General features: G+C 64.4%; 223 protein-coding genes, 2 tRNA genes and 1 pseudogene (2 of these 226 cut by a window edge). 113 read left to right on the top strand and 113 right to left on the bottom strand.

Translation table 11 applies throughout. The features are described 5' to 3' along the window. A protein-coding gene (locus tag FJ951_RS07325; RefSeq protein ID WP_140514141.1) for a hypothetical protein crosses the window boundary here: on the bottom strand, positions 1-132 show its beginning. 192 nt of this gene lie to the left of the window's left edge; the window shows 132 of its 324 coding nt (coding positions 1-132); its start codon is at positions 130-132; its stop codon lies off the left edge, out of view. A gap of 177 nt (positions 133-309) precedes the next feature. Between FJ951_RS07325 and mbfA the strand changes: the two genes are divergently transcribed. Then, positions 310-1,293 (top strand): iron exporter MbfA, encoded by a 984-nt coding sequence (gene mbfA, locus FJ951_RS07320; protein WP_140491779.1) that lies wholly within the window; start codon positions 310-312, stop codon positions 1,291-1,293. A gap of 42 nt (positions 1,294-1,335) precedes the next feature. On the opposite strand, the gene FJ951_RS07315 is transcribed toward mbfA, so the two are convergent. Both FJ951_RS07315 and FJ951_RS07310 read right to left on the bottom strand, forming a co-directional pair. Beyond that, the gene (locus FJ951_RS07315; protein WP_140514140.1) at positions 1,336-1,680 is read right to left on the bottom strand and encodes an antibiotic biosynthesis monooxygenase; all 345 of its coding nucleotides are present in this window, start codon (positions 1,678-1,680) and stop codon (positions 1,336-1,338) included. Then, on the bottom strand, positions 1,677-2,009 hold the full coding sequence (locus tag FJ951_RS07310; RefSeq protein WP_140491782.1) for an NIPSNAP family protein: 333 nt from the start codon (positions 2,007-2,009) through the stop codon (positions 1,677-1,679). Before FJ951_RS07310 ends, FJ951_RS07315 begins: the two co-directional genes overlap by 4 nt. A gap of 161 nt (positions 2,010-2,170) precedes the next feature. Here FJ951_RS07310 and FJ951_RS07305 point away from each other — a divergent pair, with 161 nt between their 5' ends. After that, a complete protein-coding gene (locus FJ951_RS07305) occupies positions 2,171-2,845 on the top strand; it encodes a winged helix-turn-helix domain-containing protein (RefSeq protein ID WP_140514139.1) in 675 nt (224 codons plus the stop codon). Positions 2,846-2,923: 78 nt separating this feature from the next. Here the strand turns inward: FJ951_RS07305 and ligD are convergent, their stop codons facing one another. From ligD to FJ951_RS07290, 3 genes are all read right to left on the bottom strand, one after another. Beyond that, on the bottom strand, positions 2,924-5,437 hold the full coding sequence (gene ligD / locus FJ951_RS07300; protein WP_140514138.1) for a DNA ligase D: 2,514 nt from the start codon (positions 5,435-5,437) through the stop codon (positions 2,924-2,926). 12 nt (positions 5,438-5,449) lie between these two features. Next, positions 5,450-6,328, bottom strand: coding sequence for a Ku protein (locus tag FJ951_RS07295; RefSeq protein WP_140514137.1), 879 nt, complete (start codon positions 6,326-6,328; stop codon positions 5,450-5,452). A 111-nt stretch (positions 6,329-6,439) separates the two neighbouring features. Beyond that, a complete protein-coding gene (locus FJ951_RS07290; RefSeq protein ID WP_140491790.1) occupies positions 6,440-6,946 on the bottom strand; it encodes a ferritin-like domain-containing protein in 507 nt (168 codons plus the stop codon). A gap of 400 nt (positions 6,947-7,346) precedes the next feature. Here FJ951_RS07290 and FJ951_RS07285 point away from each other — a divergent pair, with 400 nt between their 5' ends. Continuing rightward, positions 7,347-7,487, top strand: a complete 141-nt coding sequence (locus FJ951_RS07285) for a hypothetical protein (RefSeq protein ID WP_013892047.1) — start codon at positions 7,347-7,349, stop codon at positions 7,485-7,487. Between the two features lie 328 nt (positions 7,488-7,815). Here the strand turns inward: FJ951_RS07285 and FJ951_RS07280 are convergent, their stop codons facing one another. The 3 genes from FJ951_RS07280 to FJ951_RS07270 are packed head-to-tail and all read right to left on the bottom strand — an operon-like array spanning position 7,816 to position 11,318. Then, positions 7,816-8,199: a DUF1850 domain-containing protein gene (locus tag FJ951_RS07280; RefSeq protein ID WP_140514136.1), complete on the bottom strand. Its 384-nt coding sequence runs from the start codon at positions 8,197-8,199 to the stop codon at positions 7,816-7,818. Then, entirely contained in the window at positions 8,196-10,301 is a 2,106-nt protein-coding gene (locus FJ951_RS07275) for a TRAP transporter permease (protein WP_140514135.1), read from the bottom strand. The genes FJ951_RS07280 and FJ951_RS07275 overlap by 4 nt, the downstream gene beginning before the upstream one ends. Before the next feature lie 57 nt (positions 10,302-10,358). Continuing rightward, positions 10,359-11,318 carry a TAXI family TRAP transporter solute-binding subunit gene (locus FJ951_RS07270; protein ID WP_140514134.1) on the bottom strand — a complete coding sequence of 320 codons (960 nt, stop codon included), beginning with the start codon at positions 11,316-11,318 and terminating at the stop codon, positions 10,359-10,361. A 261-nt stretch (positions 11,319-11,579) separates the two neighbouring features. Between FJ951_RS07270 and FJ951_RS07265 the strand changes: the two genes are divergently transcribed. Both FJ951_RS07265 and FJ951_RS07260 read left to right on the top strand, forming a co-directional pair. Then, positions 11,580-11,948, top strand: a complete 369-nt coding sequence (locus FJ951_RS07265; protein ID WP_140491798.1) for a YciI family protein — start codon at positions 11,580-11,582, stop codon at positions 11,946-11,948. A gap of 7 nt (positions 11,949-11,955) precedes the next feature. Continuing rightward, positions 11,956-13,200 carry an RNA polymerase sigma factor gene (locus FJ951_RS07260; protein ID WP_140514435.1) on the top strand — a complete coding sequence of 415 codons (1,245 nt, stop codon included), beginning with the start codon at positions 11,956-11,958 and terminating at the stop codon, positions 13,198-13,200. A 34-nt stretch (positions 13,201-13,234) separates the two neighbouring features. Here the strand turns inward: FJ951_RS07260 and FJ951_RS07255 are convergent, their stop codons facing one another. The 6 genes from FJ951_RS07255 to hrcA form a co-directional block, all read right to left on the bottom strand. Then, positions 13,235-13,861, bottom strand: coding sequence for a glutathione S-transferase family protein (locus FJ951_RS07255; protein WP_140514133.1), 627 nt, complete (start codon positions 13,859-13,861; stop codon positions 13,235-13,237). Positions 13,862-14,053: 192 nt separating this feature from the next. Further along, the gene (gene cysK, locus FJ951_RS07250; RefSeq protein ID WP_140514132.1) at positions 14,054-15,034 is read right to left on the bottom strand and encodes a cysteine synthase A; all 981 of its coding nucleotides are present in this window, start codon (positions 15,032-15,034) and stop codon (positions 14,054-14,056) included. Positions 15,035-15,226: 192 nt separating this feature from the next. Continuing rightward, the gene (locus tag FJ951_RS07245) at positions 15,227-15,844 is read right to left on the bottom strand and encodes a LysE family translocator (RefSeq protein WP_140514131.1); all 618 of its coding nucleotides are present in this window, start codon (positions 15,842-15,844) and stop codon (positions 15,227-15,229) included. Between the two features lie 128 nt (positions 15,845-15,972). Next, positions 15,973-17,343 carry a sorbosone dehydrogenase family protein gene (locus FJ951_RS07240; protein WP_140514130.1) on the bottom strand — a complete coding sequence of 457 codons (1,371 nt, stop codon included), beginning with the start codon at positions 17,341-17,343 and terminating at the stop codon, positions 15,973-15,975. Positions 17,344-17,467: 124 nt separating this feature from the next. Beyond that, positions 17,468-17,668 carry a hypothetical protein gene (locus FJ951_RS07235; protein WP_140514129.1) on the bottom strand — a complete coding sequence of 67 codons (201 nt, stop codon included), beginning with the start codon at positions 17,666-17,668 and terminating at the stop codon, positions 17,468-17,470. A gap of 37 nt (positions 17,669-17,705) precedes the next feature. Beyond that, positions 17,706-18,803 carry a heat-inducible transcriptional repressor HrcA gene (hrcA, locus tag FJ951_RS07230; RefSeq protein WP_140514128.1) on the bottom strand — a complete coding sequence of 366 codons (1,098 nt, stop codon included), beginning with the start codon at positions 18,801-18,803 and terminating at the stop codon, positions 17,706-17,708. Between the two features lie 230 nt (positions 18,804-19,033). On the opposite strand from hrcA, the gene rph reads away from it, so the two are divergent. The 5 genes from rph to FJ951_RS07200 all read left to right on the top strand — a co-directional run bounded on the left by rph (position 19,034) and on the right by FJ951_RS07200 (position 22,713). Beyond that, positions 19,034-19,750, top strand: coding sequence for a ribonuclease PH (gene rph, locus FJ951_RS07225; protein ID WP_140514127.1), 717 nt, complete (start codon positions 19,034-19,036; stop codon positions 19,748-19,750). Positions 19,751-19,933: 183 nt separating this feature from the next. Next, positions 19,934-20,344: a VOC family protein gene (locus tag FJ951_RS07215; RefSeq protein ID WP_140514125.1), complete on the top strand. Its 411-nt coding sequence runs from the start codon at positions 19,934-19,936 to the stop codon at positions 20,342-20,344. Beyond that, entirely contained in the window at positions 20,344-21,006 is a 663-nt protein-coding gene (gene rdgB / locus FJ951_RS07210; RefSeq protein ID WP_140514124.1) for an RdgB/HAM1 family non-canonical purine NTP pyrophosphatase, read from the top strand. Before FJ951_RS07215 ends, rdgB begins: the two co-directional genes overlap by 1 nt. Next, a complete protein-coding gene (gene hemW, locus FJ951_RS07205) occupies positions 21,003-22,181 on the top strand; it encodes a radical SAM family heme chaperone HemW (RefSeq protein ID WP_140491825.1) in 1,179 nt (392 codons plus the stop codon). Before rdgB ends, hemW begins: the two co-directional genes overlap by 4 nt. 97 nt (positions 22,182-22,278) lie before the next feature. Continuing rightward, positions 22,279-22,713: an EamA family transporter gene (locus FJ951_RS07200; protein ID WP_140514123.1), complete on the top strand. Its 435-nt coding sequence runs from the start codon at positions 22,279-22,281 to the stop codon at positions 22,711-22,713. 73 nt (positions 22,714-22,786) lie between these two features. Here FJ951_RS07200 and FJ951_RS07195 read toward each other — a convergent pair whose 3' ends face one another. Further along, positions 22,787-22,966 (bottom strand): hypothetical protein, encoded by a 180-nt coding sequence (locus FJ951_RS07195; RefSeq protein ID WP_140514122.1) that lies wholly within the window; start codon positions 22,964-22,966, stop codon positions 22,787-22,789. Positions 22,967-23,166: 200 nt separating this feature from the next. Between FJ951_RS07195 and rsmI the strand changes: the two genes are divergently transcribed. Together rsmI and FJ951_RS07185 are read left to right on the top strand one after the other, a co-directional pair. Next, the gene (rsmI, locus tag FJ951_RS07190; RefSeq protein WP_140514121.1) at positions 23,167-24,078 is read left to right on the top strand and encodes a 16S rRNA (cytidine(1402)-2'-O)-methyltransferase; all 912 of its coding nucleotides are present in this window, start codon (positions 23,167-23,169) and stop codon (positions 24,076-24,078) included. Further along, a complete protein-coding gene (locus tag FJ951_RS07185; RefSeq protein ID WP_181168549.1) occupies positions 24,071-24,448 on the top strand; it encodes a YraN family protein in 378 nt (125 codons plus the stop codon). Before rsmI ends, FJ951_RS07185 begins: the two co-directional genes overlap by 8 nt. Positions 24,449-24,466: 18 nt before the next feature. Here the strand turns inward: FJ951_RS07185 and FJ951_RS07180 are convergent, their stop codons facing one another. The 8 genes from FJ951_RS07180 to FJ951_RS07140 all read right to left on the bottom strand — a co-directional run bounded on the left by FJ951_RS07180 (position 24,467) and on the right by FJ951_RS07140 (position 33,638). Then, positions 24,467-25,423, bottom strand: coding sequence for an alpha/beta hydrolase (locus FJ951_RS07180; RefSeq protein ID WP_140514119.1), 957 nt, complete (start codon positions 25,421-25,423; stop codon positions 24,467-24,469). 34 nt (positions 25,424-25,457) lie between these two features. Then, entirely contained in the window at positions 25,458-26,138 is a 681-nt protein-coding gene (locus FJ951_RS07175) for an isochorismatase family protein (RefSeq protein ID WP_140491835.1), read from the bottom strand. Positions 26,139-26,253: 115 nt separating this feature from the next. Next, entirely contained in the window at positions 26,254-27,558 is a 1,305-nt protein-coding gene (locus FJ951_RS07170) for a Xaa-Pro peptidase family protein (protein WP_140514118.1), read from the bottom strand. A gap of 310 nt (positions 27,559-27,868) precedes the next feature. Continuing rightward, positions 27,869-28,834, bottom strand: a complete 966-nt coding sequence (locus FJ951_RS07160) for a GlxA family transcriptional regulator (protein ID WP_140514117.1) — start codon at positions 28,832-28,834, stop codon at positions 27,869-27,871. Positions 28,835-28,947: 113 nt separating this feature from the next. Beyond that, entirely contained in the window at positions 28,948-30,117 is a 1,170-nt protein-coding gene (locus tag FJ951_RS07155; RefSeq protein WP_140514116.1) for a PLP-dependent aspartate aminotransferase family protein, read from the bottom strand. Beyond that, positions 30,114-31,571, bottom strand: coding sequence for a pyridoxal-phosphate dependent enzyme (locus FJ951_RS07150; protein ID WP_140514115.1), 1,458 nt, complete (start codon positions 31,569-31,571; stop codon positions 30,114-30,116). Before FJ951_RS07150 ends, FJ951_RS07155 begins: the two co-directional genes overlap by 4 nt. Before the next feature lie 209 nt (positions 31,572-31,780). Next, on the bottom strand, positions 31,781-33,121 hold the full coding sequence (locus tag FJ951_RS07145; protein WP_140514114.1) for an FAD/NAD(P)-binding protein: 1,341 nt from the start codon (positions 33,119-33,121) through the stop codon (positions 31,781-31,783). Positions 33,122-33,146: 25 nt separating this feature from the next. Beyond that, positions 33,147-33,638, bottom strand: coding sequence for an Rrf2 family transcriptional regulator (locus tag FJ951_RS07140; protein ID WP_140491847.1), 492 nt, complete (start codon positions 33,636-33,638; stop codon positions 33,147-33,149). A 127-nt stretch (positions 33,639-33,765) separates the two neighbouring features. Between FJ951_RS07140 and FJ951_RS07135 the strand changes: the two genes are divergently transcribed. From FJ951_RS07135 to FJ951_RS07115, 5 genes are all read left to right on the top strand, one after another. Beyond that, positions 33,766-33,987 carry a hypothetical protein gene (locus FJ951_RS07135; protein WP_140514113.1) on the top strand — a complete coding sequence of 74 codons (222 nt, stop codon included), beginning with the start codon at positions 33,766-33,768 and terminating at the stop codon, positions 33,985-33,987. A 260-nt stretch (positions 33,988-34,247) separates the two neighbouring features. Continuing rightward, positions 34,248-35,264 carry a taurine ABC transporter substrate-binding protein gene (gene tauA, locus FJ951_RS07130; protein WP_140514112.1) on the top strand — a complete coding sequence of 339 codons (1,017 nt, stop codon included), beginning with the start codon at positions 34,248-34,250 and terminating at the stop codon, positions 35,262-35,264. A gap of 155 nt (positions 35,265-35,419) precedes the next feature. Further along, entirely contained in the window at positions 35,420-36,193 is a 774-nt protein-coding gene (locus FJ951_RS07125) for a taurine ABC transporter ATP-binding protein (RefSeq protein WP_140514111.1), read from the top strand. Continuing rightward, entirely contained in the window at positions 36,190-37,053 is an 864-nt protein-coding gene (tauC, locus tag FJ951_RS07120; protein WP_140514110.1) for a taurine ABC transporter permease TauC, read from the top strand. The genes FJ951_RS07125 and tauC overlap by 4 nt, the downstream gene beginning before the upstream one ends. Before the next feature lie 19 nt (positions 37,054-37,072). After that, positions 37,073-37,279 carry a hypothetical protein gene (locus tag FJ951_RS07115; protein WP_140491853.1) on the top strand — a complete coding sequence of 69 codons (207 nt, stop codon included), beginning with the start codon at positions 37,073-37,075 and terminating at the stop codon, positions 37,277-37,279. A 7-nt stretch (positions 37,280-37,286) separates the two neighbouring features. Here the strand turns inward: FJ951_RS07115 and FJ951_RS28385 are convergent, their stop codons facing one another. After that, positions 37,287-37,472: a hypothetical protein gene (locus tag FJ951_RS28385; RefSeq protein WP_181172206.1), complete on the bottom strand. Its 186-nt coding sequence runs from the start codon at positions 37,470-37,472 to the stop codon at positions 37,287-37,289. A gap of 310 nt (positions 37,473-37,782) precedes the next feature. On the opposite strand from FJ951_RS28385, the gene FJ951_RS07105 reads away from it, so the two are divergent. The 4 genes from FJ951_RS07105 to FJ951_RS07085 all read left to right on the top strand — a co-directional run bounded on the left by FJ951_RS07105 (position 37,783) and on the right by FJ951_RS07085 (position 41,028). Beyond that, positions 37,783-38,151, top strand: coding sequence for a septal ring lytic transglycosylase RlpA family protein (locus FJ951_RS07105; RefSeq protein ID WP_140491856.1), 369 nt, complete (start codon positions 37,783-37,785; stop codon positions 38,149-38,151). 232 nt (positions 38,152-38,383) lie between these two features. Next, positions 38,384-39,661, top strand: a complete 1,278-nt coding sequence (locus tag FJ951_RS07100; protein ID WP_140514109.1) for a polyhydroxyalkanoate depolymerase — start codon at positions 38,384-38,386, stop codon at positions 39,659-39,661. Positions 39,662-39,834: 173 nt separating this feature from the next. After that, complete coding sequence (locus tag FJ951_RS07095) at positions 39,835-40,455, top strand: transglutaminase-like cysteine peptidase (RefSeq protein WP_140491861.1); 621 nt, start codon at positions 39,835-39,837, stop codon at positions 40,453-40,455. Between the two features lie 333 nt (positions 40,456-40,788). Next, positions 40,789-41,028, top strand: coding sequence for a hypothetical protein (locus FJ951_RS07085; RefSeq protein ID WP_140514108.1), 240 nt, complete (start codon positions 40,789-40,791; stop codon positions 41,026-41,028). 88 nt (positions 41,029-41,116) lie between these two features. On the opposite strand, the gene FJ951_RS07080 is transcribed toward FJ951_RS07085, so the two are convergent. From FJ951_RS07080 to FJ951_RS07065, 4 genes are read right to left on the bottom strand one after another with little or no spacing between them, the layout of a single operon-like run. Beyond that, positions 41,117-41,485 (bottom strand): helix-turn-helix transcriptional regulator, encoded by a 369-nt coding sequence (locus tag FJ951_RS07080; protein ID WP_140514107.1) that lies wholly within the window; start codon positions 41,483-41,485, stop codon positions 41,117-41,119. Positions 41,486-41,495: 10 nt separating this feature from the next. Continuing rightward, positions 41,496-42,026, bottom strand: a complete 531-nt coding sequence (locus tag FJ951_RS07075; protein WP_140491867.1) for a Smr/MutS family protein — start codon at positions 42,024-42,026, stop codon at positions 41,496-41,498. Beyond that, positions 42,023-43,126 carry a murein transglycosylase A gene (locus FJ951_RS07070; RefSeq protein WP_140514106.1) on the bottom strand — a complete coding sequence of 368 codons (1,104 nt, stop codon included), beginning with the start codon at positions 43,124-43,126 and terminating at the stop codon, positions 42,023-42,025. The genes FJ951_RS07075 and FJ951_RS07070 overlap by 4 nt, the downstream gene beginning before the upstream one ends. A 24-nt stretch (positions 43,127-43,150) precedes the next feature. Continuing rightward, positions 43,151-43,855, bottom strand: a complete 705-nt coding sequence (locus FJ951_RS07065; RefSeq protein WP_140514105.1) for a Tim44/TimA family putative adaptor protein — start codon at positions 43,853-43,855, stop codon at positions 43,151-43,153. A gap of 213 nt (positions 43,856-44,068) precedes the next feature. Between FJ951_RS07065 and FJ951_RS07060 the strand changes: the two genes are divergently transcribed. Next, positions 44,069-44,569 carry an FxsA family protein gene (locus FJ951_RS07060; RefSeq protein ID WP_140491873.1) on the top strand — a complete coding sequence of 167 codons (501 nt, stop codon included), beginning with the start codon at positions 44,069-44,071 and terminating at the stop codon, positions 44,567-44,569. A gap of 167 nt (positions 44,570-44,736) precedes the next feature. Further along, positions 44,737-45,234 (top strand): protein-export chaperone SecB, encoded by a 498-nt coding sequence (gene secB, locus FJ951_RS07055; protein WP_140491875.1) that lies wholly within the window; start codon positions 44,737-44,739, stop codon positions 45,232-45,234. A 107-nt stretch (positions 45,235-45,341) separates the two neighbouring features. Here the strand turns inward: secB and dnaQ are convergent, their stop codons facing one another. The 5 genes from dnaQ to FJ951_RS07030 form a co-directional block, all read right to left on the bottom strand. Further along, a complete protein-coding gene (gene dnaQ, locus FJ951_RS07050) occupies positions 45,342-46,046 on the bottom strand; it encodes a DNA polymerase III subunit epsilon (RefSeq protein WP_140514104.1) in 705 nt (234 codons plus the stop codon). Positions 46,047-46,154: 108 nt separating this feature from the next. Next, the gene (coaE, locus tag FJ951_RS07045) at positions 46,155-46,736 is read right to left on the bottom strand and encodes a dephospho-CoA kinase (protein WP_140514103.1); all 582 of its coding nucleotides are present in this window, start codon (positions 46,734-46,736) and stop codon (positions 46,155-46,157) included. After that, positions 46,733-47,575 (bottom strand): shikimate dehydrogenase, encoded by an 843-nt coding sequence (locus tag FJ951_RS07040; protein ID WP_140514102.1) that lies wholly within the window; start codon positions 47,573-47,575, stop codon positions 46,733-46,735. The genes coaE and FJ951_RS07040 overlap by 4 nt, the downstream gene beginning before the upstream one ends. Continuing rightward, positions 47,568-48,167, bottom strand: a complete 600-nt coding sequence (locus tag FJ951_RS07035) for a Maf-like protein (protein ID WP_140514101.1) — start codon at positions 48,165-48,167, stop codon at positions 47,568-47,570. Before FJ951_RS07035 ends, FJ951_RS07040 begins: the two co-directional genes overlap by 8 nt. 57 nt (positions 48,168-48,224) lie before the next feature. Further along, positions 48,225-49,046, bottom strand: a complete 822-nt coding sequence (locus FJ951_RS07030) for a pyruvate, water dikinase regulatory protein (RefSeq protein WP_140491905.1) — start codon at positions 49,044-49,046, stop codon at positions 48,225-48,227. A 404-nt stretch (positions 49,047-49,450) separates the two neighbouring features. Between FJ951_RS07030 and hemE the strand changes: the two genes are divergently transcribed. The 3 genes from hemE to rho all read left to right on the top strand — a co-directional run bounded on the left by hemE (position 49,451) and on the right by rho (position 52,458). Next, positions 49,451-50,482 (top strand): uroporphyrinogen decarboxylase, encoded by a 1,032-nt coding sequence (gene hemE, locus FJ951_RS07025; protein ID WP_140514100.1) that lies wholly within the window; start codon positions 49,451-49,453, stop codon positions 50,480-50,482. Beyond that, positions 50,482-51,018, top strand: coding sequence for a protoporphyrinogen oxidase HemJ (gene hemJ / locus FJ951_RS07020; protein WP_140491911.1), 537 nt, complete (start codon positions 50,482-50,484; stop codon positions 51,016-51,018). The genes hemE and hemJ overlap by 1 nt, the downstream gene beginning before the upstream one ends. Before the next feature lie 174 nt (positions 51,019-51,192). Next, positions 51,193-52,458, top strand: a complete 1,266-nt coding sequence (gene rho, locus FJ951_RS07015; protein ID WP_140491913.1) for a transcription termination factor Rho — start codon at positions 51,193-51,195, stop codon at positions 52,456-52,458. 183 nt (positions 52,459-52,641) lie between these two features. Here rho and FJ951_RS07010 read toward each other — a convergent pair whose 3' ends face one another. Next, a complete protein-coding gene (locus tag FJ951_RS07010; RefSeq protein WP_140514099.1) occupies positions 52,642-54,663 on the bottom strand; it encodes a thioredoxin domain-containing protein in 2,022 nt (673 codons plus the stop codon). Positions 54,664-54,727: 64 nt separating this feature from the next. Here FJ951_RS07010 and mnmE point away from each other — a divergent pair, with 64 nt between their 5' ends. From mnmE to FJ951_RS06975, 7 genes are all read left to right on the top strand, one after another. Then, the gene (gene mnmE, locus FJ951_RS07005; RefSeq protein WP_140514098.1) at positions 54,728-56,059 is read left to right on the top strand and encodes a tRNA uridine-5-carboxymethylaminomethyl(34) synthesis GTPase MnmE; all 1,332 of its coding nucleotides are present in this window, start codon (positions 54,728-54,730) and stop codon (positions 56,057-56,059) included. A gap of 535 nt (positions 56,060-56,594) precedes the next feature. Then, positions 56,595-58,469 (top strand): tRNA uridine-5-carboxymethylaminomethyl(34) synthesis enzyme MnmG, encoded by a 1,875-nt coding sequence (mnmG, locus tag FJ951_RS07000; RefSeq protein WP_140514097.1) that lies wholly within the window; start codon positions 56,595-56,597, stop codon positions 58,467-58,469. Next, entirely contained in the window at positions 58,466-59,098 is a 633-nt protein-coding gene (gene rsmG / locus FJ951_RS06995) for a 16S rRNA (guanine(527)-N(7))-methyltransferase RsmG (protein ID WP_140514096.1), read from the top strand. Before mnmG ends, rsmG begins: the two co-directional genes overlap by 4 nt. Positions 59,099-59,155: 57 nt before the next feature. Then, complete coding sequence (locus tag FJ951_RS06990; protein ID WP_140491929.1) at positions 59,156-59,956, top strand: ParA family protein; 801 nt, start codon at positions 59,156-59,158, stop codon at positions 59,954-59,956. A gap of 57 nt (positions 59,957-60,013) precedes the next feature. Next, complete coding sequence (locus FJ951_RS06985; protein WP_140514095.1) at positions 60,014-60,901, top strand: ParB/RepB/Spo0J family partition protein; 888 nt, start codon at positions 60,014-60,016, stop codon at positions 60,899-60,901. A gap of 314 nt (positions 60,902-61,215) precedes the next feature. Then, a complete protein-coding gene (locus FJ951_RS06980; protein WP_140491936.1) occupies positions 61,216-61,842 on the top strand; it encodes a DUF1326 domain-containing protein in 627 nt (208 codons plus the stop codon). A 34-nt stretch (positions 61,843-61,876) separates the two neighbouring features. Further along, positions 61,877-62,665 (top strand): DUF2182 domain-containing protein, encoded by a 789-nt coding sequence (locus FJ951_RS06975; protein ID WP_140514094.1) that lies wholly within the window; start codon positions 61,877-61,879, stop codon positions 62,663-62,665. Positions 62,666-62,715: 50 nt separating this feature from the next. Here FJ951_RS06975 and holA read toward each other — a convergent pair whose 3' ends face one another. Continuing rightward, on the bottom strand, positions 62,716-63,759 hold the full coding sequence (gene holA, locus FJ951_RS06970) for a DNA polymerase III subunit delta (RefSeq protein WP_140514093.1): 1,044 nt from the start codon (positions 63,757-63,759) through the stop codon (positions 62,716-62,718). A gap of 438 nt (positions 63,760-64,197) precedes the next feature. On the opposite strand from holA, the gene FJ951_RS06965 reads away from it, so the two are divergent. The 4 genes from FJ951_RS06965 to lpdA all read left to right on the top strand — a co-directional run bounded on the left by FJ951_RS06965 (position 64,198) and on the right by lpdA (position 69,475). Beyond that, positions 64,198-65,430 (top strand): 3-methyl-2-oxobutanoate dehydrogenase (2-methylpropanoyl-transferring) subunit alpha, encoded by a 1,233-nt coding sequence (locus FJ951_RS06965; RefSeq protein WP_140514092.1) that lies wholly within the window; start codon positions 64,198-64,200, stop codon positions 65,428-65,430. A 3-nt stretch (positions 65,431-65,433) separates the two neighbouring features. Next, entirely contained in the window at positions 65,434-66,447 is a 1,014-nt protein-coding gene (locus FJ951_RS06960; RefSeq protein ID WP_140514091.1) for an alpha-ketoacid dehydrogenase subunit beta, read from the top strand. A gap of 16 nt (positions 66,448-66,463) precedes the next feature. Further along, positions 66,464-67,843 carry a dihydrolipoamide acetyltransferase family protein gene (locus FJ951_RS06955; protein WP_140514090.1) on the top strand — a complete coding sequence of 460 codons (1,380 nt, stop codon included), beginning with the start codon at positions 66,464-66,466 and terminating at the stop codon, positions 67,841-67,843. Between the two features lie 234 nt (positions 67,844-68,077). Further along, complete coding sequence (gene lpdA / locus FJ951_RS06945) at positions 68,078-69,475, top strand: dihydrolipoyl dehydrogenase (protein ID WP_140514089.1); 1,398 nt, start codon at positions 68,078-68,080, stop codon at positions 69,473-69,475. A 113-nt stretch (positions 69,476-69,588) separates the two neighbouring features. Here lpdA and FJ951_RS06940 read toward each other — a convergent pair whose 3' ends face one another. After that, positions 69,589-70,512, bottom strand: coding sequence for a hypothetical protein (locus FJ951_RS06940; protein ID WP_140514088.1), 924 nt, complete (start codon positions 70,510-70,512; stop codon positions 69,589-69,591). Between the two features lie 69 nt (positions 70,513-70,581). Next, complete coding sequence (gene leuD, locus FJ951_RS06935; protein WP_140491959.1) at positions 70,582-71,187, bottom strand: 3-isopropylmalate dehydratase small subunit; 606 nt, start codon at positions 71,185-71,187, stop codon at positions 70,582-70,584. 154 nt (positions 71,188-71,341) lie between these two features. Here leuD and FJ951_RS06930 point away from each other — a divergent pair, with 154 nt between their 5' ends. The 4 genes from FJ951_RS06930 (at position 71,342) to FJ951_RS06915 (ending at position 73,156) form a co-directional block, all read left to right on the top strand. After that, complete coding sequence (locus FJ951_RS06930; protein WP_140491962.1) at positions 71,342-71,761, top strand: GNAT family N-acetyltransferase; 420 nt, start codon at positions 71,342-71,344, stop codon at positions 71,759-71,761. 91 nt (positions 71,762-71,852) lie between these two features. Continuing rightward, positions 71,853-72,164 carry a metalloregulator ArsR/SmtB family transcription factor gene (locus tag FJ951_RS06925; RefSeq protein WP_140514430.1) on the top strand — a complete coding sequence of 104 codons (312 nt, stop codon included), beginning with the start codon at positions 71,853-71,855 and terminating at the stop codon, positions 72,162-72,164. Then, positions 72,164-72,610: an SRPBCC family protein gene (locus tag FJ951_RS06920; RefSeq protein ID WP_140514087.1), complete on the top strand. Its 447-nt coding sequence runs from the start codon at positions 72,164-72,166 to the stop codon at positions 72,608-72,610. The genes FJ951_RS06925 and FJ951_RS06920 overlap by 1 nt, the downstream gene beginning before the upstream one ends. Before the next feature lie 42 nt (positions 72,611-72,652). Next, positions 72,653-73,156, top strand: a complete 504-nt coding sequence (locus FJ951_RS06915; RefSeq protein WP_140514086.1) for an SRPBCC domain-containing protein — start codon at positions 72,653-72,655, stop codon at positions 73,154-73,156. Positions 73,157-73,216: 60 nt separating this feature from the next. Here the strand turns inward: FJ951_RS06915 and FJ951_RS06910 are convergent, their stop codons facing one another. Then, positions 73,217-74,383, bottom strand: a complete 1,167-nt coding sequence (locus FJ951_RS06910; protein WP_140514085.1) for an FAD-binding oxidoreductase — start codon at positions 74,381-74,383, stop codon at positions 73,217-73,219. Positions 74,384-74,595: 212 nt separating this feature from the next. On the opposite strand from FJ951_RS06910, the gene FJ951_RS06900 reads away from it, so the two are divergent. Continuing rightward, positions 74,596-75,492: a CoA ester lyase gene (locus tag FJ951_RS06900; protein WP_140524505.1), complete on the top strand. Its 897-nt coding sequence runs from the start codon at positions 74,596-74,598 to the stop codon at positions 75,490-75,492. 55 nt (positions 75,493-75,547) lie between these two features. Beyond that, positions 75,548-75,754, top strand: a complete 207-nt coding sequence (locus FJ951_RS06895) for a DUF1737 domain-containing protein (RefSeq protein ID WP_140493464.1) — start codon at positions 75,548-75,550, stop codon at positions 75,752-75,754. Here FJ951_RS06895 and FJ951_RS06890 read toward each other — a convergent pair. Beyond that, positions 75,741-76,418, bottom strand: a complete 678-nt coding sequence (locus tag FJ951_RS06890) for a hypothetical protein (protein WP_210239739.1) — start codon at positions 76,416-76,418, stop codon at positions 75,741-75,743. The two genes, FJ951_RS06895 and FJ951_RS06890, sit on opposite strands and share 14 nt — an antisense overlap. Positions 76,419-76,588: 170 nt before the next feature. Here FJ951_RS06890 and FJ951_RS06885 point away from each other — a divergent pair, with 170 nt between their 5' ends. Then, positions 76,589-77,218 (top strand): TetR/AcrR family transcriptional regulator, encoded by a 630-nt coding sequence (locus FJ951_RS06885; RefSeq protein WP_140514082.1) that lies wholly within the window; start codon positions 76,589-76,591, stop codon positions 77,216-77,218. A 19-nt stretch (positions 77,219-77,237) separates the two neighbouring features. Here the strand turns inward: FJ951_RS06885 and FJ951_RS06880 are convergent, their stop codons facing one another. Beyond that, positions 77,238-77,660: a metallopeptidase family protein gene (locus FJ951_RS06880; RefSeq protein ID WP_140491980.1), complete on the bottom strand. Its 423-nt coding sequence runs from the start codon at positions 77,658-77,660 to the stop codon at positions 77,238-77,240. 250 nt (positions 77,661-77,910) lie between these two features. On the opposite strand from FJ951_RS06880, the gene FJ951_RS28700 reads away from it, so the two are divergent. The 3 genes from FJ951_RS28700 to FJ951_RS06865 are packed head-to-tail and all read left to right on the top strand — an operon-like array spanning position 77,911 to position 83,658. Beyond that, positions 77,911-78,966, top strand: coding sequence for a hypothetical protein (locus tag FJ951_RS28700; RefSeq protein ID WP_140514081.1), 1,056 nt, complete (start codon positions 77,911-77,913; stop codon positions 78,964-78,966). Next, entirely contained in the window at positions 78,908-80,383 is a 1,476-nt protein-coding gene (locus FJ951_RS06870) for a DUF6504 family protein (RefSeq protein ID WP_140491985.1), read from the top strand. Before FJ951_RS28700 ends, FJ951_RS06870 begins: the two co-directional genes overlap by 59 nt. Then, positions 80,380-83,658, top strand: a complete 3,279-nt coding sequence (locus tag FJ951_RS06865) for an error-prone DNA polymerase (protein ID WP_140514080.1) — start codon at positions 80,380-80,382, stop codon at positions 83,656-83,658. The genes FJ951_RS06870 and FJ951_RS06865 overlap by 4 nt, the downstream gene beginning before the upstream one ends. 375 nt (positions 83,659-84,033) lie before the next feature. Here the strand turns inward: FJ951_RS06865 and FJ951_RS06855 are convergent, their stop codons facing one another. The 4 genes from FJ951_RS06855 to FJ951_RS06840 form a co-directional block, all read right to left on the bottom strand. After that, complete coding sequence (locus tag FJ951_RS06855) at positions 84,034-84,282, bottom strand: Trm112 family protein (RefSeq protein ID WP_140514079.1); 249 nt, start codon at positions 84,280-84,282, stop codon at positions 84,034-84,036. Between the two features lie 19 nt (positions 84,283-84,301). After that, positions 84,302-84,973, bottom strand: a complete 672-nt coding sequence (locus tag FJ951_RS06850; RefSeq protein ID WP_140514078.1) for an LON peptidase substrate-binding domain-containing protein — start codon at positions 84,971-84,973, stop codon at positions 84,302-84,304. 163 nt (positions 84,974-85,136) lie between these two features. Then, positions 85,137-86,129: a thioredoxin gene (gene trxA / locus FJ951_RS06845; protein ID WP_140514077.1), complete on the bottom strand. Its 993-nt coding sequence runs from the start codon at positions 86,127-86,129 to the stop codon at positions 85,137-85,139. Positions 86,130-86,207: 78 nt separating this feature from the next. Then, positions 86,208-86,705 (bottom strand): prolyl-tRNA synthetase associated domain-containing protein, encoded by a 498-nt coding sequence (locus FJ951_RS06840; RefSeq protein WP_140514076.1) that lies wholly within the window; start codon positions 86,703-86,705, stop codon positions 86,208-86,210. Positions 86,706-86,922: 217 nt separating this feature from the next. Between FJ951_RS06840 and FJ951_RS06835 the strand changes: the two genes are divergently transcribed. After that, positions 86,923-86,997 (top strand) — tRNA-Gly (locus tag FJ951_RS06835). Positions 86,998-87,243: 246 nt separating this feature from the next. Here FJ951_RS06835 and pcaF read toward each other — a convergent pair. From pcaF to FJ951_RS06820, 3 genes are read right to left on the bottom strand one after another with little or no spacing between them, the layout of a single operon-like run. After that, on the bottom strand, positions 87,244-88,452 hold the full coding sequence (gene pcaF, locus FJ951_RS06830) for a 3-oxoadipyl-CoA thiolase (RefSeq protein WP_140514075.1): 1,209 nt from the start codon (positions 88,450-88,452) through the stop codon (positions 87,244-87,246). Continuing rightward, positions 88,453-89,124, bottom strand: coding sequence for a 3-oxoacid CoA-transferase subunit B (locus tag FJ951_RS06825; protein ID WP_140514074.1), 672 nt, complete (start codon positions 89,122-89,124; stop codon positions 88,453-88,455). Continuing rightward, a complete protein-coding gene (locus tag FJ951_RS06820; protein ID WP_140514073.1) occupies positions 89,121-89,843 on the bottom strand; it encodes a 3-oxoacid CoA-transferase subunit A in 723 nt (240 codons plus the stop codon). Before FJ951_RS06820 ends, FJ951_RS06825 begins: the two co-directional genes overlap by 4 nt. Before the next feature lie 123 nt (positions 89,844-89,966). Between FJ951_RS06820 and FJ951_RS06815 the strand changes: the two genes are divergently transcribed. Further along, positions 89,967-90,728 carry an IclR family transcriptional regulator C-terminal domain-containing protein gene (locus FJ951_RS06815; protein WP_140514072.1) on the top strand — a complete coding sequence of 254 codons (762 nt, stop codon included), beginning with the start codon at positions 89,967-89,969 and terminating at the stop codon, positions 90,726-90,728. A gap of 381 nt (positions 90,729-91,109) precedes the next feature. On the opposite strand, the gene FJ951_RS06810 is transcribed toward FJ951_RS06815, so the two are convergent. Further along, a complete protein-coding gene (locus FJ951_RS06810) occupies positions 91,110-91,952 on the bottom strand; it encodes an IclR family transcriptional regulator (protein ID WP_140514071.1) in 843 nt (280 codons plus the stop codon). On the opposite strand from FJ951_RS06810, the gene FJ951_RS06805 reads away from it, so the two are divergent. The 8 genes from FJ951_RS06805 to FJ951_RS06770 all read left to right on the top strand — a co-directional run bounded on the left by FJ951_RS06805 (position 91,921) and on the right by FJ951_RS06770 (position 100,222). Beyond that, positions 91,921-93,792: an aldehyde dehydrogenase family protein gene (locus FJ951_RS06805; RefSeq protein ID WP_210239738.1), complete on the top strand. Its 1,872-nt coding sequence runs from the start codon at positions 91,921-91,923 to the stop codon at positions 93,790-93,792. The genes FJ951_RS06810 and FJ951_RS06805 overlap by 32 nt on opposite strands. A gap of 86 nt (positions 93,793-93,878) precedes the next feature. Continuing rightward, a complete protein-coding gene (locus FJ951_RS06800) occupies positions 93,879-95,177 on the top strand; it encodes an aspartate aminotransferase family protein (protein ID WP_224618152.1) in 1,299 nt (432 codons plus the stop codon). A gap of 62 nt (positions 95,178-95,239) precedes the next feature. After that, positions 95,240-96,409: an FAD-binding oxidoreductase gene (locus FJ951_RS06795; RefSeq protein WP_140514070.1), complete on the top strand. Its 1,170-nt coding sequence runs from the start codon at positions 95,240-95,242 to the stop codon at positions 96,407-96,409. Positions 96,410-96,448: 39 nt separating this feature from the next. Continuing rightward, positions 96,449-97,210, top strand: a complete 762-nt coding sequence (locus tag FJ951_RS06790; protein ID WP_263483292.1) for an amino acid ABC transporter ATP-binding protein — start codon at positions 96,449-96,451, stop codon at positions 97,208-97,210. Continuing rightward, positions 97,207-97,851 carry an amino acid ABC transporter permease gene (locus FJ951_RS06785; RefSeq protein WP_140514069.1) on the top strand — a complete coding sequence of 215 codons (645 nt, stop codon included), beginning with the start codon at positions 97,207-97,209 and terminating at the stop codon, positions 97,849-97,851. The genes FJ951_RS06790 and FJ951_RS06785 overlap by 4 nt, the downstream gene beginning before the upstream one ends. Continuing rightward, the gene (locus tag FJ951_RS06780) at positions 97,848-98,507 is read left to right on the top strand and encodes an amino acid ABC transporter permease (protein ID WP_140492032.1); all 660 of its coding nucleotides are present in this window, start codon (positions 97,848-97,850) and stop codon (positions 98,505-98,507) included. Before FJ951_RS06785 ends, FJ951_RS06780 begins: the two co-directional genes overlap by 4 nt. A 20-nt stretch (positions 98,508-98,527) precedes the next feature. Then, positions 98,528-99,361, top strand: a complete 834-nt coding sequence (locus tag FJ951_RS06775; RefSeq protein ID WP_140514068.1) for a transporter substrate-binding domain-containing protein — start codon at positions 98,528-98,530, stop codon at positions 99,359-99,361. Between the two features lie 297 nt (positions 99,362-99,658). Further along, a complete protein-coding gene (locus tag FJ951_RS06770; RefSeq protein ID WP_140514067.1) occupies positions 99,659-100,222 on the top strand; it encodes a type 1 glutamine amidotransferase domain-containing protein in 564 nt (187 codons plus the stop codon). Between the two features lie 51 nt (positions 100,223-100,273). Here the strand turns inward: FJ951_RS06770 and FJ951_RS06765 are convergent, their stop codons facing one another. Further along, positions 100,274-101,071, bottom strand: a complete 798-nt coding sequence (locus FJ951_RS06765) for a SapC family protein (protein WP_140514066.1) — start codon at positions 101,069-101,071, stop codon at positions 100,274-100,276. 498 nt (positions 101,072-101,569) lie between these two features. Here FJ951_RS06765 and FJ951_RS06760 point away from each other — a divergent pair, with 498 nt between their 5' ends. Continuing rightward, positions 101,570-101,845 carry a hypothetical protein gene (locus FJ951_RS06760; RefSeq protein ID WP_140492044.1) on the top strand — a complete coding sequence of 92 codons (276 nt, stop codon included), beginning with the start codon at positions 101,570-101,572 and terminating at the stop codon, positions 101,843-101,845. A gap of 146 nt (positions 101,846-101,991) precedes the next feature. Here the strand turns inward: FJ951_RS06760 and FJ951_RS06755 are convergent, their stop codons facing one another. From FJ951_RS06755 to FJ951_RS06730, 6 genes are all read right to left on the bottom strand, one after another. After that, positions 101,992-102,534 (bottom strand): GNAT family N-acetyltransferase, encoded by a 543-nt coding sequence (locus FJ951_RS06755; protein ID WP_181168545.1) that lies wholly within the window; start codon positions 102,532-102,534, stop codon positions 101,992-101,994. An 11-nt stretch (positions 102,535-102,545) separates the two neighbouring features. Beyond that, entirely contained in the window at positions 102,546-103,868 is a 1,323-nt protein-coding gene (locus FJ951_RS06750) for a hypothetical protein (RefSeq protein ID WP_140514064.1), read from the bottom strand. A 30-nt stretch (positions 103,869-103,898) separates the two neighbouring features. Next, positions 103,899-104,426, bottom strand: a complete 528-nt coding sequence (locus FJ951_RS06745) for a tail fiber protein (protein WP_140514063.1) — start codon at positions 104,424-104,426, stop codon at positions 103,899-103,901. 12 nt (positions 104,427-104,438) lie between these two features. Then, positions 104,439-104,942 carry a tail fiber protein gene (locus tag FJ951_RS06740; protein WP_140514062.1) on the bottom strand — a complete coding sequence of 168 codons (504 nt, stop codon included), beginning with the start codon at positions 104,940-104,942 and terminating at the stop codon, positions 104,439-104,441. Positions 104,943-104,954: 12 nt separating this feature from the next. Further along, positions 104,955-105,458 (bottom strand): tail fiber protein, encoded by a 504-nt coding sequence (locus FJ951_RS06735; protein ID WP_140514061.1) that lies wholly within the window; start codon positions 105,456-105,458, stop codon positions 104,955-104,957. Positions 105,459-105,697: 239 nt separating this feature from the next. Further along, positions 105,698-118,159: an S-layer family protein gene (locus FJ951_RS06730; protein ID WP_140514060.1), complete on the bottom strand. Its 12,462-nt coding sequence runs from the start codon at positions 118,157-118,159 to the stop codon at positions 105,698-105,700. Between the two features lie 284 nt (positions 118,160-118,443). On the opposite strand from FJ951_RS06730, the gene FJ951_RS06725 reads away from it, so the two are divergent. Beyond that, positions 118,444-119,007: an invasion associated locus B family protein gene (locus FJ951_RS06725; RefSeq protein ID WP_224618147.1), complete on the top strand. Its 564-nt coding sequence runs from the start codon at positions 118,444-118,446 to the stop codon at positions 119,005-119,007. Positions 119,008-119,156: 149 nt separating this feature from the next. Beyond that, a complete protein-coding gene (locus FJ951_RS06720) occupies positions 119,157-120,401 on the top strand; it encodes a Xaa-Pro peptidase family protein (RefSeq protein WP_140514058.1) in 1,245 nt (414 codons plus the stop codon). Between the two features lie 241 nt (positions 120,402-120,642). On the opposite strand, the gene FJ951_RS06710 is transcribed toward FJ951_RS06720, so the two are convergent. From FJ951_RS06710 to FJ951_RS06690, 5 genes are all read right to left on the bottom strand, one after another. After that, on the bottom strand, positions 120,643-122,079 hold the full coding sequence (locus FJ951_RS06710; RefSeq protein ID WP_140514057.1) for an amidase: 1,437 nt from the start codon (positions 122,077-122,079) through the stop codon (positions 120,643-120,645). A 178-nt stretch (positions 122,080-122,257) separates the two neighbouring features. Continuing rightward, a complete protein-coding gene (locus tag FJ951_RS06705; protein WP_140514056.1) occupies positions 122,258-123,349 on the bottom strand; it encodes a Gfo/Idh/MocA family oxidoreductase in 1,092 nt (363 codons plus the stop codon). Positions 123,350-123,521: 172 nt separating this feature from the next. Then, positions 123,522-124,694, bottom strand: coding sequence for an ABC transporter substrate-binding protein (locus FJ951_RS06700; RefSeq protein WP_140514055.1), 1,173 nt, complete (start codon positions 124,692-124,694; stop codon positions 123,522-123,524). Positions 124,695-124,772: 78 nt separating this feature from the next. Next, positions 124,773-125,627: an ABC transporter permease gene (locus FJ951_RS06695; RefSeq protein ID WP_140492076.1), complete on the bottom strand. Its 855-nt coding sequence runs from the start codon at positions 125,625-125,627 to the stop codon at positions 124,773-124,775. Further along, entirely contained in the window at positions 125,624-126,457 is an 834-nt protein-coding gene (locus FJ951_RS06690; RefSeq protein WP_140514054.1) for an ABC transporter ATP-binding protein, read from the bottom strand. Before FJ951_RS06690 ends, FJ951_RS06695 begins: the two co-directional genes overlap by 4 nt. Positions 126,458-126,783: 326 nt before the next feature. Between FJ951_RS06690 and FJ951_RS06685 the strand changes: the two genes are divergently transcribed. Then, complete coding sequence (locus tag FJ951_RS06685) at positions 126,784-127,728, top strand: MurR/RpiR family transcriptional regulator (protein ID WP_140514053.1); 945 nt, start codon at positions 126,784-126,786, stop codon at positions 127,726-127,728. Between the two features lie 196 nt (positions 127,729-127,924). Further along, positions 127,925-129,715, top strand: a complete 1,791-nt coding sequence (locus tag FJ951_RS06680) for an NAD(P)/FAD-dependent oxidoreductase (protein WP_140514052.1) — start codon at positions 127,925-127,927, stop codon at positions 129,713-129,715. Positions 129,716-129,946: 231 nt separating this feature from the next. Here FJ951_RS06680 and FJ951_RS06670 read toward each other — a convergent pair whose 3' ends face one another. Both FJ951_RS06670 and FJ951_RS06665 read right to left on the bottom strand, forming a co-directional pair. Then, complete coding sequence (locus FJ951_RS06670; RefSeq protein WP_140514051.1) at positions 129,947-131,182, bottom strand: amidohydrolase/deacetylase family metallohydrolase; 1,236 nt, start codon at positions 131,180-131,182, stop codon at positions 129,947-129,949. A gap of 40 nt (positions 131,183-131,222) precedes the next feature. Beyond that, positions 131,223-131,588 carry a RidA family protein gene (locus tag FJ951_RS06665; RefSeq protein WP_140514050.1) on the bottom strand — a complete coding sequence of 122 codons (366 nt, stop codon included), beginning with the start codon at positions 131,586-131,588 and terminating at the stop codon, positions 131,223-131,225. Between the two features lie 212 nt (positions 131,589-131,800). On the opposite strand from FJ951_RS06665, the gene FJ951_RS06660 reads away from it, so the two are divergent. After that, complete coding sequence (locus FJ951_RS06660) at positions 131,801-132,286, top strand: hypothetical protein (protein ID WP_140492097.1); 486 nt, start codon at positions 131,801-131,803, stop codon at positions 132,284-132,286. Positions 132,287-132,333: 47 nt separating this feature from the next. On the opposite strand, the gene FJ951_RS06655 is transcribed toward FJ951_RS06660, so the two are convergent. After that, positions 132,334-132,969, bottom strand: a complete 636-nt coding sequence (locus tag FJ951_RS06655; protein WP_140514049.1) for an isoprenylcysteine carboxylmethyltransferase family protein — start codon at positions 132,967-132,969, stop codon at positions 132,334-132,336. A gap of 261 nt (positions 132,970-133,230) precedes the next feature. Between FJ951_RS06655 and FJ951_RS06650 the strand changes: the two genes are divergently transcribed. The 5 genes from FJ951_RS06650 (at position 133,231) to FJ951_RS06630 (ending at position 136,926) form a co-directional block, all read left to right on the top strand. Further along, complete coding sequence (locus FJ951_RS06650; protein ID WP_140514048.1) at positions 133,231-133,488, top strand: hypothetical protein; 258 nt, start codon at positions 133,231-133,233, stop codon at positions 133,486-133,488. A gap of 118 nt (positions 133,489-133,606) precedes the next feature. Then, positions 133,607-134,317: a hypothetical protein gene (locus tag FJ951_RS06645; protein ID WP_246671688.1), complete on the top strand. Its 711-nt coding sequence runs from the start codon at positions 133,607-133,609 to the stop codon at positions 134,315-134,317. A 103-nt stretch (positions 134,318-134,420) separates the two neighbouring features. Next, complete coding sequence (locus FJ951_RS06640) at positions 134,421-135,104, top strand: winged helix-turn-helix domain-containing protein (RefSeq protein WP_140492109.1); 684 nt, start codon at positions 134,421-134,423, stop codon at positions 135,102-135,104. Continuing rightward, on the top strand, positions 135,101-136,471 hold the full coding sequence (locus tag FJ951_RS06635) for a HAMP domain-containing sensor histidine kinase (RefSeq protein WP_140492112.1): 1,371 nt from the start codon (positions 135,101-135,103) through the stop codon (positions 136,469-136,471). The genes FJ951_RS06640 and FJ951_RS06635 overlap by 4 nt, the downstream gene beginning before the upstream one ends. A gap of 200 nt (positions 136,472-136,671) precedes the next feature. Then, the gene (locus FJ951_RS06630) at positions 136,672-136,926 is read left to right on the top strand and encodes a DUF1344 domain-containing protein (RefSeq protein WP_140492115.1); all 255 of its coding nucleotides are present in this window, start codon (positions 136,672-136,674) and stop codon (positions 136,924-136,926) included. Between the two features lie 45 nt (positions 136,927-136,971). Here FJ951_RS06630 and FJ951_RS06625 read toward each other — a convergent pair whose 3' ends face one another. After that, positions 136,972-137,400: an Lrp/AsnC family transcriptional regulator gene (locus FJ951_RS06625; RefSeq protein ID WP_140492118.1), complete on the bottom strand. Its 429-nt coding sequence runs from the start codon at positions 137,398-137,400 to the stop codon at positions 136,972-136,974. Between the two features lie 126 nt (positions 137,401-137,526). Between FJ951_RS06625 and FJ951_RS06620 the strand changes: the two genes are divergently transcribed. From FJ951_RS06620 to FJ951_RS06600, 5 genes are all read left to right on the top strand, one after another. Beyond that, positions 137,527-138,630 (top strand): saccharopine dehydrogenase family protein, encoded by a 1,104-nt coding sequence (locus FJ951_RS06620; protein ID WP_140514046.1) that lies wholly within the window; start codon positions 137,527-137,529, stop codon positions 138,628-138,630. A gap of 111 nt (positions 138,631-138,741) precedes the next feature. Beyond that, positions 138,742-139,125: a RidA family protein gene (locus tag FJ951_RS06615; RefSeq protein WP_140514045.1), complete on the top strand. Its 384-nt coding sequence runs from the start codon at positions 138,742-138,744 to the stop codon at positions 139,123-139,125. Between the two features lie 14 nt (positions 139,126-139,139). Further along, on the top strand, positions 139,140-139,490 hold the full coding sequence (locus FJ951_RS06610; protein WP_140514044.1) for a VOC family protein: 351 nt from the start codon (positions 139,140-139,142) through the stop codon (positions 139,488-139,490). 247 nt (positions 139,491-139,737) lie between these two features. Then, positions 139,738-140,841, top strand: a complete 1,104-nt coding sequence (leuB, locus tag FJ951_RS06605) for a 3-isopropylmalate dehydrogenase (protein ID WP_140514043.1) — start codon at positions 139,738-139,740, stop codon at positions 140,839-140,841. 4 nt (positions 140,842-140,845) lie between these two features. Then, positions 140,846-141,328: a GNAT family N-acetyltransferase gene (locus FJ951_RS06600; RefSeq protein WP_140514042.1), complete on the top strand. Its 483-nt coding sequence runs from the start codon at positions 140,846-140,848 to the stop codon at positions 141,326-141,328. Here FJ951_RS06600 and FJ951_RS06595 read toward each other — a convergent pair. The 3 genes from FJ951_RS06595 to FJ951_RS06585 all read right to left on the bottom strand — a co-directional run bounded on the left by FJ951_RS06595 (position 141,318) and on the right by FJ951_RS06585 (position 144,754). After that, complete coding sequence (locus tag FJ951_RS06595; RefSeq protein ID WP_140514041.1) at positions 141,318-141,989, bottom strand: DUF805 domain-containing protein; 672 nt, start codon at positions 141,987-141,989, stop codon at positions 141,318-141,320. The two genes, FJ951_RS06600 and FJ951_RS06595, sit on opposite strands and share 11 nt — an antisense overlap. Before the next feature lie 72 nt (positions 141,990-142,061). Continuing rightward, entirely contained in the window at positions 142,062-142,775 is a 714-nt protein-coding gene (locus tag FJ951_RS06590) for a DUF805 domain-containing protein (protein WP_140492138.1), read from the bottom strand. Positions 142,776-142,891: 116 nt separating this feature from the next. Continuing rightward, positions 142,892-144,754 carry a DEAD/DEAH box helicase gene (locus tag FJ951_RS06585; protein WP_140514040.1) on the bottom strand — a complete coding sequence of 621 codons (1,863 nt, stop codon included), beginning with the start codon at positions 144,752-144,754 and terminating at the stop codon, positions 142,892-142,894. A gap of 463 nt (positions 144,755-145,217) precedes the next feature. Here FJ951_RS06585 and FJ951_RS06575 point away from each other — a divergent pair, with 463 nt between their 5' ends. Next, on the top strand, positions 145,218-146,252 hold the full coding sequence (locus FJ951_RS06575; RefSeq protein WP_140514038.1) for an aspartate-semialdehyde dehydrogenase: 1,035 nt from the start codon (positions 145,218-145,220) through the stop codon (positions 146,250-146,252). A 176-nt stretch (positions 146,253-146,428) separates the two neighbouring features. Here FJ951_RS06575 and FJ951_RS06570 read toward each other — a convergent pair whose 3' ends face one another. Further along, entirely contained in the window at positions 146,429-146,836 is a 408-nt protein-coding gene (locus tag FJ951_RS06570) for an ACT domain-containing protein (RefSeq protein WP_140514037.1), read from the bottom strand. Positions 146,837-147,113: 277 nt separating this feature from the next. On the opposite strand from FJ951_RS06570, the gene FJ951_RS06565 reads away from it, so the two are divergent. Next, positions 147,114-147,377: a glycine zipper domain-containing protein gene (locus FJ951_RS06565; protein WP_140492153.1), complete on the top strand. Its 264-nt coding sequence runs from the start codon at positions 147,114-147,116 to the stop codon at positions 147,375-147,377. 83 nt (positions 147,378-147,460) lie between these two features. Here the strand turns inward: FJ951_RS06565 and rpsP are convergent, their stop codons facing one another. From rpsP to FJ951_RS06535, 6 genes are all read right to left on the bottom strand, one after another. After that, positions 147,461-147,862: a 30S ribosomal protein S16 gene (gene rpsP, locus FJ951_RS06560; RefSeq protein WP_140492156.1), complete on the bottom strand. Its 402-nt coding sequence runs from the start codon at positions 147,860-147,862 to the stop codon at positions 147,461-147,463. 57 nt (positions 147,863-147,919) lie between these two features. Next, on the bottom strand, positions 147,920-148,246 hold the full coding sequence (locus FJ951_RS06555) for a chorismate mutase (RefSeq protein WP_140492160.1): 327 nt from the start codon (positions 148,244-148,246) through the stop codon (positions 147,920-147,922). A gap of 7 nt (positions 148,247-148,253) precedes the next feature. After that, positions 148,254-149,837, bottom strand: coding sequence for a signal recognition particle protein (gene ffh / locus FJ951_RS06550; RefSeq protein WP_140514036.1), 1,584 nt, complete (start codon positions 149,835-149,837; stop codon positions 148,254-148,256). A 289-nt stretch (positions 149,838-150,126) separates the two neighbouring features. After that, a complete protein-coding gene (locus tag FJ951_RS06545; RefSeq protein ID WP_140514035.1) occupies positions 150,127-151,092 on the bottom strand; it encodes a type II CAAX endopeptidase family protein in 966 nt (321 codons plus the stop codon). Between the two features lie 171 nt (positions 151,093-151,263). After that, entirely contained in the window at positions 151,264-151,860 is a 597-nt protein-coding gene (locus FJ951_RS06540) for a DUF1236 domain-containing protein (protein WP_140492169.1), read from the bottom strand. A 62-nt stretch (positions 151,861-151,922) separates the two neighbouring features. After that, a complete protein-coding gene (locus tag FJ951_RS06535) occupies positions 151,923-153,020 on the bottom strand; it encodes a putative zinc-binding metallopeptidase (RefSeq protein ID WP_140514034.1) in 1,098 nt (365 codons plus the stop codon). 255 nt (positions 153,021-153,275) lie between these two features. Between FJ951_RS06535 and FJ951_RS06530 the strand changes: the two genes are divergently transcribed. Further along, complete coding sequence (locus tag FJ951_RS06530) at positions 153,276-154,076, top strand: lytic transglycosylase domain-containing protein (protein WP_140514033.1); 801 nt, start codon at positions 153,276-153,278, stop codon at positions 154,074-154,076. A gap of 184 nt (positions 154,077-154,260) precedes the next feature. Here the strand turns inward: FJ951_RS06530 and FJ951_RS06525 are convergent, their stop codons facing one another. Continuing rightward, the gene (locus FJ951_RS06525; protein WP_140492178.1) at positions 154,261-155,484 is read right to left on the bottom strand and encodes an argininosuccinate synthase; all 1,224 of its coding nucleotides are present in this window, start codon (positions 155,482-155,484) and stop codon (positions 154,261-154,263) included. Positions 155,485-155,676: 192 nt separating this feature from the next. On the opposite strand from FJ951_RS06525, the gene FJ951_RS06520 reads away from it, so the two are divergent. Then, on the top strand, positions 155,677-156,318 hold the full coding sequence (locus tag FJ951_RS06520) for a LysE family translocator (protein ID WP_140492181.1): 642 nt from the start codon (positions 155,677-155,679) through the stop codon (positions 156,316-156,318). 79 nt (positions 156,319-156,397) lie between these two features. Here FJ951_RS06520 and FJ951_RS06515 read toward each other — a convergent pair whose 3' ends face one another. From FJ951_RS06515 to rlmN, 3 genes are read right to left on the bottom strand one after another with little or no spacing between them, the layout of a single operon-like run. Then, positions 156,398-156,850, bottom strand: a complete 453-nt coding sequence (locus FJ951_RS06515) for a hypothetical protein (protein ID WP_140514032.1) — start codon at positions 156,848-156,850, stop codon at positions 156,398-156,400. Next, positions 156,847-157,296, bottom strand: coding sequence for a hypothetical protein (locus FJ951_RS06510; RefSeq protein ID WP_140514031.1), 450 nt, complete (start codon positions 157,294-157,296; stop codon positions 156,847-156,849). The genes FJ951_RS06515 and FJ951_RS06510 overlap by 4 nt, the downstream gene beginning before the upstream one ends. Next, positions 157,293-158,528: a 23S rRNA (adenine(2503)-C(2))-methyltransferase RlmN gene (gene rlmN, locus FJ951_RS06505; RefSeq protein WP_140492190.1), complete on the bottom strand. Its 1,236-nt coding sequence runs from the start codon at positions 158,526-158,528 to the stop codon at positions 157,293-157,295. Before rlmN ends, FJ951_RS06510 begins: the two co-directional genes overlap by 4 nt. Before the next feature lie 265 nt (positions 158,529-158,793). Here rlmN and FJ951_RS06500 point away from each other — a divergent pair, with 265 nt between their 5' ends. Then, entirely contained in the window at positions 158,794-159,093 is a 300-nt protein-coding gene (locus FJ951_RS06500; RefSeq protein WP_140514030.1) for a hypothetical protein, read from the top strand. Between the two features lie 307 nt (positions 159,094-159,400). Next, complete coding sequence (locus tag FJ951_RS06495) at positions 159,401-160,759, top strand: chloride channel protein (RefSeq protein WP_140514029.1); 1,359 nt, start codon at positions 159,401-159,403, stop codon at positions 160,757-160,759. A 55-nt stretch (positions 160,760-160,814) separates the two neighbouring features. Here FJ951_RS06495 and FJ951_RS06490 read toward each other — a convergent pair whose 3' ends face one another. The 3 genes from FJ951_RS06490 to FJ951_RS06480 form a co-directional block, all read right to left on the bottom strand. Then, the gene (locus tag FJ951_RS06490; protein WP_140492199.1) at positions 160,815-161,318 is read right to left on the bottom strand and encodes an invasion associated locus B family protein; all 504 of its coding nucleotides are present in this window, start codon (positions 161,316-161,318) and stop codon (positions 160,815-160,817) included. A 275-nt stretch (positions 161,319-161,593) separates the two neighbouring features. Beyond that, the gene (locus FJ951_RS06485) at positions 161,594-161,956 is read right to left on the bottom strand and encodes a YkvA family protein (protein WP_140514028.1); all 363 of its coding nucleotides are present in this window, start codon (positions 161,954-161,956) and stop codon (positions 161,594-161,596) included. A gap of 427 nt (positions 161,957-162,383) precedes the next feature. Continuing rightward, on the bottom strand, positions 162,384-162,677 hold the full coding sequence (locus FJ951_RS06480) for a 4a-hydroxytetrahydrobiopterin dehydratase (RefSeq protein WP_140514027.1): 294 nt from the start codon (positions 162,675-162,677) through the stop codon (positions 162,384-162,386). Positions 162,678-162,728: 51 nt separating this feature from the next. Here FJ951_RS06480 and FJ951_RS06475 point away from each other — a divergent pair, with 51 nt between their 5' ends. Further along, complete coding sequence (locus FJ951_RS06475) at positions 162,729-163,247, top strand: low molecular weight protein-tyrosine-phosphatase (RefSeq protein ID WP_140514026.1); 519 nt, start codon at positions 162,729-162,731, stop codon at positions 163,245-163,247. On the opposite strand, the gene thpR is transcribed toward FJ951_RS06475, so the two are convergent. Together thpR and FJ951_RS06465 are read right to left on the bottom strand one after the other, a co-directional pair. Further along, positions 163,151-163,747: an RNA 2',3'-cyclic phosphodiesterase gene (thpR, locus tag FJ951_RS06470; RefSeq protein ID WP_140514025.1), complete on the bottom strand. Its 597-nt coding sequence runs from the start codon at positions 163,745-163,747 to the stop codon at positions 163,151-163,153. The two genes, FJ951_RS06475 and thpR, sit on opposite strands and share 97 nt — an antisense overlap. Before the next feature lie 111 nt (positions 163,748-163,858). Then, entirely contained in the window at positions 163,859-164,503 is a 645-nt protein-coding gene (locus FJ951_RS06465) for an arylesterase (protein WP_140514024.1), read from the bottom strand. A gap of 83 nt (positions 164,504-164,586) precedes the next feature. Here FJ951_RS06465 and FJ951_RS06460 point away from each other — a divergent pair, with 83 nt between their 5' ends. The 4 genes from FJ951_RS06460 to FJ951_RS06445 all read left to right on the top strand — a co-directional run bounded on the left by FJ951_RS06460 (position 164,587) and on the right by FJ951_RS06445 (position 169,538). Further along, on the top strand, positions 164,587-165,282 hold the full coding sequence (locus FJ951_RS06460; protein WP_140514023.1) for an ABC transporter ATP-binding protein: 696 nt from the start codon (positions 164,587-164,589) through the stop codon (positions 165,280-165,282). Continuing rightward, positions 165,282-167,831, top strand: a complete 2,550-nt coding sequence (locus FJ951_RS06455; protein ID WP_140514022.1) for an ABC transporter permease — start codon at positions 165,282-165,284, stop codon at positions 167,829-167,831. Before FJ951_RS06460 ends, FJ951_RS06455 begins: the two co-directional genes overlap by 1 nt. Positions 167,832-168,071: 240 nt before the next feature. Next, positions 168,072-168,845: a Bax inhibitor-1/YccA family protein gene (locus tag FJ951_RS06450; RefSeq protein WP_140492223.1), complete on the top strand. Its 774-nt coding sequence runs from the start codon at positions 168,072-168,074 to the stop codon at positions 168,843-168,845. 123 nt (positions 168,846-168,968) lie between these two features. Beyond that, on the top strand, positions 168,969-169,538 hold the full coding sequence (locus FJ951_RS06445; RefSeq protein ID WP_140514021.1) for a GNAT family N-acetyltransferase: 570 nt from the start codon (positions 168,969-168,971) through the stop codon (positions 169,536-169,538). A gap of 51 nt (positions 169,539-169,589) precedes the next feature. On the opposite strand, the gene FJ951_RS06440 is transcribed toward FJ951_RS06445, so the two are convergent. Then, on the bottom strand, positions 169,590-169,976 hold the full coding sequence (locus FJ951_RS06440) for a DUF2794 domain-containing protein (RefSeq protein ID WP_140514020.1): 387 nt from the start codon (positions 169,974-169,976) through the stop codon (positions 169,590-169,592). A 537-nt stretch (positions 169,977-170,513) separates the two neighbouring features. Here FJ951_RS06440 and FJ951_RS06435 point away from each other — a divergent pair. From FJ951_RS06435 to FJ951_RS06410, 6 genes are all read left to right on the top strand, one after another. After that, positions 170,514-171,176 carry an XRE family transcriptional regulator gene (locus FJ951_RS06435; protein WP_140514019.1) on the top strand — a complete coding sequence of 221 codons (663 nt, stop codon included), beginning with the start codon at positions 170,514-170,516 and terminating at the stop codon, positions 171,174-171,176. A gap of 35 nt (positions 171,177-171,211) precedes the next feature. Continuing rightward, positions 171,212-172,282 (top strand): extracellular solute-binding protein, encoded by a 1,071-nt coding sequence (locus FJ951_RS06430; protein ID WP_181165196.1) that lies wholly within the window; start codon positions 171,212-171,214, stop codon positions 172,280-172,282. 23 nt (positions 172,283-172,305) lie between these two features. Further along, the gene (locus FJ951_RS06425) at positions 172,306-173,169 is read left to right on the top strand and encodes an ABC transporter permease (RefSeq protein ID WP_140514018.1); all 864 of its coding nucleotides are present in this window, start codon (positions 172,306-172,308) and stop codon (positions 173,167-173,169) included. Further along, positions 173,169-173,966: an ABC transporter permease gene (locus FJ951_RS06420; protein WP_140514017.1), complete on the top strand. Its 798-nt coding sequence runs from the start codon at positions 173,169-173,171 to the stop codon at positions 173,964-173,966. The genes FJ951_RS06425 and FJ951_RS06420 overlap by 1 nt, the downstream gene beginning before the upstream one ends. Beyond that, complete coding sequence (locus FJ951_RS06415; protein WP_140514016.1) at positions 173,963-175,072, top strand: ABC transporter ATP-binding protein; 1,110 nt, start codon at positions 173,963-173,965, stop codon at positions 175,070-175,072. Before FJ951_RS06420 ends, FJ951_RS06415 begins: the two co-directional genes overlap by 4 nt. Positions 175,073-175,197: 125 nt before the next feature. Continuing rightward, positions 175,198-176,583 (top strand): FAD-binding oxidoreductase, encoded by a 1,386-nt coding sequence (locus FJ951_RS06410; RefSeq protein WP_140514015.1) that lies wholly within the window; start codon positions 175,198-175,200, stop codon positions 176,581-176,583. A gap of 91 nt (positions 176,584-176,674) precedes the next feature. Here FJ951_RS06410 and FJ951_RS06405 read toward each other — a convergent pair whose 3' ends face one another. Continuing rightward, on the bottom strand, positions 176,675-177,490 hold the full coding sequence (locus FJ951_RS06405; protein WP_140492249.1) for a thioredoxin family protein: 816 nt from the start codon (positions 177,488-177,490) through the stop codon (positions 176,675-176,677). Positions 177,491-177,670: 180 nt separating this feature from the next. Between FJ951_RS06405 and FJ951_RS06400 the strand changes: the two genes are divergently transcribed. Continuing rightward, complete coding sequence (locus FJ951_RS06400; RefSeq protein ID WP_140492252.1) at positions 177,671-178,351, top strand: ceramidase domain-containing protein; 681 nt, start codon at positions 177,671-177,673, stop codon at positions 178,349-178,351. Positions 178,352-178,389: 38 nt separating this feature from the next. Here the strand turns inward: FJ951_RS06400 and acnA are convergent, their stop codons facing one another. Beyond that, positions 178,390-181,080, bottom strand: coding sequence for an aconitate hydratase AcnA (gene acnA, locus FJ951_RS06395; RefSeq protein ID WP_140514014.1), 2,691 nt, complete (start codon positions 181,078-181,080; stop codon positions 178,390-178,392). A gap of 284 nt (positions 181,081-181,364) precedes the next feature. On the opposite strand from acnA, the gene ccmA reads away from it, so the two are divergent. The 5 genes from ccmA (at position 181,365) to FJ951_RS06375 (ending at position 183,719) form a co-directional block, all read left to right on the top strand. Further along, positions 181,365-181,973 carry a heme ABC exporter ATP-binding protein CcmA gene (gene ccmA, locus FJ951_RS06390; RefSeq protein WP_140514013.1) on the top strand — a complete coding sequence of 203 codons (609 nt, stop codon included), beginning with the start codon at positions 181,365-181,367 and terminating at the stop codon, positions 181,971-181,973. Between the two features lie 196 nt (positions 181,974-182,169). After that, the gene (gene ccmB, locus FJ951_RS06385) at positions 182,170-182,835 is read left to right on the top strand and encodes a heme exporter protein CcmB (RefSeq protein ID WP_140514012.1); all 666 of its coding nucleotides are present in this window, start codon (positions 182,170-182,172) and stop codon (positions 182,833-182,835) included. Beyond that, positions 182,822-182,971, top strand: a complete 150-nt coding sequence (locus tag FJ951_RS28380) for a hypothetical protein (protein ID WP_181172205.1) — start codon at positions 182,822-182,824, stop codon at positions 182,969-182,971. The genes ccmB and FJ951_RS28380 overlap by 14 nt, the downstream gene beginning before the upstream one ends. Next, positions 182,968-183,141 carry a heme exporter protein CcmD gene (gene ccmD, locus FJ951_RS06380; RefSeq protein WP_140514011.1) on the top strand — a complete coding sequence of 58 codons (174 nt, stop codon included), beginning with the start codon at positions 182,968-182,970 and terminating at the stop codon, positions 183,139-183,141. Before FJ951_RS28380 ends, ccmD begins: the two co-directional genes overlap by 4 nt. After that, entirely contained in the window at positions 183,138-183,719 is a 582-nt protein-coding gene (locus FJ951_RS06375; protein ID WP_140514010.1) for a DsbE family thiol:disulfide interchange protein, read from the top strand. The genes ccmD and FJ951_RS06375 overlap by 4 nt, the downstream gene beginning before the upstream one ends. Positions 183,720-183,733: 14 nt before the next feature. Here FJ951_RS06375 and ppa read toward each other — a convergent pair whose 3' ends face one another. The 5 genes from ppa to FJ951_RS06350 all read right to left on the bottom strand — a co-directional run bounded on the left by ppa (position 183,734) and on the right by FJ951_RS06350 (position 187,224). After that, a complete protein-coding gene (gene ppa / locus FJ951_RS06370; RefSeq protein ID WP_140514009.1) occupies positions 183,734-184,267 on the bottom strand; it encodes an inorganic diphosphatase in 534 nt (177 codons plus the stop codon). 190 nt (positions 184,268-184,457) lie between these two features. Then, positions 184,458-184,964 (bottom strand): GNAT family N-acetyltransferase, encoded by a 507-nt coding sequence (locus FJ951_RS06365; RefSeq protein ID WP_140514008.1) that lies wholly within the window; start codon positions 184,962-184,964, stop codon positions 184,458-184,460. Positions 184,965-185,080: 116 nt separating this feature from the next. Then, entirely contained in the window at positions 185,081-185,719 is a 639-nt protein-coding gene (locus FJ951_RS06360; protein ID WP_140514007.1) for a TPM domain-containing protein, read from the bottom strand. Between the two features lie 8 nt (positions 185,720-185,727). Then, positions 185,728-186,537 carry a YgcG family protein gene (locus tag FJ951_RS06355; RefSeq protein WP_181172209.1) on the bottom strand — a complete coding sequence of 270 codons (810 nt, stop codon included), beginning with the start codon at positions 186,535-186,537 and terminating at the stop codon, positions 185,728-185,730. 51 nt (positions 186,538-186,588) lie between these two features. Next, positions 186,589-187,224, bottom strand: coding sequence for a LemA family protein (locus FJ951_RS06350; protein WP_140514006.1), 636 nt, complete (start codon positions 187,222-187,224; stop codon positions 186,589-186,591). Positions 187,225-187,387: 163 nt separating this feature from the next. Here FJ951_RS06350 and FJ951_RS06345 point away from each other — a divergent pair, with 163 nt between their 5' ends. From FJ951_RS06345 to FJ951_RS06320, 6 genes are all read left to right on the top strand, one after another. Beyond that, positions 187,388-187,639, top strand: a complete 252-nt coding sequence (locus FJ951_RS06345; protein ID WP_140514005.1) for a hypothetical protein — start codon at positions 187,388-187,390, stop codon at positions 187,637-187,639. A 7-nt stretch (positions 187,640-187,646) separates the two neighbouring features. Then, positions 187,647-188,531 carry a pyridoxal kinase PdxY gene (pdxY, locus tag FJ951_RS06340; protein WP_140514004.1) on the top strand — a complete coding sequence of 295 codons (885 nt, stop codon included), beginning with the start codon at positions 187,647-187,649 and terminating at the stop codon, positions 188,529-188,531. Then, positions 188,528-189,298: a DUF429 domain-containing protein gene (locus FJ951_RS06335; RefSeq protein WP_140514003.1), complete on the top strand. Its 771-nt coding sequence runs from the start codon at positions 188,528-188,530 to the stop codon at positions 189,296-189,298. The genes pdxY and FJ951_RS06335 overlap by 4 nt, the downstream gene beginning before the upstream one ends. 138 nt (positions 189,299-189,436) lie before the next feature. After that, positions 189,437-190,081 (top strand): carbonic anhydrase, encoded by a 645-nt coding sequence (locus FJ951_RS06330; protein WP_140492485.1) that lies wholly within the window; start codon positions 189,437-189,439, stop codon positions 190,079-190,081. A gap of 20 nt (positions 190,082-190,101) precedes the next feature. Beyond that, positions 190,102-190,512 carry a nuclear transport factor 2 family protein gene (locus FJ951_RS06325; RefSeq protein ID WP_181168552.1) on the top strand — a complete coding sequence of 137 codons (411 nt, stop codon included), beginning with the start codon at positions 190,102-190,104 and terminating at the stop codon, positions 190,510-190,512. A gap of 85 nt (positions 190,513-190,597) precedes the next feature. Beyond that, entirely contained in the window at positions 190,598-192,652 is a 2,055-nt protein-coding gene (locus FJ951_RS06320) for a M3 family metallopeptidase (protein WP_140514002.1), read from the top strand. Between the two features lie 113 nt (positions 192,653-192,765). Here FJ951_RS06320 and FJ951_RS06315 read toward each other — a convergent pair whose 3' ends face one another. From FJ951_RS06315 to FJ951_RS06300, 4 genes are all read right to left on the bottom strand, one after another. Next, positions 192,766-194,292: a M81 family metallopeptidase gene (locus tag FJ951_RS06315; RefSeq protein WP_140514001.1), complete on the bottom strand. Its 1,527-nt coding sequence runs from the start codon at positions 194,290-194,292 to the stop codon at positions 192,766-192,768. A gap of 78 nt (positions 194,293-194,370) precedes the next feature. Further along, a complete protein-coding gene (locus tag FJ951_RS06310; RefSeq protein WP_140514000.1) occupies positions 194,371-195,195 on the bottom strand; it encodes a carbohydrate ABC transporter permease in 825 nt (274 codons plus the stop codon). After that, entirely contained in the window at positions 195,192-196,061 is an 870-nt protein-coding gene (locus tag FJ951_RS06305; protein WP_140492500.1) for a sugar ABC transporter permease, read from the bottom strand. Before FJ951_RS06305 ends, FJ951_RS06310 begins: the two co-directional genes overlap by 4 nt. Before the next feature lie 461 nt (positions 196,062-196,522). Beyond that, complete coding sequence (locus FJ951_RS06300; protein WP_140492503.1) at positions 196,523-197,755, bottom strand: sugar ABC transporter substrate-binding protein; 1,233 nt, start codon at positions 197,753-197,755, stop codon at positions 196,523-196,525. 282 nt (positions 197,756-198,037) lie between these two features. Here FJ951_RS06300 and FJ951_RS06295 point away from each other — a divergent pair, with 282 nt between their 5' ends. From FJ951_RS06295 to FJ951_RS06285, 3 genes are read left to right on the top strand one after another with little or no spacing between them, the layout of a single operon-like run. Next, entirely contained in the window at positions 198,038-198,808 is a 771-nt protein-coding gene (locus FJ951_RS06295; RefSeq protein WP_140513999.1) for an SDR family oxidoreductase, read from the top strand. 2 nt (positions 198,809-198,810) lie between these two features. Beyond that, the gene (gene ugpC, locus FJ951_RS06290; RefSeq protein ID WP_140513998.1) at positions 198,811-199,878 is read left to right on the top strand and encodes a sn-glycerol-3-phosphate ABC transporter ATP-binding protein UgpC; all 1,068 of its coding nucleotides are present in this window, start codon (positions 198,811-198,813) and stop codon (positions 199,876-199,878) included. Between the two features lie 24 nt (positions 199,879-199,902). Further along, positions 199,903-200,784: a MurR/RpiR family transcriptional regulator gene (locus tag FJ951_RS06285; RefSeq protein WP_140513997.1), complete on the top strand. Its 882-nt coding sequence runs from the start codon at positions 199,903-199,905 to the stop codon at positions 200,782-200,784. 3 nt (positions 200,785-200,787) lie between these two features. Here the strand turns inward: FJ951_RS06285 and FJ951_RS06280 are convergent, their stop codons facing one another. Then, the gene (locus FJ951_RS06280) at positions 200,788-201,105 is read right to left on the bottom strand and encodes a DUF167 domain-containing protein (protein ID WP_140513996.1); all 318 of its coding nucleotides are present in this window, start codon (positions 201,103-201,105) and stop codon (positions 200,788-200,790) included. 13 nt (positions 201,106-201,118) lie between these two features. Continuing rightward, positions 201,119-201,409 (bottom strand): YggT family protein, encoded by a 291-nt coding sequence (locus tag FJ951_RS06275; RefSeq protein WP_140492518.1) that lies wholly within the window; start codon positions 201,407-201,409, stop codon positions 201,119-201,121. A 136-nt stretch (positions 201,410-201,545) separates the two neighbouring features. Between FJ951_RS06275 and FJ951_RS06270 the strand changes: the two genes are divergently transcribed. Next, positions 201,546-201,621, top strand: a tRNA-Ala gene (locus tag FJ951_RS06270). Between the two features lie 421 nt (positions 201,622-202,042). Here the strand turns inward: FJ951_RS06270 and FJ951_RS06265 are convergent. Further along, a complete protein-coding gene (locus FJ951_RS06265) occupies positions 202,043-202,519 on the bottom strand; it encodes a hypothetical protein (protein ID WP_140513995.1) in 477 nt (158 codons plus the stop codon). Positions 202,520-202,665: 146 nt separating this feature from the next. Here FJ951_RS06265 and FJ951_RS06260 point away from each other — a divergent pair, with 146 nt between their 5' ends. Then, positions 202,666-203,112, top strand: a complete 447-nt coding sequence (locus FJ951_RS06260; RefSeq protein ID WP_181172204.1) for a hypothetical protein — start codon at positions 202,666-202,668, stop codon at positions 203,110-203,112. A 542-nt stretch (positions 203,113-203,654) separates the two neighbouring features. Here the strand turns inward: FJ951_RS06260 and FJ951_RS29075 are convergent. The 6 genes and pseudogenes from FJ951_RS29075 to FJ951_RS06230 all read right to left on the bottom strand — a co-directional run. Next, a pseudogene (locus FJ951_RS29075) lies at positions 203,655-203,834 on the bottom strand (Bro-N domain-containing protein); the annotation flags it as partial. A 485-nt stretch (positions 203,835-204,319) separates the two neighbouring features. Next, on the bottom strand, positions 204,320-205,102 hold the full coding sequence (locus FJ951_RS06250; protein ID WP_140513992.1) for a hypothetical protein: 783 nt from the start codon (positions 205,100-205,102) through the stop codon (positions 204,320-204,322). Between the two features lie 96 nt (positions 205,103-205,198). After that, the gene (locus FJ951_RS06245; RefSeq protein ID WP_140513991.1) at positions 205,199-205,990 is read right to left on the bottom strand and encodes a ParB/RepB/Spo0J family partition protein; all 792 of its coding nucleotides are present in this window, start codon (positions 205,988-205,990) and stop codon (positions 205,199-205,201) included. A gap of 280 nt (positions 205,991-206,270) precedes the next feature. Continuing rightward, complete coding sequence (locus FJ951_RS06240) at positions 206,271-206,939, bottom strand: recombinase family protein (RefSeq protein WP_140513990.1); 669 nt, start codon at positions 206,937-206,939, stop codon at positions 206,271-206,273. Between the two features lie 323 nt (positions 206,940-207,262). Further along, complete coding sequence (locus FJ951_RS06235) at positions 207,263-207,796, bottom strand: AbiV family abortive infection protein (protein ID WP_140513989.1); 534 nt, start codon at positions 207,794-207,796, stop codon at positions 207,263-207,265. Positions 207,797-207,812: 16 nt separating this feature from the next. Next, positions 207,813-209,183 (bottom strand): tyrosine-type recombinase/integrase, encoded by a 1,371-nt coding sequence (locus FJ951_RS06230; protein ID WP_140513988.1) that lies wholly within the window; start codon positions 209,181-209,183, stop codon positions 207,813-207,815. A 440-nt stretch (positions 209,184-209,623) separates the two neighbouring features. Between FJ951_RS06230 and FJ951_RS06225 the strand changes: the two genes are divergently transcribed. From FJ951_RS06225 to FJ951_RS06205, 4 genes are all read left to right on the top strand, one after another. Further along, positions 209,624-210,370 (top strand): helix-turn-helix transcriptional regulator, encoded by a 747-nt coding sequence (locus tag FJ951_RS06225; RefSeq protein ID WP_140492521.1) that lies wholly within the window; start codon positions 209,624-209,626, stop codon positions 210,368-210,370. Between the two features lie 438 nt (positions 210,371-210,808). Beyond that, positions 210,809-211,873: a SagB/ThcOx family dehydrogenase gene (locus tag FJ951_RS06215; protein ID WP_246671687.1), complete on the top strand. Its 1,065-nt coding sequence runs from the start codon at positions 210,809-210,811 to the stop codon at positions 211,871-211,873. 61 nt (positions 211,874-211,934) lie between these two features. Further along, positions 211,935-212,186 carry a hypothetical protein gene (locus FJ951_RS06210; protein ID WP_140513987.1) on the top strand — a complete coding sequence of 84 codons (252 nt, stop codon included), beginning with the start codon at positions 211,935-211,937 and terminating at the stop codon, positions 212,184-212,186. A 252-nt stretch (positions 212,187-212,438) separates the two neighbouring features. After that, the gene (locus FJ951_RS06205; protein WP_140513986.1) at positions 212,439-212,762 is read left to right on the top strand and encodes a hypothetical protein; all 324 of its coding nucleotides are present in this window, start codon (positions 212,439-212,441) and stop codon (positions 212,760-212,762) included. A 74-nt stretch (positions 212,763-212,836) separates the two neighbouring features. Here FJ951_RS06205 and FJ951_RS06200 read toward each other — a convergent pair whose 3' ends face one another. The 4 genes from FJ951_RS06200 to FJ951_RS06185 are packed head-to-tail and all read right to left on the bottom strand — an operon-like array spanning position 212,837 to position 216,025. Next, a complete protein-coding gene (locus FJ951_RS06200) occupies positions 212,837-213,781 on the bottom strand; it encodes an energy transducer TonB (protein WP_140513985.1) in 945 nt (314 codons plus the stop codon). Then, positions 213,778-214,245, bottom strand: a complete 468-nt coding sequence (gene exbD, locus FJ951_RS06195) for a TonB system transport protein ExbD (protein ID WP_140492534.1) — start codon at positions 214,243-214,245, stop codon at positions 213,778-213,780. The genes FJ951_RS06200 and exbD overlap by 4 nt, the downstream gene beginning before the upstream one ends. A 12-nt stretch (positions 214,246-214,257) precedes the next feature. After that, on the bottom strand, positions 214,258-215,178 hold the full coding sequence (gene exbB / locus FJ951_RS06190; RefSeq protein WP_140513984.1) for a tonB-system energizer ExbB: 921 nt from the start codon (positions 215,176-215,178) through the stop codon (positions 214,258-214,260). Positions 215,179-215,233: 55 nt separating this feature from the next. Then, positions 215,234-216,025, bottom strand: coding sequence for an ATP-binding cassette domain-containing protein (locus tag FJ951_RS06185; protein ID WP_224704352.1), 792 nt, complete (start codon positions 216,023-216,025; stop codon positions 215,234-215,236). A 218-nt stretch (positions 216,026-216,243) separates the two neighbouring features. On the opposite strand from FJ951_RS06185, the gene FJ951_RS06180 reads away from it, so the two are divergent. Further along, positions 216,244-216,918 carry an isochorismatase family cysteine hydrolase gene (locus FJ951_RS06180; RefSeq protein ID WP_140513982.1) on the top strand — a complete coding sequence of 225 codons (675 nt, stop codon included), beginning with the start codon at positions 216,244-216,246 and terminating at the stop codon, positions 216,916-216,918. Between the two features lie 99 nt (positions 216,919-217,017). On the opposite strand, the gene FJ951_RS06175 is transcribed toward FJ951_RS06180, so the two are convergent. Further along, positions 217,018-217,965 carry an LLM class flavin-dependent oxidoreductase gene (locus FJ951_RS06175; RefSeq protein ID WP_140513981.1) on the bottom strand — a complete coding sequence of 316 codons (948 nt, stop codon included), beginning with the start codon at positions 217,963-217,965 and terminating at the stop codon, positions 217,018-217,020. Positions 217,966-218,102: 137 nt separating this feature from the next. Further along, on the bottom strand, positions 218,103-218,258 hold the full coding sequence (locus FJ951_RS06170) for a hypothetical protein (protein WP_140492547.1): 156 nt from the start codon (positions 218,256-218,258) through the stop codon (positions 218,103-218,105). A 292-nt stretch (positions 218,259-218,550) separates the two neighbouring features. Here FJ951_RS06170 and FJ951_RS06165 point away from each other — a divergent pair, with 292 nt between their 5' ends. Next, positions 218,551-219,318 carry an SDR family oxidoreductase gene (locus FJ951_RS06165; RefSeq protein ID WP_140492551.1) on the top strand — a complete coding sequence of 256 codons (768 nt, stop codon included), beginning with the start codon at positions 218,551-218,553 and terminating at the stop codon, positions 219,316-219,318. 76 nt (positions 219,319-219,394) lie between these two features. Here the strand turns inward: FJ951_RS06165 and FJ951_RS06160 are convergent, their stop codons facing one another. Further along, positions 219,395-220,339 carry an ABC transporter permease gene (locus FJ951_RS06160; RefSeq protein WP_140513980.1) on the bottom strand — a complete coding sequence of 315 codons (945 nt, stop codon included), beginning with the start codon at positions 220,337-220,339 and terminating at the stop codon, positions 219,395-219,397. Then, positions 220,336-220,735: the 3' portion of an ABC transporter permease gene (locus FJ951_RS06155; RefSeq protein WP_140513979.1), read on the bottom strand. It continues 656 nt past the right edge of the window; the window shows 400 of its 1,056 coding nt (coding positions 657-1,056); its start codon lies beyond the right edge, outside the window; its stop codon occupies positions 220,336-220,338. The genes FJ951_RS06160 and FJ951_RS06155 overlap by 4 nt, the downstream gene beginning before the upstream one ends.

The following is a 220,735-nucleotide window of genomic DNA, read 5'->3' as shown; positions in this document are numbered from 1 at the left end:
GTTGGCGGGATCGAACTTCTCGATCTGCTGCTCGACCAGACCTTTCAGGCGCTGCAGATCGGCCTCGATGCTGGCTATGAGGTCGAGGACGGGTTTCGGGTCGAAGTGATGGGCGTCCGGCTTTGCAGTCATCGGCGGCTTCCTCGGTTGTTGGCTTGAGTTTGGTCATATAAGTGAACATTTGCCGATAATGAAGAGGCGGCGCCGAATGGCGGCTTCAACAAATCTTGACCACTGCCCAGGCGCACGATTGACCGATGCGGCAGCAAACTTTAGTTTAGAACAATTCTAAACTAGGGTGATTTCCTCATGCTTTCCCGTGTTTTCGGCTTCGGCCGCCGCTCCTTCGATTCGCTCTCCGAACAGGAGATCCTGGCGCTTGCCATCTCGTCGGAAGAAGACGACGGGCGCATCTATCGCGCCTATGCGGATGGGCTGGCGGAGGATTTTCCGCAATCGGCCAAGATGTTCGAGGACATGGCCGAGGAGGAGGACGGTCATCGCGACGCGCTGATCGAGCTTTTCCGCAGGCGTTTCGGGGAGCGCATTCCGCTGATCCGGCGCGAGCATGTGAAGGGCTATTACGAGCGCAAGCCCGACTGGCTGGTCAAGCCGCTCGGCATCGAGCAGGTACGCCGCCAGGCCGAGGCGATGGAGCGGCAGGCCTATCTGTTCTATGTCGAGGCGGCCAGGCGCACCACCGATGCCTCGACCAGAAAGCTGCTCGACGAACTGGCGGCGGCGGAACAGAGCCATGAGAGCATGGCGCAGCGGCTGGAGCAGCAGCACGTGCCGGGCACCGTGAAGGTCGAGGAGGCGACGGCCGAGCAGCGCCAGTTCATCCTCACCTATGTGCAGCCGGGACTGGCCGGACTGATGGACGGCTCGGTATCGACGCTGGCGCCGATCTTCGCCGCCGCCTTTGCCACGCATGACACGTGGCAGACGCTTCTCGTCGGCCTCGCCGCCTCGATCGGCGCCGGCATCTCGATGGGCTTCACCGAGGTCGCCTCCGACGACGGCAAGCTGTCGGGTCGGGGTTCGCCGGTCAAGCGCGGCCTGACCGTGGGCATCATGACGACGCTCGGCGGCCTCGGCCATGCGCTGCCCTACCTGATCCCGCATTTCTGGACGGCGACAGCGGTTGCCGCCGTGGTGGTGTTCTTCGAACTCTGGGCCATCGCCTTCGTCCAGAACCGCTACATGCAGACACCCTTCCTGCGCGCCGCCTTCCAGGTGGTGCTCGGCGGCGCGCTGGTGTTCGCGGCGGGCGTGCTGATCGGGAACGCATAGGGTTCATCCTTCTCCCCTTGTGGAGAAGGATGAACCTGCCGATTAGCCGTTCACGGCCCGGCTATCCACCGGCGCCTGTTGCCTTTCACTCAAGCCATAATCGCGCACGACGTGCGCGATGCGCAGGCGGTAGTCGGCAAAGATGCCGCCGCGCCCGGCCTGCTGCGCCTGCCGGTGTTCTTGCGTGTTGCGCCAGGTCTTCACCGCATCCTCGTCGCGCCAGAACGATAGTGACAGGATGCGGTCCGGATTGGCGAGGCTCTGGAAGCGCTCGACCGAGATGAAGCCATCGATGCCTTCAAGCAGCGGCCGCAACTGGGCGGCGATGCCCAGATAGGCGTCGCGCCTGCCCGCGGCCGGCTCGACCTCGAAGATGACGGCGATCACGGCAGCACCAGCTTCGCGTGCGGGCCGGACGCCAGTTTCAGGAACATGCGGTCCTCCTTGAGGATGAATTTTTCACGGCGGGCGAATTCGTAGTTTGCCTTGCCGGCCGGGTCGGCGGCAAGCCGGGCCCTATAGGCTTCATAGGCGGCCAGGCTTTCTATGTTGTAGGCCGCATAGGCGGTCGTGGCCGAGCCTTCATGCGGCGCGTAGTAGCCGATCAGGTCGGCGCCGCAGCGCGGAATGGCCTGGCCCCAGTTGCGGGCATATTCCTCGAACGCGGCCTTGCCGAACGGATCGATCTCGTAGCGGATGAAGCAGGTGATGGTCATTCCGGTCTCCCTGAGTTGACGCACAGATAATTCGATCTCTGTCGAAACGTCGCCTACGCCGGTGTGCTAAGCAGTTTCCTGTCAGGAGCATCGTCAGCGCTCCTTGAGCTCAGCGAAGGATAGTGATTATCTGGCGAGAATGCTTCGATAGGGATGAAACTATGCGCGAAGGACCCGACATTGCCCGCATCGCCAGCCTGATCGGCGACCCGGCCCGCGCCAACATGCTCAACGCATTGATGGGCGGCACGGCGCTGACGGCAAGCGAACTGGCGCTCGAGGCCGGCGTATCGATGCCGACCGCCTCCTCGCATCTGTCGAAACTGATGGAAGGCGGGCTGCTGACCGTGGCAAGCCAGGGCCGGCATCGCTATTACGGGCTCGCCGGGCCGCAGGTGGCTGAAATGATCGAAGCCATCGCCGGCGTCGCCGAAACCATCGGCCCCAGGCGCGTGCGGCCGGGCCCTCGCGACGGGGCGATGCGCGTGGCGCGCGTCTGCTACGATCATCTTGCCGGCGAGCAGGCGGTGGCGATGCTCGACCGCCTCATCGACCGGAGGCTGCTGCTGCGAGACCGCGGCGAAATCCGCTTGGCGCCTTCGGCCGCCTCGCATTTCGCGGCGATGGGCATCGATGTGGAGGCAAAGGCCCGGCGGCCGGTGTGCCGCGCCTGCCTCGACTGGAGCGTACGGCGCTCGCATCTCGCCGGCACGCTGGGCGCCGCCATCCTCGACAAGATCCTCACCGAGAAATGGGCGCGCCGGGAGAAGGACAGCCGCGCCGTGATTTTTTCGCCGCCCGGCAAACAGGCGTTCGAGAAGGTGTTTTTGGCTTGAGCTATCGGCGCTGTTGCCAGCATCGATTCGCCGGCGGGACAGGCGCGAAGGATCGCCGCGCTGCAAATGCGGGCAGGATTACCCCCGCTTCAACACCTTCCCCTTCTTGAAGAAATCCTTCCACGGATCGGCTTCCGCGAGTTGCTTCAGCGTCGTCTTGTCGCCGATGGGGAATGCGTTCGGCGGCAGGCCGGCTTCGATCTCGGCCCAGGTCACCGGCATCGACACCGTGGCACCCTTCTTGGCCCGCGACGAGTAGGGCGCCACCGTGGTCGCGCCGCTGCCATTGCGCAGATAGTCGACGAATATCTTGCCGGTGCGCGCCTTCTTGGACAGCGTCGCGGTGTAGCGGTCGGGCGCGCCCTGTTCCAGCGCGCGCGCGAAATCATGGGCGAAGCCTTTCACCTCCTCCCAGTTGGCCGACGGCTTCAGCGGCACGACGATATGAAAGCCCTTGCCACCCGACGTCTTGACGAAATTGGGCAGCGACAGCTCGTCAAGCTTGCCCCTTATGTCGAGTGCCGCCGCCCGCACCGCCTTCACGTCGACGCCTTCATCGGGGTCGAGATCGAAGACGATCTGGTCAGGTCGTTCGAGCTCGTCGATGGTGCAACCCCAGATGTGGATCTCGACCACGCCGAGCTGGACAAGTGCCGCGACGCCGTCGAAGTCACGGATAAACAGGATTTCCTCGCCATCCGTGGGATCCCTCGTTTTCTCGATCTTGTCATGCATGCCTGGCGAGGCATGCTTCTGGAAGAAGCGCTGGCCGCCGACACCGTCGGGGGCCCTGACCAGGCTGAGCGGGCGGTTGACCACGAATTGTTTCATGCGCGGCCACACCAGCGCGTAATGATCGAGCAGCCCCTGCTTGGATATCTTTTCGTCGGGCCACAGCAGCTTTTCTGGGTGGGACAGCTTCACCGTGGTGGTTGCCGCCCTTGCCGGCGTTGCGCCGCTTGACGCCGGCTTGGCCCGGGCCGTGCTTTTGCCTGTCGGTGCCTTCGGCTTTTCCTGCACGACTTCCTCCGCCGGCTTGTCTTCGCGCAGCCCCTGGAACGAGGCGTGGCGTACTATACGGTCGGAGGTCCAACTGCGGAACTCCACTTCGCCGACAAGCTCCGGCTTCACCCAGACCAGGCCCTTGCCTCTCGGCACGGCCTTGTCGAAGGGCGACGACTTCGTTTGCAGCGCATCGAGCTTCTTCTTCAGGGCGTTGGCGCCGCCGGTCGAGAAGCCGGTGCCGACGCGGCCGGCATAGTGCAGCTTGCCGGCCTCGAAATAGCCGAGCAGCAGCGAACGCAGCCCGCGCCCGGTCTTGTCGGACGGCAGGTAGCCGGCGATGACGAACTCCTGTCGCAGCGTGCATTTCGACTTCACCCAGGACGGCCCGCGCCCGCTGCGGTAGACCGCGTCGGCGCGCTTGGAGACGACGCCTTCCAGTCCCATGCGGCAGGCATGCTCAAGCATCACCTTGCCGGGCTCGGCGAAATGGTCGCTGAAGCGGACCGCCGAATCCTCCGGCTGGCTGGCCAGCAATTCCTGCAAGGCCTGCTTGCGCTCGACCAGCGGCTCGCGGCGCAGGTCCCGCCCATTCAGCCGCATCAGGTCGAAGACGTAGTAGATGAAGCGATCCGTGCGCTTCGCCGACAGGTCGGCCTGCAAAAGCGCGAAGGAAGAGACGCCGCTGTCGGCCAGCACGACGATCTCGCCGTCGATGATGGCGTCGCTGCATTTCAATCCGGCGAGCTCGGCGACGATCGCGTCGCCGAATTTCTTCGTCCAGTCGAGGCCGGTGCGGGTGAGCAGCCGCACGTCCGTGCCGGCGATCTGCGTCTGCATGCGATAGCCGTCGAACTTCACCTCATGCAGCCAGTCCTCGCCCGGCGGCGCTTCCCGCTCGAGCGTGGCCAGTTGCGGCTCGATGAAGTCGAGGCGCTTTGCGTGTCCGGCCTTGGCTTGGGCGGCGGCCGGTTTGTTGGAGTGCCAGACCTTCGCCTTCTCCCCTTTCGCGGCCTTGCCCGCCCCGACCTCCTCGATCGTCAGGCCCGACTTCACCGATTTCGGCGCTTCCTCCAGAATATCCTCGCCTGGCCGGGCCGCGCCATCGTCCGACTTGATCAGCAGCCAGTTGTCGCGCTTCTCTCCGGGGCGCGGTCTCAGCCGCACCAGGTGCCAGCTGCCGTGCAGCTTGTGGCCGTTGAGTTCGAAGTTGATATGGCCCTTCTTCATCGCCTTGGCCGGATCGCCCTCGGGCACCCATGTGCCCTCGTCCCAGACGATGACCGAGCCGGCGCCATATTCGCCCTTGGGAATGGTGCCCTCGAACGGCGCATAGTCGATCGGATGGTCCTCGACATGCACGGCCAGCCGTTTTTCGTGCGGATCGAGGCTGGGCCCGCGCGTCACCGCCCAGCTCCACAGCACACCGGCATGTTCGAGGCGCAGGTCGTAATGCAGCCTGGTCGCGGCGTGCTTGTGGATGACGAAGATGCCGCCGGGCGCGCTCTTCTTGCCGCGGGCGACCTTGCCGGGGGGTTCGGCGGTTTTCCTGAAATCGCGCTTGGCGTGATATTGTTCGAGGCTAGCCATCCCTTGATGTCCTCACGCCGATTTGCGCTTGGGCGCGGCTTCTTTCGGCTTGCCGCGTTTGACCGCCGGCTTGGCTTTCGCGGAGGCCTTGCCGCGGCGTTCGCCCGATCCGCCGTCCGACGAAAGGCTCTTCTTCAGAGCGTCGAAAAGATTGACGACGTTGGACGGCTTGGGCGCCGCCTTGGCCTTCGGCGCCTTGCGGCCCGCCTTCTTGGCGCGGATCAGTTCGAGCAGCGCATCCTCGTACTTGTCCTCGAATTTCGAGGGATCGAACTTCGCTTTCTTCTTGTCGATGATGAGCTCGGCCAGATCGGTCATCTCCTGATCCGTCTTCACCGATTCGATGTCGCCGAAGACGGTGTCCGGCTGGCGCACCGTGTTGTCGTAGCGCAACGTCGTCAGCACCATGCCCTTGCCGAGCGGTTCGATGACCACGGGACGTTCGCGCCGATAGAGCACGATGCGCGCCAGACCCGCCATCTTCTTGCCGGCCATCGCGTCGCGGATGACGGCGAAAGCGTCCTGCGAGACCTTGTCGGCCGGCGCGACGTAATAGGGCGTATCGAGATAGATCTGCTCGATGGAGGATTTGTCGACAAAGCCGTCGAGGCTCATCGTGTGCGAGGACTCGATCTGGATGGCCTCGATCTCGTCCTCTTCGATGTGGATGAACTTGCCATCGTCGTCCTCGTAGCCCTTTATCTCGTCGCCATCCTCAAGCGGCTTGCCGGTTTCGGCGTCGACATAGATCCGCTTCACCGTGTTGCCGGTCTCGCGGTTGAGGATGCGAAAAGAGACCTTCTCGGCATGGGTGACGACATTGGTCAGTTCGATGGCGCAGGTGACCAGCGAAAGCTTCAGATAGCCTCTCCAGGCGGGACGCGGCGCCATGATGATTTCCTGTAGAGAAAGACCTGGCTGGAACGGACGACGACCCCAACGGTTCCAATCCGGTCGAGCCAAGGCCGGCACGATTGCCACCGGCCCCGGCTCTTTCAGCCCCTATTCGGCGGCCTGCAGGTTGATCTTGCTTTCCGCTATTTCGGTCAGCTTGCGATCCGTCGCCTGCTCTTCCTTGAGGTTCTTGGCCAGCACGTTGGCGCAGTCGCTGCGGCCAAGCTGCTTGGCCCAGGCGATCAAGGTGCCATAGCGGGTCATCTCATAGTGCTCGACCGCTTGCGCCGAGGCGATCAGCGCCGCATCCAGCACCTCCTTGTCGTCGACGTCGCCGCTGACGTCGTCGGCTTCCTCGAGGATGCCGTCTATGGCCGGGCAGTTGACCTCCTTGGCCTTGACGCCGTGCAGTTCGAACACCTGCTCTACGCGCTCGACATGGCCCCTGGTCTGCTCGAGATGTTTCTCGAAGCCGGCCTTCAGCTGCGGATCCGTCGCCTTGTCGATCATCTTCGGCAATGCCTTCTCGATCTGCTTTTCGGCATAATAGATGTCGCGCAGCGTGTGCACGAAGAGGTCGTCCAGGGTTTTGATGTCCTTCGAAAAGAAGCCCATGATTGCGGCCCTTCCTTTGCTCTTGCGGTTGCGGGTTAGCGTGGGGCCGCAGGTCGGCGGCCCCATGGGCCGGCCATGCCGGCTCGAAGAATCAACGTCTCGTCCCAGGCCGGGTTCCGGACTTGCGGCGGCGAGCAAGGAAAATTCTCCCGCCAGGGCGAAAGCTGAAACGCAACCGCACCCAGGCGACATCCAAACGAAACATATGTGATGCAAAAGTCACACACGCCGAAATGGCGACAAACGGCGTGGAAAGACCCCGAATCAGCCGCATTCCGGCCATGAAGCGACGGGTTTTCGACCAGAAATTAACATCGCGTTCACCGACTATTCACGCCTCGACGCTATGATTTCCGCAATTCGGAAGGGACACCCGAAAGTCGGGACAGGGACAGGTAAAATGAACTTCCTCACGCACCTCATCGGCTATGCCGCAGCCATCCGCGAATTCGTCGCGCCGACCTATCGGCCCGAGCGCTACTACATGCGCGGGCCGGGCCCGGCCTGCGCTCGTCGCGGCACCTCGCTGGGCGCGCACTGACCATGACTTTCGAGAGCCGACACAACAGCCGCATCTGCAGGCCTGACGCCGAGTCGCGCGCCACCACCTATCGCGCCGAGCGCCCGACCTTCGCCGATCGGCGGCGTGCGACATCGCCGCGGCTTTGAGACCGCCTTCGCCGGCTTAATGTCTCAAGACACAGGCCGCCGAGGCCTGCGTGAGCGACCTTCTCCAGTCCAGTCGGCCCCAGTCCAGTCGGCCCCAGTCCAGTCGGGCCCAGTCCAAGCCGTCCTTCTGAATACCCTTCGATGCAAGCCATCCGCTGACCGTCTTCGACGGCGCTGGCTCCAGCCGGGATGATCGTGCGCTACCGCGGCAGGCTCGTGCCGTCCGGAGCACACGGCTCCAGCACGATCGTGCCGCCGGCCACCTTGCCGAGTTCTCGGCAACCCTGATCTGTGCACAGTGTCCAACCATCACCGGTCGCGCCGGAGGCGGCGAGCATAAGGCTTCGCTGCGGCCCGGCCTTCGGCGCATAGGCCCACCAGCCGTCTCGCAGCACCGCGCCCTCCGGTGGTTCCATGCCGGCGCCCGAGCCCTTTATGCGCGCCTCGGTGACTTGCAGGCCGGAAGGCATCACCTTCCAGTGCTCCTCCCAGCGCGTGCGCTCCACCGAGTGCGTCCAGGACAGGGTGAAGGCGGCGGCCGCGAGCGTCACCGTCTTGCCGGCGGCAAGGATACACAGGCTCATGCTTGGGCCGCCGCCCGCCGCGCGCGCCAGAAGTGCCAGCCGATCCAGGCAAACGACAATGCCCAGCCTGTCTCGTCGGTGAGCGGGATCGCCGCGACCAGCAGAACGCCGGCACAGAAGGCGATGAGCCGTTCCCACCACGCCATGCGCCTGGCAAGGAAGCCGACGGCGGCGGCGCCCCACAGCACGATGCCCATGCACGCCTTGACGACGATGTAGGCGACCTCGACGGGGTAGCCGAACTGGGCGGCGACCGGGCCTGGATCCTGCAGCATGAGCGCCGGCGTGTAGACGGCCATGAACGGCACGACGAAACCGGCAATGGCAAGCTTGGTCGCCTGGATGCCGATCTTGAGGCCGCTTTCCCTGGCCATCGGGGCGGCCGCGAAGGCGGCCAGCGCCACCGGCGGCGTGAGATCGGCCATGATGCCGAAGTAGAAGACGAACATGTGACTGACCACCAGCGGCACGCCGAGCGACAGAAGCGCCGGGCCGGCCAGCGAGGAAGTGATGATGTAGTTGGGAATGGTCGGGATGCCCATGCCGAGCACCAGGCAGGTGAGCATGGTCAGCACCAGCGACAGGAACAGATTGTCCTGGCCGATGGAGATGATCCAGCCGATGAAAGTGGAGGCGATGCCGGTGAGCGTCAGCGTGCCGATGACGATGCCGACGATGGCGCAGGCGATGCCGACCGGCAGCGCGTTCTTGGCCCCTTCGGCGAGTGAATCCACGCAGATCCGCAGCGTTTCGCGCCCCCCCTTGAAGGCCAAGCAGGCGACGACGAGAGCGGCGATGACGAGGCCGAGTATGTTGACGCCGAAGCGCATGAACGACGCGGCGGCGAGCCCGAGCGCCAGCCAGAAGACGACGCGGAAGGCGAGCGGCCCGATCAGGGCCGCCAGCGGCGTGCCGAGGATGAGCACGATGGTCAACGCCAGGCCCATCGTGCCGGCGAAGATCGGTGTGTAGCCGGCAAACAGGAGATAGATGAGGGCCGCCAGCGGCAGCACCAGCGGCCAGTGCTGGCGCACGGCATCCCAGGGATTGGGCAGTTCGGCCTTGGCCATGCCGTGCAGGCCGGCCTTGCCGGCTTCCAGATGCACCTGCCAGAAACAGGCGCCGAAATAGAGCAGCGCCGGGATGATCGCCGCCTTGACCACTTCGGCATAGGGGATGTTCAGCGTCTCGGCCATGATGAAGGCGACCGCGCCCATCACCGGCGGCATGATCTGGCCGCCCATCGAGGAGGTCGCCTCGACGGCGCCGGCGAAAGCCGAGCGGAAGCCGAAGCGCTTCATCAGCGGGATGGTGAACTGGCCGCTGGCCACGACATTGGCGACGCCGGAGCCGGAGATGGTGCCCATCAGCGCCGAGGACAAAACGCAGACCTGCGCCGGGCCGCCGCGCCACGAGCCGACCAGGCCGAGCGCGAAATCGTTGAACAGCGCGATCATGCCGGCGCGTTCGAGGAAGGCGGCGAAGACGACGAAGATGAAGATATAGGCGGCCGAGACATAGACCGGCGTGCCGTATATGCCTTCGGTGCCGTAGGCGAAAGTGTCGACGAGCTGGGCGAAATCGTAACCGCGATGGATGAAGGGCGGCGGCAGATGGTTGCCGACGAAACAATAGGCGAGAAAGATGAAAGCGATGATCGCCAGCGGCAGTCCCATCAGCCGCCGGGCCGCCTCGAAGACCAGCACCACCAGCACCGCGCCGACGACAAGATCCGGCGTGGTGAGGAAACCGGAGCGGCGGATGAGGTCGGTGTAGAACACCCAATTGTAGAGACCGGTGCCGAAGCCGAGCACGCCGAACGCCCAGAACACGGCCTTGGCCGGCAGGCTTCGGGCGCGCAGGTTGGCGATCAGGCCAAAGCCGAGCAGCAGCAGGAAACCGACATGCATGGCCCGCACCACCTGGCTCGGGATGCTGCCATAGGCGGCGACGTAGATCTGGAACACGGAAAAGGCAACGGCGATGAGGAAGGCAGCCTTGCCGGCGATGCCGTCGCCAAAGCCCGGCGGCAAGCCTTCGACCTGCTCTTCGGCGACGGGGAGATGGAAGGTGGAGGATTTGCCGTCGGCTGCTTCGCTCATCCGACGCACTCCAAAATGAGCGAATGACAGTGTGAAGACATCTCAGATAGTCCTCGCCTACTTCAGCAACCCTTTCTCCTTGTAGTACCGCTCAGCGCCCGGATGCAGCGGCACCGGCATGCCGTCGAGCGCCTTGGCAGGGTCGATCGCCTTGGCGGCGGCGTGGGCGGCGGCTAGTTGGTCGAGATGCTCGAACATCAGCTTGGTCATCTGATAGGCCGTCTCGTCGGAAACATCGGCGCGGGTGACGAGGAAATTGCCGACGGCCGCGGTCGCGACGTCCTCGGCCTGGCCCTCATAGGTGCCCTTGGGGATAACCACCGACAGATAGGGGGCGCCGATCTTGGCGACATCCTCGGCCGGCACCGCGACGACGTTGATCGGCACCGAGGTGGCGAGATCGCGGATCGAGGCGACCCCGAGGCCGGCCGACTGCAGCGTGGCATCGAGCTGGCGGTTCTTGATCAGCTCGACCGATTCGGCGAAGGGCAGGTATTCGACCCGGCCGAGATCCTCGTATTTCAGGCCGGCGGCGGCAAAGATGGCACGCGCGTTGAGCTCGGTGCCGGAGGCCGGCGCGCCGACCGACAGGCTCTTGCCCTTGAGGTCGGCCAGCGTCTTGATGCCGGATTCCTGGCTGGCGACGATCTGGATATAGTTGGGGTAGATGGCGGCGATGCCGCGCAATTTGTCGAGCTTGCCGGGGAAGCCGGCCTCGGCATTGCCTTCGGCGGCCATCTTGACGGAATCGCCGAGCGCGAAGGCGATCTCGCCCTTGCCCTGCTGCAGCAGGTTGAGGTTCTCGACCGAAGCCTTGGTGGCCTGCACCTGGGTGCGGGCGCCTGCGATGCCCTTGCTGTAGATTTCCGACAGCGCCACGCCGAGCGGGTAGTAGACGCCCGACGTGCCGCCGGTCAGCACGTTGATGAATTCCTGTGCCCTGGCCGAGGCAATGCCGAGCCCAAGCGATAGCGCCATTGCGCCGGCTGCAACGAACTTCGTTCTGAAATGGAACATCCGGTTTCCTCCCTGAAATATTGGCTGCCGCACCACCTCCTCGATGCGAACCGGCCAAGTTTAGACGGCGGGCCGCAAATGCCAACCCGCAATTGCATTCATTAGACGAACGGTTGAATGGATGCGGAAACAGCTCCCGGCTTGCGCGGGACGCGACCGTGGCCGAAAGATTTTTTCCGGCACCTGTCGAAATCGGACCTTGCCGCGCGACATATGTCCGGCTCGCAAGGACGCGGCCTACGAAACCACGGGAGAAGACCCATGCGATACATGCTTTTGATCAACAACGACGAAGCCGCACTGGCGAACACGCCGATCGAAAAGGCCCAACAGATGAGCGCGGCCTATGGCGCCTATACCGAAGCGTTGAAGAAATCCGGCGCGTGGCTGGCCGGAGAAAGGCTGCGCCCGACTCAGGCAACCACCTCGGTGCGGATCACCGACGGCAAGACCAACGTGATCGACGGCCCCTATGCGGACACCAAGGAGCAGCTTGCCGGCTTCTACATGATCGAAGCGGCCGACATCGATACCGCCATCGAATGGGCCGCGCGCTGCCCGGCGGCCAGCACAGGCACGGTCGAGTTGCGGCCGATTTGGGAAATGGCCGAATACATGCCCAAGAAATGACGATGTGATGGACAGCAGCGCGCAGATTGCCCGGGCAGCCGCCGAGGCCGCCGCCCGGCAAAGCTACGGCAAGCTGGTCGCCTGGCTCGCGGCGCGCACGCGCGATGTGGCCGCCGCCGAGGACGCGCTGGCCGACGCCTTTGCCGCGGCGCTCGAACGCTGGCCGCGAACCGGCGTGCCCGAAAAGCCGGAGGCCTGGCTGCTTGCCGTGGCAAGGCGGCGGCGTGTCGACGCGGTGCGGCGGCGGCTCACCAGCGAAACCGGCCGCGACCATCTCAAGCTGATTGCCGAGGAGGCGGAGGCGTGCATGACCGACCAGGACCTGCCCGACGAACGGCTGCGGCTGATGTTCGCCTGCGCGCATCCGGCGATCGAACCTGGCGTGCGCGCGCCGCTGATCCTGCAGGCCGTGCTTGGTTTCGACGCCGCGACGATCGCCTCCGCCTTCCTGGTCCCGCCGGCGACAATGGGCCAGCGCCTGGTGCGGGCCAAGGCCCGCATCCGTGAAGCCGGCATTCCGTTCCGCGTACCGAAGCGAGCCGAACTCGGCGAGCGCCTGGATACCGTGCTGGAGGCCATATACGCGACCTTCGCCGAGGGCTGGTCCGACCCGGCGGGCACAGAGACGCGGCGCCGGAACCTGGCCACAGAAGGGATCTGGCTCGGCAGGCTGGTGGCCTCGCTGCTGCCGGACGAACCGGAGGCGCTGGGCCTGCTTGCGCTGATGCTGTTCGCCGAGGCGCGCCGTACCGCGCGCCGCGATGGGTCCGGAGATTATGTGCCGCTCGCCGAGCAGGATCATGCGCTGTGGGATCATGCCCTGATCGACGAGGCGGAAGTCCTGCTCGGCCGCGCCGCCTCCATGGGCGCGATCGGCCGGTACCAGCTCGAGGCGGCCGTGCAGTCCGTCCACGCGGCGCGGCGGCTGAGCGGCGAGACCGACTGGGTGGCGATCCGCGAATTCTACGACGCGTTGCTTTCGATCGCACGATCGCCCGTGGTGGCGATCAACCGCGCGGTGGCGATCGCCGAAGCCGAGGGCGCCGTGGCGGGGCTGGCGGCGTTGTACGTGCTTGGCGACGACAAGCGGCTCAATGATTACCAGCCCTATTGGGCCGCGCGCGCCGGCCTTCTGGCCAGGCTCGGCCAGGTGCCGCAGGCGGTCGAAGCCTATGACCGTGCGATCGGCCTCGAAAGCGATCCGGCGGTACGCCGCTTCCTGCAGGGAAAACGCGCGACGCTCAGGCATTGAAATGCCTGAGCGCGGTGCTTTGCCGATGAATTGTTCAGCCCGGCCACATTTCGTGCGATGCGTTGAGCGTCTTCATCAGCGGGTGCTCGCGAAGCCTGGCCCACAGGCGTTCGATGTCGGGCCAGGCAGTGCGTGCCTTGCCGCTGTCGGGATGCCAGGCCACCAGCATGGCCAAATAGATATCGGCCACCGACATCGCCTCGCCTGCCAGCCAGTCGCGGCCGCGCAAGGCGGCATCGACGACGGCAAAGCCGCGGTCCATCTCGGCCACGGCCGCCTGCTTGACGGCCTTGGCGCCGTCGGCGTCGGCCGTGTAGCGCGGCGCGTAGTAGAAACGCAGCACCGCCGGATAGAGGGCGGACGACATGAACGCCATCCAGCGCAGGAAGTCGGCGCGGGCCGGTTCATCGGCCGCCGGCGCCAGCCCGGCCCGCGGATGGCGTTCGGCGAGCAGGATGCAGATGGCCGCCGATTCGGTCAGCGAGCGGCCGTCCGGCAAGGTCAGCACCGGCACCTGGTTCAGCGGGCTGATGTGGAGGAAAGCGGGATCGGGCCGATCGGATTTCGGTACGTCGATCTGCTCGAACGGCGCCTTGGCCAGCGCCAGGGCCGCCTCGACAACGAAGCCGCCGCTGCCGGGACGGGTGTAGAGCTTGTACATGAGGTCCTCCGCCGGCCCTGCGGGGGCCGGGGGCGATATGAACCGGAAGCAGGGCGCTGCTCAAGCCCGTGGCATCCGCCACGGCGGGTTTTTTCAGCGGGCCAGGCTAAGCACCTTTGTGTTAGGCGCTCGGCAGGGGGCGTGTCGAAACTTGACAGGCGACGCGTCGTATCGCTTCGCCCAACGAAGACCCTAAGCGCCCAGCCCTTCGAACAGGATCGTCGACAAATAGCGCTCGGCGAAGGACGGGATGATCACCACCAGGTTCTTGCCCTTGTTCTCCGGCCGCGAGCCGACGACGATCGCCGCCTGCAAAGCGGCGCCCGAGGAGATGCCGACCGGCACGCCTTCCAGCCGGGCGACGAGGCGGGCATTGGCGACCGAATCCTCGTTCGAGACCGTGACGATTTCGTCATAGATGGTGGTGTCGAGGATTTTTGGCGCGAAGCCGGCGCCGATGCCCTGGATCTTGTGCGGGCCAGGCTGGCCGCCCGACAGCACCGGCGAGGTTTCCGGTTCGACCGCGACGACATGCAGCGAAGGCTTGCGCTTCTTCAGCACCTGGCCGACGCCGGTGATGGTGCCGCCGGTGCCGATGCCGGAGACGATGATGTCGACCTCGCCATGGGTGTCGTTCCAGATCTCCTCGGCAGTCGTCGTGCGATGGATCTCGGGATTGGCCGGGTTCTCGAACTGCTGCGGGATGATGGCGTTGGGGATGGTGGCCGCCAGTTCGTCGGCCTTGGCGATGGCGCCCTTCATGCCTTTCGGCCCTTCGGTCAGCACCAGTTCGGCGCCGAGCAGCGCCAGCATCTTGCGGCGCTCGACCGACATGGTCTCGGGCATGGTGAGGATCAGCTTGTAGCCCTTGGCGGCGGCAGCGAAGGCAAGCGCTATGCCGGTATTGCCCGAAGTCGGCTCGATCAGCGTCGTCTTGCCGGGAGCGATCTTGCCCGATGCCTCGAGCGCCTCGATCATCGCCACGCCGATACGGTCCTTGACCGAGGCGATCGGGTTGAAGAATTCGAGCTTGGCAAGGAGATGGGCAACGATGCCCTTCTCCTTGGCGAATTTGTCGAGCCGCACCAGTGGCGTGTCGCCGATCGTATCGGTGATGGAATTGTAGATGCGGCCACGGCCGGGAACACGAGCGGAGGCGGCGAACTTGTTCATTGGTTTGGCTCCCAGAATGTCAGGCGGATGGAACTGATCTCAGACGGATGGCCGCCAAGATAGGCCTTCCACGGACGCAAGATAGACCGTCGCCCGAAAATATCCGAGTGGGGCCCGTGTCTAAAACGCCTCGGCCTCGGAAAAGCGTTCCCGCAAAAGCCAGTCCGGCGGAATGCCTTGGCAAAAATGGCCCTATTGGCGGGCGGCGATCGCCGCCGCCGCGCCGACCATGAAACCGGCCGCGGTGCGGTTCAGCGCCTTCAGGGCGCGCGGCGAGCGCAGGAACCAGCGCGCCTTGGCCGCCAGCGCCAGATAAGGCACCAGCACCACGAACAGGACGAGGACGGTGAGTGCGGCGAGGATGCCGTAGTCGGCCAGCGTGATGGTCTTGAGGTCGACGATGGTCGGCGTGATGGCGAGATAGAAGATCATCGTCTTCGGATTGCCGAGCGTCACCGTCAGGCCGGCGAGGAAGCTCGACGCTAGCCCGCCCTTGCCTTTCCTGGCCTCGACCGTCTCGGGCGTGATGCCGGCGGTCCAGAAGCGCCAGCCGAGGAAGGCGAGATAGGCGACGCCGGCCCATTTGACGGCGAGGAACACCAGGCCGAAGGTCTGCGCGACAAAGGCAAGCCCAAGCACCACGGCGGTGAGATAAAGGAGGTCGCCGAGCATCAGGCCGAAGGACATGGCCAGCGACGAGCGGAAGCCGGAACCGAGCGCGCGCGCCACAAGCGCGGTGATGCCGGGGCCGGGAATGGCCGCGGCCAAGCCGAGGGCGGCGCTGTAGGCGAGAAAGCCGGTGAGGGTCATGGATTGAGCCTTGCGTCCGCGAAACTGCTGGGACGGCGCCTTGTCGCACAGAGTTTCGCGGGCGGGAATTGCCTGGAGCCGGATTTGGTTGCACCAGGCATGCCCCGTGCTCGAGGCCTCCCAGCGGATCAGGACCGGCCGTCGCCGTAGGTCACGCGCCAGATGGTGCCGTTGCCGTCCTCGGTGACGATCAGCGCGCCGTCGCTCGCCACCGCCACGCCGACCGGCCGGCCCCAGACCTCGCCGCCGGAGGTGACGAAGCCGGTCATGAAATCCTCATATTCGCCGGTCGGCTTGCCGTCCTTGAACTTGAGCCGCACCACCTTGTAGCCGGTCCTGTTGCCGCGATTCCACGAACCGTGCAGGGCGACGAAGGCGTCGCCCCTGTATTCGGCCGGAAAACCGGATCCTGCGCGGACATTCCTGCCGTCGTAGAAGGCGATGTTGAGCGGCGCCGAATGCGCCTGCATCAGAATGTCGGGGACGGTGACCTTGCCGGCAAGGTCGGGACGCGCGCCCTTGTGGCGCGGATCCTCATTGTCGCCGATATAGTACCAGGGCCAGCCGTAGAAGGCGCCTTCCTTCACTTCGGTCGCATATTCGAACGGCACGTTGTCGCCGAGCGCGTCGCGCTCGTTGACCACGCACCACAGCGCGCCCGCCGCCGGCTGGACGGCCATGCCCGAACAATTGCGCAGGCCGGTGGCAACGATGCGGCCATTCCTACCGTCCGGGTCGAAAGCCCTGATGTCGGCGCGGCCTTCCTCCGCGCCCCAGGTGGCGCCGAGCGGCTTCGACCTGGCCCAGGCGTCGAGCCCGCCCCGCGGTTTCCTTGCCATGTCCTGGGCGGCGTTCGAGCCGGAGCCGACCGAGAGATACAGCGTCTTCCCGTCCGGCGAGAAGGCGATGTCGCGGGTCCAGTGATGAGTGGCCGGCATATCGCGGACGATGGTTTCCGGCTCGCCGGAGGCCTTCAGGTCGCCATCGCGGTAGGGAAAGCGCACGATGCTGTCGCTGTTGGCGACATAGACCCATTGCGGGTTGTCCCCTGGCGGGTAGAAGGCGATGCCGTAGGGCTGGTTGAGATTGCGGGCGAAGATGCCGTCCCTGACAGGTTTCGCGCTGCCCTCGCCGAGACGGTAGACGCGGATCTGGTTGGCCTCGCTGTCGGCGACGAACAGGTCGCCGTTGGGGGCGATGCGCACGACGCGCGGATTATCGATGCCCGAAGCGATCAGTTCCGCCGAAAAGCCCGCCGACAGCCGCGGCTCGGCGCCTTGCGGCCTTTGCACCGGACCGGCGCTGTTCGAGGCGGATCTGGTGACATAGGGCCTGGGCTGGTCCTGCGGGCTGATCAGCCGGCGCACGCCCGGCTCGTCGGCCCGCCAGTCACCGAATGCGGCCGCGCCCTTCAGAACCGGCTCTGCCTGCTGGGCCAATGCCGTCGCGGCGAAAAGCAAGGCTGCGGGGATCGCCACGGCGCCGGCAAGTCTGATCATCCCAGTCTCCAGCTTCTCGCTTCGCGATGCATGTCGTTGTCCCAAGACCGAGGTCACATGCACCAAGGGAACGGGCGGGCTCGGCAGTCGTTCCGGACGACACGGGGAGTTGAAGGAATTCGGGTCAGGTATCCGCGTCGAGATCGAGATCGGCGTCGAGGTTCTTTTCCAGTTCGACGAGGTCGGCCGGAAGCGGCATGCCCATGGCGCGGATTTCGCGCAGCTTCTCGCGCAATTGCTCCTGCACTTCGCGCACATCCTCAGGCTGGTTGACCATCTCCTCCAGCAGGAGGCTGATCTGGGCCTTGAACGATTCCAGCGCCATCTTTTCTCTCCTCGGCCGGCTGGATCGATCCCAGCTCTCAGCGCAGCATGCGCGATATCAGCTGCGCCGTATAGTCGACCATCGGGACAATGCGGGCATAGTTGAGCCGGGTCGGGCCGATGACTCCGAGCGCGCCGACGACGCGGGCGTCCTTGTCGCGGTAAGGCGCCACGACCAGCGACGAGCCGGAGAGCGAGAAAAGCTTGTTTTCCGAGCCGATGAAGATGCGCACGCCCGGTCCCGCCTCGGCGAGGTCGAGCAGCTGGATCAGCCCGTCCTGCGTCTCCATGTCCTCGAACAGGTGGCGCAGGAGTTCGATGTCGGCCTGGGCGGTGACGTTTTCGAGCAGATTGGCGCGGCCGCGCACGATCAGGCGCGCCGGCAGGCCGCTTTCCGCGCCGGCCCACACCGCCAGCCCTTTCTCCACCAGGTCCTGCGACAGCGTGTCGAGCGCTGCCCTTGTCTCTTCCTTGATACGCTCGACCTCCGCCCGCGCCTCGGCCAGCGTACGGCCGCGAATATGGGCGTTGAGGAAATTCGAGGCCTCGTGCAATTGCGAGACGGTGATGCCGGCCGGCAGATCGATGACCCGGTTCTCGACGTCGCCGTTCTGCGACACCATCACGGTCAGCGCCTTGGTCGGTTCGAGCTGGATGAACTCGATGTGCTTGAGCGCCACCTCGTTCTTGGCGGCCAGCACCAGGCCGGCGCCGCGCGACATGCCCGACAGCATCTGGCTGGCCTCGGTCAGCATGTGTTCCAGCGTGGCGCCCGAGCCGGAGGCGCGCACCTGCGCCTCGATGCTGCGCCGCTCCTCGTCGGAGAGGTCGCCCAATTCCATGAAGGCGTCCACGAAGAAGCGCAGGCCGGCCTGCGTCGGCAGGCGGCCGGCCGAGATGTGCGGCGCGTAGATCAGGCCGAGATGTTCGAGGTCGCTCATCACGTTGCGGATGGTGGCGGGCGACAGCGAGGACGGCAGGATGCGCGACAGGCTGCGCGATCCCACGGGCTCGCCGTCCCTCAGATAGGAATCGACGATACGCCGGAAGATGTCGCGCGAACGCATGTCGAGCGCCTGAAGTGCCGGCGCGTGAAGAGCGAGCGACTGCGAAGCGGGATCGACTGCCTTGGTCATTTCGGCCATAACCTCCGGTTCAAGGATATAGACTTCGCGGCGCTGCGCGCAACCCGGTGTCGCGTTGCGCGATCAGCCGGTGTCGCACTTGCGATCACCCGGTGTCGCCGTTCGCGATCGCCCCGGTGTCGCCGCGTTTGCGGCCGCCGGTCCATTTTCCTTTACGCCGTGCCCCGCATGCGTCTAAAAGCCGGCCAAGATTCAAAAAAGATGACAAGAAAGCAGGCCGAATGCGCCCCTCCAAACGCCAGTTCGACGAAATGCGCGCCATCTCCTTCGAGCGCGGCGTCTCCAAACATGCCGAAGGCTCGTGCCTGGTGAAGTTCGGCGACACGCATGTCTTGTGCACGGCAAGCCTGGAGGAAAAAGTGCCGGGCTGGATGCGCAATTCCGGGAAAGGCTGGGTGACGGCCGAATACGGCATGCTGCCGCGCTCGACAGGCGAGCGCATGCGCCGCGAGGCCTCCGCCGGCAAGCAGGGCGGGCGCACGCTGGAGATCCAGAGGCTGATCGGCCGCTCGCTGCGCGCCGTGGTCGACCTGCAGGCGCTGGGCGAGCAGCAGATCACCGTCGACTGCGACGTCATCCAGGCCGATGGCGGCACCCGCACCGCCTCGATCACCGGCGGCTGGGTGGCGCTCTACGATTGCCTGCGCTGGATGGAGGCCCGGCAGATGGTGAGCGTCGCCAAGGTGCTGAAGGACCATGTCGCGGCGATTTCCTGCGGCATCCATGACGGCCAGCCGGTCATCGACCTCGACTATATCGAGGATTCCTCCGCCGGCACCGACGCCAATTTCGTGATGACCGGCAAGGGCGGCATCGTCGAGATCCAGGGCACGGCCGAGGGCGAGCCCTTTTCGGAAGGGCAGTTCGCCGAGCTGATGGGCCTGGCCAAGAAAGGCATCCAGAGGCTGGTGAGTTTGCAGCAGATGGCGGTGGCGTAGTTTATTCATGCGGAGCTTGGGCACCCCCCTCTGCCCTGCCGGGCATCTCCCCCGCAAAGGGGGAGATCGGCTGTTGTCTAGAACTTCGCCAATAATCAGCATAGAACATCATGAGCCGGCGCTCACGCCGCCCATCTCCCCCCTTGCGGGGGAGATGGCCGGCAGGCCAGAGGGGGGTGCCTCGTGATCCCCTCTGCCATTCTTGAATCCGCTCTTTATGTCAAAGACCTCGCCGCTGCCGAAGCCTTCTACACCGACATCCTCGGCCTCACTCCTCTCGGCAAGATCGAGGGCCGCCATCTCTTCTTCCGTTGCGGAGCCGGCGTGCTGCTGATCTTCAACGCCGAGGCGACCAAGGTCCCGCCCGCGCCCGACGCGAGGCTGAAAGTGCCGCCGCACGGCACATCAGGCGAAGGCCATCTCTGCTTTGCGGCGACCGCCGATGAAATCAGCCGCTGGAAATCCCATCTGAAGGCGAAGAACATCGCCATCGAAAGCGAATTCGAATGGCCGCAAGGCGGCCGCTCGCTTTATATCCGCGATCCTTCCGGCAATTCGATCGAATTCGCCGAGCCGAGAATCTGGGGACTTTGATGCATTCTCTCGATGGAAAAAAGATCGTCGTCGCCAGCCACAATGAAGGCAAGCTGCGCGAATTCGCCGATCTGATGGCGCCATTCGGATTCGAGGCGAAATCGGCGAAGGACTATGGCTTGCCCGAACCCGAAGAGACCGGCACCACCTTCCAGGAGAATGCCTATATCAAGGCCTTCGCCGCGGCCAAGGCGACGGGCCTGCCGGCGCTGTCGGACGATTCGGGCCTGTGCGTCGACGCGCTTGACGGCGCGCCCGGCGTCTACACCGCCAACTGGGCCGAAACGCCTGATGGCAGCAGGGATTTCGGCATCGCCATGCAGCGCACCGAAGTGGCGCTGCAGGAAGTCGGCGCCGCCTCGGCCGAGCAGCGCAAGGGTCGCTTCGTCGCCGTCATCTGCCTCGCCTTTCCCGATGGCGAGGCCGAATATTACCGCGGCGAGGCCGAAGGCACGCTGGTCTGGCCGCCGCGCGGCGAGCTCGGATTCGGCTACGACCCGGTGTTCCTGCCCGACGGCTTCAAAAAGACCTTCGGCGAGATGAGTGCCGAGGAAAAACACGGCTGGAAACCCGGCCAGGCCACGGCGCTGTCGCACCGCGCCCGCGCCTTCCAGAAATTCGCCCAAGCCCGATTGGGTCTGGCCAGGTCAGGTTCGGCATGATCAGGCCCGGCGCCACCATGCCGCTCGACCGCAGCCCCGGTTTCGGCGTCTATGTGCATTGGCCGTTCTGCGCGGCCAAATGCCCCTATTGCGACTTCAACAGCCATGTCCGCCACCAGCCGGTCGACCAGGAGCGCTTTGCCGCCGCCTTCGAGGCGGAACTGGCGACGATGCGCCAGCGCACCGGCCCACGCGAGGTGACCAGCATCTTTCTCGGCGGCGGCACGCCGTCGTTGATGAAGCCGGAAACGGTGGCCAGGGTCCTGGACGCCGTGGCGAAGAACTGGACGGTGCCCGACGGCATCGAGGTGACGCTGGAGGCCAATCCCTCCTCGGTCGAAGCCGAACGCTTTCGCGGCTATCGCGCGGCGGGCGTCAACCGGGTCTCGCTCGGCGTGCAGGCGCTGAACGACAAGGATCTGCGCTTCCTTGGCCGGCTGCACAATGTGGACGAGGCGCTGCACGCGATCGGGCTCGCGCGGGAGATATTCCCAAGGCTCTCCTTCGACCTGATCTACGCACGGCCAGGCCAGACGCCGGAGGCCTGGGCATCGGAGCTCGAACAGGCGATCGGCCACGCCGCCGACCATCTGTCGCTCTATCAGCTGACCATCGAGGAAGGCACGCCGTTCCACGCGCTGCACGCGGCGAAGAAATTCATCATCCCCGACAACGACCACGCCGCCGACCTTTATGCGCTGACGCAAGAGGTGACATCAGCCCATGGTTTGCCGGCGTATGAGATCTCAAACCACGCCCGGCCGGGTGCCGAAAGCCGGCACAATCTGACCTACTGGCGCTATGGCGAATATGTCGGCGTCGGCCCCGGCGCGCATGGCCGCTTCGTCGAGAACGGCCACCGCGTCGTGACCATCGCAGAGAGGATGCCGGAAACCTGGGCCAATCTGGTCGAGGCCAAGGGCCATGGCGTCACCGGCGGCGAGACCCTGACGCGCTCCGAAGAGGCTGACGAGTTCCTGCTGATGGGACTGAGGCTGGCGGAAGGCATCGACCTGTCGCGTTACGAAGCGTTTTCCGGGCGCGGCCTGTCGAGCGCGCGGCTGTCGGTGCTGCAGGGCGAAGGGCTGGTGGCGCCGATCGGCAACGCCCGCCTGCGCGCCACGCCCGCCGGCATGATCGTGCTCGACGCCGTGGTGGCCGATCTGGCGCGGTAGGCGGGGATGCTGCTCCCAATCTCGAAGCCAAGATTACGCTTCTGAGGCAGCTGTTTCGCGGTATCTGAGTTGAGACCCGACCGGTGAGGCTATCCGAATGAACCTGACGCTTTCCTGGCAATTCTGGGCGCTGTTGTCGGCGACTTTCGCGGCACTGACGGCGATCTTTGCCAAGGTCGGCATCGAGACCATCAATTCCGATTTCGCCACCCTCATCCGGACAGCCATCATCCTGGTGGTGCTTGCGGCGATCCTCGCCGCCAGCGGCCAATTCCAATCGTGGGCCTCGATCTCCGGGAAGACCTGGCTTTTCCTTAGCCTGTCGGGACTGGCGACCGGAGCCTCGTGGCTCTGCTATTTCCGCGCGCTGAAAATCGGCAATGCGGCGCAGGTGGCGCCCATCGACAAGCTAAGCGTCGTGCTTGTGGCGGTGTTTGGCGCGGTCTTTCTCGGCGAGCGGCTCACCGGTGCGAACTGGCTTGGCGTCGCCCTTATCGCGGCGGGCGCGGTGCTGGTCGCTTATCGAGGGTAGTGCTGCGCCGTGGCGGGCGTTCTTGGTTTCGAGACGGGTGATGAAAATATCGAAGCGATTGGGCATCGTCCGGTCAGTGCTCCGTCGTGCTGTCGGGTTCGTTGTCGGGTAGCTTGATCTCTGGTGGCGGGCGGCGCGCGAGCCCCTGCTTGCCGTCCGTGGTGGCGGGCGGCTTCCCGTCTCCTTGCGCGGCAAAGCGCTTGCGGCCTGCATAGTAGGGCTCGAAAGCGTCCTGTATGATCAGTCTGTCCATCCTGTCCTCCCGGGGGAATCAGGGGCTAAATCTGCGAAAGACGGTTTCGTTCCCTACTGTGGCGAAGGAATGGCGCTCGCCTTGCATTACAGCGGCTTTTGCAACCCGGCGCGGGCCGTGCCAAACAGGGCGGATGATTTCGGAACGTCCTTCGCGGCTCCATCTGGACGCGGGCGCGCCGCTGACGGAGAAGGGCACCGGTGACTGGCGAGACGGGAAAGCGCAGCTATGTGATCGGGCAGACCGAGATCGCGGCCCGGCCGCTCGAACCCGCGCTCTATCTGGTGGCGACGCCGATCGGCAATCTCGCCGACATCACGCTGCGCGCGCTTGAGACGCTGGCCGCCGCCGACATGGTCGCCTGCGAGGACACGCGCGTGTCGCGCGTGCTGCTCGACCGCTACGGCATCCGCCGCCGCACCACGGCCTATCACGAGCACAATGCCGGCGAGGCCGGGCCGAAATTGATAGCGGCGCTCCAGTCGGGGCAGAGCGTGGCGCTGATCTCGGATGCCGGCACGCCGCTGGTTTCCGATCCCGGCTACCGGCTGGTCGGCGAGGCGCTCGACCAGGGTATTCGCGTCGTGCCCATCCCCGGTCCGTCCGCGCCGCTTGCCGCGCTCACCGCATCCGGCCTGCCTTCGGATGCCTTCCTGTTCGCCGGCTTCCTGCCGGTCAAGGCGGGGCAGCGGCTGGCGCGGCTGGACGCGCTTAAAGCGGTGCCGGCGACGCTGATCTTCTTCGAATCGCCGCGCCGGCTGGCCGAGTCTCTCGGCGCGATGGTCGAGGCGCTTGGCGGCGAGCGCAAGGCAGCGATCGGCAGGGAATTGACCAAGACCTTCGAGGAGATGCGCACCGGCACGCTGCGGGCGCTGGCCGACCACTATGCGGCGGCCGATACGCCGAAGGGCGAGATCGTGGTGTGCGTCGGTCCGGCCGAAGCCAGGGCGGACGAGCCGGCCGATATCGACCGGATGCTGTTGTCGCTCGCCGCCGAAATGCCGGCTTCGAAGGCGGCGGCGGAAGCGGCGAAGATGACCGGCGGCCAGAAGCAGGCGCTCTACCGGCGGCTGCTGGAACTCAGGGATGCCTCTGGAGAGGGCCGTGGCTAGGCTCCCGAGCGTCAGCCGTCAAAAGGCCTACCGGCGCGGCCATCGCGGCGAGTGGCTGGCGGCGGCGGCGCTGGTGCTGAAGGGCTACCGGATCCTGGCGCGCCGCCATCGCACCCGTTTCGGCGAGATCGACCTGATCGCAAGGCGCGGCGACCTGGTGCTGTTCGTCGAGGTCAAGGCCCGCCGCACGCTGATGGAGGCAATGGAGGCGATCGCCCATGAATCGGAGCGCCGCATCGAAGGCGCCGCCGACATCTGGCTGTCGCGCCAGCCGGATTACGGCAGGCTGTCGATACGGTTCGACATGATCGCCGTGCTGCCATGGCGCTGGCCGGTGCATGTCCCGAACGCGTTTTACGGGCGCAATTGAGGGCTGCGTCGCTCGGGTTCAGTGTTCGACGGGCCATTCGCCCGCGCCAAGTGCCGCGATCGCCGCGATTATGCGCCGGAACGCCTCGGCGGCAGCCGGCACGGTGGTGCGGGCGCGCAGGAAACTGTGCACGAGGCGCTTCTCCTCGTGCCAGCTCGCTTTGCCGCCGGCGGCCAGGATGCGGTCGCGATAGGCCTCGCCGTCCGACGACAGCGGGTCGCATTCGGCGGTAACGACAATGGTGGGCGGCAGGCCGGAGAAGTCGGCGGCGCGCAGCGGCGAGAAGGTCGGATCGTCCGGCGCCTGTCTCTTGGCCGAGCGGACGTGGCGGTAGAAAGCGACGTCGCCGGTCGACAGAAGCGGCGCCTCGGCATGCTCGATGTAGGAGCGGGCAGTCTCGTCGCCGCCGAGGCCGGGATAGATCAGCACCTGGCCGGTCGGCCTCTTCGCGCGAGCGCGCGTCGCGTGACTGACCGCCGCCGCCAGATTGCCGCCGGCGCTCTCGCCGGACAGCAGCAGTGGCCCGTTCGCTCTAGCCGCCGCCCATTCGAAGGCGGCCAGAGCGTCGTCGAAGGCGGCGGGGTGGAGATGTTCGGGCGCCAGCCGATAGTCGACCGAGAGCACGGCAAAGCCGGTGCCGGCGCAGATCTCGGCGCAGATGTCGTCATGGCTGTCGAGCCCGCCCAGGATGAAGCCGCCGCCATGGTAATAAAGCACCGTGGCCCGCGCGGCCGTGCCTGCCATCCCGTAGTGCCGCACCGCGATGTTCCGGCCGGGGGCGGCGATGAGGTCGTCGCTCGCCGTCACCCCCGGCGGATAGGGCTGGCGAAGCGCCCGGCACATCCTGTCATAGATCGCACGCTGCTTGGCGATCGGCAGGTCGATCGTCTCGGGCGGATACCAGGCGTTGATGCCGTCTATATAGGCCCACAGCGCAGGGTCGAGCCGCGTCGCGTATTTGCCGCGACCGGTCATTTCAGTGCTGCCCACGGTTTCGGAAGGCATTGCCTCAAAGCTCGCTGTAAAGCCTGGCCGCGTTTTCAAAGCTGAAGCGCAGCGGCACCGAGCCCTCGACCTGCCAGACGGCGACGCTCTCGCCAGCCAGCAGCAGGCAGGCGCCGTCGGTGTCGGTGACGGCGCCGCCATAGAGCCGGTTGGCGAGGTTTAGGATTGCGGTCTGGTGCATGGCGGCACTGCCGCTGCCGCAGGCGTCCTTGACCAGCAGCACGCGAAAGCCGCGCGCCACGGCGTCCTTCACGGTGGCATCGATGCAGGCCTCGGTCCACACGCCAGATATGACCAGCCATTCGACGCCGGAAGCCTTGAGCCGATCGGCGGCCGGTCCCGCGCGGAAGGCGCTGGCCTCGGCCTTGATCAGCAGCGCCTCGCCATCAGCAGGCGCCACCTCACGGCAGATCTCGGTCAGCGGATCGCTCTTGTCGGAGAAGGCCGACTTGCCGTCGGTTCCAACAGGGTGAAAGGGCCGCTCCTGCTTGTCGAGATCGACAATGTAGGCCCAGTGATAGAGCGGCACATTGTTCTGCCGCGCCGCCGCCTGCAGCCGCTGGACGTTGGCGAGAATCTTGTCAAAACCCTCGACCAGGTAGCGCGGGTCCTGCCGGTGCTCTTCCTGCAGGTCGATGAAGACAGCGGCCACGGTGCCGCGCTTGACGGAGATAGGGCTTTTCATGCGGATGCGCCTGGCCCCCAAGATACTTCCAAACGCTGGAGGGACAGAGGGGGGCGCCAAGGAATGAGGCGCTCGTTCTTCAGCTGCGGTACGTCAACTAAACCGGCCGCTGGCATCAAACCTGCTTCTCCAGAAACTCATCCTCATAGGGAAAGCGCGACAGGAGCTCGGTGCCGGTCTCGGTGATCAGGATTTCGTCCTCCAGCTTGACGCCCTCGCGGCCGCCCTTCTCGCCAATATAGCTTTCCACGCTCACCACCATGCCTGGCACGATATGGCCGTCGCGGCCATAGGTTTCATAGTCCATGGCGTGCGCGATGAAGGGTGTCTCGCCATGCATGCCGACGCCGTGCATGACCGAGGTGTAGCGCTGGTCGACGAAGCGGTCGGGGATCTTCCAAGCCTTTTCGGCGATCTCGCGGAAAGCCATGCCGGGCTTCACGATCGAGATATTGTGCTGAACCTGGTCGTGCGCCATGCGGTAGAGCGATTTCTGATAGGGGGTCGGCTTGCCGGGCCCGCAGCGGAAGGTGCGCGAGAAATCCGAATAATAGCCATAGCAGCCGATCGTGTCGGTATCGAGCGCCAGCAACTCGCCCGGCCGGATTTTTCGCCCGCTGGCCTCGTTGAACCAGGGATTGGTGCGCTGGCCGGACGTCAACAGCCGCGTCTCGATGAACTCGCCGCCCTGGCGGATGACCTCGCCATACATGATGGCGAACAGCTCGTTCTCGGAAACGCCGGGCTTGATCGCCTCGCGCACCGCATAGACGGCGGCTTCCGCGCCGGCCATCGACACCTGCAGGCATTTCACTTCCTCCGGGGTCTTGACCGCGCGCACCGCCAGGATCTCGCCCTGGCAGTCGCGGACGTCGCAGCCGCGCTTCTCCAGCGCCAGCGCCTGCAGATGGCTGCAACGGTCGAGCCCGAGTTTCATCGAGCCGCCGCCATGCTGCTTCAGGAGTTCGGCGATCTCGTCGGCGAACGGGCCGGCGGTTTCGTCGTCGCGGCCCGACACCGACGACCAGACGAGCTTGGACGGACGCGCCTCGTCGATCGTGTCGAGCACCATCGAGACATGGTAGCTCTGCGGGTATTCGAACAGCACGATCGGCCCTTCGGTCGGAATGAAGAAATAACGGGTCGAGTTGCGCAGAAAATAGCCGAACATGTTGCGCGAGCCGGTGGCGTAGCGCTGGTTATAGGGATCGAACAGCACCACGCCGCCATAGCCGGCGTCACGCATCCAGCCGCGCAGCTTGGCCAGCCGGCCTTTACGAAGGGCGTCGGCATCGATGAAAGACGGCTCGGTGTCGGACAGCCACATGCCGCCGGCAGGATCGGCCGCCGCGGGGTGGCGCATGCGGTCCTGGAAGTCAACGTCTTCAGTGCTGTCAGGGTCGAATACGACGATGCTCATGGGGGCTGACCTTGGGTGGTTTGCAAGATCAGACCATGGCGCAGGCGGTAACGAGGGATTGTGCGGAAAACCGCGCTTGTTGTGCGAGATGCCGCTGGGTACCAAGAGATGCAGGTGCCAAGCGCCCCCCTCTGCCCTGCCGGGCATCTCCCCCTCAAGTGGGGAGATTGGCAGCTTTGACCTCGTCGCTTCTTCGGTGAAAATTGGCGAAAGCTGTTGTGACGTTCGATCTCCCCCCTTGAGGGGGAGATGTCCGGCAGGACAGAGGGGGGCGCTGTCCCGCCAACGTCTCTCAACGCCAGCAGGACCTCTAATGCCGTCGCGCCAGCTTCGGAGGATGGCCGTGCTCCTCGCGAAAGGCGCGCGCGAAGCTCGACATCGAGGCAAAGCCGCAGGCGAGCGCCACGTCGCGCACGGCGAGCGTCGAGTGCGCCAGGAGATCGGCGGCGCGTTTCAGCCTGAGCCGCCGATAGTAGCCGTTGGGCGAGATGGCGAGTTCGGAGCGGAAGGAGCGTTCGAGCTTATCGGAGGAGACGCCGAGCCTGGCCGTCAGCTCCGCCATGCCGAGCCGCTCCTCCACAGCGTCCTCCATGATGGCGATGGCCGACAGCACCAGCTCGTTCCGCACGCCGGTACGGAGGCGCAGCGGCATCAGCTTGCGGTCGACGCTGGAGCGCAGCTGGCTGTGCACGAACCATTCGGCGACGCCGGCCGCAAGCTCGGCGCCGTAGTCGCGGGTAATGATCTCCAGCATCATGTCGAGGCTGCCGACGCCGCCGGCCGAGGTGAAACGCTTGCGGTCGATGACATAGAGGTCGCGCCTCAGCTCGACATTGGGAAAGGCCTCGGTGAAGGCCGCCTGGCTGGTCCAGTGCAAGGTGCAGGCATGGCCGTCGAGCAGGCCGGCGCGGGCGAGGAAGAAGGCGGCGTCCGCCACCGCGCCGATATGGGCGCCACTGCGCAAGCTGCGGCGGATCCAGCTTGCCGCATCCTCGGCAACGAGATGATCGGCATCGCCGCCTGAGCAGACGACGATGCGGTCGACCTTCGGCGCATCCCCGGCATAGAAGCGCGGCTGGATGACGACGCCGTTCGAGGCCTCGACCGCGCCCTGGGTAGCGCCGACGATGATCCAGCGATAGCATTCCCGCTTCGCCAGCACATTGGTCGCGCGCAGCGGCTCGATGACCGAGCTGAACGCCATCATCGGAAAGCCGGGGAAGACCAGCACCGCGAAAGTGAGGGGCGTATCGGGAGATGTGTCGCGCGTGGGCATGGGGCGCTACAATTCGGGCAGATGGGGTTTGGGGTCAACGGGGTTGTGGCTGGCTTTCTGCGAAGTTGGCGCTGGCTTTGTAGACTGGCTCGTCTCAGCGGGGGCGCCGCCGCTCAGCCCCCCAGCGCCTGCTCCAGGTCCGCGATCAGATCGTCGCCATCCTCGATGCCCGCCGACAGCCGCACCAGCGAATCCGATATGCCGATCTCTTCGCGCTTCTCCGCCGGGATCGATCCATGCGTCATAAGCGCCGGGTGTTCGATCAAACTCTCCACGCCGCCGAGGCTTTCGGCCAGCGTGAACAATTGCGTGTGTTCGAGGAAGCGTTTCGTGCCGGCGAGGTCGCGGTCGAGCACGGCTGATATCATGCCGCCGAACGCATGCATCTGCTGGACGGCGACGGCATGCTGCGGATGGCTGGCCAGACCGGGATAGATGACCCGGCGCACATCCTTGCGGGCTTCCAGCCACTGCGCGATCTTGAGGCCGTTCGACGAGTGCCGCTCCATCCTCAGCGCCAATGTCTTGAGGCCGCGCAGGGCGAGAAAACTGTCGAACGGGCCCGAAATGGCGCCGATGGCGTTCTGCAGGAATTTCAGGCGATCGGCCAAATCCTTGTTATCGCCGACAACAGCCACGCCGCCGACCATGTCGGAATGGCCGTTGAGGTACTTCGTCGTCGAATGCACCACGATGTCGATGCCGAGCTCCAGTGGCCGCTGCAAATAGGGGCTGCAGAATGTGTTGTCGGCGACCGAGAGGATGCCCTTGCGCCTGGCAAGGGCCGCGACGCCTTCGAGGTCGACGATGCGCAGCAGCGGGTTGGTCGGCGTCTCGACCCAGAGCATTTTCGTCTCCGGGCGGATCGCCGCCTCTACCGCCGCAAGGTCGGTGAAGTCGACGAAGCTGACCTTGAGATCGGCGGAGCGCTTGCGCACCCGCTCCATCAGGCGGAAGGAGCCGCCGTAGATGTCGTCGGTGGCGACGATGTGGGCGCCGGAATCGAGCAGTTCCAGCACGGTGGCGATCGCCGCCAGCCCGGAGGCGAAGGCGAAGGCAGCCGAGCCGCTTTCGAGATCGGCCACCGCGCGCTCGAAGGCAAAGCGCGTCGGATTCTGGCTGCGGGCATATTCAAAGCCCTTGTGCACGCCGGGCGACTGCTGGCCATAGGTCGAGGTGGCGTAGATCGGCACCATCACCGCTCCGGTCAGGGGATCGTGGCTCTGGCCGCCATGGATGGTGCGGGTGGAGAAGGCCAGGCGGTTCTTTCCGGATGCGGTCATCGTGCACGGCGCCTCAAATGGTTGATCAGGTCGATGCGGGTTATCAGGCCGACGAACTCGTCGCCGTCGAAGATGATGGCGACCTCGTTGCGGTCGAATACCGGCAGCAGCGCGTCCAGCGTCTGGCTGGCCTGCAAAGTATGCAGATTGGAGGTCATCGCCGTGCGTACCGGCGCGTTGAAGCGCTCCCAGCGGCCCTCATAGGGGCCGTCGACCTTGGCCAGAATGTCGCTTTCGTCGACGATGCCGACCAGCTTGCCGTCGTCGAGCACCGGCAGCTGCGAGACATCGGAGCGGCGCATGCGGCCATAGGCGTTGAGCAGGCTTTCGGCCGGACCGACATAGACGGTGTCGCCGGTGCGGTGCGTGCGCATCACCAGGTCGCGCAGGTCGCCATGCTGCTCGTGCTCGGCCAGCCCCTGCTCGGCCAGCCAGAAATCGTCGAAGACTTTCGACAGATATTTGTTGCCGCTGTCGCAGACGAAGGTGACGACGCGCTTGGGCGACGTCTGCTCGCGGCAATAGCGCAAGGCGGCCGACAGCAGCGTGCCCGAAGACGAGCCGGCCAGGATGCCTTCCCGGGACAGGAGATCGCGCACCGCCAGCATGCTCTGCTTGTCCGATATGGAATAGGCTTTCTTGACCAGCGACAGCTCGGCATTGGGCGGCACGAAGTCCTCGCCGATGCCTTCCACAGTCCAGCTGCCGGCCTCCACCATCTTGCCGGTCTTGATCAGCGGCGCCAGCACCGAGCCGACCGGATCGGCCAGCACCATTTCCGTCTTCGGCGATGCCTTGGCGAAGAACCGGCCAAGGCCGGTCAGCGTGCCGCCTGAGCCGACGCCGACCACCACCGCGTCGACATCGCCGTCGAGCTGCGAAAAGATTTCCGGACCGGTGGTGGTTTCGTGCGCCTCAGGGTTGGCCGGATTGGCGAACTGGTTGGCGTAGAAGGCGCCGGGCAGCTCGGCCGCGATCTTTTCGGCCATATCCTGGTAATATTCGGGGTGGCCCTTGCCGACGTCGGAGCGCGTCATGCGCACTTCCGCGCCCAGCGCGCGCAAATGCTGGATCTTCTCGCGCGACATCTTGTCGGGCACGACCAGGATGATACGGTAGCCCTTGGGGATGCCGACCTGGGCCAGGCCCAGGCCGGTATTGCCGGCCGTCGCCTCGACGATCGTGCCGCCTGGCTTCAGCCTGCCCTCCTTCTCGGCCGCCGCGATCATCGACAGTGCGATACGGTCCTTGATCGAGCCGCCAGGATTCTGGCTTTCGAGCTTGATGAACAGCCGGCACTTGCCGGTGTCGAATTGGGTCAGTTCGACCACGGGGGTCTGGCCGATCAGGTCGAGCACCGATCCGTAAGGCGGCCGCAGGCGCGACAGTGCGTTTTCCGAAGCGGCGTTTTCCAAAGGGGCGCTATCCGAGGGCGCGATCTTGTGCCTGCTCATATCGATGCTCCATGATCAAGCGGCCGCTTCGGGCAGGGCGGCAGCGTATCCTCTTTTCCAGCCCTTTGCAGTGGGAAAGAAGATAGATCGTGCCAATCGACCGGCTAGATGGAGAATGAAATTCCGGGGCGGGCTCCGTCGTGCAAATCGCCCGCAGGCTTGTGGGGCACGCCCCCTCTGGCCTGCCGTAGAACGCCGACGCTAACACGCTACCCCAGCAGCTGCTTGCTCAGCCTCGCACACTGGACGCGAATATCCGGAATGGCGTCGATCTCGAAGAAGGTGCCTCTGGTCAGCGGGCCGACGGCGAGGATTTTCCTGGACACCGTGCCGTCGCCGGCGATGATCTCGCAATTGGCCGTCACGTCGAGGCCGATGCGCAGCGGATCCGGCCGCGCCAGCCCGCGGTCGACCAGCGAGCGCACCACGCTGTTCAACGAGGCCGAGATGTCCCTGACGATACCGGAGCAATCATAGATGCGGGCGACCTCGAACCTCTCCAGCCGCTTGGTGTGGCGCGACTGGACCTGGACCGTGAACTCGCCGCCCGCCGCGATGTCGACGACACGGCCAGCGACGAGGCGGATGCGGCCGGACTGCACGGCTTGCGTGACGCGGGCATGGACCTCGGGCGCCATGCGGTGGCGGTGGATGTCCCACCACGCCTTGGTGTGCTCGACGAAACGACGCTTGGCGGAGGCCGGCCAGTTCTGCCAGATCTTCTGGTTGAACGGGCGAAGGCCGTCGACGACGTCGCGCCAGTCGATGCCGGCCTTCTGGTTTTCCCGGATCAGGTCGCGGAACCAGCCGACGAAATAGGAAAGCTGGGTGCCGAGCGGGATATCGGCGACGTCGAGCTTGATCGGATTGCCCTTGCGGTGCGGCGAGGGCAGCAGGCCGCGCCGCGACACCGCGACGATCTCCGCGCGGTGGCCGCGCTGTTCGAGCGCCAGGAATGCGTCGACCATGCTGAGGCCCGTTCCCAGCACCATGACGCTCCGGTCGGGATCGAGCGCGGTGTCGGCCTCCGATCCCATGCGGACCGCATGGCCTTGCCCCATGGCCGGCACCTCGTCATGGCCGGTGGCGAGCACCGCCAGATGGGCGACGACGCTGGTGCCGTTGGCGAGCGCCACTTCCACCCCCGAGGCCGTGGGCGAGATCGACAGGCTTTCCTCATGGATCAGCCGGAGGCGTCCGGTCTCCCTCTCGCGCGCCTCGAGATCGTCCAGCAATTCGCCGAGATAGCGGGCATAGATGCTGCGCGGCGCGTAGACCGGCGCCTGCTCGGGCGTTGCCAGGCCGCGTTCCAGCAGCCAGCGCCAGAAATTGCCGGGATCGTCGGCATAGGCGCTCATACCGGCGGCGCTGACGTTCAGCACATGCGCGGAGAGCAATGTAGAATAGGCGATGCCCTGGCCGAAATGCGGGCGCTTCTCGATCAGCGTGACGCGAAGGTCGGGATTGGGCTGTCTCAGCAGATGCGCGGCGAGCACGACCCCGCTGGCGCCGCCGCCGACGATGATGATCGAGTTGCGGCGGCCGCTCATGCCAGCCCCGTGCGACGCGCCGGCGTCAGGCCTTCACCGCAACCGGCAGATCGTCGCTCGCGACCGAGAGGTCGTCGAGGCCCCTTGCGACCCCAAGGTCGTCGAGGCCGATGTCGCGCATCTCGGCGAGGCTGCGCTGGTCGAGCACCTCGGCGATCGCTTGCCGGACTTCCAGCATCAGATGTCGGACCTGGCATGTCGCCTCGTTACAGTCTTCGCAGCGCTGGTATTGGGTACGGCTGGCGCAAGGGATCGGCGCCAGCGGGCCGTCGAGCACACGCACGACATGGCCGACCCTGATTTCCTCCGGCGGCCGCGCCAAGCGATAGCCGCCATCCTTGCCTTTGCGGCTCTGCACGAAACCGGCATTGCGCAATTCGCCCAGGATGGCGTCGAGAAACTTCTTCGGGATGTTGTTGCCGGTCGCGATGTCGTTGACGAAGGCAAGCTGCCCGGCCGGCATCCGCGCCAGATGGACGAGCGCCTTGAGGCCGTACTTGCCTTTCTTGGTGAGCATGATCCGAACGTTTCTCTGTCATGCGATGGCTCGAGGCCATCCGTTGCGAAACGCCTGACGTGCCTCCCGCCGCGCTCAAGCATCCATGACATAAATTCTACCGACATGATATACAAGCCAATCGCGATTGATCTTGCTTGATTTTCAAGCCATTGCGGCGATTTTGGACCTGACTGTGATGCCGGGGACACAAACCGTGGCGCGACGGCCCGAGACCGGTGCCACCGGCGATCGCCGCGATACGGATGGGTATGACCTCTCATCGTCGCCTCCAAGTCTCTATGTCGATAAGTTTACTATACTTAAACGCGAACAGGCGGAACATGTTTTTAAATTCCAATCCATCTGAAGCATGGATTTGCCTTTCAAGCGGCTGCAACGTGAATTCTCGTTCGCGATCGGAGGCCGGTAGCGGTGGCCGAGCTTCCCGAACGCGATGATCTCGCCAGTCTTGAGCGCTATAGGCGCCAAATCCGCCTGGGGACCTCTGTATCGGCAGCTTTTTCCAACAAATCCAACCCTGCTAGAAGAATTTAACTCTACAAGAACAATAGAATTAGCGGACTATCATGAAGCAATCCGGTTTTCCCCTGTTTCATGGAGCCCTTGATGTCCACCACCATTTCGCGACGCATCCTTCTCCTGTCTACGGCCGCACTTGCCGGCGCCGCCTTCCTCGGCCCGGCTTTTGCCCACGACCTCAAAATCACCATCGGCTACCAGACGGTGGTCGAACCCTCCAAGGTGCCGCAGGCCGATGGTGCCTATGAAAAGGCTACCAAGGCCGCCATCGACTGGCGCAAATTCGATTCCGGCGCCGATGTCATCGCCGCGGTCGCATCCGGCTCGGTCGACATCGGCTATGTCGGTTCGAGCCCGCTGGCGGCGGCGGCGAGCCGCGAATTGCCGGTCCAAACCATCTTCGTCGTCGGCCTGATCGGGCGATCCGAGGCCTTGGTCGCACGCAACGGCGCCGGCATAGAGAAGGTCGCCGACCTCGCCGGCAAGAAGGTGGCCGTGCCCTTCGTCTCGACGACGCATTACAGCCTGCTTGCCGCGCTGAAACATGAGAATGTCGACCCGAAATCGGTCGAGATCCTCAATCTCAGGCCGCCGGAAATCGCCGCTGCCTTTTCGCGCGGCGATATCGATGCGGCCTATGTCTGGGATCCGGCGCTCGGCCAGGTCAAGACATCAGGCAAGGTGGTGCTGGATTCCTCCCAGGTCGCCGCCTGGGGCGCGCCGACCTTCGACGCCTGGATCGTGCGCACCGACTTTGCCGAAAAGAACCCGGAAGCGGTGCGCGACTTCGTCAAGGTGACGGGTGCGGCCTATGCCGAGTACCTGGTCAAGCCCGATGCCTGGTCGGCAGCGTCGCCGCAGGCGGCCGAGATCGCCAAGCTGACCGGCGCCAAGGTCGAGGAAGTGCCTGAACTGCTCAAGGGCTATGTCTTCCCGACACTCGAAGAACAAGCCTCCGACAAGTTCCTCGGCGGCGGCACGGTCAAGGCGATCGCGGCCGCGTCCGCCTTCCTCAAGGAGCAGGGCAAGGTAGACGCCGTGCTGCCGGACTATTCGAAATATGTGACATCGAAATACGTCACCGAGGCGCTGGCCTCGAACTGACCCGAGCGTTGGAGCGCCCCATGTCACGACGGGCAGGTGGCGCCCCTATGAGACGCGCGCACGTCTTTCCTGACGCCGCGTGTCGCCTGTCCGGGAGCCGCTGACGAGGCGCGGCTTCGGGCAGGCGGACTTCAACGAACTCCCTGCGAGGGCTCATGTCGCATCTCGTGCTCGACAGAATCTCGATCCACTATGACGGCCAGCCCGCACCCGCCGTCGAGCGGGTATCGATCGACGTCGCCAGCGATGACTTCGTCGTCCTTGTCGGCCGTTCCGGCTGCGGCAAGACCTCGCTGCTCAATGTCGGCGCCGGCTTTGTTGCGCCGGCACGCGGCACGGCCGCGATCGACGGCCGGCCGATCGCAGCACCCGGTTCGGACCGTGCGGTGGTGTTCCAGAACGACGCGCTGTTTCCTTGGCTGACGGCGCGCGAGAACGTCGCCTTCGCGCTCAGGCTGCGCGGTGTCGGGCCATCCGAGCGGGCGCGCCGCGCCGACGAATTGCTCGGCCTGGTCAAGCTCACCGATGCCGGCGACAAGCGCATCTGGGAACTGTCCGGCGGCATGCGCCAGCGCGTCGGCCTTGCCCGGGCGCTGGCTGCCGGGCCGCAATTCCTGCTGCTCGACGAGCCGCTCGGCGCGCTCGATGCGCTGACGCGCGAGCGTATGCAGACGACGCTGCTCGACCTGTGGACGGCAAGCAAGGTCGGCGTGCTGATGGTCACGCACGGCATCGACGAGGCGCTGGTGCTCGCCACCCGCATCGTGGTGCTGGCGCCCGGGCCGGGCCGGGTGGTGCGGACCTTGGAGCCGGGCTTCTCCAGGCGCTACGCAGCGGGCGAGGCCATCCGCGCCATCAAGGCCGATCCTGGCTTCGCCGCGGCGCGCGGCGAACTGACCGACGCCATCTTCGAGGGAGAGGCGGCATGACCATTTTCTCCTCCTACACCGAACGCTCCGGCTCCAGGACCGAAGAGGCCGACGGCCTGTCGGTGCCATGGTCGCGCCCGGTCCCGAAGCGCAAGGGCGTTTCGGCGCGCATGGTCAGCGCGGCCACCATTCTTCTGGTGCTGGCGCTTTGGACGGTGTCGGCCCGCCTGCAACTGGTGTCGCCGGTATTCCTGCCCTCGCCTGTCGCGGTGTGGAACAAATTCATCATCGTCGCCCGCGATGGCTTTGTCGACGCAACGCTCGTCCAGCATATCGCCGCCAGCCTGGGGCGGGTGTTCGCCGCGCTCATCGCGGCGCTCCTCGTCGGCGTGCCGGTTGGCCTCGCCATCGGCATCAGCACCGTCGGCCGCGGCATTTTCGATCCGCTGCTGGAATTCCTGCGGCCGATCCCGCCGCTCGCCTATCTGCCGCTGGTCATCATCTGGTTCGGCATCGGCGAGCCGTCCAAGGTCCTGGTGATAGCCATCGCCATGCTGGCGCCGGTGGCATTGTCGACCGCGTCCGGCGTCCGCGGCGTCTCGCAGGAGCGCATCAACGCCGCGCGTTCGCTTGGCGCGACGAGGCGCCAGGTGGTCCGCCACGTGATCCTGCCCAGCGCGCTGCCGTCGATCCTGACCGGACTGCGCATCGCGCTCGGCGCCGGGTGGTCCACGCTGGTCGCCGCCGAACTGGTGGCGGCGACGCGCGGGCTTGGCTTCATGATCCAGTCGGCGGCGCAGTTCCTGGTCACCGACGTGGTGGTCATGGGCATTTTGGTGATCGCGGCCATCGCCTTCGTGCTCGAATTCGCCATCCGCAGGATCGAGCGCGCGCTCGTGCCGTGGGCGGGACGCGAATGATCGGGAAACGGAGATGACGATGACCCATTCCACCGCCATGCTGTTCGCCCATTTCGGCACCTGGCTGCTGGGCCTGACATCCGATGGCAAGGCGATAGAGGAGGACAAGGCGACAAGGGAGGACGGTCCGCGCTCGCCGGCGCCCGTCCGACTCCCGGCCGGGCGTGACCGCCTGCCGCCGCGAGACGAAAGCTTCTACTGGGCCTGGCAGTACTGGTCGCAGTGAGAGCGGCTCAACCGCGCGAACCGTTCGCCCACACGAGCCCGGCGAGACCGACCAGCATGACGATGATGCCGATGGTGAGCCATTGCGACTGGCCGGTCATGAAGCTGCCGCCGATCGCGCCGATGCCTTGCAGCGACCACAGCGCGCCGACGGCCAGCACAATCAACGCCAGCAGATTTTTGATCAGTCTCATTGCCGGATTCTCCCTTCCGAAGTTGATCGGTCGCGTCGTCGCCGTCGCGATGAAAGAGGCAAAGGAATCGGTTCGGCAGCAGCATCTTCTACTTGGATGTTGCCGCTCGATCTTGTCAAACAAGACATGGATATCCGCTGGAACATCATCGTGAGTTGATCGCTGACCGTCGGGAAATCACTGACAGACTGTTACCGGGCGACTCCAAACGTGTGCCGGCGCCATGGAACCGCCAGATGATTGCCGCATTTCGTGCCTTATTGTCTCCGTAACGGCTGGGGCCTGTCAAAAACGGAGCCTTCCCCCAAATATGAATAACAACAACCGGACCGCGCTTGCCGCGGTGACGATCGCTGCTGGCCTGATGGTCGGCGCCTCCGCCACTCCAGCCGCCTCCGCCGCCGGTCAATGCGGCCGCGCTTCCTGGTACGCCCTGCACTCCAGGACCGCGTCGGGCGAACGGATGAACCCTTCGGCCTTGACCGCCGCACACCGCACGCTGCCTTTCGGCACCAAGCTGCGGGTCACCAACCAGAACAATGGCCGCAGCGTCGTGGTGCGCATCAACGATCGCGGACCGTTCATCCGGGGACGCGTGCTCGACCTGTCGAAGGGTGCCGCCGGCCAGCTCGGCTTCATCGGTTCGGGCCACACCGCGGTCTGCATGGCGCGCGTCTGACCACCACTGCCCGGCCCGAGGGCCGGGCCGCCTGGCGGGCCTTCGCACCTGCACAATGAGCCGGCTTGTACCGTCCAAGGCTGATTTCCAACGCTTTGGACCAAGAATGCGTATAGATCACGCCACGTGACGTATTGCATCGCAGCAATTAGTTGTTAACTTCCCCGCGAGACAGTTAGGGCCAGGCACTGCTCGCCGCCCCTTCGGTCGCAGGCCGCAGCGGGGTAAACGGATGTTCTACCAGCTCTATGAAATGAACCACGCCGCCCTGCAGCCGGCCCGTCTCTATGCCGATGCGGTGCGGCTGTTCTATTCCAACCCGCTCAATCCGTTCTCGCACACGTCCTGGGGCCGCTCGATCGCGGCGGGCGCCGAGTTGTTCGAGCGCACCACGCGCCGCTACGGCAAGCCGCAATTCGGCCTCGACAAGACGGTGGTCGACTGGAAGAGCGTGGCAGTGACCGAGAAGACCGTCTGGTCGCGGCCGTTCTGCAACCTGGTGCATTTCGAGCGCGCCGTTCCCGCCGGGCGGCGGCGAGATCCGAAGCTTCTGATCGTGGCGCCGATGTCGGGCCACTATGCGACGCTGCTGCGCGGCACGGTCGAAGCCATGCTGCCCCATGCCGACGTGCACATCACCGACTGGATCGACGCCCGCATGGTGCCGACGGCCGACGGCCAATTCGATCTCGACGACTATATCGACTATGTCGTCGACATGCTGCATGTGCTGGGCCCCGACACGCATGTGATGGCGGTTTGCCAGCCTTCCGTGCCGGTGCTGGCGGCCGTGGCGCTGATGGAAACGCGCGGCGACCCCTTCGTTCCTGCGACGATGACCCTGATGGGCGGGCCGATCGACACGCGCCGCAACCCGACCGCGGTCAACCTTCTGGCCGAGGAGAAGGGCATAGACTGGTTCCGCGACAATGTCGTGATGCGCGCGCCCTGGCCGGTGCCGGGCTTCGGCCGCGAGGTCTATCCAGGCTTCCTGCAGCTTTCGGGCTTCATGAGCATGAACCTCGACCGCCACATCATCGCCCACAAGGACTTCTTCATGCACCTTGTGAAGCATGATGGCGACAGCGCCGAGAAGCACCGCGACTTCTACGACGAATATCTGGCGGTGATGGACCTGACGGCTGAGTTCTACCTGCAGACGGTCGACACGGTGTTTGTCCGGCATGCTTTGCCCAAGGGCGAGATGACGCATCGCGGCACGCCCATCGATCCCTCGGCCATCCGCAATGTCGCGCTGTTCACGGTGGAGGGCGAGAACGACGACATTTCCGGCCTTGGCCAGACGCGGGCGGCGCACGATCTGTGCGTCAACATTCCCGCCGACAGGAAGGCGCATTACATGCAGCCCGCGGTCGGGCACTACGGCGTCTTCAACGGTTCGCGCTTCCGCGCCGAGATCGTGCCGCGCATCGTCGACTTCATCACCAGCTATGGCCGCCAGAACCGGGTCGCCGTGAAACCGAAGCTGGTCCGCACCGCCAAAAGATAGGCAGCCTGCATTGCCGGCCCGATAGCGCCGGACAGGCCGGGCAGGCCTGTCGCACGGGTGCCGCTGCCATGCGTCTCGCGGGTAACCATGTCGCAAATCACCCAATCGTGGTAATTGACACGGACTGTAGATCGCCCTTAACCTTTCATTAATAACAAGGGCGAGCGGGGACAATGAATTCCTCACCAATGGCGCGAGCGCTTCGTGCGTGCGCAGTAGCCGGACTGGCGACAATGATGGGAGGCTGGGTGGCGCCGGCCTTGGCGGCCGGAGCGATGACGACCGGCGGCGTCGCGTCGCAACCGATCGGCCATTATGATTTCTGCAGGCTCAATGCCCGCGAATGCGCGATCCGTCCCGGCAATCTGGCGCCGGCCGCGATGACGGACAGATTGTGGCGCAAGCTGGCCAAGGTCACCGCCAGGGTGAATGCCGCCGTCAAGCCGATGAGCGACATGGACATCTATGGCAAGGACGAGGTCTGGGCCTATCCCGCCAAGGGCGTCGGCGACTGCGAGGACTATGTGCTGGAAAAGCGGCGCCTGCTGTCCCGGATGGGCATATCGCTTGCCGATCTTCTCATCACCGTGGTGCGCAAACCCGACGGCGAAGGGCACTCGGTGCTGACGGTGCGCACCGACAGGGGCGACTATGTGCTCGACAATCTGACCGACAAGGTCAAGGCCTGGGACGACACTGGCTACCATTTCCTCAAGCGCCAGGCGATCGACAACACCGGCCGCTGGGTCTCGATCCGCGGCGGCCAGCAGGTGCTGGTGGGGTCCGTGGAGTAGGGACTGCGGCGGGCGGCGCGCCCACCGCCGGATGTCGGCCCCGCCCCTCATTGCCCTGCCGGGCATTTCTCCCCGTATAGTGACGGGGAGAAAGACGCTGTCATCGACGATTTCCCCAATTGCCGACGTCGCAAGAAATACGCCAAGGGCGCGGCTGTCTCCCTTCTCCTCGTCCTATACGGGGAGAAGGTGCCGGCAGGCGGATCAGGGGCGGCGCCGACGTTGCAGTCACGCGCCGCGCGCACTCCCCAAAAAATTCCCACCCTCCATGAACCATTTCGGCCCGGCCGGCGACACACAGCCGTGAACCGAAACCAACCATGGAGACTTCAAATGACTGCTTTCCTGCGTAACACCCTTCTCGCCGCCGTCGCGGTGTCGGGCATGGCCGGATCCGCTCTGGCCGATCAGACCATTCCAAGCTGCGCCAACACCAATCTCGACGACCTGTGGAGCGGCCGCTGTTGCGGCGCCGCCGGCGCATCGGACTGCCTTGGCGGCGGCAATGGTGGCCGCGGCCATGGTGATCACGGCCGCGGTGGCAATGGCGGCAGCACGGCCGGCAAGAACTGATCTCATCACGGCGGCCCGCCGGCTGCTGCTGGCGGGCACCGTTTTACGATCGGGAGCTCAGCCGACGCCAGAGCCGGGCAAACCCGGCCTACCGCCGCCGCCCCAGCGCCGCGCGGATGGAGGCGGTTATACGGCGCAGTTCCTCCTCGTCGAGCTTTTCGATGTTCTCGGCCAGGAGGTTGGCAAGCTCGGTCGCGGCCGGGCTCAGGCCCGACGTATCGAGCCTGACGCGCGGATGCGAGCCTTCGGCCAGTCGCGCCAGTTCCTCCGCGTCGTCCCAGATGATGTTGAAATAACCAATGATCTTCTGGATCAGCGTCCAGGTCGGCGCGCCCCGCCTTCCGTGCTCGAGCGCCGACAGATAGGCGGCGCTGACGCCGATGGCGGCGGCCATGTCCTTCTGGGTGACGCCGCGCTCGGCCCTCAGCGCCCGCAGCCTCTCGCCGAACGGGGTCACGACCCCATCCTCACGACCGGACCCGCCGCAGCCTGACATAGAGCGCGCCCGAGCCGCCGTGGTTGCGCGCGGCGTGGTCGTGACTGGAGACCAGCGGCCGGAACGCCGGCGTCGACAGCCAGGCCGGCACCGCGCGGCGCAGCACGCCGTCGCCGCCCGACGAAGAGCCCTTGCCAGTGATGACCAGGACATAGCGGATGCCGCCGGCATGCGCGCGGTGCAGGAAGGAGAACAGCAGCGAATAGGCTTCGTCCTGCGTCATGCCGTGCAGGTCGACCCGGCCTTCGATGGGCAGCCGGCCTTTCGACAATTTGTCCAGCGTCGGCTCGTCGAGTGCATGGGAGACATGCTGGGCCTTCGGCTTAGGCGCGCCGGCCGGACCGGCAACGGGCCGGGCTTGTTGCGTCGGCGCCGGCTTCGCCTCGATGCCGAAATCCGGGACAGGCACGGCGGCCTTGCCCTTCAGCGGCTTGGCCGTGCGCGCCACCAAGTTCCACAGCACCCGGTCGTCCTCGCTCAACCTGTCGCTGCGGCGGGTCATGGCTTCGAACCCGAGACGAGCGGGCGCGGCACCAGCGCGTAGAAATCGGCCGGATTGCGCACCACGCCGGCGATCTCGCCGGCGGCGTCGCCCGAGCCGGCGAAGAGATCTCCACGCGCCGGCCCGGTGATGGCGGAGCCCGTGTCTTGCGCGATCATCAGGCGCCGGAACGGTTTTGCCTCGAAAGCCGTCAGCGATGGCGCATCGACGTAAAAGGGCGTGCCGAATGTGTGCAGCAGCCGGTCGACGGCAATCGAGCGGCCCGGCGTCAGCGGCACCTTGGCGGCAGCGATCGGCCCGAGCGTTGCGTCCTCGACCGCGGCCTCGCGGAAGAAGATATAGGAACGGTTCCGCCACAGGATCTCGTCGACGCGGCCCGGATGCGCCCTGAACCAGGCGCGGATCGACTGCATCGTCACGTTTTCCAGCGGGATCTCGCCCAGTTCGCTCAACACCTTGCCGGGTCCGGTGAAGCGCTGGCCGGACTTGGCCGCATAGGTGACGCGGCACAGCCTGCCGTCGGTCATGAGAAGCCGCGCCGCGCCCTGCACATGGATGAAGAATGCATCGACCCTGTCGGCCAGCCAGGCGATCTCCAGGCCCTTGCCGGCGAGCGCGCCGCGCTCGATCGCGCCGCGGTCGAAATATTCGGCCGGCCCGTCCGGCGTCCGGCGCGCGAAAGCGAGATAGGGGTCCATTCCGTCGGGCCGGTTGGCGTCGTCGACATCGACGAGATCGGCGGGACGCGACAGAAGCGGCACGGCAAAGCGCTCCGTGCGCACCGGCGAGGCCTCGACCTCCGGTTCGTAGAAGCCGGTGACGAGGCCGGCGCCGGTCTCTGGACGCACCTGCATGGGGACGAAATGACGCTCGAAGAAGGCGCGGGCCTCCGACCGGCTGGCAGGAGGGGCCGCGCGCGCCTCGGCATAGGCACCGGCAAAGGCGTCAAAGTCGACGCCGAGCGCGCCGCTGCGATAGGGCTTGGCCAGGACATGGAAGGCGGAGCGGCGAAAGGCCTCGAAGGCCGCCAGATGGTCGTCGTCATCCCAGCCGGGCAGAGCGCCGAAGGATCTTTCGCTGAATGCCTGATGGAAGGACACGACAGGCCCGCCGCGGTCAGGGATTCAATCTTCTTCTTCGGTGGCGACGAGCTTCCAGTTCGGGTCGCGCGAGCGCGTGTCGCGGGCGAAGGTCCAGACGTCCTTGACCTCGGCGACGGTTTCGGGGTCGCCGTCGATGACCGCACCGGCCTTGTCGCGCGTCGCCGAAATCAGCTCGCTGATGATGCGCAGCGTGACATGCGCCTCGCCGCCCTTCATCTCGGCCGAGACGATGTCGGCCTTGTCGATGCCGACGAAGGAAGACTGGATCTTTTCCGACCGCGCCTCGCGCTCGCCGATCGCGGCGACGAAACCGTCATAGACATCGCGCGACAGAAGGTTCTTCAGCGTTTTGCGATCGCCATCGGCATAGGCCATGACGATCATCTCGTAAGCCATCTTGGCGCCGTCGACGAAACCCTTCGGGTCGAAGGACGGATCGTTGTCCTTGATCGTGCGCAGGCCCTTGTTGAGGTCGGTGCCGGGCTTGGCAAAGGCGTCGATGGCCGCATAGACCTCGCCGGCCGGCTCGCCGGGCTGGCGCTTGCGCGGCAGCGACACGACATTCTCGGATTTCTGCGCATCCTTGTCGCCGGTGCGGGCGGCGGTATAGGGATCGAAAGGCGGCCGTTCGCTGCCGGTACGACGGCCCAGCACATTGCGCAGCTGGAAAAAGATCACAACTGCCGCAATCAGAAAGAAAATCGTGCCGAAGTCGAAGAAACCCATATCTTCCGCCAATCAATCCTGCCCTCGGCCGGACCGCCCGGCCAACAGGGCAGCGGTCGCATAGCGTTCAACATGCAAACCATATAGAACGCAAGGCGCAATCATTCAAATCAAAGGCAGCCATACCTATCTAACAGCCTCGGCGCCAGCGGCCGGCGGCCGCTGGCAGGCAAAACAGACCAACGCCAGAACGATCGGAAGGATCGGCAAGACTTGCGCATTTCGTTATTTCCCGTTTTTCTTCTGGCGCTTCCGCTGCTGGAGATCGCCGGCTTCGTCATAGTCGGGCGCCAGATCGGCGCGCTGGCGACGGTCGGCCTGGTGCTCGCCTCGAGCATCGCCGGGGCGCTGCTGCTCAGGCATCAGGGTTTTGGCGTCATGAGCCGCATCAGCACCGAGATGGGCGCCGGCCGCGATCCGAGCCGCCAGCTCGCGCACGGCGCCATGATCGTGCTCGCCGCGATCCTGCTGATCATCCCGGGCTTCATATCGGACATTTTCGGCATTCTCTTGTTCCTGCCGCCGGTGCGCGATCTTGCCTGGCGCAGGCTCAAGGGCCGCATCGTGGTGGCGACGAATTTCTCGGCCGGCGGCTTCCGCGGCCGGCCGCGCGACAGGGTCATCGACCTCGACGACGGCGATTATTCGCGCGAAGACGATTTCAAGCGCGGGCCGGACCACAATTCGCCATGGCGCCGCCTGAAGGACGACTGAGGCTATATTGATGTTCAGGTGATGCCGGCCTGACCTGAATCTCGACGCAGTCTGGATCCCCTCCGGTCGCAAGGCGGCAAACCTTGTCTTGTCATGCCGGCCATGGTAGCGAACGCCCGATTTCAATTCGGTCAGCAATGCTGCCCAGGCAAAAGGACACAAGGCTCATGGCCAGCAAAGATGACGCGCCGGTCGGCGCCAACGGAAACGGCAACACGGCGCAGCCCTCGCTCAACGTCCTTGCCCAGTATGTGAAGGACCTTTCCTTCGAGAGCCCCGGCGCGCCGAACTCGCTGCGCGGCCGCGATAAGGCGCCTGGTATCGCCATCAACGTCAACGTCAACGCCAATCCGCTCTCCGACAAGCAGTTCGACGTCAACCTGACGCTGAACGCCAAGGCGTCCTTCGACCAGGAAGTGCTGTTCAATGTCGAGCTGGTCTATGGCGGCGTTTTCGCCATCAGTGGCTTCCCGCAGGAACACATGTTGCCGATCCTGTTCATCGAATGCCCGCGGCTGCTATTCCCGTTCGCCCGGCAGATCATCGCCGAGGCAACGCGCAATGGCGGCTTCCCGCCGCTGATGCTCGACCCGATCGATTTCGCGCAGATGTTCCAGCAGAAGCTGGCCGAGGACCAGGCGGCGTCGAAGGTCCAGGTGAGCTGATTCCGGCTCGTACGGATATTGCAGAAAGACCCGGCCTCGCGCCGGGTTTTTCGTTTTCGAGGCCGGTTTGGCCGCGAAGCCCCCCGACTTCGAGGAGAACGGCGCGCTTAGGCGCCCATCACCTTCAGCCACAGCGCCTTCTCACCCAGCGTGGCGACCATGCCGGCATGCGCCGCGCGCTCGGCTTCGCTCAGGCGCGGGGGGAGGGCGATCGGCCGCGCACCGACCGAGATGTCGATGTCTGCCACTTCGCCCGCGCCGTTCATCTGCACTGAAACTGTGTCCAGGATCAGAGCCGTCTGCTTGCCGCCGATCAGCTCGATATAGACTTCGGCCAGCAGCTCCGAATCCAGCAAGGCGCCGTGCTTGGTGCGCCGCGCATTGTCGATGCCATAGCGCCGGCAGAGCGCGTCGAGCGAATTGGGACCCATCGGATGCCTGCGCCGCGCCAGCGCCAGCGTGTCGACGACGCGCCCGATGTCGACGGCCGGATGGCCGAGCCGGCCGAACTCGACATTGAGGAATCCGATGTCGAAGGTGGCGTTGTGGGCGACCAGCTTGGCGCCGTCGGTGAAGGCGATCCACTCCTCGACGATCTCGGCGAAGGACGGCTTGCCCTGCAGGTCCGCCATGCTGATGCCGTGCACGGCCTGCGCCTCGGCGTGGATCGAGCGGCCCTGCGGGTTGATGTAGTGGTGGAAGGTCTTGCCGGTCGGAAAGCGGTTGACCAGCTCGACGCCGCCAAGCTCGATGATGCGGTCGTCGCGCATGTCGAGGCCGGTGGTTTCCGTATCGAAAATGATCTCACGCATCGAATCAGTCGCTCCTGGCAAGCAGAATCGTGAGAGCGGAACAAAATGGCAATGGGCAATGACTTTTTTCCTTCTCCCCCTGTGGGAGAAGGAAAAAGAGGCGCCGATCTAACCTCTCAAATCCGCGATGATAGCTTCGACCTCAGCCCGCGCGGCATCCAGGCCCTGGCTGGTATCGATGACGAAGTCGGCCTGGCGGCGCTTTTGCGCATCCGGCACCTGGCTGGCCAGGATGGAGGCGAGTTTCTCTTCGCTCATGCCGGGCCGCGCCAGCACGCGCTGGCGCTGGACTTCGGCCGGCGCGGTGACGACGACGACCTTGTCGACGCGGTCGCGGCCGCCGGTTTCGAACAGGAGCGGAATGTCGAGGACGGCAAGCGGCGCGCCGGCGGCGCGGTTGCGCGCCAGGAACGCGTCGGCGTCGGCGCGCACCAGCGGATGGATGATCGCTTCCAGCCTTTTCAGCGCGGCCGCATCGCCAAGCACCCGAGCGCCGAGCTTTGCCCGGTCGACGCCTCCGGCGCCGGTGGTTCCTGGAAACGCGGCCTCGACCAGGGGGGCTGCCTTGCCGGCATAGAGGCGATGCACCGTCTCGTCGGAATCGTGGACCGGGACGCCGGCCTCGGCAAACATTTTCGCGGTGGTCGACTTGCCCATGCCGATCGAACCGGTGAGGCCGAGCACCATCATGGTTTTGGCGCCAGATCGGCTTCGACGAGCGCGCGCAATTCGGGTGTGACACGGGGCCGGACGCCGAACCAGCGTTCGAAACCCGGCGCCGCCTGGTTGAGCAGCATGCCGAGACCGTCCACCGTCTTCAGCTTGCGCGCGCTTGCCGCGGCAAGCAGCGGCGTCTCGAGCGGCACATAGACGATGTCGGTGACGATGGCGTGGTCCGGCAAAAGGGCCGGGTCGGCGGCGAGACCCTCATTGCCTTGCATGCCGAGCGCCGTGGTGTTGATGAGCAGGCCGGCATCGGCAAGCAGTTCACCGGTCACCGCCATGCCGTGCGCGGAGACACCGGCGCCGAACCGGTCGCGCAACTCCGCCGCCCGGGCAAGCGTGCGATTGACGATGCGGATATCGTGGATGCCCCGCTGCTTCAGCGCGTGGATGACGGCGCGCGAGGCGCCGCCGGCGCCGAGCACCACCGCCGGGCCATTGGATGCCCAGCCCGGCGCGTGATCGTCGAGATTGGCGGCGAAGCCATGGCTGTCGGTGTTGCCGCCCCACAATTGGCCGTCCTCCAGCCACAGCGTGTTGACCGCGCCGATCTGCTGGGCCGCCTCGTCAAGGTGCTCGACCAGGGCGAAGGCGGCCTCCTTGTGCGGGATGGTGACATTGCCCCCGAAATAGCCGTTCGCCTGCAATGTGCTCAGGAATTCGGCGAAATCCTGCGGCGCGACATCGATCGCCTGGTAGCTGCCGTCGATGCCGTATCTGGCCAGCCAGTGGCCGTGGATCTTCGGCGAGCGCGAATGCTTGATCGGGTGACCGGTGACGAAGGCCTTTTTGGTCGCCTCAGCCATCGATCGCTCCCAGCGTGCGCAGTTCGGCCAGCAGCGGCAGCAGCGGCAGGCCGACAACGGTAAAGTGGTCGCCCTCGATCTTCTCGAAGAGCTGGATGCCTTCGCCTTCGACCTGGTAGGCGCCGACGCTCGACAGCGCCCTTGAGCCGACGCGCGCCAGATGGCGGCCGATGAAGGCCGGGTCAAGCTTGCGCATGGTGAGGCTGGCGATGCCGACATGGCGCCACAGCACCTCGCCGTCGCGGACCAGGACCGCGGCGCTGTTGAGCTGATGGGTCCTTCCCGACAGCGCCAGCAGATGGCGGCGCGCACCTTCCATGTCGGCCGGCTTGTGGAACACCTCGTCGCCCAGCGACAGCGTCTGGTCGCAACCGAGCACCAACGCGCCGGGCCTGCGCTCGCTTACTTCGGTGGCCTTGGCCTCGGCCAGCACCAGCGCGACATCCTCGGGCGAGGCGCCGCTGCCTTGCAGGGGTGCCTCGAGCGCGCGCTCGTCGACCTCAGGCGCAACCGCCTCGACGTCGATGCCGGCATCGAGCAGCATCGCCTTGCGGAACGGACTGCCGGAGGCGAGGATGATTTTTTCGGTCATGCTGGTTCACCCAGGATTGGCGTTCCGTCGCGCACCCCTCACTTATCTCACCTGCACCTACCGCGTCTTCCCCCGCAGGGCAACGATTGCCGCCGCCGTTTCCTCGATCGAGCGACGGCTGACGTCGATCATCGGCCAGCCATGGCGGGTGCAGATCTGGCGGGCATAGGCGAGCTCCTCGTTGATGGCGGCGCGGTCGACATAGTCGCCTGGCACATAGGCGCTGCTGTTGCCGAGGATGCGGTTCTGGCGGACATGCGAGATGCGTTCGGCGGTGGCGACAAGGCCGACGATCAGCGGCGTCCTGGCGTTGACCAGGCTTTCGGGCACCGGCACGCCGAGCACGATCGGAATGTTGGCGGTCTTGATGCCCCTGTTGGCGAGATAGATGCTGGTCGGCGTCTTGGACGTGCGCGAAATGCCGACCAGCACGATGTCGGCATCGTCCATATTGGCCGGCAACTGGCCGTCATCATGTTCCATGGTGAAGTTGAGTGCGTCGATGCGGCGGAAATATTCGGCATCGAGGACGTGCTGGGCGCCGACGCGGCGGCCGGCCGGCGTGCCCAGATAGGACTGGAAGACGGTGAGCACCGGCTCCAACACGGAGACGCAGGGCAGGCCCATGGCGGCGCAGCGCTCGTCGATGCCGCGCGCCAGCTTCTGGTCGACGACGGTGTAGAGGATGATGCCCGGCTCCTCCTCGATGTCCTCGAACACTTTGGCCACCTGTTTTTCGGTCCGGATGAGCGGGTAGATGTGCTCGATGGCGCGCGCATCCTTGTATTGCGCCGAAGCCGCGCGGCCGGCCGCGAGCAGCGTTTCGCCGGTGGCGTCGGAGATCAGGTGCAGGTGGAAGAAGCTCTGGGGTTTGTTCACAGGGTTTTACCTAGGACTGTGGGCGGATGTGGATAAAGCAGGGTTCGGAAAACCCGCCGGCCGGAGCGACTGTATCAGATGCCGGTTTGTCCACAATTCGATGCGCTGTAGGCTTCGTCGGGCGGCTGGGGACAAGTCCGTGGACGAAGATTTCTGCCTTTTGTCCGTCCACAGGACGTACCTGCAGGATCGCTGCTCTAGCGTGTTGAGTCCAATGGAAGATTCCGGATCGTCCCCAGAACCATGCAAGCGGCGATTGGAAATGCGCGACAATATGCTTGCTGGTGTTTTGACGGCCAAAGCGGGACAGGTGACAACCACCACAACCAACAGACTCTTAGAATCAGAAGATTCTTTAAAATAAGATATTTGATTAAAGGGAAGCCGGGAGAGGCGAGCGCTCTATGCCTGCAAGACGGATCATGCTGGACGTGCTGAAGGGTGGGACGGTGTTTCCGCCGCCGCTCTGGATGATGCGCCAGGCCGGGCGCTATCTACCGGAATACCGCGAGACGCGCCGACGCGCAGGTTCATTCCTCGACCTCTGCTATGATCCCGACCTTGCCTTCGAGGTGACCATGCAGCCGATCGAGCGCTTCGGCTTCGACGCCTCGATCCTGTTCTCCGACATCCTTGTCGTTCCGCATGCGCTTGGCCGCGACGTACGCTTCGAAGAGGGGCGAGGGCCGCTGCTGACGCCGATCACGGCGGCTGAAATCGCGGCCCTGGACAGCACGGTGTTTCACGTGAATCTCGAACCGGTCTACGAGACGGTTCGCCGGTTGCGGGCGAAACTGCCCGATGAAACCGCCCTGATCGGCTTCTGCGGCGCGCCGTGGACGGTGGCGACCTACATGATCGCCGGGCACGGCACGCCGGACCAGGCGCCGGCGCGGCTGTTCGCCTATCGGGAGCCGGCGGCGTTTCGTCGGCTGCTCAAGGTGCTGACCGATCATTCGGCCGCCTATCTCATCAGGCAGATCGAGGCCGGCGCCGATGTGGTGCAGATATTCGATTCCTGGTCCGGCGTGCTCGACGATGCTTGTTTCGAGCTGTTCTGCGTCGAGCCGGTGGCCGAGATCGTGAGGCAGGTTCGAGCGGTCCATCCCGATGTGCCGATCATCGGTTTTCCCAAGGGCGCCGGCGCGCGCTACCGGAGCTATCGCGAGAAGACCGGCGTCACGGGGCTGGGGATCGACTGGACGGTGCCGCTGGAGACAGCGAAGGCGTTGCAGCGGGAAGGGGCCGTCCAGGGCAATCTCGATCCGCTGCGGCTGGTCGCCGGCGGCAAGGCGCTGGCCGACGGCGTCAGCGCGATCCTGGAGAGCCTGGGAAGCGGACCGTTGATCTTCAATCTTGGCCACGGCATTACCCCGGAAACGCCGATTGCGCATGTCGAGGCGATGGTGAAACTGGTGAGGAGCGCGACACGCTGATGGCCGGGATGAGCAACACCAACAGCACGGGCCAGGCGATGATGCGGATGGTGATCGGCATCGCGGCCCTGGTCGTGCTCACCGCGCTGCTGTTTCTGGCGGCCCCAGACGGCTTCTATCTCTGGGCCAAGGCGATCCACGTTCTTGCCGTCATTTCGTGGATGGCGGGCATGCTCTATCTGCCGCGGCTGCTGGTCTATCACGCCGACGCCGAGAAGGGTTCGGTGCAGTCGGAGACTTTCAAGGTGATGGAGCGCCGGCTTCTGCGCGGCATCATCAACCCGGCGATGATCGTCACCTGGGTGTTCGGCCTGTGGCTGGCCTGGAAAGGTTTTGGTTTCCAGGGTGGCTGGTTGCACGGCAAGATCGCGCTGGTGCTGGTTCTGTCAGGCATCCACGGCTATCTGGCCGGCGCTGTGCGAAAATTCGCCGAGGACCGCAATGAAAAGCCCGCGAGGCACTGGCGGATCGTCAACGAGATCCCCACATTGCTGATGATCGCTATTGTGATCCTGGTCGTCGTCAAGCCGTTCTGAACCTTCGGACCTCTCTCACGACCTGCTAAAAGGCGGCTTGCTCTTTCAGCCGGCCGACGATAAAAGACGGGTCTTCCTTCCCGTCATGCGCCGCCCTTCATTGCTTTTGGCCGCGCCCGGCATTTATCGCATCCCGCCGATTTCCTCCCAAAAGCCTACCCAGAGTCTATCCTAATGCAAGAAATGAAACTCACCGAGTTCAAGAACAAGAAACCGCCAGAGCTGATCGCCTATGCCGAATCGCTCGAGGTGGAGAACGCCAGCGTCATGCGCAAGCAGGAGCTGATGTTCGCAATCCTCAAGAAGCTGGCCGCCCAGGACATCGAAATCATCGGCGACGGCGTGGTCGAAGTGCTCCAGGACGGTTTCGGTTTCCTGCGCTCGGCCAACGCCAATTATCTGCCGGGTCCCGACGACATCTATATTTCGCCCTCGCAGATCCGACGCTTTTCACTCAAGACCGGCGATACGGTCGAGGGGCCGATCCGCAGTCCGAAAGAGGGCGAGCGCTATTTCGCGCTGCTCAAGGTCAACACGATCAATTTCGACGATCCCGAAAAGATCCGCCACAAGATCCACTTCGACAATCTGACGCCGCTCTATCCGACCAAGCGGCTGAAGATGGAGATCGACAACCCGACCTCCAAAGATATCTCGCCGCGCGTGATCGACCTGGTGGCGCCGATCGGTAAGGGCCAACGCGCGTTGATCAACGCGCAGCCGCGTACCGGCAAGACGGTTCTCATGCAGAACATCGCCCACTCGATCACCGCCAACCATCCGGAATGCTACCTGATCGTGCTTCTGATCGACGAGCGGCCGGAGGAAGTGACAGACATGCAGCGCTCGGTGAAGGGCGAGGTGATCTCCTCGACCTTCGACGAGCCGGCGGTGCGCCACGTGCAGGTCGCCGAGATGGTCATCGAGAAAGCCAAGCGGCTGGTCGAGCATGGCCGCGACGTCGTCATCCTGCTCGATTCGATCACCCGCCTCGGGCGCGCCTACAACACCGTGGTGCCGTCCTCGGGCAAGGTGCTGACCGGCGGCGTCGACGCCAATGCGCTGCAGCGGCCGAAGCGCTTCTTCGGTGCTGCCCGCAACATCGAGGAAGGCGGTTCGCTGACCATCATTGCCACCGCGCTGATCGACACCGGCAGCCGCATGGATGAAGTCATCTTCGAAGAGTTCAAGGGCACCGGCAACTGCGAAATCCAGCTCGACCGCAAGGTCGCCGACAAGCGCATCTACCCGGCCATGGACATTCTGAAGTCGGGTACCCGCAAGGAAGACCTGCTCGTGCCGCGCGCTGACCTGCAGAAGATCTTCGTGCTGCGCCGCATCCTGGCGCCGATGGGAACCACCGACGCGATCGAGTTCCTCATCGACAAACTGAAGCAGACCAAGACCAATGCGGACTTCTTCGATTCAATGAATACGTAGTTCGCAGAGCGAGCTCCACTTCTTCGTCATCCTCGGGCTTGACCCGAGGATCCATGCCATGGCCTCTCCCAAAGAGCGCGGCGGACTGGATCTCCACCTGTTGCAGCGCTCGAAAGTCACGGCATGGATCCTAGGGTCTCCGCGACGGAGCTTCGCTCCTGCTTCGCCCTAGGATGACGAACTCTATGGTCTTCGTCGCAACAACCCTTCCAATTCATCCGGATCGCTCACCGCCGGCAAGCACACCTGCCCCGTGCACAGCCACGCGCCCGGCCTGTCGGCGGGAGGCAGGATCCCGCTTGGCAACAGCGGTCGATTCGCCTGCGTACCGACTGACACGACGATATCCACCCGACGCGGATCGGGATTGCGATTCGCTACCGGAACGAGCGTTGGATTTGTCAAATCGTCCACAAGCACCAGCTTTAGCGGCTCTATGGCGAGCGCCGAGGCGTTGACGATGCCGGCCTGGCCATAGGCCTGGTGCGCCGCGCGGCCGGCGGCATGTTCGGCGACTTTCGTCGCTTTCTCCTGCAGGTCGAGATCGCCGGTCAGCGCGGCGAGCCGGACCAGCGCCTCGATGACCTGACCGGTGGCCGACGCAATAGCCGCGTCGACATCGCCCCTGATGCGGATCGGCACGTCGGTGCTGTCGGATGCCGTGAGATAATAGCCGGTGCCGTCGGCATCGGCGTGCCAGCGGTCGAGCTGCTCGACGGATTGCCGGGCCCGATCGGCGTAGCTCCAGTCGCCGGTGGCTTCGAACAGGGCGATCGCCGCATTGGTCATCGACGCATAGTCGCTCGACAGGGCCGGGAACAGTTTCTTGGCGCCGAGCATGGAGTGCGGCAGCCGTCCGCCCTCGGCGGCGGAGGCGATCTGGTCGAATGCGGTTTTGGCGGCGTCGATCCAGTCTTGCCGCGCCAGCGAGCGGCCGGCCTCGGCGAGTGCCGAGATCATCTGGCCGTTCCAGTCGGCGAGGACCTTGCCGTCGCGGCCTGGTCTGACGCGCCGTTCCCGGACTGCAAGCAGCCTTGCCTTGAGAGCGGCCAGAAGTGGCTGCTCGGCAATGCCTTGCACCTGCTGGGCCGGCGTCTGGTGGACAACGGGCTTGCCTTCCCAACCGGGTGGGCTGGAGAGTGTGAAGTGATTGAAAAACAATGGTGAATCGTCGCCGAGCGCGGCCTCGATCTCTTCCCGGCTCCAGGTGTAGAAAAGACCCTCCTCGCCCTCGCTGTCGGCATCGAGACTGGCGGCGAAGGCGCCGCCATCGACGCGCATCTCACGCAGCAGCCAGCCGACGGTTTCCTCGATTCGGACCCGGAACAAATCCTTTCCGCCCGCGGCATGGGCCCAGTTGCAAAAACGGATGAGCTGCGCGTTGTCGTAGAGCATCTTTTCGAAATGCGGCACCAGCCATTGCGCGTCCGTGGAATAGCGGCTGAGACCGCCGCCGACGTGATCGTAGATGCCGCCGGCCAGCATCCGTTCGAGGCTCAACAGGACATCGTCACGGTGACTGGCATTGCCGTCGCGCAACCAGGACAGCCACAGTGTCTGCATGAATGGCGCATTGGGGAATTTCGGCGCGCCGCGCAGGCCGCCGAGATCCTTGTCGATCATGCCGTCTATGCCTCTGGCGAGCGCGGCAAGCGTGTCGCGGTCGAGCGCGGTGCGGGCATGCGCGCCGGCGAGCCGGGTTTCGACATGCGAAGTCAGCCCGTCGGCGCTCTGGTTCAGGCTTGCTCTTTTCTCGCGCCAGGCCTTGTCGATCGCCTCCATCACCTGGATGAAGCCCGGGCGGCCATAGCGCGGCTCGCGCGGGAAATAGGTGCCGCCCCAGAAAGGCTTGCCGTCCGGGGTCAGGAACATGGTCAGCGGCCAGCCGCCCTGCTCGCCCATCGAGGACAGCGCCGCCATGTAGATCTGGTCGATGTCGGGACGCTCCTCGCGGTCGACCTTGATATTGACGAACAGACGGTTCATGACGGCGGCGACGTCGTCATTCTCGAAGCTTTCATGGGCCATGACGTGGCACCAGTGGCAGGCGGCATAGCCGATCGACAGCAGGATCGGCCGATCCAGCGCCCTCGCCTCGTCAAGCGACGCCGGCGACCAGGCCCGCCAATGCACCGGATTGCCGCTGTGCTGCTGCAAATAGGGGCTGGCTTCGTCGGCAAGCAGATTTTGCGCAGGCAGTGTCACGATGAGCGGTCCGGCGAAACAGGGGTTGGATAGTGAAGCTAGGGCGGTCCAACAAGGCGGGCAAATGATTTCGGCCGACACCATCGTCGCGCTTTCCAGCGGCCGCCTGCCCTCCGGCGTCGCCGTCATCCGCATTTCGGGGCCAAAGACTCGATTCGTTGTCGAAACGATCGCCAGCGGTATGGTTAAGGGTCGCGTGGCCAGCCTGCGCAAGCTGCGGGCGCCCGATGGCGGCGTGCTCGACAGTGGCTTGGTGATCTTTTTCCCCGGCCCCGGCAGCTTCACCGGCGAGGACGTGGCGGAATTCCAGGTGCATGGCGGCCGCGCCGTGGTGGCGAGGCTGTTGGAGACAATCGCCGGCTTCGAAGGTGTCAGGCACGCCGAAGCGGGCGAGTTCACGCGCCGGGCCTTCCTCAATGGCAAGGTCGATCTGGTAAGGACGGAAGCGCTGGCCGATCTGGTCAACGCCGAGACCGAGGCGCAGCGGCGCTTCGCGGTGCAGAATGCCGAGGGCGCGCAAGCCGAGCTTTATCTGAGCTGGCGGCGGCGGCTGATCCATGCGCGCGCCATGATCGAGGCCGAGATCGACTTTGCCGACGAAGACGACATTCCCGGTTCCGTTTCGGATACGGTCTGGTCTGATGTTTCGGCGATGATCGGGGAGATCGAGCGCCACATTGCCGGGTTCCGTGCCGGCGAAATCATCCGCGACGGGTTCGAGGTCGTTATCCTCGGCGCGCCGAACGCCGGCAAGTCGAGCCTGTTCAACGCTTTGGCGCGGCGCGATGCAGCTATTGTAACGGATGAACCGGGCACGACGCGGGACCTGCTCGAGATCGTGCTTGACCTCGAAGGCCTGCGGGTCAGGCTGACCGATACCGCAGGCCTGCGCGATGCCGCCGGCAAGGTGGAAGCGATCGGTATCGAGAAGGCGCGCGCCAAGGCGCATGGCGCCGACCTCTTGCTCATCCTCGAGGATATGGCCGACCCGCATCCTGTTGCTCTACCACGCGAGGGAATCGCGACATTGCGCGTGGGCACCAAGCTCGATCTGGTGCAGGAAAGAGCCCCCGCCGGGCTTACAGGTGGTTATGATCGCGTCATTTCGACCAAGAACGGGACGGGCGTGACGGAACTGCTGGCCGAAATCGCCAGGCTCGCGGCCGCGCAGGTCGGCGAAGCGGGCGACATCCTGCCCTCACGGCTTCGCCATGTCGAGTTGCTAGGCGAAGCCAATCGCTTCCTGCTGCGCGCGACCGAGAGCCCGGACGCCGGCCAGGAACTGCGCGCCGAGGATCTGCGGCTGGCCGCCGACCGGCTCGGCCGGATCGTCGGCGCGGTCGATGTCGAGGACATGCTGGATGTGATTTTCTCGCAGTTCTGCATCGGGAAATGATTCACGTGGAACATTGTCGGGGCGCCGACGCCGTCGAGCCTCCCTTCTCCCCGTCACTGGGAGAAGGTGCCGGCAGGCGGATGAGGGGCAGCGCTGACCTCGGCTTTTATCACGACGGGCCCGGCCGATGACTTACGTGAAACAGAGGGGCTCTCCAACCCGACGTTGTTTCACGTGAAACGGCTGCGCCGGAATCAATCGCCAGCGTCGGCGCTACCCCGCACTTGCCTGCCGGCATTCTCTTATCCGGCATTCTCTTATAAAGACGGGGAGAGGGCGCTGTTATTTCCGGTTTCGGCAATTATCAGCCTTGTAAATGAAGGTGCCGGCTTTGCGGTCAGCGCTGTCTCCCTGTGGCAGGGAGGAGTGCCGACACGGCGCCGGGGGCGGCGCCGGCGGTCGATACACGTGACTCACGTGAAACACTACAATAAGGCTCGCCGTCCTGTTTCACGTGAAACTCCCGCGAAGTTTCTTGACACCGTCCCGCTGCGGGGACATCTCTCCACCAAACTTCGGATCCAGGACGTTTGAAATGACCGATCACTATGATGTGGTTGTGGTGGGTGGCGGCCATGCGGGCAGCGAGGCGGCCAGCGCGGCTGCGCGTGCGGGCGCCAGGACAGCGCTGGTGACGCTGCGTTTCGACACGATCGGCGTGATGTCCTGCAATCCGGCCATTGGCGGGCTCGGCAAGGGCCATCTGGTGCGCGAGATCGATGCCATGGACGGGCTGATGGGCCGGGTGGCGGACGCGGCCGGCATCCAGTTTCGCCTGCTCAACCGGCGCAAGGGGCCGGCCGTGCGCGGCCCGCGCACCCAGGCCGACCGGAAACTTTACCGGCTCGCCATGCAGGAAGCGATCCGGCAGCAGAACGGTCTCGATGTGATCGAGGGCGAGGTGCTCGACTTCGACATCGACGATTCGGGATGCCTGCGCGCCGTTCTCCTGGCCGATGGCCGGCGCCTTGCCAGCGGCGCGGTGGTCCTGACCACCGGAACCTTCCTACGCGGGCTGATCCATATCGGCGCGAAGAAGATTGTCGCCGGCCGCATGAACGAACAAGCGAGCCTAGGGCTGTCGGCGACGATGAGCCGCGCAGGCTTCAAGCTCGGCCGGCTGAAGACCGGCACGCCGCCGCGCCTCGACGGGCGCACCATCGACTGGGCGTCGCTGGAAAGCCAGGCGGCGGATGACGAACCGGTGCCGTTCTCGCTGCTGACCGACCGCATCGAGACGCCGCAGATCGAATGCGGCATCACGCGCACGACCGCGGCCACGCATGAACTGATCCGCGCCAATCTCGGGCGCTCGGCCATGTATTCGGGTTCGATCGAAGGCGTCGGGCCGCGCTACTGTCCGTCGATCGAAGACAAGATCGTCAAGTTCGGCGACCGCGAAGGCCACCAGATTTTTCTCGAGCCGGAAGGCCTGGACGACGACACGGTCTATCCCAACGGCATCTCGACCTCGCTGCCGGAGGAGGTTCAGCTCGAAATCTTGAAGACCATCCCGGGGCTGGACCGAGCGGTGATGCTGCAGCCCGGTTATGCCATCGAATATGACCATGTCGACCCGCGCGAGCTCCATCCGACGCTGGAGACAAAGCGCGTCGGCGGCCTGTTCCTCGCCGGGCAGATCAACGGCACGACCGGCTATGAGGAGGCCGCCGCGCAAGGCCTGCTCGCGGGCCTCAATGCCGCAAGGCGGGCGTCGGGCAGCGAGCAGGTCGTGCTCAGCCGCACCGAAGCCTATATCGGCGTCATGGTCGACGATCTGACCAGCCGCGGCATCAGCGAGCCTTACCGCATGTTCACCTCGCGCGCCGAATTCCGGCTTTCGCTGCGCGCCGACAATGCCGACGAGCGGCTAACGCCGCTGGCTGCAAGGCTGGGTATAGCGTCAGCCCGGCGGATGCAGCGGTTCGGCGAGGTGGAGCAGCGCCTCGCCGAAGCGCGCCGGCTGGCGCTCGGCGTAAAGCTGACACCCAACGAGGCGGCGCGCCACGGGCTGGAGGTCAATCGCGACGGCGTGCGCAGATCCGCCTATGAACTGCTCGCCTATCCCGGCGTCGACGTGGTTTGGCTGGCCCGAATCGATAGGAATTTCGGGACGATTGACGCCAGGACGGCGGAGCGCCTCGAAACGGAAGCGAAATATTCGGTTTATCTCGATCGCCAGAAGAGCGACGTCGCCCAAATCCGGCACGAGGAAAGCCGGCTCATCCCCGAGTCGCTCGACTTCGCCGAGGTGCCGGGACTATCGAACGAGCTGAAGCAGAAGATGCATGCGCGGCGACCGCGTTCGGTTGCCGACGCGCAGCGCATGGAAGGCATGACGCCGGCGGCGCTGGCCATCATCGTCGCTCATATCAGGCATTCCGAGAGCGCGCAAAGGGACGTCGCGTGAGCGCTGGCTCCTGGGAGAGCCTGCGCAACGCCGCCGGTCCGGTTTCACGTGAAACATTCGATCGCCTCGTGGTGTTCGAAGGGATGTTCCAGAAATGGAACCGCAGCATCAATCTCGTCGCGCAGTCGACGGCCGGCGATGTCTGGCAACGCCACATACTGGACAGCGCGCAGCTCTGGCGAATCGAGGACAAAGCGCGGCGATGGGTCGATATCGGCTCGGGCGGCGGATTTCCGGGACTGGTCCTGGCGTTCCTGCTTGCCGAGCGTGACGGCGCCAGCATCGACCTGGTCGAAAGCAATCGCAAGAAAGCGGGATTCCTGCAAGCCGTCGTCGGCCAGTTCGGCCTGCCGGCGCGTGTCGTGGCGCGCCGCATCGATGACAGCCATGCGCTTGTCGCGGCACCGGAAATCGTCACGGCGCGGGCGCTGGCGCCGCTTTGGACCTTGCTTGAGCTGGCGGGACCGTGGCTGACATCAGGCGCGCGTGGGCTGTTCCACAAAGGCCGGGATTACCGCGCCGAAGTGCAAGAAAGCGTTAACCGCTGGAGCTTCGATCTGGTAGAACATCCAAGCATGACCGACCCTGGCGGCGTCATCCTTGAACTGTCCAATGTGCGACCTGTCTGAACAAAGACCTGTCCGAATCCGTGTTGGCGACCCAAAATGAATTCCTGGCATAGACCCATGATGAAGAACGGCCCTCGAATCATCACCGTAGCCAACCAGAAGGGCGGTGTCGGCAAGACCACCACTGCCATCAACCTGGCCACCGCGCTGGCGGCGATCGGCGAGAAGGTGCTGATCGTCGACCTCGATCCGCAAGGCAATGCCAGTACCGGCCTCGGCATCGACCGCAAGGACCGCACGGTGTCGTCCTATGACGTGCTGACCGGCGAGCTGGAGCTGGAGGAGGCGGCGATCCCGACGGCGGTGCCCGGCCTGTCGATCGTGCCGTCGACCCTCGACCTGCTCGGCATCGAGATGGAGATCGCCTCGGCGCCGGACCGGGTGCTGCGGCTGCGCAACGCCCTGCGCGCCGCATCGGCGCGTTCGGCCGGGTTTGGCTATGTGCTGATCGACTGTCCGCCGTCGCTCAATCTCTTGACCTTGAATTCGATGGCGGCGGCCGATTCCGTTCTGGTGCCGCTGCAATGCGAGTTCTTCGCGCTGGAAGGTCTCAGCCAGCTGCTCGAAACCGTCGAGCAGGTGCGCCGCTCGATCAACCCGGATCTCACCATCCAGGGCATCGTGCTGACCATGTATGACGGCCGCAACAACCTCGCCAACCAGGTGGTGCAGGACGTGCGCGAGCATATGGGCGACAAGGTCTACGAGACCATCATCCCGCGCAATGTGCGGGTCTCTGAAGCGCCGTCCTACGGCAAACCGGCGATCCTCTACGACCTCAAATGCTCCGGCAGCCAGGCTTATCTGCAGCTTGCGTCGGAAGTGATCCGCCGCGAGCGTAAATTGCGCGCCGCTTAACAAGCGGCCGCGCATGGAGCAAAAGCCGATTCGATACCGAAACAATCTGGAACCGAAATGAGCGAAGACCTTTCGAGAAAGAGACTGGGCCGCGGGCTGGCAGCGCTGATCGGCGAGATCGACCGTCCGAGCGCGCCGGAGAAGCCTGGGATGAGTGCCGACGGCAAGGTGCCGATCGAGTTCCTGACGCCCAATCCGAAAAACCCGCGCCGGCATTTCGGCGACGCCGAGTTGACCGACCTGGCGCAATCGATCCGCGAGCATGGCGTGGTGCAGCCGGTGGTGGCGCGGCCTTCGCCGTCGCAGGCCGGGCGCTACGAGATCATCGCCGGCGAGCGGCGCTGGCGTGCCGCGCAACGCGCCGGATTGACCGAGATCCCGGTCATCGTGCGCGAGGTCAACGACCGCACGGCGCTGGAACTGGCAATCATCGAGAACGTCCAGCGCGCCGACCTCAACCCGGTCGAGGAAGCGCTCGGCTATCAGCAGCTCATCGACGATCACGGCTACACCCAGGCCGATCTCGGCCAGGTCATCGGCAAAAGCCGCAGCCATGTCGCCAACACGCTGCGGCTGCTGAAGCTGCCCGACGTGATCCGCGACATGCTGGTCGACGGGGCCTTGTCGGCGGGCCATGCCCGCACGCTGGTGACGGCGGAGGACCCGGCGGGGCTTGCCAAGCGCATCGTCGAGGAAGGGCTCTCGGTGCGCCAGGCCGAAGCGCTGGCGCAGATGCCGGCCGGTTCGACCCCGGCGAAGCCGAAGCAGGCGAAAAGCGCGCCGGAAAAAGACGCCGACACGCTGGCGCTGGAAAAGCTGATGACCGGCACGCTCGGCATGATCGTGACCATCGACCACACGAACAAAGGCGGCGAGATTCGCGTGGCGTACCGGACGCTGGAGCAGCTTGACGAGCTGTGTCGGAGATTGAAACAAGAGCGGTAGTTAGCCGGCGAACTTCAACAAAGCGGAAGCTACAACGCAGGGAAAACGAGGGCTGGCTGTCCGCCAGCCCTTTCGTTTGAAGCGCTGGCGATTGGCGAAAAAGCAGCGCCATCGGTATCTGTCGCCAGCCGCGCTCGCGGCTTGACAGTGCCCGGCAACGGCGTAACCTCTATTAGACAAGACTTAAATTCATTGCCCTAGCGTGCCGGTCAGTCGCGGCGAGGGCTATCTGCCATTCCTGCAACAGGCGTGAAATGGCACCGCCTCGCCAAAGCAATATGCCGACGCGCGCCTGACGCAAATGGGAGGTGCAAATGGCAGTCCGTTGGCAATTGTCCGGAAGTTACTTCGAAAACTGTAGCTGCGATGTCGTGTGTCCTTGCCTGCTGTCCACCAACGCGCAGCTGACATCAAGGCCGACGAAAGGTTTTTGCGACGTCGGTCTGGTCTTTCATATCGATACGGGCAGTTACGGCGACGTTCGGTTGGATGGGCTCAGCGTCGCCATGGTTGCCCACACGCCGGGTCCGATGGCAGACGGCAACTGGACGGCCGCCGCCTATATCGACGAACGGGCCGATGACAGGCAGACAGAGGCGCTAGGCGCCATCTTCACTGGCGTCGCGGGCGGCCCCATGGCGGTGCTGGCACCCTTGATCGGCACGAATCTCGGCGCCAAGAAGGTGCCGATAAGCTACCGGATAGACGGCAAGAAGCGGTCGGCGGAGATTGCCGGCGTCATGCGAATGGCGGTCGAGCCGCTGCCGACGATGCGCGAGGACGGGCAGATGTGGGCGGCCACTGGCCATCCCGTCAATCCCGACTGGCTCGCCTTGGCGATGGGGGCGGAAGGCAGTACATTCAGCGACCATGGCATGAGCTGGGACAATTCCCGCCGGAACGGACATTACGCCCCGATCAACTGGTCCGGCCAGCAGTAGCCGTTGGCCGCAGAGTACGGGACGTACTTCGTCCATGGTGCAGACGTTGCAGCGATACATCATTCTCGCGCTGCTGATCGCTATCGCGGCGGCGGCATGGACCTTGCTCATCCGGCAGCAGACGGGCATGGACGCGGACATGCGCATGGAAATGTACTCGCTCACCATGGGCATGAAGGCGCCGCTGTTTCTTGCCGTCTGGATGATCATGATGATTGCCATGATGTTTCCGACGGCCGCCCCCATGATCCTGACATTTCACCGGGTCCAGGCCGGCAAACGGGGCCGGGGCGAGACCTTTGTCTCGAGCTGGGTGTTCGTGGCCGGGTACATGCTGGTCTGGGGCGTGATGGGCGTTATCGCCTTTGCCGGCGCGGCGGGTGCGGAGGTGCTCGCCGGGCATGTGGGATTGTCAACGGCGACGGCCGCGCGTTTCGGCGGCGCGCTGCTGATGCTTGGGGGCGCCTATCAACTTTCCCCGCTGAAGGATCTGTGTCTGGCCAAATGCCGCACGCCGATCGGCTTCATCCTGACCTCATGGCGCGATGGTTACTGGGGCGCGGTTCGCATGGGCCTGGAGCATGGACTTTTCTGCCTCGGCTGCTGCTGGCTTTTGTTTCTCGCCCTCTTTCCTCTCGGGATCATGAACGTTGCCGCAATGGCCGTGGTCACCTTGCTGATATTCGCGGAAAAGACCCTGCCGTCTGGAAATGGGATCGCGAAGCTGTCGGGGATCGCTCTGCTGCTCTATGGCGCGGCGGTGCTGGTCTTTCCACAGGCGCTGCCGACTTTTGAGCCGGTAGGCGCCATGACAATGAATTGATCAAAGGAGGGAATTGACCAACGGAGGCAGGCGCCCGGTGCCGAAAGGGCCTAACGCTGTGCCAGCCTCGCGCTTTCCACCGCGATCCCGAGCAGCGCCTGCCTTGCCAGCGCCACCGACAGGTCCGGCCTTCGCCGCGTCTGCAGCACGGCGGTCTGCAGCCGGGTCAGCGTGCGGCCGAGCGCCTCGACGCTCCAGCGTTCCAGCGCCTTCTCCACCAGCTTGCGGCGCGAGAAGAAAACCGGCGGGCGCGCCGCCGCCACCACCGACGCGGCATTGCGGCCGCCGGCCTCCATCTGGCCGCGCATGGACTGCATCGCCTGAAACTGCCGCATCGCCGAGGACAGCACCAGGAAGGGTTGGCCGCCTGCCTGGCAATGGCGGGTGAAGGCGGTGTCGAACTCGCCGACCTTGCCTTCGAGAAGCGCGTCGACGGCATCGTCGAAGGACGCGCCGGAAACGTCGCCGGACATCGCCCTGACGTCGTCGAGGCCGATTTCCTTCTGGCCATGGACATAAAGCAGCAGCTTGTCGATCTCGCCGCGCGAGGCCAGCCGGTCGCCGCCGAGATTGCGGCGCAGCGCCTGTCTTGCCTCAAGCGTCATCGTCGCGCCGGTCTTGCGCAGCTCATCGTCGATAACGGCATCGATGTCCCTGGCCTCGTCGGCATAGCAGGGCAGCGCCATGGCGTTGTCGGCCGCCTCGACGACGGCGCGCAGCCCGACGCCCTTCTTGAGATCGCCGGCCTCGATGAGGATGATCGCGTCCCGTACGGGCTCCGCCGTCAGCGCCTTGACGTCGTCGGCCAGCGCCTTCTGGCCGCCGGCATTGCGCACCCACAGCAGGCGGCGGTCGGAAAACATCGGCACGGTGCGCGCCTCGTCGAGCAGCCGGCCCTCGTCGCGCTCGACTTCGGAGCCGTCGAGCCTGACCACCGAGAAGGGGTCGTCGAGCGGCAGGCCGGTCGCGGCGGCAAAAGCCTTGGCGCGCTCCGAGACGAGGCCCCGATCGGGGCCATAAAGCAGGACGATCGCCATGCGCGGGTCCGGCTTCGCGAGCCAGGAATCCACCTCGTATGCTTTCTTCTGTGCCATCGAGGGTGGTTAGCATGATGTTGGGGCGGAGTGAACGCTTTCCAGTTCACCTCGGAAGAACTGCTTCGAGGGAAGATCGACCCCCACTCCGTCGAGCTGCGCTCGACACCTCTCCCCCGATCGACGGGGGAGAGGAAGGGCGCCACGTTTGGCGGACCCGCGATTCTCCTCTCCTTCCGCAGGCGTGAAAGTGGGCGCGGCAGCCAAGCTTGCCAAACAATCACCTATCTGGCGACAAACCTCACGCGACCTTGCACCTAATTGCGCGGCGCCGCCCAACATCGACAAGAAATTTCGCCGACATATCTTCATCTTGGTGCGCGGCAGGCTGTATCGGCCGGCTTGGCCGGCCCGATGCCCGGAGGCTTGCCCGGTGAATTCGCACTGGCGGCGCGGATATGCAAATATCGGTGCCGGGCGACATGGAGGACGAAGGTCATGGCCGATGCTGGGATGTTGCGCTTCCATGTTCCGGAGCCCGAGGTGCGGCCGGGCGGCACGCCTGATTTCTCCAACGTGACCATCGCCGCCGCCGGCTCGGTGCCGCGCCCCGAAATCGACGTCGATCCACGCGCCATCCGCGACATGGCCTTCTCGATCATCCGGGTGCTGAACCGCGCCGGCGAGGCGGTGGGGCCGTGGGCGGGGCTGCTCTCCGACGAGGAACTGCTCGAAGGCCTGCGCCACATGATGACGCTGAGGACCTTCGATGCGCGCATGCAGATGGCGCAGCGGCAGGGCAAGACCTCCTTCTACATGCAGCATCTGGGCGAAGAGGCGGTGAGCTGCGCCTTCCGCAAGGCGCTCGCCCCCGGCGACATGAATTTCCCGACCTATCGGCAGGCCGGGCTGCTCATCGCCGACGGCTACCCGATGGTCACGATGATGAACCAGATCTATTCCAACGAGGCCGACCCGCTGAAGGGCCGGCAATTGCCCATCATGTATTCGTCCAAGGAGCACGGCTTCTTCTCGATCTCGGGCAATCTGGCGACGCAGTATATCCAGGCGGTCGGCTGGGCGATGGCCTCGGCGATCTCGAACGACTCAAGGATCGCCGCGGCCTGGATCGGCGACGGCTCGACGGCGGAATCCGACTTCCATTCGGCGCTGGTGTTCGCCTCGACCTACAAGGCGCCCGTGGTGCTCAATGTCGTCAACAACCAGTGGGCAATCTCGACGTTTCAAGGCATAGCGCGCGGCGGCGCGGGCACTTTCGCCGCGCGCGGGCTGGGTTTCGGCATCCCGGCGCTGCGCGTCGACGGCAACGACTATCTCGCCGTCCACGCCGTGGCGAAATGGGCGGCCGAGCGCGCGCGCAGCAACCTGGGGCCGACGCTGGTCGAATATGTCACCTACCGCGCCGGCGCGCATTCGAGCTCGGACGATCCCTCGGCCTACCGGCCGAAGACCGAATCCGATGCCTGGCCGCTCGGCGACCCGGTGGTTCGGCTGAAGAACCATCTCATCCGGCTCGGCGTCTGGTCGGAGGAGCGGCACAAGCAGGCCGAAGCGGAAATCCTCGACACGGTGATCGCGGCGCAGAAGGAAGCCGAAAGCCACGGCACGCTGCACGCCGGCGGCAAGCCGTCGACGCGCGACATGTTCGAGGGCCTCTATGCCGAGATGCCGCCGCATCTGCGGCGCCAGCGCCAGCAGGCGGGGGTCTGAGCCATGCCGAGGCGGACCATGATCGAGGCCATTCGCGACGCGATGGACGTGTCGATGGAGCGCGACGAGAAAGTGGTGGTGTTCGGCGAGGATGTCGGCTTTTTCGGCGGCGTGTTCCGCTGCACGCAAGGCCTGCAGGCGAAATACGGCAAGAGCCGCTGCTTCGACGCACCGATCAACGAATCCGGCATTGTCGGCTCGGCCATCGGCATGGCCGCCTATGGGCTGAAGCCGTGCGTGGAGATCCAGTTTGCCGACTACATGTACCCGGCTTACGACCAGCTGACCCAGGAAGCCGCGAGGCTGCGCTATCGCTCGAACGGCGACTTCACCTGCCCGATCGTGGTGCGCATGCCGACCGGCGGCGGCATATTCGGCGGCCAGACGCACAGCCAGAGCCCGGAAGCGTTGTTCACCCATGTGTCGGGGCTGAAGACTGTCGTGCCCTCGAACCCGCATGACGCCAAGGGACTGCTGATCGCGGCGATCGAAGATCCCGACCCGGTCATCTTCCTCGAGCCGAAGCGGCTCTACAACGGTCCGTTCGACGGCCATCACGACCGTCCGGTGACGCCGTGGTCGAAGCACGAGCTGGGCGAGGTCGCCGACGGCCACTACATCGTGCCGCTCGGCAAGGCCGCGATCCGCCGGGCCGGCTCCGCCGTCACGGTGCTGGCGTACGGCACAATGGTCTATGTCGCGCAGGCGGCGGCCGAGGAGACCGGCATCGATGCCGAGATCGTCGATCTCAGGACGCTGTTGCCGCTCGACCTCGACACCATCGTGGCGTCGGTGAAGAAGACCGGACGCTGCGTCGTGGTGCACGAGGCGACGCTGACCTCCGGCTTCGGAGCGGAGCTGGTCGCGCTTGTGCAGGAAAACTGCTTCTACCATCTGGAGGCACCGGTGGCCCGCGTCGCCGGCTGGGACACGCCCTATCCGCATGCGCAGGAATGGGACTATTTCCCCGGTCCGGCCCGCGTCGGCCGGGCGCTTACGGAAACATTGGAAGCCTAGAACGGGGAGGCCCGACATGGGCGAACACATCATCAAGCTGCCCGATGTCGGCGAGGGCGTCGCCGAGGCGGAACTCGTCGAATGGCATGTCAAGGTCGGCGACATCGTGCGCGAGGACATGATGCTTGCCGCCGTGATGACCGACAAGGCCACGGTCGAGATCCCTTCCCCCGTCGACGGCGAGATCCTGTGGCTGGGCGCCGATATCGGCGACACGGTGGCGATCGGCTCGCCCATCGTGCGGCTGAAGGTGGCCGGCGAGGGCAATGTCGTTGGCGGTGCGATGCCGGCGGAAGTGACGGCTGAAAGTATCTCCGATGATACGGGGGCTCGCCCGGTCTCGGACCTGGAGCCGTCATCGCCCAATCTGTCGCCGTCATCCTCGGGCTTGTCCCGAGGATCCGCCGTCCCACAGGGATATGACGCGACCAGTTCCGGAAGGTCGGTAGATCCTCGGGACAAGCCCGAGGATGACGGCGCCAGGTCCAAGGTCAACAGCGCGCCGCGTGCGCAAGGTGAAAGGCCGCTGGCCTCGCCGGCCGTGCGGCTGCGTGCGAAGGAAGCGGGCATCGACCTCAGGCAGGTCCAGGGAAGCGGCCCGGCCGGCCGCATCGGCCATGAGGACATCGAGGCGTTCCTGGCGCGCGGGCCGCACATGGCAAAGGCATCCGGCCTCGCCCGCAACGATGCCGTCGAGGACATCAAGGTGGTGGGCCTGCGGCGCAAGATCGCCGAGAAGATGACGCTGGCGACGTCGCGCATCCCGCACATCACCTATGTCGAGGAGATCGACGTCACCGCGCTCGAGGATCTGCGCGCCGCGCTCAACAAGGAGAAGCGGGCGGCCAAGGGGACGGAAAGGCCCAAGCTGACGCTGCTGCCGTTCCTGATGCGAGCGATGGTCAAGGCGATTGCGGACCAGCCCAACCTCAATGCGCTGTTCGACGACGAGGCCGGCATCATCCACCAGCATGGCGGCGTCCATATCGGCATCGCCGCGCAGACGCCGTCGGGACTGGTGGTGCCCGTCGTCAAGCACGCCGAAGCGCTGGACATCTGGGAATGCGGCGCGGAGGTCGCCAGGTTGGCCGAGGCGGCCAAGTCGGGAACCGCGACGCGCGACGAGCTCTCCGGTTCGACCATAACCATCACCTCGCTCGGCGCCATGGGCGGCGTGGCGACGACGCCGGTCATCAACCACCCGGAAGTGGCGATCCTCGGCGTCAACAAGATGATGGTGCGGCCGGTATGGGACGGTACCCAGTTCATCCCGCGCAAGATGATGAACCTGTCGTCGAGCTTCGACCATCGCGTCATCGACGGCTGGGACGCGGCGGTGTTCATCCAGCGCATCAAGACGCTCCTGGAAACGCCGGCGCTGATTTTCGTGGATTGAGGGTGGATCATTCGAGATGATGGCGGGAGAGCGCCCCCCTCTGCCTTGCCAGGCATCTCCCGCACAAGGGGGGAGATCAGATGTCACGCCGGCTTTCGCCAATCACCAGCGCTGCGGGATTGAGCGAGGCGCCGAAGCCTCCAATCTCCCCCCTCGTGGGGGAGATGTCCGGCAGGACAGAGGGGGGCGCGAAGAATCTCGACGGAGCGTTTCCTCGGATCGAAGGGTCACGTCATGAAAGAAATCTCCTGCAAGCTGCTGGTCATCGGCGCGGGGCCGGGCGGCTATGTCTGCGCTATTCGTGCCGGGCAGCTCGGCGTCGATACCGTCATCGTCGAGGCCGGCAAGCCGGGCGGCACCTGTCTCAATGTTGGCTGCATTCCTTCCAAGGCACTGATCCATGCAGCGGAGGAGTTCGAGAAGGTCGCGCAGATGGCGGGCGGCAACAGCCCGCTCGGCATTTCGGTGGCCGCGCCGGCGCTGGATCTGGGCAAGGCGGTCGCTTGGAAGGACGGCATCGTTAGTCGGCTTAACAGCGGTGTCGCCGGCCTTCTCAAGAAGGCCGGGGTGAAGACCGTGCACGGCTGGGCGACGTTTCGAGACGGCAAGACCGTCGCGGTCGAGACCGAGACGGGAAGCCAGGTGATCCGCGCCGAAGCGGTGGTGATCGCCACCGGCTCGGCCCCGGTCGAGTTGCCGTTCCTGCCGTTCGGCGGGCCGGTGATCTCGTCGACGGAAGCGCTGGCGCTGAAGGAGGTGCCGCAGCGGCTGGCGGTGGTCGGCGGCGGCTATATCGGCCTGGAGCTCGGCACGGCCTTCGCCAAGATGGGCGCGGCGGTGACCGTGGTCGAGGCCTTGCCGCGCGTGCTGGCGCAGTATGACGCCGAACTGACGCGGCCGGTGGTCAAGCGGCTGGCGGCACTCGGCATCGAAATGATGCCAGGCGCCAAGGCCAAGGGCCTGTCGACGAAAGGCGATGCGCTGCTGGTCGAGACCTCGGACGGCAAGGATGCGAGGATCGCCGCCGACAAGATCCTGGTCACGGTCGGCCGCAAGCCGGTGACGGAAGGGTGGGGGCTCGACCAGATCGACCTCGACATGGCGGGGCGATTCATCCGCATCGACGAGCAGTGCCGTACCTCCATGCGCGGCATCTTCGCCATTGGCGACGTGACCGGCGAGCCGATGCTGGCGCACCGGGCGATGGCGCAAGGCGAGATGGTCGCCGAAATCATCGCCGGCCATAAGCGCAGCTGGGACAAGCGGGCTATCCCCGCCGTCTGCTTCACCGACCCGGAGCTGGTCACCGTCGGCCTGTCGCCGGAAGAGGCCAAGGCGCTCGGCGGCGAAATCAAGGTCGGGATGTTTCCCTTCGCCGCCAATGGCCGCGCGATGACCAGGCTTGGCGAGGATGGCTTTGTCCGCGTCGTCGCCCGCGCGGACAATCATCTGGTGCTGGGCATCCAGGCGGTCGGCCAAAGCGTGTCGGAACTGTCGGCGGCCTTCGGCCTGGCGCTCGAAATGGGCACGCGGCTGGAGGACATCGCCGGCACCATCCACGCCCATCCGACACAGGGCGAAGGCTTCCAGGAAGCGGCGCTGAAGGCGCTGGGACACGCGCTGCATATCTAATTCGGGACGGCGGAAAGCACCCCCCTCTGCCCTGCCGGACATCTCCCGCTCAAGCGGGGAGATTGGCAGCTCAGGCGCCCCGCACATCCCGCCAACGGGGGCGCAATTCGGAGTTAATTCGCCGCGCTCATCGCCTTGTCGAGCGCTGCCTTCACGTCGGCCGGCCAGGTCTTCACCGGGGGCTTGGCGTCCGGCTCGCCATTGTCGCCGCGGCGGGCGAAATAGAGCTTGTGCTGGCCCGGATCGACCGCCATGAAGCCGTCATTGCCGCCGCAATCGTGCGGCACGCAGCCGCTGGCGTAGAAGGCGCCGGACGCGGTCTTTTCAGTGCCGCCGCCGACCAGCAGGCTGGTCGCCATGTCGGGCATGTCCTTGCCGAGCAGCGCCTCGGCCGCCTTGTAGACGGCCTCATTGTGGAAGGCGTCGATGATGTTGTCGTATTTCGACGGATCGATGTCCTTCCAGTCGGTGCCGGGTTCGGGCATGTAGGTCAGATTGCCGGAGATCGTCAGCCCCGATGTCGGCGACCACTGCAATGCCGGTTTCGAATCGCCGGGCAGGAGATAGGGCACGAAATAGATGGCGCTGTCGGAGACGGCCGTAGGCGGCGCGCCGCACTCGTCCTGCTCGACGGTGGTGCTCTGGATCTCCGCGCCTTCCGGTTTCCAGACGATCACCGTCGCCGGCCCGCACTGGTTGCCGCCGTCGCCGACGTCGAACAGCGCCACCTTGACGCCGCCGACCTCGACGATCTTGTCGAAGAAGACGTCGTAATTGCCGGCCAGCTGCTTGCCGTCATAGGCAAGCACCTTCTCGCCATACTGTTCCTGCTGGGTGATGGTGAACTGGCCGCCCTCGAACGGGACCGGCGCCTGTTTGTCGTCGTCGGAAACGTCGGCGGCTCCCTGATCCGTGGCCGGCGTCTCGCTTGCCGCCGGTGGCTGCGCCTCTGGCGTCTCGGCCTGCGCATGCGCGCCGGCCATCGTCGCCACGGTCATGGCCAGGGCGCAGGCGCTGGCAAGAAGCGGGCGTATCATGACAGTTCCTCCTTCAGCTGCCGCAAGCCCGGCCAGCGACGGCCGGGCCGATGTCGTCAGCCGCGCCGTTCAGGCCCAGGGGCGCAGCTCGGCGTTCTTCTTCTCGAACGAAGCGATGGCGCCGGCCTTCTCCATCGTCAGGCCGATATCGTCGAGGCCGTTCAGCAGGCAATGACGCTTGAAGTCATCGAGGTCGAACTTGACCACGCCGCCGTCGGGCCCGCGGATCTCCTTGGCCTCGAGGTCGATCGACAAAGTGGCGTTGGAGCCGCGCGAAGCGTCGTCCATCAGCTTGTCGAGATCCTCGGGGCTGACGGTGATGGGCAGCACGCCGTTCTTGAAGCAGTTGTTATAGAAGATGTCGGCGAAGGAGGTCGAGATGACGCAGCGTATGCCGAAATCGAGCAGCGCCCACGGCGCGTGCTCGCGCGAGGAGCCGCAGCCGAAATTGTCGCCGGCGACGAGGATCTGCGCCTTGCGGTAGGCCGGCTTGTTGAGCACGAAATCCGGATTCTCCGAACCGTCGTCCTTGTAGCGCATCTCGGCGAACAGGCCGCTGCCGAGCCCGGTGCGCTTGATCGTCTTGAGGTAGTCCTTGGGGATGATCATGTCGGTGTCGACGTTGACGATCGGCATGGGCGCGGCGACGCCGGTGAGCTTGGTGAATTTTTCCATGGTCTTTGCCCGTCTTCCTGGCATTGCGGGGGATTGCTGGCGCCCGGTTTACACAAAGCCGGCGACAAATAAAAGGCAGGTGTTCGCGCGCGTCGGCACGGGGTGCCGCACAAACGGCTTCGAATTCGCGGCCCGATGGTGCAGTCTGGCTGTGATGGCTGAAAAAATTCTCTATGCACGCGAACCCGCGCTCGACGTCGCCGAATTCCGCCGCGTGCTGGTGGACTCCGGCCTTGGCGAGATCCGTCCCGTCGATGATGCCGACAGGCTGCGGGCGATGCTGTCGGGCGCCAATCTGGTGCTGACCGCGCGGCTGGATACCGAAGGCAAGCCCCTGGTCGGCGTCATCAGGGCCGTGACGGACTTCTCCTGGGTCTGCTACATCTCCGATCTCGCCGTTTCCGGATCGGCGCAGGGGCTCGGCATCGGCAAGGGACTGATGGACGAGGCGCGGCGGCAGCTCGGCCCGTCCGTCGCCATCAGCCTGGTTTCCGTGCCCGACGCCGCCGGCTTCTACGAACGCATCGGCATGATGCGCATGGCCGACGCCTTCTGGTTCTCCCGCACGCGCTGACATTTTTTCTCCTGTGGCCGGATCCAGCAGCCGTTGGCATGACATGTCGCCTTGACATGCAACCAAATGGTTGCATATTAGAGCCATGAGCATGGACGCCGTCTTTCGCGCTTTGGCCGACCCGACCCGCCGGCAATTGCTGGACAGCCTTCATGACAGGAACGGGCAGACGCTGAACGGGCTGTGCGCTGAGATGGATATGACGCGCCAGGCGGTGACCAAGCACCTGGCGATCCTCGAGGAGGCGAACCTTGTCACCACAATCCGCAAGGGGCGCGAGAAGGAGCACTACCTCAACCCGGTTCCGATCAACGAGATCGCCGAGCGCTGGATCGGCAAATTCGAGCGGGGGCGGCTCTCCGCCCTCGGCGATCTGAAGAGACGCCTCGAAAGGGAAGACTGATGAGCAACGCCTTCGTTTATGTGACCTACATCCGCACCACGCCCGACAAGCTTTGGCAGGCGCTGACCGAACCGGAATTCCACGAGCAATATTTTCTCGGCGCCCGCATGCAGAGCGACTGGAGAAAGGGCTCCGCGTGGAAGATGGTCTATGCCGACGGCCGGGTGACCGACAGCGGCGAGATCCTCGAGATCGATCCGCCAAGGCGCCTGGTGATCAAATGGCGCAATGAGTTCATGCCGGACGTGAAGGCCGACGGCTACACCACCTGCACCTTCATCATCGAGCAGGAGGGCGACATGATGAAGCTGGCCGTCACCCATGCGGCCGACGGCCCGCACAAGCTGCTGGAGCATGTCGGCAATGGCTGGCCGCTCGTCCTGTCGAGCCTGAAAAGCCTGCTCGAAACCGGGCAGGGCCTGTCTCGGCCGGCGTCGAAAGGCTGAAAATCATCGTTTTCGAGCCGAAACAATCATCCGGAGGCATCGATGTTGCATGTGCCAGTGCCAACTTCAGCCGTGCAGAGCATGACCAATGGCGAGACCGTTATGGCCCAGGCCGAGATCGACGCGCCGGCAGAGCGCGTCTTCCGCGCGCTGATCTCCGACGAGGTCGAACAATGGTGGGGGTCCGCCGACACCTACCGGATGGTGAAATGGTCGGCAGACCCTCGCGCCGGCGGCCGATGGGCCGTCACGGTCCGTGGAGCCGACGGCAGGGAGCTGCCGGCCAACGGGGAATTCCTCGATATCGAGGTGCCGCGCCGGATCGTGCAGACAAGGGCCTATGCCTGGGACCATCCGACGCTTGGCCGCCGGCAAACGACGGTCGCCTGGCTGCTGGAACCAACCGCCGCGGGCACGCGCCTCACCATCTGCCATGGCGGCTTTGCCGGGCTGGCCGAAGCGGCGGCCGAACATGCCGAGGGCTGGGGACGCGTGCTGGGCTGGCTACAGGCGTATTTGGGTGCGGGAAGCCGAGTGGCGGCTTAGCCGACTGGTGGCGGTGCAGACCCTTTTGATGTCAGCGTCAAAGAGGGACCTTGACTCGGCTCAAATCACATTCAACTCGCGGAACGCCCGCCCTTCGGCAACGCGTTCGTAGCCAAAGGGGGAGCAATCGATCGTGCGGTAGCCACCATGGACGATCAGCTCGGCCAGCGCCTTGCCCACGGCGGGCGCCTGCTGCAGGCCGTGGCCGGAAAAGCCGTTGGCGAAGAGGAAATTGCCGACTTCGGGATGCGGGCCGATCACCGCGTTCTGGTCGAGCGTGTTGTAGTCGTAATGACCGGCCCAGGCGCGCGTCGGCTTGATCGCCTCGAAGGCCGGGATGCGGGTCGCCAGCACCGGCCAGATCACCTCTTCGAACAGCGGCCAGTCGACGTCGAAATCGGCGGGATCGGCCGGGCCGTCGCCCTCCTCCGGCTCGGCGCCGCCGGTGAGATAGACCGAGCCTTCCGGCCTGACATAGATGCCGGACGGGTCGACCAGCAGCGGCATGTCGGCATATTTCTCGCGCGCCTCGAAGACGAAGACGTTGCGCTTGCGCGGCTCGACCGGCAGCGCCAGCCCGGCGAGTGCGGCGACCTTGCCCGCGTTCGGCCCTGCGGCATTGACAAGGATGCCGGCCTCGAGCCGTTCGCCATTGTCGAGGCTGACGCCGGTAACGCGGTCACCCTGCCGCTCGATGCCGGTGACCGAAGCATTGATGAAGTCGATCTTCTTCTCCCGCAACGCCTTGCGGAACAGCATCAGCATGGCATGCGCGTCGAACCAGCCCTCGCCGCTGCGGCCATAGGCGCCGGCGGTGATGCCCTCGGCCGACAGCCAAGGGAAACGGCGCACGAGTTGTTCGGCGTCCTCCAGCAAAATGTCGGCGCCTTCGGCAACCTGCGCCTCGTGGTTGGCCCTGAGGATCGGCAGCCCGGCCTCGCCGGCGAGAATGAGATAGCCGCCCTCGCGAAAACCGATGTCGGCGTCGGCGCCGAATTCTTCCTTCAGCCGGCGGAACAGTTTCAGCGTGAATTGCGACAGGCGGATATTTTCCGGAATGGAGAATTGCTGACGGATCGAGGCCATGGATAGCGTTGTCGCCGCGTGGGAAAATTGCGGGTCGCGCTCGACCAGCGCGATCCTGCCGGAAAAGCCCTCCTCGCGCAGATAATAGGCAATCGAGGAGCCGACGATGGCTCCGCCGATGAGGACGATGTCGTAGCGCACTTTTTTCTCCGATCCGCTGCCGGCGTCCTTACGCGACCGGCAAAACAATCTCGAAGCGCGTGCCGCGCTCGGAGTCAACCGGCCGGATCGTGCCATCATGCGCTTTCAGGAGGGCCAGCACGATGCCGAGCCCATGCGGTCCCCCCGGTAGAGCACCGCGCGATGCCGCCTGTTCCCTTGCCTCGACCCGCGGCAGGCGGCATAGATTTGGCATGACGACCGATCCCTACCGCCCGCGCCGCTCGGTGCTCTATGTCCCGGCCTCGAACGACAAGGCGCTGGCCAAGATGGCGCAGCTTGCCTGCGATACCGTCATCATCGACCTGGAGGATGCCGTCGCCCCGGCCGAGAAGGTCGCGGCGCGCGAAAAACTGGCCGGCATCTTCAGCAATCGTCCTGATACCAACCATAGTGGCCGGCGCTGCGAGATGGTGGTGCGCATCAATGCGCTCTCGAGCGAATGGGGCGGCGCCGACCTGCTGGCGGCGGCCAAGGCGGAGCCGGACGGCATCCTGCTGGCCAAGGTCGACACGCCCCGCGACGTGCTCGAGGCGGGTGACGTGCTCGACGACAATTCCGCCCCCGACAGCGTGAAACTATGGGCGATGATCGAGACGCCGAAGGCCGTGCTCAATGTCGGCGCCATCGCCGAACTTGGCCGCGATCCTGCCTCGCGGCTTGATTGTTTCGTTGCCGGAACGAATGACCTGACCAAGGACACCGGCATTATGGCGACGTCGGACCGGCGTTATCTCCTGCCGTGGCTGATGCAGATGGTGCTGGCGGCGCGTGCCGGCGATCTCGATATCGTCGACGGCGTCTTCAACGATTTTCGCGCGCTCGATGCTTTCAGCCGCGAATGCACGGAAGCGGCCGCCATGGGCTTCGACGGCAAGACGCTCATCCATCCCGCCCAGATCGAGGCGGCGAACCGTGCCTTTGCGCCATCGGCGGAGGCGGTGGCCAAGGCCCGCGCGGTGAAGGAGGCCTTTGCGCTTCCGGAAAATGCCGGCAAGAACGTGATTGCGCTGGAGGGAAGGATGGTCGAACGGCTGCACCTTGCGCAGGCCGAAAAACTGCTGGCGAAGGCGGCGGCCGTCGGCGCATGATGTGCCGTGTTGGATTGCCGATCGCGGGCGATGGACTGACGACAGGAATTGAATGATGAAACTCTACCGCTTTCTCACCGCTCCGGACGACGCCAGCTTCTGTCACAAGGTGACGGCGGCGCTGAACAAGGGCTGGCACCTGTTCGGCTCCCCCACCTACGCCTACGACAAGAAGACCAAGACCATGCGCTGCGGCCAGGCCGTGGTGAAGGATGTCGAGGGCCAGGAATACGGGCCGGACACCAAGCTCAGCGACTGGTAGCCCCTCGCATCCACAGCCACGCCGCCAGCCAGGCGATCGATGCCGCAAGCATCGCCAAGCCCAGGTCAAGAGCCAGCTCCGGAACGAACGCACGAAGCGCGATCGGCACCGCGCCAATGAGATAAAGAGCGAGAGGAATGCGCGGCACGCCTCTTGCAACGGCGAGAGAGATTACAAACGCGAGCGTTCCAACCAGAAAAAGAACCGAACTGGCGACCAGAGCCAGACCGAGCGGTCCGGCTCGCAGCTCGACGATGGTTGTGAGCGGAAGCTTCGAAAATACCAGATTGATCACTGCTTCCACGCCTACCAAACTTGCCAACGCAACGAAGTTGATGACAAACGCGATAGTGCCGAACAGCCCCGCGCGCCGGCCAAACGCAAGAAACAGGCCTACGACGAGGCCAAGTGCCAATATCTCGGCGACTGGTGCGAGAAGTTGCGTCAGATCGGTGGTCGCGATGAGCGAGCTGCGTTTAGCCGCGTTGACCAGAAGAATAAGCGCGCTTCCCATCCCGGCGACGGCGGCAAGCCGATAAAGCGTGAGGCTGGGCACAGTCGCGCTCGACCGAACAATCGCGAAATTCTCCTGCTGAAGTTCTTCGGCTGGACTCTGATGCGAAATGACCGATTGCGGGCGGGGTGGGGCTGTTCTGGCGAGCATGTTCGTCTCCTCAGCTGGGAGTTCGGGAGCCGCGAAGACCGTAGGCCTGTTCCGACCCCATCAGTAATCACTGCTTACATCCTCTGGCCGGAATTGTAAACGGCGATTACATAAATCGCGGAATCATGCTACAGAGGCGGGGAGCTGCTCCACGGAACGAAGGGAAAGAGATGGCAAAAGCCAAGGCGCCTCATCGCACTGGTTACCACCATGGCAATTTGCGGGAGGTCCTGATCGATGCCGCGGTTCAACTGGTCGAGGAAGGCGGCCCCGACAATGTGAGCGTGCGCGAAGCCGCAAAACGTGCCGGCGTTTCCCCTGGCGCGCCATTCCGTCACTTCAGCAATAAGACCGCGTTGATGACGGCTGTCGCGGAGCAGGCAATGAGCCGATTCCGCTCGGAGATCACGAATGCGGTCGAGAAGGTTGCGACGGACGATCCGATCGAACGCTTTGCCGCTGTTGGAATCGCCTATTTGCGCTGGGCAATTCGAAACCCCACCCACTTCCAGATCATCTCGACACGCAATCTTATTGATTGGGATGCTTCGGAGTCGCTGCGTCACGATAATGAAGCGGTGCGTTCGCTGATGGAAGCGTCAATGGCAGAAGCACAGCGGCGAAACATGCTCCGGTCGGACGACATGGCAGAGACCCAGATAGCCGCGAGGGCGCTCGTCTACGGGCTCGCACGCATGTACATTGATGGACATTTTGCGCAATGGGCAGTGGCAGGACATACCGGGGAGCAGACTGTGCAGAACGTATTAAAACATTTCGTCACACTCATTGTGAAATGACGGCCTGACGTAGAACCGGTCACTCGGCTGCCTCTTCGATCTTCTCCATATCGTCGTCCGAGAGGCCGAAATGGTGGCCGATCTCGTGGATCAGCACATGGGTGACGATGTCGCCCAAAGTCTCCTCGTTCTCGGCCCAGTAGTCGAGGATGGCGCGGCGATAGAGCGTGATGCGGTTTGGGCCTTCGCCGGTCTGCGGGTTCCAGCGCTCGGCGATGCCGCGTCCCTCGAACAGGCCGAGCAGGTCGAAGGGCGTTTCCAGCGACAGGTCGTCCATGATCTCGTCGGTCGGGAATTCGGCGATCTGGATGACGATCTCGCCGGTCAGCTTGCGAAAATCCTCGGGCAGATGGGCGTATGCCTCCAGCGCCAGGAACTCGATCTCGTCCATCGACGGCGAAAGCTGGTCGTGCCAAATGCGGGTCTTGTAGATGCGGGCCATGCTTTGTCCTTTGATCCCGGCATATAGGCTTTTGGGCCACAATCGGCAAATGACGCGGCGGCCAACCCCAGGATTGCTTACGGCACCGGGAGCCGTTTCGCATGACTTGAGGGGCGGTCGGCTGTCCGACCCATGTTGGCCCTCTTATCGGAGAGGAATAAATTCCCCCATGAGTCTGCTTGACTCTTCGGGTCGCCTCTGGAATCTATAAGAACATAACAGGAACAATTGTGAGTGGACACTGACCGTCATGGCGATGAGCGCCGTGGCGCGGGAGACTGTTTTTGCCCTGCGCCGCCAGATCGCGAAGATCGAGGGAACGCTGCCCGAGCGCCTGCAGGCGCCGGCCGGCGCGGTTTCCGACGCCGGCATGGCCGCCGCGGACCGCACCGTGGTCCGGCGCGGCATCGCCGTAGCCAGGCCGGATGCTTTCCTGCGCACCGGCATCGGCCGGCTCGATGCCGCCCTCGGTGGCGATTGGGGCGGCGATTTGGGCGGCGGCCTGCCGAAAGCGGCCTTGAGCGAAATCCATGGCGTCGAGACCCGCGATGCCGGAGCGGTCGCCGGCTTCGCCCTGTCGCTCGCCAGCCTGATCCTCAAGCCCAGCCTGATCCTCAAGCAAGGGCCGCGATTGCCGGTGCTGTGGATCGGCACCCAGGAGGTTTTTCGCGAGGCGGGCTTTCCCTATGCCCGGGGCCTTCACGCCGCCTTCGGCATCGAGCCGGAGCAATTGCTGTTTTCCGAGGCGCCAAGGCTCGCCGATGCGCTGTGGGTCGCCGAGGAGGCGGCCCGCATGACGGCGCTCGCCGCCGTCATCCTTGAAGTCCGCGGCAATCCGCAGCGGCTGGACCTGACCGCGACGCGCCGGCTGCACGCCCGCGCGCAGAGCGCCGGCCGGCCGGTCTTCCTGCTGCGGCAGGCGGCCGAACCCGAACCGACGGCGGCGCCCGTCCGCCTCATCGTCTCGCCGGCGCCGGCAGGGCCGCGCGACACGGTCGCCGGGCCGCTTGCCGGCTCGATCGGCCGCCCCGCCTTCACCATCAGCATCGGCAAGAGCCGCACGGCCCTGCCAGGACAATTCATATTGGAGTGGAACCCCGATGAACGCATATTCGATGAAAGACGGATTGGGGAAGAACGAGCAAAGAATCCTGTCCCTGTGGTTTCCCTATCTCGCGGCCGAACGGATCCTGCGGCAGCGCCTGGGGCGGTCCTGGCGTTCCCGGCCATCGGATCACCGGCCGCTGGTGATCAGCCATCGCGACAGCAACGCGCAGCGCATCTTAGCCCTCGACGAGCGGGCTGAGGCGCTGCATCTGAAGCCCGGCATGGGCATCGCCGATGCGCGCGCCATGCATCCGTCGATCGACATAATGGAGGCCGATGCCGAAGCCGACCGGCGCCTGCTCGAAGGCCTTGCGGACTGGTGCGACCGCTATACCCCGCTGGTGGCGCTCGACGGGACCGACGGCCTGTTCCTCGACGTCACCGGCTGCACCCATCTTTTCGGCGGCGAACGCGCCATGCTGGACGAGATCCTGTCGCGCTTCTTCCATCAGGGCTTCGACGTCCGTGCCGGCCTTGCCGCGACACCCGGCGCCGCCTGGGCGGCGGCGCGGTTCTGCGGCGACCGCATCGTTGCCGGCGGCGAGGAGGAAGCGCTCCTGGCGCCCTTGCCGCTGGCGGCGCTACGCATCGCGCCGGAAACCCGCGCCAGCCTGGAAAGTGTTGGCCTGCGCACGGCGGGCGCGGTGATGGCCGCGCCGCGCGCGCCGCTCGCCCGCCGCTTCGGTGCCTCCCTGCTCTTGCGCCTCGACCAGGCGCTCGGCCGTCTCGACGAGGCGGTGTCGCCGCGCCTGCCCGTCGCGCCGCTTTCGGTCGAACGCCATTTGGCCGAGCCCGTCACGCTGACAGAGGACATAGAACGGCTGGTGGGCATGCTGGCGACGACCCTGAAGATCGACCTCGAGCGGCGCGGCGAAGGCGCGAGAAGCCTGGCGCTGCTCTTGTTCCGCGTCGACGGCGCCGTCAGCCGCATCGCGCTCGGCACGTCGCGACCGATGCGCGAACCCCGGCTGATCCAGAAATTGTTCCATGAGCGGCTGGCCGCCCTCGAGCAGCATATCGATGCCGGCTATGGCTTCGACCTGGTGCGGCTTTCGGTGCTGGCGGCGGCGGCCTTCGACATGCCGCAGGCCGACCTGACAGGCAAAACGACCGACGACGGCGCCGATATCGCGCTGTTCGCCGACCGCATCCGCGCCCGGCTCGGCGAGGGCGCGGTTCTCAAGCCGGTCGTCGTGGAAAGCCATCTGCCCGAGCGTGCCGTCGCCACCATCCCCTTCACGGAAACCCCGCGCCGCATCACGCCGCCGAAGAAACCGGACAGGATGCAGGCGCCGATGACCATCTTCCCGCCGGAGCGGCCGATCCGGCTTTTCCGCTCGCCCGAGCCGATTGAGGTGCCGGCCACCGAAATGCCCGAGGGACCGCCGCTGAATTTCCGCTGGCGGCGTGCGCTCTACAGGGTCGCCCGCGCCGAAGGCCCTGAACGCATCGCGCCGGAATGGTGGCGTGAATTTTCGAGCGACGAAGCGGCGTCGACACGCGACTATTTCCGCATCGAGGATGCCGACGGCCGCCGCTACTGGCTCTACCGGCAAGGTCTCTATGGCGGCTCTGAAATCCCGCCGCGCTGGTTCCTGCACGGGGTCTTCGCATGAACGCGCTGACCGCCATTCCCTATGCGGAATTCGGCATCCAGTCGAATTTCTCGTTCCTGCGCGGCGCCTCCAAGCCGGAGGAGCTGGTGGTCGCGGCCAAGCTCATGGGGTTCTCCGCGATCGGGCTCGCCGACCGCAACACGGTGGCGGGCGTGGTGCGCGCCTGGCAGCAGGCCAAGGTCGAGACGCTTGCCTACCACCCCGGCAGCCGGCTGGTTTTTTGCGACGACACGCCTGATATTCTCGCCTATCCGCAGAACCGCAAGGGCTGGGGGCATCTGTGCCGCATGCTCACGCAAGCCAATCTGCGCGAGGAGAACGAAAAGGGCGCAACCCTTCTGCGGCGCGACGACCTTCTCGAATGGGGGGATCTGATGTCGCTGTCGGTCCTGCCCGACCTGGCGGCGGAGGCCGAGGGCACACTAGCCCTGCTTGGCGAGCTCAAGGACCGTTTCGGTAAAAACCTGCGGCTTGGCGTTTCGCCCGATTATGCGGGAAACGACCGCTTCAGGATCGAGCAGGCGGCGGCGATGGCGGAGCTGGCCGGCCTGCCCTTGATGGCGACCAACGACGTCCTCTACCACACGGCCGAGCGGCGCCCGCTGCAGGACGTGCTGACCGCGATTCGCCTCAACATTCCCGTTTCGGATGTCGGGCTGGAACTCACGGCGAATGCCGAGCGCCATCTGAAGCCGCCGCTGGAGATGGCGCGCCTGTTCCGCAGGCACCCGGAGGCACTGGCCGAAACGCTGCGCTTCGCGCAGGAGCTGACCTTCTCGCTCAGCGACCTTCAGTACAATTACCCCGACGAGCCGACGCAATCAGGGCTCGGCCCGCAGGCGGAGCTGGAAAGGTTGGCGCGGGAGGGGGCGGCCAGGCGCTATCCCTCGGGCGTGCCGCAATCGGTGACGAGGCGCATCGAGGAAGAGCTCGCCCTTATTGAGCGCCTGAACTATGCCCGTTATTTCCTGACCGTCCACGACATCGTCAAATTCGCCCGCAGCCAGGATATTCTCTGCCAGGGGCGCGGTTCGGCCGCCAATTCGGTCGTCTGCTTCTGCCTCGGCATCACCGAGGTCGGGCCGGAGCGAATCGACACGCTGTTCGAACGCTTCATTTCCGAGGAGAGGAACGAACCGCCCGACATCGACGTCGATTTCGAGCATGAGAAGCGCGAGACGGTCATCCAATATATCTACGAGAAATACAGTTCCAAGCGCACCGCGCTGGCCGCCGCCGTCATCAGCTATCGCGGCCGCTCGGCGCTGCGCGAAGTGTCGAAGGCGATGGGCCTGTCCGAGGATGTCAGGGCATCGCTCTCCGGCTCGATCTGGGGCTGGTCGACCTCGGAGCTCGGCGAGAAGGAAGCCCGGGCCGGCGGCCTCGATCGCGCCGACCCCATATCGCGGCACGTGATGGAGCGTGCCAACGAGATCATGGGCTTTCCCCGTCACCTCTCCCAGCATGTCGGCGGCTTCGTCATCACCAGGGACCGGCTCGACGAGATCGTGCCCATCGTCAAGACGGCGATGGAGGAACGCAAGATGGTCGAATGGGACAAGGACGATCTCGACGCGGTCAAGATCCTCAAGGTCGACGTGCTGGCGCTCGGCATGCTGACTTGTCTCAAACGCGCCTTCACTCTGCTGACGGACCATTATCCGCAGGCGCGAGACCCTTACGGGCAGCCCTATGTCCTTGCCACCCTGCCGGAAGAGGCGAAGCCGGTCTATAAGATGATCGGTCGCGCCGACACGATCGGCGTTTTCCAGATCGAATCGCGCGCGCAGATGTCGATGCTGCCGCGTCTCAAGCCAAAAGAATTCTATGACCTTGTCATCGAGGTGGCGATCGTGCGGCCCGGCCCGATCCAGGGCGACATGGTCCACCCCTATCTGCGCCGCCGGCAAGGCAAGGAGCAGCCCGAGTATCAGAAACCGGAGCTGGAGGCGATCCTCCACAAGACGCTGGGCGTTCCTCTGTTCCAGGAACAGGCGATGAACATCGCCATCGTGGCCGGTGGCTTCAAGCCTGGCGAGGCCGACGAGTTGCGCCGCGCCATGGCCACCTTCAAGCGCACCGGCACGATCGGCAATTACCGCCGGCGCATGATCGACGGCATGGTCGGCAAGGGCTACACCCGGGATTTCGCCGAACGCTGTTTCAAGCAGATCGAGGGTTTTGGCGAATACGGCTTTCCCGAAAGCCATGCCGCCTCCTTCGCGCTGCTGGTCTATGCCTCCTGCTGGTTCAAGACCTTCTATCCCGACGTGTTCTGCGCCGCGATCCTGAATTCACAGCCGATGGGATTTTACCAGCCGGCCCAGCTTGTTCGTGATGCGCGCGACCATGGCGTCGACATCCGCGAGGTCGACGTCAATTTCTCGGTCTGGGACTGCACGCTGGAACAGGCGGCTTTCGACCCGGCCCGCATCCTGCCGCGCCATGCCGAAATGCGCGGCGTCATCGCGACGCAGCACGCAGTGCGGCTCGGCTTCAGGCAGATCAAGGGATTTTCCAAGGAGCGCATGGACGCCTTCGTCGAGCGGCGCGGTTCAGGCTACGCATCCGTGCGGGATGTCTGGCTGCGCTCCGGCCTCGATGTCGCCGAGATCGAGAGACTGGCGCAGGCCGATGCCTTCCGCTCGCTCGGCCTCGACCGCCGCGCCGCGCTTTGGGCGGTGCGCGCCCTCGACGGCAAGAGTGCCGCCGAAAAGCTGCCGCTTTTCGACCAGCCGGCGCTGCGGCTACGCGAGCTGGAGCCGGAGACGAAGCTGCCGAAAATGCCGCTCGGCGAGCATGTCATCCACGATTACCGCTCGCTCGGCCTGTCCTTGAAGGCGCACCCGGTGGCCTTCCTGCGCGAACGGCTCGACCGGGCCGGCGTGACGCCCAATGCCAGGCTGTGCTCGGTGCGGGACGGACGGCGCGTCTCAGTCGCCGGGCTCGTTCTGGTGCGGCAGCGCCCCGGCAAGGGCAATGCGGTCTTCCTGACGCTGGAGGATGACGAAGCCGTCGCCAACGTCATTTTCTGGCAGCGGACCTTCGACCGCTTCCGGCCCATCGTCATGGGCGCGCGCTTCGTCAAGGTCACCGGCAAATTGCAGTCGGAATCGGATGTCGTCCACATCGTCGCCGAGAAGATCGAGGATTTGACGCCCTGGCTGACGGTGTTGCTGGAAGAGGCAGCGCCAGCCGTGCCGGCCGGGCAGGACATCGCAAGGCTGTCGGACAAGGCGGAAAAGGTCATGCCCAGGGGGCGCAATTTTCAGTAGGCACATTCCAGTGCCTTCATCATCCACGGGCGGAGCAAGGAGCGAAGCGACGCGGCGCGAGGATTCATGCCGCGACGTCTCCGCACCGCAGCGGTGCGAAACTTGACGCTGGCGGGCGAGCCCCCCTCTGGCCTGCCGGACCCGGCCCTTCGCTGTCGCTTCGGGCGCTCCTCGTTCGCAAAGCCAAGCAATTGGCTTTGCGTCCACTTCATGGACCACTCCTCGCCCCCACAAGGGGGAGATTGGCAGTTTCAACGCTCCGCCTGCAACAATGGAGATTGGCGAAGGCGGAGATGACATTCGATCTCCCCCCTTGAGGGGGAGATGCCCGGCAGGGCAGAGGGGGGCGCCGTAGAATGCCGACCTTGATAATTTTCACGTCGAGCCGGCCGGCCCGCCCAGCCGTGGCGGCAGCACGTCTTCCGCCGAGATGCTCCGTGCCTCCGAAGGCAGCATGATCGGGATGCCGTCGCGCACGGGATAGGCGAGCTTGGCGACCCGCGAGATCAGTTCGCCGCGCTCGGGATCCCAGGCCAGCGGCCCCTTGGTCAGCGGGCAAGCCAGCAGCTCCAGCATCCTGGGGTCGACATTCGCTCTCTTTCCGTCACGCCCATCCGCCGCCATCGTGTCCTCTCTCAACATCCTACTGCAGGCTCGAGCCAAAATCCTCGTTCTCGCGCGCCAGCGCCATTTCGGTGATGGCGATCAGCGTTTCGGCGCGGGTCTTGAGATCGGCCGCTTCGAGCAGCGCCTGCTTCTCGGCCGGTCCATAGGGCGCCATCATCGACAGCGCGTTGACCAGCATGGCGTTTTCGGCCCGGCTGACGCTTTCCCAGTCGGCCTCCAGGTCGTTGGCCTGAAGATAGGAGCGGAACGCCCGCAGCAGCGCCGGCCGGTCGACCTCGGCGGCCGCCTGGTCGTCGTCGAGATCGGCGAGAAAGGGGGCGATCTTGCCTTGGCGGAACGGCGTCTTGACCGTCAGCTCATGGGTGACACGGAACCGGCACACACCCTGCAGCGAAATCAGGTAGCGGCCGTCGCCGGTCTCGGAAAGCGCTATGATGCGGCCGGCGCAGCCGACATTGCAGAGTTCCGGCTCGCCATCGTCGCGCAAGGCGCCGTCGAGGCTGGGCTGGATGACGCCGATCAGCCGGGAGCCGGCGATCGCCTCGTCGACCATCTGCAGGTAGCGCGGCTCGAAGATGTTGAGCGGCATGCGGCCGCCCGGCAGCAGAAGCGCGCCCTCGAGCGGAAAGACCGGGATGGTCGACGGCAGATCCCTGGCGAGCCGGTAGTGAGCGTTTCCCGCTTGCACCTCGTTCCTCCGATCGCTTCGCCTGGGAAGCGCCTCCATGCCGCGATCCGCCTGTCGCTGCCCGGGGTTGTTGGCTTCCCGAGGGAAAGGCGGGCCGGATTCGTCCTATCTGGCGCGGCCGGCGCCGGGTGCAAGCCCCGCGCGACCATTCGGCCGCGCCGGCTCAGGAAAACAGCAGCGACGACAATTTGCGCCGCGCGGCAAGCGTCGCCTCGTCCGTCATGCCCCAGGCCTCGAAGAAGCGCAGCAATTGCGCCTTGGCGCCGTCCTCGTTCCAGCCGCGGTCAGCCTTGATGATGGCCAGGAGATTGTCGGCGGCCGCATCGCGCTCGCCCCTGGCGTTCTGGACCATGGCCAGATCGAAGCGGGCCTGATGGTCGCCGGGATTCTCAGCCAGCCGGCGCTCGAACTCCGCCGGGTTGCCGAGTTCGGACGCTTGCGCGGCCAAGGTCATCCTGGCGCGCAGCGCGGCCAGCGGCGGCGCATCGGCCTTGGCCTGCGGCGCCCGCGCCAGCATCGCCTCGGCGCCTTCGGTATCACCGGCCTCGAACAGCAATTCGCCTAGCCCCGCTATCGCCTCGATCGTCTCCGGCGCCTGCTCGAGCACGGCGTCATAGATGTCGGCCGCCGTCTGCACGTCGCCGGCAGCGCGCGCCTCGGCCGCCGCCGCCAGCGCCTCGGTCACATCAGCCGCACCATTGCCCTTGCCGCCGACCTTGTCGATGAACTGGGTGATCTGGCTCTCGGGGATGGCGCCCATGAAGCCATCGACCGGCTGGCCGTCCTTGAAGGCGATGACCGCGGGAATGGACTGGATGCCGAGCTGGCCGGCGATCGAGGGATGGTCGTCGATGTTCATCTTGACCAGCTTGACCTTGCCGCCGGCGGCGCGGACCGCCTTTTCCAGTTGCGGCGTCAGCTGCTTGCACGGCCCGCACCACGGCGCCCAGAAATCCACCAGCACCGGCTGGCGGCGCGATTCCTGGATGACATCGGCGGCAAAGGCCGCGGTGGTCGTATCCTTGATGACGTCGCCGGCGGGGGCGGCGCCGGCCGCAGGTTTCTGCGGTTCCGCGCCGCCGCCATACTGCACCGTCGTGGCATACTGGCCGCCGCTATTGCCAAAGGAGCCGCCAAACGGATTGTTGTCACTCATGTCGTCGCCCTTTCGGTGGCGCCAGCGGATCGGCGCACTGTCCTTGGTTGGAAACCGGTTTCGCCATCCATGTGGCGATCATGCCGAGACTTTCAAGATAGCAGCATCGTGCCCGGTTGCCTCGACGAATCTGACGAGGTCGCCCGATGCGATCGACGTCGTCGCCTCATTGGTCAGCGGATGCGCGTTGATCACCGCATGCCGCATCAGCGCCTCGTCGAGCACGACCTTGACCCTGTGCTGCGTGTCGTTGATCAGGCCAAACACCGTGACTGCGCCCGGCGTGACGCCCAGAAGCTCCATCAGCATCTCCGGCTTGCCGAAGGAAACGCGGCCGGCGGCGCCGATCACATGATGGATCTGCTTCAGGTCGACGACAGCGTCCTCGCCGACCGTGACCAGGAAGAAGGCGTCCTTCTTGTCCTTCAGGAACAGGTTCTTGGTGTGGCCGCCGGCGATTTCGCCGCGCAGCGCCTGCGAATCGGCGACCGTATAGAGCGGCGGATGGCGTTTCGTCGAAACGGCGATGCCGAGTTCGGCAAGAAAGGCAAAGAGCTCGGCTTCGGTCCTGGGCATGGGGTTCTCGTCTTCGGCTGGTTTCCAGCCATGCCGTTTACGGCCAATGACATGGTCGAGACAAGACCACCGCGCGACGCGGCGCCGAATCCTTCCGGCTGCCGCCGGCGGCCTTGCCGGCCTCGTCCGGCGCATTGAAAAAAGCCTGCGATTTCCCTGTTGCAATCGCCGCGCTCTTCAGCCATATAGGCCCGGCTTGCGGCCCAAAGCCGCGCGAGCGGGTGTAGCTCAGGGGTAGAGCACAACCTTGCCAAGGTTGGGGTCGAGCGTTCGAATCGCTTCACCCGCTCCAAGTTTCCCCCCAGGGGAATCAAGCAATTAAGAGAAAAGCGCCGCCTAGTGCGGCGCTTCTTTTTTGCCCGTAGGTCATAGATATCTCCCACGACTTGGCGAGCCAGAGCACGATCTTTGTCGGCTCGCCACAGCGCTGGTCTGTTAGCGAATCGACAAGCTGGCGAACGTCAACCGATCCATACCCGTAGTTACTTCGCTGCGGATCGATGCAATCCGCCTGACTCGGACTGTCGCACCATCTCCGCTACGCACGGGCCAGAGCGATCGCGATACCCTGTCCGACACCGATGCACATCGTGGCCAGGGCCAGTCGTGCTTTTCGGGACCGCAACTCAAGCGCGGCAGTGCCGGTGATGCGAATGCCCGACATCCCAAGCGGGTGCCCGAGCGCGATCGCTCCGCCGTTCGGGTTCACATGCTCCGCGTCCTCGGGGATACCGAGTTCGCGGAGCACGGCGATGCTTTGGGAGGCAAATGCTTCATTCAGCTCGATGATGTCGAAGTCCGAAGGCGCGAGGCCGAGGCGCGCGCCAAGCTTGCGTGTCGCCGGAGCCGGGCCGATCCCCATGATCCGTGGGGCAACCCCGGCCGTCGCGACGCCCGCAATCCGGGCGATCGGTGTGAGCCCGAATGCCTTCACGGAAGCTTCGGACGCGATGATCAGCGCTGCCGCTCCGTCGTTCACGCCAGAAGCGTTGCCCGCGGTGACGGTGCCGCCTTCCTTTTTGAACGGCGCTGGAAGCTTGGCGAGCGACTCGGTTGTCGTTCCGGCGCGTGGATGTTCGTCGCGATCGACCACGATCGCATCGCCTTTGCGCTGGGGTACGGTCACCGGAGTGATCTCCAGCGCCAGCCGGCCATTTTCCTGAGCGGCGGCGGTCCTGGCCTGGCTGCGTGCGGCGAAGCTATCCTGATCGGCGCGGCTGACCTTGAAGGCTTCCGCAATGTTTTCGCCCGTCTCCGGCATCGAATCGACGCCGTACTGCTTCTTCATCAATGGATTGACGAAGCGCCAACCGATCGTGGTGTCGTAAATCTCGGCGTTGCGCGAGAACGCCTCGCCCGCCTTCGGAAGCACGAACGGCGCGCGGCTCATGGATTCGACGCCACCGGCGATGATCAGGTCGGCTTCGCCGGCCTTGATGGCCCGTGCAGCGATGCCCACGGCGTCCATTCCAGAACCGCACAGGCGGTTGACCGTGCTGCCCGGGACTTCGATCGGCAGTCCCGCCAACAGCGATGACATGCGCGCGACATTGCGGTTGTCCTCGCCTGCCTGGTTGGCGCAGCCAAAGATGACCTCATCCACCGCGGACCAGTCCAGGCCTGGATTGCGTTGCTGCAGCGCTCGCAGCGGCACTGCGCCGAGATCGTCGGTCCGGACCGAGGACAGCGAACCGCCAAACCTGCCGATCGGGGTGCGGATGTAGTCGCAGATGAAGGCCTCGGTCATTCAGAGCTCCGGTGCAGTCAAGGATTTGATTTCGCCATCGACCTTAAGCTCTGCGCCGGTCAGCGCCTGCAATTCATCGAAGCTCATCGCAAACAGCTTCTCGCGCAGCACGAAACGACAATCGATGATGTCTATGACCGCAAGGCTCGTGTAGACCCTCGTCACGCAATGCACGCCGGTCAGGGGAAGGCTGCAGGCCTTCACCAGTTTCGGACGACCGTCCTTGGTGATGTGATCGGTGATGACGGCCACGCGTTTTGCTCCGTGCACCAGATCCATAGCACCACCGACCGCTGGTATGCCCTTGGGTCCTGTGCTCCAGTTCGCGAGGTCACCGGTCTCGGCCACCTCGTAGGCGCCGAGAATGGCAACGTCGAGGTGTTCGCCGCGCACCATCGCGAAGCTGTCGGCATGGTGGAAGAACGAAGCGCCCGGATTGAGCGTGACCGCCTTCTTCCCCGCATTGATCAGATCCCAGTCCTCGTCGCCTGCCGCCGGGGCTTCGCCAAAATTGAGGATGCCGTTTTCGGTGTGGAAGATCGCCCGGCGCCCAGGCGGCTGAAAGCTCGCCACCATCTCGGGAAAGCCTATGCCGAGGTTCACATAAGCGCCGTCCTCAATGTCCTGCGCGGCGCGCCATGCAATCTGCGCGTTGGTCAGCTTGACTGTCATGCGTATGCGACCCCTTGGCGGATAAGCGCCTCTTCCTGCATCGGGTTCGAGACCTCAATCACCTGGTCCACGAAGATCCCGGGCGTCACGACCAGCTCGGGATCAATCGCACCGGGCTGGACGATCCGGCGCGCCTGAACGACGGTCGTGCGTGCGGCCATCGCCATCAGCGGCGAGAAGTTGCGTGCCGCCTTCCTGTAGGTGAGGTTACCATGAGGGTCGGCAAGTTCCGCCTTGATGAGGGCCACATCCGCCTTCAGCCAACGTTCCTGCACGTAGTGGCGCCCGTCGAACTCGGCCACAGGCTTGCCGGCCGCGAGATCGGTCCCGTAGCTCGTCGGCGTGTAGAAAGCCGGAATACCCGCGCCACCGGCGCGGATTCGTTCGGCCAAGGTCCCCTGTGGAACCAGTTCGAGCGCGATTTTCCCGGCAAGGTACCGCTCGGTGAATGCCCGCGGATCGGACGAGCGCGGGAACGAGCAGATCATCTTGGCAACCATGCCATTGTCGATCATGGCGGCGATGCCGATGCGACCGTTCCCTGCATTGTTGTTGACGATCGTAAGGTTTTTCGGGGCGCCGGTAGCGCGAAAACGGTCAATCAGTGCGTGGATCAGCTCTATCGGAGCACCTGCGCCGCCGAAGCCGCCGATCATGACGGTCATGCCGTCTTCGACGATTGCCACTGCTTCCGCGAGGCTCGCGATTGTCTTGTCCACGTAACCAGCCTTTCCCGGCACCAAGATCGATTTCGCCGCCACACGTATCGGCAGATGAGATCTTTCGGCAAGCCGGCTTGTGCGATATCATTCGTTTGTTGACATATCGCACAAGGTGAATGGATGCCCATTTCCGAACGGGACACGATGGGTGGCTTGGCCAAGGGATTGTCTGTCATAGAGACGTTCACGGTGGAACGGCCACGGCAGTCGATCACGGACGTCGCGACTGCATCCGGTCTCGACAGGGCGACAGCCAGACGCTGTCTCCTTACGCTTTCCCATCTCGGCTACGCAGACTACGACGGAAAGTTCTTCACGCTCACGCCGCGCGTGTTGAGGCTCGGGACAGCCTGTCTGGCAACCATGCCGCTGCCGCATCTGGTGCAGCCTTTGCTGGATGGCCTTTCGGAGCGGCTCGGCGAAAGCTCGTCCGTCTCGATTCTGGACGGCACCGACGTCGTCTATGTCGCGCGCGCGGCGCAGCGAAAGGTGATGTCGATCGCGCTGATGCCCGGCTCGCGGCTTCCGGCATACTGCACTTCCATGGGGCGCGTGCTCCTGGCAGCCATGCCTCCGGAACGCGCTGCACATCTTCTATCTTCCCATGCCCTGCCGGCGCGGACTGCTCATACCTTGACCGACCCCGACACCATCCTTGCGGAGTTAGGGCGGGTGCGGACGCAAGGGTTCGCGTTGATCGATCAGGAGGTCGAGCTCGGATTGCGCTCGATCGCCGTGCCGTTGATGACCGTGCGCGGGACGGTGATCGCAGCCGTGAACGTCGGCGTTGCCGCGACACATGTGGGTGTCAGCAATCTCGTTGCGCTCTACCTGGAGCCGTTGCGTGCACTTCAAGCTGAGCTGCGGGCAGTGCTGCGTTAGGGCGCTGCCATGGAGGGAATTAGCGTCCAAGTCGCTCGAAGTAGGAGAGCATGTTCCACCCATGATCTTGTCGACGCCCGCTTCATCGTAGCCGCGGCGGGCGAGCTCATGGAAGATCGAGGTGGCGGATCACGCCGAACACATCCTCGTCCGGAACATCCGCGAGAAGGCGGTCTCCAGCGCCTGCAGCCTTGGGCGTGAGGCGATATTCGACCCGGGCAGCAAACCCTGAACGCAATGGGCGAGGCCTTCAACCCCGAGGATTTCCATCGAGTGGTTTTCGGAGGGTGGAGCCGGACATTCGCGGCCGTCGAGACGGAGATCGCGAAACTACATTCTCGGTTCAAAGCGCGACGTTTCTTCGCGCAAGTGACTGGCCTCTCACGCACCGCCCTGTCGCTGATCCGCTGCGGCATTTTTCGCGGCCATAGCCGATCCGTTGTAGGCCTGCATCTGCGCCAGCTTCGCCATGCGCCGGGCGGCCTCTGCGAGCGCCGCGCAATGCTGTTTGAAGTTTTGCTCTATGATCTGACCATAGGGTCCCGTAAGTCCCACCGCGTATATAACCTCACCGCTCGTCGGCCTTATCGGAAATGCGATCGAGCCCAGGCCCGGAACATGCTCGGCCAGGTCCATGGCGTAACCCTGCTCCCGAACCTCGGCCAATTCCCTGGTCAACTCCGCGATCTTCGTTTTCGTCCGATCGGTATAGCTGCGCAGCTCCGTCGCCAGGATCCTCTTCACGGTCTCCTGCGGATGAAACGCAAGGATCGCCTTGGCCGAAGCGGTCGCATTTACAGGCATGGCCATGCCCGGCATGACATAGGTCCGGACCGGAGTGTCGGGCGCGACGCAGGTGACCGAGCGCACTTCGGTACCGTCGAACTTCGACAGGAACGCCGACTGGCCGGTGCGGTCGGCCAAATCCTGAAGCGGTCGCTGCGCGAGCGTCGTCAGCCAGCCGCTATCCGGAGACATCTGTAGCAGCTGCAGCAGGCGATCGCCGAGACGGTATGTCCGATTGCGAACGCTCTCGGCGGTGATCATCCCGCTTTCGATCAAGGCATGCAGCAGCCTGTTGATCGTGGTTTTGGGCAATCCAAGCGTCGTTTCGAGTTCGATCGCCGTCAGGCCATGCTCGAACGGCGCGACCGTCTCCATGATCGAGATGTAGCGCTCGAGGGGGCTGTCCTTGGCGCTCGGCTTCTTCGACTTCGTATTCAAGGGCACCTACGCCGATCTGACAATTGCAACTGCAAGAAGGTTATCGTTCAAAACAGACATGAGGGGCAAGGTCAGTCCCTTGTTATTCCGCCGCGCCTTGAGCCCGGGGCTCCGTAGAATAGCCGAACGGCCGCACGCCCTCGATCGGTCGGGCTCCGTTAGTAACCCGAATCCGGAAATGTCCTCGCAAATTCCGAAATTCGGTATTATCCCCATTTTATGGTCCCCTCGATTGACTCGCAAGCCAAATCCTGATTATCGGACTAAATACCGATTTTCGGAGGAACTTGAAATGGCTGAACTCCCGCGTGTGACCTACTCGAACATCGGAGTGGATTTTTCCCCGGTTCACGCTCACCTCGACGCAATGATCCCGGATTTCGAGAAGAACACACTGGGTCGCGAGTGGTCGACGCCGTTTGCGACTGGCGCTCGGAAAGAGATCCTGAGCCCGATCGACAAGAAGATCTCTCTCGGCAAGTTCCCGGCTTCAACCCCGTCAGACGTCAAGTCGGCGATCCAGGCTGCCCGAGCCGGCGCGAAGGCCTGGAACCGTTCGACGCTGGACGATCGCCTTGCATTCGGCGCCCGCTGGCGAGAGGCGCTGGCGGAGCGGAAGTATGACCTTGGTTTGGCGGCGCTATACGAGATCGGAAAGTCCCGCCTCGAGGCAGTCGGCGAAGCCGAGGAATGCCTCGACATGGTCGAGTACTACGCATCGGAGATGAACGCGAACAACGGGTTCGTCCGGCCGATGAAGATGTTGGTCGAAAACGAGACCGCTACGAGCGTCATGAAGCCCTATGGCGTCTTCGCGGTCATCGCTCCTTTCAACTTTCCGCTCGCCTTGTCGATCGGCATGGTCTCGGGTGCGCTGTTGACAGGCAATGCGGTGGTCTACAAGCCGTCGCCGGGTTGCGCGCTGACCGGATTGCTGATTGCCGAAACGCTTCGCAAGGCGGGATTGCCCGAAGGTGTTTTCAACATCGTGCTTGGCGATGGAGAGGTGGGGCGCCTTCTTGCCACCGACAACGGCATCGACGGCGTTGCATTCACGGGCTCCCATAAGACCGGCATGAGCATCTTCCGTCATATGGCAACGCTGCCCCACATGAAGCCCGTCATCGCCGAAATGGGTGGCAAGAACCCTGCCTACGTGACCAGCAAGGCCGATCTCGACCGTGCGGCGCAGGGAGTGGCGCGCTCCGCTTTTGGCCTGCAAGGCCAGAAGTGCTCCGCATGCTCGGTCGTGTATGTCGACGAGAAGGTCAAGGCGGAATTCATCGAGAAGCTGGTAGCATTCGCCGCAAAGCTGGTGGTCGGAGATCCTCGCAAGGCCGAGACCTTTATGGGCCCTGTCTATGGCGACGCCACAGTCGCCCTTTTCCAGGCCGCACTGTCGGAAGTCGAGGGCAAAGGCAAGGTGCATTTTGGGGGCGCCGCCCTGGGCCAGGGCTTTGCGGACAACTACGTCCTGCCGACGGTCGTCGAACTTGATGGTCCGGGCCGGCTGACCCGCGACGAACTCTTCATGCCTTTCGTGGTCGTCCGCGGTTTCGACAGTCTCGATGCCGCGATCGAAGAGGGCAACGACATCGCCTACGGACTATCCGCCGGCATCTTTACCAACGACCAGGAAGAGTTGCGTCACTTCCTCGACACCGCCGAAGCAGGGGTTCTCTACGCCAACCGTGCGAGCGGCGCGACGACGGGTGCATGGCCAGGCGCGCAGCCATTCTGCGGCTGGAAGGGCACCGGGGTCAGCGGCAAGGGCGGTCTCGGCTCGTGGTTCCTGCCACAGTACCTGCGCGAGCAGAGCCACACGATCATGACCAGGTGATCGAAAGAGGTCGCGCTCTTCGCCGCGGCCATCCAAGGCTGTCTCCTTCATCGGTTTACAAGATTATGCGCCACTATCCAGATTCAATGTCGAAATCCCGCGAGATGTTCGAACGGGCCCGCAAGGTCATGCCGGGAGGGAACACCCGGACAACGGTCTTCATCGACCCGTTTCCGATCTATGCCCAGCGCGGCGAGGGCTGCCGCGTCTGGGACGTCGATGGAAACGTCTACTACGACTGCATCAACAATTTCACGGCCATGATCCATGGCTACGGCCATCCCGCCGTCACGGCGGCGGTGGTGGACCAGATGCCCCGGGGATCGGCTTTCGGAGCGCCCACCGAGAGCGAACTTGATCTTGCTGAACTGTTGGTGGAGCGCCTCCCGTCGGTCGAGCAGGTTCGCTTCGCCAACTCCGGCACGGAAGGCGTCATGATGGCGATCAAGGCGGCTCGGGCGTTCACTGAGCGGCCGAAGATCGTCAAGATCGAAGGTGCCTACCATGGCTCCTACGACTTCGCGGAAGTCAGCCTGGACAGCTCGCCCGCCAACTGGGGCGACATGCCTGCCTCGACGGCATACGCGAAAGGCACGCCGAAGGGAGTTCTCGACGACGTCATCGCGGTGCCGTTCAACGATACGGAGGCGCTGCGTGCCGTCTTCGACGCGCATGGAGACTCGATAGCGGGTGTTCTGATCGACCCGATGCCGAACCGCGCCGGACTTATTCCCGCGCGGAAGGATTATCTCGACGCGATGGTCGAGATCGCTCATGCCGCCGGCTCGCTGGTGATCTTCGACGAGGTGATCTCGCTCCGCCTTGGCTATTCGGGGGCGCAGGGCCTGTGGAGCATCACGCCCGATCTGACGGCTCTCGGCAAGATCATCGGCGGAGGGTTCCCGGTCGGCGCCGTCGGCGGCCGCGCCGACGTGATGGCGGTGTTCGATCCAACGCGAGGCAAGCCTGCATTGCCGCATGGCGGCACCTTCACCGCGAACCCGGTGACGATGCGAGCCGGTCTGGCGGCGATGCGCGCGTTGACCCCGGCCAGCTTCGCGCATCTGGACGCTATCGGCAGCCTGCTTCGCGACGGCATCACGGCCTCGCTTGCTCGCCACGGCCTCAACGGGCAGTGCGTCGGTCTCGGCTCGCTCTTCAAAGTCCATTTCACGGCGTTGCCGATCACGGACTATCGGTCGGTCTATCCGGGTGCGTCCGAACGCACGAAGCTCGACCTGTTCCACAAGGGTCTGCTCGACCGCGGCGTGCTTTCGGCGAGTTACGGACTCTTCGCGCTTTCCACCTCGATGACCGAGGAAGACGCACGCGAAATCCTTTCCGCAATCGACGGCGCCCTCGCAGCAATCGCGGCGAAGCAATGACGTAGCGCGTCCGGCGCCGGATCCATCCGGCACGGGACGACGCAGCAACAGATGGAAGTCACATGACAGCTTCTCCTCACGTCGTCGTCATCGGTGCAGGCACCCTCGGCATGTGCTCTGCGCACGCGCTCGCGGAACAGGGCGCTCGCGTCACCGTCATCGACGCACAATCCATTGCGTCAGGATCCAGCGGCCGCTCGGTCGGCGTCGTTGGCACACAGCTGACGGATTCGTTCGAGATCCAGCTGCGCATGCAATCCGTGCAGCGCATCCGTCGATGGCAGGAGCGCCTCGGTCTCGGCTTCAACCCTATCGGCTATCTGCGTCTGGCGCGCACCTCCGAGCAGATGGAACTGTTCGCCCGCTCGGTGGAGATCCAGCGCGATGCCGGCTTCAGGTCCAGGGTCTACCAGGCGAACGAGCTCCAGCAGCTCGTGCCGCACTTGAGTTCAGATGGGCTCGAAGGCGGCATCTTCGGGCCGGACGACGGCTTCCTCGATCCCCACGAAATGTGCACGTTGCTGGCGCAAGAGGTGAAGAAGCTCGGCTCCGAGGTTTTCCAGTTCCGCAAGCTGCTTGGTGTCGCGCGGACATCCGGTGGCTATCGGTTGGACACCAGCAAGGGTCCGATCGGCTGCGACTTCGTCGTGAACGCGGCAGGCGCCTGGGCGCCACGCGTTGCCGAGATGCTTGGACAGACGCTTCACATCCACCCCGAGCGCCACGAGGCGCTGACAATCCACCTGGACGCGCCGCTCCCCTACACAATGCCGATGGTCATGGATCTGGTGAACGGGCAGGGCACCGGACTCAACTTTCGGCACGAGAAAGCGAGCGAGCTCATCGCCGAGATACACAAGGTAAGTTCGCCCTCGCCCGAGGATCCGGACAATTACAACGAGCAGTGCGAGGAAGGGTCCAAGGTCATGCTGGCCGAGATGCTGATCGAGCGCGTGCCTGATCTGCCGGGCGCCCGGCTCGGCCGGGGCTGGGCAGGCCTCTACCCTGTCACCGCCGACCACCGTCCCCATGTCGGACCAGTCGATCAGTCCGAGCCCGGTCTGATCACCGCGGCCGGTGCGGGCGGCTACGGGATCCAGCTCGCGCCGGTGATAGGCCTGATCGTCGCGGACTGGGTGCTCAAGGGCTCTCCCGCATCGATCCCAGGCACCGAGAGTCTCGCTCCAACTCCGGAAAGAAACGTCCCCGCCGTACATACTGCGGCGGCTTGACCAGTAGGACACCGGCGTTAGCGCAAGGACAAAGAAGCCATGCCCGAGGCAGAAAACATCGTCCGCATCAAGAACATCAACGTGATCTATGGCGGCCATCACGCCGTGAAAAACGTCTCGCTCGACATTACGCGCGGCGAGGTCGTGGCGATCGTCGGACCCAGCGGCGCGGGGAAGAGCACGCTGCTGCGTGCGATCAACATGCTCGAACAGCCGTCATCCGGTACCCTCGAAGTGGGCGCCATCCGGTTTTCGGTCGACCGCAATCTGTCCGCCGGAGAGCTGTTGAGGCTCCGACGTTCCACCGGGATGGTTTTCCAGTCCTTCAACCTGTTTCCGCACATGACCGTGCAGCGCAACATTTCGCTGCCGCAGATGCGGGTTCTGGGGCGCACCAGGGAGCAGGCGGACGCGCGCACCGCCCAATTGCTCGAACGCGTACACCTTACGGACAAGGCGCACTCCTACCCGGCGCGCCTGTCGGGTGGCCAGCAGCAGCGTATCGCGATCGCACGCGCCCTGGCTCTTGACCCCAAGGTGATGCTCTTCGACGAACCCACGAGCGCCCTGGATCCCGAACTCGGGCTTGAGGTGTTGGCCGTGATGCGCGAGCTCGCCCAGGAAGGCATGACAATGATCATCGTCACGCACGAGATCGCCTTTGCCGCAGACGTCGCCGACCGCGTGATCGTCATGGCCAATGGAGAGATCATCGAGCAGGGTCCGCCTGATGCCGTGATCCGCAACCCGTCGTCGCCGCGCACGCGGCAGTTCTTCCGTGCCGTGGTCGATCGCAGATGATCGACCTGCTGGTTTCACTGCTCAGAGGCGTTCCGGCCACGCTGCTGGTGACCTTCGGCGCTTTCGCAGTCGGGGCCATCGCAGCCGTGCCGCTGGTGCTGATGCGACGTTCCCGGTGGCTCCTTCTAAGCATGCCGGCGCGCATATACATCGACGTTGTCCGGGGAATCCCGCCGATCGTCTGGCTGTTCATTATCTTCTTCGGATTGGGCAGCGGAGTGATCGTTCTCAGTTCCTATCAGGCTGCCATCCTGGGTATGGGGCTGGTATCAACGGCCTATCTCGCTGAAATCTACAGGGGTGGCTTCCTGGCCCTCTCGAAGGGCCAGCGGGAGGCGTCCACGGCGCTCGGTATGACGCGCCTGGATACGCTGCGCTACATCCTGGCGCCGCAGGTCCTGCGCGTCTCGGTTCCGCCCATGGCGACCTTTCTTGTCAGCCTGCTCAAAGACACGACCGTGGCCTCCACGATCGGTGTCCGCGACGTGATGATGTACGCATCGCAGCAGGCCCAAGGCGGAGGCGGCAGCTTCATGCCGTTCATTTTCGCTGCGCTTCTCTACATCGCGCTGTCGATACCCATTGTCGTGTTGGCACGCGCCGTGGACGAGCGGCTGCGCTCAAGAGGGCAAGCGAAATGAGCGAGATGCTGGCCAACTGGCTGGACTGGTCCCCCCAGCTTTTCCAAGGAGTTCTTGTCAGTCTCCAGTTGGCGGGCCTGGCGCTGCTGTTCGGATTGCCTATCGGTCTCGTTCTTGCGCTTGCCTCCTCCTCTGGAAACAGGCTCGTCCGCTATTTCGCGGTGGTACTGGTCGAGATCGGGCGCGGCGCGCCTGCACTCGTCGTCCTGCAGATGGTCTACTATGGATTGCCTGCTTCGGGGATGACCGTAAGTGCCTTCACCTCTGGCGTGATTGCGTTGGCGCTAACGACAGGCGCCTACACCAGCGAGATCCTTCGGGCCGGTCTGAACGCGGTTCCGCATTGTGAGATCGAGGCGGGCTTGGCGCTCGGCATGACCCGCCGGGACATCCTGCGCTTCGTGGTGGTCCCCCAGGGAATCCTGTTCGCAATACCCGCGCTGATGGGCTTTGCCATTCTCATCTTCCAGGCGACGGCCCTTACATACACGATCGCCATCCCCGAACTTCTGGCGCGCGCCTATCGCGTGGGTGCGGCCACCTACCTCTACCTCGATGTCCTGATCCTGGCGGGCCTGTTCTACCTCGCCATCACCGTCCCGTTCGGGTGGCTGGTCTCGTACACCGAACGTAGGCTGGGCAGCCATCTCGGCTGACCTGCAATCAAAAACCATCAATGTCAGAGGAGAGCAAAGTGAAAAATTGGAGTAAGATCATCTCGGCCGCAGCCATTGCCACGGCCTTGGGTGCCAGCGTCGCGTCCGCACAGGATTGCAAGCCGCAGCATGCTTTCGAAACCGTGTCGGCGGGCAAACTCACCGTCGCGCTCACCAACACCGCTCCGTATTCGCTCGAAAAAGACGGCGGCATCGCGGGTATCGACGGCGATCTCGTGAAGCGTTTTGCCAAGGAGAACTGCCTGGAGATCGCTTATGAGATATTCACATATCCAGGCGCGGTTTCCGCAGTTCAGTCGCGGCGCGCGGACATCGCGCTTGGCGGCTTCTATCGTACCGCCGCCCGCGCGAAGGTCGTCGCTCTGTCCACGCCGGTCTATCTCGACCAACTGTCCGTCACCTCGACCAACGGCATTGATACCGTCGACGGTCTGCTGGGCAAGAAGGTCGGCACCGTGGAAGGATATCTGTGGGTCCAGGACATGGAGAAGCTCTACGAAGGCTCCAAGACCTATCCGTCGTCGCTGAACCTCGCTCAGGACCTTCATGCCGGTCGTATTGAGGCGGCGCTCGACGGCTTCGGCTCCGCTGTCATTCAGAACGAAGGGCAGAACTACAAGGTGCATGTCCTGAAGCCGGATCCGCGCATCGATGCGACCATGAACCCGTCGCAGACCGCCTTCCTGCTGGACAAGAGCAATGAGGGCTTCGTTAAGGCGGTTGACGCTTCGCTCGATGTCTACCGGAAGAACGGGGCTATCGCCGAAGCGCTCAAGGCTTACGGGCTGGATCCGTCGGCCGCAGATGTCGGTGAAGCCCGCGTCATCGAGTAAGCCGCTGGTATGAAGGGCCGCCCTGCCTGCCCCGCTTCTAGGAAGAAAACCGGGTGCGGGGGGCGGCCTGTACGTTTGCCGCGCGGCTGCGATCCGCGAGCAGAATTCCGTAGTGCACCCCGAGTCTGAGACACGAAAAGGGTAACAGTCCTTCACTAAGGAGAGCTGATGAGGAAAGGAGACCCGTGGTGCAGTACAGCGCACCACAGATCCCTCCGGTCACATAAGGTTACAGCGAGGAACGGTACCGGTTCAGGCTCGTTAGCCCTGCATCCAATCCAATCATGGAGAAAAACGATGCAGGATATTTCCGGCAAGCGCGTCGCCATCCTTGCGACGAATGGTTTTGAACAGTCCGAGCTTGAGGTACCGCTGAACAAGCTGCGCCAGGCCGGCGCCGAGGTCGAAATCGTGTCGCTCGAAAGCGGCAAGATCAAGGGCTGGGACCACAAGGATTGGGGCCGCGAAGTTCCGGTCGACAAGACCTTGGACGAGGCCCGCGCCGATGCCTACGATGCGATCGTTCTGCCCGGCGGCGTCATCAATCCCGACCTCTTGCGGGTCGAGCGCAAGGCGCTGGATTTCATCAGTTCGTTCTGGTCGGCCAACAAGGTCGTCGGCGCGATCTGCCATGCGCCCTGGCTTCTGGTCGAGACCGGGATCATCAAAGCCCGCCGCGTCACATCCTACAAGTCGATCAAGACCGACGTGATCAATGCCGGCGGCCTGTGGCAAGACAGCGAGGTCGTCACCGACCAGGGGCTGGTCACCAGTCGCAATCCCGGCGATCTCGAGGCCTTCTGCGACAAGCTCACGGAGGAGATCAGGGAAGGGCGGCACGACAGGCGGGCCGCGGCTTAGCACCGAACCTTGTTCCCCAGCCGCGCCGCGAAGGATCTCGGCGTGGGTTGTTCAGGCGCTCTTCGCCCCCTCCGCCTTGCGCAGCGACGCCTGATGCACCAGCGACGTCCAGCTGTTGGTCGAAGCAAGGTGGCAGTAGAGCAGGCTGAGCGCGCCTGACTTTCTCAGGTCGAGGAAGGCCTCGTCGCTCAATCTGTTGAAGGCAGCCTCGTCTATCACCTGGAAATCGGTGAGGTTCAGCACCTCGCCTCCTTCCAGCGTCACCTTGCTCTGGCGCGGCGCGAACAGGGCATGCGCGTCGATCTTGTCGACCATCTCGCGGGTCGCCCTGAAGTCGATCTGGAACTGGTTGCAGAAGGCGAGCGCCTGCTTCGTCGCCTCGGTCGCCTCGTTGCCGCTGAAGAACGGCAGCACCTTGTCGTCGCGGAACGGCGCCAGCAGCTGGTCGATGACGCGCTCGCTCGCCCGGTCGACGCACAGCGTCAGCCGGCCGGGCTGCTTGGGATCGTCGGCGAGAATGAAGGGATAGCGGCGGACATAGGCGGGGATGTAGTGCGGCCCGGCCCAGTTGCCGTCGGCGTCGACGAACAGGTTCTCGTCCTGGCGCAGGCCGGTGATGATGACGGGCGCCTTGGCGGCGCCGATGAAAACGATTGGGTAGGAGCGCATCGCCGCCGGCATTTCCGAGGCCACCACAGGGATGGCATGCGCCGAGCGGGCGAAGGAGAAATCGCTGCGCGCCGTCAGGCCGAGCGAGCCGTGCCGCGCCGGATTGAGCGCCTCGGGCCTGGAATAGAACAGCGGCAAGGTCTCGCCCGCCGTTTCCGTCTTCGCACCGCTGTCAGCCATGTGTCCGTTTTCCTCCTCGCGCCGGCCAACCAGGCCGGCCCGTCCAGCATTGAATTCCCAAAGCGGGGTCTGTTCTTGTCGCGCCGGCCTTGCTTCGAAGCAATCCTGCGCAGGGACAAAGTACTACAGCGTCGCCGGCGCGCATAAAAGGACACGCGCTGCTGTATTTTGGCGTTTGCGCCCTAATCGCCTTGCGGGACGCCCGCAACCATGCCGGCCCTGGAGCGGTTCACCATTTCGCGGAAACGGCGAGCCGCGCTATCTCTTTGTTTTTGCGCAATTCCCCAGGGAAAGCGCTGCGCGCTTTCCCGGGAAGACCGTACACACTTTTCCTGGAATGGCTCTATGGACAGCTTGCCGCGAAGCGGCGACAGTGGCCTCGCATGGCAAAATCCGGGAGCCGTAGCGGTCTTGCGTCCGGAAATTGCGAGGATATGAGGAACCGGAGCGGGTCTGCCCTTGGCCGCCCGCTCAGCAAGCGCTTTGAGGCGGGGTGGCATGGCGTCGGCATCGGATTTCGAACAGGCGGTCGGACAGGCATTCACCGTCGAGGCCGGCGGCAGGCAGATCGCGCTCGAATTGAGCGCGGTCAACCGCATCGCCTCCAGCCCGCGCCCGGGCGGCGGTTTCTCGCTGCTGTTCAAGGGTCCGCGCGAAACCGCGCTGCCGCAGGCGACTTACCGCTTCGCCGGCAGTGGCGCGACCCACGATATCTTCATCGTGCCCGTGGCCGCCGACGCTACGGGGCGGCTGTATGAGGCGGTGTTCAATTAGAGTTTGGAAGCAGGCGTGAGCGCAGCAGCGGTGCGATTTGTGAGACGCTGGCGCGAAGGATCGATACCGAACAAGCACCGCCGAATTGTGCGACGACCGGAACAGGATTCTCGGCCCGGGAATGACGAAGCGGATGGCGTCCCCGTTCACCCACTGTCTGCGCCACCCCGCGGCGGCGCGCATGCCATGAGATCGTAGACACCCTTGTCCTCGACCGCTGCGAAGCCGAGCTCGAGATAGAGCCGCCTGGCCGGATTGTTCTTCTCGACATGGATCGAGGCCGATTTGCCCGATGACCATGCCTCGTCGATGAGGTCGCGCAGCAGTGCGGCGCCGTGGCCCTTGCGGCGATGGGCCGGCAGCAAGGCGATGTCGATGATGCGGTGCTGGCTCGGCCAGCGCTCGATGTAGAGGCGGCCTATGGGCTGTCCGGCCCGCTCCACCACCAGCCAGTCGGCCTCGGGATAATGCTTGCGGTAATGCGCGTGCTGCGCCTGGAACTGCATGTCGAGGAAGGCGGCCTTCTGCGCCTCGCTCCAGTCCGTCACGGCGAGCTCTTCCATGCGCGTCGAAGAGTAGAGCCGCGCCAGGAACGGCATGTCGGCCTCCGCGGCGGCGCGGAAAGCGAGGCCGGCCTGCCGCGACCGCGGCCAGGTCGGGAGCCGCTGCGCCTGTTTCGCTTCTGTCATGCTGCCTGACGTCACACCGGCGGCGTCAGGTCGCGCACCACGGCAATCTGCTTGAGGTTGCTGGTGGCCAGCGCCGTCCAGGTCCACTCCCATTCCGAACTGTCCATGGCCATCTGATTGATGGTCCACAGACCATTCGTGCCGTCGTTCTGGATCATCATCGAGAACAAGGCAAGACGGCCATCGGCATTGTAGTCGAGCGACAGGCGGGTGTTGGCGCCGGAGGCGTTGAAATCGCGCCATCCCGACCAGTTCTGGGTGGCGGCGTCGTATTGGGCGTTGAAGGAGTGAGCATGCTGCTGGTCGGAGGCGACCAGCATGATGTCGCCGTCGCCCTGGATGCCGGCGCAGAGCGTATATTTGGGAACCCTGCTGTAGCCGGGCGTCGCCCAGGCCGTCCAGGTGTCGGAGCCGGCCGGCAATTGCTTGGTGTGCAGGACCTGGCCCTGCTGCGTCATGGCAAACAGATTGGTGCCGCCCAGCGGACCGATGATAGGTGCCATTTCCGTGAAGGGGTAGCCGGCGTCGATCTGCACCCATGGCGTCCAGTCGGCGACCGTCAGCGCCTGGGCCTTGGCCTGCTGGCAGCGATAGAGATGGAGGGCGGAGTTGATGCCGAACAGCGCTATGCGGCCGTCTGCCTGGCGCAGCGCGGTGATCGCCACAAGCTGGCCGGTCAGCTGAATCCAGGCGCTCCACGGCTGGGCAGGCGGCCTGAGCTCGTCGACGGTGACGACGATCGGTGTCGTCGTGCCGGGCGGCGTGATGGTCTTCTGCACCTGCACGATCACATCCGGGTTCTGGTAGATCCACCAGACGCGGCCCAGATTGTCGGTGAGGAAGATCTCGATGCGGCCATCGGCATCGCGCGCCATGGAAAGCTTCTGGTAGCTGAAGGCGCCGGGCGGCGCGCCGATGCCGACCGGCGCGGTCCACTTGTCGATCGGGCCGATCTGGTTGGCGTCCTCGGTGATGAAGGACAGGCTGGTGGTGCCCGAAGGCTGCGCGACCACGGCGACGCGACCATCCTTGGTGAGACCCGCGGTCATGATCACCCAGGCGCCGGGCGCGATGACAGACCAGGCCGACGGCCATGGTCCGTTCGGCGATGTCTGTGCCTTCTGGATCAATTGTCCCTTGGCCGAATCGATGCCGACGACCATCAGCCGCGACAATTCGAAAAACGTCGCGCCGGCGGGCATGTGCTGGTAGGCCGGCGCAGTACCGGGTCGCCGCGAGCGAGCGCTCTCGCGGGCCTTGGAGGCGGTCCTTGGCACTGCTGCCGGCGTCTTGGCCGTGGGGGCCTTCGATTTTGGTTCTGCTGTCTTGGCCATGATATTGGTCCTGCCCTGTTGGCGGGGAATTTAGCCTCTCGGCGGGAAGACGCCTTGCAGCGCGATGCAGAAGTAGCAGGTGAGATAAGGCATCAAATTGTTGTGCGGCTGGTCACCGCCGGCGGGGGCGAGTGCCTGATCCGCAAGGCCTGTTAGCGCAGGTATTGGCGTGCCCGGAACATATGGAGTGCCGGCGGATGCACGCGCAAAGTAGTTGCCGACCGGGTTCGTTCTATTCGCAACCGCGCCTTGCGCGACAAGAGGGTGATTGTGGGCCGGCATCTCTGACTCTAGCAGTTGCACGGTCTCCGAGCCGCCAGTCTCGCCGAGATAGTGCAACGAAAGACCCGGGCCTTGGCCGGGATGCATCGGCGCTCCACCTTGTAAATCCGGCAAGGCAAAGTTGGACTGGCCGTTGCCGCCATAGGTGGTGCCGAGTAGCGAGAACAGCGCTGTGTTCTGAGACAGCGGCAGCAACTGCCCGTCACACCACGCCCAACCGTTGGGTGCGAAATTGAACGGAAAGATGCGGATTTCGGCGACGAAAGGATCGGCCATGACAGTCTCTCTTCAAGTTGGCGACGGAAATATGCCGAACAGCGAGATGATGAAATTGACGCAGAGATAAGGCTGGTAATTTGAGTGCGGCTGGGCCAGGCCGATGAGGCTAGTCGACGAAGCCCCCATCGCGACGGAAGGAGCGGCATTCGAATAGAGACTGATTGCCGAAGATTCCGCAGCTAGGTGACCGCCCGGATTAGGATCGTTGCCGAGCGTATTTGACGCGAGCATCGGATGCGAATGCGCGGGGATCTGCTGGATCGACAATGCTACCTCTTCGATGCCCCCGTTGCCGGCAAGAAAAAAACCGTTGCCTTGATTGAGCGGCAGGCGACCGCGTAGATCTGGCAGTGCAAAGGTCGATTGGCCGTCACCGCCATAGGTGGTGCCGATTAGCTGGAACAGAGTTTCGTTCTCGGAGATCGGCAGCAGCTGACCCTGGCAGAACATCCAGCCAGCCGGCTGGAAATTGCCGGCAAACATCCTGACTTCACCAACATAAGGTTGTGCCATGATTGCTTGTCCTCAGTTCTGCGACGGGAAAATGCCTTGCAGGGCGATACAGAAATTCAACGCAAGGTAGGGCTGCATGTTGGTATGCGCCTGGCTTCCGCCAATATTGCCTACGGTCCCCAGGCCCATTGCCGCGAGATTCGTCGGTGCAGCATAAGGGTTGGCGGGTGCTGCCTTGCCGAGGTACGAGCCAGACGGAATCGGCTGCGTGCCATCGACTGCAGAGCCGCTTGCGACATGTGTGTGCTCGGGTAGTTCCTGAATGCTCAATATATGGTTCTGTTCACCGCCTCGTTCGCCTAGAACGTGACCGGCTCCGACATGGATCGGAATACGTCCGCGATAATCAGGCAGCGCAAAATTTACTCTGCCGTCACCGCCAAACGTCGTTCCCAGCAGAGAGAAAAGTGCTTGGTTTTGGTTGATCGGCAGAAGCTGACCGCTGCATGACGCCCAGCCCTTCGGCGCGAAATCGAACGAGAACAGCCTGATTTCCGAAAGAAATGGTTCCGCCATGCTTCTTCCCGCTTGCCTGATTTTCAGAGAGTATCGCAACACGACGCGTCGTGCGGATATCCGGCAAAGCTGATTGCGCTGCACTTACCGCAGAATAATCACGCCTGGCCTTATCTTCATTGCGGTATCCTCGATGCACATCACGCCTTTGCCCGACGCTTACTTCAACAATACTTCACATTCGAAAAACATCAAGCAGAATACCGGCATGAGATAAAGTTTAGCGCTGCCACAATCCGTTACGGCGGCGTGTTGATCGGACCGATAATTAGGTTCACCGTCGGATCTGCATACATGAGACCGGTATTGTGACTCTGCAATTCGGCCGTTGCGTCGACACTACCCGGCGAGTTGTCCACCAACTGAGCTACTGAAGCAGTTCCGACGTTCACAAAGACAAGCTGAGCTCCATTTCCGTCGAACGTCGGATAGTCATAGGATCCTGTCGCAGGAACAGTATTGCCCCGGACGTCCGCGCGCACTCGAGCCGGGCTGCCCTGATCGTCCGCGCGGATGAAGATGGCTGCCAGGGGGAACGTCGAGGCTGGAGCATCAGTCTGCACGATGTTGTTCGTGACCGTCACATCGTTGAGCGACGTGAGGCCAAGCCCGGTGGTTGTGGCGCCTCGATAGTCCAGGGAAATACCTGCTGAACCACTGGTCTGGCCGACTTGGCGGATCGTGTTGTTGTTGACGAGCAGGGTCGAGTCGGTCTGGCCCTGGATAAGGACGCTGATGCCCGGGCCTTGCGTCGAACCAGACCCCGCGGAAGCGGCGTTGCCGATAGTGTTACCTTGGATCGTTCCGACAATCGAGCCGCCAGTCGATATCGCCGACGAGAACACATTGATCGCCTGAAGCTGGCTGCCGGTCATATTGTTGTTGAGTATCTTGAACGTCGCACTGGCGCTGCTGCCGACGGCAAACGAGGTCTGGATACCATTGTTGGCGAACGTATTTCCCGAAACGACGAAGCTCGAAATGCCAGAACTGTCGTTGGCGTTCACGTCCAGTGCCCGATAACCGGAGGTGGGGCTATCCCTATTGTTGGCGAAAGTCGACCCGCTGATGTTGACCGAACTGACCACGGCTGAGCCCGCCAGTTCGAATTCGAAGGAGTTCGCGGCGTTTGCGCCGGTGAGATTGCTGAATGTGCTTCCCGTCACCGTCAGCGAATTCAGCGTACCCGACGACTGATAGACGTAGACGTTGCTGTGGGCATTGCCGGTGACCACGCTGTTGGTGATGCTGTTGGTGCCGAAAATGCCTGCAAGATCGTCCGACGGACCCGGCGCGCCCACTTTCTCGCCCACCTGGATGCCTTCGTCGGTCGTGCTGTTGCCATTGTTGGTGACATTGGCCCGATTGAGCGCGAAGTTCGTGACATTGGTCAGATATAGCCCGTCGTCGCCGCTGTTTTGGACATTCATGTAGCCAAGGCTTACGTTGGCCGTCGATATCAACCTGATACCGGTTCCTGTCGAGCTCTGGATTGTTCCACCCGAGCCATTGTTCGCACCGCCGCCGTCGCCCGTCACCGTCAACCCGCCGCTGGCACCGGTGTTGTTGAGCACGATGCCGTTGGCGGCGCCGTTAGCCGAAATGCTCCGGAATGTGAGACCGCTCGCGCCGATCGTCGTGTTGGCGACGTTGAGCGCGGTGCCGGTACCGGATGTGATCGTGTTTGGATTGGCGCCGGTTGTCACTGTCACCGTGCCGCCGCCCGTGGCGCCGAAGCCGGTGCCGCTGGTGCTGGTGATCGCCAGTCCGCCATTGGTGAAGTTGATCGTCGCGCCGGTGTTGTCGGTCAGGTTGACGCCGGCCGCGCTGCCCGACGTGATCGACTTGGAGGCACCGGAGAAGGCGATGGTGCCGGCGGCGTTGTCGTCCAGCAGGATGCCTGTCTGACCCGCCACGTTATGCGAGATGTTGCCCGAAAGCGTGATAGCCTGCGCGCCCACGGCGCGATCCTGGATATCGATCCCCTCGCCCGAAGCGCTGGTGATGGTACCGGCATAGGTGAGACCCGCGGTGCCGCCGCTGTTGACGGTGCCGAGGCCATCGCCGATGCGGATTACCGCGCCGTTGACGCCCGCCACGGCGCCGCCGACCAGAGAGCCGCCGCCGAGGCTGACCGTGCCAGTGCCGGTGACCGTATTCATGACAACGGCGCTGGTGCCGCCGACGCCTTTTGTAGTCGTGGCGAAATTCAGGCCGGCGGCGGCTACGATGACGGTGTCGAGATTGACCGCTACACCGCTCGTCGTGGTGATGGAGTTCCCAGCGCCCGTCACCGTCACCGTGCCGCCGCCCGAGGCGCCGATGCCGATGCCGCTCGTGGTGGTGATCGCCAGGCCGCCATTGGTGAAGTTGATGGTCGCGCCGGCGTTGCTGGTCAGGAGCACGGCGGCGTTGGCGCCGGTCGAGAGCGTTTTCGACGCGCCGCCGAAATTGATCGTGCCGCCGGAGTTGCTGAGCGCGACGATGCCCAGTCCGCCATCGTTTCGGGTGATGGAGCTGGCGTTGTCGAAATTGACCGAGCCACCAGCCATGCCGCGAATGTTGGCGACGTTGCCGCCAGGGTTGGTGATGTCGACATTGTTGAGATTGATCGTGGCGCTCACGTCGTCGTTGGTAAACGTACCCTGATCGCCGTCGACGGCGAACGCATGGTTCGTCAGCGCGCCGGCAACCGTGTCGATAGCGACGTTGTTGAACGTATAAGTGCCGGTCGCGTTGTTCGCCACATCGCCAAGGATGGTGATGCCGGTCGTCCCGGTCAGGCTGGCATTGTTGACGGTGACGTTACCCGCCGCGCCGTCTACCACGATGCCGGTGCCGCTGGTGTCGTTGAGCCCATTCGCCAGGGCGGTGGTGAAGTTCACCGCGCCGCCGGTGGTGTCGGCGACGACGATTAGGCGCTGGCCGCCGGTACCTTGTGTGATCGTGCCGGCATAGGTAACGGTCGCGTTACCGCCATCGACGCTGAACGCGGTTCCGTTCGGGCTGGTGATCGAGGTGCCGACGCCGAAGCCGAACGTGCCGTCGGAATCGTTGAGGATGTCGACGCTGGCATTGCCGCCATTCAGTGTCGTCGTGCCGTTGAAATTGTAGATGCCGTCGGCATTGTCGAATTGCAGGCCGGTGCCGTTGGTTGCCGACAGCGTGCCCGTCTGGAAGGTGATCGTTCCCGCGGTGTGGCCGGCGATGGCGACCAGCGCGGCATTGCCGGCCTGGGTGATGTTGCCGCTATAGGTGATGTTCGCCGCGCTTGCGTCGACGTTGAAGGCCGTGCTGTTCGGGTTGGTGATCGAGGTGCCGGTGCCGAAGTTGAACGTGCCGCCCGAATTGTTGACGATATCGATGCCGGCGTCGCCGCCATTCAACGTCGTCGTGCCGTTGAAATTGTAGGTGCCGTCGGCATTGTCGAACTGCAGGCCGGTGCCGTTGGTTGCCGACAGCGTGCCCGAGAAGGTCAGCGTGCCCGTATGGCCTGCTGAAACCGACACCAGGGCGGCGTTGCCCGCCTGGGTGATGTTGCCGCCATAGGTGGTGCTTACGGTGCCGCCGCCGACGCTGAATGCCGTGCCACCGCCGCCGCTCAGCGTGCCGGTGCCGAGGCCGGCGGTGCCGGTGACATGGGTCAGGACGACACCGCCGCCGCCGGACGACGTCGAGTCGAGCGCGACGTCGAGGGCGGCATTGGTGAGATCGATCGCCTTGTAGCTGGTGGAATTCACCGTTTCGCTGCCGGCGGTGGCGATGATGTTGATCGTCCCGCCGGGGCCGGTAATGCCGGCGCCGGTGGTGGTGTCGATTGTCAGCCCGCCGTTGAAGCTGGTCGTGCCGCCGCCCTGGAACAGGCCGGCCCCGCTGGTCGTATCGATGTCGGCGAGCCCGCCGACGTTGAGCGTGCCGCTCTCCCAGCCGATGCCGCCGCCCGTCGAAGCCGTGTTGTTCACCGTCACCGTGTTGAAATTGAAGGTGCCGGTGGGATTGCTGGCGTTCGAACTGATGCCGGCACCCGTCGTGCCGGTGACGGTGGTCGCGCCCGTGACCGTGAACGTGCCGGCGACGCCGTCGAAGATGATGCCGCTGGCGCCGCCGCTGGCGTTGACGCTGTTTACGATCATGCTGACGGTCAGCGGATCGAGATTGAACGCCACGCCGTTGATGGTGTCGACGGTGCCGCCGCTGCTGTTCAGCGCAAAGGTTGTGGCCGGGGGGCCCTTGGTGTCGACGAGGACGCCAGTGCCGCCATCATTGAACGTGGTGAACGTGCCGAGATCGAGCGTGCCGCTGGTGCTGGTGAAGGCAAGGCCGTTGCCCTGGACGCGCGCGCCTGATGTGCCGACGTCGAGCGTGCCGGCGCTGACCGTGCCGCCGGCGCCAGTGGAGTCGAACGTGACATTGTCGAAGGCAATGCCGCCGCCGGTGCCGCCGAGCACCGTGTTGCCGGCGAAGGAGCGGGTGGCGATCGAATTGTCCGTCGCGCTGATGTTCTGGCCGGCGAAGGACGCGGCCAGCGCAGATCCCGTCGATCGCAGCGTATTGCCGTCGATCGAAAGCAGCAGCGTGTTGGCCGCCGCACCGGTCGTGGAGAAGTCGAGCGCCCTGCCGCCGGCTGATATGTCATTGTTGCGGAGGAAGAAACTCGACGCGGCCGACGCATCGACGGCAACACCGGCGCCGGTGCCGGTGTTGCGGATGATGAGATTCTCGATGCCGCCGGTGATCGGGCTGGTACCACTGGTCGCCAGGGTGATCACCGACCCGGCAGTGTTGCTCTGCAGGATCGGCCGCAGCGTGTCGATGCCGGCCGGTGCGGCGATGATCGGCGAATTCTGCACCGTGGTGAAGTGGAATGCCGCCGACGCGCCGCTGCTGGTGTCGACACCGAGCTGCGAGACATCGATGGCCGTATCGTTTTGCCCGAAGGCGAGCAACACCTGCCCGTCATCGAGCTGGAACGACGTGCCGCTCAGGTCGATCGTTTCCTGGCTACCGGTGCCGTTCTTGTCGATCAGCACGATGACATTGGCCGTGGACGCCTGGGCGTTGGCATAGGTGCCTGGATTGACGAAGCTGCCGTCGCCGCCGCCGGTGGCGTCGGTGGTGACGTAGTAGACCTTGTAAGCGGACAGATTCGACGTGTCGCCGGTGAAGGTGACGTCGTTGAAATTGTAGTCGCCATTGGTCGGCAGGGTGTCGATGGCATGGATGGCCTGGCCGCCGGTGGTCGCGATCGTCGATTCGGCCAGGCCAGCGCCGTCGCCGAACACCAGCCTGGCGTTGGTGGCGCTGGAGAACTGGACGCCATAGCCGACATTTTCGATTTTCGAGGTCTGGCCCGCCGGATTGTTGTTGGCAGTGTCGCCGAGCTGGATCGTGCCGGTGCCGGTCGTGCCGGCCATGTCGATGCCGATAATGCCGGCGAAGCTGCCGCCGTCGACGTCGAAATCGCCGGCCTTGATGTTGCTCGTGCCGAGCGCAGCGCCGTTGAGGTCGAAGCCGACCGCATTGGCTGCATTGAGCCCGATGTTCAGGCTGTCGAAGCCCAAGGTCGAGCCGAGCGTGCCGGATATGTCGACACCGCGCGAGGTGATGTTCTGCAGGTCGACCGCGCCGAGATCGATGGCGCCGCCGACTATATTGTTGAGCGAAACGCCGGTCGCCGCGCCATTGACCGAAACGGAATCGAAAATAACGCCGCCCGCGCCGACCGATGCGCCGTCGAGATCGAGCGCGGTTCCAGTCGTTGTCGTGATGGTGTTGCCGGTGCCGGAGATGCTGATCGTGCCGCCGGAGCCCGCGCCAAAACCCGCTCCTGCCGTCGTCGTTATGTCAAGGCCGCCATTGCCGAAGCCGATCGTGGCGTTCGGGTTGCCGATCAGGCTGACGCCGTCCGTCGCGCCCGAGCTGATCTGCTTGGTCGCGCCCGAGAAGGTCACGGTCGCCGCCGTGCCGTTGTCGATGCCGGCAACGACGATATTGCCGCCGGCGCCCGCAAGGCCATCGGTCAGGTTGCCCGACAGCGTCACAGAACCGCCGGTCAGTTCCTGGACCGAGACCGCCGCGCCGGTGCCGTTGCTGACGATGGCGCCCGCGTAGGATATGTTCGCGTTGCCGCCGCTCGCATTGGTGCCCGAGCCGACATTGAAGGCCGTGCCCAAACCGGTGTTGGTCAGCGTGCCGGTGCCGAAATTGAACGTGCCGCTGAGGTTCTGCAGGTCGATGCCGCTGCCGGAACCGAACGACGCGCTGGTCGAGGCGAAATCGATATTGCCGGCGATGCCGTCGAGGGCCACCGCCTGCGCGTTGGTGGCATTGACCGTACCCGTCAGGACATTGACCGTGCCGACGCCGCTGGCGCTGAACGCCGTCGCGCCGTTCGTGGAAATGTCCACATCCGTGAAGTTGATGGTGCCGGCGTTGTTGGTGAGCGAGACGCCGTTGCCGCCAACAGTCACCTTGTCGGTGAAATTGATCAGACCGCCGCCGTGATTGGCGATCGAGATGCCGCCGCCGGTCAGCGTGCCGGCCGGCCCGCTGTTGGGCAAGATGCCGCGCGTCACGGTGATGTTGCCGGCGCCGCCGTCGACGTCGAGCAGCGTGCCGGCGACGTTGACGTTGTTGTTGGTGATCGACAAATTGCTGTCGAGGCCGGCGACCTTGAACGCCGTCTGGCCGGCGCCGACATTGCCGACCGTGACGCCTTCGATGACGATGCCGCCGGCATTGTTGAAGCTGCCCGCGCTCTGGTCGATGGTGAAGACCGAGCCGCTGCCGCCGGTGAAGTCGAAGGCGGTGTTGCGCACTTGGTTGCTGCCGAGCAGATGCAGGGTATCGCTGCCCGTGCTCTTGACTACGCCCTCGTCGCCGGTGACGTCGCCGCCGGTGGCGCCGAGATTGCCCTGCACGTTCACCGGCTGGATGGTGCCGGTCGTGGTGATGGCGTTGCCGTTGCCGAAGCCGGTGATCGATTGGCCGGAATCGAGCGTGAACGGCGTGCCGCTGAGGTCGACCGTGCCGACGAAGGCGAAGGTCTGGGTGCCGGTCTTCAGATCGGCATCGGCAACCGAGATGGTATTGACTGACGTACTGAGCCCAAATGAGCCGGCGGCGATGACGCCGCCATTTTGCGACACCATGAACACCCCGCCGACGGCGCTGGCCAGATTCGCGCTGCCGGTGAAGAGCACGTCATCGAAATCATAATTGCCGAGCGCGGCGAGACCGACGGTGTTGACGGTGAAATTGCCCGCCGCCGCGGTGATCGTCGAATTGCGGCCGTTGGCGTCGGCGAATTCGCCGTCGCCGAAGGTGAAGCTGGCGTTGGCGCTGGTCGCCGCCGTCTGGCCGGACGACAGATCGACGCCGATGCCGGCGCCTGAGATCGACGATCCGGTCAGGAAGGTGATGGTGCGGTTGCCCGTGGTCGAGGTCAGGTCGATGCCGCGCGAGCTCGCGGCGTCGTTTCCGGTGATCGTCGTCAGCCCGAAATCGGCGGTCGTGGCCGAGCCGGAGAAGTCGATGGCGGTCTGGCTGGCGCCCGCGCCGAGGCCGCTGACGGTGGTCGTGCCGAAGCTGACGTCGTTGTTGGTGCCGGAGAAATCGATGCCGGTAGTGCTGGTCGCGCCCAGCGTCACATTGGTCGTGCCGAAGGTGGCGCTGCCGGCCGCATTCGAGATGGACAGCGCGGCGCCGGTCGTGCCGGTGATCGACAGCGTGCCGCTGACCTCGAATGTCGAGTCGGCGCCAAGGCTGGTGATCGACGCGCCGCCGCCGCCGGTCGCCGTGAGCGGACCCGTGAAGCGGATCGCGGTGTCGGTGGGAGCGGTTATCTCCCCGATATCGAAGAGGCCGCCGGTGCCGGTCGAAGTGATGGCGCCGCCGAATGTGATCAGGCCGCCGGTGGTGCCGTCGATCCTGACGGCTTTTGCCGCGCTACTCTGGCTAATCGTGCCGTCATAGGTGACGTCGGCCGACGAACTGCCGATAACGATCGCGCTGGCGCCGGTATTGGCGATGGAGCTGGCCGCCCCGAAGGTCAGGCTTCCGCTCGAGCCGTTGAGGATCACGATGCCGAGGCCGCTGCCGCCTGATATGTCGAGATCGGCGAAATTGGCGGTGCCGCCGAAATTATTGACCAGCAGCGCGATATTGCTGCCGCCGGCGATCGTCGTGGTGCCGGTGAAGTCGACCGTCGCGGATGTGTTGGCCAGCACGACGCCGGTCGGCACCGACCCCTGGATGGTCAGATCGTTGACAGTGATCGCGCCCGACGCGCTGCCGAGGTAAAGCCCGATGGTCCCGCCCACGATCGTCACGCCAGTGCTGGTGAGGCCGTTGATCGACGCCGTGCCGTCGATCGCCAGGAACGAGCTGTTGACGCTGAGGTTGGAGACGGTGTTGCCGCTGGCGAGGTCGATGGTGTTGCCGCCGCCGTTGTTCAGCGTCGCGCCACCGAAGCCGAACGGATCGGCCTGTGTCGCGCCGGTGACGACCGCCGTGCCGGTGACATTGGCCGGCGGGCCGCCCAGGCTGATGGTGGCGCCGTTGGCGAAGGAGACCAGCGACTGGCCGCTGGCCAGCGTGAAGCCGTTGGCATCGGTGTCGGTGGTCTGCACGGCCGCGGTCTTGACCAGCACGAAGGTCGTGTTGGCATTGGTGGTCAGATCGTCGGCCGCGGCGGCATCGATCAGGTTGGCGACGCTTGAGCCGTCGCCCGTTCCGGTGCTGCTCGAACCGACGAAGACGACGTTGGCTGCATCGAACAGCTGCGGTCCAACCAGATGCGTGCCGTTGAAGGCATAGGTGCCGCTGCCGGGCAGCAGGCCGCGCATGTCGAGCGAGGCGATGACGCCGGTGATCGATGCGCCGCCGGCCGCACCGAACGAGAACGCCGTGCTGGCGGTGGTTCCGGCCAGGCCGTTGGTGCCCATCTGGACGCCGGTGTCGACACCGGTGATGACGCCGCTGCCGATGGTCACCGAGCCGCCATTGGTGCCGGACAGGTCGACGCCGATCGAGGAGCCGCCGGAACTGCCGCTGATGTCGAGCGTGGCGGCGGTGAAGGTCGACGTGCTGCCCGAGAGGTCGAGCGCGGTGGAGCAATTGCACAGGCCGGTGATGTCGATGTCGTCGAAGCTGATGACGCCGTTGCTGCCGACGACGTCGATGCCGCTTCCGAGCGGCTGGTCGATGGTGACGGCGCCGCCGAACGAAACGGCGCCGGTGTTGTTTTCCAGCCAGACGCCCTCGCCGGGGCCGGTCATGCTCACCGGGCCACTGAAGGTGAGCGTGCCGGTGTTGTCGGTGGCGAGGATGCCCTCGCTGCCGATATGGGTCAGAATGACCGGCCCGCCGAAGGTGACCGCGCCGCCGGAATTCTGGACGTCGATGCCGATGCCGCCGGGGGCGGTGATGTCCGAAATATCGACGGCTCCGAACATGAAATCGGCGGTGCTGTCGAAGATCCCGAGGCCGCCGACGAAGGTGTTGCTGATCGTCGTTGCGCCGGAAACGGCGAAATTTCCCGATACGCCTGCCAACGTCGCGCCGAACAGGCCACCGTCCTGCGTCAGGCTGGCCAGCTTGACGTCGAGATTAGCGCCAAGCAAGGCGACGCCGGCCGCGCCATTGCCGGAGATCGTGCCGTCGGTGGTGCTGAACGTGCCGGTGGTGGAGAGGACGTTGACGCCGAAGCCGGAATTGTCGGAGGCGTTCAGCGTCTGGAATGCATATGTTCCGTCGCCGCCGACGAACAGGCCATTGCCGGCATTGTTCGACAGTGTCGTCGTGCCGGTGAAGGCATAACTGCCGTCGCCGTCGATATGCAGGCCCTCGCTGGCGTTGCTCGTCGAGGTCACATTGTTGGCCGCGACATTGCTGGCGCCTTCGAACAGCAGCCCGTCCAGGCCGGCGCCGCTGACATTCATGCCGCTTATCGTCACGCCGGTGACATTGTTGCCGTGGATGCCGTTGCCGCCGCCCGGATTGGCGTTCGAGACGTTGAAGTCGAGCAGCGCGCTGTTGTTGGCCAGCGTGACAGTGTCCGCGCCGGCCGAACTGGTGAGCGTCGCCGCGCCCGCGCCGTCCGAGATGGCGCTGGTGTGCGCGATGTTGTCGCCCGTTACGTTAACCGGGATGCCGCCGAGCGAGAATGTGCGGCCGTTGCCGAAGGAAGCCAGCGTCTGTCCGGCGCTCAGCGAGAACCCGTCGGTGTCGTCGATGGCGCCGCGGTTGACCAGCACGAAGATCGCGGTGCCGTCGATGTTGGCATCGGCGGTGGCAATCGAGGCAAGGTCGAGCAGCGAGGATCCGGTGCCCGAGCCGGTCGCCGCCGCGCCGACGAAGATGACATTCTGCTGGTCGAACAGTTGCGGGCCGCTGAAGGTGGTCGAACCGAAGGCGTAGTGGCCGAGCGTCTGGTTAAGGCCGCGCGCGTCGAGCGAGGCGGTGCTGCCGGCAATGGAACCGCCGCCGAAGGAGAATTCGGCATTGGCCGAGTTCAGCAGCGAGCCGGAAATGCCGAAGCGCACGCCGGTGTCGACGCCTGCTATCGCACCGCCATCGGTGATGACGATCGTTGCCCCGCCCGAGGTCGGCGAGGTGAGGTCGATGCCGATCGAGCCGGCCGCACCCGTGCCGGCGATGTTGAGCGACTGTGCGGTGAAGTTCGTATGGCTGCCGGAGAAGTCGAGGCCAGTGCCGACGCCGAGGCCCGAGATGACGATGTCGCCTGCCACCACCGCCGCGTTGACGCCGGTAAACGAGATGCCGTCGCCGGCGGGAGCGCTGATGTCGATATCGCCGAAGCGGATCGCCGCCGGTGAGTTGGAAATGGCGATCGCCGGTCCGGTGGTGTCCGAAATGGTCGTGGCGCCGATGACGGCGAAACTGCCCGCCACGTGATCGAGCACGACGCCCGACGGACCGCCGGTCTGGTCGATCGAATCCAGCACCACATGCGCCGTGATCGGATCGATGAAGACGCCGACGCCGCCATTGCCCGACACGGTGCCGCCGGTTGTGGCGAAGCTGCCTGATGTCGAGGTGCCCTGAACGGTTATGCCACGGTCGGCATTGTCCTTCGCGCTAAGCGTCGCGAATGTATAGGTGCCATGGCCGGTGGCATCCAGCCCGTCGTCGCCATTGCCCTGGAGCAGCGTCGTGCCGGCGAAATTGTAGGTGCCGTCGCCTTCGATGTGCAGGCCGTCGAGGCCGTTGCCGGTCGCGGTGAAATTGGAACCGGTGATGCCGGTCGAGGTGCCGGTGAAGGCGGCGCCATTGCCGCCGGCGCCTGTCACCGTGACATTGGTCAGCGTGGCGCCGGTGATGTTGTTGGCGAAGATGCCGTCAGCGCCGCCGGTGATGGTGATGCCGTTCAGCGTGTCGCCATTGCCGAGCGCGATCACGTTGCTAGCGACGTTGGTGCCCTGGATGGTGCCGTCGCTGCCGCCCAGATTGAAGGTGCCGGTGCCGCCGCCGAACAGCTTCGCGGTGACGCTTTGGCCGCCGCCGATGACGGTCTGGCCGTCTGCGAGCGTCGTGCCAGTGGTGGTGATGTTGCCGTTGCCGCCCAGCGCCACCACGAAACCGCTGGCGCCTGCCTTGGCCACAGCGTCGTCCAGCGTCGTCGGATCGGCCAGCGTGCCGGCGCCGGCCAGGCCGCCATCGGCGTAGTAGAACTTTCCGAAGGCGGCATTGGTGGCGGCGTTTATGGCGACGCGCGTCGTCGAGCCGCCGGGCAGTTCCTGGCTCTGGATCCTGACGCCGATGTCGCCGCGCACCCGCTCGTTGACGCGCTTGCGCAGGCCTTCGCTGATCGGATAGACCGGCTCCGGCCCGCTGTCCGCGCCGCCTTGGCCGGGATTGAACGGGATGCTCAGCCGCACGCTGCCGGCGAACTGGGTGTCGTCGCGATTGTCGTTGCGCACCTCGCCGGTGAAGGTCAGCGCCGTTCCGGTGCCGAAGACATCGCCGATCTCATATTCGATGCCGGCCTTGACCCCGGTTACGCCGCTGTCGTCGCCATGCGGATCCTCGAAGTGGTAACCGCCTATGTCGAGCCGCAGCGAATGCTTGTCGGGAAGGTTGAGCGGCACCCGCGCGCCGATCTCGCCCTCGATGCCCCAGGCCGCGTAGTCGCGATGGTCGAGCACCGAAATCTGCTCGATCAACTGGTTCGAGACCATCGACAGGGTCGAGGAGACCGAATGGTCCGTCGTGTCGCCCTTGATCGGCACGAAGACGTTCACATGCGCGTCGAAATGCGGGGTGATGGCCTCGGCGCCGAGCGTGGCTGACGTGAACTGGTTGGAGTTGTAGTTCTCGACGTTGAGATAGGCGTAGCCGCCGAGCATCAGGTCGGGATTGACGATGCGGCGAATGCCCAGGCCGACATCCTGGCCGAACGCGTCCTTGAAATCGTGCTTAGCCCTGACATCCAGGAACAGCACCGATTCGGCGGTCTGCTTGATCGGGATGAAGCCTTCGAGCGCGGCGTTGCCGCCATTGTTGTCGGCGCCAATGATGGCGCGTATCTGCGGCTGCCAGAGGGCGTCGTCGCCATAGGCGGCCACGCCTGACAACGCCAGCGCCAGCGTCGAAAGCGCCGTCGTCTTCCAGAGATGCCTTGCAAAACGCGAGCGACCATAGGCCACGCGCGCGCGGAAATCCTCCCCGCGCGCCGCCATCTCCCCAACCTGCCGAGACGTCTCGGTAGTTCCCATCCCTGGCCGCCCTTTGGGGACTGCTCGCCCCCGCACCAATTCTTGCGCGAATTCCATTGTATAGCGAGTCCCCAACGTCGTGACTGCTGTTGTTGCGCCGTAAAGTTCTCACTTGTGGCAATGCCGCAACAGTAATTTTGCCGGCTTTCCTCGCCTGTGCGCGGCTTCCGGAACAGTCAGGAGTATTGTATCAAGCCGCCGGTGGGAAAATACCTGCCGTTTCGAGAAAAATGCGGGGCGTGAAGAACATGGCAGCCATTTTAGCGCGTGCTAATCTGTTAAATGTGACGGCAGCACTGGGCGCCCTGGGGCTGATCGCATCGGTCGCCGGGCCGGCGCTTGCCGAGGACGCCAAGCCGGCGCAGCCCCCGGCCGCTCAATCCAAGCCGGCCGACGCCAATCCATGGGCGGTGAACTGTTCAAGCGGCGCGGCCAACAGCGAGCTTCAATGCCAGGTGTCGCAGAACCTGACCGAAGCCAAGACCGGACAGCGCGTGCTGACCGTGACCGTGCGCCGCGACAACGGCAACGGCTCCCTCGCCATGCTGCTCGCCCTGCCGCACGGGCTGTTCCTGCCCTCCGGCGCCAGCTACCAGATCGATCAAGGCCAGAAGACGACCATCGCCATCCAGACCAGCGACCAGAACGGCGCCTATGCCGCCACGCCGCTGCCGCCGGAACTGATCAAGGCGATGAAGTCGGGAACCAATCTCAACATCGGCATGGAATCGGTGACCCGCAAGCCGGTCACCATCCCGGTCTCGCTGGCCGGCTTCACCGCGGCAATCGCCAAGCTGGAATCGATCAAGTAGCGGGCTCGCCGCGCTCCCCCGCCGCCGTCGCCGGGCAATGCTCCAGGCCACGACAGGTTCCATCTTGTGGCGGAGACTACCGGCATCGTGCCGCTTGATTGTCCGCTTCCGCAATGCTCCGATGTCGCTTCAGCCATCCGGAGAGAACCATGACCGGCTTTGTCGACCGCCAGCGCGCGATGCAACTGATGCAACGCGCCGGCCTGCAGGCGCTGGTGCTCTCAGCGCCCGAGGCCTTCCACTATGCGACCGGCGTGTCGATCGGCCCGGCGGGGCTGTTCCGGCGTGCCGGCGCCGGCTTCGTTGTCATCCCGGCTGGGCAGGACCTGCCGATCGGCGTCGTCGTCGCGGATTTCAACGCGGCGCAGCTGCGGATCGCAGCGCCCGAAGCGGTGGTGCGTTCGCACCCGATCTGGATCGAATCCGCGCCGGTCGAGACGGAAACCCGCGGCCTTCTTCTGGCGGAGCGCATCGAGGCCGGCCTTGTCTCGCTTGCCCGCGCGCCGGATTTCGCGCGCCCCGCCACCTTCGATCTCGCCGGCTCGGTGCGCCAGTTGCAAGCTTTGCTTGCCGAATTCGGACTGGAGCGCGCAACGCTCGGCGTCGACCTCGACTTTGTTCCGGCCGCCGATTTCGCGGCCATGCAGGCGCTGCTGCCGCATTGCCGGATGGTCGACGGCTCGTCGGTCTTGGATCGGCTGCGGGCGATCAAGTCGCAACGCGAGATCGAGCTCCTGCAGCAAGGCATTATCCTGTCTGAAGCAGGGCTGGAGCGGCTGCAGGTGGATGCGATGGCCGGCATGCGCCAGGCCGATCTCGTCGCGCTCTACCGGCAAGGCGTGGCCGCGGCGGCGGCGGGCCTCTCCCATCCGGTCGCGACGGCGGAATATGTGACGCTCGGCGCCCGGGCCAAAGGTGCCGATGCCAAGGGGATGCCCGGCGATCCGCTGAAATGCGACATGGTCTGCACGGTCGGCGGGTATGCCTCCGACATGTCGCGCAACTTCACTTTCGGCCCCGCTTCCGCCGACCAGGTCGAACTGCACGCGATCGCCGAGCGCGCTTTCGAGGACGGGCTGGCGGCACTCGTGCCGGGAAATTCGCTCGGCCATGTGCACCGCGCCGCCACCGACAGCCTGGCGCGGCAAGGCCTGCGCTCCTACCGCCGTGGGCATTTCGGCCACGGTGTCGGGCAGTCTGTGTTCTCGGAGCAATGGCCGTTCATTGCGGCCGACAGCGATGTCCTGGTCGAAGCCGGCATGGTGCTGGCCTTCGAGATCCCGCTCTACATCGACGGCCTCGCCAGCTTCAACCTGGAGGACCAGTTCCTGATCACGCCGGATGGGCCAGCCGCGATGAACCAGCTGCCAAGGCGATTGGAGAGGATAGGATAGCGAGGGCGGGATCGTGACGGTGTCACTGTCAGCGCCCTACGGCGCCCCCCTCTGCCCTGCCGGGCATCTCCCCTTCAAGGGGGGAGATCGATTATCGCTCCCGCTTTCGCCAATTTTCAACGTTGCAAGAACAAGATGAGCCGGCGCCGAAACTTCCAATCTCCCCCCTTGAGGGGGAGATGTCCGGCAGGACAGAGGGGGGCGCCACAGAACTCGGCGATGGGTGCCCTGCCGCGAGCGATTAACCGCTCACCGGCGGCCGCCTGTCCCTCCACGGCATTTCCCGCTCGAGCTGCGCCGACGCGGCCAGCACCGCTGCCTCGTCGCCGTAGCGGCCGACAAGCTGCACCCCGATCGGTACGCCGTCTTTCGACCAGCCGAGCGGCAGCGAGATGGCCGGCTGGCCTGAGATGTTGAAGGGGAAGGCGAACGCCGCATCCGTCCATTTGGCGTTGTAGCGGTCGATGTCGGTCTCCGACATGTCGTAATAGCCGAACGGACGCGGCAGCTGCGTCAGCGTCGGGGTGACGAAGAGATCGTAGGGCGAAAGGTCGCCGACGATGTCGCGGCCGACCTGCCTGAGCTGCTCGACATCGGAGATGTGCCTGATGCCGCTGGTCGCACGGCCGCGTTCGATGACCGCCCAGGTCACCGGTTCGACATCATCAGGCGTCACCGGGCGGCCGATCACCGTTTCATGATAGCCGAAGGTCGCCGCCGTCTGCACGCAGGTCATGTTGGTATAGGTGGCCCACACGGCATTGGCATCGAGCGACATGTCGTGTTCCTCGACATCATGTCCCAGCCGCTCCAACGCCGCCACGGTGGCCAGCACCGCCGCCTTCACGTCCGCATCGATGGCCGTGCCGTTGGGCGGCATGACGGTGAAGCCGATGCGCAGTTTCTTCGGTGCCTGTGCCGACAGGCTGAGCCAGGAGGCGTCGGGGACCGGCGGCGTATAGGGGTCGCCCGGCAAGGCGCCGGCCACCGCGTCGAGATAGGCCGCGGTGTCGCGCACGCTGCGCGAGCAGCACAGGAAATAGGCGCCGCCATACCAATAGTCGCCGAACGGTGCCAGGCTGACGCGGCCGCGCGACGGCTTCAGCCCGACGATGCCGCAGCAGGAGGCCGGAATGCGGATCGAGCCGGCGCCGTCGCTGGCCTCGGCGATCGGCACCATGCGCGAAGCGACGGCCGCCGCCGCGCCGCCGCTCGAGCCACCTGGCGTGATGCCTTCCTTCCACGGGTTCTTCGTCGTGCCGTAGAGCTTCGGTTCCGTCGTGATCGACCAGCCGTTTTCGGGCGCGTTCGACTTGCCGACCAGCACCAGCCCGGCCGCCTTCATACGGCGCACGACTTCGGTGTCGAAATCGGCGACGACATCTTTCAGGTAGAGGCAAGAGTTGGTGTTCGGGGCGCCGGTCCAGGACGAGGCCAGTTCCTTGAGCAGGAACGGCACGCCGGCGAAAGGTGCTGATCTGTCGACCGTCTGCGCCTGGGCACGCGCCATGTCGTAGAGGCGATGGATGACCGCGTTCAGCGCCGGGTTGAGCTGCTCGACCAGCGTGATCGCCGCCTCGACCAGTTCCGCAGGTGAAACCTTGCCCCGATGCACCAAGTCAGCAAGGTCCAGAGCATCGGAGTTCGCATAGGTTTTCAGCAGGCTGTCGGTGACCATATCTCTCCTCCTAGTCTTTGCCTCGCGCCGCGCCCGAGCTATCGCTTCGGGCCGACGTTGGCGCCGCCCCTCATCCGCCTGCCGGCACCTTCTCCCCGTGAGTGACGGGAGAATCTTCTCGGGGGCGCTGCGTGAGGGGCGGCGCCGATCTGAAGCTGTTGCCCCCGGCAGCGCGCTCTCACGCCAGCTCGACGGTGCGCCCCAATTCGATGCTCTGTTCGGCGGCGAGCACGATGCGCAGGCTGTTGACGGCGGCGTCCATCTGCTCGGTCAAATCGAGATCCTCGCGGATGGCGCGCAGGAAGAAGGCCTGTTCGCGGTCGCAGAGTTCCTGGTGGCCGGGCTCGTCCTCCATGCTGACGATCTCGTCGGGCTTCGCAAAATTCTTGTCGGCGTCGACCGCGGCATAGTGGATCTTCAGCGCGTCGGTCTTGGTGTGGCGATCGATGTCGGCCGAGTTCGACACCTCCGCCGCTTCCGCTGCGATGCTCGCCTGCTGGCCGGCGACGATCGACACCGCGCCCTTCGGCCCCACCACGTCCTTCACGAAATAGGCCGTCTCGCTCATCATCGGGCCCCAGCCTGCCTCGTACCAGCCGACCGAACCGTCATCGAAGGTGACGTGGAGATGGCCGTAATTCTGCTTGTCGGCTTCCGCCCAGAGCTTCGCGCCGATGCCGTGCACGCGCACCGGCCTGGCGCCCGTGAGCTGGCACATGACGTCGACATAGTGCACGCCGCAATCAACGATCGGGATCAGCGAATCGATCAGGTTCTTGTGCCAGTGCCAGGCGCTGCCGCTGCTCTGCTGGTTGAGGTTGAGGCGCATCACCAGCGGCTTGCCCAGCGTCTTGCCGACCTCGATGAATTTTATCCAGGACGGGTGGACGCGCAGGATGTAGCCAAGCACCAGCTTGCGGTTCTTCGCCCGCGCTGCCGCGACGACCTTTTCGGCATCCTCGATGTTGGTGGCGAGCGGCTTTTCCATGAACACGTGGCAGTTGGCCGCTATCGCCTTCAGCGCGTATTCGGCATGGGTGTTGGGCCAGCTGTTGATCGACACGGCGTCCGGCCTGGTCACCGCGAGCGCCTGATCGAAATCCTCGTAAAGCGGATAGCCGGACAATTCGGCTGGAATCTTCTTGTTGCTCTTGATCGAGCGGCTCATGATGCCGACGATCTCGAAGCCGTCCGAGCGGTGATAGGCGCTGGCATGCGAGGCGCCCATATTGCCGAGACCCACAACCAGCACTTTTATTTTGTCGGCCAATTCAGCCTCCCAATTTTTGATAGGACCTGGCGAGCTGCTGCCGCGCCTGGGCATCCAGAACAATCACTTCAGGTTGGCGCCGCCCCTCATCCGCCTGCCCTTTCCTCTCCCCTGTCCGGAGGGAGAGGAAAGGAGCCAAGACAGGGCAATGAACGACCTCTTTTTGCAGCTCTTACTTCACCGCCGAATCGAACAGATGCGCCTTGATCTTCTCGACATCGAGCGCGGCAAAGCCCTCCGTCAGCTTGACGCTGTCGGCATCGGCCTTGACCTTGGCCTTGTCGAAGTCGTTGGCGGCCGGAATCAGCTCGTTGGTGCAGACATCCTCGGCCTTCACCGGATTGGTGATCTGGCCGATCTTGTGGATCTCGTCGAAGAAGCCTTGCCAGCTCGCCATGTCGTGCGAGCCCCAGCCGCCGCGCTTGTCCATGTCGCCGCGGAAGACGTTGATCTGCTGCAGGATCGAGGTGGTGCCGAGCTCGGGGCCGAGGTTCTTGGCCAATGTCGGGAACTGCTCGAACACCGCTTCGACCGCCGCGCGTGGGTTCTGGTAGCCGAACTCCAGCCCCATCGCCCAGCCGCGCAGATATTTTTCCAGGAACGCCTTCTTGTCGGGATCTTCGAGATCGGCGGCGCGCACGACGAAGGTGTTGGCCGGCAGCTTGGAATTCTTCACGCCGAGCCAGTATTCGAAGTCGAGGCCCTTGGCGATCCATTCGGCGCGCAGCCCCTCCCACGACAAGGCAGCGTCGCCCTGGCCGCCGGCGAGCGCGGTGCCCCAGGTCGGCCAGCCGGCCTCGACATACTTGACCTTCTTGATGTCGACGCCTTGCGCGGCAAGCAGCGGATCGGTGATCGACTGCCAGGCGGCGGAGCCGAGCAGGATGGTCTTGCCTTCGAGCTTCTTCAAGTCGTTCGTACCCTCGCCCTTGCGGAAGGCGATGGAGAACGTGTCGCGCGCGCCCATGTGGAACACCGACTTCAGCTTCATGCCGTTCTGGATGGCGAAGGAGAACACGCCGGGCGAGGGAAAGCCCATATCGGCCTGGCCGACATCGACGAACTTCACCGTCGCCGTGCCGTCCGACGGGCCTGGCTGCATGTCGGTGCTGAGCCCGTCGAAATAGCCTGCCTTCTTGGCTGCCCAATAAGGATAGTCGTCGAGCACTTCGAGCGTGCCGCGCGGCGAGATCCAGGTGAATTTTTCATAGGCCGCCGCCCTGGCCTTCAAGCCCGATGCACCGAGCGCGGTGGCGGTCACGACGCCGGCTGCCGTCACCTGCAGGAAGGTGCGGCGGCTGATGCCCGTTCTTGTCGCCGTCTGGAATGAGTTCTGGTCGGTCATGGCATTCCCCTTTTGTTGATTGACCTTCTTGTTGATCGATGGCCTTTCGCCCGCTCCGGGGCGTTCATGATCTCGTGCTCAAGCCTCCCAGCTCGCCCATTTCTTGCCGATCAGGAAGAACAGCACGTAGATCAGGATGCCGAGCGTCGACAGGATCAGCACCACGGCGAAGAATTGCGGCATCTGGATCATGGACGAATAGGTGGTGAGCCGGTTGCCGAGGCCGAAGCCGCCGCCGACCATCTCCGCGCCGACTGCGGTCAGCAGGCCGAAGATGGCGCCTATCATCAGCCCGACCAGGATCATCGGCAGCGCCATCGGCGCGCGGATCTTCCAGAATATCTGCAAGGTGCTGGCGCCGTAGGAGCGCGCCAGCGCGATCTTGGCGCTGTCGACGCGGCGAAAGCCGGTGGCGGCGTTGATCATCACCATCGGCCCGGCGGCCAGCGCCACCGCGATGATGCGCGGCGTGTAGCCGAAGCCGAAGCGCAGGATCAAGAGCGGCACCAGCGCCAGCATCGGCGTGGTGACGAGAAGCAGGATGTAGGGCGCGACGATCTTTTCGGCGAAGGGGAACTGGGTGATGACGGCGGCCAGCACCAGGCCGACGACGGCGCCGATGGCGAAGCCGGAAACCAGCTCGACCAGCGTGTAGCCGAGATGCGGCGCGATCAGCGGGAATTCGTCGAACAGCGCGTAGGCGATCGAGCTTGGCGGCGGCATGATATAGAGCGGTACATGGAACAGGCGCAGCGCCAGTTCGATGCCGCCGATGATGATCACGGCGACAGCGATGATCGCCGCCACCTCCTTGCCCGATTTGATGCCGGGGCCGCTGGCGAAGGCCGACAGGTTGGTCAGGCTGACGTCCTGCCCATCGCCGGACTTGGCACCCGATTTCGATTTCGAGAATTCCGGGATGGCGTCGCTCACGGCCTGATCCTCACGATCTCGGCGCTGGCGCGTTCCTGCTCCGGCGCCTTCGGCCTGACGCGCTCGCCGACGATGTCCATCTTGATCCGGTTGGTGAGGTCGAAAACCTCTTTCGTCGCCATGATCTCCAGCGAGCGCGGCCGCGCGAACGGCACGCGGTATTCCCTGGCGACGCGGCCGGGGCGCGCGCTCAGCACCACCACGCGGTCGGAGAGGAAGATTGCTTCCTCAATGCTGTGGGTGATGAAGACGATGGTGGTCTTGGTGTCGAGCCAGATCTCCTCGACGAGACGGTTCATCTCCTCGCGGGTAAAACTGTCGAGCGCGCCGAACGGCTCGTCCATCAAAAGCACGGAGGGTTTTGGCGCCAGCGCCCGTACGATCGCGGCGCGCTGCTGCATGCCGCCCGAAAGCTCGCGCGGGAACTTGCCGCCGAAACCGTCGAGCCCGACGCGGTGGAGCAGATGCGCGATCCATGCGCGGTCTGGTTTCTCGCCCTTGATCTCGAAGGGAAAGCGGATGTTGGCATCGAGATTGCGCCAAGGCAGCAGGTTCGCTTCCTGGAACACGATGCCGATGTCGGGATGCGGCCCGGTGATCTTGACGCCGTCGAGCCGGATCTCGCCGCCGGTCAGGCTGTGCAAGCCCGACATCGACCACAAAAGCGTGGTCTTGCCGCAGCCGGACGGGCCGACGATCGAAACGATTTCATTGGCGTGGACGTCGAGGCTGCAGCGGTCCAGCGCCAGGAGGTCGCCGGATGCGGTGTGATAGATCTTGGTCGCTGCCTGCACACCAAGCTTCGGCGCTGTTGTTTCGCCCGCGTTCATCCGCCCCTCGGAGAGTGCGTCCAATCGACTGCCAAAGTCAGTGTGTAACTATCCTACTTTGGTGTCAAGCGAAGAGCGCGATCGTTCCGTCGTTGAGAGCCGCCTATTCCTCTATATACCTGCTTTCGCTGTCTTTTCTTTATCTTGAAATGCGTGTTGCTTTCCTACATACTCGGGAAAAGTGGCACAACAAGGCGGCGTTGCAGATGGGCAAAGCCGGGTGACATGCCGCAACGGCACGCAGCAGTTGCAGCGGGGCCGTGCACATGGAACGACAGCGTGCAAGCATGGTAAGAGGTCGACAAGGGACCAGGGAAGGCCACTTCATGACCGAAGCTGACAGCCGGGAAAACCTGATGACGGATGGCGAGGGGGACGGGGGTGAGCCTGTGCGGCGCATTCCCGACATCATCTCGCTGGTCAAGGATACCTATGCCGAGCTGCGTCCGGCCGAGCGCCGCGTCGCCGATGTCGTGCTCGACGACGTCAAATACGCGGTCGATGCCTCCAACGCCGCCCTTGCCCAGCGTGCCGGCGTCAGCGAACCGACGGTGACCCGCTTCTGCCGCGCCATCGGCTGCGAGGGCGTGCGTGATTTCAAGCTGAAGCTGGCGCAGAGCCTCGTCGTCGGCGCGCTCTATCTGGACACTTCGCCAGCCAGGGAGAACGACACCGGCATGCCGTTCTGGAACGCGGTGTTCGGCGAAGCGCGGCGGGCGCTGCAGGAGGCCGAGCGGCAGCTCGATCCGGTCCAGCTGCAGAAGGCCGCCGAGCTGATCGCCAAGGCGCGCCAGGTTACGGTGTTCGGACTGGGCGGCAGTTCCTCGGCGCTGGCGCAGGAAACGCAGTACCGGCTGTTTCGCTACGGCATATCGATCAGCGCGCAATGCGACCCTTATCTCATGCGCATGACCGCCTCGACCTTGAAGCCCGGCGACCTGGTGATCGCCATTTCGGCGACGGGGCGCACGCGCGAGGTGATCGAGGCGGTCGAACTCGCCAAGCACTACCGCGCCAATGCCATCTGCGTGACGGCGCCCGACACCGAGCTCGCGCGCGTCGGCGACGTCAGGCTGACCGTAGCGGTGCCGGAATATCCCGATACGCTGAAGCCGACGGCATCGCGCTTCGCCTTTTTGGCCATGATCGACCTCATGGCGGTGGCTGCCGCCTACAAGCTTGACGGCTCGGCCCGCGAGACGGTCCGCCGCATCAAATACAATGCCCAGATCCACCGCACCGGCAAGGAGATGGAGCCGCTCGGGGATTAGGAGGCTTTTCCCTTCTCCCCCTGTGGGAGAAGGTGGATCGGCGCGCAGCGCCGTGACGGTTGAGGGGTGGGTGACGGAGTGACGTCCGTGCCGAGCTGGAGCACCCCTCATCCGACCTCGCGCCGCGAGGCCACCTTCTTCCCACAAGGGGAGAAGGGAACACCGGACAGCGCCAACGCGAAAAAGAGGGAAACAAATGCTCGAAATAGCACCATCGCAACAGGCAGCCGCATGGCTCGGCGCTTTCGACAAGGCGCTCGAAGCCGGTGACATAGCGGCCGCGGCCAACCTGTTCGTCGACGATTGCTACTGGCGTGACCTCCTGACCTTCACCTGGAACGTCACCACGATGGAAGGGCGCGAGGCGATCGCCGACATGCTGAAGGCGACGCTGGCAGCGACGCGGCCGGCAAGATGGCAGCTCACCGGCGAAGCCACCTCGGACGAGGGGATAATCGAGGCCTGGTTCACCTTCGAGACCGCCGTGGCCTCGGGCCAGGGCATCATGCGCCTGCGCGACGGCCGCTGCCGGACATTGTTCACGGCAATGACCGACCTGAAAGGATTCGAGGAGCGCAAGGGCGCGACGCGGCCGCTGGGCGTGCGCCACAAGGCCGACCCGGAGCGCGAGACCTGGTCGGAGGCGCGGGCGCGCGAGACCCGCGAGCTTGGCGCTTCGGAGCAGCCCTATTGCCTGGTCATCGGCGGCGGCCAGGGCGGCATCATGCTGGGCGCGCGGCTCAGGCAGCTCGGCGTGCCCTCGATCGTCATCGAGAAGAATGCCCGGCCGGGCGATTCCTGGCGCAAGCGCTACCGCACCCTCGTGCTGCACGATCCGGTCTGGTACGACCATCTGCCTTACATTCCGTTTCCCGACAATTGGCCGGTCTTCACGCCCAAGGACAAGATGGGCGACTGGCTGGAAATGTACACGCGCGTCATGGAGCTCAACTATTGGGTCGCCACCAGATGCGTCAGCGCCAGCTATGACGAGGCCGAGAAGGTCTGGACCGTGGTCGTGGACCGCGTCGGCCAGCACATCACGCTGAAGCCCAAGCACATCGTCTTCGCCACCGGCGCCTACGGTCCGGCGCGGCCGATCGACCTGCCGGGCGCCGGTGACTTTAAGGGCGAGCTGCTGCATTCCAGCCAGTATTCCAGCGGCGAGAAGTTCCGCGGCAAAAAGACCGCGGTCATCGGCGCGGCGAGCTCCGGGCACGATGTCTGCGTCGATCTCTGGGAAAGCGGCGCCGAGGTCACCATGATCCAGCGTTCGCCGACGACCGTGGTCAAATCGGACACGCTGATGGAAGTCGGTTTCGAGATCTTTTCGGAGAACGCGCTGGCGCGCGGCATCACCACCGAAAAGGCCGACATGATCGTCGCCTCGACGCCCTTCGCGCTGGTGCCCAAGGGCCAGCGGGCGCTCTATGACGTTATCCGCACGCGCGACGCGGCTTTTTACGAACGCCTCGCCGCCGCCGGCTTCGCCCTCGACTTCGGTGACGACGAGACCGGCCTGCTGATGAAGGCCTACCGCACCGGCTCCGGCTACTACATCGATGTCGGCGCTTCGGACCTGATCATCGACGGCAAGATCGGCATCCGCAGCGGCGTGGCGATCAAGTCGCTGACGGCGAAAGGCATTCTCTTCGAGGACGGCAGCGAGCTTGAAGCCGACGCCATCATCGCCTGCACCGGCTATCAGTCGATGAATGAAACCGTGGCGCAAATCGTCTCGCGCGAGGTCGCCGACAGGGTCGGCCCGTGCTGGGGTCTCGGTTCCGGCGTCAAGGGCGATCCCGGGCCATGGCAGGGCGAATTGCGCAACATGTGGAAACCGACGGCGCAGGAAGGGCTGTGGTTCCACGGCGGCAATCTGGCGCTCTCGCGCTTCTATTCGAAATATGTGGCGCTGCAGATCAAGGCGCGGATGGAGGGGATTGATACGCCGGTTTACGGGGCGGTCAGCAACGCGCGACGGTGAAGCGGAAGCGTTGCTTCGAGGGAAGGTCGACCCCACTCCGTCGAGCTTCGCTCGACACCTCTCCCCCGATCGACGGGGGAGAGGAAGGGCGCGAGCTTATGCCGGGAGGCTCCCTTCCTCTCCCTCCGGAGGGGGGAGAGGTGGCGCTGCGGAGCAGCGACGGAGTGGGGGAAGCCATTCGCCAAACGCGCCGCCGCGGCAAGACAGGCGGCGCAGTGCTACCGAGATCAATCAATCATGCCGGTGCCCAAAATGCCTGGCCGCGACCTCGACATGCGTATGCCCCACATGCGCCTCGAAACGCTCGGTATCGCCGGCATCGTTCATCGTCTCGTTCGGCCACCAGGCGCCGCCGATGGCGATGCCTTCGCAGACCAGCCGCTGGTCGGCGACCAGCGAGGCGCCGACCGCGTCGACAAAGGTGAAGCGGCCGGAGTGCTGCCGCAGCAGCGCGACGTCGCCGGCGGTTCCGACCTTGAGCGTGCCCAGATCAGGCCGCGCGATCGCCTGCGCCGCCGCTTGGGTGGCGGCGCGCAACACCTCGACCAGCGGCATGCCGAGCGCCAGCAGCTTCGACATGCACACCAGTATGTCGAAGGCCGGACCGTCGACGCAGTAGAGATGCACGTCGCTCGAGATGACGTCGGGCGCCAGCCCTTCGGCCAGCATGGCGCGAGCGACCTCGAAGTCGAACGAGCCCATGCCGTGGCCGAGATCGAAGATGACGCCGCGCTCGCGCGCCAGCCGCATGTCGGGCCGCACGGCGCCGGAGGCGAAGACCGGCGCGTTGGGAAACGGCCGGAAGCAATGGGTGAGAATATCGCCCCTGCGCAGGCGCGGCAGCACTTCCGAGCGCCCGGGCGGCGGCTCGTCTATGTGCGCCATCAGCGGCAGACCGGATTTGTCGGCCGCCTCCAGCGCCAGATCGACCGGCGCGATGCCGCTGGTGCCGCCGGCATGCTTGCCGGAGCGGACCTTGACGCCGACGACGACGTCCGCGTGCTCGCGCACCGCCGCCACCACTTCGCGCGGTTCGCAGAGCCTGAGATCGCTGCACTCGCCGACCGAGACGGTCTGCGAGAAGCCGAAAATGCCGGCGAAGGAGATGTTGACATAGGCCAGGATGCGCACCTTCGAGCGCTCCATGACATGACGGCGAAAGCCGAGGAAATTGCCGGCGCCGGCACTGCCGGCATCAATGAAGGTGGTGGTGCCGCTCTTAGCCGCCAGCCGGTCGGCATCGACGCCGAGCGAGGTGCCGCCCCAATAGACGTGGCTGTGCAGGTCGACGAGGCCGGGCGCCACGATGCAGCCCTTGGCATCGATGACGCTGGCCGCGCGGTCGGCGGGAATGTCGGCGTCGATGGCGGCGACGCGGCCATTGGCGATGGCAAGATCGCGCGGCGCGTCGAGCCCGGCCGCCGGATCGATCAGCCGCCCGCCCTTGAACAGAAGATCAAATTGCATCGGGCGCGCCTCCGCTTCGTCCCATCCTCGCCGACGGCCGTCAGAGCGGCCGGTAAGCGACGGCTTCCATTTCGATCTTGATGTCGATCATCAGCCGCGATTCGACCGTGGTGCGGGCCGGCGGGTTCTTCGGGAAATGCCTGGCATAGACGGCGTTGAAGGCGCCGAAGTCGCGCGCGTCCTCAAGCCAGACGGTGGTCTTGACCACATCGTCCATGGTGCAGCCGGCCAGCGCCAGCGCCGCCTTGACGTTGGAAAGCACCTGCTCGGTCTGTTCCGATATGCCGCCCCTGACCACGATGCCGTCGCCGCCGACCGGCACCTGGCCAGAGATATAGACGAAGTCGCCGGCCCGCACTGCGGGTGACAGCGGGACATGCGACGTTCCAAAACATTGCTTGGGCAAGAGCGGACCTCCTCTGATGCTATGACGGGACACGATGGGAGCGCCCGCTTCGGCCGAGATTTACCCCGATCGAGGCGATCCCGATAGAGGTCTTGTTGGAAAGCAACATTCCTGGAAATCCATGTTGCTTTATTACAGAAGCGCTTGCATCGTGCGCGCTCGCCGGCCGGGCCTGAAACGGACGGGCGCATTTCCAGAGCGGAGAACCGAGAATGACCTTCGACAAGAACCCGTTTCCATCAGGGGATGCCGACCGCCACGCCCTCTGGGAGATGCTGGTGCGGCGCGACATCGATGCCTTCATCGGTCAGGACTGGTCCATGGTCGAGGACGATTTTGTCGCCGAAAGCTTCTTCGGCATGCACGCGCATTTTCTTGCCAACGCCGACGCCTGGCGGCTGCAGTTCCCGCGGCTGGAGATCTATCGCGACGAGTGGCTGCGCCAGGCCAAGGAAACGGCGGCGACCAAATTCGCCGAGCCGCTGCGCGAGGCGCTGTTCCGCGTCACCAACCTGCGCGACATCGATGTCGACGGCGACCGCGCCGTGCTGCACAAGAAATTCGACGGCACCGTCGCCAAGGCGGATGGCGGCGTCGATCGGCTGAAATGGCAGACGCTGTATTTCTGCAGGAAGGTCGGCGGCAGCTGGAAGATCGCGGGCTTCGTCGGCTACATGCCCTATCCGCTGGGAGGCTGATAGCGCCTGTTGTCGAGGGCGGTCGGTTTTTGCAACCGATCCGACGATCAGTAGAGCGTCACGAAGGCCGGGAACAGCAGCCCGCTCTCCCGGAGATATTCGATCAGCTCGATGGCCGGGAAAATGGCCAGGAAATAGAGCCCGTCATAGAAGGTGCGCTTCAGCGCGCGCGTCGAGAATTGCAACTCGTCATTGTCGCGGTAGAGCAGCGGGTTCGGCCAGAAGCGCGGCGTGGCCTTGGTGTAGGCGAGATAGGCCGGGCCGAATTTGCCCAGGAGGTATTCGGCTTCCTTGCGCGCCGTGACGCGGAAGATGAGGAAGCTGGCAGCGCCCAGCGCCACGGCCGCCAGAACCGAGCCGTAGAGCAGTCCGATACCGACAGCGCCCACCGTCGAGAAGAAATAGAGCGGGTTCTGACTTATCGAGAACGGTCCGATCGAGACCAGTTCCTCGTTTTTCTTGCCGCCGACATAGAGGATGCTCCAGAGCCGGCCGGCGACGCAGGCGAGCACCAGACAGAAGCCGAGGAATTCGAGCGTCTCGTGGCCTTGCGAGCCCTCGTTGAGCCCAGGCTTGGTGAGGAACAGAAGCAGGACCGCGAGCACCGCCGCCACTCGCACGAAAATCAGCCGTTTGCGCTGGACGAAGGCCTCTGAGACCGGCTTGAGGGAAGCGTAGGTCATTCGTGTTTTCCTGGGGCGCTGGCGAGGCCCGCGTGCACTCGGGCACGCCATTGATGGCGGATACAAGGCAATCGCTTTCTATCAAAGCAGCGCACGACGTTCGTAAAGCCTTTTTGCGCCAACCAGGTCCAACCTTACGAATTTGTATGCCGGCGGACAGGCTGGAGTGAAGTCGCTTCCATATCATTGCGATGCCGGTCCGCCATGGGCCGACATCAACTATGGCCGCCGGACCACCGGCATCGGACAGGGACTGGTTTGATGAGAAGATTTGCACTTGCCATTGCGGTGGGCAGCCTCGCTGTCTCGGCTTCGATCTCGCCCGTTTTCGCCGCCACCGCACCTTGCGAGGACACACTGAAGGCTCTTCGCGCGGCGGAGGCTACGGTTAAGCTCGGCGCCTCCGACAAGGCGAAGGTCTCGGAACTGGAGAGCCAGGGCATCGAACGCTGCAATGCCGACGATGATAAGCGCGCCGACGACTTCTTCGCCCAGGCCATGAAGGTCATAGGCAAGTAAGTCCGCGAATCACAAACCGCAGGACATCCGCCATGCTCACTTCCAACGCGCAAAAGCCCGCCGGATCGACCCACACAGGGTCCCGGACGTCACCGCCGATTTCTGGCTGATCAAGCTGATGGCGGTGACCATGGGCGAGACGGCGGCTGACTATCTCGCCGTCAACCTTGGCCTTGGGCTGACCGCCACGTCGTTGATCATGACCGGCGTCCTAGTCGTTGCCCTTGCCCTCCAGTTCGCCCAGAAACGCTACGTGCCCTGGGCTTACTGGCTGGCGGTGGTGCTGATCAGCGTCGTCGGCACGCTGATATCAGACAATCTGGTCGACAATTTCGGCGTGCGTCTCGAAACGACCACGATCGCCTTCACCGTCATGCTCGCCGCCACATTCGCTGTTTGGTATGCAAGCGAGCGGACGCTGTCGATCCACACCATCTTCACCACCCGGCGCGAGATCTTCTACTGGCTGGCGATCCTGTTCACCTTCTCGCTCGGCACCGCCGCCGGCGATCTCGTCGCCGAGAGCTTCGACATGGGCTACCTGACGACCGGCCTGCTGTTCGGCGGCGTAATCGCGGTCATCGCCGGTGCCTATTACCTGCTTCATCTGGACGGCATTCTCGCCTTCTGGCTCGCCTATATCCTGACGCGGCCACTTGGCGCCTCCTTCGGCGATCTGCTGTCGCAGCCAGTCGAATATGGCGGCCTCGGTTTCGGCACCACCTTCACCAGCCTGATCTTCCTCGGCTGCATCATTGCCCTGGTTCTCTACATGACGCTGAAGAAGACCGCAGACGATGCCGACGAGATCTTGCTGGAATCGGACTGACGCCGGACAAGCGCAGCCGAGCTTACCGGCCACGTGCCATCCTAGGAACGGACCCACGCCGGTGCTAGCCTGTTCCCAACATCGGCAATCAACCGGAACAGCGATGCGACTTCTTCTTGTCGAGGATGACCACAGGACGGCTGACTACATCGTCAGGGGCCTGACCGAGGCCGGCCATGTCTGCGACCTATTGCGCAACGGGCACGACGCGCTCTTCGCCGCGACCAGCGGCGGCTATGACGTGATCGTGGCCGACCGGATGATCCCAGGCCTCGACGGCCTGTCGATGGTTAAGGCGGTCCGTGCGGCGGGCGTGCGCACGCCGGCGATCTTTCTCACGTCCGTCGGCGGCATCGACGACCGTGTCGAGGGCCTCGAGGCTGGCGGCGACGACTATCTGGTCAAGCCTTTCGCCTTTTCCGAATTGCTTGCCCGCATCAATGCGCTCGGCCGCAGGCCGGCCGCACTGGAGCAGAAGACCGTTCTGCGGGTAGCCGACCTCGAAATGGACCTGATCATGCGCCGCGTTGCCAGGCAGGGCCAGCCGATCGACCTGCAACCGCGTGAGTTCAGCCTGTTGGAAGTGCTGATGCGCGGCGAGGGCCGGGTGATCACCCGCACCATGCTCCTGGAGCGCGTCTGGGATTTCCATTTCGATCCCAGGACCAGCGTCGTCGAGACCCATATCAGCCGCTTGCGGGCCAAGATCGACAGGCCTTTCGAAACCCAGCTCATCCATACGGTCCGCAATACCGGCTACAGCCTGCACGCACCGCTTTCACCATGACCGCGACATGGTCCCGGCTGCCGCGCAGCACGCCGTTCCGGCTCGCCTTGACGTTCGCCTTCCTGTTCATGCTGGCTTTCGTGCTGTCCGGCGCCATCGTCTACCGGATGATGAGCGCCGATCTTGCGGGACGGCTCGACGAAACCATCAGGGAAACCTACTCGGTCGTCGCCGCAACGTATACCGAGAGCGACCTCGAGGACCTGATCGCCACGGTCGAGAGTCATTCGCAGCTCAGCTCCAAGAAGGAACAGCTCTTTTCGCTGACCGACGCGGCCGGCAACCGTCTGGCCGGCAACTTCACCGCGGCTGGAGTTCCCGACGGGTTCTCGATGCTCGACGCAAAAATGCCCGGTGTGCCGGCCGGTGCCCAATACCGTGCCTATTCCGGCTCGATTGGCGGCAACAATCTGACGATCGCCTTCAGCCTGTCCGAGACGGAGGAACTGGAAACTATCATACTGATGAGCTTCGGCTGGGCGACGCTGATCATCGCCGGGCTGGCGGTGGCCGGCGGCGCCTTGCTCGCCTCGCGCGTTCAGCGCCGGCTCGACGGCATTGCCGCCACTATGGTGGATGTCTCGCATGGCCGGCTGGATACCCGCATTCCACTGACCGGCAATGGCGACGACATCGACGTCGTGTCCAATCAGGTCAATGCGGCTCTTGATCGTCTGTCGGCGCTGGTCGAAGGCATGAAGCAGGTCAGCGCCGACATTGCGCACGATCTGAAGACGCCGCTCAATCGGCTGCAGATGATTCTGGAGGGCGCGGCCGACAAGGCGGCGCAGGATCAGGATGTCTCCGGCGACCTGGCCGACGCGCGCGCGGAGGGTCACCAGATCAACGAGACCTTTGACGCGCTGCTTAGAATTGCACAGATCGAGGCTGGCGCGCGCAAGGCGCGCTTTACCGATGTCGATCTCGGCGAGATTCTGCAAACCATCGCCGAGATCTACACCGAGGTGGCAGAGGACGACTGCAAGTCGCTGTCGTCGCAGCGGCTGGACGGGACGACGGACCGGATCCATGGCGATCGCGAGCTGCTGATGCAGATGTTCGCCAACCTGGTCGAGAATGCGCTGCGCCATTGCCCGCCCGGCACCGCGATCAAATTGTCGGCCGAACGCCGGGACGAGCATATCCTGGCCAGAGTCGCCGACAACGGTCCTGGCATCCCGGCGTACGAGCGTGAAAAAGTGTTCCAGCGGCTCTACCGGCTGGACCACAGCCGCTCGACGCCAGGCAGCGGCCTCGGCCTCAGCCTCGTTAGGGCCATCGCCGACCTGCACGGCGCATCGATCACGCTTGAGGACTGCCGGCCGGGTCTCGCCGTGATGGTGAGTTTCCCGCTGGCGTCGGGTTAGCCGGCGATAGACCTGGATCCTCTGTCCGTCATCCCGGTCTTACGGATCCGTAAGGCGCCGGCCAGCTGCCCGACAACTCGCCTCGCTAGGATCGACCGATCTTCTCTCGATCCGGGGGAAGCGGGGCGGCAACTGTAATCGTTCCGACCCCTCGATGCCGAACCACTTCGGCACCACAACAAGCGTTAGGAGAAAAGACCATGAGGAAATTCGTCATCGCCGCCGCGACAGTGCTGGCGGCCGCATCCTCGACGGCAGCCCTTGCAAGGACGGTTACCAGCACCATCGTCAATGTCGATGCAAAGGGCGACGCCATCACGCTGGCCGACGGCAAGACGCTGAACCTGCCGGAGGGCATAGAGGTCGAGACGCTGAAGCCCGGCAAGAAGGTGATCGTCACCTATTCGACGAAATCCGGCAAATCGCTGGTCTCGAACATCCAGCCTGCCAAGTAAAGGCGGCACGACCGGGCCGCCTGCGGCCCGGTTTTTCACCGGTGATCACCGATCGATCCGCGTCGACAGGATGATCGACGACGATGTCCGTTCGACGCCTTCGAGGGCGCCGATCTGGTCGAGCAGCGTGTCCAGGTCCTTGATCGACGGCGCGTCGGCGATGACGATCATGTCGAAATTGCCGCTCACCGAATGCAGCGTCCTGACCGGCGCCAGGGCGCGCAGGCTGCGCACCACCTTGTCGGCGAGCTTGGGCGTTACGGTGAGCAGCACATGCGCCCGCACCAGTCCCTGTTCATAATCGGGCGCAAGCTTGACGCCGTAGCCGGCTATGATGCCGCGCTGCTCCAGCCGTTCGATGCGGCTCTGCACCGTGGTGCGCGACACGCCGAGCCGGCGCGCCAGCGCGGCGGTCGAGGCGCGGGCGTTCTCGCGCAGCAGGGCAAGCAGGGCCTGGTCGGCATCACTCAGCATTTCAACGAACCTGGTCGGCATATTGATAGAAACTGTGCTTCATTTCGCATAATTCCACGCTTCCTTTCGTCCGGCAAGCCGCGATTGTAGCGGGACAAATCAACTGTCGGGCGAGGGAACCGGGTCATGAAGAAAATTGTTGTCGTCGGCGCCGGCAAGATCGGCTCGACCATTGCCGAGATGCTGTTTTCAACCAGGGACTATCATGTCACCCTCGTCGACCGCTCGGCCGCGCAGCTTGCCGCGGCTGAATTGCCTGACGGAGTAGAGACGCTCGAACTCGACATCGCGGCCGCGGGCACGCTGGAAGCTGCGCTCGCCGGAAAATTCGCGGTGCTCAGCGCCGCTCCCTTCCATCTGACCACGCGCATCGCCGAAGCTGCCGCAAGCGCCGACGTGCATTATCTCGATCTCACCGAGGACGTCGTCTCGACCCGGCGCGTGAAGGAACTGGCGCGTTCGGCCAACAGCGCCTTCATCCCGCAATGCGGGCTGGCGCCGGGCTTCATCTCGATCGTCGCCAACGATCTCGCCAGCCGTTTCGACACGCTGGAAAGCGTGCGCATGCGGGTCGGCGCGCTGCCGCAATATCCCTCGAACGCGCTGAACTACAATCTGACCTGGAGCACCGACGGCGTCATCAACGAATATTGCGAGCCCTGCGAGGCGATCGTCGAGGGCGAGCTGGTCGAGGTGCCGCCGCTGGAGGAGCGCGAGGAATTCTCGCTCGACGGGGTAACCTACGAGGCCTTCAACACCTCGGGCGGGCTCGGCACTTTGGCCGAGACGCTGAAGGGCAAGGTGCGCACGCTCAACTATCGCACCATCCGCTATCCCGGCCACGCCGCCATCATGAAGGCGCTGCTCAACGATCTCGGCCTGCGTCACCGCCGCGAGGTGTTGAAGGACATTTTCGAAAGCGCGCTGCCAGCGACGCTGCAGGACGTGGTCATCGTCTTCGTCACCGTCTCGGGGCGCAAGAACGGCCGCCTGCTGCAGGAGACCTACGCCAACAAGATCTATTCGAAGCGGGTCGGCCAGACGGTGCGCAGCGCCATCCAGATCACCACGGCATCCGGAATCTGCGCCGTGCTCGACATGCTGGCCGACGGTACCTTGCCGGCGACCGGCTTCGTCAAGCAGGAGGACATCGCGCTCGACGCCTTCCTCGCCAACCGCTTCGGCCGGGCCTACGCCCAGCACGAGATGGTCAGCCGGCTGGCGAGCTGAGGCCCAGCGGACGATCAAGGTCATCGGGACAACGGCCAGCTCCGTCTGGCCTATGGCCGCGCGAGGCTTTTGCCCGCAAAGTGGTTGCCAACACCCCTTTGCGAGGATGCCATGCGAAAGCTGATCTCCACCGGTTCGCCCTTCGAGAAGACCGCCGGCTATTCGCGCGCCGTGGTGCAGGGCGACTGGTGTTTCGTGTCCGGCACGACCGGCTATGACTATGCCTCGATGACGATGCCGGAAACAGTCGAGGCCCAGACGCGCAACTGCCTGGCAACCATCGCCAAAGCCTTGCGGGACGGCGGCTTCGATATGGAGGATGTGGTGCGCGCGCATTACTACATAACCGACCAGGCCTTCGTCGACGTGGTGTTCCCCATTCTCGGCGAGGCGTTCGGCGAGATCAGGCCGGCGGCGACGATGATCGTGTGCCAGCTCAACAGACCGGAGATGAAGATCGAAATCGAGGTGACGGCGCTTCGGCGCACAGACTGAGGAGGGCCAATGCCATGAAGGTGCGGCGCATCGTAGCCAATATCGAAACAAAGGACGCGGCATCGGCGAGGCGCTTCTACCATGACGTGCTCGGCCTCGATGTGCTCATGGATCAAGGCTGGATCGTCACCTACGGGTCCGAGGAAAGGATGCAGGTGCAGGTCAGCTTCATGGCGCAAGGCGGGTCGGGCACGCCGGTGCCGGACCTGTCGATCGAGGTCGACGATGTTGATGCCGCACTCGACGCCATGAAGGCAGCCGGCTTCGCCATCGAATACGGGCCGGCCGACGAGCCCTGGGGCGTGCGGCGCTTCTATGTGCGCGATCCTTTCGACCGGCTGGTCAACATTCTCTCGCATCGATGAAACATCTGCAAAGCGCCGAGGCGACTGCAGACCTGGAAATGTCGGCGGGAGCGCCCCCCTCTGGCCTGCCGGCCATCTCCCCCTCAAAGGGGGAGATTACGCACTTAGCCGCCTTCGGCAATTGTTCCTCCTTGCGTCGCAACCGCTTGGCGGTTAGCAAGGCCGCGGTCGCACAGCGCCGCGCGCCTCATTGGCGCGCGAAGGATGCTGTGCAAATCGAAACGCATTCTTTCTGGGACGGCTCTCCATGGCTTCGAAACATCTCTTCCTGCTTCCCGGCGACGGCATCGGCCCCGAGGCCATGGCCGAGGTCAAGAAGCTGATAGCGGCCATGAACGAGAAGCTCGGCAGCGGCTTCGCCACCGACGAGGGGCTGGTCGGCGGCTGCGCCTACGATGCACATGGTGCCGCGATTTCCGATGCCGACATGGAAAAGGCTGTTGCCGCCGACGCCGTGCTGTTCGGGGCCGTCGGCGGTCCGAAATGGGATGCCGTGCCTTACGAGGTTCGCCCCGAGGCCGGCCTGCTGCGCCTGCGCAAGGACATGGAGCTGTTTGCCAATCTCAGGCCCGCGATCTGCTATCCGGCGCTGGCGGCGTCCTCCTCGCTGAAGCAAGAGGTGGTCGAAGGCCTCGACATATTGATCGTGCGCGAACTGACCGGCGGCGTCTATTTCGGCGAGCCCAAGCAGATCATCGATCTCGGCAACGGCCAGAAGCGCGGCATCGACACCCAGGTCTACGACACATTCGAGATCGAGCGCATTTCGGGCGTCGCCTTCGAATTGGCGCGCACGCGCAAGAACCATGTCACCTCGATGGAAAAGCGCAACGTCATGAAGTCCGGCGTGTTGTGGAACGAGGTCGTCACCCAGACCCACAAGGCCCGATATTCCGACGTCAAGCTCGACCACATGCTGGCCGATGCCGGCGGCATGCAACTGGTGCGCTGGCCCAAGCAGTTCGACGTCATCGTCACCGATAACCTGTTCGGCGACATGCTGTCCGATATCGCCGCCATGCTGACCGGCTCGATCGGCATGCTGCCTTCCGCCTCGCTCGGCGCGCCTGATGCCAAGACCAAGAAGCGCAAGGCGCTTTACGAGCCGGTGCACGGTTCGGCGCCCGATATCGCCGGCAAGGGCATCGCCAACCCGATCGCCATGATCGCTTCCTTCGCCATGTGCCTGCGCTATTCCTTCGCCATGGTCGATGAAGCCGACAAGCTCGAAGCGGCAATCGCCGCCGTGCTCGACGACGGGCTGCGCACCAAGGACATCCTCTCCGCCGGCATGACCGAGGTCGGCACCGTCGAGATGAGCGACGCGATCATCGCCAAGTTCCTGGGCTGAGCCCATGATGATCGCCGTCCGCTGGGCGACGACCGGCGACGCGACGGCGCTCGCCACGATGCTGTGCGAAATGGCGGTGTACTACCGGCAGCCGCCGCTCGACCACGAGCGCGCCTTGTCGGCGGCACGCAAATGGCTGGATGAGGAAAGCCCGGCCTATCCGCATTTCGCGCTGGCCTTCATCGGGGCCGAGATCAGCGGCCTGGCGTCGGTAGCGATCGCGCATCCCGGCATCGACCTCGAGCGGCTATTGTTCCTCAAGGATCTGTTCGTGCGCGACAAGGCTCGCAACGCTGGGGTCGGCCGGGCGCTGGTCGGCTTTCTCGCCGACCATTGCCGGCGCCACGGCATCGGCCGCATCGACCTGACCACCGAGGACTGGAACGAAGGCGCGCTGCGCTTCTACGACCGGCTTGGCGCCGAACGCCACGGCCAGAAGATCTTTCTCAGGCTTTCGGGCGAGGCGCTGGGGGCGGTCAGACCCTGACGCCCGCCGGCACCGGTCCCCAAGGATTTTCGCCCAGCTGAGGCGGCATAAGCCCGAAGACTAGCACGGCGATGCCGCCAATGAGCGGGACGAAGCAAAGCAGGGCAAACCAGCCGCTCAGGCCGGCGTCATGCGCACGCCGTACGAGGAGCGCAATGCAAGGCAGGATCAATCCCGAAAAGAAAACCAGTAGGGGTATGAACCCTATGAACCCCATCGGCGTCCTGTCCGCGTTGGTTTCGAAGCCGTTGATCGCCAGTTCAACAAGTATCCCGAAGCCGAAAAGCGCGAGCACCCCGAGGGTGTAGAATAGCCAGAAGGCCCAGAATTCCTTGCGGCGGGAGCGTCCGGTGAAATTACCATAATCCGCGATCACCGCGCGCCAGAAATAAGCCCACAGCCCTGTGGAGTAGGCGGGACGGCTTCGGGCAGAACGGCTGGTCTGCCGTGGCTGACTGGTGGTTGACGACGATGCGGCCGAGGCCGTGGCGACAATGTTGTGCGCCGTGCCGTCGCCCGGCTGGAACTCGACAAGGGTACCCTTGCCGAGGGGCAGTTCCAGGCTGAAATCGATACGGGAAAAGATGTAGCGTTTGCCGTCGGTTCCGTTGATGTAACCGTAGTCCTGGCCTTCGTCATAGTGGAACACCGTCCCGCGCATGCTCTGCCCCATTTCACATTGCGTCGCGAGACGCTACTTAAAGTTGCACGTAATTGCAATACGCACGCAGGGCTACGTTCTGGCGCCCGCCGGCACCGGTCCCCACTGGTTCTCCCGGGCCTGGGTCGGGATGAGCGCGAAGACCAGGATGATCAGGCTGCCGATGGTGGGGATCAGGATCACCAGGAAAAGCCAGCCGGTCAGGCCGATATCGTGCAGACGACGCACGGTCATGCCGAGGCCAGGCAGAAAGGTCGCAAGTAGGAAAAGGCCGAACAGGCCAATCGTCACCGCCGGCATTTCAGCGTCGTCGAGATTGCCCATCGCGGCATCGGCGAAAATGCCGATGCCGGTCACTGCCAGCAGCGCGACGAACCAGAACAGGCAATAGGCCCAGTATTCCTTGCGGCGGGCGCGGCCGGTGAAGTTGAAATAATTCTCGGTGATGCCGCGCCAGAAATAACCCCACAGGCCGGGCTCGGCCGGCCCGGTGCTGGCGGCGCGGCCAAAATGCCGCGGCTGTGCGATTTGAGCAGCGGAAGAGACGGACGCACCGGTTCGCGCATGGGCGCCGGCGGCCACGCCGGTTGGAGGCGCGGATTGGGCGCCGGCCGGGAAGATGTCGCGCGCCTGGCCGCCGCCGGGCTGGAATTCAACGGCCGTGCCTCGGGCAATTGCGATTTCGCGGCGCAGATCCTCACGCGCGAAAGTATAGCGCTCACCATCCGCCCCGGTGATGAAGCCGAAGCCCTGGGTCTCGTCATAGTGAAGAACTTCGCCGCGCATGCCCCGATCCCCCGAACGCCCGACCAGACTGTTCAAAGTTCCGGCGGATCGCAAGGGGCAGCATGAAAATGCGACGGCTGGCGCGGCAGCCATCGTGACGGCATGGCCGGGAGACCTCAGCTCGGCCGCTTCTTCGCCTTCTTGGGTTTCGGCGGTCCGGCGTTGTCGAATTTCGGCTTGCCCGGCTTTTTCGCCCAGGGCTTCGCGTCAGATGCGGCGGGGCGCTGGTCGCCAGCCGGCGCGCGCTTCTCGAATTTGCGCTTCGGCGCGTTCGGGTCGAACGGCGCCTTGCCGCGATGCGGTTTCTTGTCCGGACCTGGCGGCTGGTAGCCGGCGCGCGACAGGTCCGGCATGCCGTCCAGCCGTTTCACCACGATGTTACCCTGCAATTTGCGGTCGGGACCAACGGCGGCGAGGAAACGGTCGGCCCAGTCGGCGGCGATCTGCACGAAGGTCTCTTCCGGCTGCATCTTGATGGCGCCGATCTCGCGCTTGGTGATGCTGCCGGTGCGGCACAGCATCGGAATCAGCCAGCGTGGCTCGGCATTCTGCCGGCGCCCGACCGACAGCGAAAACCAGACGCTGGCGCCGAAATCGTCGCGGCGGCTGGGCGCCTCGTCGCGGCGCGCGAAGTTTTCGCCCGCCGGTCTTTCACGCGACGGCGTGAACGGCGCGACGTCCATCAGATCCTCTGGCGCCGAGCGGCTCGAGCGGCACAGCCGCACGAAGGCGGCCGTCACCTGCTCGGCGCCGTGCTTGGCGAGAAGCGCGTCGATGAAGCCGCGTTCGTCGTCCTTCACCGGTTCATCGAAGGTGGGATCGGCAAGGATGCGCTCGTCATCGCGGCGGATCACGTCGTCGGCGGATGGCGGACTTGCCCATGTCGCGGTCAGCTTTGCGCTCGCCAGCAGGCGTTCGGTTCGCCTGCGGGCGCTGTTGGGCACGATCAGCGCGCTGACGCCCTTGCGACCCGCGCGTCCGGTGCGGCCGCTTCGGTGCAGCAGCGTTTCCGGGTTGGTCGGCAGGTCGGCATGGATGACCAGCTCCAGATTGGGCAGGTCGATGCCGCGCGCCGCGACGTCGGTGGCGATGCAGACCTTGGCGCGGCCATCGCGCATCGCCTGCAGCGCGTGGCTGCGTTCGTTCTGGCTGAGCTCGCCCGAGAGCGCGACGACTGAAAAATTGCGGTTGTTGAAGCGTGCGGTGAGATGGTTGACGGCGGCACGGGTGTTGCAGAACACCAGCGCGTTTTTCGCCTCGTAGAAACGCAGCACATTGATGATGGCGTTCTCGCGATCGGCCTGGGCGACGCTGAGCGCCCGGTATTCGATGTCGAGATGCTGCTTCTCCTCGCCGGCGGCCGAGATGCGCACGGCGTCACGTTGATAGCCCTGGGCGAGGGTTGCGATGGAGCGCGGCACGGTGGCCGAAAACATCAGCGTGCGGCGCTCGGCGGGGGCGGCGTCGAGGATGAATTCCAGGTCCTCGCGAAAACCGAGATCGAGCATCTCGTCGGCTTCGTCCAGCACCACCGCCTTCAGCGCCGACATGTCGAGCGAGTTCCGCGTGATGTGGTCGCGCAGCCGACCGGGGGTGCCGACGACGATATGGGCGCCGCGCTCCAGCGCGCGCCGTTCGGTGCGCATGTCCATGCCGCCGACGCAGGAGGCGACCGTGGCGCCGGTCAGCTCGTAGAGCCATTCCAGTTCGCGCGTCACCTGCAGCGCCAGCTCGCGCGTCGGCGCCACCGCCAGCGCCAGCGGGGCCGCGGCATGGGCAAAGCGGTCGGCGCCGCCGAGGAGCGTCGGCGCCATGGCAAGGCCGAAGGCCACCGTCTTGCCGGAGCCGGTCTGCGCCGACACCAGCGCGTCGGCCTGGCCAAGTTCCAGGACCGCCTTCTGCACCGGCGTCAGTTCGGCATAGCCGCGTTTTTCCAGCGCCTTTGCCAGCGCAGGAACAAGTGCTTCGAAGTTGGACATCTCACTCTTTCGGAATTCAGGGCTTGCGCTCATCATGGAGCACATACAGGGCTGGCGCAGCGCCAGCCAGACGATCTCGCCCGTTCGTACTTGCTGGCGCCGCTCTTGTACAGGGCAGGCGGCACCGCCTTCCCTTCTCCCGCAAGGAGGGAAGGAAGAAACACCACTGATTGACTCCTGCCGCAAACCGCGTAAAAGCCCGCTTCGAACGGGATCGTTTTTCGATGCGCGGCCTTTTGATGGCTCTTCTTGCATTCGATGCCCCCAGCCGCAATGAGCATCATTGCGCCGGGCGTTTCGGCGCGTCCCCCCGTTCCAGCAAAGTAACGGCCAAAACCACCACCAAAACGGTGTGATTCCCTTGGCCTGACCACCCTCTCCCGGGTTCGGCCCGGGGGACGGAACCCGCACCTGGCCGGCGGGTTTTCTCCAACAACCAAGCGGAGAGGGATAGGAGATCTTTATGAGTTTCAAGGTTGCGGTAGTTGGCGCCACGGGCAATGTGGGCCGCGAAATGCTCAACATACTGGAAGAGCGCGGTTTTCCGGTCAGCGAAGTGGTGGCGCTTGCCTCGCGCCGCAGCCAGGGCACGGAAGTGTCGTTCGGCGACCGCACGCTGAAGGTCCGCGCACTCGACGCCTACGACTTTTCCGACACCGACATCTGCATCATGTCGGCCGGCGGCAATGTCTCGAAGGAATGGTCACCCAAGATCGGCAAGCAGGGCTGCGTCGTCATCGACAATTCCTCGGCCTTCCGCTACGACGCCGACGTGCCGCTGATCGTCCCGGAAGTGAACCCGGATGCGATCTCGCTGTTCACCCGCAAGAACATCATCGCCAACCCGAACTGCTCGACGGCGCAGCTCGTCGTGGCGCTGAAGCCGCTGCATGACGCGGCCACCATCAAGCGCATCGTCGTGGCCACCTACCAGTCGGTGTCGGGCGCCGGCAAGGAAGGCATGGACGAGCTGTTCACGCAGACCCGCGCCGTGTTCGTCGCCGACCAGGTCGACGTCAAGAAGTTCACCAAGCGCATCGCCTTCAACGTGATCCCCCATATCGACGTTTTCCTCGATGACGGCTTCACCAAGGAAGAGTGGAAGATGGTCGCCGAGACCAAGAAGATGCTCGATCCCAAGATCAAGCTGACGGCGACCTGCGTGCGCGTGCCGGTGTTCATCGGCCATTCGGAAGCGGTCAACATCGAGTTCGAGAACCCGATCACCGCCGACGAGGCGCGCGACATCCTGCGCGAGGCGCCGGGCTGCCAGGTCTTGGACAAGCGCGAGGACGGCGGCTACATCACGCCGCTGGAATCGGCCGGCGAGGACGCCACCTTCATCTCGCGCATCCGCGAGGATTCGACCATCGACAACGGCCTGTCGATGTGGATCGTTTCCGACAATCTGCGCAAGGGCGCCGCCCTCAACGCAGTGCAGATCGCCGAACTGCTGGTCGAGCGCGGCCTGATCCAGCCGAAGAAGAAGGCAGCCTGACGGCTGTTTGGCTTTCGCTCGCGGGCCGCACCGCCGCTGCCGCGGCTGGCCCTCCGCGAGGGCGCCGGACGACCGGCGGCCCGCAGTCGCGGGCTCGGCCTTCGGCCGTTAGCTCACCTTCCCCCCGTCCTTATATGGGGAGAAGGTGCCGGCAGGCGGATGAGGGGGGCGCCGGCCTATGTCCGATTTTCCGCCGCCAGTTCCCGCAGCAACCTCATCGCTTCCTCGGCCCGGTCGACCGGCACGAACAGATGGTCATGATAGAAGGCGGAGACGGGATTGACGCCCATGCCGGCGGCGGCGAGGCGTGCGGTGATGGCGGCGAGGAAGCCGACGGCTTCCAGCGACGAATGGATGTTCAGCGTTATCATGCGGCAGCGGAAAACGGCTTCCAGCCCGGCTGCCTGCGCCTCGTCTTCGAGCAGGATCAATGTCGTGCCTTCGCGTTCGCGAAACAGCATGACCGCTTCGAGTCCTTCCGGAACCGATACACCCGCCGGTAGCGTGGCGAAGACATGGATGCCGGCAATCAATTGCGGCGTCATCGACGCCAGCAATGTCTTCAGATCTGTCTCTCCGGCCATATTGCCTGCTCTTGGTCTGAGGGGCCACGCCCGCCGGCTCTTCATATACGCGACCGAAGCGCGCCGATAGCCACGCCGGCGCGCTGCACGGACAACCCGGCGAGAGAACTGCGCTGCGGCGTGAGAACATCAACGATTTCAAATGCTTGCCGGAGATCGGCATGGCCTTGGCAGGCGCGGCGAAGCACCGGCCTTCAATGTCTAGGGATCAAATCGGCCGCCTGGGAGTTAGGAACATGGCGGCGAGGACGGCGATCCCCGTGAGAGAGGAACGACAATGAAGAAAATCATGACCATTCTGGTGCTGACGGCAGCGCTTGGCGCCTGTTCGCAGACGGAAAAAGGCGCGGCCGTCGGCGGCCTGGGCGGAGCAGCGGTCGGCGCGGCGGTGGCGGGCGATCCCGTCCAGGGCGCCGTGGTCGGCGGCGCGGTCGGTGCCGTAGCCGGCGCGCTGATCGGGCGGGCCAGCGAACCGGGCCGCTGCCGTTATCGCGACAGCCGCGGCCATGTCTATGTCGATCGTTGCCCGAGCGGCTATTGAGCGGCAGCATCCGCACAATGAATTCGAAATAGAAAACGGCGGGCTAAGGGCCCGCCGTTTCGAAAAAGACGATCGGTGATCGATTACTCGGCCGTGGCGGGCTCCGCCTCGGCCGGCGCGGCCGCAGCCGCCGCGACGGCGGCAGCGGCGTCGTCCTGCGCCTTCTTCAGAAGCGCGGCGCGCTCCTGTGCCTTCTTGCCGGGCTCGGCCTTTTTCGGATTGGAACGGGCGTCGCGCTTGGCGAGGCCGGCCTCATCGAGGAAGCGCAGCACGCGGTCGGTCGGCTGGGCGCCGTGCGACAGCCAGTGCTTGACGCGCTCGGCGTCAACCTTGACGCGCTCGCCGTCCTTCGGCAGCAGCGGGTTCCACGAGCCGAGCGACTCGATGAAACGGCCGTCGCGCGGCGAGCGCGCGTCGGCGACGACGACGTGGTAGTAGGGACGCTTCTTCGAGCCCGCGCGGGCCAATCTGATCTTCAGTGCCATTTCTTATCTCCTAAAAGCTCTGATTTCGTTGGTAGGGTTGCGGCTAAATCTTTGTCTTCAGCCGGTTTTCGTCACGCCGTTGGCAGCGGCGATCTGTTCGTGGTGGCGGATCACTTCGCGGACGACGAAATTGAGGAATTTCTCCGCGAAATCCGGGTCGAGATGCGCATCGTCCGCGAGCTGGCGAAGACGGGCGATCTGCTGCTGCTCGCGCGCCGGGTCAGCCGGCGGCAAGCCATGCTCGGCCTTGAGCAGGCCGACCGCCTTGGTGCAGCGGAAGCGCTCGGCCAGCATGTGGATGAGGGCGGCATCGATGTTGTCGATCGAAGCACGGTAGCCGGCCAGGATGGTGCGGGCGTCCGCCATGTCCTTTTCCTCGTTCATCGCGTCCTCACTTCTTCTTGCCGAGGCCAGGCAGGCCACCGCCGCCGAGACCGGGAAGCCCGGGAAGCTTCATGCCGCCGGGCAAGCCGGGCAGGCCACCGCCGCCGGGAAGGCCGCTGGGCAGGCCCTTCATGCCGGCGGCCTGCGCCTGCTTCTGCAAGGCTTCGAGCTGCTTGGGATCCATCTTGGAGAGGTCAGGCATGCCGCCCATGCCACCGGGCATCATGCCGCCGAGACCCATCTTGGAGGCGAGCCCGCCCATCATGCCGCGCATCAGGCCGCCGCCTTTGCCCTTGCCGCCCATCGCCTTCATCATGTCGGCCATGCCGCGATGCATCTTCAAGAGCTTGTTGATCTCGGCCGCGTCGGTGCCGGAGCCGGCGGCGATGCGCTTCTTGCGCGAGTGCTTGAGAATGTCGGGGTTGGCGCGCTCGGCCTTGGTCATCGAGGAGATGATGGCGAGCTGGCGGCCGAACATCTTGTCGTCGAGACCGGCGGCGGCCATCTGGTCCTTCATCTTGCCCATGCCGGGCATCATGCCCATGATGCCGCCCATGCCGCCCATTTTCGACATCTGCTGAAGCTGCTGGGCGAGGTCGTTCAGGTCGAACTTGCCCGACTGCATCTTTTTGGCCATCGCCGCCGCCTGCTCGGCGTCGATGTTCTCGGCGGCTTTTTCGACAAGCGAAACGATGTCGCCCATGCCGAGAATGCGGTCGGCGATACGCTTGGGGTGAAATTCCTCCAGCCCGTCCATCTTCTCGCCGGTGCCGATCAGCTTGATCGGCTTGCCGGTGACGGCGCGCATCGAGAGCGCGGCGCCGCCACGGCCGTCGCCGTCCATGCGGGTCAGCACCAGCCCGGTGATGCCGACGCGCTCGTCGAAGCTCTTGGCAAGGTTGACGGCGTCCTGGCCGGTCAAGGAGTCGGCGACCAGCAGGATCTCGTGCGGGCCCGACACCTTCTTGATGTCGGCCATCTCGACCATCAGCGGCTCGTCGATATGGGTGCGGCCGGCAGTGTCGAGGATGACCACGTCGTGACCGCCGAGCCTGGCCGCCTGCACGGCGCGCTTGGCGATATCGACCGGGTTCTGGCCGACGACGACAGGCAGCGTCGCCACCTTGACCTGCTCGCCGAGCTGGCGCAACTGCTCCTGCGCGGCGGGGCGCCGCGTGTCGAGCGAGGCCATCAGGACCTTCTTGTTCTGACGCTCGGTGAGCCGCTTGGCGATCTTGGCCGAGGTCGTCGTCTTGCCGGAACCCTGCAGGCCGACCATCATGACGACGACGGGCGCCGGTGCGTTGAGGTCGACGGCGACGCCTTCGGCGCCGAGCATGTCGACCAGCTCGTCATGCACGATCTTGACGACCATCTGGCCGGGCTTGATCGACTTCAGCACCGCCGCGCCGACCGCCTTCTCGCGCACCTTGTCGGTGAAGGAGCGCACCACTTCCAGCGCCACGTCGGCCTCGAGCAGCGCACGGCGCACCTCGCGGAGCGCCGCCGAGACATCCGCCTCCGACAGCGCGCCGCGGCCTGTCAGGCCGTTCAGGATGGAGCCAAGGCGCTCCTGAAGTGATTCAAACATTCTGTTTCCTTTTCCCTGGCAACCGGATGGTGCCCGAGAGGTAATGCGTTCGCGCCAAGTGTCCAAGTCTCGTGGCAAGCAAAAGCCAAAACCAAAAAGCACCCGGGGGCGCACAGCGCTGCCGGGTGTTGGCCTCCAGGATCTGTTTACAGCACTTGGCCTCAAAGAGGCTTCGGCGTCCTGGTCGGCTTGCTCGGAGGGATACTCGTCGCGGAATTCGGGGCTGTAGACAGGAAAACGGCCGCGGAGTCAAGACAAGGACCGTTCCGCCGGTCTCCCCGCGCAGCAATCAGGTCGCCTTCGTTCCGTCTGCAGGTTCGGCCGAGGCGCTCAGCGGCGAGCGCGGATGCAAAAGCAGCAGGGCCGTCAGCAGGCTGCAGGCGATGCCGATCATGGCGATGAGGACCGCGTCCGACGTCGCCCAGCCCGGCCCTTCGAGTGGTCTGGCGGTAAACAAGGCGAAGGAATTGTAGCTCTCCTGATGCGAGATCAGCAGGAAGCCGGTCAGATTGTTGCCGAGATGGGCGCCGAGGGCCGCGCCGAGATTGCCGGTGGCATAGACGACAAGCGTCAGAAGCAGTGCAAAAGCGGCGATCGAGACCAGCACGCAGGCATTGATGGCGGCCGAGGCGCTCGCGCTCCAGTGCAGCGAGGTGAACAGCAGGCCCGGCAGCAGTGCCCAGACGAACGGGCTCCTGAACCGGTAGGCAAGACCGCGCAGCAGGTAGCCTCGGAACAGCACCTCTTCCGATGATGTCTGCAGAAAAGTGAGCGCGAGGATCGGGATCAGGAACAGCAGCCAGGACGACAGGGCGATGGAGCCGCGCGCGATCTCGGGCTGCATCAGGTAGAGCAGGACCTCGGACACGAGCGAAGTGACCAACACCGCGACCAGTCCCTTGACGAAACCCGAGCGCGAAATGCGACGGCTGTTGCCGAGGAGCGCCGACAGCTTCTCGCCATGCACCCAGCGCATGGCGATCCACAAGCCGATCCAGATGCCGGCGAAAGACGCGAGCGCGGTGAGAATGCCGATTGGCGACGCAAGGAAACCCTGCATGCCGCCGGCGGGCGCAGCCGCGCCTTGCGCTGTCCGCCAGGCGAAAAAGGCATAGGTGCCGCCCAGCAGCACGACCCCCGTCGACGCGGCCCAGAACAGGACGACGATCCCGGTCCCGAGAAGCAGGCGCGGCAGGGTCGTCTTTTCGTTGGCTGTGTTTCGATAGTGCTCGAAGGCGGCAGGGTCCGATATCACGCTCTCTCGCAAGCTGGTGCTTCGCGTCGCATGATCTATGGGATCGGGCGGTTCTGCGCAATCATTCCTGTTCGATACGCCCCGCCAGCCTCCGGCGCATTCGCGCCGCCCTCGCCTGCCTGCCGGCAGGCGAGGGCATGCTCCGATGATTAACCCCGTGTCCTATCCGCCTCAACGCACCACATACACGATGCGCCGCGTCTGCGGGTCGATCAGCGCCGGCTGGCCGTTCACATAGACGTAGCGGTAATCGTAATCGGGGATCTCGCGCAGTTCGACACTCTCGGGCAAAACGGCCCCGGTGACCACCTCGCCCTCAAGATAGACAGGGTCGACGCGATGCGTGTCGACATAGGTCCTGACTTCGGCGGGAGGCTGCGGGATGGCGTCCTCGACCGGCTCGCCGGCGATGATCGAGCCGGTGTAATCGGTGGAATAGCCCTCGGGCGGCGACACGACGGCGACGCTGGAGCCGAGCGGACGTCGCGTCAACACGACCCGGTTGCCGCCGAAATCAGCCGTCACATAGTCCGAATAAACCCAGCCCTGGCCACCGGCTTCGGCGATGGTGCACCATTTGCTGTTTTCGATGCAGCCATTGAGCGTCGCCGACTGGCCGGCGGCGAGCACGCCGATGACAGGATATTGCGGGCCCGGGCCAGCGCGGACGTTGAGATCGGTGATCGCGGAGACGGGGGTGTCGGCCATGGCGGCGCCCGAGAAGAGCGCGAGCATTCCGGCGACCGCGGGAAACAATACGGATTTCATGGTTTCTCTCCGTTTCATGGTCCCTCGGCAGCGAAAACGGGAGAGCGGCGCATGCGTTCCAGCTAAAATGTTGAAGCCAACTCACGATTTGTTCCCGTTTCTTGCGGCAGGCCGGTCAGAAGGTCGTGAACGAAGGCCAGTTTGCGCGCCGCGACATCCGAGATGACGAAAGGGTAGAGGTCGGGCAGACCCATGCAGCGATTGATGGAATTGGAGGCTTCCGACAGCACCAGCCAGCGCGACAGGATCTTCTCGAACGGTTCGGGAGGAGGCGTCGGTTCGGACGGCGCCGCCTGCAATACGCCCCCGGTGTCGCCCTGCGGCAATTCGTTGGCTTCCACCGTCTCCAGACGGCCGAGCGGGAAGTTCAGCGCATGGACCATTTCCAGCGTGTCGGTGATGTGCAAATGGTGGGCCCAGCTTTCGGCCCAATCCTCCCAGGGATGGGAGGTGGCATAGGGCGAGATGTGGCGTTGCTGCCAGTCGGGTGGGGCACCATTGGCATAGTGGTTCTTCAATGCCTGCTCGTAGCCGGTGCGCTCGTCGCCGAACAGCGCGCGGAAGGCGTCAAGCCTTTGCGGATCGTCGCGGATCAGCCGGTCCCAGTAGTAGTGGCCGAGTTCGTGGCGGAAATGGCCGAGCAAGGTGCGATAATTCTCGCCCATTTCAACGCGCCGCCTTTCGCGCTCGGCGGAGTCGGCTTCGGCGACGTTGAGGGTGATCAGGCCATTGTCGTGGCCGGTCAGGATGCGCTCGCCGCCCGGGCCGCCGCCGATCGGATCGGCAAGGAAGTCGAAGGCAAGGCCGGCCTCGTCGGCGGGGTTCCGCTTGGGCGTCACCGGCAGTCCGAAAGCCAGCAGCGAATAGACCGCGCGCTTCTTCGCCGCCTCGACGCGTATCCAGCGGCGGCGGTTGCCGTCGACGGAGAGGTCCGGGATCAGCTGGTTGAGCGCGCAGGCGCGGCAGAAGGGCTGTCCCGGCTCGGCCATCCAGTTGCAGGCGCATTCGTCGGCGTTGGCGCATGGGGAGCCGCCGTCGGCACCGGACAGGGCAAAGCAGGCGCGCTGCGGATCATAGAGCACGGCACTGGAGCAGTTCAGGCACCGGGCGTTCTCGAAATAGAGACGATGGCCGCAATGAGGACAGTCGAAGAGTTTCATCTCGGTCTCGGACCAGGGAACAGGGGAAGGCGCGTCGTGCAAAACGCCGGCCGACAGACGTCGTTCCCGACTGTGACGTCATTGAGCAACATGGCGCAAGGATCGTCAGGCCATGGGTGGTTCTTGCCACAATATTTGCTTGATCGTAGGCAAATTCCCTTCCATTGGCCAGCTTGCGCGCGCGACAGTGACAAGTGCGCGTTTCACTGGCAAATTCCGGCCGGGACGTGATTCAGGCAACCAGGAGAGAACAACATGGCATTTCTTGCCAAAGGTAAGATGTTTGCAGCGGCCACTGTGGTGGCGATGCTTGCGCTGGCGACGGGCGCACAGGCGGCGGCCAGCTGTGGCAAGACCGGAGCCGGCTTCGATGCCTGGAAGCAGGACTTCGCAGCGGAGGCCAGGGCCGAGGGCGTGGGTTCGAGAGGACTGGCCGCCCTGGCCGGCGCGACCTACGCGACCAGGACCATTTCCGCGGACCGCGCCATCCACAAGGCTTTCAGCGGCTCGGTGGAAGCCTTCATGAAGCGCCGCGGCGGGGCGGCGATCATTTCCAGGGGCCGGGCGCTGAAGAAATCGAATGCGGCGCTGTTCGACAAGATCGAACGGACCTACGGCGTCTCGCCGGGCGTGCTGCTTGCCATCTGGGGCATGGAGACGGGCTTCGGCGCCTCCATGGGCAACCAGAACACGGTGTCCGCCATTTTGACGCTTGCCTATGACTGCCGCCGTCCGGATTACTTTCAGCCGCATGCCATTGCGGCGCTGAAGCTGGTCGATCGCGGAACGTTGACCGCCTCGTCGGTCGGGGCCATGCATGGCGAGATCGGCCACACGCAGTTCCTGCCCGGAAATGTCCTGAAATATGGGGTGGGCAGCGGAAACCTGCGCGACAAGAGCACCGCGCTGGCATCCACGGCCAACTTCCTCAAGGCGCACGGTTGGCAGGCCGGCGCGAGTGCTCAGTCGAATATGGGTGCAATTGCCGGCTGGAACTCGGCGAGTGTCTATCAACAGGCCATCGCCCGTATCGCCACGGCGATCGATGGCGAGTGATCGTTAGGGCAGTTCACCGTTTCACGGAAACGGCGAACCGCTCATGTCTTTGTTTTTGCGCAATTCCCAAGGGAAAGCGCTGCGCGCTTTTCTCGGGAAAACCGTACACACTTTCCTGGAATTGCTTTTCAGCAGAAAGCCCGGCCGCGTTGCCGGGTTTCGTGTTCGCTGACCGGTAGAGCGGTCAGTCCCGGCGGTTGCGCGCCGCCAAGGTCCGCAGCCTCAGCGCATTGAGGCGGATGAAGCCGGCGGCGTCCTTCTGGTCGTAGGCGCCGCGGTCGTCCTCGAAGGTCACCAGCGCGTCGGAATAGAGCGTCTTCTTCGACTTGCGGCCGGTAACGATGACATTGCCCTTGTAGAGCTTCAGACGCACCGTACCTTCGACATCCTCCTGGCTCTTGTCGATCATCGTCTGCAGCATCAGCCGCTCGGGCGCGAACCAGAAGCCGTTGTAGATGAGTTCGGCGTAGCGCGGCATGAACTCGTCCTTGAGGTGGGCAGCTCCCCTGTCGAGCGTGATCGATTCGATGGCTCGGTGGGCAGCGATAAGGATGGTGCCGCCGGGGGTCTCGTAGACGCCGCGCGACTTCATGCCGACGAAGCGGTTCTCGACGAGGTCGAGCCGGCCGATGCCGTTGTCGCGGCCGAGATCGTTGAGGGCGGCGAGCATGGTTGCCGGCGACAGCTTCTTGCCGTCGAGCGCGACCGGATCGCCCTTCAGGAACTCGATCTCGATCTCGGTGACCTTGTCCGGCGCGTCCATGGGCGAGACGGTGCGCTGATGGACGAATTCCGGCGGCTCGCTCCACGGGTCCTCAAGCACCTTGCCCTCGGAAGAGGAATGCAGGAGATTGGCGTCGACCGAGAACGGCGCGTCACCCTTCTTGTCCTTCGGCACCGGAATCTGGTGCTGCTCGGCGAAGTTGATGAGGTCGGTGCGCGACTTGAACGACCAGTCGCGCCAGGGCGCGATGACCTTGATATCGGGATTGAGCGCATAGGCCGAAAGCTCGAAGCGCACCTGGTCATTGCCCTTGCCGGTGGCGCCGTGGGCGATCGCGTCGGCGCCGGTCTCCTTTGCGATCTCGACGAGGTGTTTCGAGATCAGCGGCCGGGCGATCGAGGTGCCGAGCAGATAGGTCCCTTCGTAGACGGCGTTGGCGCGGAACATCGGGAAGACGAAGTCGGCAACGAATTCCTCGCGCACGTCGACGATGCGGATGTCCTTGATGCCCATCATCTCGGCCTTGCGGCGCGCCGGCTCCAATTCGCCGCCCTGGCCGAGGTCGGCGGTGAAGGTGACGACCTCGGCGCCGAGCTCGGTCTGCAGCCATTTCAGGATGATTGATGTGTCGAGGCCGCCGGAATAGGCGAGCACGACCTTCTTGACGTCTTTTGTTTTCGACATTTGCTGTTTCCGCGACAAGAGTTCTCGGCCGGCGAGGTATCACGCCGTTTCCGGTCACCGCAAGGGATGAACGGGGCAAGGCGCGGAGAAACAGGCATACGGGACAGCTGGATCATCCTTTCCGTCGCACAGCCGCTGGCAACGGCAGGCCCCGTTCATTATAGCTGCGTATCGAAAGTCAACGGGCCTACCATGTCCTTCATTCCCGACACCGCAACGCTGATCCAGTTCGCCATCGCCACGGTCATCCTGGCGATCACGCCGGGGCCGGACATGACGCTGTTCGTCTCGCGCACGCTGAGCCAGGGCCGCGCCGCAGGCTTCGCCTCGATGGCGGGGGCGCTGTGCGGCACGCTGATCCACACCACGCTGGTGGTGGTCGGCGTCTCGGCGCTGATCGTCGCCTCGCCGATGGCCTTCTTCGTGCTGAAGATCTTCGGCGCCGGCTATCTCGTCTTCCTGGCCTGGCAGGCGATCACCAAGGGTTCGGCCTTCTCGCCGGAGAAGAAGACGGGCCCGCAAATCTCGCTGTTCCGGAGCTGGATGGTGGGGCTGGGCGTCAACCTGCTCAACCCGAAGATCATCCTGTTCTTCATGACCTTCCTGCCGCAATTCGTCTCCGCGCATGATCCGCACGCGCCGGGAAAGCTGTTCTTCCTCGGCGCCATGTTCGTGGTGCTCTCGACCCCGGTGACGACCCCGATGGTGCTGGCGGCGGAGAAATTCTCGGCGGCGATGAAGGCCAGCCCGCGCGTGACGCGGGTGGTCGACTATCTCTTCGCCGGCGTGTTTTCCGCGTTCGCGCTCAAAATCCTGACTGCCCAGGCGAAGTAGGATTTTGCTGTTCGCTGCTGATCTCTTCCGAACCGGAGGTCAGCAAAGCTCCCTGCTTACGCGGGCGCTCGGTTCGAGGTCAGGGTTCGGCTTTCCACCAGCTTCCGGCCCAGCGCCCGGCGCTGAGCCAATAGAAAATGCCCCCGACCATGCCGCCGCCGATGACGGCGGCCATGGCGCGCGGCTCGGTGATGGCGAATGGCGTATCGCCCATCTGGTCGGCGAAGCCGAGGAAGACGGCGGCGACGATCGCACCGGCCAGCGCATAGAACAGCCAATCGCGCCGGCCGAGGATCTCGGCGATCAGAATCGCGAGGGCCGCCGGCATGAAGGCGAAATAGGCGGCAAACAGCGCGACGAAGGGGATCGAGAAATAGAGCGAGGCGGTCGCCGCCGGCTCCGCATGCGCCGGCGTGTAGCCGAGCGAGGCCAGGAACAGGACATTAAGGAACGCGCTCGCCGCCAGCGCGGCGACGGCATAGCCGAACAGGATGACGGCAAGGCGCACGATATAGGCGACGAGGCGGGTCATTGCGGATCCCGGCGCATGGGATGGCCGGACTTGCGCCCGGCCAGAAACCAGTAGACCGAACCGGCGGCAATGCCGGCGGTGGCCAGGAAGCCGAGAAAGCCCGGGTTGAAAACAAACCCTCCGGCCGAGCCCGGGACAAGAACCCCGAATGCGATGGACGTGATCGCGCCCGTGGCCGCGAAGTAGAACCACCCCCGAAGCGACAAGCGTTCGGCCATGAAGATCGCGGGGCCGACGATCAACAACGCGCAGACCGCCACTGTCACTACCGCGAGCGGGAAGGAAACCAGCCAGTCGAACGCGAAAACGATGGACCAGTTGCCATATTCGAGCCCTTCCAGAAGAGCGATCAGCAGCACAGGCACCAGGATCGAGGTCAGCACGGCGGCGATATAGCCGACTGCTATGATGACGAAGCGCTTGAGCCCGGCGACGAGACGCCTCACGCCTCGCCGTGCCCCGCGATCATCATGGCTTCCAGCGCCAGCCGGTCGACTTTGCGCATGCGTTCCGATTCCGATTTGAGCTGGCCGCAGGCGGCGAGGATGTCGCGGCCGCGCGGCGTGCGGATCGGCGAGGCATAGCCGGCATTGTTTATGTAGTCGGCGAATTTCTCGATCGTCTCCCAGTCCGAGCACTGGTAGTTGGTGCCGGGCCAGGGGTTGAACGGGATCAGGTTGATCTTGGCCGGAATGCCCCTGAGCAGCTTGACCAGCGCCTTGGCATCGTCGAGGGAATCGTTGACGTCCTTCAGCATCACATATTCGAAGGTGATGCGCCTGGCGTTCGACAGGCCGGGATAGGCGCGGCAGGCGGCGATCAGCTCCTTGAGCGGATATTTCTTGTTGATCGGCACCAGAAGGTCGCGCAGATCGTCATTGGTGGCGTGCAGCGAGATGGCGAGCATGACCCCGATCTCCTCGCCGGTGCGGAAAATCTCCGGCACCACGCCGGAGGTCGACAGGGTAATGCGGCGCTTGGAGAGCGAAAGACCGTCGCCGTCGGAAGCGATCAGCAGCGCTTTCTTGACCGCCTCGAAATTGTAGAGCGGCTCGCCCATACCCATCATGACGATGTTGGACACTTTGCGGCCCTCGGCCGGCACGATGGCGCCGTCGGGCGTGTCGCGGTCGGGGAAATCGCCGAGCCGGTCGCGCGCGGTGAGCAACTGGGCGAGGATTTCCTCGGCAGTCAGGTTGCGCACCAGCTTCTGCGTGCCGGTGTGGCAGAAGGAGCAGGTCAGCGTGCAGCCGACCTGCGAGGAGATGCAGAGCGTGCCGCGGCCTTCCTCGGGGATGTAGACAGTCTCGATCTCGACCGGGCGGCCGGCGCCGCGCGGCGGGAAGCGGAACAGCCATTTGCGCGTGCCGTCGGCGGAGACCTGCTCCTCGACGATCTCGGGCCGCGCCACGGTGAAATGCTTGTCGAGTTCGGCGCGAAGATCCTTGGAAATGTTGAACATGCCGGCGAAATCGGAGACGCCGCGCACATACATCCAGTGCCAGAGTTGCTGTGCACGCATTTTTGCCTGGCGCTCCGGCACGATGCCGGACGCGACGAGCGCCTCGCCCAGTTCGGCGCGCGTCAGGCCGATCAGCGACGGCTTTTCCGGCTGTATCGCGCGGGCGCGCAACGCGTCGCGGGCGCCTTCGGCGGTGAGGTCGAATGAAAGGGTCATGGTTGCACTGATATAAGCGGTTTGCTGCCGATTTCATCCATCGGCCGGATATGAAGCGCGGCCCATAGCACAGCTTGGCGGCGGAGTCATGCGATGGCGAGGCGATCCGTGTGCCGACCGATTGACAGATGCGCCGGCCGGTCAGACCTGCGGTCCGTGCTTTTCGCCCGAAAACGGATCACTTGATCGTGTTGAAGTAACGGTTCTCACCGCGCGTTCGAACCCTGAATGGGCAACCATGCCCCGACAAATGGGAGTATGCACGATGAACTCTATCAAGCTCGCCGTCATTGCCGGCTTCGTCGGCCTTTCCGCCTCGCAGGCATTTGCCGAAGACGCGATGGGCACAATGACCATGATGAAGGCAGGGCAAGTCACGGCAATCATGTCGGACGGGCATATGGGCACCATGACGCCGGACGCGAAAATGAGTGCCGAGATGATGAAGATGGCAAAGCCGATCAAGCACTGCATGATGATGATGACCGACGCCAAGGGCAAAGCCTTCATGATCGACACGTCGACCAAGAAGGCTCAGGCGGAATGCGAAAAAATGGCCATGTGAGGCCTGCCGTCGATCGATATTCCCGCCGGCTCGAAGGTCGGCGGAAGCCCATCCGAGCCTTGTTCCCGCAGACCACTCAGCACACGCAGGTCGAGATATCCACCTGTCGGTGTTGAGGGTGTCTCATGATCAATGCGGAAACGACGATCATTGCGCCGAACCGGCATAACTCATGGTTCCTTGTTCATGGTGCCAAACCGCAGCCATGGACTTTTGCTCCACGTCCGTCTTCCATTTCACGTCTGATGCGAACGCTTGATCGAGGCCATGCCTGTGTTAGGGCTGGGGCTCCGTCGAGAGGACAGACATGGCCGGTACAGTGCGAAAATACCCCTTGCTGCGGCGTTCGCGCGCGATGTGGGGCTCTCGCCGGGTGTGGCAGCCGCGGCTGGTGTTCTGGGCCGGCGCGATCTGCATCGGCGTGATCAGCGTGCTGTTCGCGGTGCTCGCCGACAAGGCGCAGGTGCTGTTCCATGCCATGACCGGCGATGACGGCGGCTGGCGCTTCTACCTATCTTTGGCGATCACGCCGCTCGGCTTCGTGCTGTGTGCCTGGCTGGCGCAAGCCTTCTTCCCGGGCTCGCAAGGCAGCGGCATTCCGCAGGCGATCGCGGCGCGGCATCTGCGCGACGACGACGACCGTGGCCACATCCTGTCGCTGAAGCTGGTGGCGGGCAAGATCGCGCTCACCCTGGTCGGCCTGTTCTGCGGCGCTTCGATCGGCCGCGAGGGACCGACCGTGCAGGTCGGCGCGTCGTTGATGCTGCAGGCGGCACGCTGGGGCGGCATGGCGCAGGCGCGCGGCCTGATCCTGGCCGGCTCGGCCGCCGGCATCGCGGCTGCCTTCAACACGCCGCTCGCCGGCATCGTCTTCGCCATCGAGGAAATGGGCCGCACCTACGAAGCGCGGACCAACGGACTGGTGCTGACGGCGGTGATCCTGGCCGGCATCGCCTCGCTCGGCCTGCTTGGCAACTACACCTATTTCGGCGTCTCGAAGGAGACAATCTCGTTTGCCGCCGAGTGGCCGCTTGTCATTGCCTGCGGCGTTATCGGCGGCGGCTTCGGCGCGCTGTTCTCGCTCCTGGCGCTGAAGGCGACGCGCCGGATCCGGCGCTGGAACACGGGGCAGCCCTTGCGGCGCGTCCTGCTGGTCGCCGCCATCTGCGGGCTCGGCGTCGCGGCGATCGGCATCGCCTCGGGCGGCTTGACCTTCGGCACCGGCTACGCGCAGGCGCGGGGCGCCGTTGAAGGGACGCCGCTGCCCTGGTTCTTCTTCGCGGAGAAGTTCCTTGCCGGGCTGCTGTCGATGGTCTCGGGCATTCCGGGCGGCATCTTTGCGCCTTCGCTTTCGGTCGGCGCCGGCATCGGCAGCTCGCTCGGCCTCGTCTTCGGCGCCAGCACGGGTGCGGCCGCGTTGCTCGGCATGGCCGGTTATTTCGCCGGCGTCGTGCAGGCGCCGATGACGGCCTTCGTCATCATCCTGGAGATGACCGGCAATCACGACAATGTCATCGCGCTGATGCTGGCCTCGATGCTGGGCTACGGCACGGCGCGCATGATCTCGCGCGAGCCGCTCTATCACGCGCTGTCGCGCGTCTTCATCGCGGAAGCCATCCGCAGGCGCAGGGCGGCGGAGGCGGCGCCGGAATCAGGCCCGGCGTGAAGAACAAAGGCCGGACTCAAGGGGGCCGGCCTCTCTGTTCAAAGCGAAATTTCGATTATTTGCAGTTGGCGATCGACGACAGCGCCGCCGAGATGCCTTTCAGCGAGAAGACGTAGGAGGTGGTGTTGCCGCGGCCGGACTTGGCCTGCACCTTCATGTCGGTGCCGGATTTCATGGCGGCGATCAGCACCGGCTCCTCGGCGGCGTTCTCGACCCAGGCCGACTTGCCGCGCGTGAACATCGAAAACGTCTTCTTGTCGATGGTGACGGTGGCCTTGGAGTTTTCCTGGAAGGTGTAGCCGGCGATGAATTGCGGCTCGTAGGACACCTGCTGGCCGGGCCGCTGGCTGACGAAGAAGAACATGTCGCCATGGTCGAGCGTCGGCGGCTGCTTGTCGGTCGGCACGGTGAGGACATAGCAGACCTTGCCGCCCGATGCCTGGTAGCTGTAGGTGCCCCAGGCATTGTGCTGGCCGATCTTGGTCGCCTGCTGCGCCATCGCCGGCGCTGCGAAGGCCACCAGGACCAGGCTCGAAACTGTAGCAATCAATCCGCGCATCGTTTTTCCCGTATTCCAAATGGTGCGGAGGCGGGCCGCGTGGCGTCCTGCCGTCGCTTCATTTTGATTTAATCTGGGTTACCAAACGGTGAATTACCTCTGAGAAAAGGACGCTCACCCCAGGAAACCGCCGCCGTCTTCGCGCCGCCGCCTTTCAAGCGGCTGGCGCGATGTCCCTTCGGCGACTTGGAGGGCATGAAAGCGGCAAGAGTTTGACTTTTCCACAAGCCCTCTGAACGCTGGTGTCCAGCGCGCGCGAAGGCCGGTTCCAGGGCTCAGCCCTTGTCCGATATGGCGTCCTTGGCGGCCTGCCGGTGCGCCGGCGTGATATGGGCGCTGACGGCGGTGATTGCGGCGGTGAGCACGGCGATATCGTCGGTGAAGCCGAGGCCGAGGACGAAATCGGGGACCATATCCACCGGCAGGACGAAATAGCCGAGTGCCGCCACCAGGATGCCTTTTGCGCGCAGCGGCGTGTTCTTGTCCATGGCGCAGTAATAGGCCGCGACGACATCTTCCATGAACGGGATCTGCCGCGCGGCCTTCTTGGCCGTGCGCCAGAATTTCTCGCGCACCTCGCTCTCACCGCCCAGCCTGTCGCCAAAGCCGAAGAAATCAAAACCGGATTTTTGCGCCATCAATTTCTCCTTGCGGGCTCATGCGCTTGCCTGCGCATGGCCGCGGGGCAAAATGTGGTGAAACCCGACGCTTGCTGCAAGAGCTTGGGAGATCGCTGGCCTGAAAATCGGGATCAGTCTTTACCGTGCTGTCCTGCGGATCAGGTGATGCCGGCCTAGCGGACACTCCGCTGGCAGTCGTCCTCCCTTGGAGTTCGGCGGCAAACGCCCCTCCCGTCGTCATTCTAGGGCGAAGCAAGGAGCGAAGCGACGCGGCGCAGACCCTAGAATCCATGCCGCGACTCAAGAGCGACGCAGCGGTGCTGAATTCTGCTCGACTGCACCCCTTGGTCAACGTCGCGGCATGGATCCTCGGGTCTGCGCGTCCGCTTCGCTCCCGCTCCGCCCGTGGATGACGAAGCCGGGGTTGCCGCACCTATGGATTACCCTAACCAACAAAGCGGTTCATTTTCTTCGCCAACTCGATGTCAAGCGCCGTGACTCCGCCGGCATCGTGCGTGTTCAGCGTCACGTCGACGGTTTTGTAGACATTCGACCAGTCGGGATGATGGTCCATCTTCTCGGCCGCAAGCGCGACGCGGGTCATGAAGGCGAAGGCTTCGGAGAAATTCCTGAAGGTGAACGTCCGTTTGATGGAAGCGCCATCGGCAGCCAGCGCCCAGCCTTCGAGGTCTGTCAGCGCCGCGACGATGGCTTCCTTGCCAAGTTTCTCTCTCGTCATGTCCGGTTCCTGTGCTATTTCGAAGATGACTTTCACCATAGCGCCGGATCGATGAGCACGAAGCCCATAAAATCCATTCTGTTCGTCTGCCTGGGCAACATCTGCCGCTCGCCGCTGGCGGAAGGCGTGCTTCGTTCCGTGCTGACGGAACGTGGACTGGGCCGGGACATAGTGCTCGATTCGGCCGCAACCAGCGACTGGGAGGTGGGCTCCGCCCCCGATTGGCGTTCGATCGCCATCGCGTCGCGCCACGGCATCGACATATCGGAACTGCGGGCACGCAAGATCACGCCCGAGGATTTCTCGCGTTTCGACCTGATCTTCGGCATGGACAGGTCGAACGTCGCCGACCTGAAGACGCTGGCGCCTGCCGCCGTGCGCGACCGGATCCACCTGTTCCTGGAATTTGCGCAGGGAGAGGCGCGCGACGTGCCGGATCCCTATCACCATGGCGAGGAAGCCTTCGCCGAGGTCTACCGCATGATCCGCGAAGCGTCGGAGGCGCTGGCGACGCGGCTTGCCGCGCGCGTATCTGCGCCCAACAGCGGCCAGGCTTCCTCGACGATGTAGGGGCCGCCGCCGACCGAATCGCGCGACGACATCAAGACGAACCGGCTGATGCGGAACGGCAAGGTCGAAAAATTGCCGCGCGCCGAAAGATATTGGGCGACGTCCAGCGGGCTCGAATTGCGCAGGCGCGCCAGTGTGACATGCGGCATGAACTTGCGCGGATCGGCCGGAATGCCGAGCCGCTGGCAGATGCGCTCGATTTCAGCCTGAAGCGCCGAGAGATCCGGCGAGGCAGAGACCCCGGCCCATACGGCATGCGGTTTCTTCTGGCCGAAAGCGCCGACGCCCGACAGCGTCAGCGGGAAGGAGGGGCGGTGGACGCGGTCGAGCGCGTTGGCGATCTCGTCGGCGACATGGCCTTCGACATCGCCGATGAAGCGCAGCGTCAGATGATAGTTCTCGACGTCGATCCAGCGGGCCCCGGGCAGGCCGCCCCTGAGCAGGGATAGCGAAAGGGCGGCGTCACGCGGAATTTCGAGGGCGGTGAAAAGACGCGGCATGAAGAGCCTCCCTTCCTCGAATCGAACTATGCCCCTAGCGAATCATCGATAATCAAGCGGGGCAAGAGGTTTGTTGGTCACAGGTCTCGTCAAAAAAGGGCCTATCCCGTCTCACGATCCTCCCGGCGCCGCCGCGATGGCCTTCTCGACCGCAGGCAGGATGCGCTCGACCATCTGGGCGACCCCCTTGGCGTTCGGATGCAAGCCATCCTCAAGCTGCAGGGCGGACCGGCCGGCTACGCCGTCGAGAAAGAACGGGTACAAGGTAACGCCGTATTTTGCGGCCAGTTCCGGAAAGATGGCGTCGAAGGCGTTCTGATAATCGGCGCCGAGATTGGGCGCTGCGCGCATGCCGGCCAGCAGAACGGCGATCTTGCGCTGTTTCAGCTTGGCCAGCATCGTATCCAGGTTCTTGCGGGTGATGTCGGGGGAAACGCCGCGCAGCATGTCGTTGGCGCCGAGTTCGAGGATGACAAGCTGTGTGCCGTCCGGCACCGACCAGTCGAGCCGCGCCAGCCCGCCGCTGGAGGTGTCGCCGGAAACGCCGGCATTGGCGACGGTCACATCCCTGCCCCTGGCGCGCAGCGCCGCCTGCAGCCTGTCGGTAAAACCTTCGTCGGGTCCGAGGCCGAAGCCGGCCATCAGGCTGTCGCCGAAACCGACGATCTTGAAAGGCTCGGCGCGTGCCGACGAAATGGCGCCGCAAATGGCGAGGAAAACGATCAGGCCTGCGGCAATTCTGCGTTGGAAAGACATGCGGCAGGTCCCATATGACAGAGAATTCTTCCGGCGACGGCCCGGCAGGCGAAGCCCTCATCTCCATATAGGACGCTTTCATTTTGACAGAAGCCGTCATCGAGCTGAAAGACGTATCGCTGACATTGGGCGAAGGCGCCTCGTCCGTCCATGTGCTGAAGGGCGTCAGCCTCGATGTGGCGCGCGGCGAGGCGACCGGCATCGTCGGGCCGTCGGGGTCGGGCAAGTCGACGCTGCTCATGGTTCTCGCCGGTCTGGAAAGGGTCGATTCGGGCACGGTACGAATCGCCGGCGAGCTGCTCAACGGCAAGAGCGAGGATCAGATCGCATCGTTTCGGGGGCGAAACATCGGCATCGTGTTCCAGTCCTTCCATCTCATCCCCAATATGACGGCGCTCGAAAATGTCGCCGTGCCGCTGGAGCTGGCCGGCCATGCCGATCCGTTCTCGGTGGCGGAACGCGAGCTGGCGGCCGTCGGTCTGAGTGACCGCGTCACGCACTATCCTGGGGAACTTTCGGGCGGCGAGCAGCAGCGCGTGGCGATCGCCCGGGCGCTGGCGCCGTCGCCGCGCATCCTCATCGCCGACGAGCCGACCGGCAATCTCGACCAGGCGACCGGCAGGCAGGTCGTCGATCTCCTGTTCGCCAAGGCGGCCGAACGCGGCATGACGCTGGTGCTGGTCACGCATGACCAGGCGCTCGCGGCGCGCTGTTCGCGCCAGGTCTCTATGCGCTCCGGCAGGATCGAGGCACCGGCGCCGACCAAGGCCATCGCCTGATGTCACCGGCGCGGACGTTAAAACTCGCCGTCCGCTTCTCCTTGCGCGAGATGCGCGGCGGCCTGTCCGGTTTTCTGATCTTTCTTGCCTGCATCGCGCTCGGCGTCGCAGCGATCGGCGGCGTTAATTCCGTGGCCCGCTCGATCAGTGGCGGCGTCGCCAACCAGGGCCAGACGCTGCTTGGCGGCGATCTGCGCTTCCAGCTTAACCAGCGCGACGCAAGCGAAGCCGAACGCGGCTTCCTCGATGGGCTGGGCACGGTGTCGAGAACCGCCAGCATGCGTTCGATGGCGCGGCTTGCCGACGGCTCCGATCAGGCGCTGGTCGAGGCCAAGGCCGTCGACGAGGCCTATCCGCTTTACGGTGCGCTGGAAACCGAGCCGGCGCTGACGAAGCAGGAACTGTTTGGCGAACAGTTCGGTGTTTTCGGCGCGGCCGCGCCCGACCTGCTGTTCGAGCGGCTGCATGTGAAGCTCGGCGATCGGCTGAAGCTCGGAACCGCCACCTTCGAACTGCGCGCCAGGCTGGTCACCGAGCCCGATGCCGTGTCCGAAGGTTTCGGTTTCGCGCCGCGCCTGATGATCTCGACCGAGGGCCTGGTCGCGACAGGGCTGGTTCAGCCGGGCAGCCTCGTCGAGAATTCCTACAAGATCCGGCTGGCCGCCGACGCCGACGAGGCGCGGCTCAAGGCCATCCAGGACAAGACTGCCAAGGAGTTCCCGGAGTCCGGCTGGTCGATCCGCACGCGCAGCAATGCGGCCCCGGCGCTCTCTTCCAACATCGAACGCTTTTCGCAATTCCTGACCCTGGTCGGGCTGACGGCGCTGGTGGTAGGCGGCGTCGGCGTCGCCAACGCGGTGCGCGCCTATCTCGACGGCAAGCGCGGCGTCATCGCCACCTTCAAGAGCCTGGGCGCATCGGGCGGCTTCGTCTTTGCCGTTTACCTCGTGCAGATCCTGATGATCGCGGCCCTCGGCATCGCCGCAGGTCTGGTGCTCGGCGCACTGATGCCCTTTGCCGCGAGCGCCGCGCTTCAGTCGGTCGTTCCGGTGCCGGCGCAAGGCGGCTTTTATCCCGGCGCTCTCGGCATGGCAGCGCTGTTCGGGCTGCTGGTGACGCTGGCCTTCGCGCTGCTGCCACTCGGTCGCGCCCGCGATGTGCCGGCGACCGCGCTGTTCCGCGAGATGGGACTGGAGGGCCGCGGTTTTCCACGCCCTGTCTATGTCGTTTCGGCGCTCGGCATCGCAGTGCTTCTTGCAGCGCTCGCCATCCTGTTTTCGGGCGACCAGCGCATCGCTTCGATTTTCGTCGGAGCCACCATCTTCGCCTTTCTGGTGCTGCGTCTGGTCGGCGCGCTGGTGCAATGGGCGGCAAGGAAGAGTCCGCGCGTGCGCTTCGTGGCGCTCAGGCTCGCCGTCGGCAACATCCATCGGCCGGGCGCGCTGACGCCGTCGGTGGTGCTGTCGCTGGGGCTTGGGCTGACGCTGCTGGTGACGCTGGCGCTGATCGACGGCAATCTGCGGCGGCAGATCTCCGGCAGCCTGCCGGAGCGGGCGCCGAACTTCTTCTTCGTCGATATCCAGAGCAGCGATGTCGACGGCTTCTCCAGTCTGATCAGCAAGGAGGCCCCGCAGGGGACGCTTGCCAAGGTGCCAATGCTGCGCGGCCGGGTGATGGCGCTGAACGGCGTTGCCGTCGACAAGGTCAAGGTACCGGCGGAGGGCGCTTGGGTGCTGCGCGGCGATCGCGGCCTGACCTATGAGGCCAAGCAGCCGGACAACGCGACGCTGACCGAGGGCAGCTGGTGGCCGGCCGATTATACCGGCGAGCCGCTCGTCTCGTTTTCCGACAAGGAAGGCAAGGAAATCGGGCTGAAGCTCGGCGATACCGTCACCGTCAACGTGCTCGGCCGCAATGTCACGGCCAGGATCGCCAATTTCCGCCAGGTCGAATGGGAGACGATGGGCATCAACTTCGTCATGGTGTTCTCGCCCAACACATTTGCCGGCGCGCCACATGGCTGGGTGGCGACGCTGACCGAAAAGAGCGCCACCGCGGCTGATGACGCCCGCATCCTCAATGCCGTCACCCGCGCCTTCCCGGCAGTCACTACGGTCCGCGTCAAGGACGCGCTCGACATCGTCAACCGTCTGGTCGGACAGCTCGGCGCGGCGATCAGGGCGGCGGCCGGCGTGGCACTGATCGCGTCGGTGCTTGTGCTGGCCGGCGCGCTCGCCGCCGGCAACCGGGCGCGCATCCATGACGCGGTGGTGCTGAAGACGCTCGGTGCGACGCGGCTGACGCTGATATCGGCCTTCTCGCTCGAATACATGCTGATCGGCCTCGCCACGGCGGTCTTCGCGCTCGCCGCCGGCAGTGCCGCCGCATGGTTCGTCGTCGCCCGCATCATGACATTGCCATCGCATTTCATGCCGGAAGTGGCGGTGGCGACCATTCTCTTTGCGCTGGTCATCACCGTCGGCATCGGTCTCGCCGGCACCTGGCGGGTGCTCGGCCACAAGGCAGCGCCCGTGCTGCGAAACCTCTGAGTCCGCATCGGTTCCACCCCGCCGACGGCCGGCATTTGGTTAAATCGACGTAATGTTTCGCGGCCAAAGGGCTGGAAAACCGCGCCATGCGTGCCTCACGAAGCATTACACCCGGTTACGGTCTTGTTCTTGACGCGAATAACCATCATATTTCGCCGCAGGCATGCTGGAGTCCCGCCAGCGGCGCCTGGGTCCGGGTGGACCCGACACCGGACGGGGCAGAAGCAATAGAGGACCACAATGGCTGAACCCATTCGCAACTATCAGACGCGCGCCGTGCCCGGCGCCGCCGTCGACATCGATCAGGGCCTGCGCGCCTATATGATCAAGGTCTACAATTTGATGGGGCTTGGTCTCCTCATCACTGGTCTTGCCGCCGTCGGCACGATCATGCTGGCCACAACCACCGATCCGGCCTCGGCTGTCGCGACGCTGCCGAGCGGTGAGATGCTGACCTCGTTCGGCTACGCGATCTTCGGCTCGCCGCTGCGCTGGCTGGTGATGCTGGCCCCGCTGGCCGCCGTTCTGTTCCTGTCGTTCCGCGTCCAGTCGATGAGCGTGTCGGCGGCGCAGACGACGTTCTGGGTCTATGCGGGCCTGGTCGGCCTGTCGCTGTCGTCGATCTTCCTGGTCTACACCACCGCCAGCATCTCGCAGACCTTCTTCGCCACCGCCGCGGCCTTCGGCGCGCTGTCGCTGTTCGGTTACACGACCAAGCGCGACCTGACGGCGATGGGCTCGTTCCTGATCATGGGCGTGTTCGGCATCATCATCGCGATGGTGATCAACATCTTCCTGCAGTCGTCGGCGCTATCCTTCGCCGTCTCGGCGATCGGCGTGCTGGTCTTCGCCGGCCTCACCGCCTACGACACGCAGAAGATCAAGGAGATGTATTTCGAGGGCGACGCCTCCGACGTCGCTGGCCGCAAGGCCATCATGGGCGCGCTGACGCTCTATCTCGACTTCATCAACCTGTTCATGTTCCTGCTCCAGTTCATGGGCGACCGCCGCTGAGGGCTGGTCCGCGTCATGGTCTGACTGGACCATCGGGTTTGGAAGGGGCGGCCCAACGGCCGCCCTTTTCTTTTGCGCCGACCTTTGCTGTTATTGCAGGCAGACAAGAGGCCTGCATAAAGAATGAGCACTATCGTTATACGGGCCGCGCGCGCGGCCGACCTCGACGCCATTACGCAAATCTATGCCGACGCTGTGACCCGCGGCACGGCGAGCTACGAGCTGGAGCCGCCAGGCCGCGCCGAAATGGGCATGCGATTCGACACGCTCCAGGCCGGCGGCTTCCCTTACCTTGTGGCGGAAAAGGATGGCGCCGTGCTCGGCTATGCCTATGCCGGTCCCTTCCGGCCGCGCCCGGCCTATCGCTTTGTCGTCGAGGACTCCGTCTATGTCGCGCCTGATGCCAAGGGCCAGGGTGTCGGCCTCAAACTGATGCAAAGCCTGATCGCGGCCGCCGAGGCTGCGGGCTTTCGCCAGATCGTCGCGGTGATCGGCGATGGCCATCCCGACAGCGCTTCCGTCAAGCTGCACGAAAAGCTCGGCTTTCGTCATTCCGGCCGCCTCGAAGGCTCCGGCTACAAGCACGGACGCTGGCTGGACACGGTGTTCATGCAACTGGCGCTGAACGGCGGTGCATCCGCCCCGCCAGATCCGGAATCATTGCCGGAACGGAAATTCCACCAAGAAAAATAAGGGCTTAGATGAGCGCCAAGACTGAGGTCAACCGAGCAATTGCGCCGCGGTTCAGGCCTCGACCAGCTTCAGCTTGCTGTCGAAGACGCCGAGCACACGGCCAAGCTCCTGCCCGCGCTTGAGGATACGGCCGCCCGCGGCGATGACGGCGAAGGCGCCTTGTTTGCGTGCCAGTTTCGGGTCCTTGACGATCTGGAACAGCGGCACCTCGCTGGCCCGGCGGAACACTGAAAACACGGCCCTGTCGGTGAGATGATCGATAGCGTAGTCGCGCCATTCATTGGCGGCAACCATGCGCCCGTAGAGTTTCAGGATCTGGTCCAGTTCGCGCCGCTCGAAGCGCACCGGCTGGTCGAGGCGCGCACGGCGTGCCTCGTGGAGCGGGATCAGTATCGCGGATGCGTCGCCATCCTCCGTCCCGCCGCCGTGATCGGTCATGCCTCGATCCTTCAAAAATGAATCTTTGCCAACCAAAGTTGGCGCTTTCGCCATCGAATTGCAAGTGCCGGCGAAGCGGTGCGGACCCGCGCCATTTCCGTCGCGTCCAGTCACGTTTGCAAACGACATGTTGGAATTGGTGATGCTCCGCCACATTCTCGCCATTTTTTATCCGCGCTCATGCCCCAATGTCCGACGAATTTACCGGCGTTGCCTGAGACGGTTCGGTCCGGCACCGGCTCGTAAACCCCAAGCCCCCCGCCCACGGGTCTGCGTCGGATCGAACCAACCTCGGTTTTTCCTCGGAAAGACCGGGTGCGACGATCCCAAAACCTAAATGACCGACGTCAGAAGCAAGCTGACGTCGGTTTTTTCATGCCTGGATCGCCGCTAATGCGGATTTCCCGCCGTATGGACGGTTTTCAGCCCGATCCTGTGCGACCGGCAGGATCGATGGGCGCCGAAATCTTGGCATGCCGTCCGCGCTTGCCAACGCCATCACCACTTAATAAGGTGTTAAGTGAAACGGGAGCGGCAATGCCACGCATATCGGACTCCACGGCGAAAGAGGTGAATGGTACGGTCGCGGCCACCCCTGAGGCCGGCGGCGTCGGTCCCCGCATCAAGGCGCTGCGCATGGCAAGGCGCGTCTCGCTGCGCCGGTTGGCCGACATGACCGGCACGACGGCGAGCTTCATCAGCCAGCTCGAGCGCAATCTGTGCGGCGCCAACACAGGCACGCTGCTCAGGATCGCCGCCGCTCTCGATCTCGGCATCAACGACCTGTTCGAGGGCAGCAGCCGTCCGTTGCACAAGGTGCTGAGGCGCGAGGAACGGCCTGTCGTTCCCGTCGGCGTGCGAGGCCGCAAGATGCTTTTGTCGCGGCGGCCGATCCATCAGTTCGAGGTTTATGCGGGGCATTTCGAGGTCGGCGGCTCGACCGGCGACGACGCCTATGTGCATGGCGGCGAGCATGAGATGTTCATGGTGCTCAAGGGAACCGTCGAACTGACGCTTGCCGACGAGCGCCATCTGATGCGCGAAGGCGACAGCGTCGAATACGCGACCTCGGTGCCGCACCGCACGGTCAATGTCGGCGACACACCGGCGGAGGTGCTCTGGATCATCGCGCCGCCGACCGCCGGCGCGCTGGAACTCGATCAGTACAGGACCGGAAACCGCTCGCATCCGGGTGAATGAGAACAAATGCGAGCTCTGGAATGGGAGAGTTGAACATGAGAGTGAAATTTGCACATGCGGCGTGCCTGGGCGTGCTTCTGGCGGCGACGGCCGCGCTCGCGCAATCGAAGCCGGTTGCCGGAGAGGTGGCCGAAGGCTCGCTGAAGGGCAAGACCCTGACTTTCGTGTCCTATGGCGGCATCTACCAGGACGGCCAGGCGGCAGCGCTCAAGGAGTTCGTGGACAAGTCGGGCGTCAAGCTGCTCAATGACGGCCCGACCGAGATCGCCAAGCTGCAGGCGCAGGTCGAGTCCGGCAATGTGACATGGGACGTTGTCGATACCGACGATCTGCCGCCTTATGTCTATTGCGGCAAACTGTTCCAGAAGCTGGACTTCACCAAACTCGACGTCTCGAAAATTCCCGAGGGCCAGGTCGGCGAGTGCTCGGTGCCGGCGATGAACTACGGCGTCGTGCTGATGTACAACACCGAAAAGTACAAGGACAATCCGCCCAAGAGCTGGGCCGACTTCTTCGACACGCAGAAATTCCCCGGCGTGCGCGGAATCGACGGCTCCGGCAGCCCGACCGGTGGCTTGCTGGAACAGGCGTTCAAGGTTGCCGGCGGGGACCCCAAGGCGATGACGGTGGCCGATATCGACAAGGCCATCGATGTGGTTCGCAAGCTCGGCCCCGATACCATCTTCTGGAAGACGGGTGCAGAATCGCAGCAACTCGCCGAATCCGGCGAGGCCGACATGCTGATGATGTGGACAGGCCGCGCCATGACCGCGGTCAAGAACGGCGCCAAATACGCACCGGCCTGGCAGGACTGGCTGGTGGTGATGGATCAGATGACGATCCCCGTCGGCGCCAAGGACACGGAGGCATCCTACGCGCTGCTCAACGCCTATCTTGGCAAGCACGCGCAGGAGGTGTTGACGGAGCAAACGTCTTACACGCCGATCAACAGTGAAGCGCAGCCCAAGGTCGACGCTTCCGTCTCCGCTTTCCTGACCAACACGCCCGAACGCCAGAAGCAGGGCTACAAGCAGAACTTCAAGTTCTGGGTCCCGAACTTCGCGGTGGCGCAGGAGAAGTGGTCCGCGCTGATGTCCGGCAACTGACCGGCTGAGGGAGACCAAAAGCCGTGAGCGCGTCCCAGCCAACCATTCCGGCCGCCGAAAGGCGCCGGGCATGGCGGCCGTTCGCGCTCGCGCTGCCGGCGCTGGTCCTGCTCTTCGCGGTGATTGGCTATCCGCTGCTCACCATCGTCGTGCGCAGCCTGTCGGAGCCGCAGTGGGGCCTACAGAACTATATCTGGTTCTTCGGCGCGCCCATCAACCTAGCCGTGCTCCGGCGGACCTTCCTCATTTCAGCATGGGTCACGCTGGTCTGCGTGGTTTGCGCCTATCCCTATGCCTATCTGATGACCGCGGTCCGACCACGCGTGCGCTTGGTGCTGCTGCTATGTGTGTTGATCCCGTTTTGGGTGAGCGGCGTGGTACGCACTTTGTCCTGGGTGATACTGCTGCAGGATTCGGGGGTCATCAACTCGATCCTGCGGGCGCTCGGGTTCGGTGGCATCAGGCTGATCCGCACTCAGACGGGCGTGGTCATCGGCATGGCGCAGGTGCTTTTGCCTTTCATGATCCTGCCGCTCTATTCGGTCATGAAAGGCATCGATCTCAGGCTGATGCAAGCCGCGCGGAGCCTCGGGGCGAGACCCTCGCGCGCGTTCCTCACGGTGTATCTGCCGCTGTCGCTGCCTGGCGTCTATGCCGGTGCGATCATCGTCTTCATCCTGGCGCTCGGCTTCTACATCACGCCGGCCCTGCTCGGCGGACCGCGCTCGACGATGCTGTCGACGCTGGTGCAGACACAGGTGCTCAGTCTCCTGCAATGGGGCAGGGGCGGCGCCATGGGCGTGGTGCTGCTCGTCACGACCTTCGTGCTGCTGGCGCTTGCCGCGCCCGTGATGCGGTCCAGCCATCGGCAAGCGGGGCGGCCCTGATGGAGATGAAGCCGCTTACCCGCCTCATGCTGGGCCTTGTCTGCCTGCTGGTAGCCATATGGTTGGTGGCACCGACGCTCGTCGTGGTGCCGATGTCATTCAACGAGAACAAATCGCTGGCATTTCCACCCCAGGGCTTCTCCTGGCAATGGTACGAAAATTTTGTCACCAATCCGGATTGGTCGACCAGCTTCCTCAACTCACTGAGGGTCGCATCGATCGTTGCGGTTCTGGCAACGGTGCTCGGCACCCTTGCCGCCTTCGGCCTCGACCGCATGCAGGCGCGGCCGGCAAACCTCCTGCGCATGCTGATGCTGACGCCGATGGTGGTGCCGGGCGTGGTCCTGGCCATCGGCATCTACGCCGTCTATCTCGACACGCGGCTTGTCGGCACGCTGCTCGGCTTCGTGCTGGCGCACACCATCCTTGCGCTGCCTTTCGTGCTGATCGCCGTTTCGGCCAATCTCGAAGTGTTCGACAAGCGGCTGGAGACAGCCGCGGCGAGCCTGGGCGCAGGTTCGCTCACCACGTTCCGCACGGTGACGCTGCCGCTGATTGCCCCTGGGGTACTGTCCGGCCTGCTGTTCGCCTTCGCCACCTCCTTCGACGAGATCGTCGTGTCGCTGTTCATCACCAATCCCTATCTCAAGACGTTGCCGGTGCAGATCTTCGCTTCCATCACGCGCGACGCCGATCCGACGGTCGCGGCCGTCGGCACGATCCTCTTATGCGCAACGACACTGCTGATCGGCGGCGGCATGCTGCTTCTTGGCCGTGAGCGGAAGGGAGGCTTATGAATCGGAAAGCGGAAAATCGTGGTGCGGCGATCGACCTGGAGTCGGTAAGCAAGGCCTATGGTTCCTTCAAGGCGCTCGACGGCGTGTCGCTGCGAATCGAGCCGGGTGAATTCATGACGCTGCTCGGCCCGAGCGGCTCAGGCAAGACGACGACGCTGAACGTGATCGCCGGCTTTACCGACCTGACCAGCGGCAAGCTGCTGGTCGGGGAAAAGAGCGTGGTCGGCGTGCCGGCGCACAAGCGCAACATCGGCGTGGTCTTCCAGCACTATGCACTGTTCCCGCACATGACGGTCGGCCGCAATGTCGCCTATCCGCTGAAGCTGCGCGGCGTCACCGGGGCAGAACGCGAACGCCGCGTCCGCCACGCGCTCGACATGGTCAAGATGGCCGATTTCGGCCATCGCTTTCCAAGCGAGCTTTCGGGCGGCCAGCAGCAGCGCGTGGCGCTGGCCCGCGCCATCGTCTTCGATCCGCCGCTGCTGCTGATGGACGAGCCGCTCGGCGCGCTGGACAAGAAACTGCGCGAATGGCTGCAGCTCGAGATCAAGCGCATCCACCGCGAACTCGGCACCACCTTCGTCTATGTGACGCACGACCAGGAGGAGGCGTTGGTGCTCTCCGACCGCATCGCCGTGTTCAACCGCGGCGGCATCGAGCAGATCGGCACCGGCCGCGAACTCTACGACGAGCCGGCGACGCTTTTCGTCGGCAAGTTCATTGGCGATTCTACCGTGCTGCGCGGCCCCGCCGCCACTTCCGGCAACGAGACGGCGATCGAGATATCAGGCCAGAGAGTGGCGACCGCCAAGCGTCTCGCCAATGGCGGCAAGCCGGTGATGCTGCTGCGTCCCGAAAAGCTGGCGCTTGCGCGTCGCGGCGGCGGGGATGGCCGCAACCGGCTCGCCGGGCGTATCGGCGAAGCCATCTATCTCGGCTCCGGCTCCAAATACGAGGTGGAGCTCGCCGACGGCTCGAAAGCCATCGTGCGCTCGACGCTCGAGGCGGACACTTTTGCCATTGGAGACGAGGTCGACGTGCTCTTCGCCGGCGGCGACGTGAAGCTGCTCGCCGATGACGACAAGGCCGACCTGACCCTTACCTGAAACAGAGCGGCCTCGCCTTTCCATGGAAAACGACGAGGCCGCCTCCTCTCTTGGTTTTTAACGCAGTTCCGGACGGGAAACCGCTCCACACTTTTCCTGGAATCGCACGGAGAACGGATCACAAGATGCAAGCCCAGCGCAATGGCGACGTGTCGTTCTGGTATGCCGACATAGGTGGCCCGCCGGCCAGCCGCCCACCCTTGCCCGGCGACATCGAGGCCGATGTCTGCATCGTCGGCGCCGGCTATACCGGACTGTGGACGGCCTACTATCTGAAGAAGGCGGAGCCCGCGCTGCGCATCGCCATCGTCGAAAAGGAGTTCGCCGGCTTCGGCGCCTCGGGCCGCAATGGCGGATGGCTGTCCGGCGGCTTCAGCTGGTCGCGCGAGAAATATGCAAAAACCTCCTCGCGCGGGGCGGTGATCGACATGCAGCGCGCCATGTCCGGCACGGTCGACGAGGTGATCGCGATTGCCGCTGCCGAAGGGATCGACGCCGATATCCGCCGCGTCGACAACATCACCGTCGCCACAAACGCCGCGCAGCTTGAGCGCGCCAAAGCCGAGTACGAAGAGGCCCGGCACTGGGAAATGCCGCCGGAGCGGTTGGCCTTCCTCGGTGCGCAGGAAGCGCGCGAGCGCATCGCCATCGACAATGTACTGGGCGCCTTCGTCGTGCGCGACGTCGCGCGCGTGCAGCCGGCCAAGCTGGTGCAGGGTCTGGCGGCGGCGGTCGTTCGGCTCGGTGTTCCGATCTACGAGCAGACGCAGGTGCTGGCGCTCGAGAAGGGCAAGGTCACCACCGACCGCGGCGTCGTGCGCGCCGAAAAGATCGTGCGCGCCACCGAGGGCTTCACCGCCGGCATTGCCGGCTACGAGCGTCTCTGGCTGCCGCTGAACAGCGCCATCGTGGTGACCGAGAAGCTGCCGCAGAAGCTCTGGGACGAAATCGGCTGGAGCGGCTACGAGGTGCTGGGCGATGCCGCGCATACCTACTGCTATGCGCAGCGCACGCGGGAAGGCCGGATCGCCATGGGCGGCCGGGGCGTGCCCTACCGCTTCGGATCGCGCACCGACACGCGCGGCAAGACACAACAGGCGACCATCGACCAGCTGCACGAGATCCTGACCAGGCTGCTGCCGCAGACCAAAGGCGTGCGGCTCGACCATGCCTGGTGCGGCACGCTCGGCGTGCCGCGCGACTGGTGCACGACGTGCGGCTTCGATCGCGAAAGCGGCATCGGCTGGGCCGGCGGCTATGTCGGGCTCGGCGTTTCCAGTTCGAACCTGTCCGGCCGCACCTTGCGCGACCTGGTGCTCGGACACGACACGGAGCTGACCCGGTTGCCTTGGGTCAACCGCACGGTGAAGAAATGGGAGCCGGAGCCGCTGCGCTGGCTCGGCGTCCACGCCATGTACCAGCTCTACCGCATCGCCGACCGGCGGGAGGCAAATGGCCTGGGGCGGACGTCGCGCCTCGCCGCTTTCGCTGATCGTCTGACCGGCCATTGAGGCAGGTCACTCAAACGCGATTCCGTTTGGTCGACAGGCATGAATGGAGACCGACAGCGCGTCGCATCATTTCCGTTTTCGGCGGCGCGCTTCAGAGCCTTCGATCGAACGGCGCATCGGAACCGGGGCGGTGAATGAAGGCGGCGCCCAGGATGGGCCCTGGCAGGCCGTCCTTGCCGACGGACTGCAAAAGCACGGCGCAGCCGCCCTTCTTGGAAATCTCACTCATCGGCAATTCGTAGCGCTGCGCCTTGCCGTGCCAGATGCCCGCTGTCTGGATGCCGGTCACCGCGTTCCAATAGGTCATCTTGCGGCCCGTGTTCTCGCCCTGGCCGATCGTGACCGTCTGCGGCGGCTCGAAATAGACGATGACGACATGGGCATCGCTGGGACCGGTCCCGCCATCGCCGGTATCGATCATGACGCGGTCGCTGGTCCGGCTGACCTTGATGGCGACCCGCATGTCTTCGCCGATCCTTGCCATGCGGGCGAGTTGGCCATCGACCTCGCCGCGATTGGCGCCGTTGACATGGACCCGGCCGTTGATGACCGCCTGCGGCGTATAGACTGAGCGGTTGCCGAAGGCCCGCATATACTCATATTGCCGCTCGGTGTTTTCCTTGCTGCTCAGCGTGTCCCGCCAGCCGAGATAATCCCAGTAGCCGACGTGATAGGAGAGCGCGACAAGATCCTGCCTGGCGGCAAGTTCGGAGAAGAAGGCGTCGGCAGGCGGGCAGGAACTGCAGCCTTGGCTGGTGAACAGCTCGACCACGCCCACGGGCCTGTCGCCCTGGGGCTTGTCGGCCGGGAGCCCGCCGGACTCGCCGGCGTGCCCGGCACCGGCAAACGCCGAGAAGGCCAGCGCGAACGCTGCCAGCCACAATGATCTACGCGAGGCCATGACCATTCCAATTCCCGCCGGTGATGCCGGCTTTGTTTTGATTGGCTGAAATATGTGGCAGAACCGGAAGTCAACGGGAAGTCACGTTGCGGTGAAATTTTGCCATTGCAAGCCTGGGTAGGGCGGCAATAGGAGAAGCCCACTGCATTTCAACCGGCGGTTCGATTCGGGGGCGGGATCATCATCATGTGGCAAAGTTTCCTGGCTCCAGTCGATCTCTATTGCGAGCGAACCGGTCCTGAACTTTGGGCCGAGCCGGTGAATGCTTTGACCAACCTGGCTTTCATTGCCGCGGGACTATGGGGCGTCCGCGAAGTGCGGCGATGCAGGACCGGCATTTTCGCCGAGGTCCTGGCCTGGTGGGTGGTGGCGATCGGCGTCGGCTCGACGATCTTTCACATCTTCGCCACCAAGGGAACGGTCTGGGCCGACGTGGTGCCGATCGCCGGCTTCACGCTGGCCTACACGCTGTTCAACCTGCGCCGCTTCCTGCGCCTGGAATGGGGCAAGGCGATCGCGATCTTCGTCGTTTTCTATGCCGTTGTCGGAGCGATAACTCTGGCCGTGCCGGATTGGCTGCGCCAGGCGTCGAACGGCACCACAGGCTACCTGCCGCCGTTCCTGGCGCTCGCCTTCTTCGGTGTCTGGGTGACGGCCAGCGGCAATCGCGCCGGCTGGTATAATCTGGCCGGATCGGCGATCTTCGTGCTGTCGGTCATCTGCCGCATGATCGATCCGCTGGTCTGCACCAGCTTCCCGCTCGGCACGCACTTCCTCTGGCACCTGCTCAACGGGCTGATGCTGGCTGTGCTGCTGGCCGCCGCGGCGCGCTACGGCGCGCCACAGCGAGGCAGTAGTAGGCAGTAGGTCCTATTTCCTACTGCCTAAGCCCTACTCCCTTGCCGCTACGCGGCAAGATCGCGCAACACGTACTGCAAAATGCCGCCGTTCTTGAAGTAGTCGAGTTCGTCAAGCGTATCGATGCGGCAAATGATCGGCACCTTCTTCACCGTGCCGTCGCCATAGGTGATCCTGGCTTCCATCTTCTGGCGCGGCTTGAGGGCGTCCAGGCCGTCGATCTCGACCAACTCATCCCCTTTCAGGTTGAGCGAAGCCCATGAGGTGCCTTCCTCGAAGACGAAGGGGATGACGCCCATGCCGACCAGATTGGAGCGGTGGATGCGCTCGAAGGACTGGGCGATGACCGCGCGGACACCAAGGAGATTCGTTCCCTTGGCCGCCCAGTCGCGCGACGAGCCGTTGCCGTATTCGACGCCGGCGAAGATGACCAGCGGCACGCCTTCCTTCTTGTATTGCATCGCCGCGTCGTAGATCGATTCCTCTTCCTTCGACGGGTAATGGATGGTGTAGCCGCCTTCCCTGCCATTCTCGCCCAGCATGTGGTTGCGGATGCGGATGTTGGCGAAGGTGCCGCGCATCATCACCTCATGGTTGCCGCGGCGCGTGCCGTACTGGTTGAAGTCGGCAACGCCGACGCCATGCTCGGTGAGGTATTTGCCGGCCGGCGAGGCGGCCTTGATCGAGCCCGCTGGCGAAATGTGGTCGGTGGTGATCTTGTCGCCGAACAAGCCCAGCACGCGGGCGCCCTTGATGTCGCCGATCTTGCCGAAGCCCGTGGTCATGCCGGCGAAATAGGGCGGGTTCTGCACATAGGTGGAATTGTCGTCCCAGGCATAGGTCTGGCCTTCCGGCGCCTTGACGTTCTGCCAGTTCTCATCGCCCTTGAAGACGTCGGCATATTTGCGGGCGAACAGCTCGCGCGTCACGTTCTTCTCGATGAATTCCTGGATTTCCGCCGAGCTCGGCCAGATATCCTTGAGGTAGACCGGCTTGCCGTTCCTGTCCTCGCCGAGCGGCTCGGTGGTCAGGTCCTTCGTCACCGTGCCGGCCAGCGCGTGCGCCACGACCAGCGGCGGCGAGGCGAGATAGTTGGCCTGCACGTCGGGCGAGACACGGCCCTCGAAGTTGCGGTTGCCGGAAAGCACCGCGGCGGCAATCAGACCCTTATCGTTGATGGTCTTGGAGATCGGCGCCGGCAGCGGGCCGGAATTGCCGATGCAGGTGGTGCAGCCGAAGCCGACCAGGTTGAAGCCGATCTGGTCGAGCTCCTTCTGCAGGCCGGATTTCTCGAGGTATTCGGCGACCACCTGGCTGCCTGGCGCCAGCGAGGTCTTCACCCAGGGCTTCTGCTTGAGGCCGAGGCGATTGGCGTTGCGGGCGAGCAGGCCGGCGCCGATCAGCACGCTCGGGTTCGAGGTGTTGGTGCAGGAGGTGATGGCGGCGATGACGACGTCGCCATGGCCGAGATCATGGCCGGTGCCTTCGACGGCGTAGCGCTTCGAGATTTCAGCCGCCTTCTTGTATTCGGTGTCCATAGCCTTGACGAAGCCGGCCGGGATGCCTTCCAGCGCGACGCGGCCCTCTGGGCGCTTCGGGCCGGCCATCGACGGCACGACGTCGCCGAGATCGAGCTCCAGCAAGTCGGTGAAGACCGGGTCGGCGGAGCCTGCGTCACGCCACATGCCTTGCGCCTTGGAGTAGGCTTCGACCAGCGCGATGCGGCTTTCCTCGCGGCCCGACATTGTGAGGTAGCGGATGGTCTCGCTATCGACCGGGAAGAAGCCGCAGGTGGCGCCATATTCAGGCGCCATATTGCCTATGGTGGCGCGGTCGGCCAGCGTCATATTGGAGAGACCGGGGCCGAAGAATTCGACGAACTTGCCGACGACGCCCTTCTTGCGCAGCATCTGGGTGACGGTGAGCACGAGGTCGGTGGCGGTGACGCCCTCCTTCAGCTTGCCGGTGAGACGGAAGCCGATGACCTCGGGCAAAAGCATGGAGACGGGCTGGCCGAGCATGGCCGCCTCGGCTTCGATGCCGCCGACGCCCCAGCCGAGCACGCCGAGGCCGTTGATCATTGTGGTGTGCGAATCGGTACCGACGCAGGTGTCGGGATAAGCGGTCGTTTCGCCGTCCTCGGTGTTGGTCCACACCACCTGGCCGAGATATTCGAGGTTGACCTGATGGCAGATGCCGGTACCGGGTGGCACGACGCGGAAATTGCGGAACGCCTGCTGGCCCCATTTCAGGAACTTGTAGCGTTCCTCGTTGCGCTCATATTCGAGCTCGACATTGCGCGCGAAGGCCATCGGCGAGCCGAACTCGTCGACAATGACGGAATGGTCGATGACGAGGTCGACCGGCACCAGCGGGTTGATCTTTTGCGGGTCGCCGCCGAGCGAGGCCATGGCGTCGCGCATCGCCGCCAGGTCGACCACCGCCGGAACGCCGGTGAAATCCTGCATCAGGACACGGGCAGGGCGATAGGCAATCTCGACGCCGGCCGTCCCCTTGTCGGTCAGCCAGCCGGCGACGGCCTTGATCGAGTCCTTGGTGACGGAGCGGCCGTCCTCGTTGCGCAGAAGGTTCTCCAGCAGAACCTTCATCGAATAAGGCAATTGGGCGATGCCGATGAGGCCGTTCTTCTCGGCCTCGACGAGGTCGAAATAGGTATATTCGGCGTCGCCCGCTTTCAGCGTGCGGCGGCAATTGAAACTGTCGAGGGATTTTGACACGTGCGATCCGTCCTTGTCTGTTCAGCCTGAAAGGGAACGGACGCCGATGGCATGCAATCACGCGCAAAGGTGCGGGTACGGCCATTTCCGCTGTCCGCTCCCAAGCAACCCGAGCCGTTCAAGGCGGCGCGTGCGCTGGTTCGGCGCTAGTTCTGTTCCCGCGCCGACCGCTGGCACGGATGCACCGCATATAGAGAATTTTCTGGAATAGTTCTAGACAGTTAAAAAGCAAATTTGTGCGATGCGGCAGGGGCCGAGGCGGATTGTTTCAGGGCGGGCGAGGGATGCGGCTTATCGCCGAAAATCTGGGCGGCGAACGCGGCGGCGAGACGGTGTTTTCGGGCATTGGCTTTGACCTCGATCAAGGCCAGGCGCTTGTCGTCACCGGGCCGAACGGATCAGGCAAATCGACCTTGCTCAGGATCGTCGCCGGACTGCTGCCGAAGGCTGAAGGCAATTTGCTGATCGAGGGCGGCGGCGATGAATTTCCGTCGATCGCTTCGGCCTGCCACTATCTCGGCCATCAGAACGCAATGAAAACGGCGCTCAGCGTGACGGAAAACCTGCGCTTCTGGCGCGACTTCAACGGCGGTGGATCCTTCGGCGTCGAGGAGGCGCTGGAGACGGTCGGACTGGGCGGCATCGGCCATCTGCCGTTCGGCTATCTCTCGACCGGGCAAAGACGACGCGCGGCGATCGCGAAACTGCTGGTCAGCCACCGACCGATCTGGCTGCTCGACGAGCCGACGGCGGGTCTGGACAAGGATTCGGAGGCGCGATTCGCGGGATTGATGAGGGGGCATTGTTCCGAGGGCGGGATGATCGTCGCGGCAACGCATCTGCCGCTCGGGATCGAGGGGGCGCAGACGTTGAGGATGGGGCAGGCCTTTTGATGACGGCACTCTACGGCGCCCCCCTCTGTCCTGCCGGACATCTCCCCCTCGAGGGGGGAGATCGGCTGCCAGCTTGGCTTTCGCCAATTACAACGGTTGAAAGATTGGCGCGCCACCGAAGCTGCCAATCTCCCCCCTCGAGGGGGAGATGTCCGGCAGGACAGAGGGGGGCGCTCAAGCGCGAGTATCTCATATCATGCTAGCCCTCCTCCTCCGCGATATCCGCCTTTCGATTCGGGCCGGCGGCGGGGCGCTGACGGGCGTGATCTTCTTCCTCGCCGTGATCGCCACCATTCCCTTCGGCGTCGGGCCGGACCTGAGACTGCTAGCCCGCATCGGCCCGGCGATCCTGTGGATCGGAGCACTGCTCTCTTGCTTGCTCGGCCTCGACCGGTTGTTCCAGGCCGACCGCGAGGACGGCTCGCTCGATCTCCTGGTGCTTGGCAACGACCGCCACATGCTGGCGCTGACGGTGCTCACCAAATGCCTGGCGCATTGGGCGGGCAGCGTGCTGCCGCTGGTGGTCGCCGCGCCGCTGCTCGGCCTGTTCATGAACATGGAGCCGATCGCCATCGGCGCCACGGCGCTTACGCTGCTGGTCGGCACGCCGGCGATCACCTTCATCGGCGCCGTCGGCGCGGCGGTGGCGGTGGCGCTGCCGCGCGGCGGGCTCCTGATTTCGGTGCTGGTGCTGCCGCTGACCATCCCGGTGCTGATCTTCGGGGTTTCGGCGAGTTACGGCGCGACGGCCAATCCCGATCCGTTCCTGCAACCTTTCCTCATTCTTGCCGCGCTGACGTTGTTTCTTGCCGTGCTCGGACCGCTGGCGGCGGCGCTGGCGCTGCGCCATGGCACGGATTGAGCCGGCCACGACCGGCAAGGGCTGCGGCGCGGCGGCCAATTGCGCGGTCACCGGCGTGGGGCTAAGGGAAGGCATGATCGAGCGCGGCGGAAGGATCGAATTGGCGGGCGGCATGCCGACGAGGCAGCCGGCATGAGCCCGCATGCGCTCTACGTCACCGCCGCCTATGCCGTCACGGCGATTGCGCTGGCCGGGCTGATCGGCTGGATCCTGCTCGATCAGCGGGCCCGCAAGCGCGAACTGGCCGAACTCGAGGCGGCGGGCGTGCGCCGACGCTCCGACAAGGGCGGGGAGCGCGCGTCATGAGCACGGATATGCCAACGCCGGCGCCGCCCCGGCGCCGCCTGTTCGTGCTGTTGCCGCTGCTGGTCTTCCTCGGGCTGGCGGGGCTGTTCCTGGCGCAACTCCTGTCGGGGCGCGACACTTCGGAGGTGCCGTCGGCGCTGATCGGCCTGCCGGCGCCGCCGACCAACCTGCCCCCGCTGGACGGCACGAACCTGCCGGGACTCGATTCGAAATCGTTTGCCGGCAAGGTGACGCTGGTCAACGTCTTCGCCTCATGGTGCGCGCCTTGCCGCGAAGAGCACCCGGTGCTTTTGGGGCTGGCGCAGGACAGGCGCTTCACCATGGCGGCGCTGAACTACAAGGACCGGCCGGAAAACGCCCGCCGGTTCCTCGGCGATCTCGGCAATCCGTTCCAGGCGATCGGCGTCGACGAGGCCGGCCGCACGGCGATCGACTGGGGCGTCTATGGCGTGCCGGAAACCTTCGTCATCGGCAAGGACGGCAAAATAGCCTACAAGCATGTCGGCCCGCTGACGGCCGAGACGGCTCAGACGCTGCTGTTGCCGCAGATCGAGAAGGCGCTGGCCGCGCCGAACTGAGGCGACTGGCCGGCCTACTTGCCTGCCTTGGCCCGCTCGATCGCGTCGACGATCATCTTCTTGGCGTATTTGGAATCGTGCCAGCCCTCGATCTTGACCCATTTGCCGGGTTCGAGATCCTTGTAGTGCTCGAAGAAGTGCTGCACCTGATCGCGGGTGATCTCGGGCAACTGCGTGTATTCGGTGACGTTCTCGTAACGCAGCGTCAGCTTCGGCGACGGCACGGCGATGACCTTCTCGTCTTGGCCGGCATTGTCTTCCATGATCAGCACGCCGATCGGCCGCACATTGATGACGCAGCCGGGCACCAGCGCGCGCGTGTTGCAGACCAGCACGTCGATCGGATCGCCGTCGCCAGACAGCGTGTGCGGAACGAAGCCGTAATTGCCAGGATAGCGCATCGAGGTGTGCAGGAAACGGTCGACGAACAGCGTGCCGGCCTCCTTGTCCATCTCGTATTTGATCGGCTCGCCGCCGATCGGCACCTCGATGATGACGTTAACGTCCTCGGGCGGATTCTTTCCGGTGGCGATGGCTTCAATACGCATGACTTATCCCTCTCTCGATTGGCAGACCGATAGCGGGCGGCGCAAAATGGTGCAATGCGGCGAATGGTGCTCAAGAACGCCCAGCAAGACGCAATGGCATTCAATGCGTTCAATCATTAGCAGAAGATGTTTCAGTGTCGTGATTGCGTAGGTTGCGCTTCGCGCCGCTTACGCGATCGTTCCTCGCCGGTCATTCCCAGACGAAAGCAACCTTCTTCAGCGCCTTCTGCTCGAATATCTCGACGCCTTCGGCGATATCGCGGCCGCCGGCGCCGGAATAGAATGCGAGCGCGTTCTGATTGTCTTCCAGCGCCCACACCACCGTGCCCTTCAATCCGTGGTCGGCAAGCCGCGCCCGTGCCGCCTTGAAAAGCCGGCTGCCGAGCCCGATGCCCTGATATTCCGGCCGAAGGTACAATTCATAGATCTCGCCCTGCTGCTTGAGTTCGCGGGCCCGGTTCTTGCCGATCGTGGCGTAGCCGGCAACCGTGCCGCCAATCTCGATCACCAGGACGATGGCGGCGCGGCGGATGGCATTGGCCCACCAGTCGGCGCCGCGACGGTTGATCATCGATGTCAGGGTGCGGTGCGGGATGATGCCGCTATAGGCGCCGCGCCAAGCCTGCAAATGCACGTCGGCGATCGCCGCGGCGTCGCGCGATTCGGCTTTGCGGATATCGATGCTCAGCGTATTCATGATTTGTTAACCATAAACCCGCATCGCTCGAATGCAAGAGTCCGGGCAGTCCGGAGGACGCTTTCTCACAGGCCGTCATCGCCTGCGCAATGCGCGTTCGAGGCTGTCGGTGGAGCTCAAATCTCGACCAGATGATCGTCGAGCTCGTTGGTGTCGCCCGACGTGACCGGGAAGTGCTCGGCGAGCACCGCTCCAACCGATCGGATCGCCTTGACGAAGCCGTCGGCAAGCCGGTCGTCGCCGGCATGTGCGGTAAGCTCGCGCACCACATCGTCCCAGACATGCTGGCCGACCTTGGCGTCGATGCCTGAATCGGCGACCACCTCGGCGTAGCGCTCGGTGACCGAGACGAAGACCAGCACGCCGGTGCGCGCGGTCGTGCGGTGGACGTTGCGGGCCAGGAACTGCTTCAGTGCGTTGTCATGCGCGGTCTGATAGCGCAGCCGTCTCGGCACCATATGGATGCGCAGCCCCGGAAAGGCCCATAACAGCAAAAGAAAGCAGGCCAGCGCCAGAAGCTGGGCAATGACGAAGTGCGGCAGACGGATGGTGAGCCACCAGGCCTCGAGCCCATAGGCGACGGCGAGGCTGACCAGCAGCGTGGCGAGAGCCGCCACGAAGGCAGCCGGAAAGAAGTAGTTGCCGCTGGCATGCGCCACCACGCAGTAGATTTCGCCGTCGGTCCTTGATTCGGCGGCGCGGATCGCCCCGGCGATGCGTTCATGGTCCTGCGGACTGATCGGTCGTATCGCCATGATCCCTCTCACCAGCTTCCCGAAGAGCCGCCGCCGCCGGAAGAGCCCCCACCGCCGGAGAAACCACCGCCGCTACCGCCCGAGGACCAGCCGCCGCCGCCCGACCAGCCGCCGCCACCTGACGACCAGCCGCCACTTGACGATCGCCGGCTCGGCTCGAACGTCATGCCGAGCCAGCGGTAACGGCCGGGACCGATCTTCTGGCCGAAGATCGGCGGCAACACCGAGGCCGCTATGCTGCCGAAGAAGATGAGCGCCCAGATGCCGATGAAGATGGCGAAGAACAAATCGTCGGAATTGAACGGCGCCTGCTGGTTGCGCTTGCCGCGTGCTTCCAGCTCCTCGGGATTGCCGTTGAGCACCATGATCATGTCGTCGACGGCCTTGGTGATGCCGCCGGAGAAATCGCCGGCACGGAAGGCCGGCACCATGTCGTTTTCGATGATCAGCTTGGTGTGCAGGTCGGTCAGCGTGCCTTCCAGCCCGTAGCCGACCTCGATGCGCATCTTGCGGTCGTTCGGCGCGACCAGAAGCAGCACGCCGTTGTTCTCCTTCGCCTGGCCGAGTTTCCAGAACCGGTACAGCCGGTTGGCATAGGGCTCGATCTCCTCGCCGCCGAGACTGGGGATGGTGGCGACGACGATTTGATCGGAGCCTTTCGTCTCGAAATCGGCAAGCTTCTGCGTCAGTGCCGCCCTGGTCGCCGCATCGATGATGCCTGCATTGTCGACGACACGGCCGGTCAGCGCCGGGAGCTCGGCGGCGAGGGCCGCAAATGGCAGCACAAGAACGAGGAGCAGGACAGCGACGCGATACATGGCGCGTCGTCCCTCATTGGCGAGCAGGATCACCACGTCGGAATCCGGCAATCATCCGCCCTGTTTCGTGCCGAAATCGACCTTCGGCGTCTGCAATTTGTCCTCCTCGACCGTGAAATTGGCGAAGGGCTCGTTGCCGCGGAACCAGAACGTCGCCCACAGCACCGAGGGGAAGGTCCGCAGCGTCAGATTGTAGTCCCTGACCGCCTGGATGTAGTCACGCCGCGCCACCGCGATGCGGTTCTCGGTGCCTTCGAGCTGCGCCTGCAGCGCCAGGAAGTTCTGGTTGGCCTTCAGGTCCGGGTATGCCTCCGACACAGCAAGCAGCCGCGACAGCGCGCTGGTCAGCCCTGCCTGGGCGTCCTGAAACCTCTTGAGGGCTTCGGGATCCTTCAACGTTTCTGGCGTTACCGTGACCTGCGTCGCCTTGGCGCGCGCCTCGACCACCGCGTCAAGCGTGTCCTTTTCGTGCGAGGCGTAGCCCTTGACCGTCTCGACCAGGTTGGGGATGAGGTCGGCGCGGCGTTGATACTGGTTCAGCACCTCGCTCCACGCCGCCTTGGCGTTCTCCTCCGCCGTCGGGATGGTGTTGTAGCCGCAGCCGGCAAGCAGCGGCAGCATGACGGCCATCACCAGCAAGGCGGGCAGCGTGCGGAATGTCGGGAAAGCAAGGCGCTGGGCAAACATGATCGGTCCCCTCGGTAGAAGTTGCATGCGAAGCATTACCACAATCGGCGCACAAGAAAACGACCTCGGCGCAGACGGTTGCCGATGGCATTACGGTCGGTCGCAAGGCGCTGTAATTGACGGGGCGAACGCGGTAAGCTCGCCACGAAAACAGGACAGCATCATGGCGCAGCGCCAGGACAGCGACACCGAATCGCGCCGTATCCTCGAGCGCGTCGCGCGCGAAACCGATCCGGCCGCCACTTCGCTCGCGGCGCGGACCGCGAAGGCCGTGCGCGACCACGTCGCGGCGGCCGATGCCGACCGCGCCGATCCGATCGAAGTCTGGGGCACGCGCATTGGCCGGATAATTGGGCTGCTGCTGGCGCTGGGCCTGATGGTCTGGCTCGTGCTCTTCCTCACCCGGGGCAGTTAGGATTCCAATGAGCACCGAGCAAGCCGACGCGCCGCGCGCGGTCATCGTCATTTCCAGCCATGTCGCACGCGGCTCGGTCGGCAATCGCGCCGCCGTCTTTGCGCTGGAATCGCTGGGTTTCCCGGTATGGGCGGTGCCGACAATCCTCCTGCCGTGGCATCCCGGCCATGGGCGCGCGACCCGCATCGTGCCGCCGCTCGATCAGTTCAAGGCATTGATGGCCGATCTGGAGCGCGCGCCGTGGCTGGGCGAGGTCGGGGCGGTGCTGTCGGGCTATCTCGGCGAGGCCGGCCAGGCCGAAGCCGTCGCCTCGCTGGTCGCCGCGGTCAAGGCGAGGACGCCCGACGCCGTCTATATCTGCGATCCGGTAATGGGCGATTCGGGCGGGCTCTATGTGCCGGAGCCGACGGCGATCGCCATGCGCGACCGGCTGATGCCGATCGCCGACATTGCTACCCCTAACCGCTATGAGCTGGAATGGATGGCCGGCGTGCCGTTGCCCGACCTGAAGTCGGTGATGGCCGCGGCGCTCCATGCGGGGCCTTCAACCATGCTGGTCACCTCGGCGCCGTCGATGATTTCAGGCGGCACCGGGAATCTTCTGCTCGACGGCAGCCAGGCGCTGCTCGCCGAGCACCGCGTCATCGACAAGCCGCCGAACGGTTTGGGCGACCTGACAGCGGCGGTCTACCTGGCGCGCATCCTCTCCGGCCAGCCGGCGATCAAGGCGCTGCAATCGACGACGGCGGCGGTCTACGAGATCCTGGCGCGCACGGCCAAACGCGGCGGCGACGAATTGCAGCTCGAAACCGATGCGCAGAGCCTGTCGCACCCGATGGCGATGGTGCAGCTTCGCCGTCTCACGCATCCGGGGCGGGACCGCCGCGCGTGACATCGGCCGAAGTCGTTGTTGCCGGCGTCGACGGCTGCAAGGCCGGCTGGATCGTCGTTCGACGTGCACCCGGCTCATTGCCCTCCGTCGAAATTTTCGCCAGCTTCGCCATGCTGCTCGCTGCGGTTCCCGACGACGCGATCGTCGCCGTCGACATGCCGATCGGCCTGCCTGAATTTTCGAGCAAGGGCGGGCGCGGACCGGAGGCGCAGGTCAGGTCGCTGCTCGGGCCACGCCAATCCAGCGTCTTCTCGATCCCCTCTCGTGCGGCACTCTACGCCGATACCGCCGAGTTCACTTCGATCGAAGCCTGGTACGCCGCGCATCGCCGGGCGAGCGACGTGGCCAGGACCACATCCGATCCGCCGCGCGGCGTTTCGATCCAGGCATTCGGCATCTTTGGCAAAATACGCGAGATCGATACGTTGCTGATCTCGCGGCCCGAACTGCGTGGCCGCGTCTTCGAATCGCATCCGGAAGTGGCTTTCTGTCGGCTCAACGGCGGGCAGGCCATGCTGATGCCGAAGAAGGTCAAGGGCAGCATCAATCCGGCCGGCATGGCGGAACGCAAGGCGCTGCTTAGCCGGCACGGCTATGCCATAGACTTCCTCGATCAGGCGCCGCCGCGCGGTGCGGCCGCCGACGATTTCCTCGATGCGGCGGCGATGATGCTGATCGCCGGCCGCATCGCCGCCTGCACGGCACGGCCGTTTCCCGACCCGCCACTTACCGACGGCTTTGGCATACCGGTCGCCATCTGGGCGTGACAACATTGCCCAGCTTTGCGCCTGACGCAGGGCATTTCTCACCAACCCCACAATTCTGCATTGCTCGCGACGGGCTTTTACCGCTAGAGCGTTTTCTCGACCGCAACGAGCTGCCGCCTCCAACCCGGAAAGCCGCCCATGCCTCACCTTCCCGACCACCTTCTTGCCGGCTACCGCAATTTCATGAACGGTCGCTATCTCACCGAGAGCGGCCGCTATCGCGAGCTCGCCCGGGAGGGGCAAGCGCCGGAAACCATGATCGTCGCGTGCTGCGATTCCCGCTCGGCTCCCGAGGCGATCTTCGACGCAGGGCCCGGCGAACTCTTCGTGCTGCGCAATGTCGGCAATCTGGTGCCGCCTTACGAGCCGGACGGCGAGTTCCACTCGACCTCGGCCGCGCTCGAATTCGCGGTGCAGAGCCTCAAGGTCAAGAACATCGTTGTCATGGGCCATGGCCGCTGCGGCGGTATCCGTGCCGCGCTCGACGCCAATTCCGCGCCACTGTCGCCGGGCGATTTCATCGGCAAATGGATGAGCCTGATCGCGCCGGCCGCCGAGACCGTGTCGGCCAGCACCTTCATGACTGCGACGGAGCGCCAGACGGCGCTGGAGCGCATCTCGATCCGCTATTCCCTCGCCAATCTCAGGACCTTTCCCTGCGTCTCGATCCTTGAGGGCAAGGGGCGGCTGTCGCTGCACGGTGCCTGGTTCGACATTTCGACCGGCGAGCTCTGGGTGATGAACAAGGAAACCGGCGATTTCGAGCGCCCGGTGCTGGAGTGACCGAAACGGCACGCCAGGCAATGAACATCCGGCCGGTCATGTTCACCGCCGCCGCACTGCTGATGGCGATCATGGCCGCCCGCGCCGATGACGGCGCCATCATCAGCCGGTGGTATTCGGCCCTGCTGGTCGCCGACCGCACCGAACTTTCCGACCTGCTCGCCGACAATGTGCGCATCGAACTCGACGACCTCGGCATCGTGCAGGGAAAGCAGGAGTTCATCGCCTCGCTCGACGAATGGAAAGGTGCGGTTGCTGGTGCCGCGATCCGACACCGGATCGAGAAGAACGAAGGCGGCGTCACCACGGTGATCGCCTGCTACGACTTCCCCGACAACGACATGCTGATGCATGAGACCTTCGCCATAGCGGGCGACCGCATCACGGCCAGCACGCAGAAAGCGCTTGCGGAAAGCTGCGAAGCCTACTGACCGGCAGCGCTGTTGCGCGCGCCGGACGAGCGCCCTACATCGGTGATTTCAGCCCCTCCCGACCTGCCAGCCCGAAAGACAATCCATGCCCGCCACGAAAGCCGTCGACCTCGCCGCCCATCCGCTGACCACGTGGCAAGGGCCACTCGGCCTGCCCGATTTCGCCCGATTTGGCGACGATGAATTCGCACCCGTCTTCGACGCGGCGCTGAAGGCGCATGAGGCCGAGATCGAGGCCATCGCCGCGAACGAGGATACGCCGACCATCGAGAACACGCTTCAAGCCCTGGAGCTCGCCGGCGAAGCGCTCGACCATGTCTCGTCGATCTTCTGGTGTCGTGCCGGGGCCCACACCAACGAGGACATCCAGGCGCTGGAGCGCGACATCTCGCCAAGGATGTCGAGGCATTTCTCGGCGATCTCGATGAATGAAAGGCTCTTTGCCCGCATCGACGACCTTTACCGGCGCCGCGAGACGCTCAAGCTCGATGCCGAGACGCTGCGGGTGCTGGAAAAGACCTGGAAGGCTTTTGTCCGCTCGGGCGCGAAACTCGACGCCGAGGGCAAGAAGCGGCTGGCAGGGATCAATGAGGAGCTGTCGTCGCTCGGCACCGGCTTCGGCCAGAACGTGCTTGCCGACGAGCGCGACTGGGCGCTGTTCCTGGACGAGGCCGACTTGGCCGGACTGCCGGATTTCGTGAAGAGCTCGATGGCCGAAGCCGCCGAGATGCGCGGCCAGAAAGGCCGCTACGCCGTCACCTTGTCGCGCTCGATCTACGAGCCGTTCTCGACCTTCTCGGAGCGCCGCGACTTGCGAGAGATCGCCTTCCGCGCCTTCACCATGCGCGGCCAGAATGGCGGCGCGACCGACAACACGGCCGTGGTGCGCGACATGCTGAAGCTGCGCGCCGAGAAGGCGAAGCTGCTCGGCTACGGCTCCTTCGCGGCGCTGAAGCTCGATGACACCATGGCCAAGACGCCCAAGGCGGTGCACGACCTGCTCGATCCCGTCTGGGAAAAGGCGCTGGAAAAGGCCGCCGCCGACCAGAAGGAGTTGGAACGGCTGGCGGCGGAAGCCGGCAGCAACGAAAAATTCGCAGCCTGGGACTGGCGGTTCTACCAGGAGAAGCTGCGCGCCGAGAAATTCGCCTTCGACGAGGCGGAATTGAAGCCCTATCTCCAGCTCGACCGGATCATCGATGCCTGTTTCGACGTCGCGACAAGACTGTTCGGCATCACCTTCGAAGAGAAGAAAGGCATTGCCGCCTGGCATCCGGACGCGCGTGTGTTCGTGGTGAAGAATGCCGATGGCAGCGAGCGCGGCCTTTTCCTGGCCGATTATTTCGCCCGGCCGTCGAAACGCTCCGGGGCCTGGATGAGCGCGCTGAAGTCAGGCTATCGCCTGGGTCGCGGTGCAAGGCCGATCATCTACAACATCATGAATTTCGCCAAGCCGCCCGTGGGTGAGCCGGCGCTGCTGTCGGTGGACGAGGCGAAGACCTTGTTCCATGAATTCGGCCATGCCCTGCACGGCATGCTGACCGACGTCACCTGGCCTTCGGTGTCGGGCACTTCCGTCAGCCGCGATTTCGTCGAACTGCCCTCGCAGCTCTACGAACACTGGCTGACCGTGCCGGCGGTGCTGGAAAAGCACGCTTTGCATGTCAAGACCGGCAAGCCGATGCCGAAGGCTCTGCTCGAGAAGATGCTGGCGGCACGCACTTTCGGGGCTGGCTTTGCTACGGTGGAATTCACCGCCTCGGCGCTGATCGACATGGCCTTCCATGCAAGGCCCGACGCGCCTGAGGAGCCACTTCGTTTCGAGGCCGAAACGCTCGAAAAACTCGACATGCCCGACACCATCGCCATGCGCCACCGCACGCCGCATTTCGGCCATGTCTTTGCCGGCGAGGGCTATTCGGCCGGCTACTATTCCTACATGTGGTCGGAAGTACTCGACGCCGACGCCTTCGCCGCTTTCGAGGAGACGGGCGACCCCTTCAATCCCGCGCTGGCCGAGCGGCTGAGAAAGAACATCTATGCCGCCGGCGGCTCGAAGGATCCGGAAGAACTCTACACCGCGTTTCGCGGCAAGATGCCGTCGCCGGAAGCCATGATGGTGAAGCGGGGGCTGGTGTAGGGCGAGCCTTCCCTTCTCCCCTTGTTGTGGGAGAAGGTGGATCGGCGCGCAGCGCCGAGACGGTTGAGGGGTGTTCCAGCGGAGTGAGGCGTGGGTGTTCCCTGGAACGCCCCTCATCCGTCGCCTTCGGCGACACCTTCTCCCACAAGGGAAGAAGGGGGAGCCTTGTCCTTCCACGGATCCGCCACCCTTGGCCAGATCGCCCGCTTCAGTTTCCTATAATCCGTCACCGCCGGATTGCTGGGGTACGCGCTCGGCGCCGAGAGATAGATGATCTCGGCGGCGATCGGTTCGAAGCCGGCGTAGAAATGGTTGGTCGATTTGATCAGCAGCATGTCCTTGGCCAGCGGATCGACGCCGATGTTGGAAAAAATGTCCGGCTCGAAGGTCTGCGTGCGGTTGGTGTTGAGGATGATGTCGACCTCGGTGCCCTCGATGCGGATCAACGCGGCGGGCCCGAGCGTCACCCGGCTCGGCCCGAAGCTCTGCCAACCTTCGGCGAGAACTTTCAGCACTGTGACGCGGGCGTCGATCGGCTCGCCGGCCTGAGGACCGGCCTTGCCGCCGAAACGCAGGTCGATGACGGCGCCCTCGCCCGCGGCCCGGCAGAAGGTCACGGCGACCGGATCCCAGATCGTCGCCACGCCGACATTGTCGATGCCGCGGGCCAAAAGCTCCCGCAGCACGATGGTGCCGTCACCCGGCACGCCGCCGCCCGGATTATCCCAGATATCGGCGATGACCACCGGCCTGCCGCGCTTTTCGGCGCATACGGCCTGCGCCCGCTCTATGCCGTCCTTGGCGCTCAGCATCGTCATCGCCGTCTTTTCGCGCATCGCGTAGAGCTCGCGGCCCAGCGTTTCGGCCAGCGCGTCGCCCTTGGCCTTGTCATTGTCGGTGACGACGAGGATGCGCGTGCCCATTTCGGGCACATCCGCCGCCATGAAGCCATGGATGACCGAGACCGACAGCACGCCGTCCCTGCCGTGCAGCGCCTTGATGCGGTCGACGAAGGAGCGCATCGGTTCGCGGCTGGTCGGCAGCACCTGGATCATGCGGCAGTCGAAGGTCGAGATGACGGGCTTGATCTCCCCGCGCGCCGCGGCGAGGCCAAGCTCGATGACATGTTCGCCGCGTTCGTAGAAATCGGTGTGCGGGAATTCTAGGAAATAAGCCATGACGTCGCACGCTGCCACGCGCTTCGGCGTCAGGTGGCTGTGCGGGTCGAACTCGCAGGCGATCACCACGCCAGGCCCGACGATCTCGCGCACCCGTTCGAGCAGGTCGCCCTCGCAGTCGTCATAGCCCTGCGCCACCATGGCGCCATGCAGGCCGAGAATGACGGCCTCGACCGGCAGCGCTGCTCGGAGCTGGCCCAGAATCTCGTCGCGCAGCGCCTCGTAGGTCTGCCGCTGCACCAGCCCGCCGGGCTCGGCCCAGGTGGCGGTGCCCTCGATGACGGTCAATCCCTCTGCGGCCGCGCGCCGGCGCAGCGCGACGATCGGCGAGGAGCACAGCGTCGGCGTCTCCGGATGCTTGCCCGGCCCGGCATAGAAGGCCATCTCGAACGATGCCCTGTCGGTCGGCACCGGCGAGAAGGTGTTGGTTTCCGTCGCCAGCGAGGCGGTGAAGATGCGCATGAAAGCTCCGTGGACAGGTTACTCTTCGCTCTCGCAATTCCGGACTGAAAAACCGCCATATACTTTCTCATGGAATTGCTATTTGACGGCTCCGAGCGCCAGCCCCCGCACGAGGTAGCGCTGCAGCCAGATGAACAGGATCGCCACCGGCAGCGTCGCCAGCAGCGTGGCGGCCATGACGTGGTGCCATTCGATGGTGTAGCGCCCGGCGACCAGCGAGAACACCTGGATCGGCAGCGTGTAGCTCTCCTGGCTGCGCAGCATGGTGAGCGCCACGACGAATTCGTTCCAGGCGTTGATGAAGGTGAAGATGGCGGTGACGGCAATGGCCGGCAGGCAGAGCGGCAGGAACACTTTGCGCAGCGTCAGCCAGCGGCCGGCGCCTTCCATCCAGGCCGCCTCCTCGAGATCGCGCGGGATGGTGTCGAAATAACTCTGCAGCATCCACACGGTGAAGGCGACGTTGAAGGCCATGTAGATGAAGCCGAGCGCGGTCGTCGATTCGACCAGCCCCCAGGCGGCCATCAACCGGAACAGGCCCAGCACCAGCACGATCGGCGAGATCATCTGCGAGATCAGCAGGAACTGGCGGAAGGCGCCATAGCCGGCAAAACGAAAGCGCGACATGGCATAGGCCGCCGGCACGGAGATCAGGATGGCGCCGACGGTGGCGATCACCGAGACATAGAGCGAATTGGCGAGCGCCCGGCCGAAGCCGGTCGCCACCCACATGTCGGCAAAATTCGACCAGCGGAATTCGCTCGGCCACCATGTCGGCGACAGCACCTCCTGCCGCGGCTTGACCGCGGTCAGGAACATCACCGCGAACGGAAAGATCGTCACCACGATCAAAGGCGCCAGCAGCAGCCAGGCAATGACGGTTCGTTTCAGCTTGTTCCTCATGCGCGCTGCTCCCGCATGGCGAGGCGCACATAGATCATGGTGAAGACCAGCAATATGGCGAACATCACCAGCGACACGGCGGAAGCCTCCCCCAGTTTGCCGATGCGGAAGGCGAGCTTGTAGAGGTGGGTGACCAGGATGTCGGTCGAATTGGCCGGCCCGCCCTGCGTCATTACCCAGATGATCGGGAAGGAATTGAAGACATAGATGGTGTTGAGCACGATGGCGATGTTGATGAACGGCTTCAGGAGCGGAAAGGTGATTTCGCGGAACTGCTGTGCCGGCGTCGCTCCTTCGAGCGCGGCGGCCTCGTAGAGATCGTCCGGAATCGAAGACAGGCCGCCGAGGAAGATCGTCGTGGTGAACGGCACCGTCACCAATATGCCGATCAGCACCTGCATCGGGAACGCCGTCTCGGCGCTGGCCAGCCATTGGACATTGTGATCGATCAGGCCGAGGCCGAGCAGCGCCGAATTCAGCATGCCGCTTTCGCCGCTCAGCGCCCAGCGCCAGACCACCGCCGTCATGGTCAGCGACACCGCCCAGGGCAGCATGATGATGACGCGGGCAAGGCCGCGGCCGTAAAAATCGGTGTTGAGGATGATCGCGACCGGGATCGACAGAAGCAGCGCGCCGCCAACCACCAGCACGGTCCATATCCCCGTGCGCCACAGTGCCGCGACGAAATCGGGATCGGTGGTGAGGGCGGCGAAATTGGCAAGGCCGCTGAATTCGCGCAGCTGGCCGAAGCGGTTGACGTCATGCGTGGCGATCTGGATCAGGTCCCAGACCGGCCAGAAGATCACGATCGCCGCCAGGAACAGGCTGGGCAAGGTCAGCAGATAGGGCAAGAAGCGATTTTGCATCGGCTGGTTTTGTACCGTGTTGCGGGTGGAGATTGGATTGCGCTGGCCTAACAGATTGACTTAATCCCGCCTCGTTCTTCTCAGGGGCACAGCTTCAGGACTCCTTGCAAGCGTCGCTGCGCGCCCTGCCTGCCCGTCCTCCGCAGCAGTTGCGGAAGGGGGCCCTTCCTCTCCCCCGTCGACCGGGGGAGAGGCGTCGAGCGAAGCTCGACGGAGTGGGGGTCGACTCTTGGGCGCAAGGCGAGGCGATGCTTGCGCTTCCTATGTCCGTCGCGGCTTTGCCAGGTGGTTCCCCCACTCCGTCTCGGCTTCGCCGAGCCACCTCTCCCCCCTCCGGAGGGAGAGGAAAGGAGCCTGGCTGGGGCGGCGCTGATATCGATGAACTATCTTTCTGCTCGAGTCTGCAAGATGTGGCGCGCCCCGCCTGAGTGGGGCGCGCCACGGGCGCAGGGAGATACGCCCTATTTCTTCAGCACGGCGTTGGCCTTCGCCGCCGCATCCTTCAAACCCGCCTCCGGGTCGCCGCCGAGGTATATCTTCTGGATCGCGTCCGACGTGATCTGGGCGATCTCTTCCCAGCCCGGGATGACCGGCGCGAAGCGGGCATCGGGCAGAAGCGCGGTGAAGGCGGCGAGGTCGGCATTGTTGACGTAGTAGTCCATCTTGGCCTCTTCCTTGTTCACCGGCAGGAAGCCCTCGCCTTGCGTGAACTTGGCGCGCTGTTCCGTGGTGAACAGGAAGTCGAGCAGTTTCCAGGCCTCGTCCTTGTTCTTGGAGTTCTTGAACATGATGATGGAATCGGTGACGCCATAGGTGCCGCGCGCGCCGGTCGGGCCGGCGGGTATAGCCGCCACGCCGTATTTCAGGCTCGGCGCCTCTTCCTTGATCTGGTTGGACAGGAAGGGTGCGGTGATCATCATGCCGACCTTGCCCTGCTTGAACAGGTTCTGAACGTCCTCACGGTTGTTGGAGGTGACGCCGGGCTCCGTCAGGCCTTCGTCGATCATCGACTTGTAGAGCTTGGCGGCTTCGAGCGCGCCAGGCGTGCTCAAGCCCGATGTGCCGTCCTTGTTGAGGATCTCGGTGCCGTATGACCACATCGCATAATAATAATAAACGTCGGTCTCGATCTCCTTGCCCTGCAGGCCGAAGCCGAATGTGCCGGACCCCAGCGCCTTGATCTTGCGGGCGTCCTCCTGCAGCTCGGTCCAGTTGGCCGGCGGCTTGGCGATGCCTGCCTTCTCGAACAGCTCCTTGTTGTAATACATGGCGCGCGCCGAAGCTGCGATCGGCAGGCCGTAGGTCTTGCCGTCCATGATCGAAGGCGACAGGAACGTGTCGATGAAACGGCCCTTGAAGTCTGGCGTGATGTAGCTGTCGAGCGGCTCGGCGACGTCCTGCTGCACGAAGTCGATCAGCCAGCGCGTGCCGATGATCGAGAGATCCGCATTGGTGCCGGCGGTGATGTCGGTGGTCAGCTTCTGCAAGAGCACATCCCACGGCACCACTTCGAACTTGACCGTGATGCCGGGGTTCTTTGCCTCGAACTCCTTCTTGACCTCCTCGAAGTAGGGGCCGGTCTTGGCGCTGTATTCAGCGACGGTGACGCGCACCTCGCCGGCTTGCGCCTGTGCCGCGAAGGCCAGCATGCTCATTCCGGCCATCAAGCCGACAGTCCATTTCGCAATGCTCATCCGATCTCTCCCATTTTGTTCAGCGCTTTTTGCGCTCCTCACGCCGATGTTGACGCAGGATTATGTGACTTTCCTACATTATCGAGGAATTGGCAGCACGCAAGCAGATTATCGTGTTGCTTAATTACATTCCATTCACTAGCCTGCCGGCATCTACCTAGAGCAGTTCCCCGTTTCACAGAAAACGGAGAACCACTCTAACTCTTTGTTTTGACGCAATTCCGGACGGAAAACCGTATACACTTTTCTGGAATTGCTCTAACTGCCGGAGGAGCAAGCGCCGTGGTTTCGAAAGCCGAATTCGAAGGCCGCACTGTCGTTGTCACGGGCGCCGGCGGTGGCCTCGGCTCGGCGATCGTCGCGTTGCTGGCCGGAAGAGGCGCGCGGGTGGTCGGTTGCGATCAATCGGAGGAGGCGTTGGCAAGCCCGCACCTCGCCTCGCGCCATGTCTTCAACCTTCTCGACCGGGTTTCGGTCGAGGCAGCCGTCGCGGCCGTGCTCGACAAGGACGGCGTGCCCGACATCCTGATCAACAATGCCGGCTGGACGCGCGCGGAGACGCTCGGCGCATTGACGACCGACAGGATAGGGCAGGAAATCGACCTCAACCTGACCGGCGTGATGACTTTTGCCGACCCGCTGGTCAAGGCGATGGCGGCGCGCGGTTCGGGCAGCGTCGTCTTCATTTCTTCCGTCAACGCCATCGCCCATTTCGGCAACCCCGCCTATGCCGCCGCCAAAGCCGGTATCAACGCCTATGCCAAGGCGATCGCCGTCGAGCTCGGCCGCAGCGGCGTTCGCGCCAATGTCGTCTGTCCGGGATCGATCCGTACCGCCGCCTGGGACCATCGCCTGGCCAAGAACCCCGACATTCTCGGCAAGCTCCAGCGGCTATATCCGCTCGGCCGCATCGTCAATGCCTCGGAGGTGGCGGAAGCCGTGGCGTTTCTTGCCTCCGACCGGGCGTCCGGCGTAACGGGCGTGGTGATGCCGGTGGATGCCGGCCTGACCGCCGGCTGCCTGCCGTTCATCGACGACATAGTGGGAGCGTGACCATGACCGACGTCCAGTTCCGCGACCTTTCGAAATCCTTCGGCCAGCACAGCATCCTCAAGAACATCGACCTCGACATCGAGAGCGGCGAATTCGTCGTGCTGGTCGGCCCGTCCGGCTGCGGCAAGTCGACCTTGCTGCGCATGCTGGCCGGACTGGAAACGATAAGCTCGGGCGATCTCGTCATTGGCGGCGTGCGCGCCAACGACCTGCCGCCACAGCAGCGCAACATCGCCATGGTCTTCCAGTCGTATGCGCTGTTTCCGCACCTCAAGGCCTCCGACAATATCGGCTTTGGGCCGAAAATCCGCGGCGAGAACCCCGCCGCGGTCGAGGACAAGGTCAAGAAGGCATCCAGCGTCCTCAATCTGTTCTCCTATCTCGACCGTTACCCCCGGCAATTGTCGGGCGGTCAGCGCCAGCGCGTCGCCATGGGCCGCGCCATCGTGCGCGAGCCCTCGGTCTTCCTGTTCGACGAACCGCTGTCCAACCTCGACGCGCAATTGCGGGTGCAGATGCGCACCGAGATCAAGGCGCTGCACCAGAGACTGAGATCGACGGTCGTCTATGTCACCCACGATCAGATCGAGGCCATGACCATGGCCGACCGCATCGTGGTGATGGATCGCGGCCGGATCCAGCAGGTCGGGCCGCCACTGGAGCTCTATGACCGGCCATCCAACAAGTTCGTTGCCGGCTTTCTCGGCTCGCCCTCGATGAGTTTCGTTTCCGGGTCCCTCAAGACGACGGCCACGAACAGCTGGTTCGAATCGACTGGCGGCGGAAGGCTTGCGCTTGCCGGCAAAGAAGTGCCGACAGGCAGCGCGGTGGAGGCCGGCATCCGGCCCGAACATTTTGTCATCGGCGAAGCTGCCGACGCGATGACCATCAAGGTGGACGTCGTCGAGCCGACGGGCTCCGAAACCCATGTCTACGGCGCCATTGGCAGCGATACGGTGCGCGTCGTCTTCCGCGACCGGATGCAGGTGAAGCCGGGCGACCGCCTGCCGGTCTCGGTCGAGCCGCGCAACGTCCATCTTTTCGACAAGGCGACGGGCCTGCCTCTATGAAAGCACAAGCGTGAAGACACCGGCATGAAGACACCGGCCGACATCATCACCCGGTTGCAGCTGATGTCGCAGGACGGCACCAAGTCGGATCGCCGGCTGGCGGGTCTGGTCCTGTCCGATCTCGATTTCGCCTCCAAGGCGGCGATCTCGGAGATCGCCGCGCGCGTCGGCGTCAGCGAGCCGACGGTGACCCGCTTCTGCCGCAATCTCGGCTGCGAAGGCCTGCGCGACTTCAAGTTCTACCTGGCGCAGGCGATCGCCATTGGCGGCCAGTATCTGTCGCCCGAGCCGCTGAGCCGCGACGCCCGCGAGCAGCGCATCGCATCGGCCATCACCGAGGCGGCGATATCGGCCATCCAGCGCGCCAGCGAAAACCTAGACATGACGACTCTGGTCGATGTCGCCGCGCGCATTGCCACGTCAGGCAACGTGCTGTGCGTCGGCTCCGGCGGCATTTCCTCGATGATGGCGATCGAAATGCAGAACCGGCTGTTCAGGCTGGGCCTGCCGGTGCTGGCGCAGATCGACGGGCAATTGCAGCGCATGTACGCCGCCGTGGCAACTCCCGACACCACGCTGGTCGCCTTCTCGGTTTCCGGCTATGCACGGTCGGTCATCGAGGCGGTGCAGGTCGCGCAGCAATATGGCGCCACAACGGTCGCCGTCACCGCGCCGGACTCGGCATTGGCCAGGGCCGCCGACACCGTCATCCATTTGCAGCCGCTCGAGGACGGCAACATCTACAAGCCGACATCGTCGCGCTATGCGCTGCTGGCGATCGTCGACATGATCGTCACGTCGGTGGCCGAGACGCGCGGCCCGAAGGTGCTGGAGAATTTGCGCCGCATCAAGCAGAGCGTGAACACGCTGAAGGTCGACGATCCGCGTTTGCCGCTGGGCGATTGAACTTCAGGCCGAAGCACTGAGCGCCTCGATGCGCTGCATCAGCACCTGGGGTTCACCCGTCACGCGCAGCGTCTTGAGCCGTGCCGTGCCGCCGGCGACAACCGAAACGGCTGAGGCCGGCACTCCAAGCGTCTTGGCGGCCAGCTTCTCCAGCGCTTGATTGGCGGCGCCGTTTTCGGGCACGGCGCGGACCCGTGCCTTCAAATGGCTTCGCCCATCAGCCGATGTCTCGATGCCTTCGAACCTGTCCATGGAAGACTTCGGTGTCAGCCGGACGAACAATTCGATGCCGTTCTCGCGGATGCGGAACGGGGCACTCATGCGAGCATCGGGTTCACAGCACCAGCGGTGCCACGGTGGTGAGCAGGAACTGCCTGAGGAAGAACAGGATCAGCAGCAGGATGATCGGCGAGATGTCGATACCGCCAAGGTCCGGCATGAAACGTCGGATCGGCCTGAGCGCCGGTTCGGTCAGCCGGTAGAGCATATTGCCGATGCTGCCGACAAACTGGTTGCGCGAGTTGACGACGTTGAAGGCATAGAGCCAGGAAAAGATCGCCGAGATGATGATGACCCACCAATAGAGGTCGAGCGCCATGACGATTGTTTGAATGAGGGCGAGCATGCCGGTCTCCAATTGTTGCCGACATGTAGCCATTGCGCGCGAAACCGGCAAGGGCAGGCTTCGGCCGCCAGGATTTCGGCAAAACGTCGCCTTGACAGAAAACTGCCGTGCCCGATAAATGCGCCATCCGCTGGACGGGGCTGTAGCTCAGCTGGGAGAGCGCGTCGTTCGCAATGACGAGGTCAGGGGTTCGATCCCCCTCAGCTCCACCAGCGGATCATATACCTATAAATCTGTTAATAAATCAACACCTTAGGAGGAAATTGCCAAGAGGCGTTTCCCCACGCGGGTTCCCCACGTTCGCCGGTTAAGCCCGTGGCTTCCACGACGTTGCCGACAATCGTTGCCCAGACCAGTCCCTGAAGGTCTCCCATTGGCCGCGCCTTAGGGTGGCCCTGACGAACAGGCTATAGCGGGTCAGTTCCAGTTCGAGGCGCTTCGTCTTTATGTGCATTACTCTTCCTTGGCCCTGTGTCCTGTGAGACGGGGGACCGAGCGCCGTCACAGGAAGCAGCCCCGGTCCCCAAGGCGGATCAAGGTGATCAATTCCCCTCCGCCTCGCCACGTCGATAGTGTGATTTCCGGCTAAGCGTCAATGGGGGATTGCAGAAATAAATCAATGCGTTAGTGCAACTATCCCACCAGCGGGATCGTCCCTGCGGTGGCATGAAGGTCAGTCAATGGTCGCGTCTCAAGAAGCACTGCCCGATCACGATTAAACGCAACCTCGATAACGTGCCCTACCGTTTGATAGGCGCTGACTTTGTAAACGGCCAGGACGCCACCCGCCTCGCTCATGGCCCTGCACTCTGCTGGTGATGGGCACTGGATGCGTAAGTCATCGAGCGTCCTACACCCAAAGATATAGCTCGCAGGAACGTAGTTGCCTATATCTATGACCTTGTCGGTGTTAATCTTGGCATCCGGTGAATACGTCTGCGGATACAGGTTTGGGTTCTCCATCATCTCTCTATGTAGAACCGCTCTGTAGACGTGGATTAGACCACCCATCCACGGGCCGATGCCGTCTTTGTCTTCGATGCGATACAGGAGAACCTGAGGTTCATCCTCGTCTTTGATGATCTGAGGTGGGCCATCATAGTAACCCAATGGTTGCTTGCTCCATTTTGTCACGAAAGGCCCGCCCCCGACACACCTCTTGGGGCGATGCATTGGGGGCGGGGAAGGTCGTCAGTGGTCTAACCTCTGTAGGCCGAGCCGTCCTTTCGAGCGGCTGCTATGGCTCGGGCATGTCCATGGAAGACGTGCCACTCACCCTTGGCGGCAGCCCTGCGCAGCGCCGGGTAGTCAGCCTCGTCGACATGCTCAAGGTACGTCTCCAGCGTCAGCCCATGCTGCCGCAAAACGTTGCGGTCGAGGTGCTGGCTGAATGCAGTCTCAACCACAGCCGCTTCAACCGGCTCGATGCCGTAGGCCTCGCCGGTAAGGATTTCTCCAGTCTTGACATAGGCGTCCACGATGAATTGCTGCTGGGCCTCGCTATGGGTGTCCCTGAAGCGATCAAGGCTCTGGTCGGCCATGCGCACAAACTCGGCATGTTGCTTCTCCTCCTTCTGCTCGGCTGTCAGTTCGTCCTCCTCGGTCTCGGTCTTCTCGTCTTCCCCGGTGGGCAATGGAGCGGCATCAGCCGCCCCATCACTCTCGGCCCCCGGGGTTACCTGAAAGACTTCGGCGCGGCGTAGCCACGGGCAGCGAGCCCGTCGACCACGGCCATGTTGAACTCGGCTTGCGTGATCTGCCCGACCTCGGCCATGTCCTTGGCTTGCTGGTAGGAGACCTCGATACCGCCGAGAACCCTGACCGTGGTCTTCTCGACCTCTGCCATCGGCGGGATCACCCCGGCGCTCTGCGATGTGATCACGCGATTGGTGTTGATGCCCATGCGCTCGGCCTGAAGTTGGGCATTGTTCCTGACAGAAAGCTCAACAGCACGGTCAATCTCTTCCTGCTGGGCGCGCTCTTTCGCCTCGGCTGCAAGTGCGTCTTGCTTGGCCCTGTCAGCTTCGGCCTGTGCAGCCTGGGCCCGCATCATGGCCTGCCCAAGAGCGGTCTGGTCGATCTGGTACTTGTTCGGGTTGTCGTCGTACTGGGTCATTTCGTTCGTTCCTTCAAAGTGAATGTGTTGCTTCCCCGTAGTTTGGGTACGGGGAAAGGGTTGCTGTGTCGTGGTGGTGGTGAAGTGCGGCGGCTGGTTCGGCCCTGAGTCGCGCGGCCTTGCGCCTGTCAAAGGTGTGACCCAGTCTTGGAACGGCTTGGCCTGCGGGAGACGAGACCGCATGATCAGCTTGTAGAGGCCGCTCTCGGAAACAAGCCGCGTCTTAGGGGCTCCATGCTGAGGTGATTGAAACACCTCTGAAGAGGCGAGGACGAATGGCTGTTTGAAGCCAAACAGTTGTGTCTCCAGTTCTGAACTTGAGACATCGCCCCGAGCAAGAACCCGCTTCTCGTCGCTGCCCTGAGAGCGCATAGGAGACACTCTCCCGCTCAATGCGGTAGATGATCATCACCGGCGAGGTGTCAACCCGTAGGTCATCGGCTGCGGGCCTTCAGGACGCGCGCTAAGGTCGGCTGGAGTGGATGGACGGGACAGACCGTGGCTGCCTCCGGCGACCCCTTCCTGTGGCGCTGGGGGCATGGGCCGCGTCGTCACCTCAACAACCCTCCGCGCGACTGCCACGGCCTCTAGATGGGGGTAACCATAGACCTCCCAACACCGCTCGGCAGCCGCATGGAAACTCTGGGTCCACGTGATCCCAACACTGACTAGCCGCTTGTCGAGTTCTGACACCCGCTCCCAGTCGTCAGCCTCGATCCACTCCACCAAGGCAAGGGCGGCCTCCCGCGTGGGATAGGTTGCGACCCAGTCCCGCCGCTTGATCCAATCCGGGGTCACGCCCGGTCCCCCTTCGAGGTCATCCGCCCCATGCGGTAGAGGTATGCAATCGGTGACCCTTCGGGGTCTCGCTCGTCGTCGACCATGGACGGGTCGAGGGTGCCCATAGCGACCAGCCGGTCAAGCGTTGTGTGGTACTGCTTTACTTGCTCGGGGCTCATCGCCCGCCATTCCTCCTTCTTCATCTGGATCACGACACCCTCGGCAGTCCTGCGACTCCGGTCTCGTCTCGCCTTCGCATCCTTCAGTGATTTCGTTCGGCGCATCTTGGCGCGGTGTGGAAGGGCCTCGTCGGGGATAACCCGCTGGCCCGGTATGTGGTCGAGCGTCAGCCGTTCCCGGCCTCCTCGCTCGGCCCTGTCGTCGTGGTCCAGCTTGTGCCGCTTGCTTCGCCTGTCCGCGTCTTGGCGAACCTTGGCCGCAGCAATCTTCCCCTCAACCATCTGGCCCCAATCGTCAGGGGTGTAGCCCTCGCTCTCGGTCGAGGTCATGACCAGATGCACGACCTGTGTGGGCGAGAGGCAACGGGCATCGGCCACGGTGTCGAGGATTGCCCATAGTGACGGGAGGCAGGTCTGGTCGCCCGCTGCATTCCTTGGCCCCTGCCACGGGTCAACCGGGCTGGCCTTCTGGTACAATGGTGTCCCGTTCGGGTGCTGGTCGAGGTATTCCGCCATGAACGCCGTGACGGCCTCATGGGTGACGTATCGGTCTATGTGGTCGTTCGGGTCCCATCTGGGTGACCTTAGCGTGACCAGCGCTTTCTCATCTGGGCTCATCGTCTCCTTCGTGTTGATGTGGAACGAGCGGCCCGATGCCGGAGCGCCCGTCTGCCTCCCTAAATTAGGGAGCCTAGTGGTTAGGGAGGTGGGGCCTTAGAAGTCCTCGTTCCCGACCTCAACGGCCCGTCTCTGGTCCTCGCTAAGGTGGTCCCTCAGGAACCCATAGACCTCGGGCAGCTTCCGGCCGAAGTACTTGGCCAGCGCCATCGCGGCGATCTCTGGGTTGTGGGCCAGCCGCGTCGAGAACTTCTTGGCCATTCCGTCAGCATATCTCTCGGCTACTTCGTCCATCCATTTGTCCCGTTCGTCATCGTGATTGTTCCGGTCTTGCTCGATCCCGTTGGCCGCTAGGCGAGCCCTGAACCATGACTGGAAGTCGCCCGCACGTTCCCCTAAGGTCCGCTTAGCGCGCCGCATGATCGTCACCTGAGCTTCCGAGATGCCCGACGCCCTGGCTATCTTCGCGATGCTATGCCGGTCGATCCCCACAAGCCGCCATGCGAAGTTCTGCCGGTCTTCGTTGTCCATGGGCAGCTTGGCCTTGGAATTGGCCTCTCCAGCCACCAAGACGGCCTCCTCAGGCGTCCCTTCGAAGTACCTAACCGGCACCGCCTGCAACCACCCTGCGGCCCCATAGGCCTCAACCCGGTGGTGTCCGTCGATCAGGATTGTCCTGCTCCCGATCACCATGACGGTTACCGGGTCAAGAGCTCCAACCGCCTTGATCCGTTTGACCAGCTCCGAAACATGCCGCTCTTCAATGCCGCCCCTCGGTTGGAACAACTGAGGCAACGTCTCGATGTCCTCAAGGTGCAACTCCGGTGGACCCGTGACTGGCCCCGTGAACCCTTGCATCAATTCCTGGAGTGCGTCTCCCGCGCTCATTTCACTTCCTTCATATCGTCGTTTTGCTTTCCTTCTCGATTTAGTGGTGTTGTCCACCTCGAAACACTCAGGCGGTCGTCCACCCCCAAAGGCATCGATAAGCAGGCATACGCCTAAACAATTCCTCGACCCGCACCTCACCGAGAACGACCACCCCGGCGACACCTTCAAGCGCCCCCCGGAAGGAGCAACGAGGGTGCCTGTCGGGTCATCAACAGGGTGATCGATCTAGGAGAAGAGCGTCGCGTAGGTGCTAGTGGGTGGGGTATCACCTTCGTAGTCAAGCCGCGTCTATCAGGCGCTGCACCTGAGAAGCTGAGAACGGCAGCCCCTTAGCGGTCAAGTGTCCCAACTCAGCAAGCCCTGCCGCGATCTCACGCAAGCTCCGCGCCTTGCCAGTCTTCGGGCTCTTGCGGGCCAAACGCTTCGCTTCCCGAATCACCTCGGGGCTGGACACTCGATAACCGTGGTTTCCCTCCACACGCCTTCCGGCAGCCTTGGAAGCCCGATCACGGGCACCCCGGAGCTTCGCCACAAGCTGCGCCTTTTCAAACTCAGCGACGGCCCCGAGTATCTGCCGCACCATGGCAGCGGTCGGTGTGTCGTCTGTGAAGCTGTCGGGCGCATCAACCGGGATCAACTCGTAGCCGAGACCCTGTAAGAGCTTGTGGCCCGCTATCTGCACCGCAAGGTCACGTGCGAACCGGCTGGCGTTCTCGATCAGGATGACCCGCGCGCCATTGCCTGCCATGTACTCCAGAAGCTCTTGAAAGCCGGGCCGCGTGTCGATTGGGTCGGCCCCGCTCACTGCCGCATCGTGGAACTCCCGCACCACCGCGATACCGTGACGCTTGGCGTACTCCTCGACGGCCTGCCGTTGCCTTGGGGCGCTGTCACCGTCGACATTGGTCCGTGATGAGGTCCGAAGGTAAGCAACTGCCGTGATCATTCTCTGAGGTCCTATCCCGTGATCTGCAAGGCGTTGAGCCTTATTCATGTACCTTGTACTTGAGAATTAGGTACAGCGTCAAGCCCTTCATAGTCCTAGTGGCGTCCCTATTGACCCCCCCCCTCACACCGCATGCCACCCGTCCAGCCGGACAGGCCGTCCCGTGCCGGAACGTTTGAAAAGTCAAAATCTGAAAGTCATTCTGGAAAAAAGCAAAAGGTCGGCCCACACGCCGGGAAAGACCCCCCACCGGGGGTAAGCCTCGCGCGGCCTATTAATAAATGGTCCCGGACGATTTTTTCCCAAATATACCGAGGGTACGGTCAGTTTCGCGACAGCAGAACAACATCGTTCGCAAGCACCTCGGCTTGGGGGAGCCATTTGCTCGCGTGTTCCCTGAAAGCCTCTGAACTGGGCCGCTGCTGGCCCAGGTCGATGTAGAACCCGGCTTGCTTCAGTCGGTCGAGGTCTCCAGCGTGGGCTGCCTTGTGGAAGTCAAATACACCCGTGAGGGAAAGAACACGCCACACCCTCTGAAGGTCATCGTCGGTTGGTTCATTGGCAGGGTCTAGCCACTGCTCGAATGTGGTGATCTGCTTGATGACCTTCAGGCCGGTAACCATCTGCCTGACAAGGAGTGACAGAGCGGCCTGTTGTTGCTTCTTCGGGTGGTTCCGTACTTTGCGACTCAGGTCCTCCTGGGGCTTGTCAGCCACCAACAGGACGAACTTGCCCGCCTCCTCAATTGACAGGATGGCCAGAGAAAGGGCGGTCTCATATCGACCGTTGTCAAAGAGGAGCCTTGCATCCTGAGCGAGACTTAACGCCTTATTCGCCACGGCAGCGGGATCAGACATCGTTCTCTCCTCTGCCCTAAGCGGGCGCTGCTGTCAGATTTGTTGGGGGCAACACCACGCTCTCGACAACAGCCCGCCTCTGCGCCCCGCTCGGTCCCGCCTGATTGTACGTCGAGAAGGTGAAGCCCTTGGCGCGCTTCTCGGCATGACCAACGACAACCGCGACGGTCGCCTCGGGTTGCCCCGCCCGTTCCGCCTCAGCGACAAACCAGCGCCTTGTCGAATGGAAGTTGACCAAGCTCCTCCGTTTGCCGTCCCTCTTGTCATCAACGCCGCGTGCCTTGCGGTAGCGGTTGAAGCGCTTCCCGAAGGTGTCGGCTGGTCGGTTCACGCCGTCAAACTCATCGAACAGGAGCGCGGTTGGCTTCTTGTTCTTCATCCGCTCGGCAACGTTGGCTTTCAGGTCAGGATGAACGGGCACCATGCGGACCCCCGCATTGGTCTTGCTCGCCGCGACATCAAAGACCTGTCCCATGCCGTCCGGTCCCTCAACGATGTCGACCACCCGAAGGGAAACGATCTCATCCTCGCGCATCCCCGACAGCAATCCGAAGGTCACCACCTCGCGCGTCAACTCATCGAACTTCGTCGTGGCCGTGGTGGTGCCATACAGGAGCGCCTTGACCTCCTCGGTAGTGAACGGTCGTTCCTTGACTTCCTTTGTTCCCTTTCTGCCCCGCTGGGGTTCAAGCTGGTCGTACCATGGGGACACGTCGAAATGCACATGCCCGCGCCGCTTCAAGTAGTCCCAATACTGCTTGACCGCCGTCAGGTGCTTCTTGCCGGTTAGGGGGTCCCTCGGCGCTATCTTCTCCTGCACGTATCGCCCCGCGTTCAGTCGGTCGATGTCGGGCATTCCAAGCTCCTCGCTCTTGGCCCATGCGGCAAACTGCCTGATCAGTCCGCGCTTCTCGCCAGCCGTCTTCTCATCCAGCTTTGCCTCGGTCAGGAATTGCTCAAGGAAGTGGTCAACCGGGTGTTGCCCTGACAGCCCCCGCTCGAAGGCCTTGGCCGCTTGGGTGGTCGACTGCCTGGCCCGCAGCCGCTCGGCTTCGTCCTGGGCAAGACCAACGATGAAGTCCCGATCATGCTCTCCGGGGTTAGAAATCGCCCCCCGCCACAGCGCGCCGCGCAGCTCTGCAACCTCTTCCGCAGCCGCCTTCACAACGCCGCGCCGGATGTCCTTGAACAGTGCGAGAAATTCTCGCTCGGTCTGGTCCCGGCGCTCCATCGCAGTCCGAAGGTCGCCCGTCTGGAGGTTTGTCCGTCGCCGCTTCTGACCATCAAAGGCGTGGCGAACGTCGGCTGGAATGCCTATGTCCATCCACCAGACACGGCGCTTCAATTCGAGGTGCCGCATTGAGCGGCTACGTTGTTTCGGCATCATTCTACCCCAAGTTTTCCCTACGCTTTTTCCCCACGTTTAGAGGGTCAATAGCACCACAATCCTTGGGTTTCAAGGGCTAGAAGGGGAGTTGCCGTCGCTCCCCCTCAGCTCCACCAGCGGGATAGTCGTTTTCCGCCGTCGCTGCGTTGCAACAGCCGAACCCACGTCGGTGGCTACGGTGCGAAATGTCACGACACTGGCGCCCTTTTCCGTCCATCATGAAGGATTGCGAGAGCCTTCCGGGGCAAACGCCTGTCAATTGGACTTATGGCGGTGATCGCTATGGAATCGCGCTATTTTTTTTGGAATCCACCCCATTAGAGTGACATTACCAAATCAGTTTTTTCTGTGTGTTGTAGCAAGGCGTTTCGGTGGGGGCGGCTGACGGCGCTATACGGATTTGGAAGTCGATATGAAGAACCCGCCCGCGGAAGCAAAACGTGTCAATTCGCGAGTATCTCGCTGCAAATCTCAGACGGCTCTGTAAGGAGCATGCCTCGGTAAGCGCGGTATGCCGGGAACTGGGCATCAATCGCACGCAGTTCGAACGCTACCTTCAGGGACAGACTGTTCCGAACAAAGCGACAGCCAAGCTGATCTGCGACTATTTCCGCATCGACGAAGCCGAATTGTACCGGGAACCGGGCGCGCCGAAGCCTGCGGTTCGCGGCCTGCCACCGATTTCCGAAAGCCTGTTCAACCAAATGATCCGGCCGCCCGCCCCGTCGATCGCGGGCGGCACCTACTTCACCTATTTTTCGATCCCGGCCCGCCCCGACCTGTTGATGCGGTCGGTGACCTTCGTGCGGCGCGACGCGGAGCTGGTGACGTTCCGAAGGGTTACCGGATGGTCGGAGCGCCGGGGAACGACATGGGCGCGGGCGCGCGGCAATCATTACGGCGTGGCGATCTCGCGCCTGAACTGGATCTACTTCAGCGGCGTCAATCGCCGCCAGACCGGTGAACCATCGCTGATCTCGGTGCAGTGGGCTCCCATCTCGGAACCGGTACTGATTGGCAAGGCCATGCTTCTAACGGAAGCCGGGCCGGCCTTCGTGTCGGTCATCATGCGGCAGGACGTATCCATCGGCCCGCGGCAGGCGATCCGCATGGCGCACGTCGTCAAGCTCGACGACCCGAGCCTCGACCACCTCGTGGTCAGCCTCGCTCGGGACGGGCTGGACTGATCGCGTCAGAATCTTCCCTTTTTACGCTAAATAAGAATAACTCTATCCGGAAATAGCGTATGCCGGCAGTCATCTACTCCGTATGTGAGTAAAATCGATTTTTTGTACTTTACGGCTAAGAAAGATAATTTAGATTAATGCAGTTTTACTACCATTTTAACAAACCATTAACTCTTTCGATCTTACCTTCCGCCCGTGGATCCCGTTTTTGGGGATCTTTTCAACAGATCCCATTTGGGGGTCAGGAAGGGATGAAAATGGCGAAGAAAGTGAACACTGCTCCGAAGCTGACGATTGCCGCAGGCACCCAGACCGTCTTCTTTTCGCAGGGCATGCACTACAACAAGCGCTGAGCTGCCCGAGGCGCCGGCGACGGTTGTTCGTCGGCGCCTCGCCTTCGCAATAACATTTCTGCATTCGGCTTTCGGCATCATGAAAATGCGCTCCGCAAAAACGCTTGTCTTCTACCCCGGCGCCAACAAGGTCACGGCGTGCAATTTCCTGACCAGAAGCGTCTTCGAATGCAGTTCCGAGGTGATCGGTCTTCTCGCATCCTGGGACAAATGGGCATCCGCCGCGGAGATCGCGCGGGACCACGGATGGTCGCGATCAGAGCTGGATGCCGTCATCCCCCAATTGCTCGATTTTTCCGCACTGGTGACCGCCGGGTCGCAACTGGCCGAACAGGAGAGCCAATTCTCGGGACAATGGAACTGGGGCATTCCGACCGCGCTGATGCATTTCTGCGTCCAGGACAGCGAGTTCATGACCATCGAACAGGCGGAGGCACGGCAGATCGAACGCGCCGGTCACACCGTGCAGCCCGACCTCGTGCTCAGGAATTCCGCGGCGGCCATCCGGCTGCCGGACGCGCTGGACGACAATGAACTCATTGCCCTGATGGCGCAGCGTCGCACGAACCGAACGGCGGCGGCGCCCACCATCACCGCGAAACAGCTTTCCGACTGTCTGTTCGCGGGCATGGGCATCACCGGCGAGACCAGCAACTGCGTTGGCGTCCTGCCGCTGGGCATGACCCCTTCCGGCGGCGCGAGAAACCCCTACGAAGCCTATGTGGTCGCGCCGGCGGTGGAAGGGCTGGAGCGCGGCGTCTATCACTACTCGGCTGTCGGACACGATCTTGAAAGGATTTCGGCGAACCACCTGCCGAAAGTCTCCGAGCTGGTCGGCGGACAGGAATGGGCCGACCCCATGCCCTGCCTGGTCCTGCTCTGCGCAAGGCTCGACCGCACCATGTGGAAGTATGAGGACGCCAACGCCTATCGTGTCGTGCTGATCGAAGCTGGCCATATCGGCCAGAATATGATGCTTGCAGCGACCAGGCACGGCCTGTCGGCCTGCCCGACCGCGGCGCTCAGCCACTCGGCGATCAAGCGCCTGCTCGGCCTCGGCCGGCTCACCGACGCGCCCATACGCCTTGACACTGTCTATCCCGGAAACCGATCCGCGCCCGGCAGCGGGGTCGATCAATTAGCCGATTGATTATGTTCAGAGTGCCCGGTGAGGGGGGCCCCTGAATTCCACCACATCACAGGAGCAGCAAGTGGCCAACCAATCCCTACGCCAGTCCGAGATCGACAGTCTCCAATATATCGCGTCGATGGCCAATGAGCTGGTGCAGATGGCCGAAGCAAGCCGTTTCCCCATGATGTCCTATCTGCTGGGCATGGCTTATGCCGAGGCTTTCGACGTCCTTCGCGGCGCCCGGCCGGCGAGGCATCCGCAGCTCAGCGGCAATTCGATGCACCCCAGGACGCAGGCGAAAGACAATCGCGTCCAGCCGAGGAGAGCATAGCCAGATCCGGCCATCATCTCGGTGCGCAATGGCGTGCCCCGGGACGTGCGCGGCAAGGCCTGCTGCCGTCCTTGAGGAAGGCCGCCGTCGGCTTGACCGCATCGAGATGGCCTATTGGTTTGGTTGGAACACGCGGGCGCAGAGGCAACATCATCCAAGGCCGGCCGGCCGATGTCGCCGCGATCGCTGCAATGATCGCCCGCAGCCCGCCGAACCGGCCTTTATGCACGACGACCTGAGGGGAACCCACAAATGAACATGATCGCAGCCATCAAAAGCGCCGATGCCGGTGAAAGTGTCTTCAGCCGCCTCCATGCCCTGATCGCCAGCCGGCCGGCATCGCCGGATGCGGCGCGCCTTCAAGCGCGCCAACTGGTTTCCACGGCGATAGCCGACACCTGGCACGCCGACAGTCCCTGGGGCGCGGTGGATGCCTTCCATGCCCATTTCGACTTCATGATGCAGACCATCGAGATCAACGGCGCCGGCGATCCGAACCTCAGGATCCTGCGCATGAGATGCCGCTTCTACCTCGAGCAGGTCGAGGCCCTGTGTCTGTCGATGAGCTATCGGTAGGCCGACCGTTCGACCTTGCTTTGATCCGTGGACGTCGTTTCTCCCGAACCGGGTTCAGTCTTGGGCGGCATGCGTCAATTCCGAAGGCTGAATACGAATGGCGCCGTGCGGCTGACGCGCGAACCCAGCTCCGGCGGCGGCGGCGGCACGGTGGCGCCCTGCAGCACGGCGAGCGCGGCGCGGTCGAGGTCGGGATCGCCCGAGGAGCGGACGACGCGCGCCGACGTCACCCGGCCTGAGGCGTCCACCGTGAAGGTGACGTTCGCATTGCCTTGCGAGCGTCGCGATTTCGCGGCGCTCGGATAGCGCGTATGCCGCTTGACCCATGACAGCAGCCGCGATTCCCACTTGGCCGGGCTGACGCCGGACGCCCCGGACGCCGATTTCGGCGCCGCTGTCCTGGGGGTGGGCTTTGCTTCCGCGCTCGCGGCGGTTATCGTCTTCGGCGGCGCCTTATCCTTTTTCGGCTTGGGCTTCTCGACCGGCTTTTTCACCTTGGCCTGGACGGGTTTCTTTTCCCTGGGCGTCTCGACCGGCTTCGGCTGCGGCAGCGGCACGACGACGTCAGGCGCGACCGTCTCGACCATGTCAGGGACGATCTCTTCAAGCGGGGGTTGGTCGGCCGGCTCAGCCCGCGTCGTTTCAGTCGGTTCGGTCGTGTCAGGCGGCGTTGCATCCGGCTCGGCAACGGGCTCCGCTTGCTCGGCCATTTTCTCGGGCTCGGCTTCGGCGGCCTTTTCGGTGTCCTCGACCGGCTCGGCCTGGTCGGGCACAGCGGCGTCCAACATCGCGGCTTGTTCGGGCACGGCCGGCGTCGCGACCATCGGCGCCATCTCGATGGCCAGCGCCGGCGGCGGCCCGCCATCCGCCGGGTCGACCGGAGTGAAGCTCTGTACCGCATAGGCGACCGCAACATGCGCCCCAAGCACCAGCGCGGCCGCAACCGCCCACAGGCCGAGGTCGCGCCAGCCGAGGCGCGACAGCTCCACCGTGGGCGAGGCGGCCGCTTGCCCGGTCATGGACCAGCGGCTCCGCCTGGATCCGCTGCGGGAGCACCGCCGGCGGGCGCAGCCTCCAGGCCGACCAGGGCGATCTTCAGGTAGCCGGCGCCGCGCAGCAGGTTCATCGCCTCCATAAGGTCGCCATAGGCAACCGCCTTGTCGGCGCGAAGGAAGATGCGCGCCTGCTTGTCGCCTTTGGTCCTGCCGTCAAGCGTGGCGGCGAAAACCTGGCGCGGCACGGTGTCGTTGCCGATCGCTAGCGAGAGGTCATCCTTCAACGTCAGGAACAGCGGCGTCTCCGGCCGCGGCGCCGGCGTCGCGGTCGAGCCCGGCAGGTCGACATTGACATCCACCGTCGCCAAGGGCGCTGCGACCATGAAGATGATCAGCAGCACCAGGATGACGTCGATGAAGGGCGTGACATTGATCTCGTGGCTTTCCTCGAGATCGTCGTCCATGGTCTGACGGATGCGGCTGCCCATGGTCTTGCCCCGCTACTGCGCCGCCAGCGCCGTTGCCGGCGCCACCGTGCGGAAATCGAGGTCGCGGCTGACCAGCCGCTCGACGCCAGCCGAGGCGTCGGCGAGGATCTGCCGGTAGCCGGCTATCGAGCGCGCAAAGACGTTGTAGATGACGACGGCCGGTATCGCGGCGACGAGCCCCATTGCGGTGGCGAGAAGGGCTTCGGCAATGCCCGGCGCCACCACCGCCAGATTGGTGGTCTGCGCCTGCGAAATGCCGATGAAGGCGTTCATGATGCCCCATACCGTGCCGAACAGACCGACGAAAGGCGCGGTCGAGCCGATCGTCGCCAGCAGGCCGGTGCCGCGCGACATGCGTCGCGCCGCCGCCGCCTCGATGCGTGTCAGGCGCGAGGCGACCCGTTCCTTCAGCCCGTCGCCGCCGGCATGGTCGAGCGCGCCGGCCGAAAGTGCCGCTTCTTCCTCCGCCGCCCGCACCAGCAGGGCGCCGGTGCCGCCGTTGCGGTCGAGCGCGCGGCTCGCCTGCTTCAGCGTCGCGGCATTGCCGATGGCCCGCGCGGCGCGACGAGCGCCAAGCTTGCCGGCAAGCACTTCCAGCGACTTGGCCAGCCATATCGTCCAGGTGACGAGCGAGGCGAAGGCCAGCCCGATCATCACCGCCTTGACGATGATGTCGGCAGCCATGAACATGCCCCATGGCGACAAATCGTGCGGCAAGCTCAGCGCCGGCGAGGGCTCGGCCGCGGTACCGGCCCCGGCTTGCGGCTGTGCAGGCGCTAGGGCTCCCACGGGAGCGGCGGGCGCGGCCGGCGATGGTGCTGGCGCCGTAATGGTGGCGGGCGTGCCGCTTGCCGGCTGCTCCTGCGCCGGCGCGCTGGCGGCCGCCAGCATGGCGGATGCAAACAGCGCTGCGACAAAACCGGTTCTCGACATCGTCTTCTTCCTCGTTCTCACAGCCGCCAGTCTTCCCCGCCGTGGCGCTGAAGCGTCACTGGACGTAGCCGACGGGCTGGCCTGTGACGGGGTGCGCGAACACGCCCATCTCCACTCCGAAAATGCCCTTGAGCACATCGCCTTGCATGATTTCGCCGGGCGTGCCGCGCGTCAGCAGCCTGCCGTCCTTCAGGGCAATCAGCTCGTCGCAATAGCGCGCCGCCATGTTGGGATCGTGCAGCACCACGACGACGCAAAGATCGCGCTTGCGGCTGAGATCCCTGACCAACCCCAGCACCTCGACCTGATGGGAGATGTCGAGTGCCGAGATAGGCTCATCGAGCAGCATGACGCCGGCATTCTGCGCCACCAGCATGGCGAGCCAGGCGCGCTGGCGCTCGCCGCCCGACAGCTCGTCGACCAGCCGGTCGGCAAAGCCGGCCATGTCGGTCAGGGCCAGCGCTTCCTCGACATGCCGTCTGTCGTCCTGGCCGAAGCGGCCGAGCGCGCCATGCCACGGATAACGTCCGAGCGCCGCCAGCTCGCGCACGGTCAAGCTGGTCGCCGCCGGCGTCGTCTGCGGCAGATAGGCAAGCGCCCGCGCCAGTTCGCGCGCACCCCACTGGGCCAAAGGCCGCCTGGCGAAGGTGATGGCGCCAGAGCTTGCCGGCTGCTGGCGCGCCAAAAGCTTGACCAGCGTCGACTTGCCGGACCCGTTGTGGCCGATCAGCCCGTAGACGCGCGCGCACTGCAATTCGAGCGAAACCGGACCGAGCAGCGTCCGCTCGCCCACGGCAAAGCGCACCGCGTCGATGTGGAAAGCAGTCTGGGTGTCAGTTCCGGTCAAGGTCCGTCTCCAGTACGGCTGCGGGCATGTCATCAATCCGGTTTTCGGCAACCGTGCCCGGTTGACTATGAAACATGACTTTACTAGTCAACAATGAAGTTGGGTTTTTGCATCAACAAACATCGTGACGCCTGATGCCGCTTCGAATTTCAGGCAAGGAAGCGTTTCCGTGAAGCGATGAACCGCTCTAAGGTCTTCGCTGAAACAGGAAACCGCGCATGATCAAGGCGACACCCTTCGACTTTCCCTATGACGGCAGGCTGGTGGCCGAGAACACCGCGCTGGTCGTGATCGACCTGCAGCAGGATTTCCTGTCGACGACGGGTTACTTCGCCAGGAAGGGATATGATCCCTCGCCGTTGAGAGCGATCCTGCCCGCGGTGAGCCGGCTGATCGCCGCTGCCCGCGAGGCGGGCGTCAGCATCGTCCATACAAGGCAGGGCTACCGGGCCGACATGGCCGACATGACGCCTTACGAGAAATGGCGCCGCAGGCGGGCCGGCCTCGACGGCACCGAGATCCTGCTTCGTTCGGGTCCGGGTTTTCAGATCGCTCCGGAGATCGACGTCGCGCCGCAGGACATCATCGTCGACAAGACCTGCAACGGCGCCTTCACCTATACGGATTTCGAGCTCGTGCTGCGCGCGCGAGGCATCACGCATCTTCTGTTTTGCGGATGCACGACGGATGTCTGCGTGCACACGACGCTGCGCGAAGCCTGCGATCGCAACTTCCAGTGCTTGACGATCTCCGACGCCTGCGCCAGCGGCGACAGACGGGCGCATGAGGCGGCCCTTCACATGGTGACGGTCGAAGACGGCGTCTTCGGCGTGCTGGCGGATTCTGGTGCAGTCATTGAAGGCCTGTCACGGCTGGGTAACAAGGCGCGTTAAAGGATTAGGTACCGCAGAGCAGCCTCGCACGTTATAGACACGCCAGGGATAGCACCCTCCGGCAGGCCAGAGCGGTTGGAAAGGAAATTTCTCCGCAGTTCAGCCCGTTGCCCGTGTTTCCAGTCCCGTGCGCTGCGCGAAAGCCCCATGCTGGAACTCGCCGCTTTCACGCCGCGCCAGCGAATTGCGCAGCAGCGCGATCGTCTCGCGGCCGACTGTCGCGATCTCGCGCGGCGTGTCGACACCGACGATCATGAATTCATCGATGCCGAGAGCCGCGTAAGCAAGCAGCGACAGGGCGGCCTGGGCCGGCGGGCCTGAGACATCGACCGCCTTGTGCCCTGCCGAGGAAACTCCCCGGTGGATGCGGACCGGAAGGGCGAAGCGCAGTCTGGCGGCCCGGCCATGTTCGGCGGCGGCGCTGCGCACACGCTCCATCAACTGCCTGACATCGTCGATCGAACCGGGCGCCAGTTCGAAGACGTCGGCATGCCGGCCGGCCACTTTCAGTGCCGTGCCGGACTGCCCGCCCATGCGGATGACGAGGTCGGCACCATGAGGCCCCTTGCGCGGAACATAGCCGCCCTTGATGCTGTAGAACGCGCCTTCATGGTCGAAAGGCTGCTCGTTCGACCATAGCCGCTTCAACAGAACCAGATATTCGTCGATGCGCTGCCAGAGGACACCGTGTCCGACCGGACGCGCTTCGGCATCGTCGTCGTTTAACGGCTCGCTGATCATCCTGAGCGCGAGGCGGCCGCCGCTGCGGGCGTCGATCGAGGCAAGCTGCCGCGCCGCCACGGTCGGTTCGACCACGCCGGCCCAATGGGTGAGGACCACTTCCAGCGACGAGCTGCGGTCCAGCACCTGGGCGGCAAGATCCATATTGGTCAGCAGGCCGGCCGGATCGTCGACGATGATGTTGCGGAAACCGCCATCCTCGATCAGCGCCAGCCTGGTCGCCGTCTCGGCAAAGTCGTAGAAAAAGGAAACTGCGCTATCGGCAGGATAGGTCTTGCCGGGCACATGCGTGAATTCGATCGGCATTGCCATCTCCTCCATCTCTGGAATCACGGATGCGGTCAAATACGAATCAATGGCGCACGCGAAGGCGCACCGCGATCCGGTTCATTCAACTCCGATTGCCTGAAGGCGGTGGGTCGTCAGCCTGGCCGGACCACGGCTCAGGGAATGAGGCCCAGAACAACAGCCCCGGTGAACACGAACGCAAGGGCAAAGACGACATAGGCGAAAGCACCGGCATAGGCCGGGCGGAAGCTCTGGGCATTGGCCAGCCTCTGGCCGCTGCTGCGGGTCTCGGTGTTCTGCATATAGGACATGTCGACCTCCGTCTCGCCGGTTAATCTATAAAAGTTGTAGACTTTGTCGATTGCTATTTTTCGGCCATGCGCAGAATTTTTTTCTAACAGCGCCGTGAGAACTGGCGCTGAGTTGCTGCAGAGCGGCATCGACGTGATCGACGGACATGGCAGCATCGGTTTCACTTCCGGCGCTCGACGGCACTTCACTTGCCGATCCATTCGTGCATTGGCCGCCCCGCGCGGGCAGGATAGCATCGCGGCAGAGCGACAATGCGAGATCGTCCAAAGGACATTTGGGAGGAGCAAGGAAATGGGAGCAAGACTGGCCGGCAAGGTCGCCATCGTTTCGGGCGGCGCGACGGGAATGGGCGGGGCGGCCTCGGAACTGTTCGCGGCGGAAGGCGCAAAGGTGGCGATCATCGACCGCAATGGCGAAGCGGCGGCAGCCACCGCCGCGGCGATCCGGGCGCGCGGCCAAATCGCGGAGCATTTTGTCGCCGACGTTTCCGACGAGGCGCAGGTCGAGGCGGCCGTGAAGGGCGCGGCCGAGAAGTTCGGCGCGGTTACCGTCCTGTTCAATCATGCCGGCACCATCGTGATAAAGCCGTTCCTGGAGACCAGCGTGCAGGAATGGGACTGGCTGCATGCCGTCAACGTGCGCTCGATGTTCCTGATGACCCGCGCCGTGCTGCCCGGCATGATCGCGGCCGGCGGCGGCTCGATCGTCTGCACCTCGTCGATCTCGGCGGTGGCGGCGACGCCGAACGAAGTGCTCTATGACACCACCAAGGGCGCCTGTCACATGTTCGCGCGCGCCATCGCCGTGGAATTCCGCGACCGCAACATCCGCTGCAACGCCGTCTGCCCCGGCTTCATCCGCACACCGCATGGGCTGCGCGAGGTCGCCGATCTGGGCAAGCTCGGCGTCGATGTCTCCGACGCGGCGCTGGCTGCGCAGCAAGGGCGGATCGGCGAACCGGAAGAGGTGGCAAAGGCGGCGCTGTACCTCGCCAGCGACGAATCGAGCTTCGTCAACGGGGCCCATCTGTTCGTGGATAACGGCTTCACGGCGATGTGAGACGTCCCAAGGACAGCTTGGCGCCCTTCCTCTACCCCCTCCGGGGGGAGAGGAAAAGACACCGAGCCCTACTCGTCTATCGTTCTTCCCGGCGAAACGGTTTCAGCAGCGCCGACGGCGCCACCGCATTGCGCGACATCACCGCCATGGCGACGATGGTGAAGATGAAGGGCAGCATCAGGAACGCCTCGTAGGGGATATGCCCGAGGCCGCTCGCCTGCATGCGCAACTGCAAGGCATCGACAAAGGCGAACAGCAATGCGGCCCCCGCCGAGCGCCACGGGTCCCAGCGGCCGAACACGACCAGGGCGATCGCCACCCAGCCGCGCCCGGAGACGACGCCGAAGGTGAAGGCGTTGAACTGCGCCATCGACAGGAAGGCGCCGGCCAGCCCCATCAGCGCCCCGCCGAGAATGACCGCCTGGAAGCGGGTGACAATGACGCTGACGCCGGCGGAGTCGGCGGCGCGCGGGTTTTCGCCGACCATGCGCACCGACAGCCCCCATGGCGTGCGGTAGAGCACGAAGGCGGCGATAGGGATGGCCAGGATCGCCGTGTAGACCAGCGCGAACTGGTTGAACACCGCCGGCCCAAGCACGGGAATCTCGGAGAGGACCGGGATCGGCAGCGTCTGAAAACCCTTGATGCTCGGCGGCACCGATTGCTGGCCGAAGATCAGCCGGTAGAGGAAATAGGCCAGACCCGACGCAAGCAGCGTCACGCCGATGCCGCAGACATGCTGGCTTAAGCCCAGCGCCACCGTGAACAGCGCATGCAGCGCCCCCATCAGCATGCCGGTCAGCACCGCCGCCAGGACGCCCAGCCACAGGTTGCCGCTGAGGCTGGCGGCGGTGAAGCCGGCCATTGCCGACAACAGCATGATGCCTTCGATGCCGAGATTGAGCACGCCGGCGCGCTCGGAGAACATTTCGCCAAGCGTGGCGAAAGCCAAGGGCGTGGCGATGCGGATGATGGCGGCCAAGAAGCCGACCTGGAAGATCTGTTCGAACACCGCGCTCATTGGGCGGCTCCGACGCGGCGGATGCGATAGGCGGTGAACAGCAGCGCCACCAGCATGGCAAGCAGTGCCGTGCCCTGGATGACATCGCTGAGGAAGGCCGGCACGCCGGTCGCGCGCGACATCGCCTCGGCGCCGGTCATCACGGCAGCCAGGAAGATTGCCGCCGGCACCACGCCGAGCGGGTTGAGCCGCGCCAGCATTGCAACGACGATGCCGGAATAACCGTAGCCCGGCGAGATGTCGCTCATCACCTGAAAATGCACGCCGCCAACCTCGCCGACGCCGGCGAGCCCGGCTAGCGCACCGGACAGCAACGCCGTCGAGAGCAGCACCCGCTGGACATTGATGCCGCCATATCTGGCCGCTTCCGGATTTTCGCCGGTGACCCGGATCCGG

The organism is Mesorhizobium sp. B2-2-3 (genome assembly GCF_006442405.1).
GTDB lineage: Bacteria > Pseudomonadota > Alphaproteobacteria > Rhizobiales > Rhizobiaceae > Mesorhizobium.
Note: the sequence above shows the minus strand (reverse complement) of the source record. Positions and strands in the feature narration are given on the sequence as shown.

Bases quoted from the DNA above. Each gene is read 5' to 3' on its own strand.
- FJ951_RS06540 (WP_140492169.1), bottom strand. From the start codon at position 151,860: ATGAAATCCGTATTGTTTCCCGCGGTCGCCGGAATGCTCGCGCTCTTC.
- FJ951_RS06230 (WP_140513988.1), bottom strand. From the start codon at position 209,183: ATGATGCCGAAACAACGTAGCCGCTCAATGCGGCACCTCGAATTGAAG.
- FJ951_RS06520 (WP_140492181.1), top strand. From the start codon at position 155,677: ATGTCCTTCATTCCCGACACCGCAACGCTGATCCAGTTCGCCATCGCC.
- FJ951_RS07065 (WP_140514105.1), bottom strand. From the start codon at position 43,855: ATGGGTTTCTTCGACTTCGGCACGATTTTCTTTCTGATTGCGGCAGTT.
- FJ951_RS06650 (WP_140514048.1), top strand. From the start codon at position 133,231: ATGAGAAGATTTGCACTTGCCATTGCGGTGGGCAGCCTCGCTGTCTCG.
- FJ951_RS06570 (WP_140514037.1), bottom strand. From the start codon at position 146,836: ATGGCCGGAGAGACAGATCTGAAGACATTGCTGGCGTCGATGACGCCG.
- FJ951_RS06765 (WP_140514066.1), bottom strand. From the start codon at position 101,071: ATGGCTGACAGCGGTGCGAAGACGGAAACGGCGGGCGAGACCTTGCCG.
- FJ951_RS06755 (WP_181168545.1), bottom strand. From the start codon at position 102,534: ATGACAGAAGCGAAACAGGCGCAGCGGCTCCCGACCTGGCCGCGGTCG.
- FJ951_RS06795 (WP_140514070.1), top strand. From the start codon at position 95,240: ATGACAGCTTCTCCTCACGTCGTCGTCATCGGTGCAGGCACCCTCGGC.
- FJ951_RS06735 (WP_140514061.1), bottom strand. From the start codon at position 105,458: ATGGCGGAACCATTTCTTTCGGAAATCAGGCTGTTCTCGTTCGATTTC.
- FJ951_RS06355 (WP_181172209.1), bottom strand. From the start codon at position 186,537: ATGTATCGCGTCGCTGTCCTGCTCCTCGTTCTTGTGCTGCCATTTGCG.
- FJ951_RS06700 (WP_140514055.1), bottom strand. From the start codon at position 124,694: ATGACCGACCAGAACTCATTCCAGACGGCGACAAGAACGGGCATCAGC.
- FJ951_RS06525 (WP_140492178.1), bottom strand. From the start codon at position 155,484: ATGTCGAAAACAAAAGACGTCAAGAAGGTCGTGCTCGCCTATTCCGGC.
- FJ951_RS06640 (WP_140492109.1), top strand. From the start codon at position 134,421: ATGCGACTTCTTCTTGTCGAGGATGACCACAGGACGGCTGACTACATC.
- FJ951_RS06890 (WP_210239739.1), bottom strand. From the start codon at position 76,418: ATGCTCGCCAGAACAGCCCCACCCCGCCCGCAATCGGTCATTTCGCAT.
- holA (WP_140514093.1), bottom strand. From the start codon at position 63,759: ATGGCACAGAAGAAAGCATACGAGGTGGATTCCTGGCTCGCGAAGCCG.
- FJ951_RS07155 (WP_140514116.1), bottom strand. From the start codon at position 30,117: ATGACCGCATCCGGAAAGAACCGCCTGGCCTTCTCCACCCGCACCATC.
- FJ951_RS06670 (WP_140514051.1), bottom strand. From the start codon at position 131,182: ATGCAATTTGATCTTCTGTTCAAGGGCGGGCGGCTGATCGATCCGGCG.
- FJ951_RS06790 (WP_263483292.1), top strand. From the start codon at position 96,449: ATGCCCGAGGCAGAAAACATCGTCCGCATCAAGAACATCAACGTGATC.
- FJ951_RS06710 (WP_140514057.1), bottom strand. From the start codon at position 122,079: ATGGTCACCGACAGCCTGCTGAAAACCTATGCGAACTCCGATGCTCTG.
- FJ951_RS06645 (WP_246671688.1), top strand. From the start codon at position 133,607: ATGGCGGTGACCATGGGCGAGACGGCGGCTGACTATCTCGCCGTCAAC.
- FJ951_RS06690 (WP_140514054.1), bottom strand. From the start codon at position 126,457: ATGAACGCGGGCGAAACAACAGCGCCGAAGCTTGGTGTGCAGGCAGCG.
- cysK (WP_140514132.1), bottom strand. From the start codon at position 15,034: ATGAACAAGTTCGCCGCCTCCGCTCGTGTTCCCGGCCGTGGCCGCATC.
- ppa (WP_140514009.1), bottom strand. From the start codon at position 184,267: ATGCGTATTGAAGCCATCGCCACCGGAAAGAATCCGCCCGAGGACGTT.
- FJ951_RS06825 (WP_140514074.1), bottom strand. From the start codon at position 89,124: ATGACAGTCAAGCTGACCAACGCGCAGATTGCATGGCGCGCCGCGCAG.
- FJ951_RS07305 (WP_140514139.1), top strand. From the start codon at position 2,171: ATGCGCGAAGGACCCGACATTGCCCGCATCGCCAGCCTGATCGGCGAC.
- FJ951_RS06925 (WP_140514430.1), top strand. From the start codon at position 71,853: ATGGACGCCGTCTTTCGCGCTTTGGCCGACCCGACCCGCCGGCAATTG.
- FJ951_RS06625 (WP_140492118.1), bottom strand. From the start codon at position 137,400: ATGCTGAGTGATGCCGACCAGGCCCTGCTTGCCCTGCTGCGCGAGAAC.
- FJ951_RS06885 (WP_140514082.1), top strand. From the start codon at position 76,589: ATGGCAAAAGCCAAGGCGCCTCATCGCACTGGTTACCACCATGGCAAT.
- FJ951_RS06785 (WP_140514069.1), top strand. From the start codon at position 97,207: ATGATCGACCTGCTGGTTTCACTGCTCAGAGGCGTTCCGGCCACGCTG.
- FJ951_RS07270 (WP_140514134.1), bottom strand. From the start codon at position 11,318: ATGTTCCATTTCAGAACGAAGTTCGTTGCAGCCGGCGCAATGGCGCTA.
- FJ951_RS06325 (WP_181168552.1), top strand. From the start codon at position 190,102: ATGAACATCCGGCCGGTCATGTTCACCGCCGCCGCACTGCTGATGGCG.
- FJ951_RS06585 (WP_140514040.1), bottom strand. From the start codon at position 144,754: ATGTCCAACTTCGAAGCACTTGTTCCTGCGCTGGCAAAGGCGCTGGAA.
- FJ951_RS06840 (WP_140514076.1), bottom strand. From the start codon at position 86,705: ATGCCCAGGACCGAAGCCGAGCTCTTTGCCTTTCTTGCCGAACTCGGC.
- rpsP (WP_140492156.1), bottom strand. From the start codon at position 147,862: ATGGCACTGAAGATCAGATTGGCCCGCGCGGGCTCGAAGAAGCGTCCC.
- leuD (WP_140491959.1), bottom strand. From the start codon at position 71,187: ATGGAAAAATTCACCAAGCTCACCGGCGTCGCCGCGCCCATGCCGATC.
- FJ951_RS07280 (WP_140514136.1), bottom strand. From the start codon at position 8,199: ATGAGCCTGTGTATCCTTGCCGCCGGCAAGACGGTGACGCTCGCGGCC.
- FJ951_RS06620 (WP_140514046.1), top strand. From the start codon at position 137,527: ATGAAGAAAATTGTTGTCGTCGGCGCCGGCAAGATCGGCTCGACCATT.
- FJ951_RS07265 (WP_140491798.1), top strand. From the start codon at position 11,580: ATGCGATACATGCTTTTGATCAACAACGACGAAGCCGCACTGGCGAAC.
- FJ951_RS06730 (WP_140514060.1), bottom strand. From the start codon at position 118,159: ATGGCGGCGCGCGGGGAGGATTTCCGCGCGCGCGTGGCCTATGGTCGC.
- FJ951_RS28385 (WP_181172206.1), bottom strand. From the start codon at position 37,472: ATGAGACTGATCAAAAATCTGCTGGCGTTGATTGTGCTGGCCGTCGGC.
- hemJ (WP_140491911.1), top strand. From the start codon at position 50,482: ATGGCCGGGATGAGCAACACCAACAGCACGGGCCAGGCGATGATGCGG.
- FJ951_RS06180 (WP_140513982.1), top strand. From the start codon at position 216,244: ATGATCAAGGCGACACCCTTCGACTTTCCCTATGACGGCAGGCTGGTG.
- FJ951_RS06985 (WP_140514095.1), top strand. From the start codon at position 60,014: ATGAGCGAAGACCTTTCGAGAAAGAGACTGGGCCGCGGGCTGGCAGCG.
- FJ951_RS07150 (WP_140514115.1), bottom strand. From the start codon at position 31,571: ATGAGCAGGCACAAGATCGCGCCCTCGGATAGCGCCCCTTTGGAAAAC.
- FJ951_RS06215 (WP_246671687.1), top strand. From the start codon at position 210,809: ATGCGCTCCGCAAAAACGCTTGTCTTCTACCCCGGCGCCAACAAGGTC.
- FJ951_RS06575 (WP_140514038.1), top strand. From the start codon at position 145,218: ATGAGTTTCAAGGTTGCGGTAGTTGGCGCCACGGGCAATGTGGGCCGC.
- FJ951_RS06940 (WP_140514088.1), bottom strand. From the start codon at position 70,512: ATGATACGCCCGCTTCTTGCCAGCGCCTGCGCCCTGGCCATGACCGTG.
- rph (WP_140514127.1), top strand. From the start codon at position 19,034: ATGCGCCCCTCCAAACGCCAGTTCGACGAAATGCGCGCCATCTCCTTC.
- FJ951_RS06775 (WP_140514068.1), top strand. From the start codon at position 98,528: ATGTCAGAGGAGAGCAAAGTGAAAAATTGGAGTAAGATCATCTCGGCC.
- FJ951_RS06915 (WP_140514086.1), top strand. From the start codon at position 72,653: ATGTTGCATGTGCCAGTGCCAACTTCAGCCGTGCAGAGCATGACCAAT.
- FJ951_RS07170 (WP_140514118.1), bottom strand. From the start codon at position 27,558: ATGAGCATCGTCGTATTCGACCCTGACAGCACTGAAGACGTTGACTTC.
- FJ951_RS06880 (WP_140491980.1), bottom strand. From the start codon at position 77,660: ATGGCCCGCATCTACAAGACCCGCATTTGGCACGACCAGCTTTCGCCG.
- FJ951_RS06235 (WP_140513989.1), bottom strand. From the start codon at position 207,796: ATGTCTGATCCCGCTGCCGTGGCGAATAAGGCGTTAAGTCTCGCTCAG.
- FJ951_RS06205 (WP_140513986.1), top strand. From the start codon at position 212,439: ATGAACATGATCGCAGCCATCAAAAGCGCCGATGCCGGTGAAAGTGTC.
- FJ951_RS06450 (WP_140492223.1), top strand. From the start codon at position 168,072: ATGGCTGAACCCATTCGCAACTATCAGACGCGCGCCGTGCCCGGCGCC.
- FJ951_RS06400 (WP_140492252.1), top strand. From the start codon at position 177,671: ATGTGGCAAAGTTTCCTGGCTCCAGTCGATCTCTATTGCGAGCGAACC.
- FJ951_RS06200 (WP_140513985.1), bottom strand. From the start codon at position 213,781: ATGACCGGGCAAGCGGCCGCCTCGCCCACGGTGGAGCTGTCGCGCCTC.
- hemE (WP_140514100.1), top strand. From the start codon at position 49,451: ATGCCTGCAAGACGGATCATGCTGGACGTGCTGAAGGGTGGGACGGTG.
- FJ951_RS06635 (WP_140492112.1), top strand. From the start codon at position 135,101: ATGACCGCGACATGGTCCCGGCTGCCGCGCAGCACGCCGTTCCGGCTC.
- FJ951_RS06655 (WP_140514049.1), bottom strand. From the start codon at position 132,969: ATGACCTACGCTTCCCTCAAGCCGGTCTCAGAGGCCTTCGTCCAGCGC.
- FJ951_RS06455 (WP_140514022.1), top strand. From the start codon at position 165,282: ATGTCACCGGCGCGGACGTTAAAACTCGCCGTCCGCTTCTCCTTGCGC.
- FJ951_RS06260 (WP_181172204.1), top strand. From the start codon at position 202,666: ATGGAAGACGTGCCACTCACCCTTGGCGGCAGCCCTGCGCAGCGCCGG.
- FJ951_RS28380 (WP_181172205.1), top strand. From the start codon at position 182,822: ATGGCACGGATTGAGCCGGCCACGACCGGCAAGGGCTGCGGCGCGGCG.
- leuB (WP_140514043.1), top strand. From the start codon at position 139,738: ATGGCTTCGAAACATCTCTTCCTGCTTCCCGGCGACGGCATCGGCCCC.
- FJ951_RS06345 (WP_140514005.1), top strand. From the start codon at position 187,388: ATGGCGCAGCGCCAGGACAGCGACACCGAATCGCGCCGTATCCTCGAG.
- FJ951_RS06410 (WP_140514015.1), top strand. From the start codon at position 175,198: ATGCAAGCCCAGCGCAATGGCGACGTGTCGTTCTGGTATGCCGACATA.
- lpdA (WP_140514089.1), top strand. From the start codon at position 68,078: ATGAAAGAAATCTCCTGCAAGCTGCTGGTCATCGGCGCGGGGCCGGGC.
- FJ951_RS06740 (WP_140514062.1), bottom strand. From the start codon at position 104,942: ATGGCACAACCTTATGTTGGTGAAGTCAGGATGTTTGCCGGCAATTTC.
- trxA (WP_140514077.1), bottom strand. From the start codon at position 86,129: ATGAGTGACAACAATCCGTTTGGCGGCTCCTTTGGCAATAGCGGCGGC.
- FJ951_RS06475 (WP_140514026.1), top strand. From the start codon at position 162,729: ATGAGCACGAAGCCCATAAAATCCATTCTGTTCGTCTGCCTGGGCAAC.
- hemW (WP_140491825.1), top strand. From the start codon at position 21,003: ATGATCAGGCCCGGCGCCACCATGCCGCTCGACCGCAGCCCCGGTTTC.
- FJ951_RS06895 (WP_140493464.1), top strand. From the start codon at position 75,548: ATGAAACTCTACCGCTTTCTCACCGCTCCGGACGACGCCAGCTTCTGT.
- hrcA (WP_140514128.1), bottom strand. From the start codon at position 18,803: ATGACCAAGGCAGTCGATCCCGCTTCGCAGTCGCTCGCTCTTCACGCG.
- mbfA (WP_140491779.1), top strand. From the start codon at position 310: ATGCTTTCCCGTGTTTTCGGCTTCGGCCGCCGCTCCTTCGATTCGCTC.
- FJ951_RS06305 (WP_140492500.1), bottom strand. From the start codon at position 196,061: ATGCAAAATCGCTTCTTGCCCTATCTGCTGACCTTGCCCAGCCTGTTC.
- mnmG (WP_140514097.1), top strand. From the start codon at position 56,595: ATGACCGATCACTATGATGTGGTTGTGGTGGGTGGCGGCCATGCGGGC.
- FJ951_RS06565 (WP_140492153.1), top strand. From the start codon at position 147,114: ATGAAGAAAATCATGACCATTCTGGTGCTGACGGCAGCGCTTGGCGCC.
- FJ951_RS07240 (WP_140514130.1), bottom strand. From the start codon at position 17,343: ATGATCAGACTTGCCGGCGCCGTGGCGATCCCCGCAGCCTTGCTTTTC.
- FJ951_RS06760 (WP_140492044.1), top strand. From the start codon at position 101,570: ATGGCGTCGGCATCGGATTTCGAACAGGCGGTCGGACAGGCATTCACC.
- exbD (WP_140492534.1), bottom strand. From the start codon at position 214,245: ATGGGCAGCCGCATCCGTCAGACCATGGACGACGATCTCGAGGAAAGC.
- FJ951_RS07285 (WP_013892047.1), top strand. From the start codon at position 7,347: ATGAACTTCCTCACGCACCTCATCGGCTATGCCGCAGCCATCCGCGAA.
- FJ951_RS06530 (WP_140514033.1), top strand. From the start codon at position 153,276: ATGGCATTTCTTGCCAAAGGTAAGATGTTTGCAGCGGCCACTGTGGTG.
- tauC (WP_140514110.1), top strand. From the start codon at position 36,190: ATGACCATTTTCTCCTCCTACACCGAACGCTCCGGCTCCAGGACCGAA.
- FJ951_RS06360 (WP_140514007.1), bottom strand. From the start codon at position 185,719: ATGGCGATACGACCGATCAGTCCGCAGGACCATGAACGCATCGCCGGG.
- secB (WP_140491875.1), top strand. From the start codon at position 44,737: ATGGCCAGCAAAGATGACGCGCCGGTCGGCGCCAACGGAAACGGCAAC.
- FJ951_RS07145 (WP_140514114.1), bottom strand. From the start codon at position 33,121: ATGAGCGGCCGCCGCAACTCGATCATCATCGTCGGCGGCGGCGCCAGC.
- FJ951_RS07295 (WP_140514137.1), bottom strand. From the start codon at position 6,328: ATGGCGCCGCGTCCCGCCTGGAGAGGCTATCTGAAGCTTTCGCTGGTC.
- FJ951_RS07290 (WP_140491790.1), bottom strand. From the start codon at position 6,946: ATGGGCTTCTTTTCGAAGGACATCAAAACCCTGGACGACCTCTTCGTG.
- rdgB (WP_140514124.1), top strand. From the start codon at position 20,344: ATGCATTCTCTCGATGGAAAAAAGATCGTCGTCGCCAGCCACAATGAA.
- FJ951_RS07245 (WP_140514131.1), bottom strand. From the start codon at position 15,844: ATGACCCTCACCGGCTTTCTCGCCTACAGCGCCGCCCTCGGCTTGGCC.
- FJ951_RS06990 (WP_140491929.1), top strand. From the start codon at position 59,156: ATGATGAAGAACGGCCCTCGAATCATCACCGTAGCCAACCAGAAGGGC.
- rlmN (WP_140492190.1), bottom strand. From the start codon at position 158,528: ATGACCCTTTCATTCGACCTCACCGCCGAAGGCGCCCGCGACGCGTTG.
- FJ951_RS07125 (WP_140514111.1), top strand. From the start codon at position 35,420: ATGTCGCATCTCGTGCTCGACAGAATCTCGATCCACTATGACGGCCAG.
- FJ951_RS06535 (WP_140514034.1), bottom strand. From the start codon at position 153,020: ATGAAACTCTTCGACTGTCCTCATTGCGGCCATCGTCTCTATTTCGAG.
- FJ951_RS06660 (WP_140492097.1), top strand. From the start codon at position 131,801: ATGACCTTCGACAAGAACCCGTTTCCATCAGGGGATGCCGACCGCCAC.
- FJ951_RS06600 (WP_140514042.1), top strand. From the start codon at position 140,846: ATGATGATCGCCGTCCGCTGGGCGACGACCGGCGACGCGACGGCGCTC.
- FJ951_RS06590 (WP_140492138.1), bottom strand. From the start codon at position 142,775: ATGCGCGGCGAAGTTCTTCACTATGACGAGACCCAGGGCTTCGGCTTC.
- ccmB (WP_140514012.1), top strand. From the start codon at position 182,170: ATGCTAGCCCTCCTCCTCCGCGATATCCGCCTTTCGATTCGGGCCGGC.
- FJ951_RS06685 (WP_140514053.1), top strand. From the start codon at position 126,784: ATGACCGAAGCTGACAGCCGGGAAAACCTGATGACGGATGGCGAGGGG.
- tauA (WP_140514112.1), top strand. From the start codon at position 34,248: ATGTCCACCACCATTTCGCGACGCATCCTTCTCCTGTCTACGGCCGCA.
- FJ951_RS06245 (WP_140513991.1), bottom strand. From the start codon at position 205,990: ATGAGCGCGGGAGACGCACTCCAGGAATTGATGCAAGGGTTCACGGGG.
- FJ951_RS07180 (WP_140514119.1), bottom strand. From the start codon at position 25,423: ATGACCGGTCGCGGCAAATACGCGACGCGGCTCGACCCTGCGCTGTGG.
- FJ951_RS06420 (WP_140514017.1), top strand. From the start codon at position 173,169: ATGGAGATGAAGCCGCTTACCCGCCTCATGCTGGGCCTTGTCTGCCTG.
- exbB (WP_140513984.1), bottom strand. From the start codon at position 215,178: ATGTCGAGAACCGGTTTTGTCGCAGCGCTGTTTGCATCCGCCATGCTG.
- FJ951_RS06630 (WP_140492115.1), top strand. From the start codon at position 136,672: ATGAGGAAATTCGTCATCGCCGCCGCGACAGTGCTGGCGGCCGCATCC.
- FJ951_RS06720 (WP_140514058.1), top strand. From the start codon at position 119,157: ATGACCGGCTTTGTCGACCGCCAGCGCGCGATGCAACTGATGCAACGC.
- FJ951_RS07085 (WP_140514108.1), top strand. From the start codon at position 40,789: ATGACTGCTTTCCTGCGTAACACCCTTCTCGCCGCCGTCGCGGTGTCG.
- FJ951_RS06300 (WP_140492503.1), bottom strand. From the start codon at position 197,755: ATGAGCATTGCGAAATGGACTGTCGGCTTGATGGCCGGAATGAGCATG.
- FJ951_RS07115 (WP_140491853.1), top strand. From the start codon at position 37,073: ATGACCCATTCCACCGCCATGCTGTTCGCCCATTTCGGCACCTGGCTG.
- pcaF (WP_140514075.1), bottom strand. From the start codon at position 88,452: ATGACCGAGGCCTTCATCTGCGACTACATCCGCACCCCGATCGGCAGG.
- FJ951_RS06285 (WP_140513997.1), top strand. From the start codon at position 199,903: ATGAAGACACCGGCCGACATCATCACCCGGTTGCAGCTGATGTCGCAG.
- coaE (WP_140514103.1), bottom strand. From the start codon at position 46,736: ATGATGGTGCTCGGCCTCACCGGTTCGATCGGCATGGGCAAGTCGACC.
- FJ951_RS06615 (WP_140514045.1), top strand. From the start codon at position 138,742: ATGCGAAAGCTGATCTCCACCGGTTCGCCCTTCGAGAAGACCGCCGGC.
- FJ951_RS06800 (WP_224618152.1), top strand. From the start codon at position 93,879: ATGTCGAAATCCCGCGAGATGTTCGAACGGGCCCGCAAGGTCATGCCG.
- FJ951_RS06430 (WP_181165196.1), top strand. From the start codon at position 171,212: ATGAGAGTGAAATTTGCACATGCGGCGTGCCTGGGCGTGCTTCTGGCG.
- FJ951_RS07255 (WP_140514133.1), bottom strand. From the start codon at position 13,861: ATGTACAAGCTCTACACCCGTCCCGGCAGCGGCGGCTTCGTTGTCGAG.
- FJ951_RS06375 (WP_140514010.1), top strand. From the start codon at position 183,138: ATGAGCACGGATATGCCAACGCCGGCGCCGCCCCGGCGCCGCCTGTTC.
- ccmA (WP_140514013.1), top strand. From the start codon at position 181,365: ATGCGGCTTATCGCCGAAAATCTGGGCGGCGAACGCGGCGGCGAGACG.
- FJ951_RS06965 (WP_140514092.1), top strand. From the start codon at position 64,198: ATGGCCGATGCTGGGATGTTGCGCTTCCATGTTCCGGAGCCCGAGGTG.
- FJ951_RS06495 (WP_140514029.1), top strand. From the start codon at position 159,401: ATGGCCGGTACAGTGCGAAAATACCCCTTGCTGCGGCGTTCGCGCGCG.
- FJ951_RS06980 (WP_140491936.1), top strand. From the start codon at position 61,216: ATGGCAGTCCGTTGGCAATTGTCCGGAAGTTACTTCGAAAACTGTAGC.
- FJ951_RS06350 (WP_140514006.1), bottom strand. From the start codon at position 187,224: ATGTTTGCCCAGCGCCTTGCTTTCCCGACATTCCGCACGCTGCCCGCC.
- FJ951_RS06165 (WP_140492551.1), top strand. From the start codon at position 218,551: ATGGGAGCAAGACTGGCCGGCAAGGTCGCCATCGTTTCGGGCGGCGCG.
- FJ951_RS06780 (WP_140492032.1), top strand. From the start codon at position 97,848: ATGAGCGAGATGCTGGCCAACTGGCTGGACTGGTCCCCCCAGCTTTTC.
- FJ951_RS06930 (WP_140491962.1), top strand. From the start codon at position 71,342: ATGGCTGAAAAAATTCTCTATGCACGCGAACCCGCGCTCGACGTCGCC.
- FJ951_RS06920 (WP_140514087.1), top strand. From the start codon at position 72,164: ATGAGCAACGCCTTCGTTTATGTGACCTACATCCGCACCACGCCCGAC.
- FJ951_RS07260 (WP_140514435.1), top strand. From the start codon at position 11,956: ATGGACAGCAGCGCGCAGATTGCCCGGGCAGCCGCCGAGGCCGCCGCC.
- FJ951_RS06680 (WP_140514052.1), top strand. From the start codon at position 127,925: ATGCTCGAAATAGCACCATCGCAACAGGCAGCCGCATGGCTCGGCGCT.
- FJ951_RS06610 (WP_140514044.1), top strand. From the start codon at position 139,140: ATGAAGGTGCGGCGCATCGTAGCCAATATCGAAACAAAGGACGCGGCA.
- FJ951_RS06855 (WP_140514079.1), bottom strand. From the start codon at position 84,282: ATGGCGGCGGATGGGCGTGACGGAAAGAGAGCGAATGTCGACCCCAGG.
- FJ951_RS06280 (WP_140513996.1), bottom strand. From the start codon at position 201,105: ATGAGTGCCCCGTTCCGCATCCGCGAGAACGGCATCGAATTGTTCGTC.
- FJ951_RS06330 (WP_140492485.1), top strand. From the start codon at position 189,437: ATGCCTCACCTTCCCGACCACCTTCTTGCCGGCTACCGCAATTTCATG.
- rho (WP_140491913.1), top strand. From the start codon at position 51,193: ATGCAAGAAATGAAACTCACCGAGTTCAAGAACAAGAAACCGCCAGAG.
- FJ951_RS06955 (WP_140514090.1), top strand. From the start codon at position 66,464: ATGGGCGAACACATCATCAAGCTGCCCGATGTCGGCGAGGGCGTCGCC.
- FJ951_RS06500 (WP_140514030.1), top strand. From the start codon at position 158,794: ATGAACTCTATCAAGCTCGCCGTCATTGCCGGCTTCGTCGGCCTTTCC.
- FJ951_RS06310 (WP_140514000.1), bottom strand. From the start codon at position 195,195: ATGAGGAACAAGCTGAAACGAACCGTCATTGCCTGGCTGCTGCTGGCG.
- FJ951_RS06415 (WP_140514016.1), top strand. From the start codon at position 173,963: ATGAATCGGAAAGCGGAAAATCGTGGTGCGGCGATCGACCTGGAGTCG.
- FJ951_RS07075 (WP_140491867.1), bottom strand. From the start codon at position 42,026: ATGACCCGCCGCAGCGACAGGTTGAGCGAGGACGACCGGGTGCTGTGG.
- thpR (WP_140514025.1), bottom strand. From the start codon at position 163,747: ATGCCGCGTCTTTTCACCGCCCTCGAAATTCCGCGTGACGCCGCCCTT.
- FJ951_RS06975 (WP_140514094.1), top strand. From the start codon at position 61,877: ATGGTGCAGACGTTGCAGCGATACATCATTCTCGCGCTGCTGATCGCT.
- ugpC (WP_140513998.1), top strand. From the start codon at position 198,811: ATGACCGACGTCCAGTTCCGCGACCTTTCGAAATCCTTCGGCCAGCAC.
- FJ951_RS07105 (WP_140491856.1), top strand. From the start codon at position 37,783: ATGAATAACAACAACCGGACCGCGCTTGCCGCGGTGACGATCGCTGCT.
- FJ951_RS07175 (WP_140491835.1), bottom strand. From the start codon at position 26,138: ATGAAAAGCCCTATCTCCGTCAAGCGCGGCACCGTGGCCGCTGTCTTC.
- FJ951_RS06745 (WP_140514063.1), bottom strand. From the start codon at position 104,426: ATGGCCGATCCTTTCGTCGCCGAAATCCGCATCTTTCCGTTCAATTTC.
- FJ951_RS28700 (WP_140514081.1), top strand. From the start codon at position 77,911: ATGGCGATGAGCGCCGTGGCGCGGGAGACTGTTTTTGCCCTGCGCCGC.
- FJ951_RS06175 (WP_140513981.1), bottom strand. From the start codon at position 217,965: ATGCCGATCGAATTCACGCATGTGCCCGGCAAGACCTATCCTGCCGAT.
- FJ951_RS06320 (WP_140514002.1), top strand. From the start codon at position 190,598: ATGCCCGCCACGAAAGCCGTCGACCTCGCCGCCCATCCGCTGACCACG.
- ligD (WP_140514138.1), bottom strand. From the start codon at position 5,437: ATGGCTAGCCTCGAACAATATCACGCCAAGCGCGATTTCAGGAAAACC.
- FJ951_RS06485 (WP_140514028.1), bottom strand. From the start codon at position 161,956: ATGGCGCAAAAATCCGGTTTTGATTTCTTCGGCTTTGGCGACAGGCTG.
- FJ951_RS07200 (WP_140514123.1), top strand. From the start codon at position 22,279: ATGAACCTGACGCTTTCCTGGCAATTCTGGGCGCTGTTGTCGGCGACT.
- dnaQ (WP_140514104.1), bottom strand. From the start codon at position 46,046: ATGCGTGAGATCATTTTCGATACGGAAACCACCGGCCTCGACATGCGC.
- FJ951_RS06770 (WP_140514067.1), top strand. From the start codon at position 99,659: ATGCAGGATATTTCCGGCAAGCGCGTCGCCATCCTTGCGACGAATGGT.
- FJ951_RS06445 (WP_140514021.1), top strand. From the start codon at position 168,969: ATGAGCACTATCGTTATACGGGCCGCGCGCGCGGCCGACCTCGACGCC.
- FJ951_RS06750 (WP_140514064.1), bottom strand. From the start codon at position 103,868: ATGGCCAAGACAGCAGAACCAAAATCGAAGGCCCCCACGGCCAAGACG.
- pdxY (WP_140514004.1), top strand. From the start codon at position 187,647: ATGAGCACCGAGCAAGCCGACGCGCCGCGCGCGGTCATCGTCATTTCC.
- FJ951_RS06815 (WP_140514072.1), top strand. From the start codon at position 89,967: ATGCCCATTTCCGAACGGGACACGATGGGTGGCTTGGCCAAGGGATTG.
- FJ951_RS07160 (WP_140514117.1), bottom strand. From the start codon at position 28,834: ATGCCCACGCGCGACACATCTCCCGATACGCCCCTCACTTTCGCGGTG.
- FJ951_RS06170 (WP_140492547.1), bottom strand. From the start codon at position 218,258: ATGTCCTATATGCAGAACACCGAGACCCGCAGCAGCGGCCAGAGGCTG.
- FJ951_RS06515 (WP_140514032.1), bottom strand. From the start codon at position 156,850: ATGACCCGCCTCGTCGCCTATATCGTGCGCCTTGCCGTCATCCTGTTC.
- ccmD (WP_140514011.1), top strand. From the start codon at position 182,968: ATGAGCCCGCATGCGCTCTACGTCACCGCCGCCTATGCCGTCACGGCG.
- FJ951_RS06160 (WP_140513980.1), bottom strand. From the start codon at position 220,339: ATGAGCGCGGTGTTCGAACAGATCTTCCAGGTCGGCTTCTTGGCCGCC.
- FJ951_RS06240 (WP_140513990.1), bottom strand. From the start codon at position 206,939: ATGATCACGGCAGTTGCTTACCTTCGGACCTCATCACGGACCAATGTC.
- FJ951_RS07140 (WP_140491847.1), bottom strand. From the start codon at position 33,638: ATGCTCACCAAGAAAGGCAAGTACGGCCTCAAGGCGCTCGTCCATCTG.
- FJ951_RS06440 (WP_140514020.1), bottom strand. From the start codon at position 169,976: ATGACCGATCACGGCGGCGGGACGGAGGATGGCGACGCATCCGCGATA.
- FJ951_RS06250 (WP_140513992.1), bottom strand. From the start codon at position 205,102: ATGAGCCCAGATGAGAAAGCGCTGGTCACGCTAAGGTCACCCAGATGG.
- FJ951_RS06315 (WP_140514001.1), bottom strand. From the start codon at position 194,292: ATGCGCATCTTCACCGCCTCGCTGGCGACGGAAACCAACACCTTCTCG.
- FJ951_RS07235 (WP_140514129.1), bottom strand. From the start codon at position 17,668: ATGGCGCTGGAATCGTTCAAGGCCCAGATCAGCCTCCTGCTGGAGGAG.
- FJ951_RS06960 (WP_140514091.1), top strand. From the start codon at position 65,434: ATGCCGAGGCGGACCATGATCGAGGCCATTCGCGACGCGATGGACGTG.
- FJ951_RS06490 (WP_140492199.1), bottom strand. From the start codon at position 161,318: ATGCGCGGATTGATTGCTACAGTTTCGAGCCTGGTCCTGGTGGCCTTC.
- FJ951_RS06435 (WP_140514019.1), top strand. From the start codon at position 170,514: ATGCCACGCATATCGGACTCCACGGCGAAAGAGGTGAATGGTACGGTC.
- mnmE (WP_140514098.1), top strand. From the start codon at position 54,728: ATGATTTCGGCCGACACCATCGTCGCGCTTTCCAGCGGCCGCCTGCCC.
- FJ951_RS06465 (WP_140514024.1), bottom strand. From the start codon at position 164,503: ATGTCTTTCCAACGCAGAATTGCCGCAGGCCTGATCGTTTTCCTCGCC.
- FJ951_RS06595 (WP_140514041.1), bottom strand. From the start codon at position 141,989: ATGCGCGGGACGGTGTTCCACTATGACGAAGGCCAGGACTACGGTTAC.
- FJ951_RS06865 (WP_140514080.1), top strand. From the start codon at position 80,380: ATGAACGCGCTGACCGCCATTCCCTATGCGGAATTCGGCATCCAGTCG.
- FJ951_RS06275 (WP_140492518.1), bottom strand. From the start codon at position 201,409: ATGCTCGCCCTCATTCAAACAATCGTCATGGCGCTCGACCTCTATTGG.
- FJ951_RS07095 (WP_140491861.1), top strand. From the start codon at position 39,835: ATGAATTCCTCACCAATGGCGCGAGCGCTTCGTGCGTGCGCAGTAGCC.
- FJ951_RS06725 (WP_224618147.1), top strand. From the start codon at position 118,444: ATGGCAGCCATTTTAGCGCGTGCTAATCTGTTAAATGTGACGGCAGCA.
- FJ951_RS07040 (WP_140514102.1), bottom strand. From the start codon at position 47,575: ATGGCTGAGGCGACCAAAAAGGCCTTCGTCACCGGTCACCCGATCAAG.
- FJ951_RS06365 (WP_140514008.1), bottom strand. From the start codon at position 184,964: ATGAATACGCTGAGCATCGATATCCGCAAAGCCGAATCGCGCGACGCC.
- FJ951_RS06405 (WP_140492249.1), bottom strand. From the start codon at position 177,490: ATGGTCATGGCCTCGCGTAGATCATTGTGGCTGGCAGCGTTCGCGCTG.
- FJ951_RS06480 (WP_140514027.1), bottom strand. From the start codon at position 162,677: ATGACGAGAGAGAAACTTGGCAAGGAAGCCATCGTCGCGGCGCTGACA.
- FJ951_RS07310 (WP_140491782.1), bottom strand. From the start codon at position 2,009: ATGACCATCACCTGCTTCATCCGCTACGAGATCGATCCGTTCGGCAAG.
- FJ951_RS07035 (WP_140514101.1), bottom strand. From the start codon at position 48,167: ATGACCGAAAAAATCATCCTCGCCTCCGGCAGTCCGTTCCGCAAGGCG.
- FJ951_RS06555 (WP_140492160.1), bottom strand. From the start codon at position 148,246: ATGAACGAGGAAAAGGACATGGCGGACGCCCGCACCATCCTGGCCGGC.
- FJ951_RS07100 (WP_140514109.1), top strand. From the start codon at position 38,384: ATGTTCTACCAGCTCTATGAAATGAACCACGCCGCCCTGCAGCCGGCC.
- FJ951_RS07275 (WP_140514135.1), bottom strand. From the start codon at position 10,301: ATGAGCGAAGCAGCCGACGGCAAATCCTCCACCTTCCATCTCCCCGTC.
- ffh (WP_140514036.1), bottom strand. From the start codon at position 149,837: ATGTTTGAATCACTTCAGGAGCGCCTTGGCTCCATCCTGAACGGCCTG.
- FJ951_RS07195 (WP_140514122.1), bottom strand. From the start codon at position 22,966: ATGGACAGACTGATCATACAGGACGCTTTCGAGCCCTACTATGCAGGC.
- FJ951_RS06900 (WP_140524505.1), top strand. From the start codon at position 74,596: ATGACGACCGATCCCTACCGCCCGCGCCGCTCGGTGCTCTATGTCCCG.